The organism is Mycobacterium sp. (assembly GCF_046330795.1).
Taxonomy (GTDB): domain Bacteria; phylum Actinomycetota; class Actinomycetes; order Mycobacteriales; family Mycobacteriaceae; genus Mycobacterium.
Map to the genome: position 1 here is coordinate 452,075 of NZ_JAXLSA010000003.1, position 206,346 is coordinate 658,420.

Consider the following 206,346-nt stretch of genomic DNA (forward strand, 5'->3'; position numbering starts at 1 on the left):
GATCGCGTCGGCGCGCGAAATTGGTTGATCGGCAAGGGAACCGCGCAGGCCGGCGAACCGTCTAAACAGGTAACCGAATACGTGGGAGGAAAACCATGGACACTGGACAAGGCCGGCTGACAACCGATTTCGCGCTCATGCGCGACGTCGCAGCGGCAACCGACAGCCGCTCCGCGGAGATCCGCGCGATGCTGGGCGCCTTCATCGCCCGGGTCGGTGCGGTTCCGGCGACGGTGTGGAGCGGTCCGGCGGCGGCGCGGTTCCGCGACGTCGTCGACCGGTGGAACGCGGAATCCGCGCGGCTGTGCCAGGCGCTCGACGACATCGCCGCCACGATCCGCACCAACGAGCGGCTGCTGCACGATGCCGCGCTGGCACACGAGGGCCGCATCGTGGCCGTCGGCGGCGACATCGCGGGGGTCTGAGCATGGACCCCGTCCTGTCCTACGATTTCGCCGAGATCGAATTCTCGGTGCGCCAGGAGATCCAGACCACCGCGGCCCGGCTCAACGGCGCGCTCGAGGACCTGCGGTCGCGGATCGCACCGCTGCAGCAGTTGTGGACCCGGGAATCCGCGGCCGCCTATCGGCTCGAACAGGACCGCTGGCACCAGTCCGCGGCCGCGCTCAACGACATCCTGGTGCGCCTCGGCAACGCCGTGCGCGACGGCGCCGGCGATGTCGCCGACACCGACCGGCGCGCCGCCAACGCCTGGCGGTAGCGCCGGAGAACTTGTGCGGTCCTGCGGGGGGAGAGGCCCCGCGGGACCGCACTGCGCGCCCGTCCGGGCGTATGGTGGCCATGCCGTCAGAAAGTGTGTGCGTCGTGACCGCAGATCCGCCCCACAACATCAGCGATGTCCATGACATCCATGGGCGGTTCGTGTCCGGCGAGGTCGATCCCGCCGCGCTGGACTCCAGTGCCGTGCGCCCCGTCGTCGCCCAGAGCTGGCGGCGGAGCCTGGCCACGGGGGTGGATCCCGATCTCGGCAGCGCCCGCCCCGCCGTGCAGGACGTCGCCGGGCTGCGGGACAGTCATCCGCTGGCACCCGCGCTGCCGATCATCCGCAGGCTCCTGGTGGACGACGCCGTGGAGTCCGGCGTGGTGGTGGCGGTGACGGCGGCCGACGGCACGCTGCTCTGGGTCGAGGGCGACCCGGTGGCCCGGGCGAAGGCCGAGAAGATGAACTTCGCCCCGGGAGCCGACTGGAGCGAGCGCGGCGCCGGGACCAACGCGCCCGGGACGGCGCTGGCGCTCGACCGAGAGATCCAGATCCGTGGCTCCGAGCATTTCTCCCGGATCGTGCAGCCGTGGAGTTGCACCGCGGCACCCGTTCACGACCCGTCCAGCGGCGCGCTGTTGGGCGCCATCGACCTGACCGGCGGGGCGCCGGTGGCCTCGGCGCAGACGCTGGCCCTGGTCCGCGCCACGGCCGTCGCCGTCGAGAACCATCTGGCGCTGCTGCGGCTGACGGGGTCGGTACCCGAGCCCGCGGCGCCGCGACCACATCTGGTGGTGCTGGGCGCCGGACGCCCGCGCTGGGTGACCACCGATGAGTACGGCCGCCTGCGGGCCGCGCAGCTGACCGGCCGGCACGCCGACATCCTGGTGCTGCTCAGCCGCCACCCCGAGGGACTGAGTGCGGACCACCTGGCGGTACTGCTGGACGACAAGGACCTCGACGTGGTGACGGTGCGGGCCGAGATGTCGCGGCTGCGCCGGGTGATCGGACCCGAACATCTTTCGTCCCGGCCCTACCGGCTGCTGGCGGCCATCACCACCGATGTCGGCGAGGTGTTCGACGCGCTGGACGCCGACGACATCGACACGGCGCTGAGCCGTTACCAGGGTGCGCTGCTCCCGCAGTCGGTGTCGCCGGCGATCGCCCGGTTGCGCACCCAGCTGTCGGCGACGTTGCGGGCGGCCGTCGTGGCCGGGTCCGCGCAGCGGCCCGCGCTGCTGCGCCGGTGGCTCGAACTACCGGAGGGTCGCGACGACAGGGACGGCTGGGAGGTGCTGCACCGGCGGGCCCCCGATTCGGCCGCGCGGGCCCGGGCCGACGGGCACCTGGCGGGACTGGATTTCGAACTGGGCTAGGTGCAACTGTGGTGCAACCCTCTCGTCCCTAGTGTGAGTGATGACCGACACACGAGAGGCATCACCCATGACTGTTTACACACGCCCGGGCAGCGCTGATGCCCTCATGACTTTCGAGTCCCGCTACGACAACTACATCGGCGGCGGCTGGGTCGCACCCGCGGCGGGCCGCTATTTCGAGAACAGGACGCCGATCACCGGCGAGGTGTTCTGCGAGGTGGCCCGTTCCGACGAGGCCGACATCGAGAAGGCCCTCGACGCCGCGCACGCCGCCGCGCCGGCCTGGGGCAGGACCACCGCGGCCGAACGCGCCGTCATCCTCAACAAGATCGCCGATCGCATCGAGCAGAACCTCGAGGCCATCGCGCTCGCCGAGTCGTGGGACAACGGCAAACCCATCCGCGAGACGCTGAACGCCGACATCCCGCTGGCCGTCGACCACTTCCGGTACTACGCGGGTGCCATTCGCGCCCAGGAGGGCTCGCTCAGCGAGATCGACGAGGAGACGGTCGCCTACCACTTCCACGAGCCACTCGGCGTCGTCGGGCAGATCATTCCGTGGAACTTCCCGATCCTGATGGCCGTCTGGAAGCTGGCTCCCGCGCTGGCCGCGGGCAACGCGATCGTCCTCAAGCCCGCCGAGCAGACCCCCGTCTCGGTGCTCTATCTGTTCTCGCTCATCGGGGACCTGTTGCCGCCGGGCGTGGTGAACATCGTCAACGGCTTCGGCGTGGAGGCGGGCAAGCCGCTGGCCTCGAGCAACCGGATCGCCAAGATCGCGTTCACCGGTGAGACCACCACCGGGCGGCTGATCATGCAGTACGCCAGCCAGAACCTGATTCCCGTCACCCTGGAACTCGGCGGCAAGAGCCCGAACATTTTCTTCTCCGACGTGATGGCCGCCAACGACGACTATCAGGACAAGGCACTCGAGGGCTTCACGATGTTCGCGCTGAACCAGGGCGAGGTGTGCACCTGCCCGTCGCGCAGCCTGATCCAGCAGGACATCTACGACGAGTTCCTGGCGATGGCCGCCATCCGCACCAAGGCCGTCCGGCAGGGCAACCCGTTGGACACCGAGACCATGATCGGCGCGCAGGCCTCCAACGACCAGCTCGAGAAGATCCTGTCCTACATCGAGATCGGCAAGAGCGAGGGCGCGCAGGTGGTGACCGGCGGCGAGCGGGCCGAGCTGGGCGGTGACCTCAACGGCGGCTACTACGTCGCACCCACCATCTTCACCGGCAACAACAAGATGCGGGTGTTCCAGGAGGAGATCTTCGGCCCGGTGGTGGCGGTGACGTCGTTCAAGGACTACGCCGAGGCCATCGACATCGCCAACGACACCCTCTACGGCCTGGGTGCCGGCGTCTGGAGCCGCGACGGCAACACTGCCTACCGGGCCGGTCGTGACATCAAGGCCGGCCGGGTCTGGACCAACTGCTATCACCAGTACCCCGCGCACGCGGCGTTCGGTGGCTACAAGCAGTCGGGCATCGGCCGGGAGAACCACCTGATGATGCTCGACCACTACCAGCAGACCAAGAACCTGTTGGTCAGCTACTCCAACAAGGCGCAGGGCTTCTTCTGATCGACCCGCGCTAGCACAGGAAAGTCCCGCACGGTACGGGCGTTGATGGCTGCTGCCCGGATCACCCAACTGAAAATTACTGTCAGCAAACAACATTCACGATTGGAAAGATCATGACCCAAACCCTGAACGCCCAATCCGGCACCGCGACCGAAGTGATGCGCGCCGCCGTCGTCGCCAAGTTCGGTGCGCCACTGGAGGTTTCCGATCTCGAGCTGCCCACGCCCGGACCCGGGGAGGCATTGGTCAAGTTGGAGACATCCGGCGTCTGTCACACCGACCTGCACGCCGCGCACGGCGACTGGCCGGTCAAGCCCAGCCCGCCGTTCATCCCCGGCCACGAGGGCTACGGCACCGTCGTCGCCCTGGGCCCGGGTGTGGATGACCTGGCGGTCGGCGACAAGGTCGGCAACGCGTGGCTGTGGTCGGCCTGCGGCAGCTGCGAATACTGCCGCACCGGCTGGGAGACGCTGTGCGAGAAGCAGCAGAACGGCGGCTACACCGTCAACGGCAGCTTCGGCAGCTACATGCTGGTCAACGCCGCCTACGCGGCCCGCATCCCGGACGGCTGCGATCCGGTCGAGGTGGCCCCGATCCTGTGCGCCGGGGTGACCGTATACAAGGGCCTGAAGGTCACCGACACCCGGCCCGGCCAGTGGGTGGCGATCTCCGGCGTCGGCGGCCTGGGCCACATCGCCGTGCAGTACGCCCGGGCCATGGGCCTGCGGGTGGTGGCCATCGACATCGACGACGCCAAGCTGGCGCTGGCCCAGCGGCTCGGTGCCGAGGTCACCGTGAACGGCAAGACCGCCGACGTCATCGCCGAGGTGCAGAAGGCCACCGGCGGGGTGCACGGCGTGCTGGTCACCGCGGTGCACCCGCAGGCGTTCGGCCAGGCCATCGGCCTGACCCGGCGCGGCGGCACCATCGTGTTCAACGGCCTGCCGCCCGGCGATTTCCCGGCGCCGATCTTCGACATCGTGCTCAAGGGTCTGACCATCCGCGGCTCGATCGTCGGCACCCGACAGGACATGGTCGAGGCGCTGGACTTCTACGCCCGCGGCCTGATCCACCCGACCGTCCAGACGGCGGCCCTGGACGACATCAACGCGGTGTTCGGCCGGATGGAGCGCGGTGAGATCGACGGCCGGGTGGTGATCGACTACCGCTGAGTGGTCGGGTCGCACCGCAACTGCCACCACATTGCCGATAGGTTCGTGACGAGCAGGGTCACCACCGGCGTTCGGGATGAGGAGCGATGCAATGACCGACTTCGTCGCGGCCATCGATCAGGGCACCACCAGCACCCGGGCGATGATCTTCGATCACTCGGGGCGGGAGGTGGGTCGCCACCAGCTCGAGCATGAGCAGATCCTGCCGGACGCCGGCTGGGTCGAGCACAACCCCGTCGAGATCTGGGAGCGCGTCGGTTCGGTGCTGCAGTCGGCGCTGAACAGCACGAACCTGACGGGCGGGGACATCGCGGCCCTCGGCATCACCAACCAGCGGGAGACCACGGTCGTCTGGGACCGGCGGACCGGCCGGCCGTTCTACAACGCCATCGTGTGGCAGGACACCCGGACCGACCGGATCGCCACCGCGCTGGACCGCGACGGCCGCGGGGACGTCATCCGGCACAAGGCCGGGCTTCCCCCGGCCACCTACTTCTCCGGCGGCAAGGTCCAGTGGATCCTGGACAACGTCGACGGGGTCCGCGAGGCCGCCGAGCGTGGCGACGCGCTGTTCGGTACCTGCGACACCTGGGTGGTGTGGAACCTGACCGGCGGGCCCCGCGGCGGCGTGCACGTCACCGACGTCACCAATGCCAGCCGCACCATGCTGATGAATCTGGAGACCCTGGACTGGGACGATGAACTGTTGTCCTTCTTCGGGATTCCGCGCCGGATGCTGCCGCGCATCGCCTCGTCGTCGTCGCCCGAGCCCTACGGGGTGACGCATGCGGCGGGGCCGCTGGAGGGGGAGGTCGCGGTCACCGGCATCCTCGGCGATCAGCAGGCCGCCATGGTGGGGCAGGTGTGTCTGTCCGCCGGCGAGGCCAAGAACACCTACGGCACCGGCAATTTCCTGCTGCTGAACACCGGAGAGACGATCGTCCGCTCCGAGAACGGACTGCTCACCACGGTCTGCTATCGGTTCGGGGACGCCAAGCCGGTGTACGCGCTCGAGGGGTCGATCGCCGTCACCGGATCGGCGGTGCAGTGGCTGCGTGATCAGCTGGGCATCATCAGCGGCGCCGCCCAGAGCGAGGCCCTCGCGCGCCAGGTAGAGGACAACGGCGGGGTGTACTTCGTCCCGGCGTTCTCCGGCCTGTTCGCGCCGTACTGGCGGTCGGATGCGCGCGGCGCGATCGTGGGCCTGTCCCGGTTCAACACCAACGCCCACCTGGCCCGCGCCACGCTCGAGGCGATCTGTTACCAGAGCCGCGACGTGATGGATGCGATGCGGGCCGACTCGGGTGTGCATCTGGAGGTGCTCAAGGTGGACGGCGGGATCACCGCCAACGATCTGTGCATGCAGATCCAGTCCGATGTCCTCGGCGTCGACGTCGTCCGCCCGGTCGTCGCCGAGACCACCGCGCTGGGTGCGGCCTACGCCGCCGGGCTGGCGGTCGGCTTCTGGGAGACCGAGGACGAACTGCGCGCCAACTGGCAGGAGGATCGGCGGTGGACGCCGCGGTGGACGGCCGAACAGCGTGAGGCCGGGTACGCGGGCTGGCGCAAGGCGGTCGAGCGCACCCTGGACTGGGTCGATGTGGGCTGAGGCGTGACCGTCGGTCTGATCTGCGCGATCCCGGAGGAACTGACCCACCTGCGCGCGAACCTGGACGGCGTCGCGACCGTGACCGTCGGGCACGCGGAGTTCGCGACGGGCACCCTGGACGGGCACGACGTGGTGCTGGTCGGGTCGGGCGTGGGCAAGGTGAATGCCGCGCTGGTCACCACGCTGCTGATCGACCGCTTCGGCTGCCGGTCGATCGCCTTCTCCGGGATCGCCGGCGGGCTGGATCCCGCGCTGTCGGTCGGCGACGTGGTGATCGCCGACCGGATCGTGCAGTGCGACGCGGGGATGATCCACGACGAACGGCTCGAGGTGTACCAGGCCGGCCATGTCCGGTTCTTCAACCCGACCGATCGACTCGGCCACCCCGTCGATGCTTCGCTGGCGGCCCGGGTGCGCGACCGCCTGGCGGACTTCGAACTGCCGGTCCTCGATCGGGCCGCTGGGGGCCAGGACCGGCCGCCGCACGTGGTGTACGGGACGATCCTGACCGGGGACCAGTACCTGCACTGCGAGCCGACGCGGACCAGGCTGCATGCCGAGTTCGCCGCCGCGGCCATCGAGATGGAGGGCGGCGCGGTCGCGCAGGTCTGCGAGAGCTTCGGGTTGCCCTGGTTGGTGATTCGCGCACTGTCGGACCTCGCCGGCCGCGACGCCCACCTCGACTTCGCGGCATTCGGCCACGGGGTGGCGGCGATCTCGGCCGCGCTCCTGCGTCGGGCGCTGCCCGTATTGTGATGTCGCACATGGGAATCGACCATCACTATCACGGCGACCAGGCGGCACTCCCCGGGATGCTCGACTTCGCCGTCAACGTGCGCGGTGATGCGCCACCGCAGTGGCTACGTGACGAATTGGCCACTGGCCTCACCGATCTCGGTCGATATCCCGGTGGCCTCGTCGAACGACGGGCGGTGGAGGCGGCAGCCGACCGTCACGGCCGGCCCGCCGACGAGGTACTGCTGTTGGCCGGTGGCGCAGAGGGTTTCGCGCTGCTGCCCAACCTGGCGCCGCGCCGTGTCGCGCTGATCGCACCGTCGTTCACCGAACCCGCCGCGGTGTTCGCGGCGTGGGGCATCGACTACCGGCACGTGGTCCTGCCGCCGCCGTTCCGGCTCGCCGACGGGCGGGTGCCCGACGACGCGGATCTGGTGGTCATCGGCAATCCCACCAATCCGACCTCGGTGCTGCACCGACGGGAGGAGATCCTCGCCCTGCGCCGCCCGGGCCGGATCCTGGTGGTGGACGAGGCCTTCACCGACGCGATTCCCGGCGAGCCGGAGTCACTGGCCGGCGAGCGGCTCGCCGATGTGGTGGTGCTGCGCAGCCTCACCAAGACCTGGGCGCTGGCCGGGCTCCGGGTCGGGTACGCCCTGGGCGCGCCGGAGGTGCTGGCCCGGTTGAGCGCGCGCCGTCCGCACTGGCCGGTGGGCACCTTGCCGATGATCGCCGTGGCCGCCTGCTGCTCCCCGGCCCGGGTTGCCGAGGCGCGGCGCGAGGCCGAGGACCTGGCCCGGTGCCGGGCACAGATGGTGGCGGCGATGCGGGGTGCAGGCCTGGCCGTCGTCGACGGTGTCGCGCCGTTCGTCCTGTTCGCCGTGGACGACGCCGACGGAACCCGCCGTCGGTTGGCGGAGCGCAATATCGCCATCCGGCGCTGCGACACGTTCACCGGGCTGGACGAGGGCTACCTGCGGGCGGCGGTGCGCACGGAGTGGCCGGTGCTCCTCGACGCACTCACCGCAGCGTTTTGACCTGCGCGGACGCCAGCCGGTAAGCTGCTCCGTTGGCGTGCGCGGTGCTTCCCACCCAGGTGGGTATTCCGCTCCATCCCGGGTCAACGTCGGTCGCCGGGAGCCAGCTCTGCTGGTGCGGGCACGCCGTTGACCGGCACTGATAACCCGAGAAGAGATTGAGGTAAGCGCTGTGCCTACGTACACGCCGAAGGCGGGTGACACCACGCGTGAGTGGTATGTCATCGACGCCCAGGACGTGGTGCTCGGCCGTCTTGCCGTCGCGGCAGCCAACCTGCTGCGCGGTAAGCACAAGCCGACGTTCACCCCCAACACCGACGGCGGTGACTTCGTCATCGTCATCAACGCCGAAAAGGTTGCCCTGTCCGGCAACAAGCTGACCAACAAGTTCGCCTACCGCCACTCGGGTTATCCGGGCGGCCTGCGCCGGCGCAGCGTTGGTGAGCTGCTGGAGAAGCACCCGACCCGCGTCGTCGAGAACGCGATCGTCGGCATGCTCCCGCACACCAAGCTGGGCCGTCAGATCCAGAAGAAGCTGAAGGTCTACGCCGGTCCGGAGCACCCGCACGGTGCCCAGCAGCCGCAGACCTACGAGATCAAGCAGGTGAGCCAGTGAGCGAGATCGAGACCACCGAAGAGCAGGCCCCCGAGGTCTTGGAGCAGGCGTCGGATGCCCCCGAGGCCGTCGAGGTCGTGGCGGAGAGCACCGAGGCCGTGGCCGAGCAGCCCGCTCCGCGTGAGCCCGTCTACATCGACCGCCCGATCCAGACCGTCGGCCGCCGCAAGGAAGCCGTCGTGCGCGTTCGCCTGGTGCCCGGCACCGGCAAGTTCGAGCTGGACGGCCGCACGCTGGAGAACTACTTCCCGAACAAGGTGCATCAGCAGCTGATCAAGGCCCCGCTGGTCACCGTCAACCGGGAGGGCAGCTTCGATATCTACGCCCATCTCGACGGTGGCGGCCCGTCCGGGCAGGCCGGCGCGCTGCGCCTGGCGATCGCCCGGGCGCTGATCCTGGTGTCGCCCGAGGATCGCCCGGCCCTGAAGAAGGCCGGCTTCCTGACCCGCGACCCGCGTGCCATCGAGCGCAAGAAGTACGGCCTCAAGAAGGCCCGCAAGGCGCCTCAGTACAGCAAGCGCTGATCGTTTCCGTCCGCTGGCGGGCGTGTCGCACTCTCGGACACGCCCGCCTTCGGCGTTCTATGGAGGTGTGCCTGTGGGTCGATTGTTCGGCACCGACGGAGTTCGCGGCGTCGCGAACCGCGACCTGACCGCGGAACTGGCCCTCGCTCTGGGCTCCGCCGCCGCGCGTCAGCTGGTCAACGGCGGCCCGGCGCCCCGAACCAGCAATCGCCGCGTCGCCGTCGTCGGCCGCGATCCCCGCGCCAGTGGTGAGATGTTGGAGGCCGCCGTCATCGCGGGCCTGACCAGCGAGGGTGTCGACGCCCTTCGGGTCGGGATCCTGCCAACCCCGGCGGTGGCGTACCTGACCAATGCGTACGACGCCGACTTCGGTGTGATGATCTCCGCGTCGCACAACCCGATGCCCGACAACGGCATCAAGATCTTCGGGGCCGGTGGCCACAAGCTCGACGATGCCACCGAGGACCGCATCGCCGAACTCGTCGCGGCCGGCCCGGGGGAGCGTCCGGTCGGCGCCGGGATCGGCCGGGTGCTCGACGCGCCCGATGCGATGGACCGGTATCTGCGCCACGCCGGCAAGGCGGCGACGACGACGCTCGACGGACTCAAGGTCGTCGTTGACTGCGCGCACGGGGCCGCTTGGGCCGCGGCGCCGCAGGCCTACCGGGGCGCCGGTGCCGAGGTGATCGCCATCAGCGCCGAACCCAACGGGCTGAACATCAACGACGGCTGCGGCTCGACCCATCTGGACGCGCTGTCCGCTGCCGTCATCGCCCACGGGGCGGATCTCGGGCTGGCCCATGACGGCGACGCCGATCGCTGCCTGGCAGTCGATGCGACGGGCAAGGTCGTCGACGGCGACGCGATCATGGTGGTCCTGGCCAAGGCGATGCAGGACTCCGGCGAGCTGGCGTCCAACACGCTGGTGGCCACCGTCATGAGCAATCTGGGTCTGCACCTGGCGATGCGCGACGCCGGCATCGACGTCCGTACCACGGCGGTGGGGGACCGCTACGTGCTCGAGGAGATGCGGGCCGGCGAGTACTCGCTGGGCGGCGAGCAGTCCGGTCACATCGTGCTGCCGGCGTTCGGCACCACCGGCGACGGCATCGTCACCGGCCTGCGGCTGATGTCCCGGATGGCCCAGACGGGTTCGCCGCTGGCCGACCTGGCGGCCGCCATGAACACGCTGCCGCAGGTGCTGATCAACGTGGAGGTGGCCGACAAGGCCACCGTCGCCGACGCGCCGTCGGTGCGCGCGGCGGTGCAGGCCGCCGAGGCCGCACTCGGGGACACCGGCCGAATCCTGTTGCGGCCCTCCGGAACCGAACAGCTGGTTCGCGTCATGGTCGAGGCCGCCGACGAGGACACGGCGCGCCGGCTGGCGCTCAGCGTCGCCGAGTCCGTGAGCGATCAGCGCTGAGCCGGAACCGAACCGGCACCCGGTACGTCTAACCGGGTATGCACATTGTCGATCTTGACGCCGTCGCGGTGCGCGCGGTGGCCGGCCAGTTCGATGCGGTCGCCCAATTGGTGGCGGTCGCGACACCGCTGACGTTCGGCGCGTCCACCGCCGGCCGCCGCTATCCGTCCGAGGGTGAGGCGGTGCGCCGGCTGTGCGCGCTGCGGGCCGACGAGTTGTCCGACTGGGCGCGCGCGGCACGCACAACTTCGATCGAATTGCGTTCTGCCACACAATATTATGCGGAGTCTGAACGCGTCGCCGCGGCCCGGATGGGATAGCGGTGGGTAACGATGTGGCAGCGCGGCTGCGCGACGGTTGGGCGGCGCTGGACAATCTGCAGAAGTGCGTCGACGCGTGCGGACTGGCCGGTTATCGGCTGATCGACGTCTACGGCAGCGAGCACGGACTCGACCTGATCGCACTCGACGCCGATGCGGGCGTGCTGCGCGCAGCCGCCGTCCGGGCCGACGAGGCGGCGGAACTGGTGCGGGCGCAGCCCGGCCGGCTCAGCGAGGCGTGGCGGGGCCCGGCCGGTGAGCAGGCCGCGGATCTGGTGGGTGGGCATGCCGCGGCTGCTGCTCGGCTGGCGTCGGCGGTGCGGCTGGCGGCGGAGGCCTGTGCGACGCTCGGCGCGGAGCTGTGGCGGATCGTCGGCGCCCGGGTGGCGCGAACGCAGACCGTCGCGACTGCGGTGCGACCCGAGTGGCTCACCGGCGAGGTCGCCGGGGAAGAACTGAAAGCCTTTGCGCACAACATCATCCTGGGCGAGTGGACGGCGGCCATGCGGCAGGCCGACGACGACGCGCGGGCCGTCTACCGGCGGGCGATCACCACGCTGGACGCGGTCGGGCCGATCGGTTTCGCGGTGCCGGGCCCGCTTGCCACCGGTGCGCCTCCCGCGTCGGCGCCCTCGCCCACCATGCCCGCGTCGGCGCCGCTGTCCACCATGCCCGCGTCGGCACCCTCGCCCGCCATGCCCGCGTCGGCACCCTCGCCCGCCATGCCCGCGTCGGTGTCATCGCCGGTGCCCGCACCGCAGGTTCCGGCCCCGCCACCAATTCCATTGGACACCTATAGCTCTGGACTCCTGCAGCCGCCGGTCGCACCCCCGTCAGCTCCCGCGTCCCTTCCGTCGATGCCCATGCCGGACCTGGGTGATGGCGCACCGACCATGCCGCAGTTCGCTCCCGATACGCCCGAGAATCCCGAGTCCGGATCCCACGAAGACAGCGAGAAACCCGAAGTCGAGCCCGAAGCGGAGGAGCCCGAGAAGCCCGAGCCCGAGAAGCCCGAGCCCGAGCCGGAACCGGAATCGGCTACCCCACAACCGGAACCGACTGCCCCACAACCGGAACCGACTGCCCCACAACCTGAACCGGCGGCGGAGCCACCGGCCACCCCGTGTGAGATCGCCGCCGACCAACTGCCGCAGGTCGGCAGCTGATCACCGGGTGATGGCCTGCAGCTCTTCGACGAAGGCCAGCGATTCCCGGTTGTCGGTGCCGAGCGGATGGACCAGGATGGTGGTCACCCCGGCCTCGGCGTAGGCGGCCAGCCGGTCCGCGACGAAGCCGCGGGGACCCACCAGCGATACATGCCGAACCAGGTCGTCCGGAACCGCTTCGACCGCTTCTTGTTTGCGGCCGGACAGATACAGATCCTGGATCCGGTCGGCGGCTTCGCCGAAGCCGTATCGGGTTGCCAGCGCATGGTAGAAGTTCTTACCCCGAGCACCCATTCCGCCCAGATAGAGGGCCAGTTGGGGTTTGGCCCATGCCAGCCGGTCATCCACGTTCTCGCCGATGGCCAGGCTGGCGGACACCATGACGTCCAGCGGGCCCAGCTGGGGATCACGCTTGGCCGCGCCGGCCCGCAGTGCATCGCCCCAGACCTCATGCGCCTTCTCGGGATAGAAGAACACAGGTTGCCAGCCCTCGGCGATTTCCGCGGTGAGTTCCACGTTCTGCGGACCAAGTGCGGCGATGGTGATCGGAATTCGTTCGCGCACAGGGTGATTGATGAGCCGAAGAGGCTTGCCCAACCCGGTCCCGCGGTCGGCGGGCAGTGGGATCTGGTAGTGCTTGCCGGAGTGCTGCACGCGCTCGCGCCGCCAGACCTGCCGGCAGATGTCGACCACCTCGCGGGTGCGTCCCATCGGTGCGTCGAACGGCACGCCGTGGAAGCCTTCCATGACCTGTGGCCCGGAGGTTCCGATGCCCAGCCGGAATCGGCCGTCGGAGACGTAATCCAGTCCGGCGGCGGTCATCGCCAGCAGTGTCGGCGTCCGCACGTAGATAGGGACGACGCCGGTGCCGAGCTCGATCGTGTCGGTCTTGGCGGCTAGGTAACCGAGCTGGCTGATGGCGTCATAGGAGTAGGCCTCGGCCACGAGGGCGATGTCGACGCCCACCTTCTCGAACTCGACGACCTGTTCGGCGGCGTCTTTGAACCCGCCCGCGTAACTGAGGAAGATGCCGGTGCGCATCCCAGAGTTATACCCCAACCGGTTGGTTGGTCGATAGGGGCTGCGGTTTGACCCACCCCGACGAGGCACGGTGCGCAATGATGTTTGGTGTGCCATCGATGGGCGGATTCCCCAGGCAGGGCCCCGGTCGGCCGGCCGGGGTGGACAGCCTCGACACCCGACAGCGGGTGATCGATGCCGCATGTCCGTGGCGGACAACGAGGCGATCATCGGCCTGTTCGAGTCCGAATTCCTGGCCCTACCGTCGCAGTAGCGCGACCAGCTTCTCCTCCGGTGGCACCGGCGCATGGTCCGGGTCCACCGCGTCGGTGTGGGGCAGCCGGACCTCGGGATCGGCGAACTGCCGGTACTCCTTGTCGCCGGTCAGCACGTAGAGCAGGAAGCCGGTCAGAAGCGGCCGCACGGCGCGCTGGGTCCCCCGGTCGGAACCGCCCAGGCCGGCGAACTTCGAGAAACGGCGATTCTCGGGCAACCCGGTGGCCTCGGACTTGCTGACGGTGCGCAGCACGGCGCCGGGCCAGGCGCGGGCCAGTTCCAGGGCGTTGAACCGGACGTTGGCGGCGTCATCGGGTGCGCCGATCACCAGGCCGGGCAGGTTCAGCGACGCTGCGGGCTCCTCCGCGGCCGGCCGGGTGGTGGCCGGGTAGAGGGCCGCCACCCCGCGCAGCCGGCTGCCGAGGCCCGCGGCGGTGAACACTGCGGCCGACGCCCCGAACCCGTGCCCGGCGACGGCCAGCTTGCCGGGGTGCACGCTGATCCGGCCCGGGCCCAGCCGCACCCCGGTGATGATGTCGAGCGTCGTGCCGAGGTCGAACGCCAGGTTCAGGACCGATGGGGCGATGCCCCGCTCGGTGTCCGGCGCCGCTGCCACGATGCCCCAGGACGCCAGGTGTTCCAGCGTTCCGGCGTAACCGGCCGCCGATGTGACCCAATCGTGGCCGAAGGCGATGCCGGGCAGTCCGAGGCCGTCCTCGGGGGTGTAGACGACGCCCGGTTGCCCGGCGAATGCCAGGTCACCGCGTAGGACGCGGTGCGGACCGGGCCTGGACAGGGCGTCGACGAGCTTCTTGATGGCGGCCACCGCACGACCGTAGCTCAGGGGCTGTCGGTCCGGAGCTGCACTAGGCTGGTTCACCATGTGCGGAATCGTCGGCTACGTGGGGCAGCGCAATGCCCGCGACGTTGTTGTCGACGCCCTGCGCCGGATGGAGTATCGCGGCTACGACTCGTCGGGCATGGCCGTCCTGGACGGCACGGGCGGGATGACGGTGCGGCGGCGGGCCGGCCGGCTGGCCAACCTCGAGGAGGCGCTGGCGCTCACCGACCCGCTGGACCTGCAGGGCGGTACCGGTATCGGGCACACCCGGTGGGCCACGCACGGTCGGCCCACCGATCGCAACGCCCACCCACACCGCGATGCGTCCGGGCGCTTCGCCGTCGTGCACAACGGCATCATCGAGAACTTCGCCGCCCTGCGGGCCGAGCTCGAGGCCGACGGGGTGGAGTTCGCCAGCGACACCGACAGCGAGGTCGCGGTGCATCTGGTGGCCCGCGCGTTCCGCGACGGTCCGACGGCCGGAGATTTCGTGGGTTCGGTGCTGGCGGTCCTGCGCCGGCTCGAGGGGCATTTCACCCTGGTGTTCGCGTTCGCCGACGAGCCCGGCACCGTCGTGGCGGCCCGCCGGTCGACCCCGCTGGTGGTCGGGATCGGCGAGGGCGAGATGTTCATCGGTTCGGACGTCGCGGCGTTCATCGAATACACCCGTGAGGCCGTCGAGCTCGGTCAGGATCAGGCCGTCGTCATCACCGCCGACGACTATCGGATCCTGGGCTTCGACGGCACCCCTGGCGACGCCGATGCCCGGGTCTTTCATATCGACTGGGATCTGTCGGCCGCGCAGAAGGGCGGCTACGACTTCTTCATGCTCAAGGAGATCGCCGAGCAGCCCGCGGCGGTCGCCGACACACTGCTCGGGCATTTCGTGGACGGGCGCATCGTCCTCGATGAGCAGCGCCTGTCCGACCAGGAACTCCGCGAGGTGGACAAGGTCTTCATCGTCGCGTGCGGGACGGCGTACCACTCCGGGATGCTGGCCAAGTACGCCATCGAGCACTGGACGCGGCTGCCCGTCGAGGTCGAGCTGGCCAGTGAGTTCCGTTACCGCGACCCCGTGCTGGATCGCAGCACGCTGGTGGTCGCCATCAGTCAGTCCGGCGAGACGGCCGACACCCTCGAGGCGGTCCGGCACGCCAAGGGCCAGAAGGCCAAGGTGCTGGCGATCTGCAATACCAACGGCAGTCAGATTCCGCGGGAGTGCGACGCGGTGCTCTACACGCGCGCCGGACCGGAGATCGGGGTGGCCGCCACCAAGACGTTCCTGGCGCAGATCGCCGCCAATTACGTCGTCGGCCTGGCGCTGGCGCAGGCCCGCGGTACGAAGTACCCCGACGAGGTGGCCCGCGAGTACCGGGAACTCGAGGCGATGCCGGATCTGGTGGCCGACGTCCTGACCCGGATGGCTCCCGTCGAGGCCCTGGCCGAGCGGTTCGCCCGGTCCGATGCCGTGCTCTTCCTGGGCCGCCACGTCGGCTATCCGGTGGCGCTCGAGGGTGCGCTCAAGCTCAAGGAACTCGCGTACATGCACGCCGAGGGGTTCGCCGCCGGTGAGCTCAAGCACGGCCCGATCGCGCTGATCGAGGAGGGCCTGCCGGTGTTCGTGGTGATGCCGTCACCGAAGGGTTCGGCGCTGCTGCACTCCAAGCTGCTGTCCAACATCCGCGAGATCCAGGCACGCGGTGCGGTGACCGTGGTGATCGCCGAGGAGGGCGATGACACTGTCCGGCCGTATGCCGATCACCTGATCGAAATACCTTCGGTGTCAACGCTTTTCCAGCCGTTGCTGTCCACCGTCCCGTTGCAGGTGTTCTCGGCGGCGGTCGCGCGGGCCCGCGGTTATGACGTGGACAAGCCGCGCAACCTGGCCAAGTCGGTCACCGTCGAGTAGCTCAGCCCCCGACGGCCTGCGTGTAGCCCCACAGCGCCAGTAGGCAGCTCACCGCACAGAGGCCCAGCGTGCCGACCGCGAACGGCCACGCTTGTTCGCGACGGACCAGTCGGGCGATCGTCAGTCCGCTGCCCACGACGGCGATCAGCGCCGCGACGCCCAAGCCGGTCATGATCGCCGTCACCCCGGCGTCGAGGTGGCACGTCTCGGGCGGGCAGTAGTCGGTGAAGGCCAACATCATCAGGCCCATGAAGCCCGCGCCGGCGGTGCCCACCACGGTCAGGATCATGGCGACGATGGAGATGGTCAGATCCGCCGCCGCGATCGGAGGCTTCGGCGGGGGCGCATGGCCCGGCGGCGGATAGCCGTAGTTCATGGTGCAGATCGTAGGTGCGCCGATCCCGCGCGGGAACCGCACGAACCGCCAGCGAACGTCCAACTTGGATTGCGGAAAAGAATAAATCCGCCACCTAGATTCATCCAGCTAACTAATGTCTGGGACAGCAACATAGGTCAACATAGGTCAATTTCCCCGTGTCAACTGTTGTGTTTATTTTACTCGTGAGTAAGATTGCACGCGTTCATGTAAATCTGGCAAGTTCGGTCGGGGAGATGATGGTTAGTGTTGCTCCGCAGGCAACCGCCGGGTGGCAACCATTGCACGTTGACGGTCGCCACATCCTTGGTGAGTCCCGCCTGAGCATCCGCGGGCTCGATTACCGGTTCGTCCGGGAGCGTGTCACCACACCGACGCGCTGGAGATTCAACGAACCGCACCACACGTTCGTCGTGCACCACGCCGGACGTCTGCGGACCATGCGCTTCGAGTACGAGGACGGCCCGCGTGGCACGCTCACGCTGCAGCCCGGTGACGTCTGGGTGATTCCCGCCGGTCACCGCTGCGGGGCGGTGCTGGTCGGCGATTCCATCGAGTACGTCCAACTCACCGTGTCCGAGCGGGTGCTCGGCCACGGTCAGCTGCGTCCCGGTCTCGGATTCAACGATCCGCTGGTGCACGAGTCGGTCAAACGGCTGAGCTCCCTGGTGGCGCGCGACGACGTCACGGGTCTGCTGATGCGGGAGAGCATCGGCGAGGCGGTCCGGCTGCATCTGCGCGATCAGTACACGCTGGATCGCCCGGAGGCCGCCGGCTCGCCGCGGCGGCTGACGGCCCGTAGCCGGCGACTCATCGCCGAACACCTGAAGGATGAACTCGCCTCCGACATCAGCCTGGAGCGCCTGGCCGAACTGGCCAAGATGCCGGTCAGCGCATTCGTCACCGCGTTCACGGCCACCTTCGGCGACACCCCCTACCAATATGTGCTCAACCGGCGGATCGACGAGGCGCAACGCCTGCTCGCGTCCACCGAGATGCCGATCCGTGCCGTGGGTGAGGGGGTCGGCTTCTCCACTCCGAGCCACTTCGCGTCGACGTTCCGCCACCGCGTCGGGGTCACGCCCAGCCAGTACCGGTCCAACGCCCGCAACTGATCTCTACGCTGGGTGCCGATGCGGCACTACTACTCCGGTCAGCAGATCCGTGATGCGGAAGCACCGCTGCTGGCCGCGCTACCCGACGGTGCGCTCATGCGGCGTGCCGCGTGGCCCCTGGGCGTCGCGATCGCCGAAGAGTTGCGCCGCCGGACCGGCGGGGTGGCGGGCCGACGGGTCTGTGCGGTGGTCGGATCGGGCGACAACGGCGGCGACGCACTGTGGGCGGCCACGTTCCTGCGCCGCCGCGGCGCTGCCGCCGACGCAGTGCTCCTGGACCCGGTCCGTGCCCATCCCGCCGCCCGAGCGGCGTTCCGCAGGGCCGGCGGGCGCGAGGTGCCCGGGGTGGCACCGGGCACCGCCCTCCTGATCGACGGCGTCGTCGGTATCTCGGGTAGTGGCCCGCTGCGCCTCGCCGCCGCCGCGGTGTTCGAAGCGGCCGACGCCGCCCACGTACCGACGGTCTCGGTCGACCTGCCCAGCGGGGTGGATGTGCTGACGGGCGCGATCACGGGTCCCGCGGTGCGTCCGGTGCTGACGGTCACCTTCGGTGGGCTCAAACCCGTGCACGCGCTGGCCGACTGCGGGCGCGTACACCTCGTCGACATCGGCCTGGAGCTACCGGCCACCGACGTGCTGGGATTCGAGACCACCGACGTCGCGGCGCGCTGGCCGCTGCCGGGGCGGCAGGACGACAAGTACAGCCAGGGTGTGACGGGCGTGCTGGCCGGTTCCGACGGTTATCCGGGGGCGGCGGTGCTGTGTACCGGGGCGGCCGTGGCCACCCATTCCGGAATGGTCCGGTACGTGGGAAGTGCGGCGGCCCAGGTTGTTTCGCACTGGCCCGAGGTGGTGGCGGCGCCCGGGCTGGATGCCGCCGGCCGCGTGCAGGCCTGGGTGATCGGACCCGGGTTCGGCACCGGACACGCCGAGTCGGCGACGCTGCGCGCGATACTGGCCACCGACCTGCCGGTGATCGTCGACGCCGACGCGCTGACCATCCTGTCCCGGCATCCCGAGCTGGTCCGCTCCCGCGCCGCGCCGACGGTACTCACCCCGCACGCCGGTGAGTTCGAGCGCCTGGCCGGCCATCCGCCCGGCGACGACCGGGTGGGCGCCACCCGCGCGCTGGCCGACGACCTCGGCGCCACCGTCCTGCTCAAGGGCAACGTCACCGTCATCGCCGATCCCGGCGGGCCGGTGTACCTCAACCCGGCGGGCTCGGCGTGGGCGGCCACCGCCGGATCCGGCGACGTGCTCTCCGGGATCATCGGCGCCTTGCTCTCGGCGGGACTGCCCCCGGCCGAGGCGGCCGCCGCGGCGGCGTTCGTCCACACCCGGGCCGCGGACATCGCCGCCCACGATCCCGGTCCCGCGGCGGCGCCGACGTCGGCGTCACGCATCCTGCACCATCTGCGCGCGGCGATCGCCGAGATTCTGTAGAAGGGTTGTCATGCCGAATGTTTCCCGCCACTCATCGATCACCCCTGCCTACACCGGACGCATGTCGACCACGCCCGTGCCCGCGCTCCGGCTGCCCGATGAATGCATGGAACCGGTGGCGGCCTACCGGTTCATCCACGACGAGCTGATGCTCGACGGCAGTTCACGGCTCAACCTGGCGACCTTCGTGACCACCTGGATGGATCCCGAGGCCCAGGAGCTGATGGCCGAGACGTTCGACAAGAACATGATCGACAAGGACGAATACCCGGTCACCGCGGCCATCGAGCAGCGCTGCGTGTCCATGGTGGCCGACCTGTTCCACGCCGAGAACCTGCGCGACGACGATCCGTCGGCGGCGGTCGGGGTGTCCACCGTCGGGTCCAGCGAGGCGGTGATGCTGGCCGGTCTGGCGATGAAGTGGCGCTGGCGCGCCCGGGTCGGGGACTGGCAGAAGCGCACACCCAATCTGGTGATGGGGTCCAACGTCCAGGTGGTGTGGGAGAAGTTCTGCCGGTACTTCGATGTCGAACCGCGCTATCTGCCGATGGCCGAGGGCCGCTACGTGATCACTCCGGAGCAGGTGGTCGACGCGGTCGACGAGGACACCATCGGTGTGGTGGCCATCGTCGGGACGACGTTCACCGGCGAGCTCGAGCCCGTCGCGGAAATCTGTGCGGCACTGGACAAGTTGGCCGGCAAGCAGGGTGCAGCCCCGAAGATAGATGTGCCGGTGCACGTGGATGCCGCCAGCGGCGGCTTCGTGGTGCCGTTCCTGCATCCGGATCTCCCGTGGGATTTCCGGCTGCCGCGTGTGGTGTCCATCAACGTCAGTGGGCACAAGTACGGGCTGACGTATCCGGGCATCGGGTTCGTGGTGTGGCGCAACGCCGAACAGCTGCCCGAGGAGCTGGTGTTCCGGGTCAACTACCTCGGCGGCGACATGCCGACCTTCACCTTGAACTTCTCCCGGCCGGGCAATCAGGTGGTCGGGCAGTACTACAACTTCCTGCGGCTGGGCCGGGAGGGCTTCACGTCGGTCATGCGGTGTCTGTCCGAGACGGCGCAGTGGCTGGCGCACCAGCTGGCCGAAATGCCGGTCTTCGAGGTCATCTCGGACGGTTCGGCGATCCCGGTGGTGTCCTTCCGGCTGACCGGCGATCCCGGGTACACGGTGTTCGACATCTCGGCGTTGCTGCGCGGCTACGGCTGGCAGGTGCCCGCGTACACCATGCCGGAGGGGGCCACCGACGTGGCCGTGCTGCGGGTCGTGGTGCGCGAGGGATTTTCGGCCAACCTGGCCCGCGCGCTGCGCGACGACCTGGTCGAAGTGCTGGGCAAGCTGGACAAACTGCCGGTCGGCGGGTTCGCCACGGAGGAGCATTTCGCCCACTGAGCCCCCACCTGGGACACTGGACGGCGGTGATGAGAACCGTGAATCAGCCCCTGACCGTGCCCACCGCGGAGGTCGACCTCGACGCGATCGGGCACAACGTGCGGATCCTGCGCGAACACGCCGGATCCGCACAGGTGATGGCCGTCGTCAAGGCCGACGGGTACGGCCACGGGGCCGTCGAGGCGGGCCGTGCCGCGCTCGGGGCCGGGGCCGCCGAACTCGGTGTGGCGACCGTCGGCGAGGCGCTGGAACTGCGTCGTGCCGGGATCACCGCGCCGGTCCTGGCGTGGCTGCATCCGCCGGGCACCGACTTCGCCGAGGCAGTGGCCGCCGACGTGCAGGTAGCGGTGTCCTCGGTGGGTCAGCTCGACGCGGTGCTCGCCGGGGCCCGTGAGACGGGCATACCGGCCACGGTGTCGGTCAAGATCGATACCGGCCTGAACCGCAACGGCGTCGCAGCGGGCGACTACTCCGATGTGATCGCCGCGTTGGGCCGTGCCGTCGCCGAGGGCGCCGTCCGGGCCCGCGGCCTGATGTCGCACCTGTCGCACGGTGACGAGCCCGAGCACCCGAGCAACGACCGGCAGGCGGGGCTGCTGCGCGAGGCGCTGGCCATGGCGCGCCGCGGCGGCGTTCGGTTCGAGATCGCCCACCTGGCCAACTCGCCGGCGACGCTGGGCCGGCCAGACCTGGCGTTCGACCTGGTGCGGCCCGGGGTGGCGGTGTACGGCCTCGACCCGCTCGCCGCACCCGGTGGGTTCGGCCTCATTCCCGCGATGACGCTGAAAGCGCCTGTGCTGTCGGTGAAGTCGGTGCGTGCGGGCGACGGGGTGTCCTACGGCCACGCGTGGAATGCGACCGCCGACGGCTCGGTGGCGCTGATCCCGCTGGGGTACGCCGACGGGGTCTTCCGCGGGCTGTCCGGCCGGATCGACGTGGCGATCAACGGGCGGCGCTACCGCAACGTCGGGCGAATCTGCATGGACCAGTTCGTCGTCGACCTGGGACCCGGTCGGGTCGACGTCAGCGCCGGCGACGCCGCGGTGCTGTTCGGACCCGGCACCGCCGGTGAACCGACCGCGCAGGATTGGGCGAACCTGCTGGGCACCATCCACTACGAAGTGGTGACCTCGCCGCGCTGCCGGGTGCTGCGCACATATCGGGGCGCCAATGCCTGACGGAGGACAGCGGCGCCGGCGCTGGCTGGCCGGGGCCGCCGGGCTGTCGACGGTCGGCGCGGTCGCCGGGTCCACCGCGGCCCGGACGATGACGCGGCGGGTCATGGTCGAAGATGCTTACGCCGGTGAGGATTTCGGGTTGATCGAGGGTGATCGAGGTTGTGTGATCACCACACCCGACGGCGTCGACCTGGTGGTCCGAGAGGTCGGGCCGGTCGACGCACCCGTCACCGTCGTGTTCGCCCACGGCTTCTGTATGAACATGGGCGCCTTCCATTTCCAGCGTCGCGAGCTGGCCCGGGTCTGGGGCGATCAGGTCCGGATGGTGTTCTACGACCAGCGCGGCCACGGCAGATCCAGTTCGGCGGCGCCGCGGACCTACACGGTGGCACAGCTGGGCTGCGACCTCGAGACCGTGCTCGCCGTCATGGCACCCCGGGGTTCGGTGATCCTGGTCGGGCATTCGATGGGCGGGATGACGGTGCTCTCGCACGCCCGGCAGTTCCCCCGCCGGTACGGCACCGGAATCGTCGGCGTCGCGCTCATTTCCTCTGCGGCCGAGGGTCTTTCGCGGTCGCCGCTGGGGGAGATCCTGCAGAACCCGGCGCTCGAGGCGGCCCGGTTCGCCACCCGCTACGCGCCGAATCTCCTGCAGCGCGGCCGCGGCGCCGTGCGCTCGGTGCTCTCACCGGTGCTACAGGCCGCGTCGTTCGGGGATGCCGCGGTCAGCCCGACCGTGGCGCGGTACTGCGAGCAGATGATCCACGACACCCCCATCACCACGATGGTCGGATTCCTGCACGCCCTCGGGGTGCACAACGAGACTGGCGGCCTGTCGGTGCTGGCGAAGGTGCCGACCTTGGTGGCGTGCGGTTCGGCGGACAACCTGACCACCCCCGAACATTCCGAGGAGATGGCTGCCGCGCTGCCCAGGGCCGAACTGGTGGTCGTCGGTGGTGCCGGGCACCTGGTGCAGCTCGAGCAGCCCGATCCCGTCAACGCGGCGCTGGTGCGGCTGGTCGAGCGGTCCACCCCCAACAAGCTGGTGGCCATGGCGCGGCGGTTGCGTGGTGGCTGAGAGCGGATCCGCGGTGCTCGTGACCGCCGAGGACACCATTGCGCTCGGCGAGAGCCTGGGCAGCGGGCTGCGCGCCGGTGACGTCGTCGTGCTCTCCGGGCCACTGGGGGCGGGAAAGACCATGCTGGCCAAGGGAATTGCCCGGGCCATGGATGTCGACGGGCCGGTGACCTCGCCGACCTACGTGCTGGCGCGGGTGCATCCGCCCCGGCAGGCGGGTGCACCGGCACTGGTGCACGTCGACGTCTACCGGCTGTTGGACCATGCCGCGGCCGATCTGCTCGCCGAGCTGGATTCGCTGGATCTGGACACCGATCTCGACGACGCCGTCGTGGTGGTGGAGTGGGGCGAGGGGCTGGCCGAGCGGTTGTCCGAGCGTCATCTCGACGTCCGGCTCGACCGGGCCGCCGATTCGGAGGTGCGGACCGCGACGTGGTGCTGGAGCAGAGGATGACCCTGGTGCTGGTGATCGACACCGCGACGCCCACGGTGACCGCGGCGGTGGTACGCGCCAATGGCGTGACCAGCGTGCTGGCCGAACGGCTCACCCGGGATCCCCGGGCCCATGCCGAGTCGTTGACCCCCAATGTTCTTGGCGCCATGTCGGATTCGAATGTGGCGATGTCCGATCTCGATGCGGTGGTGGTTGGTTGTGGTCCCGGTCCGTTCACCGGCCTGCGGGTCGGGATGGCGACCGCCGCAGCCTTCGGGCATGCGCTGGGTGTCCCGGTGTTCGGGGTGTGCAGTCTGGACGGCATCGGCGGAGGTACTACCGGCGAGGTACTGGTGGTGACCGACGCGCGCCGCCGCGAGTTGTACTGGGCGCGTTACCAGGACGGGGTGCGGGTGGGCGGTCCCGCGGTGGATGCGCCCGGCGATGTGCCGGTGCTCGACGTCGCCGCGGTGGCGGGCTCACCCGAGCACGCGGCTCTGCTGGGGCTGCCGGTGGTAGGCCCCGAATATCCGGATCCGGCGAATCTGGTTGCAGCGGTGGGTGATCTGAGTGCCGAGCCCGAACCGCTGGTGCCGCTGTATCTGCGCCGACCCGATGCGAAGACGCTCGCGGAGCGAGGGCTGGCCCGGTGAGCTCGATCGAGAACGCCGTGCTGACGGATCTGGTCCGGGGCGACGCCGCGCGCTGCGCGGAGCTCGAGGCGCAGCTGTTCGGCGGCGACGACCCATGGCCCGCACAGGCGTTCTGCCGCGAACTCGATGCCCCCCACAACAAGTACGTCGCTGCCCGGGTGGGCGATCGGCTGGTCGGTTACGCCGGCATCGCGCGACTGGGTCGGCGGCCACCGTTCGAGTACGAGATCCACACCATCGGTGTCGATCCGGCGTACCAGGGGCTCGGCATCGGCCGCCGGTTGCTGGAGAGCCTGCTGGACTTCGCCGGCGACGGCGTGGTGTACCTGGAGGTGCGGACCGACAACGCAGCGGCGATCGCCCTGTACGAGAGCGCCGGGTTCGAGACGATGGGAATCCGCAAGCGGTACTACCGGGTCAGCGGTGCGGATGCGTTCACGATGCGGAGGGAAGCCCGATGACCGTCATCCTGGCCATCGAAAGCTCTTGTGACGAAACGGGAGTCGGAATCGCCCGGTTGGAGGGCGGGACGGTGACGCTGTTGGCCGACGAGGTGGCCTCGAGTGTCGACGAGCATGCCCGGTTCGGCGGCGTGGTACCCGAGATCGCCTCGCGCGCTCACCTCGAGGCGCTCGGTCCGACGATGCGCCGCGCGCTGGCGGCCGCCGGGATCGAGCGTCCCGACGTCGTGGCCGCCACGATCGGCCCCGGTCTGGCCGGTGCGCTGCTGGTGGGCGTGGCGGCCGCCAAGGCGTACGCCGCGGCATGGGATGTCCCGTTCTATGCGGTCAACCACCTCGGCGGGCACCTTGCCGCCGACGTCTACGAGCATGGTCCGCTGCCCGAGAGTGTCGGACTGCTGGTGTCCGGGGGGCACACCCATCTGTTGCATGTGCGTTCGCTCGGCGAGCCGATCATCGAATTGGGCACCACCGTCGACGATGCCGCCGGCGAGGCCTACGACAAGGTGGCGCGGCTGCTCGGGCTGGGTTATCCGGGCGGTCGCGTGCTCGATGAGTTGGCCCGCACCGGCGATCCCGGCGCCATCGTGTTCCCGCGCGGGATGACCGGCCCGCGCGATGATCCCTATGCGTTCAGCTTCTCCGGGCTGAAGACCGCGGTGGCTCGCTACGTGGAGGCCAATCCCGATGCCCCGGTGGCCGACGTCGCGGCGGGCTTCCAGGAGGCCGTGGCCGATGTGCTCACCCGCAAGGCAGTGCGTGCCGCGACCGACCTCGGGGTGTCCACCCTGCTGATCGCCGGCGGCGTGGCGGCCAACTCCCGATTGCGTGAGCTGGCCGAAGAGCGTTGTGCCGCAGCAGGTCTGACGCTGCGGGTCCCGCGGCCACGGTTGTGCACCGACAACGGCGCGATGATCGCCTCGTTCGCGGCCCACCTCATGGCCGCCGGTGCCGCCCCGTCGCCGCTGGACGTGGCCAGCGATCCCGGTCTGCCGGTGATGCAGGGGCAGGTCGCCTGACGCCCCTCAATACGGGGCTTCGTCGCTGCTCTCGTTGCGGGCCCGTTCGGTCGCGATGTACCGCGCTCGGGCCTGTGTCCGGGTCTGCCTGCGCTTGGGCATCTTCAGTCCGCGCGCCGGCGTCGGCGGGGGTCCCGGCGGTGGCGCCGGCAGGGTGGCCGTGGTGGTGTTCCACTGCGGGAACAGCAGGGTGGCAGTCGGTGTGGAGTCGTAGGTCAGCGCGCTGGGCGTGGTGATGTGCAACCGGCCGTCCGGATCCTGCCGGTCCGACCAGCCGGGCCAGAATGTCTTGAGCAAGTGATGTTTTCGGCAATAGGCCTTGTTGTTCGACGGGTGGGTCGGCCCGGCGGGCCAGGGAATGGTGTGATCGATGTCCGAACGCACCGCCGGCTGATCGCAGCCGGGGAATCGACAGGTCAAGTCCCGCAGTCGAATCCAGCGGTCTAGCACCGCCGACGGTCGATAACCCGGTTCGGGTTCGTCACTCGGCGTGGTCACGGGCCGAACCCTTGCCCCGCGGGCGATCAGATCGGCGACCTGGCCTCCGTCGAGCAGGCCGGTGCCCGGCATGCCGGGGATGAGCCCGATGCCGCGCGGGCGGTGTGGCGCAGGCTCGGGTTCGGATTCTTCGGGTGTGCACTCCTCGGGGCCCGCGTCCTTGTCGGGTTCCTCGTCGTCGTCCTCGTTGTCCTCTTCGACGTCGTCTTCTGCGTCGTCTTCGCGGCCGCCATCCCAGTCCGGGTCCGAGGCAGTGTCGATGGTGTCGGCCTCGGCCAACAGGTGCACGACGAAACGGGCCGCGATCGGATCCGGTTCGCCGGCCACCGGGCAGGTGTCCTTCCCGCAGCGGCACGGCAGGCGGGTGGCGCGGACGGCCAACGCTCCCATGGAATCCGAGCGGCGCTGCGCCAGCGTGCGGGGGTCGTCGGGGCAGACCGAATTGATCAGCGCCGTGATCGCCTCGTCGAGCAGGGCAGCGTCCGCCTTCGAGATCCTGCCGTAGATGCTGGTCATACCGGTGATGTCGTCGGCGTCCCCGATGACGAAGTCGCGGTTCCGCAGGCCGGTGCGCACCCGGTGCACGGCCGCGGGGTCCCGTCGCGCCACGGCGGCGTCGACGGCCCGCTCCAGTTTCTGCTGGGACAACCGACCCCAGCGGGCCGCGGCGCCGGCGATGTCGGTGTCGATCGCATCGAGCGCACCGGCGTCGACCACCAGGTTGGTCCGCCAGGCGATGGTTCCCACGGTGCGCGCCGAGACCCGGCCGTCGAGGAAGAGCGCGGCGACCTTCGGGAGCCGGTCACGCAGGGTCACGGCGAGCGTCATCAACCCCGCCGCGCTCCGCGACGAGACCGTCAGGATGCAGGACAGCTCGGCCGCACAGGCGTCCCAGTCGTCGCAGGCCCAGTCGGGATGTTCGTCGACGCAGCGCCGCCGCACCAGTTCGGCGATGGCGGCGCTCTTGGCGGCCTCGGCCGCCGAGGTCAATCGGGCCCAGTCGGCGATCCCGGCCGCCAGGTCGGCGTCGGACAAATTCCGCAGGTCGGCGGGCCGAGGTGGCTGGCTATCGAACATGCATTCGAATCTAATCGGCCTCCAGGCCGTGTCACCAGGTCCGTAGCGTCGCGGCGGACTGATCTGTGGATGAAGCCGGGACTGTGGACAAACATGTTCGCTGGCAGCGAGTTCGCCAGATAGGCACCAACCCGTCCTTGAGTGCTAGCACTCTCGTGTATAGAGTGCTAGGCGGCAGGCGAAAGCCCTCGTGTCGGCACCCGCGACGACGGCGCGCAGGACATCCGCAGGCCGAACACCTGAAGTAGGGCCCGGGGACAAGCCCCGGCCCAACCACATATCAGTGAAGGGGCTCCATCGTGGCGAGCGTGAACATCAAGCCACTCGAGGACAAGATCCTCGTTCAGGCCAACGAGGCCGAGACCACCACCGCTTCCGGTCTGGTCATCCCCGACACCGCCAAGGAGAAGCCGCAGGAAGGCACCGTCGTCGCAGTTGGCCCCGGCCGCTGGGATGAGGATGGCGAGAAGCGGATTCCGCTGGACGTGTCGGAGGGCGACGTCGTCATCTACAGCAAGTACGGCGGTACCGAGATCAAGTACAACGGCGAGGAGTACCTGATCCTGTCGGCCCGCGACGTGCTGGCTGTCGTCGGTAAGTAAGCGAATCGTGTCGGCGCCCCGGACAACCTAGTGCTGTCCGGGGCGTTGCATGTCTTAGCGAAAGAAATTCATGAGCAAGCAGATTGAATTCAACGAGACCGCCCGCCGCGCCATGGAGGTCGGCGTCGACAAGCTCGCCGACGCGGTCAAGATCACCCTGGGTCCGCGTGGCCGCTACGTCGTGCTGGCCAAGTCGTGGGGCGGCCCGACCGTCACCAACGACGGTGTGACCATCGCCCGTGAGATCGACCTCGAGGATCCGTTCGAGAACCTCGGTGCTCAACTGGTCAAGTCGGTCGCGACCAAGACCAACGACGTCGCCGGCGACGGCACCACCACCGCCACCGTGCTGGCCCAGGCCATCATCAAGGCGGGTCTGCGCAACATCGCCGCCGGGGCGAACCCGATGGCACTCGGTCTGGGTATCGGCAAGGCGGCCGATGCGGTATCGGAGGCGCTGCTCGCCGCGGCCAAGCCGGTCGACGGCAAGACCGCCATCGCCCAGGTGGCCACGGTGTCCTCTCGCGACGAGGAGATCGGCGAAATGGTCGGCGAGGCCATGACCAAGGTCGGCACTGACGGCGTCGTCACCGTCGAGGAGTCCTCGACCCTGAACACCGAGCTGGAGATCACCGACGGTGTCGGCTTCGACAAGGGTTACCTGTCGGCCTACTTCGTCACCGATTTCGACCTGCAGGAGGCCGTCCTCGAGGACGCCTACATCCTGCTGCACCGCGACAAGATCAGCTCGCTGCCGGATCTGCTGCCGTTGCTGGAGAAGGTCGCCGAGTCGGGCAAGCCGCTGCTGATCGTCGCCGAGGATGTCGAGGGCGAGCCGCTGTCCACCCTGGTGGTGAACGCAATTCGCAAGACGCTCAAGGCTGTTGCGGTCAAGGCACCGTTCTTCGGCGACCGGCGCAAGGCGTTCCTGGAGGATCTCGCGGTTGTGACCGGCGCGCAGGTGGTCAACCCCGATGTCGGTCTGCTGTTGCGTGAGGCCGGCCTCGACGTGCTGGGCACCGCGCGGCGTGTGGTGGTCAGCAAGGACGACACCGTCATCGTCGACGGCGGCGGCACCACGGAGGCCGTTGCCGGTCGGGTCAAGCAGCTCAAGGCCGAGATCGAGTCCACCGACTCCGATTGGGACCGCGAGAAGCTCGAGGAGCGCCTCGCCAAACTGGCCGGCGGCGTCGCCGTCATCAAGGTCGGTGCGGCCACCGAGACCGCGCTCAAGAAGCGCAAGGAGAACGTCGAGGACGCCGTCCACGCCGCCAAGGCTGCGGTCGAGGAGGGCATTGTGTCCGGTGGCGGCACCGCGCTGGTGCAGGCCGCCAAGGTGCTCGACGACCTGAAAGCGTCGCTGTCCGGCGACGAGGCCACCGGTGTGGAGGTGTTCAAGAGCGCGGTGACTGCACCGCTGTTCTGGATCGCCACCAACGCCGGCCTCGACGGTGCCGTCGTGGTCAGCAAGGTCGGCGAACTGCCCGCGGGTCACGGTCTGAACGCCGCGACGCTGGAGTACGGCGACCTGGTGGCCCAGGGCGTCATCGATCCGGTCAAGGTGACCCGCTCCGCGGTGCTCAACGCCGCGTCGGTGGCCCGCATGGTGCTGACCACCGAGACGGCGGTCGTCGACAAGCCCGCCGAGGCCGACGAGCACGCCGGCCATGGGCATCACGGGCACGCGCACTAGGAAGTAGTTCAAAACACCCCCGGCCAGTGCGGCCGGGGGTGTTTTGTTCTCGGCATGGACCGTCTCTGGCAGAGGGCGTGGGATTCGTGTGGACCAAGGTATTCGTGGGCGATATGGGCAGTCACGTTGGCCTCGATGCTGTTGGTCTACATCCTGTGGTCGCAGCTTCTGGTCGCTTTCGAGAACTCGGATCGCTACCTCGCGGCGGTGGTGGTCACCGTAATCGCCGTCCTGGTGAATGCGTCGGTATCGATACTTCCCGCCAGCCGGATGTTTCGTCGGGCGCATCAGTGGGCCGCCGGCCGCGAGGTCGGGCGCATGGAAGCACTGGCCGACACGTACGCGTGGTCCCGAGCCGCGAGTGTCCGAGCGATCTGGTTCCTGCCTGTCTGGACCGCACTGTTCACGGCTTCCGTCGGCGCAGTGGCGGGAGCGACGGAATGGCGGCTGGTCCAGTACGGAATCCTGGGCGCCGCACTGGGTTTCGCGATGGCGCTGCTCGGTATGCACACGTCGGTGCAAGGAGCGATGCGTCCGGTTCGAGCCGCCCTCGCCGCCGATACCGTAATCGGTGACGATCTGCCCCGCTCACGGCCGACGTTCGGAGGGTGGCTCAACGCTGCAATGCTGGGCGCACTGTTCGGCTTCACCGTCATCGGCGCGATGCTGGGCATCGTGTGGGATCCCGCCGGCAAGTTCCCGGTACTGCTTGTCCTGATCGGTTGCGTGGCAATCGGTATCGCTTGGCCGATCACCGTCGGCGGCATCGTGTCACCGTCCTTGCGACCGATTCGCGATCTGGCCAGCGGCACCGAACGTGTCGCAGCTGGTGACTACACACTGCGATTGCCAGTGGTCCAGGACGATGACTTGGGAGCGCTTGCGGCGTCGTTCAACCGGATGCAGGCGGGTTTGGCCGAGCGGCAACGACTTCAGAGCGCCTTCGGCACCTATGTGGATCCCGCGCTCGCACAGCGGTTGTTGGAGCAGGGTGACGATGTGTTCAGCGGGGAGCGCCGCGAGGTCACGGTGATGTTCGTCGACATCCGGGACTTCACGCCGTTCGCCGAAGCGAACACCGCGGAGGATGCTGTCGCCCGACTCAATGCCCTCTTCGAGATCGTGGTCCCCGCCGTCGTGGATGCCGGTGGGCATGTGAACAAGTTCCTCGGCGACGGTGCATTGGCAGTGTTCGGCGCCCCGAACGACCTCGAGCATCATGCCGATGCGGCGGTGTCTTCCGCATTGCTGATAGCGCGTCGCGTCGCCGAACGCTTCGGTGCGGCATTGCGTATCGGTATCGGGATCAACACCGGCAAGGTCATCGCCGGGACCATCGGCGCGGCGGGCAAATTGGAGTTCACCTTGATCGGTGACACCGTCAACGTGGCGGCCCGGGTCGAGCAACTCACCAAGACCACCGGTGATGCGATCCTGCTGACCGACGCATGTGTGGACGCCCTCGCCGCGCGGCCGCCCGGCCTGATCGATCGGGGATCCCATGTGCTGAAGGGTAAGTCGGCGACGCTCCAGGTCTACGGGCTGGCTCGATAGCAGGACCGTTCGGCGTCCGGGAGGATTAGCCTCGCCGCATGGACCGATTCTTCCAATGGGTGTGGGATCGATGTGGGCGGGTATTTCCATGGGCGATCTTCGTGCTCGTCTACGTCTCGGGAATGACGGCGTACCTCGCGTTCTCGTTGATCATCGTGGCGTTCGAGGACTCCCACCGCTACGGGATGGCGGTACTGGTCACTGCGGTCGCGTTGCTCGTTCGGGCGTACATATTCGTGCTGCCCTTCTCACGGGAGATGCGACTGGTGCAGCGATGGGCCGCGGGCGACCGGACGGATCCGGTAGCCGTGCTGCGCGCTACGTTCACTTTCTCGCGCAAAGCAATTCTCCGTGTGGTCGTGACGGATGCGGTGTGGGCGACCCTGCTCGGCGTTTGGGTCGGGATGATCGCCGGGGCGGACGAATGGCGCCTGGTGCAGTACGGGATTGTCGGTGTGACGTACGGCGCGGCCATTTCCTTCCTCGGTGTGCACGCGTTCGTCGAGGGTGCCTGGCGTCCGGTGCGGGCGGCGGTTGCCGGTGGCACCGCAATCGGCGATGCCCTGCCGCGGTCCCGTCCGACGATTGCCGACTGGTCGAACGCTGCCGTCCTCGGAATCGGGTTCGGCTTTGCCATCGGCGGTGCGTTCACGGCGTCCGTTGTCGATCGGGTCCGCGAGGATCCCGTCGTCGCCGTCGTCATCGGGGGTGTGATCACCCTCATTTCCGGTCCGCTGACGATCATGACCATCTCACCTCTCCTGCGTCCGGTCCGCGACCTCGCCGAGGCGACCGAGCGCGTGGCCGCCGGCGATTACGGCCGGCGACTCCCCGTGGTCCAGGACGACGATCTGGGTGCGTTGGCGGCGTCGTTCAACCGGATGCAGGCGGGTTTGGCCGAGCGGCAACGACTTCAGAGCGCGTTCGGCACCTATGTGGACCCGGCACTGGCCCAGCGGCTGCTCGACCAAGCAGATGAAGTCTTCGCCGGTGAGCGCAGGGAGGTGACGGTGATGTTCGTCGATGTCCGGGATTTCACGCCGTTCGCCGAAGCGCACCCTGCCGAGGATGTGGTCGCCCGTCTCAACGGCCTGTTCGAGATCCTGGTGCCCGCCGTGGTCGGTGCCGGGGGGCATGTCAACAAGTTCCTGGGGGACGGTGCGATGACCGTCTTCGGCGCCCCGAACGACCTGCCCGATCATGCCGACGCCGCGGTCGGTGCCGCGGTGCGGATTCACCGGGCAGTCGCCGAGCGATTCGGTGGGACCCTCCGAATCGGCATCGGGATCAACACCGGCAAGGGCATCGCCGGCACCATCGGCGGCGGCGGCCATCTCGAGTTCGCGTTGATCGGAGACACCACCAATGTCGCTGCGCGGGTCGAGCAACTCACCAAGACCACCGGTGATGCGATTCTGCTGACCGAGGCCTGCGTGGACGCCCTGTCCGTTCGACCGCCCGGGCTCATCGATCGGGGATCCCACATGTTGAAGGGGAAGTCGGCGCCGATCCGGATCTTCGGTCTCGACTGGTCCTGATTGGGGCAGACGCCCCATGCGTGCACCGGTTCACGGCGGAATCCTGATGCCATGAACACGATCATCTCTCCCCGTACCGCAGCGACAGCCGTCGCGCACGACCCGCGCCTACCGGCGGGACCCGACGAGACCGTCACCGGGTTCGGTGTCATGGGGCTGCCGTTCGCCAGCGGTCACTATCTCTCGTTCCGCGACTTCCCGGCCGCGTCGTTCCTGCCGGGCGCGGCGGGCTACCGGTCGGTGTGGCACCGCGACCCCGGCGGCATGTGGACGTTCTACGCCACCAGTGCCCCGGAGCACAGCTGCGCGCGCTACTTCAGTTCGGCGACCCCCAACGTTGCCGTGGTGTGCCCGATCGAGGTGATCTGGACCGGCGAATTCACCCTGACCGTCGAGATTCCCGAGATCCTTACGTGGACAATCGAATTGCGTCACACGACGGCCACCAGGATGTTCACCCGGGTGGGCTCGAGGCTGCCGGAGTCGCTGTGGACCAGCCCCGGCGCGCTCGGTGTGCTGGGGTCGCTAGCCGGCCCGGTGCTGGGGGCGGGCAGGGTCCGGCTGGTCGGCACGATGCCGAACGGCCAGCGGTTCCGGATCGCCCCCAAGCAGCTGTGGGCGGTCGCGTCGGCGCATGCGACGCTGCAGGGCCATGACCTGGGCGAGCCGCAACCCCTGCCCGAGCAGGCACGGCTCGGCGGATTCTGGGCACCCCAGCGCGGTCTCGCGGTCGTGGGGCAGGGCCGATTCGAGGCCTTCGACCCCACGCGGCACCGGGGTGCGGCACAGTTGATCTGATGGACACCGGGACAGGTCCAACGCGCGCCGAACTGCTGGCGGCGCTGTCGGTGGCGGTGGACCTCGGCCTGGGCCAGCCCGCCGAGCACATGCTGCGGTCGGCGTTGATCGGGACCCGGATCGCGGACCGCCTGGGCCTGGATGCCGGTGAGCGCGGCTGCGTGTACTACACCTCACTGATCATGTGGATCGGTTGCCATGCCGATTCGCACGAGTACGCGCGCTGGTTCGGCGACGATATCGCCGTTCGGCACGACTCGTATCTGGTGGACTGGTCCGGGGTGCCGTATCTGAAATTCCTGCTGTCCAATGTCGCACGCGGAGAATCACTTTCGCGGCGTCTGGTGGTGATGGCTGCACTGTTCGTCAACGCCCGCGGTCAGTTGTCCCGGTTGATCCATTCGCATTGCACCTCGGCGTCCCTGCTCGCCGAACGGATGGGCCTGGGCGCCGACGTTCAGCACGCCCTCGGGTTCACCTTCGAACGGTACGACGGCGGCGGACTGCCCGCCGGCGCTGCGGGCGACGCCATTTCGGTCGCGGTCCGCATCGCCCAGCTGGCCGACATGGTCGAGGTGCATCACCGCGCGCTGGGGGTGCAGGGCGCGATCGCGATGGTGCGGTCGCGGCGCGGCGGACAGTTCGACCCGCGCATCGCGGATGCCTTCGTCGACGACGCCGAACGGATCCTGGCCGGACCCGGGGTGGGCGACATCTGGAACGTCGCGCTGCGGGAGGCGCCCGACCGCACCCAGGGTCTCGACGACGACGCGCTGGATGCGCTGCTGGAGGCGCTGGGCGACTTCGTCGATCTGAAATGCCCTTTCACACTGGGGCATTCGCGTGCGGTGGCCGAACTGGCGGCGGGCGCGGCAACGGTCGCCGGGCTGGACGCGCCGACGGTCAGGATGATCCGCCGTGCGGGCCATGTCCACGACCTGGGCCGGATCGGCGTCTCGAACCAGGTGTGGTCCAAGGCGTCGGCGCTGAGCGCCGGTGAGTTCGAACGTGTCCGCCTGCACCCGTACCTGACCGTCCGGATCCTCAGCCAGGTCAGCGGTCTGCAGGAGATCGCGGCGCTGGCCGGGAATCACCATGAGTGTGTCAACGGCACCGGTTACCCGCGCGGACTGACCGGGCCGACGCTCGGGCTGCCGGACCGTATCCTGGCCGCCGCCGTCGGGTACCAATCGGCGCGGGAGCCCCGGCCGTACCGCGCGCCGATGTCGGCCGGTGACGCCCAGCGTCGGCTCCGGGCCAGGGCCGACGCCGGCGAACTGGACGCGACCGCCGCCGAGGCGGTCCTGGTGGCCGCCGGCCATCGGGACGTCCGCCCGCACCCGCGGCCGGACCGGCTGACGCCGCGCGAGGTCGAGGTCCTGCGCCTGGTGGCCACCGGTGCGTCGAACAAGGAGATCGCCGCCGCCCTGGTGATCAGCGAGAAGACGGCCCGCAACCACGTCGAACGGACCTACGCCAAGATCGGTGTCTCCAACCGGATCGGCGCCAGCCTGTACGCGCTGCAGAACGGGCTGACCGCACGCTGATTGAGGCAGCCGCCCCATGTGCCGGCCCGGCTCTCCGCCGACCATTGGACACATGACAACGACAATTCGAACCGTCGCCATCACCCGTGGGATGGTGATCGCGTACGGCGCTCTGTGCTATCTGGCGTTCCTCGCCTCGTTCGGCTACGCCGTGCTGTTCGTGCTGGGGATCCTCGTCCCACGCACCGTCGACCGTGGCGTCGCCGGCCCACCGGTTTCGGCGATCGCGGTCAATCTCGCGCTGCTCGGGATCTTTGCCGCCCAGCACAGCATCATGGCCAGGCCGGCATTCAAACGATGGTGGACGGGGATCGTGCCGCAGGCCGTCGAACGCAGCACGTTCGTGCTCGCCGCCAGTGCGGCGCTGGGCCTGTTGTGCTGGCAGTGGCGCACGATCGACGGCACGGTCTGGGACATCGGACAACCGATCGCACGCACGGCGGTGTGGACGGTCGCGGCCGTCGGCTGGCTGACCGTGCTCGCCACCACCTTCATGATCAACCACTTCGAATTGTTCGGGCTGCAGCAGGTTTTCACGCACTGGCGGGGCCGGCGATTCGCCGGGACGGGATTCCGCACCCCGCTGCTGTACCGGCTGGTCCGGCATCCGATGATGCTGGGCTTCCTGCTCGCGTTCTGGGCCGCGCCGACGATGACCGCGGGTCACCTCCTGTTCGCCGCGGCGACGACCGGCTACATCCTGGCCGCGATCCGGATCGAGGAGCGCGATCTCTCCGAGTCGCTGGGTGATCCATACCGCCGGTACCGGCGTGAGGTGCCGATGGTCGTTCCGATGGGCCGATGCCCGCGGGACTGATACCGCACGGCGGTACCCTCAGCCATGGACCGTGTCTTGCAGTGGACATGGGATCGACATCTCACGGCTGACCGACCGAGGAATCCACGCTCTGAAAGGAAAGTCGGCAGAAGTGCAGGTCTACGGTCTCAACCGGATCGAGGGACTCGCGAGCCGCCAGCCGGTCCTCGGTCTGGCCAGACGCGCGTTCGAACGCCACCTCTGAATGCCAAGATGTTGGAATGGACGGGCGGGTGCGGTATGCGCGCAACGGGCAGACCCGGCTTGCGTACCGCGAGTTCGGCGAATCCGACACAAGCCTCGTCTGGATCCCTGGTTGGTTCAGCAACGTGGAGCAGTACGACGACCCCATGAGTCCGTTCACGGCAGTCGTGGAGCAGCTGACAACGGTGTGCAAGGTGGTGGTGTGGGACAAGCGCGGCACCGGGCTGTCGGACCCGGCCACCCAGGTTCCGTCGCTGGACGAGCGGATGGATGACCTCCATGCCGTGCTCGATGCTGCCGGGGTCGAACGGCCGACTCTGTTCGGCATGTCCGAGGGTGGCCCGATGAGTCTGCTGTTCGCGGCGACCTTCCCGGAACGAGTGCGGTCGCTGGTGATGTATGGCGTGGCCGCGCGGTTCTCGCAGGAGTTGCCCGATCATCCCTGGGGGTTCACCGCCGAGCAGAAGGCAGGCCATCTGGCGAATATCGAAAGCCATTGGGGCGAAGGCGCATTGGCTGAACTATTCTTCGGTGAGATCGCCGATGTTCCCGGGTTCCGCGATTTCTATGGTCGGTACCAAAGGACCAGCGCGAGTCCGACCATGGCGGCGTGGTTGTGGCAGGCGCTGCTGGAGATCGATGTCCGTGGAATCCTGACCTCGATCCACACTCCCGCTCTGGTTCTGGCACGCCCCGACGACCAGGTGGCTCCGTTCGAGGCCGCGGCGGCGTTGGCCGCCGCCATGCCTGCCGCTCGATTCGCGGCCTTGCCGGCGGGGCCGCATTCGCTGATCGACGACGTGCTGGGATCGGCGATCCGTGATTTTGTTGCCGAGACGCCCGGCATTCACGCCGTCGACGAGCGCGTGCTCGCGACCGTTCTGTTCACCGACATCGTCGGATCGACCGAACAATTGAGCTCGGTGGGTGATTCCACGTGGCGCCAGCAACTCGACACCCACGACAAGGTTGTCGACTGGCTGTTGGAGAAGTACGGCGGCCGGCGGGTGAAGCACACCGGCGACGGGATCTTCGCGCTGTTCGACGGGCCCACCAAGGCGGCTCGTTGTGCGCTGGACCTGATCCCTGCCCTCGGCGCACGTGGGCTGAGGATCCGGGCGGGCGTGCATATCGGCGAGTGTGAGCGACGTGGCGACGAATGGAGCGGCGTAGCGGTCCACATCGGAGCCCGCGTCGGTGCGCTGGCGGGTCCGGACGAGGTCCTGACCAGTCGTACGGTTCGTGATCTGTCGGCCGGTTCCGGTCTGCAGTTCGAGAGCCGGGGGGAGCGCAGTCTCAAGGGACTGCCCGAGGAGATGGAGATCTTCCGCGTTACCACCGGTCGCTGACGCGTTCTACGAACCGCCCACCTCGCGGTCGCCGCGCCACCGAAAACTGTTGACGTACTTGCCCATATCCCTGGCCAGTTCCAGATTGGCCGGCGACGGGTGGCCGGATCCGTAGTCAGGGGTGAACCGGCGGTACGGGCCGACCGCGGCCGCGATCAGGGCGTAATCGTGTTTGACGGCAACCAGCACCATGATCCGCAGCCGCGCGTACTTGCCGGTGGAGTTCTGCGGATACTCGTCGGCCGCCACGCCGTAGCCCGGCTGATAACCCACTGAGGCGTTCGGGATCTCATAGGCGACGGTGGCATTCGGGTACTTCTCCTCGATCAACGCCTGGGCGATGTCCTGTGGCGGCCGGTTCTGCGCCGGTTCGCCGAACAGCACGAGGGTTCCGGTGTCGCCGCCGACATACCGCAGCACGATCCCGTTGCCGTTGTACGTGGCCCGGTACGCGCTGCCCTCGCCGGGATGGTTGACCGAGAATGCACCGTCGTCGGCCGTGTAACGGGGATTCGTCTCGACCGGTTCGCCGATGGGCGGGCGCCCACATTCGGGCGGGCAGCGGTAGGGGGCCACGCCGGGCGTCATCGCCAGTGCGACAACGGTTGTCACGACGGCGGCGACGGCCACCCCGCCGACGGTGGTGGCCAGCACGCGGGTGTCGCGGACCGGGATCGATGGCGACGCCGGCCCGTACAGCAGGGCGGCCTGGATCGCGATCCGCAATCCGATCATCGCGAGCACGCTGATCACCAGGTAACCGGCCACGTACCAGGTATTGGAGAACGGCGAGACGTCCAACAGGCCGAATCCGGTGAACAGCACCAGGGCACACAGCACCACCGCCACCAACGCCCGGCCACCGGTGAACCAGAGCACGATGCCGAAGGCCCCGCCCACCGCCGCGCTGGCCAGCGGCATCGCCGCGCCCTGGATGCCTGCCTCGACGAGGATCCCGTCGAGGGAACGGCCGTCGGCCACCATCCCGGCGGACAGTTGCGGGAACAGGAAGATGACGGTGGCGGCCGCCGTGAATGCGGTGGCGCCGGCCGCCCCGACCGCATAGCCGTCCAGCGCGGCCAGGGGTGACCTGAATACCATCCGCACGATGGCCGCGGGCAGCAGCATCAGCACGACCTCGATAATCGAAATGGCAACTGCGCGAACCACATTCGGCCCTGCTGCCACCTCGAATCCCAGCGCGACGTCGTAGCCGTCGGCGAACACCGTGCCGGCGAGGTAGGCCCAGCCGGCGCCCAGCGCGGCACCGATCGCCGCGGCCAGGAACAGCATGCGCAGCGGGATGCGCTCACTCACACCGATCTCACGCAGGTAGGCGATGAACAACATCGGGAAGCCGAATGCCGCGATCGCGATCATCGGCGCCTGCCAGCGCAGCAGGGCGAAGGCGGCCACCAGCACCAGCAGCACGACCAGGCCGATGCGGAACGGGGTGCGCGATCGGCCCGGCAGTTGGGGGAACAGCGAACTGGCCAGCCACGGGCGTAGCACCCGTTCGCGTGGCTCCACCACGAACGGGTCGAGCCGCAGCCGAGAGGTCATGGGCGGGTGGAGTTCTGTGCGTCCAGCAACTCGCGTGCCAGGTTGGCGACGTTCGGGCTGCCGAGCCCGGTCAGCAGGTCATATCCCGCGGCGGCGACGTCGACGGCGTTGCTGCCGAGGTTGATCTCCCGGAACGCCGGCAGCTTCGAGCCCGCCGCAACCCGGTACAACAGGGGATTCAGATCGCCCAGCCGCTTGCCGCCGTGTGCGATGACGTACTGGTTCATCAAGACGGTCAGCGCGGCCCAGATCGGTGCGGCCTGGGACGTGCCGCCACCGAGCACCACCCGTCCGTCGTAGACCATCCGGACGCCAGTGAACGGGTCGGCCACCGCGGCCACATCGGGTACCAGCCGATGTGCGGTGTCCCGGGCCGTGGACACCGCCCGCTGGAACAGCGGGCGATCGAACAGCGTGGTGACGCCGCCACTGGTGCCCTGGGACATCGGGACGTCGGTCCAGGCGTGCTCGGCCAGCCACCGGCCCTGCGGATCCGTCGACAGCGTGGTACCGCCGACCGACGTCATCTCCGGCACCGATGCCACCGCGTCCACGCCGACGTCCTGCGCCCCGGGCGGTGACGAAAAGTCTTCGCCGCCTTTGCATTCCAGCCCAGCGGTATCGCCGCTGGCGTCGAAGGCCGAGGTACCGTTCCGGTGTGCCCGGCTCAGGGCGGAGCGGACCGGGGCGAGGTCGGTGGCGGTGACGATCTTCTCGCAGCCCCAGCCGATCGACAGGCTCCAGACCGCGCCGGGAAACTGCCGGTCCGCCTCGGTGAACAGCTGGCTCAGTTTCTCGAAGGTGCCGCCGCCCTCGACCGTCGGGCGGGCGTTGACCACCACGAGCCGCGCGTCGGGCGCGATGGCGTGCGCCACCTGGAGGTCCATCGCCGTCTCGCCGTGCACCTGGTCGGGCCGGCCGCCGACCACCACGGGGGTGAACCGCGGCAGCCCGGAGAGGTCGGCGAAGGCGTCGAGGTCGGCCTGGTCGTATCCGTCGAACGCGAAGAACACAATGGTCGCGCCCTGGCCGGTGTGCCCGGCTGCCGCCAGCGGTGCCGCGTTGTAGGTGGTGAGCAGGGCCTGCGGGGTCAGGCCGTGGGGCGGGACGTCGCGGGGCGCCGGCGGGCGCGCCATGCGATGCGGGGTGTAACTGAGGATCCGGCCGACCGCGGACACGTCGCCGGCGAGTGCGGCCGGGACGGCGGGTTGCCGCGCCGATGCGTAGAACACCTGATTGCGGCGACCGCGATAGTCGTGGATGGGCACGTCGAAGGCCCGTGCCAGGTCCCGGGCCGCGCCGTGCACGATCGCCCACTCGTCGCCGGGTTGCCACCGCACATCGAGACGGCGGCCCCGGGCCCAGCTGGACAGGGAATCGGTCCGGTCCGATCGCGTCAGCGACACGGTCAGCTGCGCATCGCCGGCCCCCGACGGGCCGAGATCACGCGAAGCGCTCAACAGGGACGCGAGGGGACCGGCGATCACGGGTGCGCGATACGCAGACGCTGGCTCCGGCAGTGCCGATGCCGCGAGCAGTACTGCGACTGCCACCGCAAGTACCCCGACCGGCCGACAACGAATCGTCATCGTCCGATCACGGTACCGGCGACGGATCAGGCGGTGCGGCGAATGCCCCGCTTGAGAAGGAGCTCGCGCTCGGACTCGGACAGGCCGCCCCAGATTCCGTACGGCTCGCCGACGGCCAGTGCGTGCGAACGGCATTCGGCGATCACCGGACAGCTCCGGCACATCTCCTTGGCGCGCATCTCACGCTGGGCGCGGGCCCGGCCGCGCTCTCCGTCGGGGTGGAAGAACATCGCGGAGTCGACCCCGCGGCACAGACCCTGCATCTGCCAATCCCAGATATCGGCGTTGGGTCCCGGGAGTTCCTGCGGCTGGGGCATTAGGACGTTCCTTCCTGGATTGCGCTCTGTGGCCACGCTTTTCGCGTACAGAGGCTGGAAACGGTCCGAGTGCTGTCGCCGGTGACTACTCGTGCCCTCAAGGTAGGTGCAGTTACGAAAGCCAGTCAATACCGGACATATGTGCCGAATGTCCTATCGGCAGCTCGAGAATTTACGTCACGTTCATCGTTTTCCGGGTTTCGTAACCGGGCCGGTGGTAATCGGGCAGCGGTGATCTTGAATCGGTCCTGTTCGGCCCGAAAAGTGTCCGACAGTGCATTTCTACTGCCAGGTGGGGAGTTGACATGGCCGTAACACCGTGACGACAAACTGTTAACCGTGCCCGACCTGACCGCCGCCGCGTTCGGCGCCGCACCGTCGCAGTGGCCGTTGCCCGCCGCCCGGACCGACGAGCAGCGGTGGCTGCGTGCCGTGGCCGCCGGCGGTCAGGGTCGCTACGCCACGGCCTTCGCCGAGCTGGCCGAGCTGCGCCGAACGGCCGGTGCGCCGCTGGTGTCCCTGTCGCACAGTACCCAGGCATCGCTGTTGCGGCAGCTCGGCTGGCACGACCGGGCGCGGGACTGGGACGGCCGCGCGCTCGCCCGTGCCGGCACCGACCCACAGGCCCGGGCCGACGCACTGGTCGGATTGGCCGCCGACGCGCTGGGGGTCGGCCGGCTGGCCACCTCGGCCGCCCTGCTGGCCGCCGCCGAGGGGGTGCCGGGTCCACCGCGCTCGGGCGTCCGGTTCGCGTGGGTCAGTGCCGAGCTGGCGATGGCGAGCGGCGACGGTGCGGCGGCCGTCATGCATGCGCGCCGCGGGGTCGAACTCGCCGAACCGCTGGCCTCGGTCCGGCACCGGACGAAGAGCAATGTGGTGCTGGCCGCGGCGCTGTGCTGCGCGGGCCGGCTCGATGACTCGCGGACGCTGGCCGACGGGTTGTTGGAACGGACCGCCGCGCACGGGCTGATCCCGCTGCGCTGGGCGGTGGCCAGCCTGCTGACGGGCATCGGCAGCACCGCTCACGACCGGCCGGATATAGAGGTGATCCGCGACGAGTCGGCGGCCCTCGTCGAACATCGGGGCGGACACTGGCAGCGCGGCTGACGGCTGGTCCGGCTCCGGGTCGTTATTGTCTAGCTGAGCCCCACCGCCGGGATGTGTCCGGTACGTAACGTTGGAGATATCGCCGTCGATGACAATTCCAGGAGAACGTCTCGACGTCGTCGTTGCTGAAGCGGTGGCCGGCGATCGTAACGCGCTCCGCGAAGTGTTGGAGACCATCCGTCCGATCGTGGTCCGGTACTGCCGGGCCCGCGTCGGAACCACGGAGCGAAGTGGTCTTTCAGCTGACGACGTGGCTCAGGAGGTTTGCTTGGCCGCCATGATGGCGCTGCCGCGGTATCGGGATCAGGGACGTCCGTTCCTTGCTTTCGTGTACGGCATTGCGGCGCACAAGGTTGCTGACGCGCACCGTGCCGCGGGCCGGAACCGGGCCGAGCCCACGGAGGTCGTGCCGGAGCGGCTCGACGTCGCGGCTGGTCCCGAACAGCTCGCCATCAACGCCGACTCCGCCGCCCGGATGGATGCGTTGCTCAACGTGCTCCCGGAGAAGCAGCGGGAGATCCTGGTCCTGCGCGTGGTCGTCGGACTGTCGGCCGAGGAGACGGCCGACGCCGTCGGCAGCACCCCGGGCGCCGTGCGCGTCGCCCAGCACCGTGCGCTGGCGCGGCTGAAAACCGAGATCTCGGCGACGGGATACGACCGTGGCTGATTTCGAGTCGCTGGAAGCGATCGCGCAGTCGGATGCGCTGCTGGACGCCATCGCCGGCGAGCGCCGGTTCACCCCCGGCGATCCCGATGAGCAGGCCCTGGTGGCGCTGCTCGAGGGGTGGCGGGACGGGGTTCGCCGGCCGCCGATCGACCACATCCTGTCCGAGGACGAGGCCGAGACCGCCCTGCAGCGCGGCCGCGTCCAGGGTCCGGAGACGTCCCGCCGGGGGGACAAGTCGGCCCGGCGGGGGCTGACCCTGGTCGCGTCGACCGCCGCTGCGGTGCTGGCGATCGGCGGGTTCGGCGCGGTGGTCGCGGGGTCGGGTCCGGGCGATTCGTTGTACGGGCTGAAGACCGCCCTGTTCGGCGAGAAGACGTCGGTCCGTGACGACAAGGTCGCGCTGGCCGCCCAGACGGAGATGGCTCAGGTCAAGCAGCTCATCGACAACGGCGACTGGGATCAGGCGCAGCAGAAGCTGGCAGCCGTCAGCACCCAGGTGCAGAGTGTCGACGACGTGGGCACCAAGACCGATCTCATCCAGCAATGGAACGAACTGAGCGTCAAGGTCGGCACGCGGGACGCGGCCGCGACCCTGCCATCGGTGGCTCCCGGTGAGCCGGCCGCGCCGCCGCCGCCCGGGGTGACGCTGATGGAGTTGCCGGCCGTCACGACGACGACCGAGGCCACCACGTCACCGGAGACCACGTCGGCGACGACGGACGGCACGTCTGCGACGTCCACTTCTCCGACGACCTCGGGGGAGCCGACCACGACGACCTCGGGGGAGCCGACCACGACGACCTCGGGGGAGCCGACCACGACGACCTCGGGGGAGTCGGCCACGACGACTCCGCCCGCGGCCACCAGCACCACGTCCGCCGCCCCGACGACGACCACTTCGGTGGCCCCGACGACAACCACCACTTCGGCGGCTCCGGCGGCCACCACCACTTCGGCGGCTCCGAGCACCACGGCCTCGACGACGGTGGAGACCACCGCGGCCACCACGTCGTCGCAACCCGCGGCCGCATCGGCCACCAGCACCATCACCACGACCGTGGCTCCGACCACGACGACCACCACGGTGGCTTCGACCACGACGACCACCACGACCACCACCACGGCCGCACCGATCACCACCACGATTCCGCCGACGACGGCCACCAAGCAGCAGAATGAGCCGGTGGTGACCACGACACTGGCCGAACCGGCCAACTGACTCGGATCGGATGCTGGCGCTGACGGCGGCGGCTGCCGATCGAGCCGCTGGACGGGGCGAACCTGGGCAAGTCCGGGGTCGTCGCGGCGGCCGGTGTGGTGGTGGGAGCGGTTCTTATCGCACTCGGGGTTGCCTGACCAGCACCCTCAGCGATATCCGTCGCTCTCCGAGGTGGCCTCATTGAGGGACGCGTCGGCGTAGCCGCGGCAGTAATCCCACGTCACGTAGGCGTCGGGCTCGGGATCGTAGGCCGGCTCATGGGGCCGCACCGTGCCGTCGACGAGCAGTTGCAACAGGTTGGCCCGCAGCATGTCCCAGTCGTGGTAGTGATCCTGCTGGCATTCGTCACAGCAGACCACCAGGCCGCGAATTCCCTTGTGCGCCAGCAAGGCCTCGTATACGGCCAGGTCAGCCAGATCGGCCTCGACGGCGGCGCGTTCCTGCGGGTCCAGCGGCTGCCCCGGCTCGATCGCGTCGAGAGCCGAGGTGGGGTCGCAGGGGTCGTCGGCGAATGGGTCTGGCGGCAAACCCGGCGGCAGGTGGTCGCGCACGGTTCCACACTACGCAGCGCGATTGCGTTAGCGCCAGCGGACGCACCCCGTCGCGGAGCCGATAGGATTAGCCATCCCTTATCGACGGAGGTCAACCATGGAGGCGCGAATGTCCGGCCTGCTCGACGACACCGTGCCGACGGGTGGGGACGATCCGCACAAGATCGCGATGCTCGGGCTGACGTTCGACGACGTCCTGCTGCTGCCGGCCGCCTCCGACATCATCCCGGCCACCGCCGACACCTCGAGCCAGTTGACCCGCCGGATCCGGCTCAAGGTGCCGTTGGTCAGTTCGGCGATGGACACCGTCACCGAGGCCCGGATGGCCATCGCGATGGCCCGCGCGGGCGGCATGGGCGTGCTGCACCGCAACCTGCCGGTCGCCGAACAGGCCGGCCAGGTCGAGACCGTCAAGCGGTCCGAGGCGGGCATGGTCACGGACCCGGTCACCTGCTCACCGGACAACACCCTGGCCGAGGTCGACGCGATGTGCGCCCGGTTCCGGATCTCCGGTCTGCCGGTAGTCGACCAGCTCGGCTCACTTGTTGGGATCATCACCAACCGCGACATGCGGTTCGAGGTCGACCAGAACAAGCCGGTGGCCGAGGTCATGACCAAGGCCCCGCTGATCACCGCGCGTGAGGGTGTCTCCGCCGACGCGGCCCTGGGACTGCTGCGTCGCCACAAGATCGAGAAGCTGCCGATCGTCGACGGCAACGGCAAGTTGACCGGGCTGATCACCGTCAAGGACTTCGTCAAGACCGAACAGCATCCCGACGCCACCAAGGACAGCGACGGCCGGCTGCTCGTCGGCGCGGCCGTCGGTGTCGGCGACGACTCGTGGGTACGGGCCATGGCACTCGTCGACGCCGGGGTGGACGTCCTGATCGTCGATACCGCGCACGCGCACAACCGGCGCGTCCTGGACATGGTCGGCAAACTCAAGGCCGAGGTCGGCGAGCGCGTCGATGTGGTCGGCGGCAACGTCGCCACCCGTGCCGCGGCGGCCGCCCTCGTCGATGCCGGCGCGGACGCGGTCAAGGTCGGCGTCGGCCCCGGCTCCATCTGCACCACCCGCGTCGTCGCGGGGGTCGGGGCTCCCCAGATCACCGCCATCCTCGAGGCCGTCGCGGCCTGTGCGCCCGCGGGCGTGCCGGTGATCGCCGACGGTGGCCTGCAGTACTCGGGCGACATCGCCAAGGCGCTGGCGGCCGGCGCGTCCACGGCCATGCTCGGCTCGCTGCTGGCCGGCACCGCCGAGGCGCCGGGGGATCTGATCTTCGTCAACGGCAAGCAGTTCAAGAGCTACCGCGGCATGGGGTCCCTGGGGGCCATGCAGGGACGCGGGGAAGGGAAGCCGCGCGGGTCCTACTCCAAGGACCGGTACTTCCAGGATGACGTGCTCTCCGAGGACAAGCTGGTGCCCGAGGGCATCGAGGGCCGGGTGCCATTCCGCGGTCCGCTGTCCACAGTGATCCATCAGCTCACCGGTGGGCTGCGGGCCGCGATGGGCTACACCGGCTCACCGAGCATCGAGCATCTCCAGCAGGCGCAGTTCGTCCGGATCACTGCCGCGGGGCTGAAGGAGAGTCACCCCCACGACATCACGATGACGGTGGAAGCACCGAACTACTACTCGCGCTAGGGGGAACGATTCATGCGCGACATGGTTGAGATCGGCATGGGCCGGACCGCCCGCCGTACCTACGAACTCGATGACATCGCGATCGTGCCGTCGCGGCGGACCCGGTCGAGCAAGGACGTGTCGACGGCCTGGCAGCTGGACGCCTACCGGTTCGACATCCCGGTGATCAGTCACCCCACCGATGCGGTGGTGTCGGTGGAGTCGGCCATCGAGCTCGGCCGCCTCGGAGGTCTCGGGGTGCTCAACGGCGAGGGTCTGATCGGCCGGCACGCCGACGTAGGGGCGAGGTTGGTCGAGATCGTCGAAACCGCCGCCAAGGAACCCGATCCGTCCGCGGCCATCCGGCTGTTGCAACAGCTGCACGCGGCGCCGCTGGATCTGGATCTGTTGGGCGCGGCGGTGTCCCGGATCCGCGAGGCCGGTGTCACCACGGCCGTGCGGGTCAGCCCGCAGAGCGTCCAGGCGCTGACGCCCACGCTCGTGGCCGCGGGCATCGACCTGTTGGTCATCCAGGGCACCATCATCTCCGCCGAACGGGTCGCCCAGGATGGCGAGCCTCTGAATCTCAAGACGTTCATCTCCGAGCTGGACGTCCCCGTGGTGGCCGGTGGCGTGCTGGATCACCGGACCGCGCTGCACCTGATGCGCACCGGGGCGGCCGGCGTCATCGTCGGCTACGGATCGACGGCCGGGGTGACCACCAGTGACGAGGTGCTGGGCATCAGCGTGCCGATGGCCACGGCCATCGCCGATGCGGCCGCGGCCCGTCGCGAGTACCTCGACGAGACCGGCGGTCGTTACGTCCACGTGCTGGCCGACGGCGATATCCACACCTCCGGTGATCTGGCGAAGGCCATCGCGTGCGGCGCCGACGCGGTCGTGTTGGGCCCGCCGCTGGCGGTGGCCGCCGAGGCGCCGGGGGAGGGCTGGTTCTGGCCGTCGGCGGCGGCACATCCGTCGTTGCCGCGTGGCGCGCTGCTGGACGTCGCGGCGGGCGAACGCCCATCGCTGGACCATGTCCTCAACGGCCCTTCCGACGACCCGTTCGGATCGCTGAATCTGGTGGGCGGGCTGCGCCGGTCGATGGCGAAGGCCGGTTATTGCGATCTGAAGGAATTCCAGAAGGTCGGTCTGTCCGTCGGGAGCTGACCGGCAACCTCTTCCGGGATGACGTCCCGGTGAGTGGGACTCGCGGTTGCTCACAGTTAACCGTTTGTTCACTGTGAGCTGTCCCACACCACGGAAGAGGAAGTATTTCGATGAGTTCAACCAGAGGCCGGGTGCTCCGCACCGTCGGCGTCGCGCTGACCGCGATAGCGCTCGCGATCGGTTTCGCCTTCCCCGCGGCGGCTGCCGAACTGATGCGGGTGACGTTCGTGCGGCACGCGCAGTCCGAGGGCAATGCCTCGGGATTGATCGATACCAGTACCCCCGGCCCCAACATCACCGCGCTGGGTCAGCAGCAGGCCCAGGCCGTGGTCGGCACGCTCGGCTACAACAACTACGACGCGATCTACGCCTCGCAGATGGTCCGCACCCAGCAGACCGCCGCGCCGCTGGCCGACTACCTGCGGCTGCCCGTGACGGTGCTGCCCGGCATCCAGGAGGTCGAGGCCGGCGTCTTCGAGGGCACGCCCGAATCCCAGGCCTCGGCCGGCTACGGCCGGATCCTGGTTGGCTGGGCGTTGGCGAACGCACTGGACGTCCGGATCCCCGGTTCGATCGACGGCCATGAGTTCGACGCGCGGATGGATCAGGCCCTGCAGACCATCTACGACAACGGCGACCGCAACGCGGTCGTCTTTTCGCACGGCGCCGCCATCATGTTCTGGACGATGATGAACGCGGTGAACCTGACCACGGCGCAGAAGCTCGCGCTACTGCAGGGCTCGCCGCTCGACAACACGAACTCCGTCATCGTCGAGGGCAATAACGAGGACGGCTGGACGCTGGTCAGCTGGAACGGCCAGCAGTTCAGTCCCGATCGCACCCTGGAGGCCGAGTTCGCGGTCCAGCTGCGAACGCTGACCCGTCAGTTGGCGGCGTCGGCCACCAAGGTCGTCCAGGCCATCGCGTCGTTCGACTTCCCGGCGATCGTCCAGGCAATCGGCGACGGCATTTCCGACAGCTTCTACTCGGTGGTGAAGTTCGGTCGCGCCATGGTGACCAAGGTCGTCAACGACTGGACCGTCAGCCAGACGCCGGCGACAACCACCACGGGCACCACTGCCGCGGTGGCCACCCTGGCGGCCGATGCGACGGCGAAGTCCGAGGCCGCCAGCGCCGACACGGACACCACGGCCGAGACCGCTCCGGCGGCCACGGGCGACGCCGCCAAGGCCGCGGCCAAGACCGAGGCGAAGGCCGAAGCGGTCGAGGTCAAGGATGAGACGGCCACCACGGTCGACACCGACACCACGACCGAGGCCACGGACGAAACCGTCGATGCCACGGAGGAAACCAAGGCCGACGCCAAGGATGACGTCAAGGACGAAACTGTCGATGCCACGGAGGAAACCAAGGCCGACGAGACCGACACCAAGGCCGAGGTCAAGGACGACACCACCGCCACGTCGGTGACGTCCGCCAGCACCGCCAGCACCTCGCCGAGCGACACGGGCAACGACAGCGCCGCGGAGCACCGCGACGCCGCGTGACGCGGTAGCCCGTCGGCACCAACCAACCGGCCCCTTCCTTCGGTGGAAGGGGCCGGTTGCGTTCTACAGTGGGACGGTGCAGGAGGCGCCGACGTCGATGGTGGCCCGCGTCGCGATGATCATGAATGTGTTCGACGTTCCGGGCCGGACGCAGCGTCTCGACCAGGTGGTCAGTAACACCGGATTGCCGCGATCCTCGGTGCACCGCATCCTCACCCAGCTGCACGAAGCCCAGCTGCTCGAGCGCGGGCCGGCCGGCTATTGCCTTGCCACATCGCCTCTTTCGGGCAACGGGGATCATTCGCTGTTGCGCAGCGCGGCTTCGCCGGTGCTCGAGCAACTCAATGTCGACACCTCGCTGGTGGTGCAACTCGGGGTGCTCAGCGGTGCCGAGGTCGTCCACCTGGACAAGGTTTCGGGCAGCAGCGGGGTGGTGGTGCCCACCCGGGTGGCCGGCCGCACCCCGGCGCACGCCAGCGCGCTCGGCAAGGCCATGTTGGCGACGCTGCCCGCCGAGGCGGTCGACGCGATGCTCCGGACCACCCTGCCGAAGAGCACCCCGGCCACCATCGCCGATCTGCCCACCCTGCACCAGGAGTTGGCGCGGATCAGGTCCCGGCACGGACTCGCCTACGACGACCAGGAGTTGGCCGTCGGACTGGCCAGCGTGGCGGCCCCGATCACGATGATCGCCGGCGATGTCGCCGGGCTGTCCCTCACCGGCGCCACGTCGGCGCAGCGGCTGACCCGGATGGCGCCGTTCCTCACCCGGGCGGCGCGCGGCATCAGCGAGCGGGTCGGCCGGGGCGGAGCGGCGATGGCCCGTGGCGCCACCGTCACCGACGACATGCTCTCCCGGGTCCTGCGGACGCTGTCGTCCGACGACTGGGTCTGAGTTACCAGATCAGGTGGTCGACGTCGAGGCCCAGCGCGAATCGTCCCGCCACGGCAAGAACCTGATCGACCTTGCTGGACACGTGCATCCGGCCGGTCTGAACGTCGCGCCAAACACGTTCCAGGAGAACCTCATCGGTGTCCACGCCGGGGTTGGCCACCACTGCGCCGACGGCCCGGGCGGCGCGTTCGGCCGCCATTACCTGGTCGCGGCGCGTGCGCAACATCAACGCCGCGTCCGGGTAGCCGCCGGCGGTCACGCACGTCACCAGATCGGCCATGTTGCGCCCGATCTGGCGGACCGACAATTCGATATCGCTGCGGCACAACGCGAATTCGTCGAGCGGGTCGATCGGCTGCGGTAGCCGGGCCGTCAGCACCCGCTCCGCGGCGCCCAGCAACGGAAGCGTTCCGGCCAGCGTGAACACCGCCGGCTGCGGTAGCCGATCCAGCGCGGGAACCCCGTCGAAACTCAGGTTCAACCAGCTGAACACCCGGTGGTCCGGAACGAAGGCGCCGGACACCACCGCATCATCGGCACCGATTCCCCTGAGCCCCAGGCCGTTCCACGTTCTCTTGATGGTGTAGTCGGATCGCGGCAACAGGACCGCCAGGAAATCCTGGGCCGCACCGTCGCGGTCGACGCGCAGCGCGGCGACACTCAACCACGATGCATGCGGGGCGCCGATGCACCGGCTCCAGCGGCCCGTCAGCCGGAATCCGCCCCGGACACGTTCGAGGCGTCCCGTCGGAGCGTACGACGCGCACAACAGGGCGTGCGGATCGGCTCCCCAGATGTCCTGGAGGACGCGTTCGTTGCGCACCGACAGGCCCCAGTTGTTGACCGCCAGCCAGCCCGCCAGCCACCCAGTGGACGTACACGCCGATGCCAACTCGCGGGTGGCGGTGAGGTAGCCGTCCGGATCGTCCAGCCCGCCGAACGCGGCGGGCTTCAACAGCGCGAAGTACCCCGCATTGCGCAGCTCGGCGATGATGCGTGGACTCACCGCGCCGGTGCGGTCGACGTCACCGGCGGATGCGGCGATGGCCGGCAACAGGGCGCGGACGGATTCGAGCACCGAGTGCCGGCCCGCGTGCGAACTGCCTCGTGCCACCATCAGTGCATACCATTTGACACGCGCCGGGGAGGTGGGTATGGCAGAGCCGAGAGCCGCGACGGACGTCGCGCAGGAATTGTTCAGGCTGTGCCGGACCGAATCGGTTGCGGCGCTGCGGAGTTGGGTGGAACCCGATTCCGGTGAGTTCACCGCGGTGATCTGTGAGCTGGCGGCGCTGGACGGCTCACTGGGTTGGCTGGCCGCGTTGTCCGGTGTGAGCGTCCGAGGCTCCGGGTCGGTGCGTGATGGCAGGTTGAGTGGCCAATGGGAATGGGTGGTGGGGGCTCGCAGCGCCGAACTGCTGCGGCTGTCCCTGCCCGACGGGGTCGAAGCAGTCGTGCCGGCCGCCGCGGCACGGATCGAACCCGCCGACGGCCTCGCTGCCCTCGACGGGGCGCGTGTGTGCGCAGTGACCGTCGACGATGTGCCCGTCGCCGATGTCCGTCCTGTCGATCCGCGAACCGTGGCCGGTGCGGCCGCGGCGGTGGTCGGATCCGCGGATGGCGTCTGGCGCAGCCACGTCGACCGGGTGCGCGCGCGGTTGACCGTCTCCCACGGCGGTGACGAGGTCACCGACGACGCCGCGGCGCAGGTGGCCCGGGCGGCCTCGGACATCGACGCGGCCAGACTCCAGGTCGTCACGGCGCTCGACGACGGACCCGGGATGCGTGCCCGGCGGTTCCGGCAGGCTGTGGCGCGGGCCCACGGCGCCGCCGATCGCTTGCTCGCCAACAGCCGGCACGCATTGGATGCCGCGGATCCGGTCAGCATGCGCTGGGGTGATGTGCAGGTCGGTCGTCGCCTCGCGGATGCTCTGTTGTTAGGGCGACCTTGCTAGAGGCTACCGACGAGTAGGTTCATACTGACCGAATGCAGCCGGATTATGACGTTCTGGTCATCGGGTCGGGTTTCGGAGGCAGCGTCACCGCGCTGCGACTCACGGAGAAGGGCTACCGGGTCGGTGTGCTGGAGGCCGGCCGCCGGTTCACCGACGCGGAGTTCGCCAACACCTCCTGGGATCTGCGCAAGTTCCTGTGGGCGCCGCAGCTCGGCTGTTACGGCATCCAGCGCATCCATCTGTTGCGCAACGCGATGATCCTGGCCGGCGCCGGCGTGGGCGGCGGGTCGCTGAACTACGCCAACACCCTGTACGTGCCGCCGGACCCGTTCTTCAACGACCGGCAGTGGGCGCACATCACCGACTGGCGCGCCGAGTTGATGCCGCACTACGAGCAGGCCAAGCGGATGCTCGGCGTTGTCATCAACCCGACGTTCACCGACGCCGATCGGATCATGAAGGAGGTCGCCGACGACATGGGCGTCGGGGACACCTTCGTGCCGACGCCGGTGGGGGTGTTCTTCGGGCCCGACGGCACCAAGATGCCCGGCCAGCGGGTGCCCGATCCGTACTTCGGTGGGGCCGGACCGGAACGCACCGGCTGTATCGAGTGCGGCGAGTGCATGACGGGCTGTCGGCACGGCGCCAAGAACACGTTGGTCAAGAACTATCTCGGTCTTGCGGAATCCGCTGGGGCCCGAGTACTTCCGATGACCACCGTGACCGGGTTCGCGCAACGCGCCGACGGGCTCTGGGAGGTGCGGACCGCACGTACCGGCCGCAAGCTGCGCCGTGGCCGCCGGACCTTCACCGCGACGCATCTGGTGCTGGCCGCCGGGACGTACAACACCCAGAAGCTGCTGTTCAAGATGCGCGACGGCGGACAGCTGCCGCGGCTGTCCGACAAACTGGGCGTGCTGACCCGCACCAACTCGGAATCGATCGTCGGCGCCGGCCGCCTCGAGGTCGGTTCGGATCTGGACCTCACGCACGGCGTGGCCATCACGTCGTCCATTCATCCGACGCCCGACACCCACGTCGAACCCGTCCGCTACGGCAAGGGTTCCAACGCGATGGGTCTGTTGCAGACGCTGATGACCGACGGCGACGGACCGCTGGGCACCGACAAGCCGCGCTGGCGTCAGCTGTTGGACGAGGCCGGTGCGGATCCGAAGAACATGCTGCGGATGCTCAACCCGAAGCAATGGAGCGAGCGCACCATGATCGCGCTGGTGATGCAGCACCTGGACAACTCGATCACCACGTACACCAAGAAGGACCGCTTCGGCGTGCGCCGCATGACCAGCAAGCAGGGCCATGGCGAGCCGAACCCGACGTGGATCCCGGCGGGCAACGAAGTCACCCGCCGCATCGCCGCGAAGATCGACGGCGTCGCCGGCGGCACCTGGGGCGAGTTGTTCAACATCCCGCTGACCGCGCACTTCCTCGGCGGCGCGGCGATCAGCGACAGCCCGGACAATGGCGTCATCGATCCGTACCAGCGGGTGTTCGACTACCCCACCCTGCACGTCATGGACGGGGCCGCGGTATCGGCGAATCTCGGTGTCAATCCGTCCCTTTCGATCACCGCTCAGGCCGAACGCGCGGCCTCGCTGTGGCCGAACAAGGACGAAGCCGATCCGCGGCCGGCTCAGGGCGAGCCATACCGGCGCCTGGATCCCGTCGCGCCGAACCGGCCCGTCGTTCCGGCCGCGGCGCCGGGGGCACTCCGGCGAATCCCCATCGAGCCGGTCAACACCGGGGGGAACTGAGTGCGATTGCGCCGCTGAGTGATTCGGCGGTCAGCGCACGATCCACGAGATCGCGAGCCGCGTTGACTGTCGGAAAACCTGAGTGTTCTGTGGACAGCGCTGCTCGATGGTGGTTAATCTCTGCCGATCCCCGGTCCGTGTTTTCGGACCCAGCCCGAAAGGTCGGTTCGATGACATACCCGCCACCGCCGTCCGGCCCCTACGAACCGCCGCCCATCGAGAACAGTCCGGAGGGCGCCGGTCAGCCCTACGGTCAGGGGCAGCCGTCCGGTTACCCGCCGCCACCGCCGGGCTACGGGGCTCCGGCCCCGGGTTACGGCGCCCCGGCGTACGGGCCGCCCGGGAGCCCGGCCCCGGACAACTACCTGGTGTGGTCGATCCTGTGCACCGTGCTGTGCTGCCTGCCGCTGGGAATCGTGGCAATCATCAACTCCAGCAAGGTCAATGGCCTGTGGGCGTCCGGCCAGTTCGCCGCGGCGCAGAAGGCGTCCGCGGATGCGAAGAAGTTCGCGATGTGGGGTGCGATCATCGGCGCAATCGTCGGGGTGATCTACCTGATCGTGTCGGTGGCCACCGGGATGTCGGCCTACAGCTGATCGTGCACCGGTTGGCGCAGCCGTTGGGCGTGGCCGCACTGGCAGCGGGCGCGTGCGGCGCGATCTGGCTGGCCGACCCGACAACGCCCGGCGGATGGCTGCCGGTGTGCCCCACCAAGGCGCTGTTCGGTATCGACTGTCCCGGTTGCGGCAGCCTGCGGATGCTGTACTCGCTGATGCACGGGGAGCTGGCGGCCGCGCTGCGGTACAACGCTCTCGGGGTCGTCGCGGTGGTGTTGCTCGTCATCGCGTTCTGCACCTGGACCTACGGCAGGGCCACGGGACGGACCATCCGGGGCTGGCAGCACTGGCGGTGGTCGCCGATGGTGGCACTGGCCGTCACCGTCGTCTGGTTCGTGGTGCGCAACTTGGACTTCGGGCCGTTTCCGGCGCTCTACGTCTGAGCGCCGGCGAGCTCGCTGATGGCGTCCGCCGCGACCTGCGCTCCGTCCCGTTCGCGGATCCGATCACCAAGACGACCGGCGGATTCGCGATATGCCGGGTCAGTCAGCACGGTATCGATGGCGGCCCGGATGCGTGCTGGACGACTGTGCTTGTGTAGTAGCAGGCCGGCGCCGTGCTGCTGGATGACCGCGCCCACGCGCTTCTGGTCGATCAACGCGTTGGCGGGCATGATCACCAGCGGTACCCCGAAGGACAACGCCCGCATGCTCGTTCCGTGTCCGCCGTGGCCGACGACCAGTGACGTGGTGGCCAGCACCTCGTCGTGATCGAGCCAGGCGTGGATCGACGTGTTGTCCGGGAGCCGCAGTCCCGTGGTGTCGATCCCCGGCCCAGCGGTCACGATCGCCTCGACGGCCAAGGGCGCCAACGCATCCACGATGTTCTGCAGCATTTGTCGTTGTCCGGCGAATGCGCACGTCGACAGGCTGACCAGGATGCGGGGCACCCGCTGCGGCGTCGAGGCCACCGGAGCGCCCTGCCAGACGACGCCGACGTGTCGGACGTCGGGTGCTCCGAGTATCGGGTCCAGATCGGCACGCGCAGAAACGATCTGGAGTGCGCCGCTGCGCTCGGCGGCAAGCGGATCGATACCCCGCACCCACAGCAGCCGGCCCATCGGACCCGCCGCGAGATCCTGGGCGGCGCGGTAGAAGCAGTGGACGAACACCACCGTCTGCCGATGCGCCGCCACCTCGGTGATGGCCGCGGGGAAGAGCATGTCGACGACGACGACGTCGGTCTGCAGGCGCTGCGCCGCGGCGACGACGTCCCGCCCGATCGCGCGATCCATCGCGGTCCGGGCGAAGTCGGCCGTCAGTGCCAGCAGCGGACGCTGGGTGGTGGCCTCCATCTGACGTCCGGTGCGGAAGGATTCGAAGGGGAAGCCGTCGGCCTCGACCTTCCGCCGGACCGCGGCGTGGCCGATGAACTCGACCTCCGCGCCGCGGGCCCGCAGCGCACGGGCCACGGCCAGCTGCGGCGGTATGTTCCCGCCCCCGTCGGCAACTGCGAACAGGACTCTCACGGTGGGCTCCCTTCGCGCAGAATGCCGTTGCACATCAACATCATCCGGTCCTGAACCTCGTCGACCGACAGTCCGTGGTCCCGCCGCAGCAGCTTCCAGCTGTACACGTCGGTGGCCACCACGAGCGTGTCCACCAGCCGCTGGCGCTGCCGGTGGCCGTTCGGAAGGGGTTCGGCGAAAACACTTTCCACCCAGGTGCGGTGCGTGGCTCGCCCGGATTCGCACACGTCGCGGGCGCGCGCTTCGACGTCCTCCTCGGCGAGCAGCCCGATCATCATGTCCCCACGCTGTTCGTAGTGCGCGATCAGGATCGTCAGGGCGGCCGGCAGATCGCCGGGTGTGGCGGCGCGTTCGGCGACGACCTCGTCGTGCACCTGTGCCCAGGCAGCGTCGATCATGGCGTCGCGGGTGCCGAAGTGCCGCAGCACCGTCTTGACCGTGACCCCGGCGCGCTCGGCGACTGCGGCCAGGGTGATGCCCAGCGAACGCTGCTCGGTCACGCATTCGATGACCGCCGAAACGATGGCGTCGCGGGTGAGCGAGGCCGCCTCGCCGCGGGCGGTCATGTCGTATGCGCGTGTTTTGGTGTCCATACTGATGGACATCAAAACACTATTTGATGTCCATCGCAATAGACATCAAATACGCGTTACAGGTGCATCCGCAGGTGGTCCAATGAGCTGCGCCGAAACTCCCGCATCGCAGGGGCTTTCATCGCGAGGCCGTCGGCGCCGTGGTACATCCCCGGTACGGTGACCAGTTCGCACGGCACCCCGGCGGCCTGCAGGCGTCGCGCGTAATCGATCGACTCGTCGTACAACAGGTCCAGGTCGCCCACCCCGACCCAGGCCGGGGCCAGGCCCGAGAGGTCCTCGCGGCGGGCGGGCGCGGCGTACTCGGGGGCGTCGGACTCCCGGGGTTCGCGGCCCAGGTAGCTCGCCCAGCCGAATCGGTTGGACCCCGGTGTCCACAAGAACCGGCCGCGGACGCCGTGGTCCCGCAACGCCGACCGGTCATCGAGCATCGGATACACCAGGACCTGCGCCCGCAGGGTGATGCCCTCGTCGTGCGCGCGCTGGGCCACCGCGGCCGTCAGGCCGCCCCCGGCGCTGGACCCGGTGACCGCGATGCGGTCCGGGTCGATGCCGAGTTCGCCGGCGGCGTCCCGCATCCAGTGCAGTGCGGCCATGCAATCGTCCAGGGCGGCCGGATACGGATGCTCAGGCGCCAGTCGGTAGTCGGGGGAGACGACCACGGCGTCCAGTTCCCGTGCCACCCGCGCACTACCCACGGCCTCGGTCTGCGGTGAGCCCATGATCATTCCGCCGCCGTGGATGTAGAGGACACCGGGACGCGGAGCCGTGCCGCCCTTGGGGGTGGTGACGGTAACGGGGACAGCGGTTGAGCCCACCCCCCGTTCGGTCACGATGACGCCGCGGCCTGACGGTGTTCGAATCCGCCCGTAGATGCGCCGGGCCCGGGGCAGGGACCGGGCCGTGGTGTCGGTGGCCAGGAATGGCAGCAGTGGGCTGCGAAGTTCCCGGGGCACCCGGGCCAGGTCATCTCGAACCGCCAGGTAACGGCGGCCGACCAACGCGGCGGCGCCCAGCGCGGCCACGGCGAGGACTCTTCTCATCGCGGCCCACGGTACCGTCGCCCGTAGACTCATCGCCGTGGAAAGCCAATCTCAGCGTCCGGTGCTCGTGATCGACTTCGGGGCGCAGTACGCGCAGCTCATCGCGCGTCGGGTGCGCGAGGCCCGGGTGTATTCCGAAGTCATTCCGCACACCGCCACGGTCGAGGAGATCAAGGCCCGCGATCCACAGGCGGTGGTCCTCTCCGGCGGCCCCGCCAGTGTCTACGCCGACGGTGCCCCCCAGCTGGACCCGGCGCTGTTCGACCTCGACATCCCGGTATTCGGCATCTGCTACGGCTTCCAGGCCATGGCCCAGGCGCTCGGTGGCACCGTCGCGCACACGGGCACCAGTGAATATGGCCGGACCGAGCTGAAAGTTGTTGGCGGTGAGCTTCATTCGGGGTTGCCGACCGCTCAGCCGGTGTGGATGAGCCATGGTGACGCCGTCACCGCGGCCCCCGCCGGGTTCGAGGTCGCCGGCACCAGTGCCGGTGCGCCCGTGGCCGCGTTCGAGGATCGGTCCCGCCGGCTGGCCGGTGTGCAGTACCACCCGGAGGTCATGCACTCACCGCACGGCCAGCAGGTGCTCAGCCGCTTCCTGCACGAGTTCGCCGGGATCGGCGCCACCTGGACACCGGCCAACATCGCCGACTCCCTGGTGGCCCGGGTGCGCGAGCAGATCGGCGACGGCCGCGCCATCTGCGGGCTGTCCGGCGGCGTGGATTCCGCGGTGGCGGCCGCACTGGTGCAGCGCGCCGTCGGGGAGAACCTGACCTGCGTGTTCGTGGACCACGGTCTGCTGCGTGCCGGGGAACGCGAGCAGGTGGAGCGCGACTTCGTGGCGGCCACCGGCGCCCGGCTGGTAACCGTCGATGTGTCCAAGCGGTTCCTGGAGGCGCTTGCCGGTGTCACCAATCCCGAGGGCAAGCGCAAGATCATCGGCCGGGAGTTCATCCGGGCCTTCGAGGGCGCGGTGCGCGACGCCCTCGGATCCAACGAGGCCGAGACCGAATTCCTGGTGCAGGGCACGCTGTATCCCGACGTGGTGGAGTCCGGTGGGGGAGCCGGTGCGGCGAACATCAAGAGCCACCACAACGTGGGCGGCCTGCCCGACGACCTGAGGTTCACCCTCGTCGAACCGCTACGACTGCTGTTCAAGGACGAGGTTCGTGCCGTCGGTCGCGAACTCGGCCTGCCGGAGGAAATCGTTGGGCGCCAACCGTTCCCGGGCCCCGGTCTGGGTATCCGGATCATCGGCGAGGTCACCGAGGACCGGCTGGACACCCTGCGCCGCGCCGACGCCATCGCGCGCGAGGAACTGACATCGGCAGGTCTGGATCAGCAGATCTGGCAGTGCCCGGTGGTGCTGCTCGCCGACGTCCGGTCGGTGGGCGTGCAGGGTGACGGCCGGACCTACGGTCACCCCATCGTACTGCGCCCGGTGTCCAGTGAGGACGCCATGACCGCCGACTGGACGCGCATTCCCTACGAAGTGCTGGAACGGATTTCCACCCGCATCACCAATGAGGTGCCGGAGGTCAACCGGGTGGTGCTCGACGTGACGAGCAAGCCGCCGGGCACCATCGAGTGGGAGTGAGGCCCGCGCCGCGGCACCTGCGCGTGCGGCTGATGGTGGCGCTGACGTTCGCCACCGGAATGCTCGACGCGGTCGGCTATCTGGGCCTGGACCGGGTCTTCACCGGGAACATGACCGGCAACGTGGTCATCCTCGGCATGGGCCTGGCCGCCGCCGGCGGCCTGCCGGTGGCCGGACCGCTGGCCGCCCTGGGCGGCTACGTGTGTGGAGCGGCCGTCGTGGGCCGTGTGCTGGCCGGCCGGCCGAGCACCTGGAACGCCGCCGTCACAGCGGTTTTCACGGTCAATGCCGGGGCGCTCGCGGCCGCCGGCATCGTGCTGTCCGTCGGCCATGTCACCGGTTCGTCGGTCCCGGGAGTGCTGATCGCCGCGGCACTGGCGATGCTGATGGGCGGGCAGGCGTCGGCGGCCCGCGCGCTGGCCGTGCCGGACATGACGACGGTGGTGGTGACCTCCACGTTGACGGCATATGCGGGTGAGACCCTGTTCGCACCGGGCTTCGGTTGGTTCCGGCACCGCCGATTCTGGGCCATCGCCGCGATCTTCGGCGGGGCGCTCTCGGGTGCGCTGATCCTCGAGCGCGTCCACATCGCGGGCCCGTTGTTCGTGGCGGCGGGGATCAGTGCGGTGGTGGCGGTCGCCGGGCATTTCGCCTGGGAGCGCGCCGAGTCGGCGTAGCCTGAAGGAATCCGACTCAGCGGCGAGGGGAGACGCCATGTTGACCCAGTGGATCGAGAATTGTTCTGTCCAGCGCATCGGACTGCGCGACGGCCTGGTCATCGACCTGGACGATTACAACGAAGTGGTGATCACCCGCCCGTTACGGCTCACCCTGCCCCCGACCGGGGCGTTTCCGGCCGAGGACGTCGTCATCGACCCGCTCCACGTGCCGGAGTACCAGCGTCCCCTGCTCGACTTCTCCGGTGCGCGATGCACCCACGCCGTCGTCGAGGACGACGGAACCCTGCAGCTGGATTTCGCCGGCGGCCATCACATCGAGGTCCGGCCCGACCAGCACCACGCCGCGTGGGAGCTCTTCGGCAAGCGGCACGGCTTCATGGCCTGCCTGCCCGGTGGCCGGGTCCGGGTGATCCGCCACGACATCGAGGTCGACGACGACGATCAGGATTCCGGGTCGATGTAGTCGGCCAGCATTCTGCTGACCAGGGATTCGATGGTCGACTCGATCGAGCCCGCCAGCGTCGCGGTCACGGCGGCCACCGCCTGGGTACGGAACCGGACCAGCATGGTGATCAGCTCGGCCACCTCGGTGTCATCCGGCAGCGATTCGCCGGGTTTGATGATCTCGCGGACCCGCGCCAGGCCGGCCTGCACCAGGATGTCGCTGATCGCGTCGACGTGGGGGACCACCGCGTTGTTGATGTCGACCAGGGTGTCGATGGACAGGCCGTAGCCGCGGATCTCGTTGAACGCCTCGATCAGCTTGGGGCGCAGGATGACCACGGTGTCGGGCTCTTCGCCGGGACGGATCAGCTCGGCCTGTTCGAGTCGCGCGAACCCGGTGTCGTCGCCGATCAGCTCGCGGGCCGCGGCGGTGGACAGGGTCATGGGCTTCTCCGCCGCCCAGGTTCCGATGATGGCCGATTCCAGGCCGAGCACGTCACCGAGATCCTTGCCCTGCTCCCACGCGCCGAGCATCTCCTGCACGTGTGCGATGTTGTACCCGCGGTTGAGCATCGAGGTGACCAGCCGCAGCCGGGTCAGATGGGTGTCGTTGTACAGCGCGATGCGGCCCACCCGCAGCGGCGGGTGCAGCAGCCCCCGATCGCGGTACACCCGGACATTGCGGGTGGTGGTGCCGGCCAGCCGGGCCAGATCGTCGATGCGGTACTCACCGGAGTCCTTCTCCGACCCCGGCCGCACGGCGGCGTCGAACAGCTGCGACACCGCGTTGTCGATGAAGCCCCGGGATTGCCGGCTCACCCTGGCGGGTGCCCGGCGCAGCCCGGCCAGGATCGCTCCCACCGCACCGTTCGGTGGTCGGGATTGGTTGCCGGGACTCACTTCTGGTCTCCTAGGCTCCTTGTGAGGCGGTGGCCAGCACCGGCTTTCGCTGGACCTGCCCGACCATCTCGTAGTCCGACCGCCGGAAGTCCCGCATCTGTCGAAGATACTGGGTCGCGAACCCGGGGTACATGGAGGCGTTGAAGCCGTCGGCGGTCAGGTACCAGCTCGAGCAGCCCGACATCCAGGTGGTCCTGCGCAGCCGCCGCTGCAGGTTGTCGTTGTAGCGGCGCTGCACGTCGGCCCGGACGTCGAGGGTGCGCAGGTTCTCGCGCAGGATCGTGGTGATGCCCGTGACCGCGTAGTCCAGCTGTCCCTCGACGTAGACGAGCAACGAGTTGTGCCCCGGTCCCGAATTCGGCCCGCTCATCAGGAACAGGTTGGGATAGCCGTGCACGCTGGCGCTCTTGTAGGCCTGCGCGTGGCCGGACCATTCGTCCTGCAGGGATCGCCCACCGATGCCGGTGATCGGGAACGGCGGCCCGGACAGGTGCACGTCGTAGCCGGTGGCGAAGACGATCGCGTCGAAGTGGTGCTCGACGCCGTCGCTGGTCCGGATGCCGGCCGGGCTCATCGTGGCGATCGGCCAGTCGATCAGCTTGCAGTTGTCCTGCTGCAGGGCCGGGTAGTAGTCGCTGGACACCAGCATGCGTTTGCAGCCGGGGGTGAAGTTCGGCGTCAGTTGGCGGCGCAGCCAGGGGTCGGCCACCTGCCGGCGCAGGTGTGCCTTTCCCAGCCGGGCGACCAGCGACGACAGCGGGGTGTTCCATACCAGCGCGGTGGCGCTGGCCTCATGGCCCCAGAACAAGGCTTGGCGCGCAACATCTTGGGCGGCGGGAACTTTCGCGAACAGGCCCTGCACGGCAGCGGGCATCTCGACATCCAGCCGCGGCAGCACCCAGCCCGGGGTGCGCTGGAACACTTTGACGAATGCGGCGGTCTTGACGAGTTCCGGCACGATCTGGACGGCGCTGGCGCCGGTGCCGATGACCCCGACGCGCTTGCCGGTGAAGTCGTAGTCGTGGTCCCATCCGGCGCTGTGGATCTTGTGGCCCTGGTAGCTCTCGATGCCGCGGATGTCGGGGAACTTGTGGTCCGCCAGCGGGCCGGCGGCCATCACCACGGTGCGGGCCTGGAATTTCTTGCGGCCCTTGATGTTCACCGTCCACACACCGGCGTCCTCGTCAAAGCTCAGCCCGGTGACCGTGGTGCGGAACCGGATTCGCGGACGCAGGCCGAAGGTGTCGACCATTTCCTCGATGTGGGTACAGATCTCGGCCCCGGATGGGTAGGCCCGCGACCAGGACGGGTTCTTGACGAACGAGTACGAGTACAGCAGCGACGGGATGTCGCAGGCCACGCCGGGATAGGTGTTGTCCCGCCAGGTGCCGCCGACCCGGTCGCTGCGCTCGAGGATGACGATGTCGTCGACGCCGGCCTCGGTGAGCTTGATGGCCGCGCCCAGTCCGGTGAACCCGGCGCCGATGATCAGGGTGTCGTGAACGGTCATGGGTCAGGCCGCCGGCTCGTGGGTGAGTTCCTTGAACCAGGACGGGATCGGCCGCAGGAGTGCCCTGGGGTAGCGGTCGGAGGCCCACACCATCGGATTGGCCAGCCAGTGGTAGGGATTGGCGGGGTTGATCACCATGCGCGCGTGCAGTTTCAGGACCTGGTAGGTGGGCACGCGCTTGCCCCGGCCACGGTCCCCGAGCGTCTTGTACCGCTTCATCGCGTTGTAGAGCTTCTCCGGCTGCAGGCCCATGTCGACGATGTTGTTGCGCATCCGGTTGAGCAGGGGGATGTACATGATGGCACCGATGATCACGCCCGGGGTGGCGACGTTGCCGACGAACTGGACGGCCAGCTTGCGGAGATCGGCATGGCCGATCATGTCCAGTACGGCGAAATCGACGGCGAGGTGCCGCGATTCGTCGTTGTTGATCTTCTCGAACACCTGATGGCACACCGGATCGTGGACCTCTTCGAGCAGGAACTTCAGCAGCGCGCCGTCGAGTGCGACCTCGAGCATCGGGATCACCGTGCCGAGGATCGACAGGGACATGTCGTCGGCGTAGGTGTCCAGCCAGTCGATGGCCAGCCGGATGTTGACGTTCGGTTCGGGCATCTCGCCGTCGTCGAGCATGCCCCACCGCTTCATCAGTGCCAGTTCGGCATTGGCGTGGCGCTGCTCCTCGGCGTGGAAGTACCGGTAGATCTCGGCGATGGTCGGCGTGGGTGCCTTCTTGGCCATGGCCGCGAATCCGCGCGCGCCGACGTTCTCGATCCAGCACAGGTCGGCCATGAAGGCCTTCAGCTTGGGCCGCATCTCGTCGGTGATGGTCTCGGCACCGGGTGCGTCCCAGTCGATGTCGGCCAGCGCCCACTGCCGGTCCTTGATCTTGGCCAGCATGTTGTCCATGTCGATCTGTGCAGCCATGGCTATCTCCTCACTGGTTGACGACACTGCCGAGCCGCGACACCAGGCCGATGCTGCGGGTGAAGGTCTGTGGTGCGAATCGTTTGATGCCCCAACCGATCCGGGCTTCGATCTGCGGCATGCAGTACAGCCCGCCGCGATCGAGGGTGTCCAGGCATGTCCGGGCCACCCGGTCGGCGGAGATGCCGGTCCAGCGCATCAGCTGGTCGGCCAGCGCGGTGGATTCGTCGGTGATGCGGCCGCCCTCGACGATGTTGGTCTTGACGAACGTCGGGCACAGGGCGGTGACGTGGATCGGGGTCCCGGACAGTTCGGCGGTCAGTGTTTCGGTCAGGGACAAGGTGGCCGCCTTGCTGACGTTGTAGGCGGCCATCGTCGGCGCCGCCCCGAAGGAGGCGGCCGAGGCCACGTTGATGATGCCGGCCGGTGCGCCCGCCTCGCGCAGGATGGGGGTGAAGACATGGCAGCCGTGGATGGGTCCCCACAGGTTGACGCCCAGGGTCCACCGCCAGTCGTCGAGCGGGATCTCACCGATGAGCTGCCCCCCGGCGCCGACGCCGGCATTGTTGATCACCAGGGTGGGTGCCCCGCCGAACCACGACTGTGATTGTGCGGCAAGACTTTCCATATCATCGATCAGGGAGACGTCGCAGTGCACTGCAGTGGCGGTGCCACCCGCATCGGTGATCTCGGTGGCGACGCGCTTGGCGGCCACGGAATCGATGTCGCTGCACACCACCCGGCTGCCGCGCTTGCTCAGTTCCTTGGCGAATGCGGCACCGATCCCACTGCCCGCGCCGGTGACGACGGCGTCGGCGTGGTGGCTGCGTCTGGGTCCGTTCAGCGGCCACATGTTGCACGCTTCGTGGTGCCGGTCGGCAGTGCCGCGCAGAGGAATTGGGCTGCGGCCCGGATGGCCGGGGTGGCCTCGGGCGACAGTTTCGGCAGCGCCTGGAACACATGTACCTGATCGGGCCAGATCTGCAGTTCGCAGTGCGCGCCGGAGGCGCGGATCCGGTCGGCGAGCAGCTCGGCATCCGCGGCCAGCATCTCGGCGCCGCCGGCCTGGATCAGGGTGGGCGGGAAGGTCCGGCCCGCGGCGATATCGTGCGTCAGCCTTGGGTGGCTGGGATCGATGTCGCTGCAGTACAACTGGACCAGCCGGGCGGCGTGGGCGGCGCGGATGGCGGGGTCCGCCCGGTGTTTCTCTCGGCCGCGGGCGGCCTGCAGGGTCATGTCCACCAGCGGGGAGAACAGGCACAGCGCCGCCGGGTGGGGCTGATTCCCGTGCACCAGCAGGTCGGCCGCCAGGTGCCCGCCCGCGGAATCGGCCGCGATGGCCATTCGATCCGGCCGGAAACCCTGCTGCTGCAACCATTCCCAGCCGGCGTGGGCGTCGTCGGCGGCGGTGGGGAAGCGGTGCCGCGGGGCCAGTCGGTAGTCCAGGCAGAACACCGGCAGGGCGGTGTGCGCGGACAGCCAGGCGGTGAGGCGGCGATGGGTGCGTGGGGAACACATCGCATATCCGCTGCCGTGCAGGAAATAGATTGCGGCGTCGGCGTTGTGGGGTTCCGGAGCATGGGGCGCGCGGACCCACTCGCCGACGATCCGGCGGCCGTCGGGCAGTCGCTCGTCGACGTGCTGGACGGGGATGCTCGGCAATGGGGGGCCGAAGGTGTCCATGATCGTGCTGACGATCCGCCGTGAGGTCCACAGGCCCCAGGCCTGCTCGGGTGGCAGCACCGCGGAGATCTGCCGCAGGGTCAGGTGGCTGATGGCGGCTGCGGTGCGGGATCGGACCGAACCGCGCGATGTGACTGCGCTCACGCCGATCAGTACAACGCCGAATAGTGACATTTGTCAATGGCTGTATTGGGTCCGCTTGAAATTGTCGGGGGCCGGGTGTTTACTGCCGATATCGAACAAAGTTTCGAACAATGATCCGGCCGGGAGGTGGGCGATGGCAACTATGGCTACGGCGACGGCGCGTGCAGGGCTTCGGGAAAGTCGCTCTGAACAGCTGGAACAGCTTCGCCGGCAGATCGCCGCCGTCCCATCCCGGGTGGGTGTCTCCCGACGGTCGCCGATTGCCGAGAGCGCGCCGATTCCCTGCTCGGAAAGTTTGCTGCTCACGCCGGATTCGCTGGGTGGTCTGCTGCCCGCGGGGTTGCCGAAGGGTGCCGTTGGGGTGCTGACCGGCGCCCGGTCGCTGGCGTTGAGCATCGCCGCGGCCGTCACCTCGGCCGGGGGATACGTCGCGATCGTGGGTCAGCCGGGCCTCGGACTCCTGGCGGCCACGGAGATGGGAGCCGACCTGGATCGCGTGGCGGTGGTCCCCGATCCGGGGGCCGATCCGGTGGAGGTGGCGGCCGTGCTGACCGACGGGATGGACCTGGTGGTGCTGGGACTGCGGGGGCGCGCGGTGCCGCCCAGTCGGGCCCGGGCGGTGACGGCCCGTGCCCGGCAGCGGGGATGCACCCTGCTCGTCGCCGATGGGGCCTGGCCCGGCGCGGCCATCCGGCTGGACGCCCGGGTGTGCGGATATGAGGTGTCGGGTGCGCCGGGTTTCGGGCGGATCAGCCGGGTGCGGTTGTCGACGCGGGCCCGGGGCCGGGCCGAGGTGGGCTGATGTCCGGACGGGTGCTGGCGCTGTGGTGCATGGACTGGCCGGCGGTGGCCGCGGCGGCCGCGACGGGGTTGCCGGCCACGGCGCCGGTGGCCGTCACGGTGGCCAACCGGGTGATTGCCTGCTCGGCCGGAGCGCGCGCGGACGGTGTCAGGCGCGGCCTGCGGCGTCGGGAGTCCCAGGCCCGCTCCCCACGGTTGCACGTCGTGCCCGCCGATCCGGGTCGGGATGCCCGGTATTTCGAGGGAGTGGTGGCCGCCGTCGACGATCTGGTCCCGCGCGCCGAGGTCCTGCGCCCCGGGCTGCTGGTGCTCTCGGTGTCGGGTGCGGCCCGCTACTTCGGGTCCGAACATGCGGTGGCCGAGCGGCTGATCGATGCGGTGGCCGCCGCCGGCGCCGAATGTCAGATCGGTATCGCCGAACAGCTGTCCACCGCTGTCCTGGCGTCCCGGGCCGGGCGCATCGTCGATACCGCGGACGCGGAATTCCTGGCGCCGTTGTCCATCCGGGAGCTCTCGGCCGAGCCCAGTCTGTCGGCATCGGGCCGCGACGAGCTGGTCGATCTGTTGTGGCGGTTGGGGATTCGTACCATCGGCGCGTTCGCGGCGTTGTCCCGCGCCGATGTCACCTCCCGGTTCGGCCCCGATGCGATGCTGGCCCACCGGATCGCCCGTGCCGAGTCGATGCGCGGGCCGTCGGGTCGGGAGCTGCCTCCGGAGCTGGGTGTGTTGATGCAGTGCGACCCGCCGGTCGATCGGATCGACGCGGCGGCGTTCGCCGGTCGTTCGATGGCCGCCGAACTGCACCGCAACCTGGAGTCGGCCGCCGCCGGTTGCACCCGGCTGGCCATTCACGCCGTCACCGTCGAGGGTTCCGAACTGGTCCGGGTCTGGCGCTGCGCCGAGCCACTGACCGAGGACGCCACCGCCGACCGGATCCGGTGGCAGCTGGACGGCTGGCTGAACCGGCGCCACTCCGGCGACCGTCCCACCGGACCCATCGCGACCTTGCGGCTGGAACCCGTCGAGGTGATTTCCGCCGAGGCGCTGCAGCTCCCGTTGTGGGGCGCGGGTGATGAGGCGCGGGTGCGGGCCCGCCGGGCCCTGGTCCGGGTGCAGGGGCTACTCGGGCCGGAGGCGGTCCAGGTGCCGGTGCTCAGCGGCGGGCGCAGCCCGGCCGAGCGGGTCACCTTCGCCGCGCTCGGTGACGAACCGGTGCCGCGGGCCGACCCCGGTGGTCCGTGGCCGGGCCGGCTGCCCGAACCCGCGCCGGCGGTGCTCGCCGACGACCCGGTGGAACTGCTCGACGCCACCGGCGATCCGGTGCGGGTCACCGGGCGTGGCCTGTTCTCCGCCGAGCCTGCCCAGTTGACCGGGCGCTACCACGGGGAGCTGCGCTGGTGGGCCGGGCCGTGGCCGGTCGACGAATGGTGGTGGGATCACCGGCGCGAGGGCGCCGGGCGGGCGGCTCGTGCCCAGGTACTCATCGAGAACCGCACTGCGGCAAATGATTCCAGGCTCGGACTGCTGCTGTGCTATCGGCAGCGGCAATGGCACGTGGAGGGGGTCTATGAGTAGGCGTTGTTGTATCCATACCTGTCCCTGAATGACCAGGATGACGAATCGGCATTCGCCCGCGGGGTCGCAGCGGCCAGAACTGCCGTACATGCAGCAGGTGGGCCGCCCCGGGCTGGGAGACGATCACCCTGAAGCCGACACAGGGCGATCTCGCTCAGAATCTTCGCGCGTAGCGGCCGACCCGGTCGATGAACCGGTCGAAGAACACCGTGGGGTCGGTCTCGGTGCCGATCAGCGCATTGGGCCGGCGGCCCCAGTGACCCGACCAGTCGGCCACGGTCATGCCGCGGGTCAGCGCGCCGACGAGTTCGACGTCCACCGTGGTTGCCCGGGTCCGGACCAGGCCGGGGTCCAGAGCGGCGGCGGCGGCCAGCGGATCGTGCAGATGGGCGAGATAGCCCTCGCCCTGGTCGTGATGGAACTCGAAGTAGAACCGCATCGCGTCCTCGAGGGTGCCGATCAGCGGGTTGGTCGCCGGTGACCGGGTGCCGCGGGTGTCGGTCACGCTCATCTCGGGCGTGCGCGCGCCGGCCGCCGCCGCCAGCCGGGCCAGGATGGCCGGGGTCATGGCGATGTGCTCGGTCAGGTTGAGCCCCAACACGATCGGCAGATGGTCGGGGTCCTGCTCACCCCAGGCCGCGCCCCATGCGGCGAACACCTCGGCCGCGGACTCGGGGTCCACGCTGATGTTCCACTCGGCCACCGGCGTGGTGTTGCCGCGGTAGTCGAACGCGCCACCCATGATGACCAGGCGGCGCAACAGCCGGGGCAGCGCGGGTTCGGCACGCAACGCCAGCGCCAGGTTGGTCAGCGGGCCGGTCGCCAGACCGATCAGCGCGCCGGGGTGGTCGTGGGCGGCCCGGATCCAGGCCTGCGCGGCGTCGTACTCGGTGAGCCGGCGATCCGACGGCGGCAGTTCGGCGTAGCCCAGGCCGGCCGGGCCGTGGGTGTCCTCGGCGGTGCGCATCGGACAGGCCAGCGGTTCGGCGGCACCCCGTGACACCGGGATGTCCGGTGCGCCGCACAGCCGGAGCAGACCCAGGTTGTTGACACACACCTGGTCCACCGCGACGTTGCCTCCGGTCGAGGCGATCCCGACCAGATCGGCCTCGGGACTGGCCAGCAGGTACACCAGCGCCATCGCATCGTCGACACCGGTGTCCACGTCGGCGAACACCGGCAGTGCCGTCCGGGCCGGATCCGAACCGGTTGCCGCAGAGGTCATTCGGCAGACCCTACCCGCCCGGTCTGGTCGAGCTTGGTGATGCCGACCCAGGCCGAACTCAATACCGAGGTCTGCGACAAGGGGTCGACCTCGGCGCCGACCAGCAGATTGCGGTTGACCCCGTAGGACTGTGGCAGGCCGCCGCCGCGCGGATCGAACACCCGCGATCCCCACCCGTGGTCGATGATGAGCAGACCGGGGCGCGGCCGGTCACTGATAACCGCATCCAATTCGACGGCCCCGACGGTGGAGAACACCCGGACCCGATCCCCATCGGCGATGCCCGTCGTCGCCGCATCCGTCGGATGGATGAGCACCTCGGTGGACCGGCCCTTCGGGTGCAGGCCGGGCAGTTCGTTGAGCCAGGAGTTCATGGAATGCCGGCGTCGCCGGTTGCCGAGGTGGAACGGCTGTCCCGGCGGCGGGACGGGCGGCGGATCGGCCAGCAGCTCGCGGGCCCGGGCAACGAACTCGGCCGGGGCCGCGTGCACAGTGCCGTCGTCGGTCCGCAGGGCCGCGCGCAGGTGCCCGTACTCCCGGGGACCCAGCACCAGCCCGTGCGGATTGTCCCGCAGATCGCGCCATTTCACCCTGCGCCCGTTGACCTTCCGGGATGTCACCAAGAGCAGCCGGTCCAGCCAGCGCGGGGTGAACTCGATCTGTGTTCGACCGGTCAGCCTTGCCAGTCGCCGGGTCACTCCGATGAATCCGTTCACCCCGCGCACACCGAACAATGGGCGGCGCATGGCGATCGCCAGGTCGGTGAAGATCCGCCATTCCTCGCGTACTCCCGACGGGGGCTCTACCGCCCGCGCACCGTACTGGATGAACGGCTCGTCGTGCATGCCGCTGGTGAAAGCCAGCAGATCGTCGCGCTCGAGCCAGTGCGCGGCTGGGAGCAGCCAGTGCGCATGCCGGTGACTCTCGCGCTGCACGAAATCGATGGCGACCAGGAGGTCGAGTTGGGCAAGTGCCGCATCGAGTTTCGCGCCGTCCGGGCCGGAGATCACCGGGTTGCCGGAGTTGATCATCAGGGCGCGAATCTGACCACGGCCGGGTGTGGTGATCTCGTCGGGCAACTCCGCCAGCGCGTGCGCGCCGGCCACAGCCGGCCGGCCGGCCAGCCGGCTGGTGTGTTCCTCGGTAGCGGCCAGATCGGCGAGTCGCAGCGTGTCGACGTACCCGGGCTCGAACCGGCGACCGCCGGGCGCGTCCATCCGGCCGGTGATCAGGTTGAGTACCTGACCGAGCCACTCGGCGACGGTGCCGCCCGCATGCAGCGACACGCCCGTTCGCGTGATCGCCATCGCCGTTCTGGCCGACGCGAAATCCCTTGCCACTTCTTCGATCTGCGTTCTGGTAAGGTCGCAGCGAGCGCTGAGGTCATTCAGATCCGCGGTGGCCACCAGCTGGCGCAGCGAATCGACGCCGGTGGCCAGATCGGCGCAGGCGCCGGCGCACTCGAGGCCCTCATCGAGAATGACCTTCACCAGACCCAGCAGCAGGGCCCAGTCCTGGCCGGGGCGCACCGACAGGTGCACGTCGGCCTTGTCGGCGGATTCGGTGCGGACCGGGTCGACCACCACGATCCGGGCGCCCTGCTGCTGGCGGGCCAGTGCCCGGCGCCAGCCGCCCGGTGCGGTCTCGAGCCAATTCCACGCGCTCACCGCCGGATTGGCCCCGACGATCAGGAAATAGTCGCAACGATCGATGTCGGACACCAGCATCAGGAGCGGGGAGCCGAACATTGCCTCGGCCACCACATGCACGGCGTTCTGGTCCACCGAACCGACGGCGTAGCGGTTGTGTGTGCCGACGGCGTCCAGCCACGCGTTGAAGAAGACCAGGTTCGACGACGAGTACCCGGCCGGATTTCCGTAGTAGGCGCCGACGGCATCTGGTCCACCGGCGTCGATGACCGCGTTGCAGCGCGCCGCGATGTCGGCGAGGGCGTCGTCCCAGCTCGCCTCGACGTAGCGGAAACCCGTTTCGTCGTCGACCCGGTGCATGGGCGCCAGGATGCGTCGCGGATGGTCGACCACCTCACCGGCGGTGCGTCCCTTGGCGCAGAAGTCGTGCCAGCCGTGCGGATTCTGCTTGTCCGGCGAGATCCGGACCACCCGGTTGTCCTGCACGGTGACCTCGAGGCCGCACGAGGCCAGGCAATATCTGCAGAAGGTGTAGACGGGGTCATCGGCGAGCGAACCCATGGAAAAGGTCTACCAGTCCCCGCCGGAACAGCGCGAATGTGCACCCATATGCAAATCCAGGCACAACATTTGCATATGGCTGCACGCTCGCGAAGGAGGGCAGCAGGAAGCTACCAGTGCACCCCGGGGACGGCGCGGATCGCGCGCTTGACCGGGCGCGGTATCCGGGGCACCCGTAGCGCCCGGGCGGCCCGCACCGGCGGCCGGGGCCGGCGCGGTGAATGTGCCTGTTCCCCTTCGGTTTCCGGTTGATCCTCGCCGCGCGCCGCGGCCGAATCCGGATAACCCAGGTACAGCTGGTGCAGTACGCGCCGCGACAACCGCGGAGTGAAGTAGTTCCCGATGTCGGCCAGGGTGCCCAGCGGGGTGTCGATGCGCACGGGCTTATCGACGAGTCCGCGTACCACCATGGCCGCGGCGTGCTCGGGGCTGATCGCGGGCACCGGGTTGAGCCGGTGCGACGGCGTGATCATCGGGGTGGACACCAGCGGCATGTGGATGTTGGTGAACGTCACGTGATCGGACAGCGTTTCGGAGCCGACAACCTCGGCGAAGGCATCCAGGGCGGCCTTGGTCGGCACGTAGGCCGAATAGCGCGGTGAACTGGCCTGCACGCCGGCACTGGACACATTCACCACGTGCCCGAACCGGCGTTCGCGCCAGTGCGGCAACAGGGCCAGCACCATGCGCACCGAGCCGAAGTAGTTGACCGCCATCACGCGCTCGTAGTCGTGCAGCCGGTCGGTGGATGCCCCGACCGACCGCCGGATCGACCGCCCGGCGTTGTTGACCAGGTAGTCGACGTGACCGAACCGGCCGAGGATGTCCTTGACGCAGGCGTCCACCGAGTCCGAGTCGGTCACATCGCAGGTGAATGCGTGCGCCTGGCCGCCGTCGGCGCGGATCTCGGCCACCAGGTCGTCGAGCGCGGCGCCGTTGCGGGCCAGGGCGAACACCGTCGCCCCACGGGCGGCCACCGCAATGGCCGCGGCCCGGCCGATGCCACTGGAGGCGCCCGTGATGATGACGTGCCGGCCGGCCAGCGGATGCGCCGCGCCGCGGCGCGCGCGGTCGGGATCCAGGTGCTCGGCCCAGTACCGCCACACGACGGACGCGTACGACGCGAACTCCGGAACGCTGATTCCGGTGCCGCGCAAGGCTTCGTCGGTGTTCTCGGCGGTGAAGTCCGGTGCCAGATCGACGACGTCGAGGATCTGCGGCGGGATACCCAGCTGGGTCACCGCCATGTTGCGCCAGACCTTGGCGCGGCCCTGCAGGCCCAGGAACGGTGTCGCGACCGCGCGTGGCAGTCCGGCGCGCACCGGCGGGAGTCCGGCAGCCGGGGCGACCGCGCGGTAGATGCCCCGCATGCCGATCTTGCGTGGCGCGGTCAGGTGGAAGGTCTGCCCGTCGCGATCGGGGACGTGGATGAGCGCCACGACGGCATTGACCACATAGTCGACCGGCACGATGTTGGTGCGGCCGACGTCCGGCAGCGCGATGGGGGTCAGGCGGGGCAACCGGGCCAGCGCCGCCAGGGGGCCGAAGAAGTAGTACGGGCCGTCGATCTTGTCCATCTCGCCGGTGCGCGAATCGCCGACCACCACGGCCGGCCGATAGATGCGGTGGCGCAGGCCCGCGGCATCGCGGACCAGTTGCTCGGCCTCGAACTTGGTCTGGTGGTACGGCGTGGGAAGTTCCTGGGAGACATCGAAGTCGGCTTCGGTGTAGGTGCCGGGGAAGGTGCCCGCCACCGCGATCGAGGAGATGTGGTGCAGGGTGGCGTCCAGCTTCTTGGCCAGGTCGATCACGGCGCGGGTGCCCTCGACGTTGGTAGCGCGCTGTTCGGCCTCGCCGGCCGTCAGGTCGTAGATCGCGGCCGCGTGCACGACGTGATCCACTCCGGCGAGTTCGGTGAACTGTTCGTCGCCGAGGCCGAGTTGTGGCGCGGTCAGGTCACCGACCAGGGGCAGGGCCCGCTCACCCCATTCGGCGGCCAGTCGTTCGAAACGTCCGGCCGAACCGCGTCGCACCAGCACCCACACGGTGGCGTTCGGGTCGCGTTGCAGCAGTGCGGTGACGAGTCGCCGTCCGATGAACCCGGTACCGCCGGTAACGAGATAGCTCATGGCGCCATCGTGGACCTCGCCGCCAGAGTTGTCAATAAAACTTGACACTCATGATGTGCGCGGACCGAGGAAACCCTCCTGGGTCACCGTGGCGAGCAGGGTGCCGTCGCGCTGGTAGATGGCCCCGATGCCCAGCCCGACCCCGCCGGACACACTGGGCGACCGCTGGTCGTAGCGCAGCCAGTCGGAGAAGTCGACCGGCCGGTGGAACCAGATGGCGTGATCCAGCGACGCCATGGTGGCCATCTCCTGCCAGGTCTTGCCGACGGCCACCTGAACGGGATCAAGAACGGTCCAGTCGCTGATGTAGGCCAGCATGCACGCCGCGGTCACGGGATCGTCGAGCAATTGCTGCGGCAGCTCGCCGGTCAGACGGATCCACAAGCGGCACAACGCATCCGGTGCGTCGGCGGGCCGCGGAGTGTCGATGGCGATGCGTGGCGGGGGATCGACGTAGCGCAGCTCGACGATGCCGAGCCGTACCGGGCCCAGGTAGTCGAGGATGCCGCGACCCAGATGGGCGCGCAGCTGATCGGGCAGCGACGTCAGCTCCTCCGGTTCCGGTGCCGGCGACATCACCTGCTGGTAGTCGTCAGCGCCGGGGCCGTCGATCATCTCCATGAACGACACCAGCGCTTCCATGATGGGCCGGCCGTGCTGGCTCACCGTCACGCGCCGCGTCGAGAAGGTCCGGCCCTCGCGCAGCGTCGCGACCGAATAGTGCAGCGGGGCCATCGGGTCGCCCGGCCGCAGGAACGCCACGTGCAGGCTGTGCAGCCGGCGGGCGGTCACCGTGCGCGCCGCCGCGGCGATCGCCTGCGCGGCCACCTGTCCGCCGTACACCCGCATCAGGCCGGGGTGATCGGGTTGCGGCCCGAGGAACCCGCCGTCGCCGGCGTCCTGCAGATCGAAGAGACTCAGAATCTCGGAAAGATCGCGCTGCACAGTTCTATACATTGACACCATGCCGATCGACCCGAGCGCCGTGGGCGCCACCACCGCCGCCCAGCCGTTCGAATGGACCGACCGCGACACCCTGCTCTACGCCCTCGGCGTGGGCTGCGGCACCGGGGATCTGGCGTTCACCACGGAGAACAGCCACGACATCCCGCAGCAGGTGCTGCCCACCTATGCGGTCATCGCCTGCCCGGCGTGGGGTGCGGCGGCCAAGGTCGGCTCGTTCAACTGGGCCAAACTGCTGCACGGCAGCCAGCAGATCCGGCTGCACGCGCCGCTGCCGGCGGCCGGCCGGCTCGACGTCAGCTCCGAGGTGCTCGACATCCAGGACAAGGGCGAGGGCAAGAACGCGATCCTGGTGCTCAAGGGCACCGCCGTCGACCCCGACACCGGCAACCTCGTCGCCGAAACCGTCTCCACCGCCGTCATCCGCGGCGAAGGCGGATTCGGTGGCCAGCCGGGTGAGCGTCCCGTCGCGCCCGCGGTGCCCGACCGCGAGCCGGACGCCGTCGTCGCGCTGCCCACCACCGAGGACCTGCCCCTGATCTACCGACTCTCCGGTGACCGCAATCCCCTGCACAGCGATCCGTGGTTCGCCACCACGCTGGCCGGTTTCCCGCGGCCGATCCTGCACGGGTTGTGCACGTACGGGGTGGCCGGACGGGTCCTGGTCGGCGAGCTCGGCGAGGGGGACGCGAGCCGGATCACCGCGATCGGCGCGCGGTTCACCTCGCCGGTGTTCCCGGGCGAGACGCTGACGACGTCGGTGTGGCGGACCGAGCCGGGGCATGCGGTGTTCCGGACCGAGGCTACGGGGGCCTCCGGCCCCGATGACACGGACGCGCGCGTGGTGCTCGAGGACGGCACCGCCGAATACACCCCCTAGAAACACGCCGAAACGTACGTCTCGGCGGCGACACGCCGTGTTTTCGCGCCGAGACGTACGTTTCGGCGTGGGAGATCGTGGGAGATTCAGCCGCAGATCAGCGGTGCGATCAGCAGGAACGGCCACAGCCCGGCCGTCAGGCCGAACGCGATCAGATCGGCGCCCGCCGGCACCAGCGGTTCGAGCTGGATCTGGTAGTGCTGCACCTGGCTGGGATGCAGGAACGCCCAGATCACCCCGATGGTGATGTGGGGGATCGCCAGCCACAGCGCCACTTCGATCAGCGCCTCGACGCTGATGTGGTACCCGAGAGCCCTGCGCAGCACGCTCAATTCATAGCGCACCGATGACGATCACCGCAGGATGTCGGCGATGTCGCGGCGCGGGGTCATCGGCGGGTCCTCCTCCAGTTCGGGGGTGCGGCCCACCCGGATCAGCGCCTGCGGCACCCCGGGGCGGGGCAGCATCGAGGCGACGACGCCCCGCGCCGACGGGATCTCGGTGATGTGGGTGACCGGGCACGTCGCCAGCCCCGCAGCGGTGCATTCCAGCAGCACTCGCGACAGCGCCTCGCCACATTCCAGCGCGTCGCGGTAGGTGTCCTCCGGCGTCGACAACACCAGTACGACGGCCCGGTCGTCGCCGATGTGGGGCCGGCGCCGGCGGTTGCCCTCGGCGGGGAAGTTGCGGTTCACCGTCACCCGTCCGCTCTCCTGCACCGACGTCAGCGAACTCCGGGGAATCCCTTCGACATACTCGAAAGGCGCTGTCCACCAATCCAACTCGGCCTGATAACCGGTGTTGAAACGCTGCGCGGACTCGGTGAGCGCCGCGGTCTCGGCGAGCTCGGCGCGCAGCTCGTCGGCCAGGACGTCCAGCACGGTCGGGCCCGGACCGATCGCGGCCCGCAGCGCTGTCTCGAGCGCTCGCGGGTCCGTGGGTGCCAGGAACGGCAACCGGTCGGTGCGCCGGCGCAGGATGGCGTCGGCCCGGCGGCGCTGGGCGGCGGTGACCTCTGCGGTCGGGGTGAAGGCGACGGCGGCCAGGTGCGCGCCGTCGTCGGGGTCGGGAAACCGGTCGACCGCCGCGGACCAGTTGGCGACGGCCATCGCGGTCACCAGATGATCCAGCATCGCCCCGCACGCGATGACGGCCTCACGCCCGCCGGTGTCGGTGTTGCGCACGATCCGGCTGCGGTCCAGATGGAGGTGCAGCGCGTCGTCGTGGGCGACCCACAGCCATGGCTGGGTGTTGTGCAGCGACGGTGCACGTGACGCCAGTGTCACGGCGGCCCTGATCAGTTCGGTGTCGGCGGTGCCTGCCCGCATCCTTCGATCATGGCCCGGCCGGGTCCGCGGCGGCAGGGTAATTGGTCCCGCTCGTGCGGGTCCAACGACTGCTGCGGACCCGGCGCCCGGCGCAGATCATCGTCAGTGTGACCGCCACCGACCGCCCCGAGGTGCGCGAGACCCACAGTGGCCTCGTGGTGCTGGTCGGTGATCGGGCCTACAAGACCAAGCGCCCGGTGCGCACCGAGTTCCTGGATTTTTCCACCCCTGCGTTGCGGGAGCGGGCATGCCGTCGGGAGGTCGAGCTCAACAGTCGGCTGGCTCCCGCCGCCTATCTGGGTATCGCGCACCTGACCGGTCCCGGTCCCGGTGAGCGCGAACCGGTGGTGGTGATGCGTCGCTACCCGGACGCCGCGCGACTGTCCAACCGGCTCGACGGATCGGCGATCGACGACGAATTGCGTTCCGTGGCCGGCGTTCTGGCGAGATTCCATGCGGCGGCCCGGCGGGGCCCGGAGATCGACACGGCGGCCGGGGCCACCGCGCTGGCGGGGCTCTGGCGCGAGAGCATCGACGACATGCGCCGGTTCGTCGACTGGGTGCTGCCCGACGCCGACCTGGACCTGGTGGCCGCGCTCAGCGGGCGATACCTCGCCGGATGCGCCGGACTGTTCGCCGCCCGCGTTGCCGACCGGCGCATCGTCGACGGCCACGGCGACCTGCTCGCCGACGACATCTTCTGGTCCGGCGACGGCCCGATGTTGTTGGACTGCTTGGACTTCGACGACCGGCTGCGCTACCTCGACGGTATCGACGACGCCGCGTTCCTGGCGATGGACCTCGAATTCCACGGCCGGCCGGACCTGGCGCAGCAGTTCCTGGCCGACTACCGGGCCGCCGCCGGCGACCCGGCACCCGCGTCGCTGGCCGACTTCTACATCGGCTATCGGGCGCTGGTGCGCGCCAAGGTGGACTGCATCCGGGTCGAGCAGGGGCATCCCGCGGCGGCCGCGGACGCGCAACGTCACCTGCGCATCGCCGGTGCCCATCTGTGCGCGGCGGTCCCGCGGCTGGTTCTCGTCGGCGGCGGACCCGGAACGGGCAAGTCGACCCTGTCCCGCGCGCTGGCCGAACATGTTGGTGCCATGGTGATTTCGACCGACGACGTGCGCCGTGAGCTGGTGGCCGCCGGCGCGCTGGACGGTGCGCCCGGCGCCGTGGGCGCCGGGCTCTACGCGCCGGAGAAGGTCGCCGCGGTCTACCGGGAGGTGCTGCGGCGGGCCGGGGCGGCGCTCTCGGGCGGCCTGTCGGTGATCCTCGACGGCACGTGGCGCGATGCTGCGCAGCGAGCCGCGGCGGGTGAGCTGGCGCAGGGCCACGGTGCGGCCCTGCTGGACCTCGTGTGCGAGATCCCGCTCGCGGCGGCCCAGCAGCGCATCACCGGTCGGGTCGGTGGCACGTCGGATGCCACCGTCGAGGTGGCGGAGGCTCTGGCGGCCGGTGCCGTCGGCCGCGAACGGCCCGGCGCGCTCCGCGTCGACACCGGCCGTCCGATCGGTGAGCTGGTCCACGAGATCGGCCGGCGCTACCGCGGGTGCGTGGCCGGTGACTCTGGTGAGCCGGATTGGGGACCTCATGCCCCTACCGGGGACGGCCCGGCCGCAATACGGTGACGTGATACGCCCTGGAAGGAGTTCGCAGATGTCCATTCTCGTCGCCGTTGACGGCTCTGCGTGCGCCAAGGTCGCGGTCGACTGGGCAGCCCGGTCGGCGGCCCAGCGCAACGTCCCACTGCGATTGGTGCATGTCGTGACACCCGGCATGCTGATGTGGCCCGAATTGGGGATACCGCCGGGCTACGCGCAGTGGGAAGAGGAGCGGGGCAACGAAATCCTCGAGGATGCGGCCCGCGTCGCGGGCGACGCCGCGCCGACCGTGCAGGTACGGACCGAGAAGATCGACGGGCCGTCGGTCAGCACGCTGGTCGACCTGAGCAAGGACGCGTCGATGGTGGTCGTCGGCTCGCACGGGCGCGGGGGACTGGCTCGTGCCATCCTCGGTTCGGTCAGCTCGGGTCTCGTGCGCCACGCGCACTGCCCCGTCGCGGTCATCCGCGACGAGGACCTGATGGCCCCGGCGCCGGCCCGCGCGCCGGTGGTCGTCGGCATCGACGGATCACCCGCGTCGGAGCGGGCCACCGCCATCGCGTTCGACGAAGCCTCCTGGCGCAACGTTGATCTCGTGGCCGTTCACTCGGTCAGCGACAGCGATCTGGTGGACGTGCCGCGCGCGGAGTGGGATCACCTCGAGCAGCGCGGCAGCGAGGTGCTCGCCGAGCGGCTGGCCGGCTGGCAGGAACGTTATCCGGACGTCACCGTGCACCGGGTCGTGGAATGGTCGCGGCCGGCGAACGCCATCGTGAAGGCGGCCGAGCAGGCGCAGCTGGTTGTTGTGGGAAGCCACGGTCGGGGTGGCTTCGCCGGCATGCTGCTCGGCTCGGTCGCCTCCTCGGTGGTCCAGGCCACCAAGGTGCCCGTCATCGTCGCGCGGACGGGTTAGAGCCCGCTCGGATACGTTTCGGGCGTCTGGCCCTCGATCCAGATGCTCGTCGGGTCCAGCGGCTGCAGCGCGCGGGTCCGCTCGAGGTGGATCATCGCGTCGTACTGATCCGCCGGCCGCACGTGGTAGTAGTGGCTCTGGCGTTCGGTCTCGGGTAGGTAGATCACCCCGATCGCCCGCGCGAGCCGGACGACCTCGAGGGCCTGCGCGGCGGGCCCACCGTCGTGCATCGCCACGAGGAACGCAGCCCGGCCGGTTTCGTGGAAGAGTTCCTCGACACTGCCCGGCAGGGCGGGACGCACGGTCTTGATGAAGGCGTTGCCGCCCCATTCGGTGGCCGCGGTGACGGTCCCGTGGTAGGTCGAGAACCCGATCAACCGGCAGTCCGCCCCGTGCTCCTCGCGGACCAGCTGTCCGAGTGTGAGCTGACCGTCCCCGCCGACCTCCGTGGCCCGGGCATCCCCGACGTGAGAGTTGTGTGCCCACACCACGATTCGGGCGGGTTGCGCAGCGCTGTCCAGGTGGGCCAGGAGGGCGTCGAGGGTCTGTGCCATGTGCGTGTCGCGCAGATTCCAGGACGTGACCCGGCCACCGAACATCCGGCGGTAGTATTCCTCGGCGTTGCGGACCGTCTGGGCATTCTGCTGGGCGCAGAACAACTCGTCCTCGGCCACCACGCCGTCCAGGCTCAGATACTGGATCGCGTTGCGGTGCATGTCCACCAGTTGTGCCACGGCTTCCTGTTCACAGGACGGGCCGGCGCCGAACGCGGCCGCGTATCCGTAGGCCTGGCCGTCGTCCGCCGAGGCGTGGTCGAAGCACGCGTAGCGCGAGCGCGCGCGAGTGGCCGCCGGGGGGTCGACGCGATCCAGGTAGTCGATGACATCCGCCATCGACCGGTGCAGGCTGTACAGATCGAGGCCGTAGAACCCCACCTTCCGGGCGTGGTTGCCGGCCCGGTCCTGGTTGTGCCGGTGCAGCCAGGCGACGAAGTCGCGCACCACGTCGTTGCGCCACATCCACGCCGGAAAGCGCTGGAATCCCGACAGCGCCTGGTCCGCCGACGCGTCGCCGGGCAGGCCCTGCACGAACCGATTCACCCGGTAGGCGTCGGGCCAGTCGGCCTCGGCGGCCACGGCGGTGAAACCCTTGTGCTGGATCAGCCACTTGGTGATCTCCGCGCGGGCCTCGTAGAACTCGTGGGTGCCGTGCGAACTCTCGCCGATCAGCACGATCCGGGCGTCGCCGATGAGGTCGTCGAGAACGTCGGCGGGCGGGACACCGCCGGGCGCGTCGACGGCGGCGGCGCTGACGGCCAGTGCCGGTGACTCGGCCAACGGCCGGACGATTCCGGTGGTCGGCGTCGCCAGCAAGGTGCGCACCTCTTCGTCGCTGGTCTGGCTGAAGTCCCAGAACGATTCGCCGACCGCCAGGAACGGGGTGGGCATCGACGCGCAGACCACGTCGTCGACCAGCGCCGCGAGCTCCCGACAGGTCGATTCCGGCGCCGCCGGGACGGCCACGACGATCTGCGCGGGGTTGGCGTCGCGCAACGCGGCGACCGCGGCCAGCATGCTGGCGCCGGTGGCCAGGCCGTCATCGACCAGGATGACGGTCTTGCCGGTGACGTCGAGCGGGGGCCGGCCGGCGCGGTAGACGGCTTCGCGGCGCTCCAGTTCACGGCCTTCCCGCTCGGCGGTCTCGCGCAGCTGGGCCGGGGTCACCCGGAGGCCGCGCACGACGTCGTCGTTGAGCACGATGCGCCCGCCGCTGGCCAGGGCGCCGACCGCGAATTCCTCATGCCCCGGCGCCCCGAGTTTGCGCACGATGTACGCATCCAGCGGTGCGCGCAGCGCGGTGGCCACCTCGAACGCCACCGGGACCCCGCCGCGCGCCAGTCCGAGCACTACGACATCGGGGTTGTCCCGGTAGGCGCCGAGGAGTTCGGCCACGACGCGACCCGCTTCCCGGCGGTCCCGGAACAGCCGGCGGGGAGTCCCGTCTCTGGTGGCTGTTGCCATGTCTCCCAGCCGATCACCGTCCGGGTGTTGTGGCAAGAGGGCAGAAGTAATTCTCGGATGGGAACTTGGTCGTCATCCCGGTACCGGAATCCGGCTGTGCGGGCGGGGCGCCGGGCGGAATCATGAGGCCATGAGCACTCCGGCCCGAGTCGCCGCGTTCGCCGAACTGAGCCTTGCCGACTCCGAGGAGGCCGGCGGCAAGGGCGCCAACCTCGGCGAGATGGTGTCGGCGCGGCTGCCGGTGCCACCGGGCTTCGTGCTGCTTCGTGACGGCTACCGCGACTCGATGCGGGCCGCCGGCGTCGACGCGCAACTGGCGGCTCTGCACCGCGACGCGCTGGCGGCGGCATCCGAACCGGACCGCCTCGACGACCTGTCCCGGCGACTGCAGGACATCGTCTCCGGAGCCGGGGTCGCCGACGACGTGCGTGCCGAAATCCTCACCGCCTACCACCGGTTGGGGGCCGCAGAAGTGGTGGCGGTGCGGTCCTCGGCCACCGGCGAGGACGGCCGGGATGCCTCGTTCGCCGGGATGAACCGCACCCTGACCAATGTTCGCGGCGACGACGAACTGATCCAGGCGGTGCTCGAATGCTGGATGTCGCTGTTCGGCTCGCGGGTGATCGCCTACCGCGCCAGCCGGGGCTTCACCGCCGACCCCGCGATGGCCGTGGTGGTGCAGCGGATGGTCGCCTCGGAGCGCTCGGGGGTCGGGTTCACCGCCGACCCCAGCACCGGCGCACGTGACCGCGTGGTGATCGAGGCCGCGCTCGGGCTCGGCGAGGTGGTGGTGTCGGGGCTCGTCACGCCGGACACCTATGTGGTGGACAAGGAATCGCTGCGCGTCCTCGACGTCCGCATCGGCCACCAGGACTTCCGGATCATCCAGGGCCCCGACGGGCGCGACCGGCAGGAGGACCTGGAGCCCGAACTCGCCGACGCCCGCGTGCTCGACGACGACACCCTGCGCCGCGTCGCCGAACTCGCCCGCGACGTCGAGCGGCACTACGGCTGCCCGCAGGACCTGGAATGGGCGGTGGCCGGCGACGCGATCTGGCTGGTTCAGGCCCGACCGGTGACCACCCTCGGGGCGGCGGCGCCGTCGGCGGGATCGATTCTGGCGCGCGGACTCTCGGCCGCTCCGGGCGTCGCCAGCGGTGCTGTCCGCATCCTGCGCAACCCCGAGGACGGCCACGACCTCGTCGACGGCGAGGTGCTCGTCGCGCCGATGACGAACCCGGATTGGCTGCCCACACTGCGCCGCGCCGCAGCGATCGTCACCGACAACGGCGGCATGACCTGCCATGCCGCGATCGTCGCGCGGGAACTCGGCGTGCCCTGCGTCGTCGGGGCGCGCACCGCGACCACCGACCTCGTCGCCGGGGCGTCCGTCGTCGTGGACGGGACGCACGGGCAGGTCCGCGCCGGATCCTTGGCTCCGACGGCCAGCGTGACCGAACCTGCCGCACCCGTCGTGCTGCGCTCGGAGGTGACCGCCACCAAGATCTATGTGAACCTGGCCATGCCCGACAGCGCGGAAAAGGTTGCCGCACAAGACGTGGACGGTGTGGGCCTGCTGCGGGCCGAGTTCATCCTGACCGAGGCGCTGGGCGGTCGGCACCCGCACGACCTGATCGCCCACGGCGAGGGTGAGGCGCTGGTCGAGGCGCTGGTGTCGTCGGTCGGGCGGATCGCCACGGCTTTCGCACCGCGCCCGGTCATCTACCGTGCCACCGACTTTCGCAGCAACGAGTTCCGCACCCTGACCGGGGGTGAGGCCTACGAGCCCGTCGAGCACAACCCGATGATCGGCTACCGCGGGTGCTTCCGGTACGTCAAGGAACCCGAACTGTTCGCACTGGAATTGCGTGCGCTGGCCCGGATTCGGGAAGCCAGCCCGAACCTCGGCCTGATGATCCCCTTCGTGCGGACGCGCTGGGAACTCGAGGAGTGTCTGTCGCTGGTGGATGCGAGCCCCCTGGGTGGTCAACGCGGACTGCACCGGTGGGTGATGGCCGAGGTGCCCTCGGTGGTGCACTGGCTCCCGGAGTACATCGGGATGGGTATCGACGGCGTGTCGATCGGCAGCAACGACCTGACCCAACTGATGCTCGGGGTCGACCGTGACTCGGAGATCTGCGCCGAGGTGTTCGATGAAGCCGATGCGGCCGTCCTGGATGCGATCGGCCGGATCGTGTCGACCGCGCGCAGCCACGGCATCACATCGTCGCTGTGCGGGCAGCGCCCGTCGACCGATCCGGCGTTCGCCGAACGGCTCGTTGAGCTGGGGATCACGTCGATCTCGGTGAACCCCGACGCCGCCGAGTCCACCCGGCGGGTGGTCGCTACGGCCGAGCGGCGACTGCTCGTCGAGGCCGCCCGGCAAGCTCGGTGAGGCGCTTGATCGCCTGCTCGATCCCGTCGGTCAGCACATCGATGTCAGGGGCACTGTCGTAGTCGGCGACGATTCCGAACGTGAATTCGTCTCCGTAGCTGAGCATTCCGATTCCGATACGCAGCTGCAGCGCGATCGGCGGGATCGGGTACATCTGGATCACCTTGTGGCCCAGCATCTTCAGCTGCTCGCGCGGTCCCGGAACATTGGTGGCCAACGTGACCACACCGCGCTGCGGCATCCGGGTCAGGGTCCGCACCGTCCAGGCCGTCAGCGGGAACGGGATGACGCCCGCCGCGCCGAGCGCCGAACTGCCGGCCTGCTTCTGGCCGCTGGACTTGGCCCGGGTCATCCGCTGGTGCACGATGCGCAACTGGTCCAGCGGGTTGGCCCGGTCCACCGGCAGCAGCGGCAACATGAGCGACACCTGGTTGTCCGGTCGCTGCGCGCTATCGGGGTCGGCCCTGGTGCGCATCGATACCGGGACCAGGGTGCGCAGCGATTCGCGACCGGGCTTCTCGCCGCGGCCGAGCAGCACCGCGCGGAACCCCGCGGTGATGGCGGCCAGTGCCACGTCGTTGAGGGTGACGTCGAACGCCTCGCAGATGTCGTGGATGTCGGTCAGTGACGCGCGCGCCGCGTGGTAGCGCCGCATGGTGCTCACCGGGCCGAGCAGCGAGGTTTGCCTGGCCGGGGACAGCATGCCGGACAGCACCTCCGTGGCCCCCCTGGCGGCCTGCGCACCCGCGCCGACCGCAGCGGCGGACAGGTTCCAGGCCGTGCGGACCCAGGCCAGCGGGTTGAGCGTGATCTTTGGTACCGGGGGATCCCGGTGCTGTTCATGGGTGGAGCCGATCTCGAATGTCGTTGCCCCCGAACCATTGTCGCTCATGGCGGTGAACATCCGGGCGGTGGAGACGCCATCGGCCAGGCAGTGGTGGACCTTCATCAGCAGCGCCCAGCGTTCGTCGCGCAGCCCCTCGATGACCCAGCACTCCCAGAGCGGGTGGCGGCGGTCGAGCCGGCGCTCGACGATCGAGGCGGCCAGCCGGAACAGATCGGCGTCGTCGCCCGGGGCGGGCACCGCCGCATGTTTGATCTGGGGTCTCAGGTCGAGTCCGGAGCGCTCCTCGAAGACCGGCGGCCCCATGTCGAGCCGGTGGGTGTGCAGCACCCGGCGCAGCCGCGGGACCTGTCTCAGACGTTCGGTCAGTGTCTCCACCAGCTCGTCGAAATCCGGCGGTGGTCCCTCGAGGACGGTGATGCCGCCGATGGCCAGGCTGATGTTCGGATCGGAATCCTCGGCGTGCAGGAATCCCGCGTCCAGAACGGTGAGGTGGTCCATCTCCTCACGGTGGTCCGCCGGCAGCGGTCCCGATAGGGACCTCCGACCCCGATGCTCAGCCGGCGGTCACCGCCCGTAGGCGCGGGCGATGTCATCGGATCCCGGCCACCTGGAGTATGTCGGCGACTGCGGCCAGCCGTCCGGGGAATCCTGCCATTCCTCCTGACGGCCGTAGGGCAGGACGTCGATGAGGCCGAAGGTATGGCCGAGCTGTTCGGTGCCGCGGCCGTTGGTGTGCCAGGTGCGGTAGACGGTGTCGGTGCCGGGATCGCGCAGGAACACGTTGATCGCGAAGCCGTCGCCCGGCGCAGCACCCATGTCGGGGCCGAAGCTGTTGTCCGCCGAGGAGTACCAGTCCATTGTGTTGCCGACCTTGGCGCGGTAGGCCAGTGCCTCGTCGATGGGACCGTTGGTCACGACCACGAAGCGGGCGTCGTAGCTGTCCAGGAATTCCAGCCGGGTGAACTGCGCGGTGTAACCGGTACAGCCCGGGCACTGCCACTCCGCGCCGTCGGTCCACATGTGGTGATACGTGATCAGCTGGCTCTTGCCGTCGAACACGTCGGCCAGCCGGGCGGGTCCCGCCGCGCCGATGAGGGTGTAGTCGGGTAGTGCCACCATCGGCAGGCGGCGCCGCTGCGCGGCGATCGCGTCGAGCTCGCGGGTGGCGGCCTTCTCGCGGAGGCGCAGGACGTCGAGTTCGGCGCGCCAGGTCGGTTCGTCGACGACGGTGGGTAGGGCGGTCATGTCAGTGTTGACTTCGCCGGCGCCCATTACTCATCGCTGGCGTACGCCGAAACGCACCTTTCGGCGAATTTGTGCGAGACGGCCCCGCCATTTTGTCGATCTCGGGCCCGCTCAGGTGCAGCAGTTGGGGTCGAGCGCGGCGCACAGAGCTTGGAGAGCGTCGGGGCGCACCCGGTGGTAGACGTTCATTCCGCGCCGCTCGGAGGTGACCAGCCCCGCCCTGCGCAGTTGGGTGAGGTGATGGCTGGCGGTGGATTCGCTCAGGCCGAGGACGGCGGCCAGGTTCCCGGAGATCTCCTCGCCCGAGTCCGAGCTGAACAGGTGGGAGACGATCTTGACGCGGGCTGGGTCCGCTAATGCCTTGAGCCGCAACGCGATCTGCAGGGCATCGTGGTCGCTCATCGGTCCCGCTGCCACCGGTGCGCAACATACCGGCGCGGTGGTGTCGATGACGGGCAGCGCTTTGGGCATGGGCCCATCATGCCATAGATATCTTGACTTATATCGAAAAGGTGGCATGCTGGCCTACGGCACTACTTCGACATATGTCGCAGACTCCTGGGGAGGTCGGTTCTCATGTCCCGTGTTCAACTCGCGCTCAACGTCGACGACCTCGCGTCGGCAATCACGTTCTACTCCAAGCTCTTCAGCACGCAGCCGGCCAAGGTCAAGCCGGGCTACGCGAATTTCGCGATCGCGGATCCGCCGCTGAAACTCGTGTTGCTGGAGAACCCGGGGCAGGGCGGCTCCATCAACCACCTCGGCGTGGAGGTGCCGTCGAGCGCCATGGTTCATGCCGAGATCGCCCGGTTGGCCGAAGCGGGTTTGTTCACTGCCGCGGAGATCGGTACGACGTGCTGCTTCGCCACCCAGGACAAGGTGTGGGTGACGGGCCCGGATCGGGAACGCTGGGAGGTCTATACCAAGCTGGCCGACACCGAGGAGTTCGGATCGGGTCCGAAAAGTGCTGCTGAACAGAATGATTCGACGGTGTGCTGCGGTGGTTCCGAAGCACAACCGTGCTGCTGATGACATCCGTGCGACTGTCCGCTCTGGACCGGCTGCTGCCGTTGTGGATCGGGTTGGCGATGGTGGCGGGCCTGGCCATGGGCCGACTGATCCCTGGCCTGGGCGGTGCGCTCGGCGCGGTCCAGATCGACGGCGTCTCGCTGCCGATCGCCCTGGGGCTGTTGGTGATGATGTACCCGGTGCTGGCAAAGGTCCGATACGACCGACTGGGCGACGTCACCGCGGATCGCCGGCTGATGGTGGTCTCCCTGGTGCTCAACTGGGTGATCGGCCCCGCGGTGATGTTCGCCCTCGCGTGGCTGTTGCTGCCCGATCTGCCCGAGTACCGCACCGGATTGATCGTCGTCGGGCTGGCCCGGTGCATCGCGATGGTGATCATCTGGAATGACCTGGCATGCGGGGACCGGGAAGCCGCCGCGGTCCTGGTTGCCCTGAATTCGCTGTTCCAGGTCGCCATGTTCGCGGCACTGGGCTGGTTCTACCTCACGGTGCTGCCGGGATGGCTCGGCCTGCCGAGTACCGACATCACCGCCTCGCCGCTGCGGATCGCGGAATCCGTCCTCATCTTCCTGGGAATTCCACTGGCCGCGGGTTACCTGTCACGCCGGTTGGGTGAACGTGCCCGGGGCCGGGGCTGGTATGAAACCCGATTCCTACCCCGGGTCTCGCCCTGGGCCCTCTACGGGTTGCTGTTCACCATCGTGATCCTCTTCGCCCTGCAGGGCGATCAGATCATCGACAAGCCGTTCGACGTCGTTCGCATCGCGCTGCCTCTGCTCGTCTACTTCGCGCTCATGTGGGGTGGTGGAATGGTGTTGGGCGCGTCCCTGGGACTGGGCTATGCCCGCACCACCACGTTGGCGTTCACCGCGGCGGGCAACAACTTCGAACTGGCCATCGCCGTGGCAATCGCCACCTGGGGCGCCGCCAGCGGGCAGGCACTGGCCGGAGTCGTCGGACCGCTCATCGAGGTTCCCGTCCTGGTGGGGTTGGTGTACGCATCGTTGGCGCTGCGGCCCCGATTCGGCATGGCCACGGAGAGCGCATGACACATTCCGATGTACCCACGGTGTTGTTCGTCTGTGTCAGCAACGCCGGGAAATCCGTTATGGCACAGGCGCTCATGAACAAGCTCGCCGGGCCGCGCATCCGGGCGCTGTCGGCCGGTACGCACGCCAAGGGCGCTGTCAACGCGCTCTCGGCGCAATCACTGGCGGAACTGGGAATCGATGTCAGCGATCATCGACCGACCCAGCTGGACGACGCCTTGATTGCTGCCGTCGATCTGATTGTCATCGTGGGTACCGCAGCCCAGCCCGATCTTCCCGAACACGGCCCGCCGGTGGAGATCTGGGATACCGACGAACCATCGCTGCGCGGTATCGAGGGCCTGGAACGCATGCGCCTCATCCGCGACGATATCGCCGGCCGTGTCGAGGAGTTGGTCCAGCGCCTGGCACGGTGATCAGGACGGGTGGGTGTCGAGCACCCGCAGGGTTTCCCGCAGCGAATCGGAGGTCGTCGCAATCTCCCCGGTGTATGGGTGCGCCAGTTCCATGATCAGGAACAGGTTCGCTGCGACGACGAGTCCGACGACGGCCACCATCGGAAGATGCAGGTGGGGCTTCTCGACGCCGTAGCTGATCGCCGTGCCCAGGACCAGCGCGCTGGTCAGGAAGATGACCGTCCACAACGGCCAGGGTGGCCCCTGGTCCTGCTGGTCGGTCAGCAGCCGCACGGTGCGCGCCTGGCCGAGCTTGTCCAGGTTCGCGTATGCGGAAGCCACCAGGCTCTTCTGCCGGTCGGTCACTGCTTCGACCTGGTCGTAGGTCGCGTACAGCTGAGCGAGCGCGGCGTCGGTGGTGGGTGAGCGACGGTTGCCCTCCTGGTCCCACTCGGCGATTGCGGCGTTGGTGTACCTGACCAGATCGTGTCGGATCCGGTCGGCGTCGGCCTGGTCGAATCCGCTTGTGTCGGTGGCCAACTGGACTGCGGTGGCGCCCTCCGTCCGCGCGTTCGCGTCGGCGGTGTTGATCTGACCCCACATCGAGGACACCACGAAACCGATGAAGAAGGCGTAGACGAATCCGATGAACCCGTAGGTGAACTTGAGGACGTCGTTGTGTTCGTCGCCGGTCAGTGCCGCGAAGCGACGGCGGACGAACATCGACACCAGCACCGCGCCGCCGGCGATGATCGCCATCAGGCACACCAGGATCAGTCCCGAGGGGACGTGGGTGACGATCCAACGGCTCATCATCGGACTGTAGGAGATGGGCCTGGTTGGCGGTGTGCATCGGCCTGTCCTACTATCTGCGTATGAACGCAACTAGTGGTTCTCCGCTGCCGCTGGCCGACGATCAGGTGGGTCTGGTGGTCGAGGTGTTCCGAATGCTGGCCGATCACACCCGGATCCAGGTGCTGTGGGCGCTCACCGAGACGGAGCTGTCGGTCAACGAACTGGCCGAGCGGGTCGGTAAGCCCGCGCCGTCGGTGTCCCAGCATCTGGCCAAGCTGCGGATGGCCCGGCTGGTGCGTACCCGGCGGGCCGGGACCACCATCTTCTACAGCCTGGAGAACGAGCACGTGCGCCAACTCGTGGTGGATGCGGTGTTCAACGCCGAACACGCCGGCCCGGGAGTTCCGTCGCACCATCGCGACGATCCGGCCGTTGCCGCATTTCCTGCCAAGCCGCGCCAGCGAAAGGCCGACGGACGATGAGTCATTTGCTGCATTCCCACGACCATGCACACGGCCTCGACGACGAGGTGCGGGCCAGTGCCGCGGGCATTCGGGCGGTCAAGGTCAGCCTGGTGGTGCTGGGCATCACGGCGCTCGCACAGGTGGTCGTCGTGCTGCTGTCCGGATCGATCGCGCTGGCCGCCGACACGATTCACAACTTCTCCGACGCGCTGAGCGCGATCCCGCTGTGGATCGCGTTCGCGCTGGGCACCAGGTCTGCCACCCGCCGCTACACCTACGGTTTCGGCCGGGTCGAGGACCTGGCCGGGCTGTTCGTCGTCGCGATGATCGCCCTCTCGGCGATCGTCGCCGGTTACGAGGCCATCCAGCGTCTCGTCCACCCGCGCCCCGTCGAACACCTCGGCTGGGTCGCCCTGGCGGGCCTGCTGGGCTTCATCGGCAACGAATGGGTCGCCCTGTACCGCATTCGCATCGGGCGACGGATCGGCTCGGCCGCCCTGGTCGCCGACGGCCTGCATGCCCGCACCGACGGCTTCACCTCGCTGGCCGTCCTCCTCGGCGCCGGCGGTGTTGCGCTGGGCTTCCCGCTTGCCGACCCCGTTGTCGGCCTGGTCATCACCGTCGCCATTCTGGCCGTGCTGTGCACTGCCGGCCGAGATGTGTTCCGCCGCTTGATGGATGGCGTGGATCCGGGGCTGGTCGAGACCGCCCAAGCCACGCTGGCGGCGCGCCCCGGAGTGCGGTCGGTGCGCAGCGTGCGGATGCGCTGGATCGGTCACCGCCTGCACGCCGACGCCGAACTGGACATCGACCCCGACCTCACTCTGGTCCAGGCCCACCGGATCGCCCATGGCGCCGAACACGACCTGATCCACGCGGTGCCCAAACTCGCGACCGCGGTGATCCACGCGTATCCCGCCGACTGACAGTCGAACAAATGTTCGATATCATTCGGCCATGGGTTGGCACAACGGGCCGCCGAGCTGGGCCGAGATGCAGCGCGTGCTGGAGGGCAGGCCGCCGGTGGGCGACGGCGGGGACAGTCCGGGCTGGTCCCGCAAACGTGCCGCCTATCGGCCCCCTGCCGCCGAGCGTCGACGGTCGCAGGTTCCGTATGCCGAGTTGCACGCCCACTCGGCCTACAGCTTCCTCGACGGTGCGAGCACCCCGGAGGAGCTCGTCGAGGAGGCGGCCCGGCTGGACCTGACGGCCATCGCCCTCACCGACCATGACGGCCTCTACGGCGTCGTCCGGTTCGCCGAGGCCGCCCGTGAACTCGACATGGCGACGGTGTTCGGCGCCGAGCTGTCGTTGAGCGGCGTCGCGCGCACCGAGGAGGCCGACCCACCCGGCCCGCATCTGCTGGTGCTGGCCCGCGGCCCCGAGGGGTACCGGCGGCTGTCGCGCCAGCTGGCCGCCGCGCATCTGGCCGGCGGCCAGAAGGGGGTGCTCCGGTACGACTACGACGCGCTCACCGACGCTGCCGGCGGGCACTGGCACATCCTGACCGGGTGCCGTAAAGGCCATGTCCGCCAAGCTCTTTCCGCCGGTGGTCCGGAGGCGGCCAGCGCTGCGCTGGCCGATCTGGTGGACCGGTTCGGCGCCGACCGGGTCAGTGTCGAGCTCACCGGTCACGGTCATCCGCTCGACGACGAACGCAACACCGTGCTGGCCGGGTTGGCCCCGCGGTTCGGCGTCGGCGTCGTGGCCACCACCGCCGCGCACTTCGCGGCCCCGTCGCGGGGCCGGCTGGCCATGGCGATGAGCGCCATCCGGGCCCGGCAGTCGCTCGACGAGGCGGCCGGCCGGCTGGCTCCGCTGGGTGGTGCGCACCTGCGCTCGGGGGAGGAGATGGCCCGGATCTTCGCCAACCGTCCCGAAGCCGTCACCGCGGCAGCCGAATTGGCGCAGCAGTGCGCGTTCGGCCTGCGGCTGATCGCCCCGCAGCTGCCGCCGTATGACGTGCCGGCCGGGCACACCGAGGACAGCTGGCTGCGGGAGCTGGTGATGATCGGCGCGGCCGACCGCTACGGCCCGCGCGACACCGCCCCCACCGCCTACGCCCAGATCGAACGGGAACTCGACATCATCGCCGGCCTGAAGTTCCCGGGCTATTTCCTGGTGGTGCACGACATCACCCGGTTCTGCCGGGACAGCGACATCCTGTGCCAGGGCCGGGGTTCGGCCGCCAACTCGGCGGTCTGCTACGCGCTGGGGGTCACCGCGGTCGACCCGATCGCCAACGAATTGCTGTTCGAACGCTTCCTGTCCCCGGCCCGGGACGGGCCGCCGGACATCGACATCGACATCGAATCGGATCTGCGCGAGAACGTCATCCAGTACGTCTACGAACGCTACGGCCGCGACTACGCAGCCCAGGTGGCCAACGTCATCACCTACCGGGGGCGAAGTTCGGTGCGGGACATGGCTCGTGCGCTCGGCTACTCACAGGGCCAGCAGGACGCCTGGAGCAAGCAGATCAGCCGGTGGAACGGCCGGGCCGATTCCCCGGACGTGGAGGACATTCCCGGGTCGGTGGTCGAGCTGGCCGGCGAGATCGCCGATCTGCCCCGGCACATGGGCATCCACTCCGGCGGCATGGTGATCTGCGACCGCCCGATCGCCGACGTGTGCCCGGTGGAGTGGGCCCGCATGGCGAACCGCAGCGTGCTGCAGTGGGACAAGGACGACTGTGCGGCAATAGGTCTGGTGAAATTCGATCTGCTCGGACTGGGCATGCTCTCGGCCCTGCACTATGCGGTGGACCTGCTCGCCGAGCACAAGGGGCTGCACGTCGACTTCGCGAAGCTGGATCTCTCGGAGCCGGCCGTCTACGAGATGCTGCAGCGCGCCGACTCGGTCGGGGTGTTCCAGGTCGAGTCGCGCGCGCAGATGGCCACCCTGCCCCGGCTGAAACCTCGGGTGTTCTACGACCTGGTGGTCGAGGTGGCCCTGATCCGTCCCGGCCCCATCCAGGGCGGGTCCGTGCATCCCTACATCCGCCGCCGCAACAAGCTGGATCCGGTGGTCTACGACCATCCCTCGATGAAGCCGGCGCTGCGAAAGACGTTGGGGGTTCCGCTGTTCCAGGAACAGCTGATGCAGTTGGCGGTCGACTGCGCCGGGTTCAGCCCGGCCGAGGCCGATCAGCTGCGCCGGGCGATGGGATCCAAACGGTCGACGGAGAAGATGCGCCGGTTGCGCGGCCGGTTCTACGACGGGCTGCGCGAACTGCACGGCATCGAGGGTGCGCTGGCCGACCGGATCTACGAGAAGCTGGAGGCCTTCGCCAATTTCGGCTTCCCCGAGAGCCATGCGCTCAGTTTCGCCTCACTGGTGTTCTACTCGTCGTGGCTCAAGCTGCACCACCCCGCCGCGTTCTGCGCCGCGCTGCTGCGGGCACAGCCGATGGGCTTCTATTCGCCGCAGTCGCTGGTGGCCGATGCCCGCCGGCATGGTGTGGTGGTGCACGGCCCGTGCGTGAACGCCAGTCTGGCGCACGCCACACTGGAGAACGCCGGCCTCGAGGTCCGGCTCGGGCTGGGCGCGGTCCGTCACGTCGGCGACGAGCTGGCGCAGCGGCTGGTCGAGGAGCGAAAGGCCAACGGCCCGTTCGCATCTCTGCTCGATCTGACCGGTCGCCTGCAATTGAGCGTGCCGCAGACCGAGGCGCTGGCCACGGCGGGGGCGCTCGGCTGCTTCGGCGTCGACCGGCGTGAGGCGCTGTGGGCGGCGGGCGCGGCCGCCGGCGAGCGGGCCGACCGGCTGCCCGGTGTCGGGACGACATCGCACACCCCGGCGCTGCCCGGGATGAGCGCGCTGGAACTGGCGGCCGCCGATGTGTGGGCCACCGGTGTGTCACCGGACAGCTATCCCACCCAGTTCCTGCGGGCCGACCTGAACGCCCTCGGCGTGGTGCCCGCCGGCGAGCTGCTCGGTGTGTGCGACGGCACCCGGGTGCTGGTGGCCGGGGCGGTCACGCATCGCCAGCGTCCGGCGACCGCGCAGGGTGTGACGTTCATGAACCTCGAGGACGAGACCGGTATGGTCAATGTGCTCTGTTCGCAAGGGATTTGGGCACGCAACCGCCGGCTGGCGCAGACGGCGCCGGCGCTGGTGGTGCGGGGGATCGTGCAGAACGCCAGCGGCGCGGTCACGGTCGTCGCCGATGGGATGCGCCCGCTCGACCTGCGGGTGGGCTCCCGATCCCGCGACTTCCGCTAGCCGCTACTCGGCGAGTGTGCGTGTCGGTCCGCCGACACGCCGTCGCCGCCGTACTTCTGTGCACGCTCGCGGAGTCAGCCCTGCGGTGTGCCCCAAACCTTTTCGATGTCGATACGGATCCGGGTGCTGTATTGCTCCATTGCCTCGGTCATCCCGAACTGCTCGGCGGCGGCGCTGTACTTGGCCCAGTACGGCCGATCGCTGCGGGCGTCGACTCCCTCGGCGTCCACCCGCGCGGTGCCGGCCACCACCACGATCCCGCCGCCGTTGCCGTCGGAATCGAGGTTCAGACTCACCTGCGGGTGGCGACGGATGTGCGCGACCTTCGCCGCGCCGGGCATCGTGTAGAGGTAGATCGCCGATCCGTCGAAGTGGAACCAGATCAGCCGCGGCACCGGCAACCCGGACTTCGCGATGGTGGTGAGCCAGCCGTATTGGTCGGCGACAAGTCTGTTGGACATCTCATCGGTCAGGTCAATGGCCATGTCCTCGAATGTAACCTGGCGGGATGCCCCTCAACCTGTCCAATGATGAACTGTTGACCACCACCCGGTCGGTGCGCAAGCGGCTGGACTTCGACAAACCGGTGCCGCGCGAGGTGCTGATGGAATGTCTGGAGTTGGCGTTGCAGGCGCCCACGGGCTCCAATGCGCAGGGCTGGCAATGGGTGTTCGTCGACGACCGGGCGAAGAAGAAGGCCCTGGCCGACATCTACCGGGCCAACGCCACGCCCTACCTGGATGCCGAGAAGCCGGAGTACGGCGACGTCCGCGATCAGCAGATCGGGGCCGTGATGAATTCGGCGAAGTATCTCAACGAGCACTTCGAGGAGGCGCCGGTGCTCATGATCCCGTGCCTCGAGGGCCGCCCCGACGGCGCGCCGGCCGGGATCAGCGCGTCGTACTGGGGATCACTGTTGCCGGCGGTGTGGAGCTTCATGCTCGCGCTGCGCTCGCGCGGGCTCGGCTCGGCGTGGACCACCCTGCACCTGATCGGCGACGGCGAGAAGCAGGCCGCCGACGTCCTCGGCATTCCGTTCGACACGCACGCCCAGGGTGGTTTGTTCCCGATCGCCTACACCAAGGGCACCGATTTCAAGCTGGCCAACCGGCTGCCGGCCGAGCAGCTGACCCATTGGAACACCTGGTAGTCGCGCCTACCGGTGCGCGGACAGCAGCCAGGCCGGTAGGGACTTGCGGCCGTTCGGCTCGTCGCGGATGTCGGCCCCGCCGAACGGCCCCAACGCCTCGCCGACGTTCGGCGGCATGTGGCCGTGGATGCGGGCCGGCCGGATCTCGTCGATGGTCCAGTACGGGCTGACCGCGGCACGCAGTTCGGCCTCGTCGACGGCGTTGACCGGGCTGTCACCGGGCATGCCCGTCTTGTCGAAGACCAGGACGAAGTACGACGCGCCGGGCGCGGCGGCTCGCACGATCGAACGCTGGTAGCCGTCGCGCAGCTCGACCGGCATCGAGTGGAACAGGGTCGAATCGATGATGGTGCCGAACCGGCCGTCATAGCCGCCGAAGTCGCTGATGTCGGCGACCTCGAAGGCGGCGTTGGTCAGGCCGCGTCGGGCGGCCTCGGCGCGGGCCAGTTCGATCGCCGTCGGCGCCTGGTCCAGGCCGACGACGGTGAAGCCGCGCTCGGCGAGGTCCATCGCGGTGGCCGCCTCGCCGCAACCGGCGTCGAGCACGTCGCCGTGCACGAGGCCGGCCGCGATCAGCGCGGCGATCTCGGGCTGCGGTTCACCGATGCTCCACGGCGGACGGGCGCCCATCTCGGGTGCCTCGCCCCGGTAGGCCTGTTCGAACATCGCGTCGCTCGGTTGCTCGGTCATGTTCTCCGGTCTACCGACGATCCGTAGATGTGTCAAGTAAACTGACATCCATGGCTGCCAACCCGCCGCTGGGCTATGTGATGCACCGTCTGCACATGGCGTTGCGCGGCGAGGTCACGGAGGCCGTCCTCGAACCGCTCGGCCTGACCTTTCCCGAGTACATCTGCCTGCGGATGCTCTCGCATTCGCCCGGCGCGTCGAACGCCGAGCTGGCGCGCAACATCAGCGTGTCCCGGCAGGCCATGAACCTGGTTCTGCGCGGGCTGCAGGACCGGGGTCTGGTTCGGCGTCCGCCGACGGCCGAGAAGGGCCGTGCGCGTCCCGCCGAGCTGACGGCGGCGGGCTCGAAGTTGTTGGGGCGCACGGACTCCGGTGTCCGGGCTGCCGAGGAGCGGATCCTGGCCACGTTGAGCGGGGCCGACCGCGCCCAGTTCCGCAGGATCCTGGCGGCCCTGATCTAGACGGCTCCGGTGAACCCCTGCTGACGCCAGGCTTCGTACACCGCGACGGCGGCCGCATTCGACAGGTTCAGCGATCGGCGGCCGGCCAGCATCGGGATGCGCACCCGCGCGGTGACGTGCGGATCGGCCAGCGTCCGTGCATCCAGCCCGGTGGGTTCCGGGCCGAACAACAGGACATCGCCGGGGCGATAGGCGATCTCGGCGAACGAGGTATCCGAATGTGCGGTGAACGCGAACACGCGCGCCGGTGTCACGGCCGCCCACGCGTCGTCGAGCGATGCGTGCACCGTCACCGACGCCAGGTCGTGGTAGTCCAGCCCGGCGCGGCGCAGCTTCGGCTCGGACAGGTCGAACCCCAACGGCTCGACCAGATGCAGCTCGGCGCCCGTGGCCGCCACCATCCGGATCGCGTTGCCGGTGTTCGGCGCGATCCGGGGGGAGTAGAACATCAGCTTGAACACTCCACGATGATGGCAGCATGCTCTGGACCGACCGCGAGTTCACCGACCATGACTTCCGTGACGAGGATCTGGGCGGACTGCAGACCGAGCGGGTGGTGTTCGACGGGTGCCACTTCGGCGGGGTCAACCTCAGCGAATCCGAGCATCGCGGCAGCGCCTTCCGCAACTGCCGGTTCGACCGCACCACGTTGTGGCACAGCACCTTTCGGGCGTGCAGTCTGATGGGTTCGGTATTCACCAACTGCCGGTTGCGACCGGTGCTGCTCGACGAGGTCGACCTCACCCTGGCCGTGCTCGGCGGGGCCGACCTGCGCGGCGTCGACCTGTCCGGCTGCCGGCTGCGCGAGGCATCGCTGGTGGAGGCCGACCTGCGCAGGGCGGTGCTGCGCGACGCGGACCTCACCGGAGCCCGCACGGTGGGCGCCCGGTTCGAGGACGCCGACCTGCGCGGCGCGCGCGTGGACCCGACCTTCTGGACGACGGCCCGGACACGCGGCGCCAAGGTGGATCTGGGTCAGGCGGTGGCGCTCGCCGCCGCCCACGGTCTGGTCATCGAATAGCGCCGAGCGTCCGCCTTTGTACGGTCGCCCGCGGCGTGTCGTGTACAGACACGGCCGCTCGCGGTGGCGGGTCGGCGAGCGGCTAGCTGGCTTTGAGCCGGAGCTTCCAGCGCACGAAGCCGGTGTAGGCAATGCAGATCGCGGCCAGCATCGCCATGTCGAAGAGCCAGGCCGCCGGCGTGTGCTTCCAGTGACTGTCATCGGGCATCAGCGGCGCCGGCACCAGCCGGGTCAGGTCGATCGTCGACGCCGATGTGGCGAACCCCCAGCGGGCCGGCGTCACCCAGGACAATTGGTCGAGCACCACCCGATCCGTCACCGGGATCAATCCGCCGGAGAACACCAGCTGGCTCATCACCGCGACCACCAGCAGCGGCATGATCTGTTCGGCCGAGCGGGCCAGCGCCGACAGCGCCAGCCCCGTCATGGCCGCGGCCACACACGTCGCGGCAATGTCCACGAAGAGCTCGAGGGTGCGCCCGCTCAGGAAGGCGCCGGAGTCGACGGAACCCTCGCCCCAGCCCTTGCCCAGGACCGTGATGGTCACCACGATCACCGACTGGATGATCGCGAACACGGTGAAGACCGCGATCTTGGCCAGCAGATAGGCGGTGGTCGACAGGCCGACGGCCTGTTCGCGGCGGAAGATGGCCCGCTCGCCGATCAGTGCCCGCACCGTCAGCGCGGTGCCCATGAAGATGGCGCCCACGTTGAGCATCACCAGGATCTGACCCGGCTCGTTCGGTGAGGCACCGCCCTGGATCGCGGGGATCGGCAGGCCGAAGCCCACGCTGGCACCGTCGGGTCCGCCGCCCGGCACGGACAGCGACAGCACACCCATGATGAACGGCAGGAACAGTAGGAACGCCGAGTAGGCCCGGTCGGACACCACCAACCTGACCTGCCGGCGGGCGATGGTGAACAGCTGCCGCTTGAGGCTGGTTTTCGCTGGCTTGCCCAGATCGCTGGGGGCGGCGGCCTCCGGGGTGGGCGGCGGCGGGCCGCTGCGGTCGACGAACCGCCGGTGGGCTTCGTTCGCATCGCCGGCCACCGAACTGAAGATGTCGGCCCAGTTGGTGGTACCCATCGCCGCGCCGATGTCGCTGGGGGGTCCGCAGAACGCGGTCAGCCCGCCGGGCGCCAGCAGCAGCACCTGGTCGCAGACATCGAGGTAGGTCAGCGAGTGGGTCACCACCAGCACCACGCGGCCCGCGTCGGCCAGCTGCCGCAGCATCGTCATGACCGCGCGGTCCAGGGCGGGATCCAGGCCCGAGGTCGGCTCGTCGAGGATCAGCAGCGACGGCCCGGTCAGCAGCTCCATGGCCACCGAGGCCCGTTTGCGCTGGCCGCCCGACAGTTTCTCCACCCGGGTGCCGGCGTGCTGGGTCATCTCCAGCTCTTCGAGCACCTGCGCGACGACCTGCTCGCGGTCCTCCTTGGTGGTGTCGGGCGGCAGCCGTAGTTCGGCGGCGTACATCAGTGCCTGGTGCACGGTCAGCTGCCCGTGCACGACGTCGTCCTGCGGCACCATGCCGATCCGGGAACGCAGCGAGGCGTACTCGGCGTGGATGTCGTGGCCCTCGAAGGTGACGGTGCCGCTGGTCGGATGCGTCAGGCCGGCGACCTGGCGGGCGAAGGTCGACTTGCCGGCGCCGGATGGGCCGATCACCGCGGTCAGGGTGCCGGGCCGGGCGTCGATCGAGATGTTGTCGAGCAGCGTCTTGTTGCCCTCGATGGTCCAGGTCAGTCCCCGCACCTCGAGTCCACCGGTGCGGGTGGCCGCCTCGGTCTCCGAGCGCCGGACCAGTGTGCCGCCGGCGAAGACCAGGTCGACGTTGCCGATGGTGACCACGTCGCCGTCGCGCAGCGTGGCCGCGTCGACGCGCTGGCCGTTGACGAACGTGCCGTTGATACTGCGGTTGTCTGTGATTTCTGCGGTCCCCGCGGGCCCTGGAATCAGGGTGGCGTGGTGGCGCGAGGCCAGCACGTCGGCAACGACGATGTCGTTGTCGGTGGCGCGACCGATCTTGATGGCGCCCTCCGGCACATCCTGCGACCGGCCCGGCCGCAGGATCTTGAGCATGCTGGTGGCCAGGTTGGTGTTGTCACCGGTGGGCAGCGCGGTGGGGCCCATCTGGGTCGGCAGGTTGCCCGGTGCCGTGGGCGCCGGCGTGGGGGCGGACATCGGCGGCGGGGTCGGGATCGGGGCCGACGGGGGTCGCACGGGCGGCGGCGGGTACGACGGCTGCGGAGCGCTCGGGTATGCCGGCGGCGGCGGGATCACGGTGGTGGCCGGGATCGCGGTGGTCTGCGGGGGCCGGCCGACCATGCCGGTGGCCTGGCCGACGTCGAAACGCAGCAGCGGGCCGTCGGGGTTGCCGATGTTGACCGCCGTGCCATCGGCGATGTCGACGGCGGGAACGCGGCGGCCGTTGACGAACAGTCCGTTGAGCGAGCCGTTGTCGATGGCGACCCAGCGGTTGTGGTCGAACCGCAGCAGCAGGTGTGCCCGCGAGATCAGCGGGTGGGCGATACGGACATCGGCGCGCAGGTCGCGGCCCACCACCACGTCATGGCCGGGAGCGAAAGTGCGCTGCGCTCCGTCGTATCGAACGGTCAATGCGGGAGCGACTGGTCGACTCATCGTCCCCAACTGTATCGGCTGGCGGGCCCGAGTCCGGACGGCCCGCACCACCGCATCTGTTCAGCCGTCAGTGCGAGACCTACTCGCAACCTGGCGCAGCCGGCGCTGAGCAGATGCGGGGGTTCAGCGGTCCGGCGCCCCCGTCACCACGCAGTGCGTGTGGCTGTAGATGGTCGGCATGCACAGGTTGCAGTGATCGCAGATGGACTGCACCCCGGAGTCCGCCTGGATGCGGTTGAGCAGGTCGGGTTCGGCCAGCAGCGCGCGGCCCATCGCCACGAAGTCGAACCCGGCGGCCATCGCCTTGTCCATGGTTTCGCGGTTGGTGATGCCGCCCAGCAGGATGATCGGCAGTTTCAATTCGGCGCGGAACTTCTCCGCGTCGCGCATCAGATACGCCTCGCGGTAGGGGTATTCGCGGAAGAACTTGTTGCCCGACATCCGCACGCCCCAGCTGATCGGGGGCTTGAAGTTGGCGGCGAACTCCTTGACCGGTGCACCGCCGCGGAACAGGTACATCGGATTCACCAGCGAGGACCCCGCGGTCAGTTCCAGGGCGTCCAGGCCGCCGTCGTCCTCGAGCCACTTCGCGGTCTGCAGCGACTCCTCGATCGGGATGCCGGCGCGCACCCCGTCGGACATGTTCAGCTTGGCCGTCACCGCGATCCGGTCGCCGACCTCGGCGCGCACCGCGCGAACCACCCCGCGGGCCACTTTCGCCCGGTTCTCCAGCGAGCCGCCGAACTCGTCGTCGCGGCGGTTGAGCAACGGCGACAGGAACGAACTGGCCAGATAGTTGTGCCCGAGGTGGATCTCGACGGCGTCGAAGCCGGCCTCGATGGCCAGCCGGGCGGCGTTGGCGTGGGCGTCGGTGACCTCGCGGATGTCGTCGCGGGTGGCCTTGCGCGCGAACCGCATCGACAGCGGGTTGAAGAACCGCACCGGTGCCAGAGCGGGCGCCTTGTTGGTGCGCGAATTGGCGACCGGCCCGGCGTGCCCGATCTGCGCGCTGATCGCCGCGCCCTCGGCGTGCACGGCGTCGGTCAGCCGGCGCAGACCGGGGACGGCCTCGGGTCGCATCCAGATCTGCCAGCCGTCGGTCCGGCCGCCCGGCGACACCGCGCAGTAGGCGACGGTGGTCATGCCGACACCGCCCGCGGCGGGGCGCCGGTGGTAGTTGATCAGGTCGTCGGTGACCAGGGCGTCCGGGGACGCCGCCTCGAACGTCGCGGCCTTGATGATGCGGTTGCGCAGCGTCAGCGGGCCGAGCTTGGCCGGACTGAACACATCGGGCTGGGTGTTCACCGTTGTGACTCTGCCAGAATGTCCACCGTGGGAGCGACAGTGCTGGACGGTAAGGCCACCCGGGACGAAATCTTCGTCGACCTGACGGAGCGGGTGGCGGCGTTGACCGCGGCGGGCCGCACGCCCGGGCTGGGCACCATCCTGGTCGGCGACGACCCGGGCTCGCAGGCCTATGTGCGCGGCAAGCACGCCGACTGCGCCAAGGTCGGCATCAACTCGATCCGCCGTGATCTGCCTGCCGACATCAGCCAGGCGGAGCTGGACGCCACCATCGACGAACTCAACGCCAACCCGGACTGCACCGGGTACATCGTTCAGCTGCCGCTGCCACGGGGTCGATTGGACGAGAACGCCGCCCTCGAGCGCATCGACCCGGACAAGGACGCCGACGGGCTGCATCCGACCAACCTCGGTCGGTTGGTATTGGGTGAGGAAGCGCCCCTGCCGTGCACCCCGCGCGGCATCGTGCATCTGCTGCGCCGGTACGACGTGCCGATCGCCGGCGCACACGTGGTGGTGATCGGCCGCGGCGTGACGGTCGGCCGCCCCCTGGGCCTGCTCCTGACCCGGCGCAGCGAGAACGCCACGGTGACGTTGTGCCACACCGGAACTCGCGATCTGCCGGCATTGACCCGGCAGGCCGACATCATCGTCGCCGCCGTGGGTGTGCCGCACATGGTGACCGCGGACATGGTGAAACCCGGTGCGGCCGTTGTCGACGTCGGGGTCAGCCGGGTCGACGGAAAGCTCACCGGCGACGTGCATCCCGGCGTGTGGGACGTCGCCGGGCACGTGTCACCCAACCCCGGCGGAGTGGGGCCGTTGACGCGGGCCTTCCTGCTGACCAACGTCGTCGAGTCGGTCGAAGCGGGATGAGCTTTCGGACCGCCGTGCGCGCGCAGTGGCCGATCGTGGCGGTCGGCGTCATCTTCCTGACGGCGTTCGTCCTGGTGGCGGCGGGCTTCTGGCGCCGCGGCTCGCTACTGATCGGCATCGGCGTGGGGGTGGCAGCCGGTCTGCGGCTGGCGCTGTCCGACGATCGGGCGGGACTGTTGGCGGTGCGGTCCAAGGGGCTCGACGTCGCAATGACGGCATCGGTGGCGGCGTCGGTGATCTTCACGGCGTTCACGATCGATCCGCTGGGAACCAGCTAGCAGAAGTCACAGTCGATTCCCAGCTCGCCGGGTTAGCCTGCGCCGATGACGGGGGATCGCAAACTGCCGCTCGCGTTGACGTTGTGGTGGGCGCTGGCCATCCTGCCCGGGATGCTGGTGGTCGCGTTCGGTGGACTCGACCTGATGGGCAACATCACCGGGTCGATCATGATCGTCTGGATCGTCGGCTACCTGGCGCAGTTGGCCGCGTTCATGTGGGCCAGCAGACTCACCGGCCGCGACAACATGATCGGCTGGTTCATCGCCTCGCTCGCGCCGTGGGCGGTCGACTGGTCGGCCCCGTTCTCGCTTCTCTATCCGCTGCTGGTGGCGGTGCTGGTCGGCGGCCAGGCCTGGTGGATGTACCGGTCGTCGGTCGCGCAGAAAGATCTCGAGCAGCATGGCGTCCCGGCCGTCGGCGTGGTGCTCAGCGTCAAACAGCCGATCATGAACATGGTGATCAACAACGCCTACATCCGGCGCACGATGCAGCTGCGGATCGAACGGTCCGACGGCGTGGCGCCGTACGAGGCCAAGTACTCGGGGACGTTCATGTTCGGCAACATTCCCGATCCCGGTGACCGGTTCAACCTGCGGGTGGACCCGATGAACCCGAACCGGTTCGAGGTCGTCGACGGGGAAGCCGGGCCGGCCGCAGAGTCGACGTTCACGACGCAGGACTGGGGCAATTTCACTGCGCCGGTGGATGATTCGGTGGCAACGGGGCTGCAGAAGCTGGCCGATCTGCACGCCAGCGGTCAGCTCAGCGACGCCGAATTCACGGCCGCGAAGGCGCGGCTGCTCAATGGCTAGCCCAGCGTCGACCGGATGCACACCGTGATGTAGGGCAGCGCCACACCCGTGGCCTGCGCCAGGGCGGGATGCGTGGCGAGCAGTTCGCGTACCTCGTCGAGCACCCGGGTGCGCACGTCGGTCGGGGAGGTGATGCAGTAGCTGCGCGACGCCACCAGATCGACAACCGCTTGCGGCGTCAGGTAATTCGTCCACTCGACGTGCAGCCGTTCGGGTTCGGTGAACGGCGCGGGCAACGACAGCTTGTGGCTGAACGGGTCGTCCTCGGGCCCGATGATCCGGCCCAGATCCTTCACCCAGCCGAGCCGTTCGTCGCGCGTGTTCCACACCAGACCGAGGCGGCCGCCGGGCCGCAGCACCCGGGCGACCTCGGGGATTGCGCGTTCGGGATCGACCCAGTGCCACGCCTGTGCCACCAGTACCGCGTCGACACTGTTGTCGGGCAACGGGATTTCCTCCGCGGTGCCCAGCAGTGCCGGCGTCTGCGGCAGAGCATGGCTGAGGACCTCGAGCATCTCGGCGATCGGGTCGACGGCCACGACGTTCAGGCCGCGTTCCACCAGCCGGGTGGTGAGCTTGCCGGTCCCGGCGCCCAGGTCCAGCACGTCGCGCGCGCCGGCGGGCAGCAGCCAGTCGATGGCCTCCGGCGGGTACGACGGACGGCCCCGTTCGTAGGCGGCGGCCTGCGCGCCGAAGGACAGGGAGCGATCGCTCACCGGTCGGCCAGCTCGAGGGTGCGGCGAACCAGCTCGCCCACGGCATCAGTCTCGATCAGGAAACCGTCATGGCCGCAGTCGGATTCGATCACGTCGAGCCGGTCGCAGCCGGGCAGCAGCTCGGCCAGCTCGCGCTGCAGACGCAGCGGATAGAGCCGATCGGAGGTGATGCCGCCGACCACCACCGGCACCGGGCACGCGCGCAGCGCGGCCGCCACGCCGCCGCGTCCTCGGCCCACGTCGTGGCTGGACAGCGAATCCGACAGCGCCACATAGCTTCCCGCGTCGAAGCGGGTCAGTAGCTTGTCGCCCTGGTGCTGCAGGTAGCTCTGCACGGCGTAGCGCCCACCGTCGAGCGGGTTCTCGTCGCCCTGGGCGTCGTTGGTGAACCGCTCGTCGAGGTCGAGTTCACCGCGGTAGGTCAGGTGCGCGAACTGGCGGGCGATCTTCAGGCCCGCGTCCGGCGTGCTGCCGGTGTCGTAGTAGTCGCCGCCCTGCCAGTTCGGGTCGGCCTTGATGGCCGCGATCTGGGTGCACTGGGTGCCGATCTGGTCGGCGGTGGCACGGGCGCCGACGGCGAGCACGAGGGCCGCGCGGACCGAATCGGGATGTCCGACTGCCCATTCCAGCGCGCGGGCACCGCCCATGGAGCCACCGATCACTGCGGCCACCTGGTCGATGCCCAGTGCGGCCAGGGCGGCCACGTCGGCGGCAACCTGGTCGCGGATCGTCACGGCGGGAAATCGGGAACCCCACGGCTTGCCGTCGCGCGCAAGGGAACTGGGCCCCGTCGAGCCGCGGCAGCCGCCCAGGACATTGGTGGCGATGGCGCACCACTTGGTGGTGTCGATCGGAGCGCCGGGGCCGGCGATGCCGTCCCACCAGCCCTCGGTCGGGTGGCCGGGACCGGCCGGGCCGACGACGTGCGAGTCGCCGGTCAATGCGTGCAGCACGATGACGACGTTGTCGCGCGTGGGGGACAGCTCGCCCCAGCGTTGGACGGCGATGCTGACGTCGTCGAGGACCGCACCGCTCTCGAGTGTCAGCGGGCCGATGTCGATGATCCCGGTTTCGCCCTCGGCGGGGAGCGCCACGGTGGTGGCGCGATCTTGCGAGATGGTCATGTCAGGCTCGCTCAACTGGCCGTCACTGCCTGGGGGGCAACGGCTCTGGCGGCCGCCAGGCCGCACGACAGGTCGGCCAGGATGTCGTCGATTCCCTCGATGCCGACGGCCAGCCGGACCAGGCCGGGGGTGACGCCGCTGGCCAGCTGCTCCTCGGCGGCGAGCTGCTGATGCGTGGTGGACGCCGGGTGGATGACCAGCGAGCGCACGTCGCCGATGTTGGCGACATGGCTGTGCAGTGTCAGCGCGTCGACGAACGCCTTGCCCGCCGACACTCCGCCGGCCAGCTCGAAGGACAGCACGCCACCGACGCCCTTGGGCGCCAGTTCTTTTGCCCGCTGGTGCCACGGCGACGACGGCAGTCCGGCGTAGTTGACGCTCAGCACACCGTCAGCGGCTTCGAGGAACTCGGCGACCCGCTGGGCGTTGGCGACATGGCGTTCGATACGCAGGCTCAGCGTCTCGAGCCCCTGCGCGATGAGGAAGGCGTTGAAAGGTGAAGCGGCCGAACCGAGGTCGCGCAGCAGCTGCACCCGGGCCTTCAGCGCGTAGGCGGGCGCCCCGAGGTCGGCGAACACCACGCCGTGGTAGCTGGGGTCCGGTTCGGTGAATCCGGGGAACCGGCCGCTGGCCGTCCAGTCGAAGTTTCCGCCGTCGACGATCACCCCGGCGATGGCCGAACCGTGGCCACCCAGGTACTTGGTCGCCGAGTGGACCACGATGTCGGCGCCGTGGGCGATGGGCTGGATCAGGTAGGGCGTGGCGATGGTGTTGTCGACGATCAGCGGCACCCCGTTGTCGTGGGCGACGCCGGCGACCCCGGGGATGTCGAGGATGTCGATCTGGGGGTTCGAGATGGTCTCGGCGAAGAACGCCTTGGTGTTCGGCCGCACGGCGGCGCGCCACGAGTCGACGTCGTCCGGGTTGTCGACGAAGGTGGTCTCGATGCCGAGCTTCGGCAGCGTGTAGTGCAGCAGGTTGTAGGTGCCGCCGTACAACCGGGGTGAGGACACGACGTGATCTCCGGCGCCCGCGATATTGAGGATTGCGAACGTCTCGGCGGCCTGCCCGGAGGACAGGAACAGCGCGGCGACGCCGCCCTCGAGCGCCGCGATGCGTTGCTCGACGACGTCGGTGGTCGGATTCATCAGGCGGGTGTAGATGTTGCCCGGTTCGGCCAGGCTGAACAGCGCCGCGGCGTGGTCGGTGTTGTTGAAGGTGTACGACGTGGTCTGGTAGATCGGCAGCGCCCGCGCATTGGTCGCGGAGTCCGGGGACTGTCCGGCGTGGATCTGCTTGGTCTCGAACGACCAGTCGATGGTTGGGTTGTCAGCACTCATGAGGCCCTCCAGGTCAGGGGCCCGTCCATCGGACCCGCGCTTGCCGTGCAGCAGTGAAGCTGCTCAACCTGGTCATCACCCGGGGCACCCCACCGCGGTTGGAGGGTTGCCGGCCAGCGAGCCGGGGCTTGACGCTGGCGCTCATGACCGGCACCCAGGGTATCGCACCCCGGCGGTGCACTGCCAACGAGTTGTCGGAACGCAGCTCAGGCGTGCCGCTCCTGCGGATGCGGAGTGCTGTGCGCGTCGAGGAATTCGGTGATCAGCCCGGCGATCAGATCGGGCGCCTCGAGCATCGGGATGTGCCCGACGCCGTCGAGGTGGGTGATCTTCTCCACGGCGGGCAGATGCTCGTGGAAGTGCCGGCTGAACCGCGGATGCGGCAGTACCCGGTCGTATTCGCAGGTGACGAAGTGCACGGGCGCCTTGGACTGGGCGAGTTCTTTGAGCCCCGGCGCGAGCAGCGACTTGATCAGCAGCTGGACGTAGGCCGGGCAGTGGGTGGCGTCCTCGATGGTCATCAGCAGTTCGTCCTCGGGCGGGCCGTCGGCCGGACCGCTGATCGGCCAGGTCGCCACGCGCCGGGCGTAGGGCAGGCGCAGGATCAACGGGCCCAGCCAGCGGGCGGCCAGCAGGACGGGTCCACCGAGCAGGAACTTGGTGACGATCTCGAACTTGACCGGTGACAGGTCGCTCCAGCCGCCGGCCGGGGCGATCGCGGTCAGCGTGCGGGCCCGGCCGCGGCGCTCGAGTTCGAAGGACACCCAGCCGCCCAGGGAATTGCCGACGATGTGGGCGGTTTCCCAGCCCAGCGCGTCGAGCTGGCGTTCGATGTCGTCGGCGAAGACATGGGTGTCCAGCAGGAACGTGCCGGCTCGCGGACCGCCGTGGTGGCCGACCATGGTCGGTGCGTGGACCTCGTAGCGGCCGGTGCCGGCGATCTTCGGGGCCACGTTGGTCCACACCTGCTGGGAGCACAGGAACGGGTGCAGCAGAAGGACGGGTTCGCCGGAGCCCAGGTGAATGGGGTCGCGCAGAATCGCCATGCGACCGACTGTACCGGTTATCCAGTACCGGCGGTACTGGATGATCGCCCGGCCAATCCCGCGAGGGTGCGCAAAGGTCCGTGTCGCGACGGCGTGTCGCGGACCGACGCGCACGCTGGGCGGCAGATGCGTCGGACCCTCTGGATAGGGTCGGTCCGTGATCGTCACCACCATCAACGTCAACGGCATCCGCGCGGCGGTCAAGGAGCGCTCCACGGACAACCTCGGTCTGTTGGCGTGGCTGAAGACCACCCGGGCCGATGTGGTGTGTCTGCAGGAGACTCGCGCCGACGACGCGCAGATCGCCGAGGCGCTGGCGCCCGCGCTGGCCGACGGGTGGCACCTCGAGTCGGCGGTCCCGCACGTCAAGGGGCGCAACGGCGTGGCGGTGCTGTCGCGGACACCGTTCGACGGTGTGCGGATCGGTTGTGGTGCGGCTGAATTCGAAGCACATGGCCGCTACCTCGAGGTGGAAACCGCGGGGGTGACGATCGCCAGTGTGTACTTCCCGACCGGCGAGGCCGAGACCGACCGGCAGCTCGAGAAGGAACGGTTCATGGCCGCCGTGGCCGCGCGGATGGAGCAGCTGCTGGCCGCCGGCACCGAGGCCGTCCTGTGCGGTGACTGGAACATCGCGCACACCGAGGCCGACATCAAGAACTGGAAGGGCAACGTCAAGAAGGCCGGGTTCCTGCCACAGGAGCGTCAGTGGCTCAGCGACGTGCTGGCCACCGGCTGGGTGGATGTGGTGCGGCAGATGCATCCCGGCGTGGCCGGACCGTATGCCTGGTGGTCGTGGCGGGGTCAGGCCTTCGACAACGACGCCGGCTGGCGCATCGACTACCACCTGGTGACGCCGGGCCTGGCCGCGCGCGTCGTCGCCGCCGAGACAGAACGTCCCGCCGCGTACGCGTTGCGGTGGTCCGACCACGCACCGGTGACGGTGCAGTTCGGCTAGCAATCGCCGGCCCACCCATCTGTTCAGGGTGGCTGCGAGGTCCACCCGGGATTCGGGTCGGGGAGTGCTGAGCAGATGCGGGGTGGCTCGGTCGCACATGAAAAGATGGGCCGATCATGAGCAAACAGGTCGTCTTCTCCGGCGCGCAACCCACCTCCGACTCGCTGCACCTGGGCAATGCGCTGGGTGCGGTCAACCAGTGGGTGGCGATGCAGGACGAGTACGACGCCTACTTCTGCGTGGTCGACCTGCACGCCATCACCGTCGCGCAGGATCCGGCGGTGCTCCGCAACCGCACGCTGGTGACCGCCGCGCAGTACCTGGCCCTGGGGATCGACCCGGCCAGGGCGACCGTGTTCGTCCAGAGCCACGTGCCCGCGCACGCCGAATTGGCTTGGGCGCTGGGCTGTTTCACCGGATTCGGGCAGGCATCGCGGATGACGCAGTTCAAGGACAAGGCCGCCAAACAGGGGGCCGACGCCACCACCGTGGGGCTGTTCACCTATCCGGTCCTGATGGCTGCCGACATCCTGCTCTACGACGCCGAGCTGGTCCCGGTGGGGGAGGATCAGCGCCAGCACCTCGAGCTGACCCGCGACGTCGCCCAGCGTTTCAACGCGCGCTTCGGTGACACCCTGATCGTGCCCGAGGCCATGATTCCCAAGGCCACCGCCAAGATCTTCGACCTGCAGGACCCGACGGCCAAGATGAGCAAATCGGCGGCCACCGAGGCCGGGCTGATCAGCCTGCTCGACGATCCGGCCCGCACGGCCAAGAAGATCCGGTCGGCGGTCACCGACAGCGATCGCGACATCCGGTTCGATCCCGATACCAAGCCGGGTGTCTCCAATCTGCTGACCATCCAGTCGGCGGTCACCGGGACCGGCATCGACGAATTGGTCACCGGCTACCAGGGCCGCGGCTACGGCGACCTGAAGAAGGACACCGCCGAAGCGGTCGTCGAGTTCGTCACGCCGATCAAGGCCCGGGTCGACGAGTTGGTCGGTGACCCGGCCGAGCTCGAGGCGGTGCTGGCGGCCGGCGCGCAGCGCGCCCGGGAGGTGTCTGCAAAGACGCTGAACCGGGTATATGAGCGGATAGGGTTCCTACCGCAACTGTCCTGACGCGATTCGTGGAGACTGGATGACCGACCCGGCCAAGCCCGGCTTCCTCGACCGGGTGCGGGCGCGAATGCCGTGGTTCGACCACGTCCTGCGGGCCCAGCAGCGCTACAACGACAGCAAGGGCGACTTCTACGCCGCCGGCATCACGTACTTCACCATCTTCGCGATGTTCCCGATCCTGATGGTCGGCTTCGCCGCCGGTGGTTTCGTCCTGGCCGGGCGGCCCGAGTTGCTCGAGCGGATCGAGAACCGGATCAAGGCGGTGATCAACGGGGACCTGGGACAGCAGATCGTGCAGTTGATGGATTCGGCGATCGCCTCCCGCACCTCCGTCGGCATCATCGGCCTGGCCACCGCGCTCTGGGCCGGGCTGGGCTGGATGAACAACCTGCGCGAGGCCCTGAGCCAGATGTGGGGCACCTACCGCGGCGAGTCGCCGGGATTCGTGCGGGCCAAACTCGCCGACGCGATGATGTTGGTGTCGACGTTCGTCGCGATCCTGCTGACCTTGGTGCTCACGGCGCTGGGCAACATGTCACTGATGGAAAAGGTGTTGGGCTGGATCGGGATTCACGACACGTCGGCGTTGTCGACGCTCTTGACGATCGTCTCGCAGGTGATGTCGCTGGCTGTGTCGTGGCTGCTGTTCACCTGGATCATCGCGCGGCTGCCCCGCGAGAGGGTGACGTGGCGCAGCAGTGCCCGGGCCGGGCTGATCGCGGCGGTCGGCTTCGAGATCTTCAAACAGGTCGGTTCGATCTACCTGCGTTCGGTGGTCACCGGCCCGGCAGGTGCGACGTTCGGGCCGGTGCTGGGCCTGATGGTGTTCGCCTACATCACCGCGCGCCTGGTGTTGTTCTCCACCGCCTGGGCCGCGACGGCCAGTGACACGCCGCGGGCTGCCGAGGCCGAGCGGCCGCCGCCGCCACCACCGGCCGTCATCCACAACCGGGTTGCCCCGGGACTCGGTCCGCTGCAGGTGGCCGGCGCGGTGCTGGCGGGAGCCGTTGGCGTGCTGGGTCTTTCGCGACTCCGGCGGGGCCGGTGAGCATTTCCACGCCGTGGTCCCGGCAGCTGGGTCTGCGGGTGCCGATCGTCAACGCGCCGATGGGCGGCGCCGCCGGTGGCCGGCTGGCCGCCGCGGTGTCGGGGGCCGGCGGCCTGGGGCTGGTCGGGATGGGCAGTGCCGCAACGGTTTCAAGTCTGCGCGCCGAGCTGGATCAGCTGGGCGACACCGGGCCGTTCGGCGTCGGGTTGGTGCACTGGGTGATGGCCGACCGGCCGGATCTGTTCGAGACGGCGCTGGCGGCGCGGCCGACCCTGCTCAGCGTCAGCTTCGGCGACGACTACTCCTGGGTGTCCCGGGTGCACGACGCCGGCAGCGCCGCGGCGATCCAGGTGGCGGACCTGGATGCGGCCCGGCGAGCCGCCGATGCGGGCGTCGACGTCATCGTGGCGCGCGGCCTCGAGGGCGGCGGACACGGGGCGCCACTGATCGGCACCCTGCCGCTGCTGGCCGAGGTGCTCGACGCGGTCGAGGTGCCGGTACTGGCGGCCGGCGGCATCGCGTCGCCGCGCGCCCTGGCCGCCGTGCTGGCCGCCGGTGCGTCGGGCGCCTGGATCGGCACCGCCTTTGCGGCCTGCGCCGAATCGCTGACCCCCGAGCCCGCCCGCCGGCAATTGCTGGGTGCGCGTTCGGTTGACACAATGACCACGCGTCAGTTCGACCTGGCCGCGCAATACCGTTGGCCTGCAACACTTCCCGAGCGGGTACTGATCGACAGCGTGGGACGCCCGACGCCGGTGAACGCGGGGCAGGGCGTTGGCTCGGCCACCACGTCCGAGCCGGCTGCGGCGGTGCTCGACAAGCTGGCCCGCGGAGCGGAGGACCTGCTCAGGCGGTCCCGCGGTTACGTCGATTGACCTGGCGGGCGCCCAGCATCAGGAAGAACACGATGACGCCGCCCACCACCGCGACGCCGACGCGCACCGGGGTGGCATCGATGGCGGGCAGCAGTGGGGCCGCGTGCGCGGAAGCGGCCGCGGGGTCGTCCTTCTTGGGCAGCAGCGACGGATCGGGGTCGATCAGCGTGCCGACCCGGGTTCCGGGCGGGGTGGCGAAGCCGTAGTCCAGCAGGTGTGCGGCCTGCTCCCAGGGCGCGATCGGTTCGCGGGTGCCGTGCAGCAGCACCGCCACCAGTCGGCGGCCGTCGCGCTCGGCGGCGCCGACGAACGTCTGGCCGGCGTCGTCGGTGTAGCCGGTCTTGCCGCCGAGGGCGCCGGGGTAGTTGTAGAGCAGCTTGTTGTCGTTCTCGAGCTGGTAGCCGGGGTGGTCGCCGTCCTCACCGGCGTGACCGGGGAAGTCGAACGTCTTGGTGGCGACGATGTCGGCGAACGTCGGGTTCATCCACGCGTACCGGTAGAACAGGCCGATGTCGTAGGCCGAGGTGCTCATGCCGGGGCCGTCCAGGCCGGAGGGCGTGGCCACCCGGGTGTCGCGGCCGCCGAGCTTGCTGGCCAGCGTGTTGATCTTGCCCAGCGCGACGTCCATGCCGCCGAGTTGCGCGGCCAGCGCGTGGGCGGCGTCGTTGCCGGAGTGCATCAGCAGGCCGTGCAGCAGCTGGTTGACGGTGTAGTTGCCACCCACGTCGACGCCGACCCGGGTGCCCTCGGCGTTGGCGTCGTCCTGGGTGCCGGGCACCATCTTGTTCAGGTTGAGTTCGTTGATCGCCTGCATGGCGACGAGCACCTTGATGATGCTGGCGGGCCGGTGCCGCGCATGAGGGTCCTTGGCGGCGATCACCTCGCCGGTGTCCAGGTCGGCCACCACCCAGGACTCCGCCGAGACGTCGCCGGGGACCGGCGGGGTATTTGGTGCCGCGATGATGCCGCAGTCGCCCAGGGCATCCCCGCCGACCGGCTTCAGCGGCACCGCCAGCGGATCGGGGGTGGGGTCACCGGGCTTGGGAACCTCGGACGCGTCGACGGCCTTGGGTGTGCTGACCTTGTAGGGGCACGGGTCGATCGGCGCCGCGGGGGCGGGGTCGGCGCTGGCCAGCGCGGGGCTGGCCAGCAGGAACAGGGCCGCGCTCAGGCCCACCGCACGTTCGGTCACCCGTCTGAAGCTCGTCATCGTGAGTGCAGATTAGGGCCGCCGACGCCCCAAATCCGGGAGCCACGCTGTGACTGATGTGACTAATGTTGCAAATGTGGCTCGACCATTGTCCGCGAGTGTGCAGCCATGTGTATCTGGAGGGCACCGATCTACATATGGCTGCACACTCGCGAGGAAAGAGCTACAGCAGCCGGCTGGCTTCGCCGAGCACCCGGTGCAGGATGCCGTAGATCTCGTCGAACTCCTTCTGCCCGCTGATCAGCGGGGGAGCCAGCTGCACCACTGGGTCGCCACGGTCGTCGGCGCGGCAGTACAGTCCGGCCTCCCACAGTGCGGTGGTCAGGAATCCGCGCAGCAGCCGTTCGGACTCGTGGTCGTTGAACGTCTCCTTGGTGGCGCGGTCCTTGACCAGTTCGATGCCGTAGAAGAAGCCCTCGCCGCGGATGTCGCCGACGATCGGCAGCTCGTAGAGCTGCTCGAGGGTGGTCCGGAACGCCGGGGCCATCTGCTTGACGTGGTCGTTGAGGCCCTCGCGTTCGAAGATGTCGAGGTTGGCCAGCGCGACGGCCGCCGACACCGGGTGCCCGCCGAAGGTGTAGCCGTGCCCGAAGACCGTCTTCCCGTCGTTGAACGGTTCGAACAGCCGGTCGCTGGCGATCATCGCGCCCAGCGGCGAATAGCCCGACGTCAACCCCTTGGCGCTGGTGATGATGTCGGGGATGTAATCGAACTCGTTGCAGGCGAACATCGAACCGATCCGGCCGTAGGCGCAGATCACCTCGTCGGACACCAGCAGCACGTCGTACTCGTCGCAGATCTCGCGGACCCGCTGGAAGTATCCCGGCGGCGGCGGGAAGCAGCCACCGGCGTTCTGCACGGGTTCGAGGAAGACGGCGGCGACGGTGTCGGGGCCCTCGAATTCGATGGCCTCGGCGATGCGGTCGGCGCAGTAGTCGCCGAACGCCTTGATGTCGGTGTCGTAGGGCGCGGGTGCGCGGTAGAAGTTCGTATTCGGCACGCGGAAACCGCCGGGGGTCGGCGGGTCGAACGGTGCCTTGAACGCCGGGATCCCGGTGATCGCCAGGGCGCCCTGTGGCGTGCCGTGGTAGGCGATCGACCGTGACAACACCTTGTACTTGCCCGGTTTGCCGGTGATCTTGAAGTACTGCTTGGCCAGCTTCCACGCGCTCTCGACGGCCTCGCCGCCACCGGTGGTGAAGAACACCCGGTTCAGGTCGCCCGGCGTGTAGGTCGAAAGTCGTTCGGCCAGTTCGATTGCCGACGGTGTGGCGTAGCTCCACAGCGGGAAGAAGGCCAGCGTCTCGGCCTGCTTGGCGGCGGCTTCGGCGAGTTCGGCGCGGCCGTGTCCGGCCTGCACGACGAACAGGCCCGACAGCGCGTCGAAGTACTTGCGGCCGGTGTCGTCGTAGATGTACGTGCCTTCGCCGCGGGTGATGATCGGCGGTGTGATCCCGTGCCCGTGGCGGGAGAAGTGGCCCCACAGGTGGCGGTCGGCCTTGGCGGACAGACTGTCCGAAAGTTGTTGGCGTGATTCAGTAGTGGTCATCGCGTGCCCCAATTGTATTGCTGTTTGACGAGTTTCAGGTAGACCAGTGTTTCGGTTGATATCACCCCGGGGACTGCGCGAATCTTGGTGTTGAGGAGAGCGAGCAGGTCGTCGTCGTCCTCGCAGACGACCTCGACGATGGCGTCGTAGGAACCGGCGGTCAGAACGACGTAGTCGACGGACGGGATGGCGGCCAGTTTGTCGGCGACCTGCAGGGTGTCGCCCGTGCAGCGGATGCCGATCATGGCCTGCCGGGCGAACCCCAGCTGCATCGGGTCGGTGACGGCCACGATCTGCATGACGCCCGAGTCGATCAGCCGCTGGACCCGCTGGCGGACGGCGGCCTCGGACAGGCCGACGGCCTTGCCGATGCCGGCGTACGAGCGCCTGCCGTCCTGTTGCAGGTTCTCGATGATCGCCTTCGACAGCTCGTCGAGCTGCATCGCGGGGGGATTCGACCCATTGGCGGCCGGCTGTGGCATCAGTCGATTGTGCACGGAATCCGTTGTTCGAAGCAACCTAAACAATCAATATGAGCGGTAATCCAGGCTCTGATCGCAGGAATGCGTAGCTGGTACAGACGTGGTGGGCTAGCGTTGGCCCATGACCGCAACGGTACGGGACAAATCGCTGGCCGGCAGCTGGATCGATGGGGTCGCCGTGCAGACCGGTGGTCCCGCGCACCGGGTGATCAACCCGGCGGACGGCTCCGTCGTCGCCGAACTGGCGCTGGCCACCCCCGGTGACGTCGACCGCGCGGTGTCCTCGGCGCGGGCCGCGTTCGCCGAGTGGTCGCGGGCCACCCCGGCGGACCGGTCCGCGGTGCTGGGGAAGCTGGCCGAGCTGATGGACGCCAACGCGGCGACGTTCATCGCCGAGGAGGTGGCCCAGTGCGGTAAGCCGGTGCGCCTGGCCACGGAGTTCGACGTCCCGGGCAGTGTCGACAACATCGCGTTCTTCGCCGGTGCGGCACGGCATTTGGAGGGCAAGGCCACCGCGGAGTATTCCGGCGACCACACCTCGTCGATCCGGCGGGAGGCGGTCGGGGTGGTCGCCACCATCACGCCGTGGAACTACCCGCTGCAGATGGCGGTGTGGAAGGTGATCCCGGCGCTGGCCGCCGGGTGTGCGGTGGTGATCAAGCCGGCCGAGATCACGCCTTTGACGACGCTGACGTTGGCCCGCATCGCCAAGGAGGCGGGCCTGCCCGACGGCGTACTGAATGTGATCACCGGCGCCGGAGCCGATGTGGGAACGGCGCTGGCCGGACAGCCGGACGTCGACGTGGTGACGTTCACGGGGTCGACGGCGGTGGGCCGCAGGGTGATGGCCGCCGCCGCGGTGCACGGGCACCGCACGCAGCTCGAGCTCGGCGGCAAGGCGCCGTTCGTGGTGTTCGACGACGCCGACCTGGACGCCGCCATCCAGGGGGCCGTCGCCGGAGCGCTGATCAACACCGGGCAGGACTGCACGGCAGCCACCCGCGCGATCGTCTCTGCTGAGGTGTACGACGACTTCGTGGCAGGCGTGGGTGACGTGATGTCCCGGGTCGTCGTCGGTGATCCGCACGATCCCGACACCGACATCGGGCCGTTGATCTCACTGGCGCACCGGGACAAGGTGGCGGGGATGGTGGCGCGGGCGCCGTCGCAGGGTGGGCGCATCGTGTGCGGCGGTTCGGCGCCGGATCTTCCGGGGGCGTTCTACCGGCCGACGCTGATCGCCGACGTGGCCGAGACCTCGGAGATCTACCGCGACGAGATCTTCGGCCCGGTGCTGACGGTGCGGCCGTTCACCGACGACGACGACGCTCTTCGGCAGGCGAATGACACGGTTTACGGGTTGGCGGCCTCGGCCTGGACGCGCGATGTCTACCGGGCGGGGCGGGCGTCACGGGAGATCAACGCCGGCTGCGTGTGGATCAACGACCACATCCCGATCATCTCCGAGATGCCGCACGGTGGCGTCGGCGCCTCCGGGTTCGGCAAGGACATGAGTCAGTACTCCTTCGAGGAGTACCTGACCATCAAGCACGTTATGAGCGACATCACGGGTTCGGCAGAAAAGGGTTGGCACCGGACAATTTTCGCCAAGCGGTAGACGCTCGTACCGCGGCCACCGTCGTCGCCGGAGCCTAGGTTGCCGTGGCCTTGGACGTGATCACGATGGTGCTGTAATACCCCGCGATGACTGCCGAATAGGAGACGCCGTCGGGCAGTGCGGGAATGTCGGTCTGGCCCTCGTAGTTGCGTCCGACGGCGACTATCGCGCCGTCGGAGCGGCGAAGGACGTCGTGGTAGTAGCCGGTGTCGACGGCGGTGTAGGTCAGACCGCTGGCCAGGGGCGGAATGTCGACCTGGCCGAAGTCATCGTTACCGATGGCGACGGCCGTGCCGTCGGAGCGCAACAGCAAGGTGTGGTAGGCCCCAGTGGCGATGCGGGTGTATATCAGGTCCGCAGGCAGGGCGGGGATGTCTGTCTGGCCCTCTTGAAATAGGCCGCTGCCGACGGCGATCGCGGCGCCGTCCGACCGCAGCAGGACTGCGAAGAAGTGTCCGGCGTCGACAGCAGTGTAGGTCAGGCCGTCGGGTAAGGCGGGCACCGCAGAGAGGACGCCGATCGCCACTGCTTGGCCGTCGGAGCGCAGCAAGACCGTCAGTTCCTGGCTTGCGGATGCGGCGACGTAGGTGACCCCATCAGGTAGGGGAGGGATTACGGTCTCGCCGTCGTAGTCAGTGCCGAAGGCGACGGCCTGACCGTCCGACCGGATCAGTACGGTGTGGAAGCCTCCGGCTGCTGCCGCAACGTAGGTGACTCCGTCGGGCAGGCCAGGGGCGTCGGGCGGTCCGCCGAAGTCGTTGCCGAGTACAACGGCTTGGCCGTCGGAGCGCAGCAGCACGCTGTGCGAATAGCCGGCGCTGCCGCCTATGTAGGAGACGCCCGCGGGCAACGCGGGCACGTTCACGATGTCGAAGGTGCCCAGGACCGCCGCATTGTTGACCGTGCCGACGGCCACCGTCTTCGTGGTCGTCGTTCGTCCGTCGTCGGCGGTGACCGTCACGTACACCTGTGCACCCGGATTGGCTGCGGCCCAAGCGGTGTCGGTGACGGTGACCGTGTAGGTGCCGCCGGAGCCGCTGACAACGACGTGGTCGGTGTCAGCCGTGGCCGCGCCGATCGTCACGGTGTCGTTGTCGGGATCACTCACCACCACCGTGACCGCCCAGCTGTTACCGATGCCCGGAGTTGACGTCACGGATTCGATGACCGGCGCGTCGTTGATTGGGTTGACGGTGACGGTGACGGTTCCCAGGGCGTCGAGGGTGCCGTCGGTGACGGTGTAGGTGAAGCTGTCCTCGCCGTGATAGCCGGCAGTCGGGGTGTACGTGATGACACCCGCGCTGACCGAGGTGGTGCCGTGCAGTCCCTGCGATACCCCGATAACGGTCAGCGGATCATTCTGTGGGTCGGTGTCATTGGCCAGCAGCTGCGCTTCGGTGATGGTCACCGACCCGTTCTCGTCGGTCGCGGCGGTATCCGCGAGGGCGTGCGGTCCGTTTCCGACCGCGGTGAGTAGCACCATGTGCCAACGGCCGACCGCCTGGGTGTACACCACACCATCGGGTGGCGCGGGAAGCTCGTTGTGGCCGTAGTCGTTGAAGTCGACCGTGATGGCCTGCCCGTCGGAGCGGATCAGCACCGCGTACCACTCGCCGGCCGTCACCCGGGTGTAGACCATTCCCGCGGGCGTTGGCGCGATCACGCTGTGCCCATCGAATCCAAAGCCGACCGCGACGGCTTGGCCATCGGAGCGCAGCAGCACGGTCTGGTTGTTACCGGCGGAGACCTGGGTAAACGTCAGCCCAGCGGGCGGCGACGGCATATCCGCCTGACCGTAGAACCCATATCCGATTCCAACGGCCACACCGTCGGAACGCAGCAGTGTTGTATACGATTCGCCAGCGGCTACCTGAATGTAGGTGAGCCCGGCGGGCAGTTCGGGGATGTCGGTCTGCCCATGAGTGTTGTTGCCAAGGGCAATTGCTGTGCCGTCGGAACGCAGCAACACCGTGAAGCCACCTCCACCGTCAGCCTGGGTGTAGGAGAGCCCGGCGGGCAGTTCGGGGATGTCGTTCTGCCCGTAGGTGTTGTCGCCGACAGAGACGGCCGTCCCGTCGGAGCGCACAAGGATGGTGTTGTAGTCACCGGCGGCGATGCTGGTGTTGGTGAGTGTGGGCGGAAGTGCCGGGATGTCGGTCTGCCCGTAGGTGTTGTCGCCGATCGCGACGACGGTGCCATCGGAGCGCAGCAACACGGTGTGCTCCAAGCCGGTTGCCGCTTGGGTGTAGAGGAGACCGGCCGGCAGGGCCGGGATCTCGGTCTGCCCGTAATTGCCCAGGACGGCGTACGCGTTGTTGACGGTCCCGATCACGGACGTGGTCTCGACACTGTTGTCGCCGTCTGTCGTAGTGACGATGATGCTGATCTGGAGTCCGGGATGTGCTGTGGCCCAGGCAGTGTCGATGACGGTGACAACGTAGGACTCACCGGAGCCGGTCACGTCGACGTGTTCGGGGTCGTTAGCCGTGACGGTGGTCGTCAGGGGATCGCCGTCCGGGTCATCGGCGATGACGGTGATGGACCACGTGTTGCCGGTCTCCGGATTGGACACCACCCCGCTGATCGCGGGGGCGTCGTTGACCGGGTTGATGGTGATGTGGACGGTTGCCTCGGCGTCGAGGGCGCCGTCGGCGGTAGTATAGCTGAATTCGTCTGTGCCGCTGTAATTTTCATCGGGACTATAGGTCAGGGTACCGTCGGCATTGCGGGTGACGGTGCCGTGGGCGCCGTGGCTGAACCATCCGACCGACAAGGTGTTGTTCTCGGGGTCGGTGTCGTTGGCCAGGACGTCGATGACGACGGGAGTGTCTTCGTCGGTGGTGGCGGTGTCGTCGGTGGCGGTGGGTGCGTCGTTGGTGTTGACGAATTCGATGGTGACGGTGGCGGTGTTGCTGTAGTCGGTGCCGTCGAAGGCGCGGTAGGTGAAGGTGGTGGTGGTGGCGGTGCCGACTTCGGGTGGGGCGTAGTAGAAGAAGCCGGTGTTGGTGACGAAGGTGACGGAGCCGAGTTCGGGTTGGTCGACGACTTCGAGGGTCAGGGTGTCGCCGTCGGCGTCGCTGACGAGGTTGGCCAGGGTGGCGCTGACGGTGCTGTTCTCCGAGACGTTGTGCACGGTGCCGTCGTGGACGACGGGGGCGTCGTTGATGGGGTTGATGGTGAGGTGGACGGTGCCCTGTGAGGTGAGGGTGCCGTCGCTGACCGTGTAGGTGAAGGAGTCGTCGCCGTTGTAGTTGGTGGTGGGGGTGTAGGTGTAGGTGCCGTCGGTGTTGGTGGTCAGGGTGCCGTGGCCGGGGTTGCTGACGGTGGTGATGGTCAGGGGGTCGTTCTCGGGGTCGGTGTCGTTGGCCAGCAGGGTGTTTGGGGTGATGAGTAGGGGGGTGTCTTCGTCGGTGTTGAGGTCGTCGTCGGTGGTGGTGGGGGCGTCGTTGGTGTTGACGAATTCGATGGTGACGGTGGCGGTGTTGCTGTAGTCGGTGCCGTCGAAGGCGCGGTAGGTGAAGGTGGTGGTGGTGGCGGTGCCGACTTCGGGTGGGGCGTAGTAGAAGAAGCCGGTGTTGGTGACGAAGGTGACGGAGCCGAGTTCGGGTTGGTCGACGACTTCGAGGGTCAGGGTGTCGCCGTCGGCGTCGCTGACGAGGTTGGCCAGGGTGGCGCTGACGGTGCTGTTCTCCGAGACGTTGTGCACGGTGCCGTCGTGGACGACGGGGGCGTCGTTGATGGGGTTGATGGTGAGGTGGACGGTGCCCTGTGAGGTGAGGGTGCCGTCGCTGACCGTGTAGGTGAAGGAGTCGTCGCCGTTGTAGTTGGTGGTGGGGGTGTAGGTGTAGGTGCCGTCGGTGTTGGTGGTCAGGGTGCCGTGGCCGGGGTTGCTGACGGTGGTGATGGTCAGGGGGTCGTTCTCGGGGTCGGTGTCGTTGGCCAGCAGGGTGTTTGGGGTGATGAGTAGGGGGGTGTCTTCGTCGGTGTTGAGGTCGTCGTCGGTGGTGGTGGGGGCGTCGTTGGTGTTGACGAATTCGATGGTGACGGTGGCGGTGTTGCTGTAGTCGGTGCCGTCGAAGGCGCGGTAGGTGAAGGTGGTGGTGGTGGCGGTGCCGACTTCGGGTGGGGCGTAGTAGAAGAAGCCGGTGTTGGTGACGAAGGTGACGGAGCCGAGTTCGGGTTGGTCGACGACTTCGAGGGTCAGGGTGTCGCCGTCGGCGTCGCTGACGAGGTTGGCCAGGGTGGCGCTGACGGTGCTGTTCTCCGAGACGTTGTGCACGGTGCCGTCGTGGACGACGGGGGCGTCGTTGATGGGGTTGATGGTGAGGTGGACGGTGCCCTGTGAGGTGAGGGTGCCGTCGCTGACCGTGTAGGTGAAGGAGTCGTCGCCGTTGTAGTTGGTGGTGGGGGTGTAGGTGTAGGTGCCGTCGGTGTTGGTGGTCAGGGTGCCGTGGCCGGGGTTGCTGACGGTGGTGATGGTCAGGGGGTCGTTCTCGGGGTCGGTGTCGTTGGCCAGCAGGGTGTTTGGGGTGATGAGTAGGGGGGTGTCTTCGTCGGTGTTGAGGTCGTCGTCGGTGGTGGTGGGGGCGTCGTTGGTGTTGACGAATTCGATGGTGACGGTGGCGGTGTTGCTGTAGTCGGTGCCGTCGAAGGCGCGGTAGGTGAAGGTGGTGGTGGTGGCGGTGCCGACTTCGGGTGGGGCGTAGTAGAAGAAGCCGGTGTTGGTGACGAAGGTGACGGAGCCGAGTTCGGGTTGGTCGACGACTTCGAGGGTCAGGGTGTCGCCGTCGGCGTCGCTGACGAGGTTGGCCAGGGTGGCGCTGACGGTGCTGTTCTCCGAGACGTTGTGCACGGTGCCGTCGTGGACGACGGGGGCGTCGTTGATGGGGTTGATGGTGAGGTGGACGGTGCCCTGTGAGGTGAGGGTGCCGTCGCTGACCGTGTAGGTGAAGGAGTCGTCGCCGTTGTAGTTGGTGGTGGGGGTGTAGGTGTAGGTGCCGTCGGTGTTGGTGGTCAGGGTGCCGTGGCCGGGGTTGCTGACGGTGGTGATGGTCAGGGGGTCGTTCTCGGGGTCGGTGTCGTTGGCCAGCAGGGTGTTTGGGGTGATGAGTAGGGGGGTGTCTTCGTCGGTGTTGAGGTCGTCGTCGGTGGTGGTGGGGGCGTCGTTGGTGTTGACGAATTCGATGGTGACGGTGGCGGTGTTGCTGTAGTCGGTGCCGTCGAAGGCGCGGTAGGTGAAGGTGGTGGTGGTGGCGGTGCCGACTTCGGGTGGGGCGTAGTAGAAGAAGCCGGTGTTGGTGACGAAGGTGACGGAGCCGAGTTCGGGTTGGTCGACGACTTCGAGGGTCAGGGTGTCGCCGTCGGCGTCGCTGACGAGGTTGGCCAGGGTGGCGCTGACGGTGCTGTTCTCCGAGACGTTGTGCACGGTGCCGTCGTGGGCGACGGGGGCGTCGTTGACCGGGTCGATGGTGATGTGCACGGTGGCGGTGTTGCTCGGGGCGGTGCCGTCAGTGACGGTGTAGCTGAATTCGTCTGCGCCGTTGCAGTTCTCGTCGGGAACGTAGGTGAAGGTGCCGTCGGCGTTCAGGACCACGGTGCCGTGGGAGGCGGTGCCGTAGGACCCGATCGACAGCGGGTCGCCGTCGGCGTCGGTGTCATTGGTCAGGACATCGATGACGACGGGGGTGTCTTCATCGGTGGGGACTGCGTCGTCGACGGCGACGGGTGCGTGGTTGACCGGTGGTGCGGTGACATCGATGGTCAGGGTCACGGTGCGGGTGTGCCCGGCGTCCGGCTTGAACAGCCAGCCGAGCAGGCCGTGGATGTGGGTGCCGTCGTCGTCGTCGGCGGTGATGGTGACCGAGTCCACGCCTGGGGTCAGGGTTTTGTAGGTGTAGGTGCCGTCGCCGTTGTCGGTCAGGGTGCCGGCGTGGCCGTCGGTGGTGGTGAAGTGCAGGGCGTCGCCGTCGGGATCGGTGAAGCCGACGGAGAACCGCACGGAGGTGTAGCCGTCCTCGCCCTGGCTGGTGTCGATCACGGTGGCGGTGCCGACGGTGGGCGATTCGTTCTCGAAGCGGCGCTCGTAGCCGCGGTAGGCGGCCCACAGGGAGGCCAGCAGGGCGTCGTTGGTGGCGGCGTTGGGGTCGAATCCGAACAGGCCGAGGACGCCCAGGACCAGGGAACGGAACGGGTGATCCTCGGTCACCGAGGTGGGGCTGACCGAGGTGATGGTGACCGCGGAGGTCGGGGAGGCGCTTGCCGGGGGGCTCACCATGTCGGTGGCCACGAGGCCGGCCACCGACATCCTCATCTGGGTGTCGAGGGATTCCTCGTCGAGGCCGGAGACGGTCAGGGCGTGGACGACGAACTGGCTCTGATCATCGGTGGTGTCGGGGTCGTCGTTGGCGCCGTCGTCGGTGCCGGCCGGGTCGGCGGGTGGCGCTTGGTCGGTCTCGCCGGGGTGCGTGTCGGTGGTGTCGGCCACCTCGACGGTGCTGGGCTCTGGATCCTTGTCCTCCTCGGTCTCGGGCGCGGGAGCCGTTGTCGGGTCGGCGGTTTGGACGTCGGTCTCGTCGACGTCGGTGTCCTCGGGTGCCTCGGTGTCGGGGTCCTGGGTGTCTTGAGGGTCGCCTTGGGGGTCATCCTCGTCGGTGTCGGCCGGCTCGTGGCTGGGCGCGGTCGTGGGGTCCGCGGACTGGGTCTGGGTGGGCTTGTCGGGTTCGGTGCTCGGCTTGTCCGGTGAGCCCGTGGACGGGGCCGATTCAGTGCCGGTATTCGATGAGGGCTCGTCGGCCCAGGCGATGGATGGATGACCGACCACATTGGTCACGCCCAGCGCCACCGCCAGCGCACCGACCCGGCCCACGAACTGTGCATACCCCACAAGAACCCCCTTTGTTCCTACTGTTCCTCGGTGTTAGACGAAGTGGATTGTCACCGTCGCGACGTTGCCGTGTAACAGCCCGTCGTTGCCGTAATAGGTGAAGGTCGTGGAGGTGGCGCCGTCCAGATCCGCCGGGGCGATGTAGGTCAGATACGTCAGCTGCGAGAAGCTGGCCGAACCCAGGCCCGGCTGGCTGGCGATCTCCAACTGGACCAGGCCGTTGAACGGGAAGACCAGCGGGTCCGGCGGGTCGTAGACCTTGTCGGCCATGTTGATGTAGAGGACCGACCCCGCCGCGACGCCGTAGTAGTCGGCGTCCTGGGCTCGGGGCGGATCGTTGACCGCGGTGAGCTTGACGATGACGCCGGCAACCGTGGACGTGACACCGTTGGACAAGGTGTAGGCGAAGCTGTCTGCCCCGTAGTAGTCGGCGTCCGGGGTGTAGGTGATGGTGCCGTCGGCGTTCACCACGGTGGTGCCATGGGCGCCCGGAGTCGCACCGCTGACGGTGAGCGGGTTGCCGTCGGGATCCGTGTCGTTGGCGAGCACGGCCACGGTCACCTCGGTGTCTTCGTTGCCGGTCGCTTGATCCGGTACCGCCGATAATCCAGTGGTGTGCGCGGTGGCGGCCACACCGGTGCCGTCCAGCCCCGCATAGATCTGGGTGTAGATGGTTTCGGCGGGAAGGTCAGGAATGGCGATGTGCGCAATGCCATTCCCGAAATTGACCACCGCCCCGTCCGAGCGCAGTGCGAGAGCCGAGGAGTTGCCGACGGCGATCGCGGTATAGGTCATTCCAGGTGGTAGCGGAGGCAGGTCGACGTAGTCGGTGTCCTTCTTGCCGAAGGCCAACACCTCGCCGTCGGAACGCAACAGCACGGTGAAACCGTCGCCGGCCCCGACCTGGGTATAGGTCATTCCGCTCGTAAGGGCCGGGACATCGAGTTGCCCAAAGGAATTCGGGGTTCCGGAGGCACCGGGGATCGTAAGGGCCACTGCCGTGCCGTCGGACCGGAGCAGTACGACGTGATCGTCGGCGATGGCCGCCTGGGTGTAGGAGAGACCGCCGCCCGCGGTGAGAACTTGGGCTCCGGAGGAATCTGCGTCGTTGAGGTTGGCCACGGTGACGGCTCCGTCGGAGCGCAGCAGCGCCGTGTGCCCGACGGTACTCACGATGCCGGTGTAGGTGAGTCCGTCGGGTGCAGCGGGGATCCTGGACAAGGGATCCGCGATACCTGCGGTGACGAGTGAGCCGTCGGATCGCAGCAGGAACAGGGTGAAGTCAGAGTAGGCGGCGTCCGTATAGGTGACGTTCGCGGGCAGGTCGGGAATCTGGAAGAATCCGCCGCCGGTCTCGCCGTAGAGGGTCGCTGTGCCGTCGGAGAGTAATGCCACCGAGTTAACCAGTCCTACAATGACTTTCGTGTAGCTCAGACCGGCCGGAGCAGCAGGGAGATCGACGAGCCCGAACCCGTTGGAGTCACCGAACCCGATCATATTGGTGATCGTGGCGACCTGCTGTTGTTGGGTCACTTCTGGACTGTTCCCATCGGTGACGCCGACAGTGGCGCCGACAGGCTGGCCGGGATGGGCCGCCGCATAGTCGGGGTCGACCTCGGCCACGTAGTTGACGGTGGTGGGTTCCGGGCCGGCGTCGAGGGTGGCGACGCTGAACATCCTGGCGCTCAACAGATTCACCTCGGGTGTAATGGTGACGTGCACGGGATCTGTTGGCGTGAGCGTGATATCGATAGGATCGCCGTCGGGGTCGTACGCGGTGACGGTGATCCGCCAGCTCGTGGCCGAGAGTGCTGTGGTGACGACGGATTGGATCACCGGGGCGTCGTCGACGGGGTTGACGGTCACGGACACGGTGCCCACGCTCGAGGCAGTGCCGGCGCTGAGGGTGTACACGAACGAGTCGTCGCCGTTGTAGTCGGCGTCCGGGGTGTAGGTAATAGTGCCGTTCGCATTGATCGCCGCGCTGCCATGGCCGGGCTGCGATACGGTGGTGACGTTCAGTGCGCCGCTGCCGGTGTCGTTGGCCAACACGGCAATGGTCACCGGGGTGTCCTCATCGGTGACCGCCGTATCTGCACCGGCCTGCGGGGAGACAGCCTCGGGGGCCACGGTGACGGTCACCGACGTCGAGGCCGAGCCACCGTGTCCGTCGACGACGGTGACGGTGAAGCTGTCGGTGGTGGCGCCGCCCGTTGCGGCGTTGTGCCGGGCTTCCGGGGTGGGCACGTAGGTGAAGGTCCCGTCGGGGTGGACCGTCGCGGTGCCGTGGGACGCGCCGTCGCCCAGGGCGTAGGTCAGTGGATCCCCTTCGGGGTCAGTGGCTTTCACCGTTCCCGTCACCACGCCACTGGCCTGGTCCGGTTCATCGACTGTGGTCCCGACTCCAAGCAGAACCCTGATCAGCGAATAGTTCCCGTCCTCATCACCCGTCCACGCGTACACCTGGAGTCCGTCCGGGCTCACCGCGTAGCGCGCGGCGGTCGCCGGCAACGGGATGGCGGCAGCCGTCTTGGCGGCGGTGTCGACCGCGACGATCGTCGACACCGAGTCGATGGTGCGGATCTCGACCAGGCGCCCGCTGTTGGCACTGATGGTGAGCCACGACCCCGGGCTGTCAGTGGGGATTCGGGTCACGATATTGGTGGCGGTATCGATCAACACCACTGCGCTGTGGCCCGTGTCCGGGTCGTTGTCGTTGAAGTAGACGAACGTGCCATCGGGGCTGAGCGCCAATTGATTTGGATTGCCGTCCAACGGGATTGCCGTGACGGCGTGGTTTGTGAGGTCGACGATCTCCAGTGAATGGTCTTGCCACTGGTAATTGCTGAACTCACCGGATCCTGTGACGGCGTAGGCAGTCTTGCCGTCCGGGGCCACCGCCAGCAGGTATTCCATGGACGCACTGCCGGTCAGTGGAATACTGGTGACGGAGGCTGTTGCGGTGTCGACGACCATCAGCGTGTTGTCGGAGGCAGTGGCGTACACGTACCTGTTGTCGGCGCTGATCACCATGGTCCTGGAGATGGCGGGGACGGTGATCCAGGTGGTTGTCATCGCTGCGGTGTCGATCACGGCCAGGCAGTTGCCCTCGGTACAGGTGGCGTTCGCGGCGAAGGTTGCGTACGCGCGGGTTCCGTCGGAACTGAAGGTCAAGGTTTGCGGATAGCCGGGCATCGTGATGGTGTTGACCGCACCAGTACTGCTGTCGATCTGCGACAGCGTTTGTTGGTAGCCGGTCAGGTAGTCCCCGCCGGCCGGTAGGTACAACTTGCTGCCATCGCTGTTGAAACTGGGCTGATACGGATAGAAGCGCGCGGGCAGCGTGACGCTGATGACGCTATTTGCCGTCAGGTCAAAGACATTGGACACGTAGCGGTAGGTGGCGCTGTCCTGGGAGCTGATATAGGCGTGGCTGCTGTCCAGGCTGACGATGATGTCGAGTAGCGGGTTGTAGACATAACCGGGGAACGGGATGGTGCTGACGGTGTTGCTCGCGGTGTCGAGAACCGTCAGGGAGTAGGTAGATGGTTCGTCGTACGACGCTCCATAGGCGAGTACTCGGGTGCCGTTCGGGGTGACGGTGAGACTGTTCGCGTCGATGTAACCGGACAGCGGAATCGCGGTGACGGCGTTGGTGGTGGCATCGATGACGGCCAGTGCGAACGCGTCGTTGCCGGTTGCCTCGTCGTGTGCGGTGAGGACTGTGTAGGCGTGGCTGCCGTCCGGGCTGAAGACGATCTTGCTACCCCAGTCGGTACTGAGATCGAGCGCCGTGATCGCCGACGCCGGATCGAACGTCGGTGGGTCGTTAATGGGCTGAATGGTGATGTGGACGGTGGCGGTGTTGCTGGGGCCAGTGCCGTCCGTGACGCTGTACGTGAATTCGTCTGTGCCGTAGTAGTTCTCATTGGGTGTGTAGGTGAAGGTGCCGTCGGCGTTCAGGGTGAGGCTTCCGTGGGCGGTCAACGTGTGATCGGCGATCGACAAGGGGTCGTTGTCGGCGTCGGTGTCGTTGGCCAGGACGTGGATGACTACCGGGGTGTCTTCGTTGGTGGACGCGGTGTCGTCGGTGGCCGACGGGGCGTGGTTGACCGATCCGGTGACGTTCACGCTCAGGGTGACGGTGAGCTCGTGTCCGGCGTGGGGTTTGAACAGCCAGCCGAGCAGACCGTGCAGGTGGCCGGTGCCGTCATCGTCGTCGGCGGTGATGGTGACGGTGTCGGTACCGATGCTGTTGGTCAGGTAGGTGTAGGTGCCGTCGGTGTTGGCGGTCAGGGTGCCGTGGGCACCGTTGCTGGTGGTGAAGTGCAGCGTGTCGCCGTCGGGGTCGGTGAATCCGACGGAGATCTTGACCGCGGTGTAGCCGTCCTCGGTCTGGCTGGTGCTGACGATGGTGGCACCGCTGACGGTCGGCGTCTCGTTCTCGAAGCGGCGCTCGTAGCCGCGGTAGGCGGCCCACAGCGCGGTCAGCAGGGCGTCGTTGGTGGCGCCGGGGGTGGGGTCGAATCCGAAGATGCCGAGGAATCCGAGGACCAGCGAGCGGAACGGGTGAGTTTCTTCGACGGTCGCCGGATCGACCTTGGTGATGGTGACCGCCGCTGTGGGTGTGGAGCTGGAGGTGACCAGGTCGGCCGACACCGGGATGGCCAGCGACATCGGCAGGGCGGCGTCCAGGGATTCCTCGTCCACTCCGGACACGGTCAGGGCGCGAGCCACGAAGCGGTTCTGATCGCTGGTGTCGGGGTCGTCGGCGGCGCCCTCGTCGACAGGAGGCGGGTCGGCGGATGGCGCCAGATCGACCTCGCTGGGGCGTGCGTCGGTGGTATCGGGCACCTCGACGGCGCTGGGCTCCTGCGCCTTCTCCTCGGCCTCGGGCGCGGGAGTCATTGTCGGGTCGGGGGTTTCGACGTCGGTCTCGTCGACGTCGGTGTCCTCGGGCGCCTCGGTATCAGGTGCCTCGGTATCGGGTGCCTCGGTATCGGGCGCCTCGGTATCGGGCGCCTCGGTATCCGCGGGTTCCTCGTCGGCGTCGGTTGGTTCGTGGGTGGGTGCGGTCGTGGGATCCGCGGCCTGCGATTCGGCGGGCTTGTCAGGGGTAGCGGTGGACGGGGTCGAATCGCCACCGTCGGTGCTCGATGAGGGCTCCTCGGCCCAGGCGAGCACCGGTTGGCCGACCACATTGGTCACGCCCAGCGCCACCGCCAGCGCACCGACCCGGCCCACGAACTGCGCATACCCCACAAGAACCCCCCGAGTTCCCCACCTGTCACCTACCAATGTGGTGGCAACAGCCTGTCGATTCGCTGACCATAGCCCGGCGCCCTGGGTCGTGCATCGGTATGCACCAAATGTGTTGCTCGGGCGGGGATGTCAACAGGACTGAACAGCGGGAACTCGGGTCTGCGACATAGCGGAGCTGGCATTCTGCAACGTCTGACAAACTGTGAAAGTGCTGTAGGTCAGCGCGGTGAAGTACGAGTAGACCTCGCAGACGCCGCAGCATCAGATCCCCGGTGGGGCTAGTTCTTGGTGAATTCCTCGCCGGTCTCCGGGTCGACCGCCGTCTCGCCGGGCGGCAGATTGGACAAGTCGGGAGCCACCACCGTCGGCATGTTGCCCGAGTCGGGCAGGCCGAAGTGCGCCACCGCGGCGGCCTCGTCCACGGCCGTCTCCAGGATCAGGTCGTGGCGTCGCTCCAGCGTCGCCCCCTGGAAGAACGGCGGTGCCATGAAGCGCCAGATGACCATGAGAACAAGACCGAGTACCAGCGCGCCGATACCGACCACGGCGACGGCGCCGACGCCGAAGATCGTCACGTTGTTGTCGTCGCTGTCGGTGAGCCAATCCGGAGCGGCGTACTGCTTCAAGCCATAGCCAAAGATGACCAACAGCATGACGCCGCCCAGCAGTGGCACCAGCCCCCGCATGACGAAGTCACGGGTGTTGCGGGTCAACGTCTTTCGGTAGTACCAAACGCACGCGAAGCCGGTCAGCCCGTAATAGAAGGCGATCATGAGGCCGACCGAACCGATCAGCGCGGACAGCAGATTGGGGCTGATGACGGTGAACACGACGTAGAACACTGCCGACACCACACCCATTGCGATCGTTGACACCGTTGGGGTCAGATAGGTCCGGTGGATCTTGGCGAACGACTCCGGCAGGGCCTTGTAGACGCCCATCGACAGCGTGGTGCGGGCAGTCGGCAGGATCGTGGTCTGGGTGGACGCCGATGCCGAGGTCAGGATGGACGCCGACAGCAGGAGCAGCCCGACGTGCCCGAGGAAGCTGTCGCCGAACAGATCTGGCCCGATCGCCGCGAACACGTCCTCGGCGTTCTCCGGGTTGCCCAGGCCGATGCCCTCGGTCCCGACGCCTGCGAACGCCACGGCCGCCACACTGACCAGGGCATAGGTGGCCAACAGCAGGAAGGTCGAGATCACCGCGGCCCGACCCGGGGTGCGGCCGGGATCGTCGGACTCTTCATTGCAGGCCACGGCGGTGTCCCAGCCCCAGTAGATGAAGATCGTGATCAGGACTGCGGGGGCGATCACCGTGCCGAAGTCCATACCGCCCGGCCAGAACCAGGACAGTGACGGGGTCAGCGAGTAGGACTCGGCGTTGTGGGTGTACACCTTCACCAGCGCGACTATCGACAGCACGATCAGCACCACCACCTCGATACCGAGCAGGCCGTACTGCAGCCGGGCCGAGACCTCGATGCCGCGGTAACAGATGTAGGTCATCACGGCGATCCAGATGATTCCGGCCACCGTGGACCAGAACGTACTGCTCGCCAGCTCGGCCGCGGAGTGCCAGCCCAGGTCACCGACGAAGGTGAATGAGTAGGCACCCGCGATCTGGGCCAGATTCGCCATCACGATGACGTCGGCGGCGATGATGCCCCAGCCGCCCAGCCAACCCACGACGGGCCCGAAGGCTCGGGACGCCCAGGTGAAGGTGGTGCCGCAGTCGGGCTCCGCCTTGTTGAGCTCCTGGTAGGCGACCGCGATCAAGTACATGGGGATGAAGGAGATCAGCACGATGGCGGGCGCTTTGACGCCGGCCAGCAGTGCGCCGCCGCTAGCGACGATGAAGCCCAGGGTGGCGGCCAGGCTGTAGGCCGGCGCCGTCGACGCCATCCCGACCACGATGCTCGACAGCAGGCCCAGGGCGCCGCCCTTGAGGCCCTTGCTCTCGACGCTGTTCCCCTCGGGAACCATGGTGACTTCGCCCTTGCTCATGCGTGCTCCTCGGGACCGGCTTGCTTCAGCGGAACGCAGAAAATGCAGAATACGGTTTCATTGGCTGTCGTGCTCACTAACAACGGAATTCGATAACCCAAGGGCTAAAAACCATGGATTCCGCATTTCGAGGGCCTTGTAGGCTGACTTCGATGGCATCAAATGGCGGCGCGACGGCGGTTTCCGAATTCGAGGCGCTGCGGCCGCACCTGTTGGCCGTGGCGTATCGGCTGACCGGCAGTTTCGCCGACGCCGAGGATGCGGTGCAGGACAGCTGGTTGCGGTGGAACGGATTGGCGCCCGCCGAGCGTGCCGGCATCGCCGAGCTGCGGGCCTGGCTGACCACAGTGGTGAGCCGGCTATGCCTGGACCGGTTGCGCTCCGCGGCGCGCCGCCGCGAGACCTACGTGGGGCAGTGGCTGCCGGAACCGGTGGTGACCCGATTCGGTGCCGCCGACCCGCTGGCCGACGTGGTCGCGAACGAGGACGCCCGGTTCGCGGCCATGGTCGTGCTCGACCGTTTGGTGCCCGATCAGCGGGTTGCGTTCGTCCTGCACGACGGGTTCGGCGTGCCGTTCGCGGAGATCGCCGGGGTGCTCGGGACGACGGATGCCGCGGCTCGTCAGCTGGGTTCGCGCGCTCGGCGCGCCGTGAACGCCGCTCCCGCACCGGATCCCGATCCTCAGCACGATGAGATCGTCGGCCGGCTAATGGCCGCGATGGCCTCCGGCGACCTTTCCGCCGTCGTTGCACTGCTGCATCCGGACGTCACGTTCGTCGGCGATTCGAACCGCCGCGCGCCCACCGCGGCACAGGTGATCCACGGCCCGGATCGGGTGGCCCGGTTCGTTCTGGGGCTGGCCAAGCGCTACGGCCCGCGGTTCTTCGAGGTCGGCGAGCCCGCGCTGGTCAACGGCGAACTCGGGCTCGTCTCGGCGGGCGCGCCTGCGCTGGACGATTGGCCCCAGTTGCACCCACGGGTGACGGCGCTGACGGTCCGCGACGGCAAGGTGTGTGCGCTGTGGGACGTCGCGAACCCGGACAAGTTCACGGCGTCGCCGCTTCGCCCTGCTGAGGGCCGGCCTGGGCCCACGGAATCCGACATTCCGTCCCAGAATTGAACCCTTGTTCGGCGATGCCCAGCGCCGAATTCACCCGGGCGCGCATGTTCTCGACCCCGATCTGATAGGTCAGTTCGATCACCCCGGCGTCGCCGAACCGGCGCCGAAGATCGGCCACCTGCTCGTCGGTGACGGTGTGTGGGTCGACGGTCATGGCGTCGGCGTAGGCGATGGCCGCCCGCTCGTCGTCGGTGAACAACGGGGATATCGCGTAGTCGTCGATGTGGGTCAGCCGGTCCATGTCCAGGCCATCCAGACGCATCAGCATCGAACCGAAATCCACGCACCACGCGCAGCCGATGGTGCGTGCCGTCCAATAGACGGCCAGCTCACGGACCGCGGCTGGAAGCACCTTCGAGTTGCGTTCGAGCAGGGCTTCATGGATCGCGCCGGTCAGCAGCAGGCCGCGGTGGTTCGCCGATGCGGTGAAGGGTTCGGGCACCTCGCCGAACCGCCGCTTGGCGTAGCAGTACATCAGCCGGGTCAGCAGGGGAGCGCGCTCGGGGGTCAATGGGGGAATGCGGGAAGTGGTCATATCCCTTGGACGACGTACCCCGCGTGGATGTGACACCACTCCGGTGCCATCGAGTCAGCGTCCACCGCGAGCCCTACTCGAACAACGTCGCAGAGAGCGCTGACTGGATCAGAGGGGGAAGGTGTCGCGGCGCCAGGCCGCCCCGATGAGGGTGACGGCGAACAACGCCGCCGAGGTCACGATGACCGCAGCCAGGCCGAGGTGGCCGTAGACCAGCCCGCCGTTGACCGACCCCAGCAGGATGCCGATCTGGAATGCCGTCACATACAGCGCCGACGCCCGCTCGGGCTGCTCCGCGCAGGTTCGAATGGCGGCCGACTGCAGCATCGGCGGCAGTGCGGCAGCCGAGGCGCCCCAGGCGACGACGGCGAGTGCGCCGACCGCGACCGACATGCCGGTGGCCGGCGAGCTCAGCACCCAGAACGCCAGGCACAGCGCGCTGAGGCTACCGATGACGGTGGTGAACAGCCGCCGGTCGACCGCGCGGGCCAACACCACCATGGTCACCAGGCCGGCGATGCCGTAGGCGCCCAGTAGCCAATTCTCGTCGTGCCCGCCGACGCCGACGACGTCGCGCACGATCGGGACGATGAACGTGTACGACGCGAAGTGCGCGCTGACCCCGATCGTGGTCAGGACGCACAGCGTGATCAGCCGGGGGTTGAGATACGGCCCGCGCGCCGCATTCGGTGCCGCAACGGTGGTGGCGTCGGCCATGCGCGGCAGCGCCAGCCGGGCCAGCACCGCCACGACGGCAGCGGCAACCGCCACGGCACCCACCGTCGGGCGCCATCCCCAGGCCTGGCTGAGCCACGTGGTCATCGGATTGCCGACGACCAGTGCGGCCGATGTTCCGACATAGACCGCGGTGGCGGCCCGGCCGGTGTGGTTGGGCGGCAGGAGTCGTGCGCCTATCGGGACGACGATCGACCACATCAGGCCGTGCGTGGCCGCGCACAGCACGCGGCTGGCCCCCAACAGCAGCAGGCCGGGGGACAGTGCTGAAAGTGCTTGTGAGACAGCAAGACATACGAGCGTGAGCAGGAAGACGCGTCGGCGCGGCCAGTGAGCGGTGGCGCGCACCAACGGTACCGTTGCGATCACACTGACGAAAGCGTATGCCGCGGTGAGCATTCCGACGTGCGCTTCGGCGACGTGCAGGTCGGCGGCAATTGCCGGCATCGCACCGATCGGTGCCATCTCGGCCACGGCGTAGACGTACGCGGCGGCGGCCAGCACCGTCAGCTGCACTGCGGCCCCGCGGCGGTGCTCCACCGGGGCGGGTGCGACCAGGGTCAGGTGCATACGGGCACGCCGAGCGCCGCGTAGATCTCATTGGAGAGGGCCACCGTGCGCGGGTCGGCGTTGCACTTCGTCGCGTCGAAGTAGTTCATCACGTAGGAGTAGCCGATGCGGTGCTCGAGATCGACGAACGCATAGGATCCGCCGGACCCACCGTGACCGAATATCCGCGGATTGGGGCCCGCGACACTGCACTGGTTGAGCATGTAGCCCAGCCCCCAACCGTGATCGGCGACCCGCGGGCCCAGTACGACGTCGGGGTCGAAGCCCCCCTGCGACGTCCGGCACAGGTCCATCAATTCGCGGCTGAGTAGCTTCTCCTGCGCCATCGCGTTGTAGAAGGTCGCCATGCCCAGCGCGGACACGTGAGCATTGGTACCCGGGAATTCGGCTGCGCGCCAACGTCGGATGTCCGCCGATCCGACTTCGTCGTCGGGAATGAAGCCCATGGTGACGGCCAGGCCCGCCATCGGATGCTCGGCCAGGGAGGTGGGGTGTTCGGGCGCACCGCCGTCCGCCAACACGTCCCGGATGTGCGGCTTGTTGATCATCTCTGCGCACCGGTCCTGGTCGGCGTCGGCCAGACCGATGTGCACGTCGGCCCACAGGGGGTCGGCAATCTCGGCGCGCAGGAACTCACCGACCGTCAGTCCCGTCACCCGTTCGATCACCGCGCTGACGATGAAGCCGAACGTCACCATGTGGTACCCCTGCGCGGTACCCGGTTCCCACCAGGGTTCGGCGGCGGCCAGGCGGTCGCAGACCAGGGTGCGGTCGAGTACCTCGTCGGGAGTCATCCGCCGCCGGGGGCCGATCACTCCGGACCGGTGGGCCAGCACGCTCGCCAGGGTGATGTCGGCCTTGCCGGCCTGGCCGAACTCGGGCCAATACGTCGCGACCGGTTTGTTCAGGTCGACGACGCCACGTTCGGCCAACAGATGCAGGCAGGTGCTGGTCAATCCCTTGGATCCGGAGAACACGCTGGCCAAGGTGTCCTCGTACCAACGCTTCTGGCGTGCGGCGTCGCGCCATCCACCCCACAGGTTGACCACCAGCTGGCCATCGACCCACGCGGCGACGGCTGCGCCGACCTCACCGCGGTCGGTGAAGTTGCGTTCGAACTCCCTACGGACGGCTGCGAATTCGGGCGCGCAGTATCCGCCGATGGGGGTGGTCGATGGGGACACCCGCACCATTCCACCCGGTATTCGCAGGAAAAAGGGCGTCGAGACCACACTGATTCACGGGTGGAACCCGACCGTGACCGTGTCGAGACCCCCACTTTCCCCGCGAGCGGGCACCCAGATGTATTTCGAGGGCCGGCAAACACATATGGGTGCACGTTCGCGGGTCAGGCGGCGGCGCGTGAGTCTAGCCAGGCGTTGATTCTTCGCACCAGCTCCGCCGCCCGCCCGCGCACGTCGTCGCCCACGATCGAGATGATGACCCAGCCGAGTTCTTCGAGCGCGGACCGTTTCTGTCGGTCTCTGCGAAGGTGTTCCGGCGAGCTGTGGTAATCGAATCCGTCGTACTCGACCGCCAGGCGTTGATCCGGCCACGCGAAGTCGAGTCGCCACAGCCGACCGTCGCGGTCGACCACTTCGTACTGCAAGACTGGCTCCTGCACGCCGCCGTCGAGCATCACGAGGCGGGCTTCGCTCTCCATCGCCGACTCGGCCTGCGGGCGGGCGAGCGGGATGAGCTCGCGGACCGCGACGATGCCGCGTCGGCCAGTCTGCTGCCCCGCGGCTGCCATGAGGTCCGTGGTGCTGCAGGTACCACTGCGCAGGGCGGCGTCCAGGGTGGCCAATGCGCGCGGCCGGTCCAATGAGCGCGCCACCTCGACGGCCGTCCAGGCTGGTGCGGTGACGAGTTGGCCCTGGTATACGGTCAGCGGCGCACCCTCCCGGCGATGCACGAGCAGCCCCAGGCGGTTACGCAGTTGCTGGCCAACGGGATTCAGTACGTGTAGGGCGCTGACGCCTTGGGTATCGAATCCGTACAGTGCCGCCGCGGTCCCCAGGCACACGGCGACAGGTTCGCCGCACCGTAGGTCCAGGCCGCGCAATCGCGTGAGCCGATCGACGGCGCCCTGGCTGTAAACATTGGGCCAGAGCTTGACGAGTTGGCCATGGCGTAGGTAGCGCTGCATTGTTCCCACGTCGATCACCTGCAGGATCTGGGGAGACGACGCCACGCCGCCCTGCCGGGCAAAGACCGCATCGAGTTCGAGTGTCACGCCGGCAGCATGCGGGTAATGCCGGACGTGTGGTATTCGGTCGCGGGCTAACTGTGTACGAGGCCCGAAGTGTGGACACCGCAGCCTCTGCCCGAGCGTGCACGCTTATGCAATTCGGCACCGCGCAACTACATATGGCAGCACGCTCGCGCCAAGAAATCTAGCGCGCGAACATCAGGGCGCGCTTGACCTCCTGGATCGCCTTGGTGACCTCGATGCCACGCGGGCAGGCCTCGGTGCAGTTGAAGGTGGTGCGGCAGCGCCACACGCCGTCGACCTCGTTGAGGATGTCGAGCCGCTCGGCGGCAGCCTCGTCGCGGGAGTCGAAGATGAACCGGTGCGCGTTGACGATCGCGGCCGGGCCGAAGTAGGACCCCTCACTCCAGTAGACCGGGCACGACGTGGTGCAGCACGCGCACAGGATGCACTTGGTGGTGTCGTCGTAGCGGGCCCGGTCGGTCTGGCTCTGAATACGTTCGCGCGTAGGCGGATTGCCGGAGGTGATGAGGAATGGCTTGACCGCACGGTACGCGTCGAAGAACGGCTCCATGTCGACCACGAGGTCCTTCTCCACGGGCAACCCGCGGATCGGCTCGATGGTGATGGTGAGGGGTTTCCCGTTCTTGGGCAACAGGTCTCGCATCAGCACCTTGCACGCCAGCCGGTTGACACCGTTGATCCGCATGGCATCCGACCCGCACACGCCGTGCGCGCACGACCGCCGGAAGGTCAGCGTGCCGTCGAGGTAGCCCTTGACGTAGAGCAGCAGGTTCAGCAGCCGGTCCGACGGCAGGCACGGCACCCGGAAGCTCTGCCAGCCGGCGGCATCGGGGTTCTCCGGGTTGAAGCGCGCGATCTTCAAAGTCACCATCACGGCGCCGTCGGGAACGGGCGGCAGGGGCGGATCGCCGACTTCGGGTTCAGCAATAGCGGTCATGGCTAGTACTTCCGTTCCATCGGCTCGTACCGGGTCTGGACGACGGGCTTGTAGTCCAGCCGGATGTCGGAGATCAGCTCAGAGCCTTCCTTGTAGGCCATGGTGTGGCGCATGTAGTTGGTGTCGTCCCGGTTGGGGTAGTCCTCGCGGGCGTGCCCGCCGCGGGATTCCTTGCGGTTGAGCGCACCCACTACGGTGACCTCGGCCAGCTCCAGCAGGAAGCCCAGCTCGATGGCCTCCAGCAGATCACTGTTGTAGCGGGTTCCCTTGTCGTGCACCGTGATCCGTGCATAACGCTCCTTGAGCGCGTGAATGTCGGTGAGGGCCTGCTTGAGGGTGTCCTCGGTGCGGAACACCGCGGCGTTGTTGTCCATCGACTGCTGCAGGGCGCTGCGGATATCGGCGACACGCTCGTCGCCGTGCTCGGAGAGGATGTCCCCGACCCAGGTAACCACCATCTCGGCGGGCTCCGAAGGCAGGTCGACGAAGTCGTGCGTGGCTGCGTACTGCGCGGCGGCGATGCCGGCGCGACGTCCGAAGACGTTGATGTCCAACAGCGAATTGGTCCCGAGCCGGTTGGCGCCGTGCACCGAGACGCAGGCGCACTCACCGGCGGCGTACAGGCCGGGCACGATGTTGTTGTTGTCGCGCAGCACCTGTCCCTCGACGGTGGTCGGGATGCCACCCATGACGTAGTGACAGGTCGGATACACCGGCACCAGTTCGGTCACCGGATCGACGCCGAGGTAGGTCCGGGCGAATTCGGTGATGTCGGGCAGCTTGGCCTCGAGCACGTCCTCGCCGAGGTGGCGGACGTCGATGTAGACGTAGTCCTTGTTCGGTCCGGCTCCGCGGCCCTCGAGAACCTCCAGAACCATTGAGCGGGCGACGATGTCGCGCGGCGCCAGGTCGACGATCGTCGGCGCGTAGCGCTCCATGAACCGCTCGCCCTCGCCGTTGAGCAACCGGCCTCCCTCGCCGCGCACGGCCTCGGAGATCAGGATCCCCAGACCGGCCAGACCCGTCGGGTGGAACTGGTGGAACTCCATGTCCTCCAACGGAAGTCCCTTGCGGAACACGATGCCCAGGCCGTCGCCGGTCAGGGTGTGCGCGTTGGAGGTGGTCTTGTACATCCGGCCCGACCCGCCCGTGGCGAACACGATGGCCTTGGCGTGGAAGATATGAATATCGCCGGTCGCCAGTTCGTAGGCGATGACGCCGGTGGCCACGGGACCCGAAGGGGTCTGGGTCAGCGAGATGTCCAGCGCGTAGAACTCGTTGAAGAACTCCACGTCGTGCTTGACGCAGTTCTGGTACAGCGTCTGCAGGATCATGTGGCCGGTGCGGTCGGCGGCATAACAGGCACGGCGCACCGGGGCCTTGCCGTGGTCGCGGGTGTGCCCGCCGAATCGGCGCTGGTCGATGCGGCCCTCGGGCGTCCGGTTGAACGGCATGCCCATCTTCTCGAGGTCGAGCACCGCGTCGATGGCCTCCTTGGCCATGATCTCGACGGCGTCCTGATCGGCCAGGTAGTCACCGCCCTTGACGGTGTCGAAGGTGTGCCACTCCCAGTTGTCGTCCTCGACGTTGGCCAGTGCGGCGCACATGCCGCCCTGCGCCGCCCCGGTGTGCGACCGGGTCGGATACAGCTTGGTCAGCACGGCGGTGCGCACCCGCGGCCCGGCCTCGACGGCCGCGCGCATCCCTGCGCCGCCCGCGCCGACGATGACGACGTCATAGCGATGCTCTTGGATCATGGCTTCCTCACGAGATGTTCGCGTCGAACGTCACCAGTACGTAGCTGCCGAGAACCAGGGTGAAGCCGGTGGCCAGCAGCAGCACGGAGTTCAGCCAGAACTTGGTGACGTTCTTGCGGGCGTAGTCGCCGATGATGGTGCGCATGCCGTTGGCGCCGTGGATCATGGCCAGCCACAGCAGTGCCATGTCCCAGATCTGCCAGAACGGCGAGGCCCACCGCTGCGCGACGTAGTTGAAGTCGATGCGGTACACCCCGTCCTGCCACATCAGCATGATGAAGAGGTGACCCAGGACGAGAAAGACCAGGGCGACGCCGGAGAATCGCATGAACAGCCAGGCGTACTTCTCGAAGTACGGGATGCCGCGGGGTTTGCGTGGTGCGCGCGGGTGGTCCAGCGCGGCGGGGCGGTCGTGCTCCTTCTCCATCACCGGCGCGACGCGGCCGTCGCGGTGATGCGGGGTCCAGGAGCCGGGGGCCGTCACAGGAATCGCTCCGACATGTGGATGCCGATGACGACCAACGCCGGCACCATTACCAGCAGCCAGATCACGCCGATGCCGACGAGCATCGTGCGCTGATGGCGGGGGCCTTCCGACCAGAAGTCGACCAGGATGACGCGGATCCCGTTGAGGGCGTGGAACAACACGGCGGCCACCAGTCCGACCTCCATGAGCCCGACGATCGGGGTCTTGTAGGTCTCGATGACCTCGTTGTAGGCCTGCGGGCTGACCCGCACGAGGGCGGTGTCGAGCACGTGCACGAAGAGGAAGAAGAAGATGGTCGCGCCGGTGATGCGGTGCAACACCCACGACCACATCCCGGGATCACCCTTGTAGAGGGTGCGTCGGCGCGGTCTGCTCCGCTTGGCCGGCTCTGCCGGTGCCGCCGTTGTCATCAGCGCCTCCAACGCCATCGGTGCACGCCGGGGGATGGTTCAGGGCTGCCGGCGTGGCGGTGAATGACTATCGGGTGGACTCTAAACCCATTTGCAGACCACAACGAACCTCCGTGGGGCGGGCATTAGGCTGGCTACGTTCCCGCCCGGTAGCCGGACAGGTGGTTTGTGAATGCATTCAGTGACAGCGCGGGGACGTTGACATGACCGCGCAGATTGACTGGAAACTGTTGCGGGACAAGGCCTTAGAGGTCAGCTCGCACGCCTATGCCCCCTATTCGGGCTTCCCGGTGGGCGCGGCGGCGCTGACCGCCGAGGGTGCCGTCGTAGTGGGCTGCAATGTGGAGAATGTCTCATATGGCCTAGGTCTCTGTGCCGAGTGTGCTGTGACCTGCGCCCTAGTTTCCGGTGGTGGTGGGCGCCTGATCGCGATCGCGGTGGTGGATCGCCTGGGTGCGGCGCTGATGCCGTGCGGCCGGTGCCGGCAGGTGTTGCTCGAGCACGGCGGGCCCGGTCTGCTGGTCGACCATCCCGGCGGACCGAAGCCGCTGGGCGAGTTGCTGCCCGACGCGTTCGGTCCCGACGACCTGGACCGGGCGACCCGGTGACGGGACCCGACGCCCCGGCCCCATTCGATATGCCGACGGTCATCAGGACCAAACGCGACGGGCACCGCCTGACGGACGTGCAGATCGACTGGGTGATCGACGCGTACACCCGCGGCGACGTCGGCGACGAACAGATGGCCGCGCTGCTGATGGCGATCTTCCTGCGCGGGATGGACGGCGCCGAGATCACCCGCTGGACCGCGGCCATGGTCGATTCGGGCCGCCGGTTCGACTTCACCGACCTCGGTCTGCCGCTGGTGGACAAGCATTCCACCGGCGGGGTGGGCGACAAGATCACGATTCCGCTGGTTCCGGTGGTGCTGGCGTGCGGCGCCGCGGTGCCGCAGGCCGCCGGCCGCGGGTTGGGGCACACCGGCGGAACGCTCGACAAGCTGGAGTCCATCGCCGGATTCACTCCGGAGCTCTCCGAATCCCGGATCCGCGAACAGCTCCGCGAGGTGGGCGCGGCCATTTTCGCCGCGGGCGACCTGGCTCCGGCCGATCGCAAGATCTACGCGCTGCGCGACGTCACCGGAACCACCGAGTCGCTGCCGCTGATCGCCAGTTCGGTGATGAGCAAGAAGCTGGCCGAGGGGGCCGGTGCGCTGGTGCTCGACGTGAAAGCCGGCCGCGGTGCGTTCCTGGCGACGGAGGCCGAATCCCGTGAGTTGGCCGCGGTGATGGTGGCCCTGGGCAACGCCTACGGGGTGCCGACCCGGGCGCTGCTCACCGACATGAACCGTCCGCTGGGGTGCACGGTCGGCAATTCCGTCGAGGTCGCGGAGTCGCTGGACGTGCTGGCCGGCGGCGGGCCGGCCGACGTCGTGGAGCTGACGCTGGCGCTGGCCGCCGAGATGCTCGACGCCGCGGGCCTCGACGCGGTCGATCCGGCTTGCACGCTGCGCGACGGGACCGCGATGGACCGGTTCCGTCGGCTGATCGCGGCCCAGGGCGGCGACCTGACCCGGCCGCTGCCGATCGGCGCGTGCACCGAGACGGTCGCCGCGTCGACCGCCGGCGTGATGGGCGACATCGACGCGATGGCGGTGGCGATGGCGGCGTGGCGCCTCGGCGCGGGCCGGGCGGCGCCCGGTCATCCGGTCCAGTTCGGTGCCGGGGTCCGCATCCACCGTCGGCCCGGTGAGCCGGTGGTCGCGGGGGACACGGTGTTCACGCTCTACACCGACACCGCCGAGCGCCTGCCCGGCGCACTGGCCGAACTCGACGGCGCCTGGGCGGTGGGGCCTGCCGCCCCCGAGCTGGGGCCGCTGGTCATCGACCGGATCGGCTGACGTCCCCATCCCCATCTGTTCAGCGGTGGTTGCGACGTTGTTCGAGTGGATGTCGCAGGGACTGCTGAACAGACCGGCGATGCCGCGAGCAAGATGGATGGATGACCACGCCGTTGAGTCCCGCTCTGATCAAGCAGGCGCCCAAGGCCCTCCTGCACGACCACCTCGACGGCGGGCTACGTCCGGCCACCGTCCTGGACATCGCCGGCCAGATCGGTTACAACGACCTGCCCGTCCACGACGTCGACGGCCTGGCGCGCTTCTTCCGGACCGCTGCGCACAGCGGGTCGCTGGTGCGCTACCTCGAGCCGTTCGCGCACACGGTGGCGGTCATGCAGACCCCGGAGTCGCTGCACCGGGTGGCGTTCGAATGCGTCGAGGATCTGGCGGCCGACAACGTGGTGTACGCCGAGGTCCGGTTCGCGCCCGAGTTGCACATCGCCGGCGGCCTGTCGCTGGACGCCGTCGTCGACGCCGTGCTGGCCGGTTTCGCCGACGGGGAGAAGGCCGCCGCGGCCGAGGGCCGGCCGATCGTGGTGCGCACCCTGGTGACCGCGATGCGCCACGCCGCGCGGTCCCGCGAGATCGCCGAGCTGGCGATCCGGTTCCGGGACAAGGGTGTGGTCGGATTCGACATCGCCGGCGCCGAGGCCGGGCACCCGCCCACCCGTCATCTCGATGCGTTCGAGTACATGCGGAACAACAACGCACGCTTCACGATTCACGCCGGCGAGGCATTCGGCCTGCCGTCCATCCATGAGGCGCTGGCGTTCTGCGGGGCCGACCGGCTGGGGCACGGGGTCCGCATCGTCGACGACATCACCGAGAACCCGGACGGCACATACACTTTGGGCCGGGTCGCGAACATCGTGCGGGACAAGCGAATTCCGCTGGAGATGTGCCCGAGTTCCAACGTGCAGACCGGCGCGGCGAAGTCGATCGCCGAGCATCCGTTCGATCTGCTGGCGCGGCTGCGGTTCCGGGTGACGGTCAACACCGACAACCGGTTGATGAGCGATACCACCATGACCGACGAGATGGCCCGGCTGGTCGAGGCGTTCGGTTACGGCTGGAGCGATCTGGAGCGGTTCACCATCAACGCGATGAAGTCGGCGTTCATCCACTTCGACGAACGGCTGGCGATCATCGACGAGGTGATCAAACCGCGCTATGCGGTGCTGATCGGCTGATATCCCCGATCTGTTCAGCGGCCTCTGCGAGATCCACTCGCACAATGTCGCAGCCAGCGCTGAATAGATCCGGAAAGAAACTACGTCTCGCGGCGCAGTCGGGATTCCAGGAACCGCTCCAGCTTGTCGAAGTCGCTGACGGCCGCGGCCCACGGCCCGGCCGGACGCGTGCCCGCGCCGTCGAGCACGTAGCCGACGAAGGCGCCCAGCGGCCGGTCGGCGGCCAGGACCCGGTCGACGGTGTCGTCCTCGGCGTAGTCGGCGGCGTCGCGCAGCAATTCCACGGCCAGGTCCAGCTGATCGCGGTCGACGGCGTCGGGCCCGTCGGCGATGTCGTCGACCAGCCCGGTCAGCACGTACACGTTCTCCTCGCTGACCCGCACGTTCAGCGACCCGTCGGTGGCGGCCGTCCGGATGTCCTCGTAGGTGCTCAGATCGGCCAGGTCGTGGTCGTGCTCGTCGGCCAGGTAGCGCGCCAGCGCCCGCTCGGACGGGAACACGCTGATGCGCCCGTTGCGGCCCAGGAAGATCGGTCGCTCGCCGAAGTAGCAGCGCAGGGTGAAGAAGCCGCCGGAGTCGGTCATCATGCGGATCGGGTCGATGCCGACCTTCTCCCAGAAGTCGACGTCGCCGCCGAGCGCGCCGGTGCCGGCAGAGACCGTCACGCCGGGCAGGCCGTCGTGGTCGTAGTCCAGTGACGCGTCGTTCACGCTGACATCGGGATCTTCCTCGGCCAGTGCGGCAGCCAACTCCTCGGGCTCCTCCGGAGCCGGCTCCTCGAGCTCGGTCGCGGCCCGGGCCGACAGCGCGGCGTCGACGTCGGGGGTCACCAGGACCTCCTCGACCGCGGCCAGTACGCCGTCCCAGCTGCGCCCGACGATCGCGGCGATGGCGCTCCACCGCTTGGCGCCGGACTTACCGCTGAACTCGGCCGCCCCGCTGTTGACCGACGACAGCGTCGGGTTGCCGTTGAAGAACTTGGTGATCGTCGGCAGCTCGCACACGGTGCCGATCGACGACACGATCGCCAGCGTGTTGGCGACCTTCTGAACGGTTTCGGCTTCGGGCTTGCCGGCCAGCAGTTCCTCGACGCTCACCAGGTCGAAGCGGTGATCGTCGTCGGGATCGAGCCGGTGTGCGTTGGCCTCCGTGAGCTGCGCCCAGGCCGGGTGGTCCGACAGGTCGTTGGCCGCGCCGCCGCGGACGAAAGCGGTCAGGTCGGCGGCGCCGGCAAAGCCGTAGAGGTCGTCGCCGGCACCCAGGAACGCCTCCCATTCGTCGCCGCCTTCGCGCCACCGCGGGGCCCACAGGGTGTACAGATCCCCCTCGGTCACGGACAGGCAGATCGGAACCAGGTCAGAAGCCATGCGGCACAGGATAGTCAGCCCCTGCCGGAGCCACGCCAAGCGCCCTCAGGACCGCGGCGGCCGAACCCGCCCAGGTGTACCGGCGGGAGTTCTCGGCGCCCCAAGCCCGCAACCGCGCCGCCAGCGCGGGATTGCCCTCCAGTTCGCCGAGGCGGTCCAGCAGGGCGGTGGTGTCGTCGGGGTCGAAGAACAGTGCGGTGTCGGCCAGCACCTCCGGCAGTGCGGCGGCCGTCGACGCGACCACCGGGCAGCCCAGGGCCTGGGCCTCCAGCGGCGGCATGCCGAACCCCTCGTACTTGGAGGGGAACACCAGCGCCTCGGCGTTGCGGTACAGCCAGGCCAGCTCGGCGTCGCTGAGATGCCCGGCGACGACGGCGCCCTGTGCGAGCGCGGAGGGCCCGCTGAACACCTGCTGGTTGCCGGCGGCGCCGACGACGACCACCGTGCGGCCGGAGTCGACGATCGCCTGCACGGGCGCGGGCAGGTTCTTGTGGGTGGCCAGGGTCCCCACCACCAGATAGAACCGGCCGTCGATCCCGGGGACGTCGGGTCGCGCGGGAGCAACCTGTGTGAGCCGGTCGGCCGCGCACCCGGCGACGGTGAAGCGCGCGTCGGGGATGCGCAGGACGCCGCCGAGCTCGCCGGCGCTGAAGTGCGAGACGGTGACCAGATGCCGGGCGTAGCGGCCGAGCGCGCCGTACATCACGGCGTAGAACCCGACGAAGGTCTTGCGGAAGGTCTGCGGGAACCGGAACGGGGTGGCGTCGTGCATGGTCACCAGCTGGCGCCGTTTGAGCAGTGGCGCTGGTCCGGCGAAGTTCAGCAGCAGCTGTCCGGCGGTGGCCACCGGCAGGTAGATCTGTTCGAACACAACGGCTTTCGCGGGCCCGCGGCGGATCTCGGCCCGCTCGGACAGCCAACCCGGGACGTCGGCGCCGGCGGGCACATGCGCGACGAGCGGGACATCGGAGGTCTCGCCGATGGCGCGGACGATCTCGGCGGCGTAGCGCTGCGTGCCGGTCTGGCGCTGCACCAGCCACTTGCCGTTGACGTGGATCGGGCGCCGGGCCAGGGGGCCGTACAGGCTGCGCAGCGCATTCTGCTGCGCGTGGTCGGTGTTACCCGCCAGCGCGGCCGCGGTGTCGCGACGCAGGGCGTCGAGCGCTGCCGGCCGCCGCAGTCCCGCGACGACCGATGCCAGTTCGGCCGGCTCGTCGATGACCTCCGGCAGCGCCACGCCCGACAGGTACGGCCGGTTGCGGGCGACCACGGGCAGGCCGAGGCCGGCGGCCTCGAGGATGGCGATCGGGAAGCCCTCCCACATCGCCGAGTGGAGGTACAGGTCGCCGCTGGCCATCACCTCGAGGGCCTTCTGCCGGGACAGCCAGCCGGTGACGGTGATGGCCTGGCCGCGCAGCGCGTCGGCGATTGCCGGGTCGCCGTCGCCGATCCAGGTCGCCTCGATGTCGGGGAATTCCGCACGCGCTGCAGCGACTGCCGCCGCGAAGAACTCCGGGTCCTTTTGCGGGCCCAGGCGCCCGTTGCCGACGATGTGCAGGCCGTGCTCGATCCGGGGTTCGTACGAGCCGGGCGGGACGGGCTGCACGTTGGGTATCGCGACCACACCCGGTCGGCGCAGCGGCCACCGGGACAGTTCGGCCTCCCGGGGCGAGCAGCCGCCATAGGCCGTCGTGTTGAACGACAGCAGCCATTCCGCCGTCCGGAACGCGCCGCGCAGGACCCGGCCGGTGTCGCGACGCTCGAACGCATAGCAGTGCGGTGTGTAGACGATCGGCCGGCGGCGGGTGCGCCGGACCGCGGCCCGGACGTAGGCGCCGGCCTTGCTCGAGTGCGCGTGAATGACCGCGTCCTCGCCGGACCGCAGATGCCGGCGCAGGAACCGGATGCGCGCCCACGTTCCGGCGGGCATCTCGACGGCGGAGGCGAAGCAATCCATCTCCCGCGGGTCGACCAGCGCCTCCGGCCGCAGCGAATACACGAGGTGATGGGTGACATCGGGGGAGTTGCGGACGAAGTCCGTGATGGCCGAGGCCGTACCGCTCGCGAAGGACTCCGTCACGTGGATGACGGTCGGTTTCCTGATCTTGGACATCACACCTCGGTTCGGTTGTAGCGAACTTTAAGGTGAGTCGGATCTGATCTCAAGTCGAACGGTTGCCTTGTGTGGAAATGTTCACTGGATGCCCGTTGGAGCGGAGCTGGATTAACTTGCGATCGGGTCAATTAGCTGTGTATTCGCAGCCCGGTAACAACATTCCGGTACCCAGCGATATGTTGCTGGCCACAGGTGTGACGTACTCCTCGGGATCAAATCTCCTCCCAAAGATGCAAAGATAGCGAACTACAGATAGCGTATCTCCGGATATGCCCACGACCCTGGATTGGTAGCGGCACATGGACGACGCCAGCGGCGACACCGCTCGGCCGACATGGTTCGGCTCGGACGCCTCGCCCATGTTCGGCGTGCTGCACACGCCCGCCGGCGGTGCCGCACGCGCCGGGATCGTCATCTGCCCGCCCATCGGCAAGGAACACGTCGACTCCTACCGCGGTCTCAAACTGCTCGCCGAAGCCCTGTGCGCGCGTGGCTTCGCGGTGCTGCGGTTCGACTATCCGGGTACCGGCGACTCGGCCGGGGAGCAGCGCAGCGACACCGCCGTCGCGCAGTTCCAGGCCGGGGTCCGCGCGGCGGTCGACTATCTGCGCGCCGCCGGCGTGCAGCGCGTCGGGGTGGTCGGGCTGCGCTTCGGCGCACTGCTGGCCGCGAGCCTGGCTGACCGACTCGGTGAGGTCACGGCGATGGCGCTGTGGGACCCGGTCACCGACGGGCGCCGCTATCTGCGCGAGGGCCGCGCCCTGTATCGGATGACGGTCGGCCAGCACGCCGAAGTCGCAGACGCGGGCGGCGCTGAGAACTACGAGCATTTTCTCGGCATCACCCTGTCGTCGGCGGCGGTCGACGACCTGCGCGCGCTGCGGCTGCCGGCCGACATCGGTTCGGTGCCGCACGTCCTGATCGGTGCCCGTCCGGAGAACCTGGGCGACCCGTGCCTGACGGCGCTGGGCGAGCGGGCCAACTGCACCGTCGCCGAGGTGGCCGGCCAGCCGGAGTTCGTGGCGCCGCCCAGCTTCGTGGTGGTCATCCCGGCGCCGGCGATCGCGATGATCGCCGACTGGTTCGACCGGGCCATCGCATCCGACCGGGTGCCGGTGACGCCCCTGATCGTCACGGACGCCGTCGTCGCCACGTCCCCGACGGGTGAGCAGGTCCGCGAATCGCTCGAATACATCGGTCCGGCAAGGCTTTTCACCATCCGGACCACCATGGGCCAACCGGGTGCCGACGCGCCGACGATGCTGTTCCACAGCACGGCCTGCGAACACCGGATCGGGTCGGGCCGAGTCTGGGTGGACTCAGCGCGCGAGCTCGCCGGCACCGGCGTGGTCGCGGTGCGCTACGACCGCCGCGGCACGGGTGACACCGGTGTTGCCACAACGGAATTCGCACGCATCTACTCACCCGAGTCCGGGGACGACGTGCTGGCCGCCATGCGTGGCACTGGCGCGCAGCCGCAGCGGCTGATGATGACCGGCGTCTGCTCGGGGGGATCGAACTCCGCGTTCGGTGCGCTCGCGGGCGGCGGCAGCAGGGCCATCGTGCTGGTGAACGTCATCCTGTACTCGCTGCGGCGCGTCGAGGTGGGGCCCGAGAAGCTGGTGCGGATGTCACCGCCGTCGCCCGGCGAGGAGCCCGCCCCGCAGCCGTGGCTCGAGCGGACCGTCAAGAAGCTGGCCCGCCGGTGGATCCCGTACCCGGTGTGGCTGCTGCTCGGGCGGCTCGGGCTGATCCAGGTGCCCGAGGTGCTGCTGAGCGGGCTGAGCCGGATCCCGGGCATGTCGGTCGACATGGTGCTCTCGCCGTCGGACGCCGAGTGGTTCGCCAAGCAGCGCGGCGCCCGGGGTCTGCAGCGGCTGGCCGCCAAGGGCTGGGCGCCGACGGTGGTCGCGGCGCCGACCGGTGACCATCCGCTGCTGCAGCGTGACATCCAGGACCTGGTCCGCGGTCACCTGATGACCGTGGCGATGCGCGAATTCCCCGACGCACTGCGCATTCCCGTGCAACCGCCGACCGAGGACGAGCCGTCCCGGGTGCCGACATGATCCGGCTGAGCCTGCTGGCGGCGCTGGCCGTCGTCGCGGTGGTCGTGGTGGGCGTGGCCGGCCGGGCGCTCTACGAACGTCCCCAGCGTGGCCTGCTGCTGGTTGCCGCGCTCACCCCGTTCCACGGGCTGCTGTTGATCGTGCCGAACGGCGCCTCGCTCGCCGGGTGGAAGGAGGGCGTGCTCGTCCTGACCCTGCTGGCCACCTTCGTCACCCCGAATCGTCCACCGCGGCCGCGTCTTTCGCTGCCGTGGCTGCCGGCCGCCGCGGCCTTCGTCGTGATCGGGTGCATCTCGGCGGTGATCGCCCTGCGCGGCAACGCCATGGTGCCGATCAAGATCACGTTCTTCTATCTGATCGTGGTCACCCTCATCGTGTGGCGTACCCCGTTGACCGCCCGGGACCGCGACCACCTGGTGACCATCATCATGGTGGCCGCCACGGTCACCGCCGCGTGGGGCATCGCCCAGCAGTTCCTGGGCGCACCGTTCCTGGTGGGCCTGGGCTACGAATACAACACGGCCGTGCGGACGGCCGGCCCGCTGCTGCGCAGTTTCAGCACGTTCATCCAGCCCTTCCCGTTCGGCCTGTACATCCTGATGGCCGTCCTCGTCGGCGGCGCCGTCGCCCTGCAGGACACCTCCCGGCTCCGCAACAAACTGTTCCTGGCCGCCATGCCCGTGCTGATCGTCGGGATGGGCGTCTCGATCGTGCGGGCGGCCTACCTGGGGCTGATCGTCGGCCTGGTCTGGCTGGCGATCCACCGCTACCGCTACCTGTTCGGTGTGCTGGCGGCGGGGGCACTGGTCGGCGGGCTGGGCATGCTGGTCATCCCGCGCCGGATCACCGACAGCATGTTCTCGTCCTCCAGCCTTGGCCAGCGCACCGACGGGTGGTCCAAGATCGGCGTGGACATCGCCACCAACCCGTTCGGTCAGGGGCTGGGTTCCACCGGGTCGGCGGCCGAGAAGCTGGCCACCGCCAGCGGTATCAACGAGAAGTACCTGATGGTGCTGCAGAAGCTGAATCCGGCGCTGGGATACCAGCCGGACAACTACTACGTGAAGATCCTGCTCGAGGTCGGCCCGGTCGGTCTGTGGCTGCTGGTGTTGCTGCTCGTCTCGGTGGCGGTGTCGACGCTGCGGGCCTCACGCCTGACGACCGGCGCCGACGCGGCCTTCTGCCTGGGCGTCAGTGCCTCTGTCGTGTCGGCCTGCGTGGCCGCCTTCGTCAGCACCTATTTCGAGATCTTCCCGCTGGACTACTACTTCTGGCTGCTGGCCGCCGCGGTGGGATGCGCGGTGGTGCAGGGCCAGACCGAATCCGTCCCGGAGTCTCCGGAGCCGGCCACCGCACGGGGGCAGTGGAAGACAAGTGCATATGCGTAGGGACGACGTTCAGAGTGCGGTCGACGCCGAGGTTGCCCGGGACCACGGGGAACAGCGGAACATGGCCAGCCGCAACACCGTTGCGCTGCTGGCCAGCCGGATGGTGGTCGCGGTGCTGGGCTGGTCAGGCACCGTCCTGATCGCCCGGCACCTCTCGCCGGACGACTGGGGTGTCTTCTCGTTCGTCTTCGGTCTGCTCGGGATGATGTCGATCGTCACCGACCTGGGTGTGGGCCGCGTCGTCCTGGCGCGTCTGCTCGACGCCGACCCCGAGGAGGCGGAGAAGGTCGCCAGCTCATTCGTCAGCCTGCGGGCCGTGCTCGGGCTGATCGGCTATGTGCTGGCCGTCGGATACGTTGTGGCCCTGGGCTATCCGGCCCAGGTGGTGGGCGCCACCGCGCTGGCCGGCCTGGTGGTCGTCATCGCGACCCCCAGCCATGCGCTGTCGGTGCTGTACCAGAGCCGGCTGAAGCTGGTGATCGTCGCCACCGCCGAGGCGCTGGCGCAGCTGGTCCAATTGCTGCTGACCATCGCGATCGCGATCACCAACCCCACGCTGTTGGCGTTCATCCTGCCCGCGATCGCCAACGAATTGTTCTCCGGGACATGGAAGTTCATCGGTGTGCAACGCGGCTGGCTGGGCCCGCGGATCACCGCCCGGCCCAGCTGGGCGCTGTGGCGGGAGATGCTCGTCGAGGCGGTCCCGTTGAGCATCGGGCTGGCGATGGTCACGCTGCTGTCCAAGATCGACGTCCTGATGATCGCCCACCTGGACAACTTCAACGCCGTCGGGCTGTACAGCGTCGCCTACAAGTTCGCGGATCTGGTGTCCTACGCGGTGCTGGCGGTGCTGGCGCCCGTCGCCACGCTGCTGGTCGCCGCGTGGCCGATGTTCCACGACGAGTTCCGCCGCCGCGCCCGCTCGGCCGCGATGACGGTCGGGCTGTTGTCCTGCGTGGCGGTGTGCGGCATGTGGGCCTCGGCCGACCGGATCGTCGCGCTGCTGTATGGCGAGCGGTTCGCCGAGAGTGCCGCTGCCACCCGGATGCTGCTGGTCGGCGCGGTGTTCGCGGCACTGTCCCAGTTCCTCCTGGTCACCCTGGTGTCGGCCGGCCGGCAGCGCTCGTATCCGTGGGTCGCCATCGGCGCGCTGGGCCTGAACGTGGTCCTCAATTTCGTGCTGATTCCGCGGTATTCGTTCACCGGCTCCGCCTTCGCGACGGTGGTCACGGAGTTCTGCATGTTCGTCGCCATGTGGATCCTGCTGGCCCGCACCGTCGAGATCCGACGGCTGCTGCCGGCCGGCCGGCTCGCCATCATGGCCGGCCTGACCACCGCAGTGTGCGCGGCGACGGGGCTGCTGCACGCCGTCGCGCCGTGGCCGGTGGCCACCGCGGCCGCCGTGGTGCTGTTCGTCGGCGGGGCCTTCGCGCTGCGACTGGTGGACCCGCGGACACTGGTCGCCAAGGCGTCGCGGCGGGAGGGGACCCCATGACATCCCTGGTGTTCGTCAACCGGGCCGGCCGGATCTCCGGCGCCGAGGTCGTCCTGCTGCGGCTGGTGGATGTGGCTGTGCGCCAGGGGCATCGGGTGCGGGTGGTCAGCCCGCGCGGCCCGCTGGCCGACCGGCTGCCGGCGGGCGTGGAACACTTGCCCATCGAGGAGCTGGACCTCGGCGGCAGCGCCGGGTTGCGCCGAATCGTCGCGTACGGCTCGCTGGCCCGACGTTCCCTGCGCGCGGCCTCCGTCATCCGCCGGGCCGCGGCCGGGGACACCGTCGTGATCGTCAATGCCTTGATGGCGCTGCCGGCGGCGCGCCTGGCCCGCATCCGCGGCGGCGTGTCGTGGTTGATCCACGACACCGTGTCGGATGCCAAGCAGCGCTTGGTCGTCCGGGTCGGCCGTGGTGCGGTGCGGCGCGCGGTCGCGGTGTCTCCGCCGACCGCCGAAGCGGTACGTCCGCTCGGTGTGCACGCGCTGGTGGCGCCGCTGGGCATCGATGTGCCGGAAGCCCCGCAGCCGCATGTGCGGTCCGGTGGCGCCCCGGTGGTCGGCATCATGGGCGTCCTCACGCCGTGGAAGGGCCACCGAATTCTGCTGCAGGCGTTGGCGAAACTGCCGGATGTGCGGTGCGAGATCGCGGGCAGCGCCTTCCATGGCGACGAAGACCACGCCGAGCAGTTGCGGCAACTGGCGGCGGGTCCCGACCTCGCCGGCCGGGTCGCCTTCCTCGGTCACGTCGAACCGCTGTCGGCCATCCGGCGGTGGGACATCCTGGTCAGCGCCAGCACCTCGCCGGAGGCCGGTCCCATCGTCGCCCTCGAGGCGATGAGCCTGGGAGTCCCGGTGATCGGGACCGACCACGGTGGCTGCGCATGGCTGCTGCGCGACGGTGCCGGCGTGCTGGTGCCGCCGGGCGATCCGGATGCGCTTGCCGCAGCGATCGATTCGGTGCTGCGACGACCGCACGAACTTGCCGCAATGACGCGGCTGGGCAGGGAGAGGGTGGTGGCCGATCATGATGCGGTCACCGCCTTTCCCGCGATGCTCGACGCGTTGTTGACTGCCACAGAAGGAGTGCAGGATCGTGACGTCCTCGCCGCACCGAGCCGTTGACCGTCGCCGGCCTCCCCGGCCCCTTCGGCTGCAAGGGGCCGTCCTGAGCGCCGCGCTCATCCTGACGGCCGGGGTGGTGCTGCCCAAGGCCTCCGATGCCGCTGTCGGCCCCGCCATCCCGCAGGCCCCGGCACCCGCCTGCATTCCCGCCATCGGCATCGCGCCCTCGTACGTGCTCGGGGAGTCGGCCGCTGATCTGGACCGTGATCTTGCCGCGGCCCGCGAATTGGGCTCCAGCCGTTACCGATTCGATGTCGACTGGTCGGTGGTCGAACGCAGCAGGGGCAGCTACGACTGGGCTCCGGTGGATCGGGTGGTGAATGCGGTCCTGGCCGCCGGGCTCACCCCACTGGGGGTTCTGGCGTACGCGCCCGACTGGGCCGAGACGGCGGGCACCGGTTCCTTCCACGGCGCCCCGGTCGACATCGCCGCCTTCGCCGCATTCGCCGGGGCCGCCGCCGAGCGCTACAACGGCCGGATCACGGACTGGGAGATCTGGAACGAGCCCAACAATGACGCATTCTGGGCCCCGCGCGCCGACCCGGCGACCTACACCGCTCTGCTGCAGCAGAGCTACCGGACGATCAAGGCCGTCCAGCCGGGCTCCACGGTGCTCGCCGGGGCGCTGTCGCCGGCCGAGAACGGCTCCGGCGGGGACATGGAACCCCTGACCTTCCTGGCGCGGATGTACGACGCGGGAGCCGGCGGCAGCTTCGACGCGGTCTCCGTCCACCCGTACTCCTTCCCGGCGATGCCCACCGACCCAGCGACCGCCGGCTGGAACACCTTCCAGAAGATGCCCGGGTTGCACGATCTGATGGCCGCGCACGGTGACGGGGGAAAACCGTTGTGGATCACCGAGTTCGGTGCGCCGACGGGCTCCTCGCGGGTCGCGGTGTCACCGGAGGTCCAGGCGGCCTACCTGACCGACGGGCTGTCGGCGGTGGCCGGCCTGGGTTATGTCCATACAGTGCTGATCTATTCGATCCGGGACTCCGGCACCAATGCGGCCGACCCGGAGCAGAATTTCGGGCTGCTGGATGTCAATTTCACACCCAAGCCCGCCTTCGGCGCGGTGCAACAACTGGTGGCGGCATCGAAATGCTGATCACGTCGATGTGTCCATTGAAACCGGGACGGAGCAGGTAACCGTGAAGAACGACCCCCTCACCGAACGCGATCTGCGTACGCGGCTGAACGTGCCGCCGACCTTCGACGTCGGCCATCATCTCCGCGAACTCGCCCGGGTGGTGCTGCCGGCACTGCTGGGCGCGCTCGTCGTCGCCGGCGTGGCGTACGAGGCGGTGTCCGCGCAGCCGCCCCAGTACCAGAACAGCGTGACCGCCAAGATCGACTCCGGGGCGCTGGCGGGCATGACCGACGTCACGGTGAACACGCTGGCGCCGCCGTTCGTCGCGCTCAGCAAGTCGCAGGCGGTGCTCGAGGATGCGGCCAGGCGCGCCGACATCGACACCTCGCCGGCGGAACTGGCCAGGGACGTGGACGTCTCGGTGCAGGTGTCGCCCAGCCTGGTTCAGGTCACCTCGCGGGCGCCGACGGCCGACGGTGCCATCCAGCTGTCCAACGCGATGGTCAGCGCGCTGGACGAGGCGATCGTCAACGTGTGGATCGACCGGGTCACCAAGGACGCGCAGGATCTGCAGAATTCGGCCGCCGACTCGGCGACGAAGATGGTTGGCCTGGACCCGGATTCGCCGCGTTACCTGGTTCTGCACGCCGACTTCGAATCGCAGTTGGCCCGCGCGCAGCAGCTGCGGGCCGCCCCGCCCACCCGCATCGTCCTGCTCTCCCAGCCGGGTGTGGCGGACAAGGTGGCACCGCTGCCGCTGCGTCAGACCGGGGTGGTCTTCCTCGCCAGCCTGTTGATCCTGGGAGAGCTGTTCGCATTCCTCAACGGCCGGATCGGGCGGCGCACCAACGCGGCCTGGGTGCGCCGGCGCGCGCACCGGCATGGTTATTCGGTCGTCTCGGCCGACCGCGGTGCATCGGACTGGCCGCTGGACACGCAGGTGCTGCTGAACACCGTCGGAGGGCACGGCCCGGGTGTGCTGCTGTTGCGCTCGGCGTCCTCGACGGCCCAGGTGTATGTGGGCGAGGCCGTGTCACGCGACCGCTCGGGCGGCGGGGTCGAGGTGCGCTCCGTCGGCTCCGACTGGTGGCGCGATCCGGAGGCCGGCAAGCACCCGCTGGCCATCGCGGTGATCGACGCCCGCGGACGCGATCGCAGCGCCTGGACGGAAGCCTTTGCCGCACTGGATCGTTACGGTATCCCGGTACAGCTGGTGGTGCTCGGTGAGCGCCACTGGTGGCCGCGGCGCGCAGGGCGTCCGGCGCCCGCCGAGGTCGAGGTCCCGGCCTCGGAAGCAGTAGAAGAGTCGGTCGACGAGGCGAGTCCGGCTCGGGCGTATCCGGAGTACGCGATGGTCATCGGAGCCGGCCCGGGGACGGCGGCCGAAGAGAAGGGTGACAGCGTGGGGGCGAGGAACAATGGCCACGAGTCCACTTGATCGCATCTGGCGGGACCACTGGGGTGTCCACGCGCTGACGCCGGTCGTCACCGCCGATGTCGGCGTTTTGCGGTCCAGGTTGCTCGACCTCATCACCGCCAACCCGTCGGATCCGTTGGCCTGCAACCTTTCCGACGATGCGGGCCGGTGGATACCGGTCGCCGAGGAGTTCCGCGCTGCACATGTGAACAGCGTCATCGTGGCAAGCACCGATCTGGATGACGCCGCGGATCCGTATGCGGTGATGCCGGTCAACCGGCCGCCGGATGACTACCGGGCACCCTTCCGGATGGTCGTCGGCCGCCGTTCCGTGCTGCTCTACGTCAACCACGTCGTCGGCGATGCGTCGTTGATGACGTTGCTCGGTTCCCGACTGGTGCGGGGGCAGATGGTCAGCCTGTCCGACGTCGGGCGCCGGGTCGGTGTGCGTCACCTGCTCCGGATGGCGGCGCGGCAGTCCGGCCGGCACTGGCGTGAGTGGATCGGCCGCCGCCGGGCCGTGCGTGCGCTGTGGGCCGCCGAGCGCGCGTACGCCGAAAGCCGGGAGTTGGAAACGGAATCCGCCGCCTCCACCGTCTCGGTCGGCGTCGTGCTCGACGCGGATCGCTACCGGGAGTTCAAGGTGTGGCGCGCGGCCAACGGAGCCGGCGTCTCGATCACCGCGCTGATGGCCGCGGCGGCGTTTCGGGCCTTCCGCAGCGAGGGCGTCGCCGTCGCCGACGACGGCCTCTACGTCCTGGTGGACCTGCGCCGCTATCTGTCGCCCGAGAATTCCTGCCTGACGGGCAATCTGGCGGTCAGCGTGATGCTGCCCACCGATCTGACCGATGCCGACACGATCAGCCGCGACCTGCGGGCATTGTTGAATTCCGCGCAGGCCGTGCCGACCGTTCTGAAAGCAATTGGCATACAATGCATTTCGGTGTTCAAGCGGACGGCCGCGAAGGGGCCGGAGGTTCGGCCGGGACGAGTGCGGATGACGTTCAACTCGATGCTCGGCAACCCCGGCACCGACGACATCCCGTGGCGCGACCGCTCGCAGGCCCGCTATCTGGGGATGTCGTATCCGATCGCCGCCGGGGGACTCAGTGTTTTCGCGTGCGTCGTGGACGACCGGATGGAATTCTCGGCGTCCTTCCGCTCCGACCTGATCGATCGGGAGACCGCGCAGCGCGCGCTGAACCGGTTGATGGACATGCCTGCGCTGCTGTCCGCCACCGTCTGAGCATCTGTTCAGTACTGGCGGCGAACTCCACTCGGCCGACGTGTCGGTGAGCGCTGAACAGATCCGGGGAGTCGGTTACGCCGTCATCGCGGCGCGCACCGATATCGGCCAGGTCGCCGGATCGAGCCCGTGGGTGCGGAACAGCGCCAGCGCGATGCGCTCCATCCCGAATCCCACGCAGGCGCTGTGCGCCACCTCGCCGTCGGCGGTGCGCAACGCGAACGTCGTGCCGAAGTGGTCCTGATGGCAGTTCGACGACACCACGGCGGTGCCGTCGGTCAGATCGCCGTAGAGCCGGATCACCAGTTCGGTCTTGAGGTTCTCGGCGTGCTGATTGGCCGCCAGCATCCGCCCGGCGCGGCCGAAGAACGGGTCGTTGGCAGCGACGGGCGCCGCATCCAGGCCCAGCTCGGCGAGCATCGCCAGGCCGTGGCCGATCCACGTCTCGCGGTGCTCGACGGCCTGCTCGGGCGTACCGACGCGGACGTACTCATGCATGCGGAAGGCCTGCATCCGGGCGGGGTCGATGGCCGGCTCGTGCCGGAAGCAGTAGCCGTACACGTCCAGCAACCGGCCGTCGGGCGGCAGCTGCGGGTCCAGGGTGCTGTAGCTGGGGTGGCAGGCCGCCGAGACCAGCATGGTGCCGGCCGGGTGCAGGTGGTGATCCCAGCCGTTGCCCGAAGCGCGGTCCTCGAGCAGGTCGCGGTGTTCGCGGTCGCCGCCGGTGAACGTCGAGACGGATCCGGTCAGATTGGGGAAGGAGGCGATGTAGTCGGTGCCCTCGAACGCCGCGCGCGAGAACAGCGGCGGGAACCGCAGCACGGTCGCCGAATCACCATGTACCGCTTGACCTTTGCGGCGGACGGCGACGTCGATACCGTCGATCACGTTCTCGAACACCGCGCCGCGGCCGAACAGTCCGTCGATCCCCATCGGGATCAGCAGACCCGCCTCGATCAGTTGGTCGCGGAATTCCCGGCGGGCCGTTTCGATGTCGATCTCGACCGTGGTCATCGGTGTCTGCTCCTAGTTGTCGGGTGGTCAGTCGCCCCGCTGGGCGAGCACCAGGTGGGCGTTGTTGGCCTTGATGCGGTCGTTGGACACCATCAGCTGGGGTCCCAGCGCGTCGCGGACCAGCCGGCCCATGGACGCCGGATGGTCTTCGCGATAGCCGTTGATGCCGATGAGTTCCAGCGCGCCGAGCACCACCTCGATGACGGCCGTCGACGCCGTCAGCTTGAGGTTGTTCATGGTGATGGTGAACGACACCGTCGGTTCGCGGTCGGGGGTGCGCAGGAAGTCTTCGTAGCGCTGCAGTGCGCGAACCACCGAGGCCTCGAACCGCTGGTGCACGACGGTCAGTTCGGCGAGCTTGGCGGCCTGCGGCACGGTGGTCCCGGGTTTGTTGCGGACGGCGGAGCGGGTGGCGTCGCGCGCCTTGGACAGCGCGGCGTCGGCGATGCCCAGCCACACCGAGGCCCACAGGGTGTGCGAACCGGGCAGCATCGTGGACGCGGAGATGGTCGAGTAGTCGACGGGCAGCACATGGGCCGCCGACGTCCGGGTCTTCAGCAGGAAGCCGGGGCTGCAGGTGCCGCGGAAGCCCAGCACGTCCCAGGTGCTGATCTGCTCGAGCGTGGTGTCGGCGGCGGGGCAGACGACGAGCACCTGATCGCTGGGTTCGGCGTCGGGGCCGCGGCGGGCGGTGGTGCAGATGTAATCGGCGACCGCGCCGTAGGAGATCACCGGGGCCGTCTTCTCCAGGGTCACGGTGTCGCCGTCGCGTTCGACCGCGCAGGTCGAGCGGCCCACGTCCCCGCCGGTGGAGATCTCGGTGGTGGCCGACGCCAGCAGCGACTCGTCCCGCGCGATGGCGGCGGTCAGCTCGGCGATCGGGCCCGCGGTGCCGTGGTGGGCCAGCGTGAGGGCCTGGGTGTGGTGCATCGCGAACACCATGGCCGCCGAGCTGCACGCCGCGCCCATGGTGCGGGCCACGGCCGCGAGTTCGGTGACGGTGGTGGCGCGGCCGCCGAGTTCCTCGGGCAGGCAGCAGGACAACAGCTGCGCCTCCCTGAGGGCGTCGACCGCCTCCACGGGGAAGCGGGCGGATCGGTCGACGTCGCCGGCGGCGGTGGCCGCGGCCTTCGCCACGTCCCTCGCCAGATCGTTGATCGCGGGTTTGGTCATTTGTCGTGTGCCCGGTCTGTCAGCCGCGGTGCAGATAGCGGCGCGGTGTTTGCTGCAGTACAGTAACACCCGTTCGACGAAAACGTTGCTGTAAGTGCCGTAGCTAATTATCAATTGGCCAGGCCGAACCGAGGGAGCGGTAGATCGATGGAGCAGACCCAGGAGCGGATCCGCGAGGTGCTGGCCCAGCACGGACGCATGAGCGCGGACGTTTCGGCGTTGTCGCCCGGTGCCGATCTGTACCAGCACGGACTCACGTCGCACGCTACCGTGAATGTCATGCTGGCCTTGGAAGATGAGTTCGACGTGGAGTTCCCCGACGAGGCCCTGCGCAAGTCGACATTCGCGTCCATCGACGCGATCCAGCAGCTGATCGGGTCGCTCGTCGCGGCCTCGGTCTGACGTCGCCCGTCATGGTGGCCGTCGGTTCGGCGCAGCTGTCGGACAGAGCCGATCCAACGAACTCAGAGATATTTGCTAATTGCGCAAATTATCGTCCGAGTTCGGTGCACGATGTGTCGCGGATCTGGCTCGAGACCAACTGCTACATGGATCTGTGGGCCGAATTGCTGCACGCATTGCAGCTCGATCCGGTGCCGGCGTTCGCCTGTGCGCTCTCGGCCGACCACGACGGTGTGCAGTGGACATTCCTCAAGCCGGCGCCGGAGGATCTGCGCCGGCTCTACGGCCTGGAGGTGGCCGAGGAGAACGTGTGGCGCCCGGTGCTCGACACCGTCGAGTCCGGCCCGGCGCGGGGCCTGCTCTTCACCGTCGAGGTGGACAGCTGGTGGCTGCCCGACACGGCCGGCACCGCCTACCGGACCGAGCACGTCAAGACCACCATCGTGCCCACCCGGGTGGACCGGACGCGCCGGGTGATGGAGTACCTGCACAACGCGGGCATGTACGAGCTGCACGGCGAGGATTTCGACGGAGTGTTCGGTCTGACGGGCGCCGAGCAGCTGCCGCCGTACATCGAAGCGATCCGGCGCTACCCCGACCGGATCGAGCCCGGCGCCCTGGCCGCCGTCACCCGTGAGCACCTGCGCCGGCGGGCGCCGGGTAACCCGGTCGAGCGGCTGGCGGTGTCGGTCCGCGAGGCCGTCGAGTGGCTGCCGAACACCGACATGACGGTGTTCCACCAGTGGTCCTTCGCCACCCTGCGCCAGTGCGGCGCGACGGCCGAACTGGCGGCCGATTTCGCCCGGCATCTCGACGGCACGTTCCCCGGCGCGGCCCGTGCGGGCGAGCCGCTGACGGCGGTCGCCGAGGGCGCCAAGGCGGTCCAGTTCAAGATGGCGCGGGCCGCCCGGGGCCGCGCGGTCGACGTCGACGATGCGCTGGCCGACATGGCCGACGCGTGGCAGCGCGGTCTGGACCTGATCGAGACGGCCGTCGGTTGAGCGGCTTTCCGGCCTGGCAGGCGGTGCGCACGTCGCCGGGCGAGCAGGCCCGCTGGAACGAGGCCCGCACCCTGGCGCCGGGCGAACTGCCGTCGGCGCTGGACGCCGCCGACGGCGACTGGTGGCTGCGCACCCACCTCGAGGTTGACGCACCGGCGTGGCTGGAGTTCGCCGGATTGACCTTTCCCGCTGAGGTTTTCGTCGACGGGGCCGCCGTCGCCGAGTGCGAGTCGATGTTCCTGCCGGTGCGTATGCGGGTCGACCCGGGTCGGCATGAGGTGGTGGTGCGGTTCGGTTCGTTGTCGCGGTGGCTGGCCGACCGGCGCCCGCGCGGGCGCTGGCGTTCGAGCCTGACTGCCGCCCAGGGTCTGCGCTGGGCGCGCACCACGCTGCTCGGCCACGCCCCCGTCTACGGCGACGTGCCCATCCCGGTGGGCTGCTGGCGGCCGGTCCGGCTGGTCCCGGCCGGTGAGCTGGTCGACATCACCATCACCGCCGATCCCGGTACGGGCACGGTGCGCGTGGACGGCTCGGCGGACGGGCCCGTTCGGGTCACCGTCCTCGGGCCCGACGGGTCCGAGATCTCCTCGGCCGCAGGAACTCTGGGCCTATCGGTCGTCGTCCCGGATCCACAACTCTGGTGGCCGCGCGGGTACGGCGGTCAGCCGCTGTACCGGGCCGTGGTTACCGTGGGCGACACCGTGCTCGCCGACCGCACGTTCGGCTTCCGGACGGTGAGCGTCGACCAATCCGGTGGGGCATGGCAGCTGGCGGTCAACGATGTGCCGGTGTTCTGCCGCGGTGCGGCCTGGACCCCGCCCGATCCGGTCCGCCTCACCGTCCCCGACGATGTTGTGCGGCAGCATCTTTCACAGCTCGCCCAGCGCGGTGCCAACATGGTCCGGGTGGTCGGCGGCATGGTGTACGAGCAGCCCGCGTTCTACGACTGCTGCGCCGAACTGGGCCTGCTGGTCTGGCAGGATGCCATGCTCGCGACGTTCGACCCGCCGCGTGAGCTGGACGACGTCATCGCCCGTGAGGTCACCACCCTGCTGGCCGCGCACTCGGGGAACCCCGCACTGGCGGTGCTCAGCGGTGGCAGCGAGACGCTGCAGCGTCCCGAGATGCTCGGCGTCCGGGCCGAGGACCGCGCTGTCCCGGTGATCGATCAGGTCCTGCGGGACGTCGTCGCTCCGCGTGGCGATGTCGTCTACGTCCGGTCCAGCCCCGCGCCGCCGGACGGCAGCGACCATCTGGCGATCCGGCCGGATTCCGGTGTGGCGCACTGGTTCGGTGTCGGCGGCTATCTGCGTCCGGTCGCCGATGTGCGATCGGCCGGGGTCCGCTTCGCCGCCGAGTGCCTGGCGTTCGCCAACCCGCCGTCGCCCGCCGCGGTCGAGCGGCACTTCGGCTCGGCGGCGGGGGCCGGACACCATCCGGACTGGAAGGCCGGCGTGCCGAGGGATCGTGGCGCGTCCTGGGATTTCGAGGACGTCCGCGACTTCTACGTGCGCGAGGTGTTCGGCGTCGACCCGCTGGCGGTGCGCCGCGCCGACCCCGAGCGTTATCTGCAGTTGGGCCGGATGGCCGTCGCCGAGGCCATGGGCCGGTGTTTCTCGTTCTGGCGGCAGCCGGGTTCCGGCTGCGCCGGCGCCCTGGTGCTGTCGTCCAAGGACCTGATGCCCGGGGCGGGCTGGGGTCTGCTCGACGTCGACGGTGCGGCCAAGGCCGCCCTCGACGTGCTGGCGCGGGTGTGGGAACCGGTCGGCGTCACCGTCTGCGATGCCGGGCAGAGCGGTGTCCGCATCGGCCTGCACAACGACTCCGGTACCGACATCGGCGGTGAATTACGGCTACAGGCAACGGATGTGCGCGGCTCGGTGGTCGTCGACGCGAAGTGTGACGTGCTGGTGCCGGCGCACTCGGCACGGACGTGGTTCGACCACGAGATCACCGGCGAGTTCCGGGATCTCTCGGGCGCGTTCGGATTCGGCGCCCCGGTGGTCGACGGCATCGACGTCCGTTGGTGGCTCCCGCACGCCGGCCGGTCGGCGCGGGAGTGTCTGGTGACCCAGCCGCGGCCGGGGCAGTCTCCCTCGGTGCTGCGCGCCACGGCGTTGCGATCCGGCCCGGATCGGTTCGAGATCGAGGTCAGCGCCGACATCGCGCTGCGTTACGTCACGGTGGACCTGCCGGGATGGACCTTGTCGGACAACGCGTTCCATCTGCTGGCCGGAGTGCCGTACACGGTGAGTGCGCGGGGTTCGGGTGCGGCGCCGGTGGGCTGGGTCTCTTCGGTGGACACGCTGGCACCCGTGTCGGTGACGGTGCCGCAATGACGCTGCAGATCCCGCCCGGCTTCCGGATCAGGGTCGGCTGCGACGTCACACCGGTCGGCGACATCGCCAATTCGGTCGAGCGGTTCGGCGACCGGTATCTGACCCGGGTCTTCGGTGCGGGCGAGCTTGCCGACTGCGCGGGCGTGGACCGCGTGCAGGGGCTGGCGGCCCGGTTCGCCGCCAAGGAGGCGGTGTTCAAGGCGTTCGCGGTCGCGGATCTGGCGGTGGCGCCCACCGAGATCGAGGTGGTGCGCGTCGCCGGACTGCCCGAACTGCGGCTGTTCGGGGCGGCGGCCGAGCTGGCCGGGAGGCAGGGCTGGCAGCAGAGCGAGGTGACGCTGTCGCACACCGACTGCCACGCCATGGCCGTCGTGATGGTGCTGGCGTCGGCCCACGCATGATCTGTTCTGCAACCTCGGTGTGGTCCACTCGCACTTTCTCGCAGCCAACGCAGAACAGATGGAGGTGGGGCGGGTCGTGCCGGCGCTCGATAGTCTGACCGCCATGGATGTCCGCGTCGTCGATCACCCGCTGGCCGCTGCGCGGCTGACCACCATGCGCGATGAGCGCACCGACAACGCGGCATTCCGCGCAGCGCTGCGCGACCTGACGCTGATGCTGGTCTACGAGGCCACCCGCGACGCCGAGCGGGCCCACACCACCATCCGCACCCCGCTGGCCGAAACCACGGGCACAAAGCTGGCCAACCCGCCGCTGCTGGTGCCGGTGCTACGGGCCGGGCTGGGCATGGTCGACCAGGCGCACACCCTGATCCCGGAGGCCAGGGTGGGCTTCGTCGGCGTGGCCCGTGACGAAGAGTCGCATGAGCCCACGCCGTACCTCGAATCGTTGCCCGCCGACCTGTCCAGCACGCCCGTGCTGGTCCTCGACCCGATGCTGGCCACCGGTGGATCGATGGTGTACACGCTGGGGGTGCTGGCCTCCCGCGGTGCCGTCGACATCACCGTGGTCTGCGTGGTGGCCGCACCGGAAGGCATTGCGGCACTGGAGGAGTGCATGCCCAGCGTGCGGCTGTTCACCGCGGCCATCGACGACGGCCTCAACGACATCGCTTACATCGTGCCGGGGCTCGGCGACGCCGGGGACCGTCAGTTCGGTCCGCGCTGAGCGTGCGAGGAATCCGCCGGACCTTGGCCGGCGCCGCGACGGTGATCGTGGTGGTGATCGCCGGGCTGGCCGTCGCCGGCTACTTCTTGTTCACCCGTCCGCACGGCGACCCGCTGACCCCGGCCGACGCCATCGTCGTGCTCGGCGGCGAGGACGACGGGCGGGTGCAGTACGGGATGGAACTCGCCCGGCAGGGCTACGCCCACACCGTCGTCATCTCCAGCGGCTTCCTGGAGAGATCGCCGGCGTTCCATCGGGCCTGCGCGTCGAGCGGCCCGGCCGTCAGAGTCATCTGTTTTCGGCCCGACCCGTTCACCACGCAGGGCGAGGCGAAATTCGTGCAGCAGAAGGCCACCGAATTCGGTTGGCATCATGTGATTCTCGTCTCCTGGAACTTCCACATGATCCGGGCCCGCTATATCTTCGGCCAGTGCTTCGACGGCACCGTCACCATGCGCCCGGTGCAGACCTACTACAACTACAGCCTCGGCTGGTGGACCTGGATCTACGCCTACCAGTACGGCGCGCTGGTCAAGGCCGCGGTGCTGGGCTGCTGAGCAGTGCGGACATCTCGGCTTCGACGGACCGCTGCAACGCCACGGCCGCGGCCCGGGCGCCGGACTCATCCCGGGGGCGCCGGATCTCGATGTAGCACTTGATCTTCGGCTCGGTGCCGGACGGCCGGACCGCGACGCGCAGCCCGGACCCGCGGAAGATCAGCGCATCGGTGCGGGCGGCCAGATCCTCGACGTCCACGGTGATACCGGCGATCTGTCGGGGCGGCGTGGTGCGCAGTCGCGTCATCACTGCACCGGCATCGTCGACGCGGGCGCTGACCGCCGACGTGACGTGCACGCCGTACCGGTGGGCCAGCCCGTCGAGCGCCTCGGGCACCGAGGATCCCCGGCGGGCAAGTGCCGCAACCAGATCACAGAACACGACGGCCGCGCTGATGCCATCCTTGTCGCGCACGGCAGCGGGGTCGACGCAGTGTCCGATGGCCTCCTCGTAGGCGTACACCAACGTCGAACCGGCCACCCCGTCGTCGGCACGCGCCAGCCATTTGAACCCGGTGAGCGTCTCGACGTGCCGAGCGCCGTGATCGGCGGCGATGTCGCCCAGCAGCTGCGACGACACGATCGACGAGGCCACCAGGGGTTCGGGGGCCCCGCGCGCCTCCTCGGCACTCAGCCGCGCAAGCAGGAAATCGCCCAGCAGCCAACCGGTTTCGTTGCCGGACAGCATCCGCCAGCCGCCCGAGTCGGGAATCCCGACGGCGCACCGGTCGGCATCGGGATCCAGCGCTATCGCGACGTCCGCACCGACATCGGCCGCCAGGTTCAACAGCGCGTCGGTAGCGCCCGGTTCTTCCGGATTCGGGAAGTCGACGGTCGGGAAGTCGGGGTCGGGGTCGAATTGCGTTGTCACGGTGTGCAGATCGGTGAAGCCGGCCCGCCGCAACACCGTCGTCGCGAGTTCGCCGCCGACGCCGTGCAGCGGCGTCAGGGCGATCCGCAACCTCCCCGGTTCCCTGCGCAGGCCGGCGGCCCGGGTGACGTACTCGTCGACCAGGTGCTCGCCGCTGGGCGCGACGGCCAGCCGGGCGATCCGGTCGGTGGGCGGCGCGGCCACCATGGCAGCCTCGATCTCGCGGTCGGTGGGGGCGATGATCTGGATCCCGCCGTCGAAGTAGAGCTTGTAGCCGTTGTCGGTGGCCGGGTTGTGCGACGCGGTGATCTGCACACCGGCCGCGGCACCCAGGTGGCGCACCGCGAAAGCCAGCACCGGGGTGGGCAGCGGTCGCGGCAACATGATGACCGGGAAGCCTTGGGCGTTGAACACTTCGGCGGTTGCCCGGGCGAACTCGTCGGAGTGGTGCCGGGCGTCGCGCCCCACCACCACGGTGGCGCCGGCGCGACCCCGATCGGTGAGCACGCGGGCCACCGCCCAGGTGGCGCGCAGCACGTTGGGCACGTTCATGCCGTCGGGGCCGTCGCGCATGGGTGCGCGCAGTCCGGCGGTCCCGAACGTCAGCGGGGGCAGGTCGGTCACAGCCGGGCGATCACCGCGGCCAGCAGTGCGCCCATCGCCGTCGCGGAAGTGCGGCCGGCGGCCAGCACCTCGTCGTGCGACAACGGTTCCCCGGTCATGCCGGCGGCCAGGTTCGTCACCAGCGACAGCCCCAGCACGGCGGCGCCCGCGGCCCGGGCGGCGATGGTCTCGTGCACGGTCGACATGCCGACCAGGTCGGCGCCCAGCGTGCGCAGCATCCGGATCTCGGCGGGCGTCTCGTAGTGCGGGCCGGGCAGGCCGGCGTAGACGCCCTCGGCCAGCGTCGGGTCCACCTCGCGGGCCAGGGCCCGCAGCGCGGGGGAGTAGGCGTCCACCAGATCGACGAACTGCGCCCCGACCAACGGGGACCGCGCGGTCAGGTTCAGGTGGTCGCTGATGAGTACCGGCTGGCCCACCCGGTACTCGGGCCGTAGGCCACCGGCCGCGTTGGTCAGCACCACGGTCCGAACCCCGGCCGCGCACGCCGTGCGAACCGGGTGCACCACGGCGGACAGCTCATGGCCCTCGTAGGCGTGGATGCGGCCCAGCAGCACCAGCACACGGCGCTCGCCGACCGGGATCGACAGGATCCGGCCGCCGTGCCCGGCCGCGGTGGGCGCGGAGAAGCCGGGTAGCTCGGCCATCGGGACCGTGGCCGTCGGCGCGCCCAGGGCGTCGACGGCCGGTGCCCAGCCCGAACCCAGCACCACCGCGATGTCGTGGGCGGGCACGCCGGTGCGCTCGGCGATGACGGCCGCGGCCCGGGAGGCATCGGCGGGGGCATCGATCACCAGGGCAGCCTAGTGGCGTTCGATCGCTCATTCGAGTTGCGCCGAGTTCTGCAGATTGGTCGTGATCTGGCGGTCTGAACAACCCGTGTGCAGAAGTCGCGGGGCCATCCACAGGCGATCGATCTTGTGACGGCGCAGCGACCGCGTTGTCGGCAACCCTGTCGTGATGGTCGAACCCTTCCTGGGCGCAGAGGCGATTCGTGCCGGTCGACTGACTCGCGGTCAATTGCGGTCGCGGTTCCGCGCCGTACATCCGGGTGTCTACGTGCCACGAGACGCTGCCGGCACACTGCTGTCGAACACCGTTGCTGCGTGGCTCTGGACCAGTCGGCGGGGAGTAATTGCCGGTCGCGCTGCCGCCGCGCTGCATGGAGCCCGCTGGATCGACGACTCCACACCGATCGAATTGATCGTTCCGCACACCCGGAAACGGCCGGGAGTGATCGTGCACGAGGAGCAGATCAAGTCCGACGAGGTGTGCGTCATTGGCGGCCTGCCGGTGTCGACGCCCGAGCGGACCGCGTTGAACCTCGCCCGCTGGCTGCCCAGGGACTCGGCGGTTCGACACCTGGATTCGCTGGCACGCGCGACCGCGATCTCGAAGGAGGCGGTCCTGGGCCTCGCGGCGCGCTATCCCGTTGCGCGTCACGCCCGGCGCGCCCGGGCGGCGCTGGATCTGATGGATGCCGGTTCCCAGTCGCCTCGCGAGACGTGGCTGCGGCTGCTCGTCATCGATGCGGGCTACGAACGGCCGCAGACGCAGGTCCGAGTCACCGATGGTGTCAACGTCGCGTTCATCGACCTGGGTTGGGAAGAGCACCGGATCGGGCTGGACTACGACGGCGATCACCACCGCAGCGAGCGTCGAACATACGTCAACGACATTGGCCGTTACTCGATGATCGATGACCTCGGCTGGATCGATCTGCGCGTGGTCGCGGAGCACAGCAGGGCGTTCATCCTCCACCGACTGCGGGAGGCATTCAGGCAGCGTGGATTGACGCCTCCGCCGACTTCTGCAAACAGGTCGTGACCCGGCGTCCCGAACAACCCTGGTGCGGAAGTCGCGGTGTCCGCAACGGTGCGATACTGCTGGGATGCCTACGGTCACCGCCCCCGACAGCGTCCGCGACGCTGTGCTGGCCCGGCGCGGTGACCTGCTCGAACTCTCACACTCGATCCACGCCGAACCGGAGCTGGCGTTCCAGGAGTTCCGCAGCGCGGCCAAGACCCGCGCACTGGTGGCCGAGCGGGGTTTCGAGATCGCCGACGCGCCGGGCGGGCTGGCGACGGCGTTCCGGGCGTCGTACGGCAGCGGGCCGCTGAAGATCGGGGTGTGCGCCGAGTACGACGCGCTACCCGAGATCGGTCACGCCTGCGGGCACAACATCATCGCCGCCGCGGCGGTGGGTGCGGCGCTGGCGCTGGCCGAGGTGGCCGACGAACTCGGGCTGACGGTGGTGCTGCTGGGCACCCCGGCCGAGGAGGCCGGCGGCGGAAAAGTGTTGCTGCTGCGGGCCGGAACCTTCGACGACCTGGCGGCCACCGTGATGATCCATCCCGGCGCCATCGACATCGCCGCGGCCCGCTCGCTGGCCCTCTCGGAGGTCGCGGTGCGCTATCACGGCCGGGAGGCGCACGCCGCCGTCGCGCCGTACCTGGGGGTCAACGCCGGTGATGCGGTCACCGTGGCGCAGGTCGCGCTGGGATTGCTGCGCCAGCAGCTGGCGCCCGGGCAGATGCTGCACGGGATCGTGACCGACGGTGGCGCCGCGCCGAACGTCATCCCCGCCCGGGCCGGGATGCGCTACACCATGCGGGCTGCCGAGACGGCGTCGCTGCGCGAGCTCGAGGGCCGCGTCGGCGACTGCTTCCTGGCCGGGGCGCTGGCCACCGGTTGTGACTACGAGGTCAGCGAGACCGAGCCGACGTACGAGGCCCTGGCGCCGGACCCGTGGCTGGCCGATGTGTGCCGGGCCGAGATGGAGGCCTTGGGCCGCACCCCGCTGCCGCCCGAGGTCGAGGTCACGCTGCCGCTGGGCAGCACCGACATGGGCAACGTCACGCAGATCATGCCCGGCATCCACCCGGTGGTGGGGGTGGGCGCCGAGGTCGGGGTGTCGGTGCATCAGCCGGAGTTCGCGGCCGCCGCGGCGGGCCCCGGCGGTGACGCCGCGGTGATCGACGGCGCGGTGCTGCTGGCCCGCACGGTGGTGACGCTCGCGCAGACGCCGTCGGAGCGGGCCCGCGTCCTCGACCGGCTGGAGCGGAGGACCGCGTCGTGAGTGCACCGTTCGGCGAGCCCGACATCTCCGACACCGTCGAGTCCTGGCTGGCCTCCAACTACGACGAGCTGGTGGGCTGGCGCCGGCACATTCACCGTCATCCGGAGCTGGGCCGGCAGGAGTATGCGACCACGACGTTCGTCGCCGAGAAGCTGACCGATGCCGGGCTGAAGCCCGAAATCATGCCCGGCGGAACGGGTTTGGTGTGCGATATGGGTCCCGAGCACCGGCCCCGGATCGCGCTGCGTGCCGATATGGACGCGTTACCGATGACCGAACGCACCGGCGCCCCGTACAGTTCGACGGTCCCCGGTGTGGCGCACGCCTGCGGGCACGATGCGCACACCGCGATCCTGCTGGGCACCGCGCTGGCGCTGACGGCGCTGCCGGAACTGCCGGTGGCGGTCCGGCTGATCTTCCAGCCCGCCGAGGAGTTGATGCCCGGCGGTGCGATCGACGCGATCGCGGCCGGGGCGCTGACCGGGGTGTCGCGGATCTTCGCGATGCACTGCGATCCGCGTTTGGACGTCGGACGGGTAGCGATCACGCCCGGGCCCATCACGTCGGCCGCGGACTGGGTGGAGATCACCCTGCATTCGCCGGGTGGGCACACGTCGCGTCCGCATCTGACGACCGATCTGGTGTACGGGCTGGGCGCGCTGATCACCGGACTGCCCGGGGTGCTGTCCCGGCGCGTGGACCCGCGGACGTCGACGGTGATGGTGTGGGGCGCGGTGAACGCCGGGCAGGCCGCCAACGCGATCCCGCAGAGCGGCACGTTGTCGGGAACCATCCGGACCGCCGACCGGGAAACCTGGTTGAGTCTGGAATCCATTGTGCGCGAGACGGTTTCGGGGCTGTTGTCGCCGCTGGGCATCGAGCATTCGCTGCAGTACCGGCGCGGGGTGCCGCCGGTGGTCAACGAGGAGATCTCGACCCGCATCTTCACCCACGCCATCGAGGCGGTCAGCCCCGATGCGCTGGCCGAGACCCGGCAGTCCGGCGGCGGCGAGGACTTCTCCTGGTACCTCGAGGAGGTGCCCGGCGCGATGGCCCGGCTGGGGGTGTGGGGCGGGCGTGGCCCGCAGCTGGATCTGCATCAGCCGAACTTCGACCTGGACGAGCGGTCGCTGGGCGTCGGTGTGCGGGTGCTGGCCAATATCGTCGAGCAGTCGGCGGGGTTCTGAGCATCCACTCAGCGTGGACTGCGAAGTTGTGCGAGTAGCCCTCGCACGGGACGCTGAGTCGGTGGGCGAAGAGCTACGTGCCGGGGCCGATGTTGCGCGCCGGCCGGGTCTGCAGATCGCGGATGTATTCCGCGGGCGCACCGGCGATCTCGGCCGCGTCGGCCATCACCCCGAGATAGCGCGCCGACGGCAGTCCGCCCTCCCAGGCATCGACGACGTACAGCCACGCCAGCACGGGATCGGTTGTGGTGTCCGAGGATTCACGGACGATGCGCACCTTGATCTTCTTGTGCACTCCGAAGTCGGAGCCCTCCCAGCGGTCCAGGGCCTTCTCGTCCTCGACCGTCATGTCGTAGAGCACGACGAACACGCGTGCGTCGGGGTCGTCGGGATCCTCCACTACGGTGGCCAGCGCGCCCTCCCAGCCGATGTCCTCGCCGCCGAAGGTCAGCCGCCAGCCGGGCAGCCAGCCGGTCCCGGCCATCGGCGAGTGCGGGGCGCGCAGCTGCATCTGCTCGGGATGCATGTTGGAGCCGTAGGCGGCATAGAGCGGCACGCCGATGAGCTTAAACGTAGGAGTTCGCCCCAGCGCGAGAGTGCAGCCATATGTAATTGGCGGTCCGAGATTTGCTTAGGGCTGCACGTTCGCCGGAAGGGACTAGGTTCTTAGCCGTGGCAACGCGCATCGTGATCATCGGGGGTGGTCCGGCGGGATACGAGGCGGCGCTGGTGGCCGCCGGCTACGACCGGGCGAACACCCAGGTCACCGTCGTCGACAGCGACGGCATCGGCGGTGCATGCGTGCTGTTTGACTGCGTGCCGTCCAAGGCGTTCATCGCCTCCACCGGGGTGCGCACCGAGCTGCGACGGGCCGAGGGCCTGGGGTTCGACATCGGCGTCGACGCGGCAAAGATCAGCCTGTCCCAGATCAACAACCGGGCCAAGACACTGGCGGCCTCGCAGTCGGCCGATATCGGCACTCAGCTGCTCAACAACGGGATCACCGTCATCAGGGGCCGCGGCGCACTGGTCGACGACGTCGCCGGCATGGCGCACCACCGGGTCAAGGTCACCACGCCCGACGGCCGGGTGGGCGGGGTGCTGAAGGCCGACGTGGTGCTGATCGCGACGGGCGCGAGCCCGCGGGTGCTGCCCAACGCGGTGCCCGACGGGCAGCGGATCCTGACCTGGCGCCAGCTCTACGACCTGCCCGACCTGCCGAAGCACCTGGTGATCGTCGGCTCCGGGGTCACCGGCGCCGAGTTCTGCAACGCCTACACCGAGCTCGGCGTCACGTGCACCGTGGTCGCCAGCCGCGACCAGATCCTGCCGCACGAGGACAGCGACGCCGCCGCGGTGCTCGAGGAGGTGTTCGCCGAGCGCGGCGTCACCGTCGTCAAGAACGCCCGGGCCGATTCGGTGGTCCGCCACGACGACGGGGTGCGGGTGAACCTGACCGACGGCCGGACCGTCGAGGGCAGTCACGCGCTGATGTGCATCGGCTCGACGCCCAACACCGAAGGTCTCGGCCTCGAGCGGGTCGGCGTCGAATTGGGCCGGGGCGGCTACATCCCGGTCGACCGGGTGTCACGCACACCGGCATCGGGGATCTACGCCGCCGGCGACTGCACCGGACTGTTCCCCCTGGCGTCGGTGGCCGCCATGCAGGGCCGCATCGCGATGTATCACGCTCTGGGCGAAGGGGTTTCGCCGATCCGGTTGCGGACGGTGGCGTCGGCGACGTTCACCCGGCCGGAGATCGGCGCGGTGGGCATCCCGCAGAGCGCGATCGACGACGGCAGTGTGGCCGCCCGCACGCTGATGCTGCCGCTGAGCACCAACGCGCGGGCCAAGATGTCGTTGCTGCGGCACGGGTTCGTGAAGATCTTCTGCCGCCCGGCCACCGGCGTGGTGATCGGCGGGGTGGTGGTGGCGCCGATCGCCTCCGAGCTGATCCTGCCGATCGCGCTGGCGGTGCAGAACCGGATCTCGGTGACGGATCTGGCGCAGACGCTGTCGGTGTATCCGTCGTTGTCCGGGTCGATCGTGGAGGCCGCGCGCCGGTTGATGGCGCACGACGACCTGGACTGACTCGATCTACTCAGCGGTGGCTGCGAGATCTACTCGCACGTTGTCGCAGGGATTGCTGAGCAGATTGTTGGAGGTGCCCGCACCACGTAACCTGGGACGCGGTACTGACGGGTAACAAGGAGGCTTTGTGACCGGAGACCCGGTGCTGGGTGCGGATCCTGGTTCAGCCATGAATCCCGCCCAGCGGGCGGTCGCGTGGGACCGCCTCGGCTCGGAGCAGTTCGACGTCGTCGTCATCGGCGGTGGCGTCGTCGGGGCCGGCAGTGCCCTGGACGCGGCCACGCGCGGGCTCAAGGTTGCGCTGGTCGAGGCCCGCGATTTCGCGTCGGGCACCTCGAGTCGGTCGTCGAAGATGTTCCACGGCGGGCTGCGCTACCTCGAGCAACTCGAATTCGGTCTGGTGCGCGAGGCGCTGCACGAGCGCGAACTGTCGCTCACGACGTTGGCGCCGCATCTGGTCAAGCCGCTGCCGTTCCTGTTCCCACTCACCAAGCGGGGCTGGGAGCGGCCGTATGTGGCCGCGGGCATCTTCCTCTACGACCAACTCGGTGGCGCGAAATCCGTTCCGGCACAAAAGCATCTGACCCGTTCCGGCGCGTTGCGGCTGAGTCCTGGGTTGAAGCGGACGTCCTTGATCGGCGGTATCCGCTACTACGACACCGTCGTCGACGACGCCCGGCACACCATGACCGTCGCCCGCACCGCCGCCCACTACGGCGCCGTGGTGCGCACCTCCACGCAGGTGGTGTCGCTGCTGCGCGAGGGTGACCGCGTCGTCGGGGTGCGGGTCCGCGACTCCGAGGACGGCTCGGTGACGGAGGTTCGCGCGCATGTGGTGATCAACGCGACGGGGGTGTGGACCGACGAGATCCAGGCGCTGTCCAAGCAGCGCGGCCGGTTCCGGGTGCGGGCCTCCAAGGGTGTGCACGTGGTGGTTCCGCGCGACCGCATCGTCAGCGAGGTCGCGATCATCCTGCGCACCGAGAAGTCGGTGCTGTTCGTCATCCCGTGGGGCACGCACTGGATCATCGGCACCACCGACACCGACTGGAACCTCGACCTGGCTCACCCGGCGGCCACCAAGGCCGATATCGACTACATCCTCGATCACGTCAACACGGTGCTGGTCACCCAGCTGACCCACGAGGACATCGACGGCGTGTATGCCGGCCTGCGGCCGCTGTTGGCGGGCGAGAGCGAGGAGACGTCCAAGCTGTCGCGTGAACACGCGGTGGCCACGCCGTCGCCCGGCCTGGTCGCCATCGCCGGCGGCAAGTACACCACCTACCGGGTGATGGCCGCCGACGCCGTGGATGCGGCCGCGGAGTTCGTCCCGACCCGGGTGGCGCCGTCGATCACCGAGAAGGTGCCGCTGGTGGGTGCCGACGGCTATTTCGCGCTGATCAACCAGACCGAGCACGTCGGTGTCCGATACGGTCTGCATCCCTACCGGGTGCGGCATCTGCTCGACCGGTACGGCTCGATGATCGACGAGGTGCTGCAACTGGCGTCGTCGGATCCGTCACTGCTGGAACCGATCACCGATGCGCCGGTGTACTTGAAGGTGGAGGCGGCCTACGCCGCGGCCGCCGAGGGCGCCCTGCATCTCGAGGACATCCTGGCGCGCCGGATGCGGATCTCCATCGAGTACCCGCACCGCGGGGTGGACTGTGCCCGCGAGGTGGCCGAGGTGGTGGCGCCGATCCTGGGCTGGAGTTCCGCGGACGTCGACCGCGAGGTGGCGACCTATGTGGCCCGGGTGGAGGCCGAGGTGCTCTCGCAGACGCAGCCCGACGACGAGTCCGCCGATGCACTCCGGGCGGCGGCACCCGAGGCGCGCGGCGAGATCCTGGAACCGGTCCCGCTGAATTGACGACGTTGCCGAGAGTTGTGTTGTTCGCGGGTCCACTCGTGAAATGTGTACAACAAGTCGACTCTCGGCGCGGGCGGTGATCCGGCCGCCGCTACCGCCCAGGGACGGCCTCGGGCCGGCGCGGTTGCGGTTGCAGGGCGGCAACGTCTTCGACGAGTTCGAGCGACGCTTCGGGTCCGGTGCGAAAGTTGTTGCTGGAGAAGTGGTTACCACCTCCGGCGACGTGGTTTCGCTGGACACCGATCTGCCCGCGGGTTCCTTCGTGTTCTTCTACCGGGATCTGCCCGACGAGGTCCCAGTACCCTTTGATATCCCGGTGCTGCACCGCGACGACGACATCGTGGTGGTGGACAAGCCGCACTTCCTGGCCACCATGCCACGGGGGTCACACGTCGTGCAGACGGCGGTGGTGCAGTTGCGGCGCGCACTGGAGCTACCCGAGCTCTCCCCGGCGCACCGGCTGGACCGGTTGACGGCCGGGGTGCTGCTGTTCACCGTCCGCCGCGAGGTGCGCGGGGCGTATCAGACGCTGTTCGCCTCCGGTGCGGTGTCGAAGACGTATCACGCTGTGGCCGTAGGTGATCCGGTTGTCTCGCTGCCTGTTGTCGTGCGGAATCGGATCGTCAAGCGGCGCGGGGTGTTCCAGGCGTCCGTCGAGCCGGGGGAGCCGAACGCGGAGACGCTCGTCGAATCGCTGGGCGGGGACCGGTACCGTCTGACGCCGCGGACCGGCCGGACCCATCAGCTGCGGGTGCACATGGCGGGGCTGGGGGTACCGATTGTTGGCGATCCCTTGTATCCGGTGATCAAAGAGGTTGCCGCCGATGACTTTTCGAATCCGTTGCAGCTGCTGGCGCACACGCTGTCGTTCGTCGATCCGTTGACCGGCCAGCCGCGGCGGTTCGTCAGTGAGCGCTCGCTGTAACACCTCAGTCGTGTGACCGCCAGTTCGCCACCCCGACGATGATCATCTTGAGCTGCTTGACCGCCGTGGCCCGGATCTCTTCGAGCGCGACGGGGTCGTCGGTGTCGTCGAGGGCTTCGGCGATCGAGATCATGGCGTTGACGATCAGCACCGCGAGGGTGTTCAGGTCTTCGCCGCTCCAGGATCGCAGGCCGGGGAAGCGGGCCAGGTCGATCGCCAGTTCCGAGGTGATCAGCCGGATCTCGGTCCGGATCGCGTAGCGCAGGACGGTCACGCCGCTGTTGCGCTCGCGGGCGATGAACCGCCAGTACTCCCGGCGCGCGTTCACGCTGTCGAACAGGATCTCCACCGACGAGTCGATCACCCGGGTGGGGTCGAGCTGCCCGGCGCGCGCGCCGCGCAGCATGTCGCGCAGGGTGCGGAACGACTCGTCGATCAGGACCAGGCCCAGGGCTTCCATCGATTCGAAGTGCCGGTAGAAGGCGGTGGGGGAGATGCCGGCCTCGCGGGTGACCTCGCGCAGGCTCAGCGCGGCGAAGCTGTCCTTTTCCAACAGGTTCAGCGCGGCGCCGAGGATCGCGCGCCGCGTGGCTTCCTTGCGTTCGACCCGCGACAGGCTCTCGGCGTCCCGATGCGAATCGCGCGAACGGGACCGGCCCGAGCGGTGTGGCCTCGAACTTGGTGTACGACTGTTCACTGAATGTGAAACGTACCACATCTGGTTGCGAATCCGTTGACGGCGGGCGGCCACGGGGTAATGGTGTACACATGTTCACTCAAACATCGCCTCGCGGCTTCGCCCGACGCGTCCTGCGGTCGCCGCTGGTGAGCGTGCTGACCGGACCCCACGGCGTCGACGCCTATACCGAGCTCGTGGACCGTGCCTGGACCGATCGGGAGGCTCGCGCCACCATCGTCACGGCCCGTCGCACCACCCCCCGCAGCGTCACGCTGACCCTCCGTCCGAACGCCCCCTGTGCACGCGTGTGCTCCGAATTCCGGGCCGGCGGGCACGTGAGCGTCAGCGTCGAGATCGACGGCCGCCGGCACACCCGGACGTATTCGCCGGCCAATGCCGAGGGCTCCGACCTGATCGAGCTGACCGTCGGCCGCCACGACGGCGGACGGGTCTCGACCTTCCTCAACGACTTCGCCCATCCCGGCATGGTGGTCGGCATCGGCACCCCGGGTGCCACCTTCGAGCTGGACCGGACGGCCCAGCGGATGCTGTTCGTCAGCGGCGGCAGCGGCATCACCCCGGTGATGTCGATGGTCCGCACCCTGCGCGCCGAGGGCAGCACCGCCGACATCTCGTTCGTGCACTACGCGCGCACGCCCGAGGATGCGGTCTATGCCCGCGAGCTCGCCGCGATGCCCGGCGTGCGGGTGCTGCACGGCTACACCCGCTCGGGTTCCGGCGGTGACCTCGACGGCCACGTCAGCGCCGAGCACCTGCGCCTGGCCCAGCCCGACCCCGACGCCGTCTATGTGTGCGGTCCGCCGCAGCTGGCCGACGCGGTGCTGGCCCAGCACCCCGGCGCGCAGACCGAGAGCTTTGTCCCACCGTCCTTCGACACCGCCGAATCCTCCGGTGGCCGTGTGCGTTTCGCTGATTCCGGCGTCGACGTCGAGGACGACGGCCGCCCGCTGCTCGAGCAGGCCGAGGCCGCCGGGCTGAACCCCGAGAGTGGCTGCCGAATGGGCATCTGCCACAGCTGCACCCGTCGCAAGACGACCGGTGCGGTCAAGAACCTGATCTCCGGCGTGGTTTCGACCGCCGCCGGCGAAGACATCCAGATCTGCGTGACGGCGCCAGTCGGCGGCGTCGAACTGGCTCTCTAGATTACGAAAGGACCTGTCCCATGACTGTTCTGGAACACGACTTCACCGAAACCACCGAGCGCCCGGCCGTCGAGAAGAAGGTCGGCGACCGCACCGTGCGGATGACCGCCGATCAGCTCGAGGCATTCGGCGCCGAACTGGACGCCATCCGCGACCGGGTGATCGCCGATCTGGGCGAGCGCGACGCCGACTACATCCGCGGCATGGTCAAGGCCCAACGCGGGCTCGAGATCAGCGGGCGGGCAATGCTTTTCCTGCCCCCGCTGTGGCCCGTCGGCACCGTGCTGCTGGGGTTGAGCAAGATCATCGACAACATGGAGATCGGGCACAACGTCATGCACGGCCAGTACGACTGGATGGGTGACCCGAACCTCAAGGGTCAGGTGTTCGAATGGGACACCGCCTGCCCGGCCGACCAGTGGCGGCACTCGCACAACTACATGCACCACACCTACACCAACATCGTCGACATGGACCGCGACATCGGTTACGGCATCCTGCGGATGAGCAAGGACCAGAAGTGGAGCCCGTACTTCCTGGGCAACCCGGTCTACGCGTTCCTGCTGATGGTGCTGTTCCAGTACGGCGTCGCGCTGCATGAACTCGAGACCGAGAAGATCCGGGCCGGCGACATCAGTGTGCGCGACAAGAAGGACGTGCTGCGCGAGATCTGGGCCAAGACCAAGAAGCAGACCCTGAAGGACTACGTGGCCTTCCCGCTGCTGGCCGGCCCGTTCGCGCCGTTCGTGTTCGCCGGCAACATGACCGCCAACCTGATGCGCAACGTCTGGGCGTTCATGATCATCTTCTGCGGCCACTTCCCCGAGGGGACACAGGAATTCACCGTCGAGGAGACCAAGGCCGAGACCCGCGGGCAGTGGTACTTCCGGCAGATCCTCGGATCGGCGAACCTGTCCGGCGGCAAGTGGTTCCACATCATGTCCGGCAACCTGAGCTTCCAGATCGAGCATCACCTGTTCCCGGATCTACCGGCGCATCGCTACGCCGAGCTCTCCACGGAGGTCAAGGAGATCTGCGAGCGCTACGGAATCCCGTACAACACCGGGCCGCTGCACAAGCAGTTCGCCAGCGTGGTGCGCAAGATCTGCCGCTTGGCCCTGCCCTGAGATACGCCCAAACGTACGTCTCGGCGCCAGAACACGGCGTGTCGGCGCCGAGACGTACGTTTGGGCGAGTTGGGGTTTGTCAAAAATGACAAAACATGCCGCGGGTGAGGCAATACTGACGGGCATGGTCTCGTTGGGCATTCACCTCATCCTCGGCGCAGCCGTCATCGCCTGGCTCATCCGGTCAAACCCGCAGATTTTCTCGCGGGTGCCGGGTGGGCCGGCGTTCTCGACGCTGGAGGTCGTCTACTACGTGCTCGGCATCGCGTCGATCGCGTTGGGCTACTACTTCAACCACCAGTTCGTCGCGCAGTACGCGGTGCCCACCGGCAACATGTTCTGGGGCCCCGGCAGCTGGCAGGAATTCATCAAGCTGGGTTACGCCAACCCGGCCGCCGCGTCGGCCAGCCAGGACTACACGATCATCAACGTGCTCCTGCTGCCGTTGTTCACCATTGCCGACGGCATGCGGCGCGGCATTCGCCGGCCGTGGCTGTACTTCGTCGCCAGTCTGTTCACCAGCTGTGCGTTCGCCTATGCCTTCTATTTCGCGACGATCGAGCGCCAGCACCGCCACGAGAAGGCTTCGGTTGCCGGTGATCTGACTCGCGCCTGAGCGACACACCGGATTCTGTCCGGCATTGTCAAGAGTTTCCGGTCGGGAACGGGCATCATGATGCGGCGGGCGAAGATCGGAGGAAGTAGATGTCCAGAACGACGGGGCGTGCCGCCCTGTGTGTCGCCGCACTGCTGCTGGGTAGTGGGGCTGCCGTGATCAGCGCACCGGTCAGCGGCGCGGTGTGCGGTTCGATCGGCGGCCCGCGTATCGATGTCAGCGGATGCGCCGATCCGCTCTATGAGATGAACTACCTGCCGCCCCCTCCGCCACCCCCGCCGGCGTATCTGCCGCCTCCGCCGCCGCCTCCGGTGTACGCGCCGCCGCCCCCGGTGTTGCCGAACGTCAACGTGTGCGCGAACGTCGGCCGCCGGATCAGCGTGAGCGGCTGCATCTAGGACGATCCATTCAGCGTCCTCTGCGGCGGCTACTCGCACAACGCCGCACGGAGCGCTGAGTCAGCGCAGCAGGGAAGGTCTTGACGACCCCTTGCTCAAGTGATTTGGTGAGCCTCACCTAACAAGTGGAGGCTCTTCATGCGTGCGGTTCTGGCGGCGACGGCGTCGATTCTGGCGATGGGCGGAGGCATCGGTACGGGCATCGCGGCGGCGGCGCCGCCGGTGCCCAGCGCCGATCAGTTGACCGCACAGTTGCGGCAGGTGCTCAGCACCGGCACCCCCGACGATCAGCGGGCGGCCGCACTGCAGGGCGGGCAGGCCGCGGTGCCCACTGCCAACAACATCGCGAATGCGCTCAATCGCTACGGGGGCATGGTGAATTGGTCGGTGCAGAACCCGGCGCTGAACGGCAATCAGCTGGATGCGCAGCTGGCGGTGACGATCCCGGTTTTCGGCACCAAGACCCACGACATCAACTGGGTGGACGACGGCGGCACCTGGAAGTTGAGCAACGCCTCGGCGTGTGTGATCGCCACCCAGGTCGCCGGGACCGACTGCACCGTCTGACGGAGAATCGCCGAGTTCTGCGTGAGGGTTGTTCATCTGGCTCGAGAGCGACCCTGGTGCAGAAGTCGGCGAGATGAGGTCGCTCAGCGCTGGCAGGACGGGCACCAATAGGTGACCCGCGATCCGCTGGTGTCCGTCCTGATCGGCGTGCCGCACCGACGGCACGGCAGGCCGGCCCGACCGTAGACCCAGAGCTCGCGGCCACGCCGGGTGTCGCCGGTGGTGGTCCGATGCACGCGTAATCTATTGGCCCACAACATCTGTTGGGCCCGGTTCACCACACGCAGCGGATCGGCCACCGAGCTCACGGGGGCCACCGGCAGCCGACCGAACACGAAACACAACTCGTTGGCGTAGACATTCCCGACGCCGGCCATCACCCGTTGGTCCAGCAGCGCCTCGGCCAGCGGCCGGCCCGGGTCGGCGCTCAACGCCGCGGCGGCGGCCGGCGCCGACCAGTCCGGGCCGAGCAGGTCGGGCCCCAGGTGCGCGACGACATCGAGATCGTTTGCCCGAGGAAGGATTTCGAGAACCCCGAGATCGACGCCGCTGGCGGTGACGGCACCGGCGGCCAGAACGATGCGGACCTTGTGGCCGGCGCCTCGCACCCGGCCGATCTGCCAGCTACCGTCCATCTTCAGATGTGAGTGGATACTGGCCGCCCCCACCCGGATGAACAGGTGCTTGCCCCGGCTGAGAACCTCGTCGACGGCGTGGCCGGTCAGATCCACGGTGGCGAACTGCGGCACCCGGATGTCGCAGCGGGTCAGCACCCTGCCCTCCAGGGCTTCCCGCAATGCTGCGGCCGTGCGAAAGACGGTGTCGCCCTCGGGCATCAGCGCAACCGCAGCCCGCGGGGCGTCTTGGTGAACCCCGCCGACATCAGCGCGTCGGCCGCCGCAGACGCCCCACCCAGCACCGGCGTCCCGTCGATCCGCTCGACCAGCAGCCCGTCGACCCGACGCGCGCTGACCAGATCCGCCAAGGCGGCCGCGGCCGCATGGTGCACACCGGGATCGGTGGTGAACGTCAGCACCGAGCGGCCCCCGCGCTCGACGAACCACGCCAGCTCGCCGCCGACGAGGGCCACCAGGGCGCCGGCCTTGCGGCCCGGTCGGTGCGCGGCATCCCCGGCCGGCCACGGCAGGGCCGCCCCGTACGGGTTGGCCGGATCGCAGGCGGCCACGACGACGCCGGGTGCGTCCGGCGCAGCGCTGCCGTCGATGCCGGTGGCGAAGCCGCGCAGGGTGTCGACGGTGCCGGCCATCGAGAACTGTGCTCCGCCGAGGGATTCCACGAAGTAGCCGCGTTGGCAGCGGCCGGCTTCCTCGAGGGCGGTCAGCACCTTGTAGAGCATCGCGAATCCGCCGGGCACTTCCTCGGCGGCCACCGAGCCCCGGGTCAGCACGCCGTAGCGGGCCAGCAGTTGGTCGGCCTGGAAGTGGGCACGCAGCGTCGAATCGGGTTCGGCCACAGGCAGGGCCGACCACCGGCCCGCGACCGTCGCATCCGCGCTGCGCGCCTGCGGGCGGGCCACGCTGTAGCGGCTCAGCCGGGGTGCGCGCCGTTGCCGGTGCGCCGGGGTGCCCGACCGTCGCGGTCCGGTCAGCAGCGCGCGCACCGGGGCGAAGGTGTCACCGGTCGCATGGCCCGACCAGATCAGTTGCCACAGCGCCTCTTTCAGCGCCGCTTCGGTGACCCCGGGGACCTGGAGCTGGCGGAAGAAGTATGCGCCACCGTTGCCGAGGGCCGCCAGGATTTCCCGGTGGACGTCGGTCAGGTCGAGATCCAGCGGCGCGCCGAGCGTCAGCGGAGCCGTGTCGGCGGGATGGAACGCCACCCAGCCGTCGGTGGTGCCCGACGCGCCGACGGAGATCGACCCGCGCCCCGACCAGATGACCTCGCCGGAGGCCAGCAGTTCGTCGAGCATCGCCGGGGTGTAGTCGGCCACCCGCTGGCCGAACACCAGGGGTTCGACCGCGCTGGCCGGCAGCGGCACGCCGGCGAGTTGTTCGATGACAGCGGCCAGTCCGTCGACGCCGGTGGTGGACGCGGTGCCGACCTGCTGCCAGGCCGGCAGGAACCGGCCGTAGGCCGCGGTGTCGACGGGTTCGACCTGTGCGCGCAGCGCGGCCAGCGAACGACGCCGCAGGATGCGCAGCACCTCGCTGTCGCACCACTGTTCGGATCCGGGCGAATCGACTGCCGCGTCGACGAATTCTCCGGGGGTCAGTTTCCGGTCGGCGGCCAGCCGGCCCAGGACGTCGGCGGCCACCCGCAGGCCCAGCCCGAACCGGGTGGCCACCGCGGCGGTGGTGAACGGCCCGTGGGTGCGGGCGTAGCGGCCCACCAACTCGCCGAGCGGGTCGGCGACGGCCTCGGTGAACGCCGCCGGTACGCCGACAGGGACCGCGACGCCCACCCCGTCGCGCAACCGGCCGACGTCCTCGACGGCCACCCACCACGGCCGGCCCGCGAACGACACCGTCAGCACCCGGCGTGCGGCGCGCAGACCTTCGAGCCAGGCGCCCACATCGGCGGCGGTGCTGCGGGCGGCGATCTCCTCCTCGGTGAGCGGACCCAGCAGCCGCAGCAGGTCGGCGACGGCCTCGGCGTCACGGGCGGCCCGCTCCGGGGTCAGGTGTTGCAGCTGCCGTTCCGTGCTCGACACCACATCAGCGTCGAGCAGTTCGCGCAATTCGACGCGGCCCATCAGCTCGGCGAGCAGTGCGGTGTCCAGGGACAGTGCGGCGGCGCGTCTTTCGGCCAGCGGGCTGTCGCCCTCGTACATGAACGCGCCGACGTAACCGAACAGCAGTGACGCCGCGAACGGCGACGGCATCTCGGTCTGGACCTCCTGCACCCGGACCCGGCGGGCGGCGATCCGGGTCATCAGGTCGGTCAGCGCCGGGACGTCGTACACGTCCTGCAGGCACTCGCGGACCGCCTCGAGCACGATCGGGAAGTCGGGGTGGCGCCGGGCCACGTCGAGCAACTGGGCGGCCCGCTGACGCTGATGCCACAGCGGTGAACGCTTGCCGGGATGCCGGCGTGGCAGCAGCAGCGCACGGGCCGCGCATTCGCGGAACCGGGACGCGAACAAGGCCGACCCGCCGACCTCGGCGGTCACCAACGCGGACACCTCGTCCGCGTCGAACACGAAAAGGTCTGCACCGGGCGCGGTTTCGTCGGTGTCGGGCAGTCGCACGATGATGCCGTCGTCGGACGCGGTCGGCTTCTCGTCGATGCCGTACCGGTCGAACAACCGCCTGCCGACCATCAGCGCCAGGGCGCCGTGCACCCGCAGCCCGTAGGGGGAGTGCAGGATGACCCGCCAGTCACCGAGTTCGTCGCGGAATCGTTCGACCAGCAGTGTGGTGTCCGAGGGCACGGTTCCGGTGGCGGTGCGCTGGTCGTCGAGCAGTCGCCACAGATTCTCGGTGGCGAAATCGTCGAATCCGATTGCACGGCAACGCTCGTCGAAGGCGTCGCGGTCCAGTCGGGCCACTGCGCCGGTGAACGCGCCGACGGCCGCGCCCAGCTCGGCGGGACGTCCCACGCCGTCGCCGCGCCAGAACGGCAGCCGCGCGGGCTCGCCGGGCGCCGGGATCACCAGCACGCGGTCGTGCGTGATCTCGGTGATCCGCCAGCTGGTGGCACCCAGTGAGATGACATCACCGGGCCGGGACTCGTAGACCATCTCCTCGTCGAGTTCGCCCACCCGCGAGGTCTTTCCGTCGCCGGCGGCCAGGTAGACGGTGAACAGGCCGCGGTCGGGGATGGCGCCGCCGGAGGTGACCGCCAGCCGCTGCGCGCCGGGCCGGGCCGTGAGCGTGCCGGTGTCGCGGTCGTAAACCAGCCGCGGCCGCAGCTCGGCGAAGTCGGTGGACGGGTACTTGCCGGACAGCAGGTCCAGGGTGGCCTCGAATGCGCTGCGGGGCAGCGTGGCGAACGGTGCGGCCCGGCGCACGGTGTCGAACCATTCGTCGGCGCTGATCGGTTCCAGCGCGCACGCCGCCACCGTGTGCTGCGCGAGGACGTCGAGCGGGTTGGCCGGCACCTTCATCGTCTCGATCTGCCCGTCGAGCATGCGTTGCACGCTGACCGCACAGCTGATCAGGTCGGTGCGGTGCTTGGGGAACAGCACGCCGCGGGAGATCTCGCCGACCTGGTGCCCGGCGCGGCCGATGCGCTGCAGCCCGCTGGCCACCGACGGCGGCGCCTCGACCTGGATCACCAGGTCGACCGAACCCATGTCGATGCCCAGCTCCAGGCTGGAGGTGGCCACGACCGCCCTGAGCTTGCCCGACTTCAGCTCTTCCTCGACGTCGGCGCGGGTCTCCTTGGACACCGAGCCGTGGTGCGCGCGGGCCAGTTCGGTTGTCGCGCCGTAGGTCTGGCCGCTGGCCATGACGTGGGCCGGGGCGCCACCCGCCACGCCGGGGTTCTTGCCGCCCAATTCGACGCCGCTGCGTTCGGCGTGAATCTCGTTGAGCCGGGCCGTGAGTCGCTCGGCCAGCCGGCGACTGTTGGCGAACACGATGGAGCTGCGGTGGTTCTCGATCAGGTCGACGATGCGCTGCTCGACGTCGGGCCAGATCGAGTTGTTCTCGAGGTTGGCCATGTCGGGCACGGGAACCTGCACGGCCAGGTCGAACGTCTTGGCGGCCGGCGGAGCGACGATGGTGGCGGGAGCCCCGCCGGACAGGAACCGCGCGACCTCCTCGGGCGGACGCACGGTGGCCGACAGTCCGATGCGCTGGGCCGGGCTGCTCAGCAGGGCATCCAGGCGTTCCAGCGAGAGCGCCAGGTGCGCCCCGCGTTTGGTGCCGGCCACGGCGTGCACCTCGTCGATGATGACCGTCTGCACCGAGGCCAGCGTCTCGCGGGCGGCCGAGGTCAGCATCAGGAACAGCGACTCCGGGGTGGTGATGAGGATGTCGGGGGGTTTGGTGATGAGCTCGCGACGGCGGTTGGGCGGGGTGTCGCCCGAGCGCACGCCGACGCTGATGTCGGGGACCGGCGCGCCGGTGCGCTCGGCGATGCGGGTGATGCCCGTCAGCGGTGTCCGCAGGTTGCGTTCGACGTCGACGGCCAGCGCCTTGAGCGGCGAGACGTAGAGCACGCGGGTGCCCTTCTCGGCCGGCGGCGCCTGGGACAGTTGGTCGATGGCCCACAGGAAGGCGGCCAGCGTCTTGCCGGAACCGGTCGGGGCGATGACGAGGGTGTGCCTCCCGTCGGCGATGGCCTGCCAGGCCTGCGCCTGGGCCGCGGTGGGTTCGACGAACGTGCCCGCGAACCACTCCCGCGTCAACGCACTGAAGCGGGCCAGGGGATCGGTCGGGGCGGGCATCTCCCCATCGTGCCAACACCCTCCGACAAACAGTGAGACGATGGGAACATCCGAGATAGGAGGTGTATGGCTCATGCGCAGGCAACTTCTGTCGATACCGGTTCTGGGCGCGGGGCTCGTGCTCGGGGGGTTGGCACTGTCGGCACCGGCCGCCGCGGACTGCATCAGTTCGGCGGGCACGACGCTGTGTGGACAGGGCTCCGCCCGGGGTGGGAATACCGGCGAGGGTCCCGGCACGATGTCGGGCCCGATGGTGCCCTACCCGTGCAGCTATGACTGGTATTGCGACGACGACGGTTTCGGTATCACGTTCGGCGGTTGGTGAATGGAGTGAGAATGTCGGTTCTTTTTCGTGGGCTGGGCACGGTTGCGGTCATTGGTGGCGTCCTTTTGGGTCCGACGGTGACGGCTGCCGCGGATCCGCCGCCGAACTGTACGTCGGCCGATCTGGCGGGCGTCATGTCCGGGGTGTCGGCGGCGATGTCGGGATATCTGTTCACCCACCCGGACGTCAACGCATTCCTCACCGGGTTGAAGGGCATGCCCAAAGAGCAACGGCGCGAACAGCTTCGGGCGTACGGCGACGCACACCCGGATCAGCGGGCCGAGGTCCAGGCCATTCGCCAGCCGTTGACGGACTTCCACGCCCGGTGCGGCGGCGGTCCGGAGATGACGCCGTAACAGCGGTTTTCCGAACGGTTTCCCCCGTTGTGGGGGATGCCGAATGCGCGTGTGCGCTCCTACGATTCGTGCTATTCGTTGCGCCACCGTGGCAACGTGCATAGTATTCCTGTCACCACATCGAGATAAGGATGTTCGGAGCCTTTGGATTTGGCCCCGCGTCGAGGTGTGTCACGAGACGGGGTAGTGCATATTTCGGGCAGGAGATGACCTATGCGGTTGGCCGGACTCCTCATGGTGCCGATGGCGTCGGTAGCGATCTCGGTGGTCGGCGTTTATGTCGCCGCCCCGGCGGGTGCCGATTGCGAGGCGCGGAACGGGACCATGTTGTGCACCGACGCGCCGGCGCCCGGTCAGTCCGGGCCCCCGACCACGACGTCGTATCCGTGTATCGTCGGCCTGACGTGCCAGGGCACATTCGAATCCGATCTGGTCACCGGCAACGGTCCGGACAACGTCCCGAGCCCGCCGCGTCCGCGGCCGCCGCGCCCGACGCCCAACAACTGATACCCGTTTTGTCCGAGTCACTGGAGGAGTTAGGTATGTCGCGAATCATCCGAGCGGCGTGTGTCGCCGTTGCCGCCGGTGCCGTCATGTTGGGAAGTGCCGCTTCCGCGATGGCCGATGAGCCCAACTGCACGGCTGCCGATCTGGCCGGCATCACGGGCGGGGTGTCGACGGCCACGTCGGCGTACCTGTTCACTCATCCGGTCGTGAACGACTTCTTGACCAGCCTCAAGGCGCTGCCGAAGTCGGATCGCCAGCAGAAGATCCGTGAATACATGGACGCCAACCAGCAGGTGAAGGACGAACTCGCCGCCATCCGGCAGCCGGTCATCGACTTCAACAACCGCTGCGGCGTCGCCGACTAGCGGTTCTCGACGGCGACGGCACTCGCCAGCGGATCCGGGATGCCGGACACCCGGCCGAGTGCGTCCAGCAGGGCGTGCGCGCAGGCGTCCGCCAGGTTCCCGGCGTCCAGTGACGGGTCGATGATCCGTTGCCGGCACAGTTCCAGGGTGAACGCCAGCCAGCCGTAGATCACCGTCTTCAGATCACGCTCCACCAGTCCCGGCAGGGCGGGAACGACGTCGTGGATCACGTCGAGAATCCGCTGCATCTGGCGGGCGTTGTCGGCCTCGTCGGCCCAGCGCAGCATCGGGTCCGAGCGGCCCAGGCCGACGTGCGCGGCCAGTGACTCGTGCGGGTGCTGTTCGTGGTACTGCAGGTAGGCCAGCACGCCGACGCGCACCCGGTCGAAGAACGTCTGCCCGGGCTGCGTCGGGGTGTCGGTGGCCTCGAACAGCTGCGCGGCCCCGGTGCGGACCACCTCGGTGAAGAATGCCCGCTTGTCGGGGAAGTAGTGGTACATCAAAGCCCTTGACACACCGGCACGTTCGGCGACTTCCTCGATGCGGACCTCGTCATAGGGGCGCCGGCCGAAGATCTCCGAGCCGAGCTTGAGCAGCTCGTCCCGGCGATCGCCGGGGGCGAGCCGGCGGCGGGGTCGCTTCTTTTCCGGCATGCCACATCTTCGCAGAGTCCCCAACGGGATCTGTTCTGCGGTGGCTGCGGCGTTGTGCGAGTGAAGTACGCAGTGAGTGCAGAACAGATCCGGGGTCAGCCGAACTGGACGCCCTGCGCCAACGGCAATTCCGACGAATAGTTGACCGTGTTGGTGGCCCGGCGCATGTAGGCCCGCCAGGAATCCGAACCGGATTCGCGGCCGCCGCCGGTCTCCTTCTCGCCGCCGAACGCCCCGCCGATCTCCGCGCCCGAGGTGCCGATGTTGACGTTGGCGATGCCGCAGTCCGAGCCGGCCAGGAAGCTTTCCGCCTCGCGGATGTCGGTGGTGAAGATGGCCGACGAAAGTCCTTGTGGGACCGCATTGTTCAGTTCGATCGCCTCGTCGATGGTGTCGTAGGTCAACACGTAGAGGATCGGCGCGAAGGTCTCGGTGTGCACGATGGGTGTCTGCGACGGCATCCGCACGACGGCCGGTTCGACGTAGTAGGAACCCTCGCCCAGGTCATGGCGCTCGCCGCCGAACACCTCGCCGCCGTCGGCGCGGGCCTGCTCGAGGGCGCCCACCATGTCGCGGTAGCCGCGCTCGTGGATCAGGGGACCCACCAGCGTCCCGTCGGCCATCGGGCTGCCGATCGGCAGGCTCCGGTAGGCCGTCACGATGCGTTCGACCAGGGCGTCGGCCACACTGCGGTGCACGATCAGCCGGCGCAGCGTCGTGCAGCGCTGACCGGCGGTGCCCGCTGCGGAGAACACGATGCCGCGGACCGCGAGGTCCAGGTCGGCCGACGGGGTGACGACGGCGGCGTTGTTGCCGCCCAGTTCCAGCAGCACCCGGCCGAACCGCTGTGCGACGCGCGGGCCGACCTCCCGGCCCATCCGGACCGACCCGGTGGCCGAGAGCAGCGCCACCCGCGGGTCGTCGACGAGGGCCTCGCCGACCGGGCGTCCGCCCAGGATCAGCCGGCCGACGGCCGGGGGTGCGCCGACGTCGGCGGCGGCCCGTTCGAGCAGGGCCTGGCAGGCGACGGCGGTCAGCGGGGTCAGGTCCGAGGGCTTCCAGACCACGGTGTCGCCGCAGACCAGGGCGATGGCGGTGTTCCACGCCCACACCGCGACGGGGAAGTTGAACGCGGTGATGACGCCGACGACGCCGAGCGGGTGCCAGGTCTCCATCAGGCGATGGCCCGGACGCTCGGAGGCGATGGTCTTGCCGTAGAGCTGGCGCGAGAGCCCGACGGCGAAGTCGCAGATGTCGATCATCTCCTGCACCTCGCCGAGGGCCTCGGAGGTGATCTTGCCGGCCTCGATGGTGACCAGCGTTCCCAGCGCCTCCTTGTGCTCGGTCAGCAGCTGGCCGAGCCGGGCGACCAGGGCGCCGCGCACCGGTGCGGGAGTGGTGCGCCAGGCCGTAAAGGCTTGGGCCGCTTCGGAAATAGCGGCTCCGGGATCGGTGCACTCGGGCAGGCTGAACAGCACGTCGCCGGTGATGGGTGTGCTGGCCTGCAGGCCGTGCTCACCGGGCGCGCCCAGGTCCACCGTCGCGCCGAGCGTCGACAGCGCGGTGGTGACGGCGTCGCGCAACTGGGTCTCGGTGGGCAGGGTCTGTTCCATCGTTGTCATGATGCCGCCTTTTCGTAGAGTGCGTAAGGGTCGAAGAGTTCCACGCCGTTGGCGTGCAAAAGGGAAGCCATCCACTGCCAGGAGTAGTCACCGGCGTCACCGTCGGCCTTGCGGGCCTCGGAGTCCAGGTTGGAGCGGAAGATCCCGGCCGCCGAAGCGGGCAGGAAGTCTTCGTACACAACGGGTTTGGCTGGGTCGCCGTGGCGGTAGTAGGCCAATCCCTGACGGGCCATCTCGGCGTCGGTGTCGGGGAAATGGTCCCCCCACGTCGCGTCCCGATCGGGCTGGGCCATAGCGGCGTCGTAGCGTTCGCGGCCCTTGTGGGTCAGCGCGACGCCGCGGGCCTCGACTTCCCCGAACCGGACGCGCAGGGTGCCGTCGTGCACGCTGCCGTCGGGTTCGGCGAACCGTCGCGGCTCGGCCAGGGCGCGAAATGACGTCTGGCGCAACAGGACCGCGGGTGTGCGACGGGGTGGACCCTGGATGGCGTCGATCATCGCGATGCCGCGTGCGCTCATCCGGGCATACAGGTCGTCGATGTCCAGGACGCGCGGGGTCAGATGGTTGATGTGGGTGCGGTCCACCCCGGCGATGTCGGCGGCCACGGCGGACACGGCCGACAGTTCGTCGTACCAGGCGCGGTCGATCGGGGTGCGGGACAGGCTGAACGCCTCGACCGCCCGCTGCACGAAGTCGTCGGCGTCCGAAGCTGGGCATTCGCCGTCGGTGGCCACGCGCCGGGCAATGTCGATCAGCGCCGGGTCGAACAATTGTCGTTGTGCCACAAAGGCTTCCACGCGGTCGCGAAGATCGGGGTGGAAGAACCGGCGGTCCCGGGTGGCCAGCATCGAGGTGAAGACGCGGAACGGGTTGCGGGCCAGTTCGTCGTCGTCGACCGGACGGAACGCCGTCGACACCACCGGAACCGGGGAAGCCGCGTCGCGCAGGTCGTAGAAACCCACCGGGTACATGCCGAACGCGGCGAAAAGTGTGGCGACGTCGGCCAGTTCGGCCGGGTTGGCGACCCGGATCGCGCCGTGGCGTTCGGCGGTCACGCGGTCCAGCGAGCCCAGGCGTTCGGCATCGGGGTGGGCCGCGACGTAGTCGGCGTTCACCTGTGCGCTGACGTCGACCAGCGTGGTGTAGGCGGGTACCTCGGCGCCGTACATGGCGGATAGCCCCGCAGCGAAGCTCGCCCGCAACTTCCACTGCGGTGTGGCGCTCACCGGTACTCTCCGGGGATGGCCGCCGTGGAACTCGACGACATCGACCGCACTCTGCTGCGCGAACTGGTTGCCGACGGACGTGCCACGCTGGCGCATCTGGCGTCGACCGCCGGGTTGTCGGTGTCGGCGGTGCAGTCGCGGGTGCGGCGCCTCGAGGCGCGTGGGGTGATCTCGGGGTACGCGGCGCGGGTCGCGCCGGACACGCTGGGCCAGCAGCTCTCGGCGTTCGTCGCCATCACCCCTCTCGATCCGTCCGAACCTGACGATGTCCCCGCGCGGCTGGAGCACATCCCGGAGATCGAGTCGTGCAATTCGGTGGCCGGCGAGGACAGTTACGTGCTGCAGGTCCATGTGCCGTCGGCGCGGGCGCTGGAAGGACTTCTCCAGCAGATCCGCTCCGCCGCCAACGTCAAGACGCGCAGCACGATCATCTTACAGACTTTCTACACCGATCGGCGATACATACCGTAATTTTTCCGGCATACGCGGCGGCACCATCGGATCTGTTCTGCGGTGAGTGCGACGTTGTGCGAGTAGGGACCGCACGGAGCGCAGAACAGATCCGGGGTGTGGATGACTGCACACACAAATCGTTGCCGATGGGCACTGTCTGGCCCATGATCATTCTCGGCGCCGAGGCATTGGCATCCGGTCTCGTGACAACCCATGAGTTGCGGCGGCACTACCGGCGCGTGTTCCCCGGAGTCCACGCACCCAAGGGCGTTCAACTGTCGCTGTGGGACCGCTGCTTTGCGGCATTTCTGTGGTCCGGACGCCGCGGAGTGATCAGCGGCGCTGCCGCCGCGGCATTGCACGGCGCTCGATGGGTCGACGCGGACGCCGTCATCGACCTCAACCACGCGAATATCCGCGCTCCGGTCGGCATCATGAGTCGTCAGGAGACGCTGCATGACAACGAGGTTGTGGACGTCAACGGCGTGCTGGTGACCTCCGTTGAACGCACTGTGTTCGACCTCGCGCGATTCGGCTCGGTCGCCGATGCCGTCGGTCGGCTGGACGCACTCGCCCGCGCCGTCGAATTCAAGGCCGACGACGTAATCGAATTGTCGGCGTGTCATCCAGGTGCACCCGGGCGATTGTGGGTGCCTGAAATTCTGGATCTGATGGATGCTGGAGCGCAGTCGATGCAGGAATCCTATTGGCGGATGCGGATTCTGGCCGGCGGATACGCGCGGCCGGAGACCCAACTGCCGGTGCTTCGAGCGGACGGCTATTCGTATTACTACCTCGATATGGGGTGGCGGGATCAGGCGGTCGCTGCCGAGTACGACGGCGAGCAGCACCGTACTGACGACCAGCAGTACGCCAGCGACATCTTGCGCTCGGAATTCATTGCACAGCAGTACCAACGGGTGAGGATCGTGAAGGGTGATCACCCTCAGGCGGTGTATCGCCGATTGGAGGCCGCTGGGCTGCGGCCCACCTGCGAGCCGCCGGCGATCCTGTTGCGGCAATCAGGCGTATGGGCGCCCAGAGGTAAAAAGTGCGTCACCAGGCGTATTCGAAAGGAAAATATACGGTACAGTGCCCGTTATGACGGAGATCCTGAAGACTGACACGCACTCGTTCATGTCCGAGGTGACACCGGAATCCGTCCATGAGGTGCTCGGCCGCAGCATCCTGGCCGATGGCATGGACCTGGTGCTCGATCTCGAACGCTCCCGCGGTTCGTACCTGGTGGACGCCCGCACCGGTCGGCGATACCTGGACATGTTCACGTTCTTCGCATCCTCGGCCCTGGGTATGAACCATCCCGCCCTGGCCGACGACCTGGCGTTCCGCGCTGAATTGGCTCGCGCGGCGATCAACAAGCCGAGCAACTCCGACATCTACACCGTCGAGATGGCCCGCTTCGTCGACACATTCGCCCGCGTGCTCGGCGATCCTGCGCTGCCGCATCTGTTCTTCATCGACGGCGGGGCGCTGGCCGTCGAGAACGCACTGAAAGTGGCCTTCGACTGGAAGAGCCGGTTCAACGAGGCCCATGGCATCGCGGCATCCGGCAGCAAGGTGCTGCATCTCGAGGGCGCCTTCCACGGTCGCAGCGGCTACACGCTGTCTCTGACCAACACCGATCCGAACAAGGTGGCCCGGTTCCCGAAGTTCGACTGGCCGCGCATTGACGCCCCTTATCTGGGGCCGGATCTCGTTGAGCGGGAAGCGGATTCGCTGCGTCAGGCGCGCGCAGCGTTCGAGGCGCACCCGCACGACATCGCCTGCTTCATCGCCGAGCCCATTCAGGGGGAGGGCGGCGATCGGCATTTCCGCCCGGAGTTCTTCGCCAAGGTGCGCGCCCTGTGCGACGAGTTCGACGCGCTGCTGATCTTCGACGAGGTGCAGACCGGTTGCGGAATCACCGGCACGCCGTGGGCTTATCAGCAGCTGGGCGTGCAGCCCGACATCGTGGCGTTCGGCAAGAAGACCCAGGTGTGCGGGGTGATGGCGGGCCGACGGGTCGACGAGGTTCCCGACAATGTGTTCGCGGTGAGCTCGCGCATCAACTCCACCTGGGGCGGCAACCTGGTGGACATGGTGCGGTCCCGGAGAATTCTGGAAACCATTGCTGCAGAAAATCTTTTCGAGAATGCGGCGGTGCAGGGCCGGTATCTGCGGGATCTGTTGCAGGGGTTGGCGGGCGAGTTCCCGGACATGGTGCGCGACGTCCGTGGCCGCGGACTGATGTGCGCGTTCACACTGCCGTCGGCGGCGGCCCGGGATCAGCTGGTCGATCGACTGTGGAAGCGCGGGGTAATCGTGCTGGCGAGTGGCGACGCCAGTGTGCGCTTCCGGCCCGCGCTGACGGTCGGCCGTGCCGAGCTCGACATCGCCGTGGCCGCAGTGCGTGACGCTCTGACCTGATCCTCGCGATCTGTTCTGCGGTGGCTGCGGGGTCTACTCGCACTTTGTCGCACAGGACGCAGAACAGATCCACGAGACTGTCGGGGGACACCCCTAACATCAGTCCCGTGAGACGGGCATACCTGGTCGCGGGTCTTGTTGCCGCCGTGGCGGTATGCGCGACGGGTGCCGGCTGGCCCTGGGCGTTGGCGGCATTCGTGCTGACACCGATGCTGCCGATGTTCGTCAAGGGCGCCTGGACGGGTGTGCGGACGCCGTCGCGTCGCGAGGACGCCGCCGGCCGCGCCGAGGTGATGTCGGGCACGCAGTTCGAGGACTACGTCGCCAACGTCGCCCGCGGCTGCGGCCTGCCGGTGATCATGACGCCGCTCTCGGGTGATTGGGGGGTCGACCTCATTGTCGGGTCGCGGCCGAATCGCCTTGCTGTGCAATGTAAACGGTCGGCCCGGCCGGTCGGGCCGGCGGCCGTGCAGGAGGTGGTCGCCGGCGCGCCGATGCAGGACTGCGCGCAGACCATGGTCGTCACCAACAACGAGTTCACGCCGGCGGCTCGTGCTCTGGCCGATCTGCACGGCTGTCATCTGGTCACCGGTGGGCAGCTGCCGCAGTTGCGTGCCCTACTGCGCGGTGTCGTCCCGCGATCTGTTCCGCGTCCTGTGCGACAAAGTGCGAGTAGACCGCGCACTGAGCGCAGAACAGATCGGAGATGAGGGAACCCCAGGCCCACGTATCGTGGGGGCTATGTCCGCAGCCCGACACGAACGCGCCGCGTTGATCGCCACCCTGCGCGACGCCGGCCCCGACGCCCCGACCCTCTGCGAGGGCTGGACCACGAAGGACCTCGTCGCGCACATGGTGGTCCGCGAACACCGCCTCGACGCCGCCCCCGGCATCCTGGTCCCGGCGCTGGCCGACTACACGGCCAAGGTGCAGAACCGGGTGGCCGCCGAGACCGACTGGGACGAGCTGCTGGCCAAGCTGGCCGCCGGCCCGCCGCTGTATTCACCGCTGAAGCTGCTCGACCCGGTGGCCAACATGCACGAGATGTTCGTCCACCACGAGGACGTCCGCCGCGCCGTGCCGGGCTGGCAGCCGAGAGCACTCGACCCCGCCACCGTCGCCGCGTTGCGCCGGCCGCTGCCGGTGTTCGTCCGGTTGGGGATGGCCAAGATGCCCGGCCGGGTGTCGCTGCGCACCCCGGACGGCAAGACGCTGGCCACCGCGGGGCGCGGCCCGGCGGTGACCATCACCGGCGACGTGCCCGAGCTGCTGATGTTCGCCTTCGGTCGCAACGAGGTCCACGCCGACTTCGCGGGTGACCCGGACACCGTCGCCGCGGTCAAGGGTGCCCCGCGCGGCGTTTGATTTACCCCGCGACGGGGGACAATGACGGAATGAGTCGGTACTCCACGCCGACGCGCGGCAACCCCTTCGATCGCGCGCAGGGCCGGTCCGCCACCAAGTGGGCGGCGTGGTTCGCCGTGATCGGCACGGCGCTCCTGATCGTGGCGGCACTGTCGGTTCATAGCTGTGGTGTCGAAATCGACGCGGACACGGCGGCGTGCGGCCGGGTGGAGCGAACATTGCTGGGCCTGGCCGCCCCGATCACCCTCGGCATCGGCACGATCGGTGCGTTCATCCGGACCTATCGGATCTGGCGCGCGGACGGCGTGTGGTGGGCGTGGCAGGGCGCCGGCTGGTTCCTGCTGACGCTGACGCTGTTCACCCTGACGATGGGTTTTCCGCCGATTGCCGGTCTGGGCAGCGGATAGCCCTGGGCTGCAGCAGGGTTCAGCGTCGCTCGTCCAGATCGCCGGGGACGTCCTGCTGCTGCTCCTGCCAGTCGGCGGAGTCGCTCTCCAATGGCGGATCCTCGTCGTCGGAAGCGCTGTCCAAGGGTTCGGTCATGGCCCGAAGATACCTTGGTCCCGTTGACGTTTGGCGCCCGCCCAAACGTGGGTATTAGGGCGCACACAATGAATTCAATGCGCACACCTGAACCCCCGATTCGCTGGGGTACCCTCGGGTCGATATCGCCGAGAGGGCAGTACATGTCGAACGCCATGAGTGCGCGCAGTCCGAGGTCCGTCGAGGTTCGGGTCGCGGCCCAGCTGGAGAACCTCGCCGTGGTCCGTACCGTCATCGGTGCCCTGGCCACCTTCGAGGATCTCGACCTGGACGCGGTGGCCGACCTGCGGCTGGCCGTCGACGAGGCGTGTACCCGGGTGATGAAGGCCACCACCCCGGACAGTGTGCTCGTCGTGGTGGTCGACCCGCGGCCCGGCGAGCTGGTGGTCGACGTATGCGCAGCTTCGGAGCTGGATGTCGAGGAGGTGCTGGCGCACGGCAGCTTCAGCTGGCATGTCCTGACATCGCTGACCGACGACGTCCAGGTGTTCAACGACGGCATCGAACTCGGCGGGGCAGGGCCCGTGGTGGGTATCTCCTTGACGAGCAGGCGAGCGAGCTCCGCGCGGTGAGCGTTCCCGCGTCGCGCGGACGGTCCGGCAGATCGACCTCCGAGTACGCCGATGTCCCGGCCATGTTCCGGGAATTGGCGGAGCTGACGGAGGACACCGCGCCGTTCCAGCGTCAGCGCGACAGGATCGTCGAACGCTGCCTGCCGCTGGCCGATCACATCGCCCGCCGGTTCGACGGCCGCGGCGAGCCCCGCGACGACCTGGTTCAGGTGGCCCGCGTCGGGCTGGTCAATGCTGTGATCCGGTTCGACGTCAATGCCGGTTCGGATTTCGTGTCATTCGCGGTGCCCACCATCATGGGCGAGGTCCGTCGGCATTTCCGGGACAACAGCTGGTCGGTGAAGGTGCCTCGGCGGCTCAAGGAGCTGCATCTGCGGCTGGGCACGGCCACCGCGGAGCTCTCGCAGCGGCTGGGCCGCGCGCCGACGGCCACCGAGCTGGCCCTGGAACTCGAGATGGATCGCGACGAGGTGGTCGAGGGTCTGGTGGCCGGCAGCTCGTACAACACGTTGTCGATCGACAGCGGTGGTGGTGGCGACGACGACTCGCCCGCGATTGCCGACACATTGGGCGACGTGGATCTGGCGCTGGATCAGATCGAGAACCGGGAGTCGCTGCGGCCGCTGCTCGAGTCGCTCTCGGAGCGTGAGCGCACGGTGCTGGTGCTGCGGTTCTTCGAGAACATGACGCAGACGCAGATCGCCGAACGCGTCGGGGTGTCACAGATGCATGTGTCGCGGCTACTGGCGCGTGCGCTCGGCCGGCTGCGGGACCAGCTGGAGTGATCTGACGGCCAGCGGCCGGCGGTTGGGATCGCAGATGTTGAGGACGCGATGCACGGCCGGGCCGGCCACCAGCATCCACGTGGTTCCCGTGCGATTGCAATGCGAGCGCAGGTCCTGGATCGCCGAATAGCCTTCGACGGCAAGGAATTTCAGCTTCGACAGGTCGACCGTCAACCGATTTCCTGCGCTGGCATGCTCTTTGGCGTAGGTGATGAAGTCGGGGATGCCCGCCGCGTCGAGTTCGCCGTTGACGACGACGATGGTGCCGCCGGCGTCATGGAGCGCGGACAGGAAGATGCCGTGGCGCTGCGTCACGCGCGGCGCCGGCAGGGTTGCGGACATGGGTGGACTCCGTCTGTCGAAGCTGGGTTCGTACGTTCGGGTCCGTCAGGGTGCTCGGGTGTTGAAGACCGTAACGGCATCCGGGGCTGTGAGCTCAACCGTGATATCGACCATACGCTCCGTGTCGAACAAATGCACCAATCTGGTCCCTCGCGTGCCCTGGCCGATATGATCGCGTCCTGATGACTCGGATGACGGGGCCGGTGGGCATCGTGTTGGCGGCGGGCTCTGGAACCCGGTTCGGCATGCCCAAAGTTCTTGCTGCTGACTGGCTTTCGCGGGCCGTCGACGCCCTGAGTGTCGGCGGCTGCGCGGAAGTGGTCGTGGTTCTGGGCGCCGCTGTGGTGGACGTTCCGGCGCGCGCTCGCGCTGTGATCGCCGCGGACTGGGCCGACGGGATGGCGGCGTCACTGCGGGCCGGCCTGCGGGAAATCGCCGGTGGCGGTGGCGATCCGGCCGTGGTGCACGTCGTCGACACCCCCGACGTGACGGGCGACGTGGTGGCTCGGGTGCTGGCCGCGGTCGGTGAATCGGGTCTGGCGCGGGCGGTCTTCGACGGCCGGCCGGGCCATCCGGTGGTGATCGCGCGCCGGCACTGGCCCGAGCTGATCGAGACCCTGCACGGCGATCAGGGCGCGCGCGGCTTCCTCGCCGGTCGCGACGACGTCGTGGCGGTCGAATGTCAAGATCTGGCGTCCGGTATCGATATCGATACCGCGCCGCCGTCAGTCTGACGAGGAGTCGGACGCGGTGGATGCCGTGACGTGCTGGGCGCTCGGGTCGCCGGCCGACGCGTTGTCGGTGGATGCCTTGTCGGTCGACGCGTTGTCGGTCGACGCCGTCGGGGTGGCATCGGCGTCGTCGTCCGAGGTGGTCTGGGCGGCGCGGTGGCGACCCACGTATCCGTCGTCGTCCTGATCGGATGCCTCGGTCGTGGAAGCCTGCTCGGGCTCCGCGTCGGCCTCGGATTCGGAGTCGAAGTCGGAGGCCTTGGGGGCCTCGGTCGAGGGGTTGGTCGTCTGCGCGGTGCCGACCGAGGCGTCTGAGGTGACCTTTTCGACGGCAAGGGCTTTGGCCGCCTGAACGGGCTGTTCGACGGTCTCCGTAGGGGCTTGGTCCTTGGTGTCGTCGGGCTGGGCCTTCTGGTCGGAGACCAGGGCGGCTGCCGTCACCGACGCGGCCGCGGCCAGGTCCGCCGCGGGCTTGGCATCGAGCGCTGTCGCCGCGGAGACACCGTGCAGTGCGTCGTCAACGGCCTTCTGTGCCTTGACCGGATCGGTGATGATGTTCGGGTAGTCGCGGTCGTAGGCCGAGTCGATGATCTCTTTGAGCGGCGCGTTGAAGAAGTCGGCGATGAAGCCCAGGCCCACCCAGCGCAGCGGCTCCAGCAGCGGCACATTCGGCGTGCGGACCAGCACGTAGGTGGTGTTGCCTTCCTGCCACACCAGCTTTTCGTCGTTCACCAGATCGACGGAGCCGTAGTTGGTGTGGATGAACCAGAAGCCCGCTATCTGATTCGCCCAGGCGACGATGTTCCCCATGTCGCTGGGGGTGTCGGCCGCGCCGTCATATTCGCGGGCGATGTCCAGCACGGTGTACTGGCTGCCCGGGGTTGTCGTGGTGCTGGGGTAGAGCCACCACGACCCGCCGTATTTGCGCTTCGCATTTCCGGTCAGGATGAAGTTCAGGTCGCTGGCTGATGGGGCATCGGCGTCGTGGGCATGCGCGGTCAGCCACCGCGTGGCCACGGCCGCGCCCAGGGAATACCCCCAGACGGTGGTCGGTGTGGTGACGTCGTTCAGTGTGTCCGTGAGCGACTGTGCGCCCCAGTCGACGCTCATGTCGCCCCAGAGGTAGGGGTACGTCAGGTCGCTACAGGTGTTGCCGCTGGCCTGGTCGCAGATCGCGCCGTCCAGCGTCGTGTCGATGGGCCATGGGATGCCGCCCCGGAGCGTGTAAACCTTGCTGGCCAGGGACACGGGCGCATCGTGGACGGGGGCCGGGGCCGGGACTGTGGCCTGCACGCCAGCAAAGGTCGAGCTGACGACCATGGTTCCGGCCGCGAGGACTTTGCCTAGCTGGAGGGGGTTGCTTCGCTCGGTGAGCGAACTCCGCGGAACATCCACCTCAATGGCGTGACGCATTTGACCCCCCTTGTTGACCCGGCCGGGATGACGATAGCAAATAGTTGCTGAGATTCAATCACCAAGTGGCCAGCAAAGGGTCGTTTTGTTGCCCAGCGATGGCTGACGTACGGTTTCGGGGTCTCCGGACGTACGTTGCTGAGCGGTCGCGCTACAAGAGGCCCAGGGCCGCGACGGCGTCACGCTCGGAACGCAATTCGGCCACGGAGGCCTCGATGCGGGTGCGCGAGAACTCGTTGACGTCCAGACCCTCGATGATTTCCCAGCGGCCGTCCACCGATCGGCACGGGAACGAGCACACCAGGCCCTCGTCGACGCCGTAGACGCCGGGAGAGGGCAGCGCGACGGATGTCCACGACGTGCCGTGCACCCAGTCGTCGATGTGGTCGATGGCCCCGTTGGCCGCCGACGCCGCCGACGACGTCCCGCGGGCCTCGATGATCGCGGTGCCGCGTCGGGCCACCGTCGGGATGAAATCGTCTGTGAGCCAATGGGTGTCGGCGGCATAGTCGGCCCCGGAGCGGCCCGCCACGACGGCGTGGAAGATGTCGGGGTACTGGGTGGGGGAGTGATTGCCCCAGATGGTCATCCGCGAGATCTCGGTGACGGGCACCCGCGCATGACGGGCCAGGGCGGCGACGGCCCGGTTGTGATCCAGCCGCGTCAGCGCGGTGAACCGGTCGGCGGGGATGTCGGGGGCGTGCGCGGAGGCCACCAGGGCGTTGGTGTTCGCGGGGTTGCCCACCACCAGAACCCGAATGTCTTCCGCGGCACCGGCATTCAGTGCCTGCCCGGACACCGAGAAGATTTCGGCGTTGGCGGACAACAGATCTGCGCGTTCCATGCCCTTGCTGCGCGGCCGCGCACCGATCAGCAGCGCGACGTTCACCCCGTCGAAGGCCTTCACCGGGTCGTCGTGGATCTCGGTGGACGCCAGCAGCGGGAAGGCGCCGTCGTCGAGTTCCATCACCACGCCTTCGGCCGCGCGCACCGCCGAGGGCAGTTCGAGCAGTCGCAGCGCCACCGGGGTGTCGTGGCCGAGCATGGCTCCGGCGGCGATGCGGAACAGTGCGGCGTAACCGATCTGGCCGGCGGCGCCGGTGACGGTGACGGTGACGGGCGTCGGCATGGCGCTCCTAGCTCCTATAGCGAGTCGGCGAACCTGCGAACGGCGCCGGCGGCGGTCTGCACGGCGTCGTCGTGGCCCTGGCGGGCCTGCGATTCGATCATTCCGGTCGACGGCGCCAGAGTCACCACTCCGAGCAGTTCTCCCGTTGTGGGTTCGCACACAGCCCACGTGTAGAGCGCGTCGCGCGTCCAGCCCTCGAGTGCGCTCGGGACGTAGCCGGCCGCGGTGATGCCGAGGTCGGCCAGCGCGGGCCGGTCGTCGATGCGTTCGTCGGCGCGCAGCGCGCGCAGATACCAGGATCCGGCGTTGATCTCGATGGGTTCCACCGCGACAGCGTGCCATGCTCGATGCATGAAGGTTGTGGTGTTCGGAGCCGGTGGATTCATTGGGACCAAGGTCGTCGACATGCTGACGCGCGAGGGCGAGCAGGTGGTGGCGGCGTCGCGGCGCTCGGGCGTCGACGTGCTCACCGGAGCCGGTCTGGCGAAGGCGCTGGCGGGTGCCGACGCCGTCGTCGATGCGACCAACGCGCCGTCCTTCGATCCCGACGAGTTGCGGGAGTTCTTCAACAAAGGCACCACCAACATGGTGACCGCCGCGAAGCATGCCGGGGTGAAGCATTTCGTCGAGCTGTCGATCGTGGGCACCGACGGGCTGCCGGACAGTCCGTATCTGAGTGCCAAGGCCGCCCAGGAGAGGGTGATCACCAGATCGGTGCTGCCGTACACGATCGTGCGCGCCACGCAGTTCCATGAATTCGCCGGCACGATCGTGGATTCGCTGACCGACGGGGACGACGTCCGGGTGCCCGACGCCCTGATCCAGCCGATCGCCGGCGATGAGGTGGCGGCGTTCCTGGCGGAGGTCGCGGTGGAGGCACCCCGTAATCACGTCGTGAACATCGGCGGTCCGGAGAAGTTGTCGTTCGCCGATCTGGCGCGCGCGGTGGTGGCACGTCGGCACGGCGAACAGTCGGTGGCGGTCGACGCGAACGCGCGTTATTTCGGCGCGCGACTTCGACAGGACAGTCTGGTCACCGAACCCGGGGCGATGCTGGGCAGCATCGAGTTCTGACGGCGCCCCCACCGGATCTGTTCTGCAGTCTCTGCGACGTCTACTCGCACAACGTCGCAGCTGTTGCAGAACAGATCCGAAAAGGGGGGAGTTAGTCCTTCAGCTCCGCGATGACGGTGCCCTGGGTGATGGCGGCGCCCGGCTCGACGGCCAGGCCCGTGACGGTGCCGTCCTTGTGGGCGGTCACCGGGTTCTCCATCTTCATGGCCTCCAGCACGACGATGAGGTCGCCGGCCGAAACCTGTTGTCCCTCTTCGACGGCCACCTTGACGACAGTGCCCTGCATGGGCGCGGTGACGGAGTCACCGGAGGCCGCCGCGCCGCCGCCGCGAGCCCGCTTGCGGGCCTTGGGCTTCTTGCGGATGGCCCCGTGCTCGGGTCCGGCGCCGCCGCCGATGGCCATGTCGCCGGGCAGCGAGACCTCGAGGCGACGGCCGCCCACCTCGACGACGACGGTCTGCCGCGGGGTGGCCTCTTCCTCGTCGACGGCTCCGCCGCCGGTGAAGGGCTCGACGGTGTTGTCCCACTCGGTCTCGATCCAGCGGGTGTGGACCGAGAAGCCGTCCGCGTTGCCGATGAAGGCCGGGTCGCTGACGACCGCACGGTGGAACGGGATGACGGTGGCGAGGCCCTCGACATTGAATTCCGCGAGAGCCCGGCGTGAGCGGTCGAGGGCCTCGTCGCGGGTGGCGCCGGTGACGATCAGCTTGGCCAGCATCGAGTCGAACTGGCCGCCGATGACCGAGCCGGTCTCGACGCCGGAGTCCAGGCGCACGCCGGCGCCGGTCGGCGGCTCGAACTTGGTGACGGGGCCGGGGGCGGGCAGGAAGCCGCGGCCGGCGTCCTCGCCGTTGATCCGGAATTCGATGCTGTGGCCGCGGGGCTCGGGATCCTCGGTGATGTCGAGCTTCTCGCCCTCGGCGATGCGGAACTGCTGGCGCACCAGGTCCAGGCCGGAGGTCTCTTCGGTGACGGGGTGTTCCACCTGCAGGCGGGTGTTGACCTCGAGGAAGCTGATCAGGCCGTCCTGGCCGACCAGGTATTCCACGGTGCCGGCGCCGTAGTAGCCGGCTTCCTTGCAGATGCGCTTGGCGGACTCGTGGATCTCCTTGCGCTGCGCGTCGCTCAGGAACGGCGCGGGCGCTTCCTCGACGAGCTTCTGGAACCGGCGCTGCAGGGAGCAGTCGCGGGTGCCGGCGACGACGACGTTGCCGTGCTTGTCGGCGATCACCTGGGCCTCGACGTGGCGCGGCTTGTCCAGGTAGCGCTCGACGAAGCACTCGCCGCGACCGAAGGCGGCGACGGCCTCGCGGGTGGCCGACTCGAACAGTTCGGGGATCTCTTCGATGGTGCGGGCGACCTTCATGCCGCGTCCGCCGCCGCCGAACGCGGCCTTGATGGCCACGGGGACGCCGTACTGCTGGGCGAACGCGACGACCTCGTCGGCGTCCTTGACCGGGTCGGGGGTGCCGGGCACCAGGGGGGCCTCGGCGCGGGCGGCGATGTGGCGGGCGGTGACCTTGTCGCCGAGGTCGCGGATGGACTGCGGGGACGGCCCGATCCAGATCAGTCCGGCGTCGAGGACGGCCTGGGCGAAGTCGGCATTCTCCGAGAGGAAGCCGTAGCCGGGGTGCACGGCGTTGGCGCCGGACTTGTCGGCGGCGTCGAGCAGCTTGGCGAAGTCGAGGTAGGACTCGGCGGAGGTCTGGCCGCCCAGCGCGAAGGCCTCGTCGGCGAGCCGCACGTGGGGCGCGTCGGCGTCGGGCTCGGCGTAGACGGCCACGCTCTCGAGGCCGGCATCCTTGGCCGCACGGATCACTCGAACCGCGATCTCACCGCGGTTGGCGACGAGCACCTTCGAGATCTTCTCGTTGGCGTGACTGGCCACTGCGCCTCCTGAGGCTGGGTCTCTAAGAATCGGTCTTAAACAAACTATCCCGGGCAGTTTATGTGGCGCGAATCGGCACGCTGTGGCGGGTATCCCTTACTCGCCGGTAACCCGCGCCGGGGCGCGCTCTGGCGCTCGCCGATGGTCACGGCCGTCGCTCCGGTACCTCGGTGGGAGCGGGTTCGACGTTACTAATTCCGATCTGTTCAGCGGCCAGTGCGGGATCCACTCGACGTTTCTCGCAGCCCGCGCTGAACAGATGCGGGAATCAGCTCTCGCGCAGGCGGCGCTTGATCCGCGTGAGCATGGCCGACATGCCGCGCAGCCGCAGGGGGCTGATCAGCTTGGCCAGACCCAGCTCGGCGTAGAAGTCGTCGGGCACGGCCAGGATGTCGGCGCGGGACTGGCCGTCGAGCCCGGTCGCGAGGATGGACGCGAAGCCGCGGGTGGTGGGCGCCTCGGGCGGCGCGCTGAAATACAGCCGGACATGGTCGGGGTCGTCGGCGTCGACGTGGAGGAACAGCGGCGACTGGCATTCGGGCACCGGTTCCATGGCGGCTTCCTCGAGCCACGACGGCAGGTCGGGCAGGTCCTGGGAGAACTCCAGCAGCAGCGCCAGCTTGTCCTGACCGTCGACGTCAGCGAAGTCGGCGACCACCTCGGCCAACGGAGCGGGGACGCTCACCGACCCGCTCCCCGATCTGTTCTGCGGCCTGTGCGAGATTCACTCGAACTTTCTCGCAGCCACCGCTGAACAGATGGAAGGGGTTTCATACAGAGCCCGGTTCTTCACCCGCCACGATGGGCACCCGCACGGTGTTGCCCCATTCGGTCCACGAACCGTCGTAGTTGCGCACGCCGGGCACGCCGAGCAGATGGGTCAGGACGAACCAGGTGTGGCTGGACCGCTCGCCGATGCGGCAGTAGGCGATGACGGGGGTGCCGTCGGTGGCGAAGGCGTAGATCTCGTCGAGTTCCTTGCGGCTGCGGAATCGGCCGCTGTCGTCGGCGGCGCGGGCCCACGGCACCGAGACGGCGGTGGGGATGTGCCCACCGCGCAGTGCGCCCTCTTCGGGATAGTCCGGCATGTGGGTGCGTTCGCCGGTGTACTCCTGCGGCGAGCGGACGTCGATCAGCGTGTTGGTGCCCAGGGTGCTCAGGACGTCCTCGCGGTAGGCGCGGATGGGGGCGTCATTGCGTTCGACGACGGGGTAGCCCGATGTGGGTTTCGACGGCACGTCCAGGGTGGTGTCGCGGTGATCGGAGATCCACAGATCGCGACCGCCGTTGAGCAGCCGGACGTCCTCGTGGCCGAACAGGGTGAACACCCACAGGGCGTAGGCGGCCCACCAGTTGCTCTTGTCGCCGTAGATCACGACGGTGTCGTCGCGGCGAATTCCCTTGCGGTTCATCAGTTCTGCGAACTGTTCGCCGGTGATGTAGTCGCGCACGTTCGGGTCGTTGAGGTCGGTGTGCCAGTCGATCTTGACGGCACCGGGAATGTGCCCGATGTCGTAGAGCAGGACGTCCTCGTCGGACTCGACGATGGCCAGGCCGGGGGTGCCCAGATGCGCCGACAGCCAGTCGGCGGTGACGAGGCGCTCGGGGTGGGCGTAGTCCTTCAGGACGGGGCTGGGGTCTGCGGGAAGCGGCACCCGGCCAGCCTACCGGGGACGACGGGAGCGGCGGTGGCCGAACGTGGTGGGGGCCGACGCCGCCCCGGCGTGGTCTCGGAGCGGCGTCGGTGATTCCAGCTCTGGGGGTCAGTGCGGCAGGAACCAGCAGATCGGGTGGATCAGGTCGCGGATCTGGCCGCCGCACCAGCCCGCGCCCGCGGGCGGTTGCCAGCCGGTCGGGTTGGTCCAGCCCGGTGGGGGTTCCCAGCCCTGCGGCGGTTGCCAACCCTGCTGCGGGTAACCGTCGTTCCAGCCGGCCCCCCACTCGGGGTGGTGCCACTCGGCCGGGGCGCCCGGCGGCCTACCGGGGCCGGGCTCACCGGGATGGCCGGGTTGGCCCCATTGCGGGCCCCACTGGCTGATGCCGGTGCCACCGCCCAGCGGTTCGGCCGACGCGGCGGCGGGCAGTGCCAGCGTGCCCACCATCGCGGCGCTGGCCGCGGCGAGGGTGAATACGCCTGTTGATCGAATGTGCTTCATGAGCCCTGTCCTTCCTGGCAATTCGAGCTCGGTACTGACACTTCGGACGTTAGGGAGACAAGCTATGGCCGGGTGGGGTGCGGGCTTTGTCCCCGTTAGGGATCAGGTGTGGATCTGCTGGACGGGGAACTTCCTGTAATCGATTGCCGCTCAGACACGTTCGTGAATTTCTGCCGGTAACTGGCGTGGTCGGCGGCGCTGCTGGTACACATGTTCGAGCAGCTGGTGGCGTGCGGGAGGAGGGCTTGACCGGTCGTGACACTGACGGTCGCCGATATCGAACGCTGGGACGCGGGTTCGGTCCGCGAGGTTTTCCATGCGGCGACCAGCCGTGCCCAAGCGGCCGCCGATGCCGCCAACGGGTTGGCCACCCTGCCGGCCTTCGAGACGTGGGGCGGGGTGGCCGCCGAGGCGGCCAAGGAGGCGATCGGCAAGACGCGCCGTGATCTGGACGCCCATGGTCGTGAGGCGCAGGCGGTGGCCAACGCGGCCCGCAGTGCCGCTGATGAGATCGAGCAGATCAAGTCGGACCTGGCCTCGCTGAAGGCGGATGCGGAATCCCTTGGGATGGAGATCGATTCGGTGTCCGGGCGGGTGCTGCCCGGTCGGTCGGTCCGCAACCCGATGGAGGCGCTGCTCAAGGAGGAGCAGTTGCAGCCGCGGCTGGACAAGATCGTCGCGCACGCCAACGCGGTGGATGCGGCGCTGGCCAATGCGATTCGCATGGCCGACGGTTCGGTGCCGATTCCCGATGCGGGCTTGAACAAGCCGATGCTGGATCAGCCGCTGCCCGAAGATCCCAAGGAGTTCACGAAGTTCTGGAACAGCCTGTCCAGGGAGCAGAAGGACTACCTGTACAACAAGGATCACAACGTCGGCAATCATCCGGGAATGCCCGCCGGGGACGACGACCATCCCGGCGCGGACTTCTACAACCGGCTGAATCTGGCTGATCAGCTGCCCCGCGCACAGGCGGCGGCCGACCAGGCGGCCGCGCTGAGGGCCCAGCACCCCGATTGGGCCAACGGCCAGAACCTGCCGCGCAACGTCGCCGACGCCCAGGAGTACGCGGCGTGGCAGCGGCAGTACACCGCGGCGCTCAACGGCTCGAAGTACCTGGCCGATCTGCAGGCGGTCAACAAGGCGGTGGCCAACAACCCGGATCGCAAACTACTGCTGCTGGACACCCAGTCGGGCCGTCAGGCCCGCGCCGCGGTCGCCGTCGGCGATCCCGACAACGCCGACCATGTGTCGGTCACCGCGCCCGGGCTGAACACCACGGTGCACGGAGCGATCACGGGAATGGCCGACGAGGCCATGCACGCCCGGCAGGAGGCGCTGCGGCAGCTCGACGCCGCGGGGCGCGGCAACGAGACGGTGGCGTCCATCGCGTGGATCGGTTACGACCCGCCGCAGGTTCCCGGCACCGACGACATCGGCGGCTCGCTGGCGGGTGGCTGGGAAGTCAGCCACGACGACGTGGCCAAGGCCGGTGCCGTGGACCTCGCGCGGTTCTACGACGGCATCAACGCGGCCCATGGTTCTCGACCGCTGGATCTGACCGCGATCGGGCACTCGTACGGATCGCTCACCACCGGGCTGGCCCTGCAGGTGCCGGGGGATCATGGGGTGGACAACGCGCTGTTCTACGGCTCCCCGGGCATCGAGGCCCGCGTGCCGAGCGATCTTCATCTGCAGCCCGGCCATGTCTTCACCATGGAGACACCGGATGATCCGATTCAATGGGTCTATGACGGGCCGCCGATCGCAAAGGGGTTGGCGCCGTTGGTCCCGGGACTGGGCCCGTTGCTCACCGGTGGTCTGTTGGCCGGTGATCTCACCGGGGCCGGGGATTTCGGGCCGAACCCGGCCACCAACCCGAACTTCACGCACCTGGCGACCGGCACTGTCCCCGGGCCCGACGGGCACACCTGGTATGCGGCCAGTGGTCACAGTGACTACCCGCGCTGGGACAGTGCTCACAATCAGCTCTACACCACCGGATACAACATCGCCTCGGTCATCGCCGGCACGACGCCGATCCCGCAGAAATGAGTGAACCGCTATGACGCCGCACCGCCAACCGTCCAGACGTCGGCTTGTCGGCGTTCTTGGTTGCGCGGCAATCGTTTTAGCTACGACAGGATGTCACGTGACGAAAAATCCGTATCAGCCGACCGAACCGACCGACGCCACCAAGGCGGCGGAACAACTGAAATCGCTGCCGAGCCTGGAAGACACCCGGGCAAAGCTGGCGGCCACGATCGAGCAAGTGGGTCAACAGATTTCGGTGATCGCGGTGCAGGTGACGTGGTCGTGGCGGCGGGAGGACAGTCGCGGCGGCTGTGTGGCGCCGTTCGAGCAGTCGCAGGGGCAGGAGATCCTGCTCGCGAGTTACGTCTCCGATGTGCCGATCCCCGAACAACATTGGCAGCAGGCCCGCGATGCGGTGGCCCATGCCGCCGAGCAGCTCGGTCTGACCAGTGCCACGGTGTTCAAGGACGCACCGAACGATCATGACGTCCAGTACTCCAGCGACAGTGGAATGGTCCTACGGCTGGCATCGCAGAAGGCTGCGTTGTTGACCGGCAATACCGGGTGCCGGTTGCCGGCCAAGGAGCATTGATCGCGGCAGCCGCGACTATCGAGGTGCGGCGAGCAGCCGGCGGGTCACGGCTGCGGGTCCGGCGGCATCGGGATGCGGCCGTCGACCCAGAGTCCGTCGCCGGCGCGGCGGCATCCGATGTAGGCGGTGATCAGGCTGGCGTTGCGAGAACCGAACCGCAGTCGGCGGCCGTCCTCGCTGGTGAAGTCGACGTCGTAGTTGCCGGGTTTGTGCGCGGGGCCCTCCCGGTGCGGCCGTCGGGGTACTGCACGTCGCCCGGTCGGGGGTACTCCGAATGCCCCGATGGCGGCGGTTTCGTGCCCGACAGCGTTTGCGAGGCCCGACGGCAGATATGAAACCCCGCGTCGGTGCGTGGCGACGGGCCATGCCAGATCAGCCTGTCGTCGCCCAGATCTGCGAGACGTTGATGTCGAGAGTCGATAGCAGTTGCCGCAGTGTGGGCAGGCTCAGCCCGATGACGTTCGACGGGTTGCCTTCGATGGAGTCAACGAACCAACCGCCCAACCCGTCGAGGGTGAAGCCGCCGGCCACTGCCAACGGCTCACCGCTCGCGATGTAGGCGTCAAGGTCGACGTCGGACGGTGTGGCGAAATGGACTGTGGTGGAATCGGTTTCGGACACCACGCGAAGAGCAGCGTTGTCCGTCAGTCGAATGACGCAGTGCCCGGTCAGGAGCACGCCAGATCTTCCGGCCTGCGCTTGCCACTGTGCCCGCGCCGCCTCGGCGGTCCCGGGTTTGCCGCAGAGCTGACCGTCCAGCAGCAGCATCGAATCACAGCCGATGACAACGCAATCCACGGCCAGATCAGCCGGAACCTTGGATGCCACATCGTGTGCCTTGGCCTCGGCCAGCGCCAGCACCACCTCGGCCGGTGTACCGGGGTGCTCGGCGATGATGGCGTCTTCGTCGACACCCGACACGATCACGACGGGTTCGACACCGGCACTGCGCAGCACACCGAGGCGCCCGGTGGAAGCCGAGCCCAGGACCACCCGTGTCATGAAGTGGTCAACGCCGCAGGTGCGACCGCTCCAGCAACGTCACCCGCTGCCAGCTGGCGTAGGAGTACCGCAGCTTGTCGATGGGGTGCCCCCACATGTTGAGCTCCTGCGGGCCCGGGTGGTGTTGACCGCCGCCGGCCGCAGCGAGAACCGTTGCCA

Annotated in this window: 184 protein-coding genes, 2 pseudogenes and 1 riboswitch (1 of these 187 running past the window's edge); of the genes and pseudogenes, 112 read left to right on the forward strand and 74 right to left on the reverse strand. The window is 68.8% G+C overall.

Translation table 11 applies throughout. The features are described 5' to 3' along the window. The 14 genes from U0R18_RS13630 to U0R18_RS13695 all read left to right on the forward strand — a co-directional run. Positions 1 to 28, forward strand: the 3' portion of a protein-coding gene (locus tag U0R18_RS13630) for a type VII secretion-associated protein (protein WP_526369131.1). 1,046 nt of this gene lie to the left of the window's left edge; only the last 28 of its 1,074 coding nucleotides appear in the window; its start codon lies off the left edge, out of view; it ends in the stop codon at positions 26 to 28. Between the two features lie 67 nt (positions 29 to 95). Continuing rightward, positions 96 to 425, forward strand: a complete 330-nt coding sequence (locus U0R18_RS13635; protein WP_526369133.1) for a WXG100 family type VII secretion target — start codon at positions 96 to 98, stop codon at positions 423 to 425. Between the two features lie 2 nt (positions 426 to 427). Then, entirely contained in the window at positions 428 to 721 is a 294-nt protein-coding gene (locus U0R18_RS13640; protein ID WP_526369135.1) for a WXG100 family type VII secretion target, read from the forward strand. Between the two features lie 80 nt (positions 722 to 801). After that, positions 802 to 2,097: a GAF domain-containing protein gene (locus U0R18_RS13645; RefSeq protein WP_526369137.1), complete on the forward strand. Its 1,296-nt coding sequence runs from the start codon at positions 802 to 804 to the stop codon at positions 2,095 to 2,097. 67 nt (positions 2,098 to 2,164) lie between these two features. Next, complete coding sequence (exaC, locus tag U0R18_RS13650; RefSeq protein ID WP_526369139.1) at positions 2,165 to 3,688, forward strand: acetaldehyde dehydrogenase ExaC; 1,524 nt, start codon at positions 2,165 to 2,167, stop codon at positions 3,686 to 3,688. 113 nt (positions 3,689 to 3,801) lie between these two features. Next, on the forward strand, positions 3,802 to 4,860 hold the full coding sequence (gene adhP / locus U0R18_RS13655; RefSeq protein ID WP_526369141.1) for an alcohol dehydrogenase AdhP: 1,059 nt from the start codon (positions 3,802 to 3,804) through the stop codon (positions 4,858 to 4,860). Positions 4,861 to 4,951: 91 nt separating this feature from the next. After that, a complete protein-coding gene (gene glpK, locus U0R18_RS13660; RefSeq protein WP_526369143.1) occupies positions 4,952 to 6,469 on the forward strand; it encodes a glycerol kinase GlpK in 1,518 nt (505 codons plus the stop codon). A 3-nt stretch (positions 6,470 to 6,472) separates the two neighbouring features. Next, entirely contained in the window at positions 6,473 to 7,225 is a 753-nt protein-coding gene (locus tag U0R18_RS13665) for a 5'-methylthioadenosine/adenosylhomocysteine nucleosidase (RefSeq protein ID WP_526369145.1), read from the forward strand. 8 nt (positions 7,226 to 7,233) lie between these two features. Continuing rightward, positions 7,234 to 8,241 (forward strand): Rv2231c family histidinol phosphate aminotransferase CobC, encoded by a 1,008-nt coding sequence (gene cobC / locus U0R18_RS13670; protein WP_526369147.1) that lies wholly within the window; start codon positions 7,234 to 7,236, stop codon positions 8,239 to 8,241. A gap of 172 nt (positions 8,242 to 8,413) precedes the next feature. After that, a complete protein-coding gene (gene rplM, locus U0R18_RS13675) occupies positions 8,414 to 8,857 on the forward strand; it encodes a 50S ribosomal protein L13 (RefSeq protein ID WP_526369149.1) in 444 nt (147 codons plus the stop codon). Positions 8,858 to 8,934: 77 nt separating this feature from the next. Continuing rightward, positions 8,935 to 9,381, forward strand: a complete 447-nt coding sequence (gene rpsI / locus U0R18_RS13680; RefSeq protein ID WP_526369534.1) for a 30S ribosomal protein S9 — start codon at positions 8,935 to 8,937, stop codon at positions 9,379 to 9,381. A 73-nt stretch (positions 9,382 to 9,454) separates the two neighbouring features. Continuing rightward, positions 9,455 to 10,804 carry a phosphoglucosamine mutase gene (gene glmM / locus U0R18_RS13685; protein WP_526369151.1) on the forward strand — a complete coding sequence of 450 codons (1,350 nt, stop codon included), beginning with the start codon at positions 9,455 to 9,457 and terminating at the stop codon, positions 10,802 to 10,804. Positions 10,805 to 10,842: 38 nt separating this feature from the next. Next, complete coding sequence (locus U0R18_RS13690) at positions 10,843 to 11,124, forward strand: hypothetical protein (protein ID WP_526369153.1); 282 nt, start codon at positions 10,843 to 10,845, stop codon at positions 11,122 to 11,124. A gap of 2 nt (positions 11,125 to 11,126) precedes the next feature. Continuing rightward, the gene (locus U0R18_RS13695; RefSeq protein WP_526369155.1) at positions 11,127 to 12,290 is read left to right on the forward strand and encodes a hypothetical protein; all 1,164 of its coding nucleotides are present in this window, start codon (positions 11,127 to 11,129) and stop codon (positions 12,288 to 12,290) included. Here U0R18_RS13695 and U0R18_RS13700 read toward each other — a convergent pair whose 3' ends face one another. Beyond that, on the reverse strand, positions 12,291 to 13,331 hold the full coding sequence (locus tag U0R18_RS13700; RefSeq protein WP_526369157.1) for an LLM class F420-dependent oxidoreductase: 1,041 nt from the start codon (positions 13,329 to 13,331) through the stop codon (positions 12,291 to 12,293). It abuts the gene before it with no gap. A 238-nt stretch (positions 13,332 to 13,569) separates the two neighbouring features. Then, complete coding sequence (locus U0R18_RS13705; RefSeq protein ID WP_526369159.1) at positions 13,570 to 14,412, reverse strand: dienelactone hydrolase family protein; 843 nt, start codon at positions 14,410 to 14,412, stop codon at positions 13,570 to 13,572. 55 nt (positions 14,413 to 14,467) lie between these two features. On the opposite strand from U0R18_RS13705, the gene glmS reads away from it, so the two are divergent. Continuing rightward, the gene (gene glmS, locus U0R18_RS13710) at positions 14,468 to 16,336 is read left to right on the forward strand and encodes a glutamine--fructose-6-phosphate transaminase (isomerizing) (RefSeq protein ID WP_526369161.1); all 1,869 of its coding nucleotides are present in this window, start codon (positions 14,468 to 14,470) and stop codon (positions 16,334 to 16,336) included. A gap of 1 nt (position 16,337) precedes the next feature. On the opposite strand, the gene U0R18_RS13715 is transcribed toward glmS, so the two are convergent. Then, a complete protein-coding gene (locus tag U0R18_RS13715) occupies positions 16,338 to 16,712 on the reverse strand; it encodes a hypothetical protein (RefSeq protein ID WP_526369163.1) in 375 nt (124 codons plus the stop codon). A gap of 281 nt (positions 16,713 to 16,993) precedes the next feature. Here U0R18_RS13715 and U0R18_RS13720 point away from each other — a divergent pair, with 281 nt between their 5' ends. From U0R18_RS13720 to tsaD, 9 genes are read left to right on the forward strand one after another with little or no spacing between them, the layout of a single operon-like run. Next, positions 16,994 to 17,827 (forward strand): helix-turn-helix transcriptional regulator, encoded by an 834-nt coding sequence (locus U0R18_RS13720; RefSeq protein ID WP_526369165.1) that lies wholly within the window; start codon positions 16,994 to 16,996, stop codon positions 17,825 to 17,827. An 18-nt stretch (positions 17,828 to 17,845) separates the two neighbouring features. After that, positions 17,846 to 19,270 (forward strand): NAD(P)H-hydrate dehydratase, encoded by a 1,425-nt coding sequence (locus U0R18_RS13725; RefSeq protein WP_526369167.1) that lies wholly within the window; start codon positions 17,846 to 17,848, stop codon positions 19,268 to 19,270. A gap of 10 nt (positions 19,271 to 19,280) precedes the next feature. Beyond that, positions 19,281 to 20,666, forward strand: coding sequence for a glutamate decarboxylase (gene gad / locus U0R18_RS13730; protein WP_526369169.1), 1,386 nt, complete (start codon positions 19,281 to 19,283; stop codon positions 20,664 to 20,666). Between the two features lie 29 nt (positions 20,667 to 20,695). Next, a complete protein-coding gene (gene alr / locus U0R18_RS13735; protein WP_526369536.1) occupies positions 20,696 to 21,844 on the forward strand; it encodes an alanine racemase in 1,149 nt (382 codons plus the stop codon). Beyond that, a complete protein-coding gene (locus tag U0R18_RS13740; RefSeq protein WP_526369171.1) occupies positions 21,837 to 22,922 on the forward strand; it encodes an alpha/beta fold hydrolase in 1,086 nt (361 codons plus the stop codon). The genes alr and U0R18_RS13740 overlap by 8 nt, the downstream gene beginning before the upstream one ends. Further along, entirely contained in the window at positions 22,912 to 23,376 is a 465-nt protein-coding gene (gene tsaE, locus U0R18_RS13745; RefSeq protein ID WP_526369173.1) for a tRNA (adenosine(37)-N6)-threonylcarbamoyltransferase complex ATPase subunit type 1 TsaE, read from the forward strand. Before U0R18_RS13740 ends, tsaE begins: the two co-directional genes overlap by 11 nt. Next, a complete protein-coding gene (tsaB, locus tag U0R18_RS13750; RefSeq protein WP_526369175.1) occupies positions 23,373 to 24,008 on the forward strand; it encodes a tRNA (adenosine(37)-N6)-threonylcarbamoyltransferase complex dimerization subunit type 1 TsaB in 636 nt (211 codons plus the stop codon). The genes tsaE and tsaB overlap by 4 nt, the downstream gene beginning before the upstream one ends. Further along, on the forward strand, positions 24,005 to 24,469 hold the full coding sequence (rimI, locus tag U0R18_RS13755) for a ribosomal protein S18-alanine N-acetyltransferase (RefSeq protein ID WP_526369177.1): 465 nt from the start codon (positions 24,005 to 24,007) through the stop codon (positions 24,467 to 24,469). Before tsaB ends, rimI begins: the two co-directional genes overlap by 4 nt. Beyond that, positions 24,466 to 25,488, forward strand: coding sequence for a tRNA (adenosine(37)-N6)-threonylcarbamoyltransferase complex transferase subunit TsaD (tsaD, locus tag U0R18_RS13760; RefSeq protein ID WP_526369179.1), 1,023 nt, complete (start codon positions 24,466 to 24,468; stop codon positions 25,486 to 25,488). Before rimI ends, tsaD begins: the two co-directional genes overlap by 4 nt. A gap of 6 nt (positions 25,489 to 25,494) precedes the next feature. Here tsaD and U0R18_RS13765 read toward each other — a convergent pair whose 3' ends face one another. Next, positions 25,495 to 27,063 carry an HNH endonuclease signature motif containing protein gene (locus tag U0R18_RS13765; protein WP_526369181.1) on the reverse strand — a complete coding sequence of 523 codons (1,569 nt, stop codon included), beginning with the start codon at positions 27,061 to 27,063 and terminating at the stop codon, positions 25,495 to 25,497. 299 nt (positions 27,064 to 27,362) lie between these two features. Here U0R18_RS13765 and groES point away from each other — a divergent pair, with 299 nt between their 5' ends. From groES to U0R18_RS13805, 8 genes are all read left to right on the forward strand, one after another. Continuing rightward, positions 27,363 to 27,665: a co-chaperone GroES gene (gene groES / locus U0R18_RS13770; RefSeq protein WP_500045749.1), complete on the forward strand. Its 303-nt coding sequence runs from the start codon at positions 27,363 to 27,365 to the stop codon at positions 27,663 to 27,665. A 70-nt stretch (positions 27,666 to 27,735) separates the two neighbouring features. Further along, positions 27,736 to 29,358 (forward strand): chaperonin GroEL, encoded by a 1,623-nt coding sequence (groL, locus tag U0R18_RS13775; protein ID WP_526369184.1) that lies wholly within the window; start codon positions 27,736 to 27,738, stop codon positions 29,356 to 29,358. Between the two features lie 54 nt (positions 29,359 to 29,412). After that, positions 29,413 to 30,912, forward strand: a complete 1,500-nt coding sequence (locus U0R18_RS13780) for an adenylate/guanylate cyclase domain-containing protein (protein ID WP_526369186.1) — start codon at positions 29,413 to 29,415, stop codon at positions 30,910 to 30,912. A gap of 38 nt (positions 30,913 to 30,950) precedes the next feature. After that, the gene (locus tag U0R18_RS13785) at positions 30,951 to 32,450 is read left to right on the forward strand and encodes an adenylate/guanylate cyclase domain-containing protein (protein ID WP_526369188.1); all 1,500 of its coding nucleotides are present in this window, start codon (positions 30,951 to 30,953) and stop codon (positions 32,448 to 32,450) included. Between the two features lie 51 nt (positions 32,451 to 32,501). Continuing rightward, positions 32,502 to 33,248 carry a hypothetical protein gene (locus tag U0R18_RS13790; protein ID WP_526369190.1) on the forward strand — a complete coding sequence of 249 codons (747 nt, stop codon included), beginning with the start codon at positions 32,502 to 32,504 and terminating at the stop codon, positions 33,246 to 33,248. Then, entirely contained in the window at positions 33,248 to 34,795 is a 1,548-nt protein-coding gene (locus U0R18_RS13795; RefSeq protein ID WP_526369192.1) for an HD domain-containing phosphohydrolase, read from the forward strand. The genes U0R18_RS13790 and U0R18_RS13795 overlap by 1 nt, the downstream gene beginning before the upstream one ends. A gap of 79 nt (positions 34,796 to 34,874) precedes the next feature. Continuing rightward, positions 34,875 to 35,612, forward strand: a complete 738-nt coding sequence (mddA, locus tag U0R18_RS13800; RefSeq protein ID WP_526369539.1) for a methanethiol S-methyltransferase — start codon at positions 34,875 to 34,877, stop codon at positions 35,610 to 35,612. A 221-nt stretch (positions 35,613 to 35,833) separates the two neighbouring features. After that, positions 35,834 to 37,165, forward strand: coding sequence for an adenylate/guanylate cyclase domain-containing protein (locus U0R18_RS13805; protein WP_526369194.1), 1,332 nt, complete (start codon positions 35,834 to 35,836; stop codon positions 37,163 to 37,165). Positions 37,166 to 37,171: 6 nt separating this feature from the next. Here the strand turns inward: U0R18_RS13805 and U0R18_RS13810 are convergent, their stop codons facing one another. The 3 genes from U0R18_RS13810 to U0R18_RS13820 are packed head-to-tail and all read right to left on the reverse strand — an operon-like array spanning position 37,172 to position 40,634. Further along, positions 37,172 to 38,728 (reverse strand): zinc ribbon domain-containing protein, encoded by a 1,557-nt coding sequence (locus U0R18_RS13810; RefSeq protein ID WP_526369196.1) that lies wholly within the window; start codon positions 38,726 to 38,728, stop codon positions 37,172 to 37,174. Then, on the reverse strand, positions 38,725 to 40,317 hold the full coding sequence (locus U0R18_RS13815; RefSeq protein WP_526369198.1) for a S53 family peptidase: 1,593 nt from the start codon (positions 40,315 to 40,317) through the stop codon (positions 38,725 to 38,727). Before U0R18_RS13815 ends, U0R18_RS13810 begins: the two co-directional genes overlap by 4 nt. A 26-nt stretch (positions 40,318 to 40,343) precedes the next feature. Continuing rightward, positions 40,344 to 40,634, reverse strand: coding sequence for a WhiB family transcriptional regulator (locus U0R18_RS13820; protein ID WP_526369201.1), 291 nt, complete (start codon positions 40,632 to 40,634; stop codon positions 40,344 to 40,346). A gap of 330 nt (positions 40,635 to 40,964) precedes the next feature. On the opposite strand from U0R18_RS13820, the gene U0R18_RS13825 reads away from it, so the two are divergent. The 3 genes from U0R18_RS13825 (at position 40,965) to U0R18_RS13835 (ending at position 43,627) form a co-directional block, all read left to right on the forward strand. Then, entirely contained in the window at positions 40,965 to 41,741 is a 777-nt protein-coding gene (locus tag U0R18_RS13825; RefSeq protein ID WP_526369541.1) for a hypothetical protein, read from the forward strand. Between the two features lie 88 nt (positions 41,742 to 41,829). Next, positions 41,830 to 42,408 (forward strand): RNA polymerase sigma factor, encoded by a 579-nt coding sequence (locus tag U0R18_RS13830; protein WP_526369203.1) that lies wholly within the window; start codon positions 41,830 to 41,832, stop codon positions 42,406 to 42,408. Further along, the gene (locus tag U0R18_RS13835; RefSeq protein WP_526369205.1) at positions 42,401 to 43,627 is read left to right on the forward strand and encodes an anti-sigma-D factor RsdA; all 1,227 of its coding nucleotides are present in this window, start codon (positions 42,401 to 42,403) and stop codon (positions 43,625 to 43,627) included. Before U0R18_RS13830 ends, U0R18_RS13835 begins: the two co-directional genes overlap by 8 nt. 146 nt (positions 43,628 to 43,773) lie before the next feature. On the opposite strand, the gene U0R18_RS13840 is transcribed toward U0R18_RS13835, so the two are convergent. Then, on the reverse strand, positions 43,774 to 44,178 hold the full coding sequence (locus tag U0R18_RS13840; protein ID WP_526369207.1) for a DUF5319 family protein: 405 nt from the start codon (positions 44,176 to 44,178) through the stop codon (positions 43,774 to 43,776). A gap of 97 nt (positions 44,179 to 44,275) precedes the next feature. Between U0R18_RS13840 and guaB the strand changes: the two genes are divergently transcribed. The 4 genes from guaB (at position 44,276) to U0R18_RS13860 (ending at position 49,375) form a co-directional block, all read left to right on the forward strand. After that, positions 44,276 to 45,823: an IMP dehydrogenase gene (gene guaB / locus U0R18_RS13845; RefSeq protein ID WP_526369209.1), complete on the forward strand. Its 1,548-nt coding sequence runs from the start codon at positions 44,276 to 44,278 to the stop codon at positions 45,821 to 45,823. Positions 45,824 to 45,844: 21 nt separating this feature from the next. Beyond that, on the forward strand, positions 45,845 to 46,972 hold the full coding sequence (locus U0R18_RS13850; RefSeq protein ID WP_526369543.1) for a GuaB3 family IMP dehydrogenase-related protein: 1,128 nt from the start codon (positions 45,845 to 45,847) through the stop codon (positions 46,970 to 46,972). Positions 46,973 to 47,082: 110 nt separating this feature from the next. Next, positions 47,083 to 48,480, forward strand: coding sequence for a histidine phosphatase family protein (locus U0R18_RS13855; protein WP_526369211.1), 1,398 nt, complete (start codon positions 47,083 to 47,085; stop codon positions 48,478 to 48,480). A 76-nt stretch (positions 48,481 to 48,556) separates the two neighbouring features. Next, positions 48,557 to 49,375 (forward strand): IclR family transcriptional regulator, encoded by an 819-nt coding sequence (locus U0R18_RS13860; protein WP_526369213.1) that lies wholly within the window; start codon positions 48,557 to 48,559, stop codon positions 49,373 to 49,375. Between the two features lies 1 nt (position 49,376). Here U0R18_RS13860 and U0R18_RS13865 read toward each other — a convergent pair whose 3' ends face one another. Continuing rightward, on the reverse strand, positions 49,377 to 50,489 hold the full coding sequence (locus U0R18_RS13865; RefSeq protein WP_526369215.1) for an acyl-CoA dehydrogenase family protein: 1,113 nt from the start codon (positions 50,487 to 50,489) through the stop codon (positions 49,377 to 49,379). Positions 50,490 to 50,529: 40 nt separating this feature from the next. On the opposite strand from U0R18_RS13865, the gene U0R18_RS13870 reads away from it, so the two are divergent. The 4 genes from U0R18_RS13870 to U0R18_RS13885 all read left to right on the forward strand — a co-directional run bounded on the left by U0R18_RS13870 (position 50,530) and on the right by U0R18_RS13885 (position 54,102). Beyond that, the gene (locus U0R18_RS13870; RefSeq protein ID WP_526369217.1) at positions 50,530 to 51,330 is read left to right on the forward strand and encodes a hypothetical protein; all 801 of its coding nucleotides are present in this window, start codon (positions 50,530 to 50,532) and stop codon (positions 51,328 to 51,330) included. Positions 51,331 to 51,362: 32 nt separating this feature from the next. After that, on the forward strand, positions 51,363 to 53,102 hold the full coding sequence (locus tag U0R18_RS13875; RefSeq protein WP_526369219.1) for a GMC oxidoreductase: 1,740 nt from the start codon (positions 51,363 to 51,365) through the stop codon (positions 53,100 to 53,102). A gap of 170 nt (positions 53,103 to 53,272) precedes the next feature. Then, on the forward strand, positions 53,273 to 53,698 hold the full coding sequence (locus U0R18_RS13880; protein WP_526369221.1) for a CD225/dispanin family protein: 426 nt from the start codon (positions 53,273 to 53,275) through the stop codon (positions 53,696 to 53,698). After that, complete coding sequence (locus tag U0R18_RS13885; RefSeq protein ID WP_526369545.1) at positions 53,695 to 54,102, forward strand: DUF2752 domain-containing protein; 408 nt, start codon at positions 53,695 to 53,697, stop codon at positions 54,100 to 54,102. The genes U0R18_RS13880 and U0R18_RS13885 overlap by 4 nt, the downstream gene beginning before the upstream one ends. Here the strand turns inward: U0R18_RS13885 and U0R18_RS13890 are convergent. From U0R18_RS13890 to U0R18_RS13900, 3 genes are read right to left on the reverse strand one after another with little or no spacing between them, the layout of a single operon-like run. Further along, on the reverse strand, positions 54,093 to 55,187 hold the full coding sequence (locus tag U0R18_RS13890) for a glycosyltransferase (RefSeq protein WP_526369223.1): 1,095 nt from the start codon (positions 55,185 to 55,187) through the stop codon (positions 54,093 to 54,095). The genes U0R18_RS13885 and U0R18_RS13890 overlap by 10 nt on opposite strands. Beyond that, complete coding sequence (locus tag U0R18_RS13895; protein ID WP_526369225.1) at positions 55,184 to 55,792, reverse strand: TetR/AcrR family transcriptional regulator; 609 nt, start codon at positions 55,790 to 55,792, stop codon at positions 55,184 to 55,186. The genes U0R18_RS13890 and U0R18_RS13895 overlap by 4 nt, the downstream gene beginning before the upstream one ends. A gap of 44 nt (positions 55,793 to 55,836) precedes the next feature. Beyond that, positions 55,837 to 56,823 carry an alpha/beta hydrolase gene (locus U0R18_RS13900; RefSeq protein ID WP_526369227.1) on the reverse strand — a complete coding sequence of 329 codons (987 nt, stop codon included), beginning with the start codon at positions 56,821 to 56,823 and terminating at the stop codon, positions 55,837 to 55,839. A gap of 37 nt (positions 56,824 to 56,860) precedes the next feature. Between U0R18_RS13900 and guaA the strand changes: the two genes are divergently transcribed. Genes guaA through U0R18_RS13915 form a run of 3 tightly spaced genes read left to right on the forward strand, consistent with a single transcriptional unit; the run spans position 56,861 to position 59,563 of the window. Next, complete coding sequence (gene guaA, locus U0R18_RS13905) at positions 56,861 to 58,420, forward strand: glutamine-hydrolyzing GMP synthase (RefSeq protein WP_526369229.1); 1,560 nt, start codon at positions 56,861 to 56,863, stop codon at positions 58,418 to 58,420. Then, positions 58,417 to 59,097 carry a DUF1275 family protein gene (locus U0R18_RS13910; protein ID WP_526369231.1) on the forward strand — a complete coding sequence of 227 codons (681 nt, stop codon included), beginning with the start codon at positions 58,417 to 58,419 and terminating at the stop codon, positions 59,095 to 59,097. The genes guaA and U0R18_RS13910 overlap by 4 nt, the downstream gene beginning before the upstream one ends. A 37-nt stretch (positions 59,098 to 59,134) precedes the next feature. Beyond that, positions 59,135 to 59,563 carry a DUF6188 family protein gene (locus tag U0R18_RS13915; protein WP_526369233.1) on the forward strand — a complete coding sequence of 143 codons (429 nt, stop codon included), beginning with the start codon at positions 59,135 to 59,137 and terminating at the stop codon, positions 59,561 to 59,563. Here U0R18_RS13915 and U0R18_RS13920 read toward each other — a convergent pair. From U0R18_RS13920 to U0R18_RS13940, 5 genes are read right to left on the reverse strand one after another with little or no spacing between them, the layout of a single operon-like run. Then, complete coding sequence (locus U0R18_RS13920; RefSeq protein ID WP_526369235.1) at positions 59,542 to 60,444, reverse strand: MerR family transcriptional regulator; 903 nt, start codon at positions 60,442 to 60,444, stop codon at positions 59,542 to 59,544. The two genes, U0R18_RS13915 and U0R18_RS13920, sit on opposite strands and share 22 nt — an antisense overlap. Positions 60,445 to 60,454: 10 nt before the next feature. Further along, positions 60,455 to 61,954 carry a flavin-containing monooxygenase gene (locus U0R18_RS13925; protein WP_526369237.1) on the reverse strand — a complete coding sequence of 500 codons (1,500 nt, stop codon included), beginning with the start codon at positions 61,952 to 61,954 and terminating at the stop codon, positions 60,455 to 60,457. A 3-nt stretch (positions 61,955 to 61,957) separates the two neighbouring features. Then, a complete protein-coding gene (locus tag U0R18_RS13930; RefSeq protein ID WP_526369239.1) occupies positions 61,958 to 62,881 on the reverse strand; it encodes a ferritin-like domain-containing protein in 924 nt (307 codons plus the stop codon). A 10-nt stretch (positions 62,882 to 62,891) separates the two neighbouring features. Next, positions 62,892 to 63,734 carry an SDR family NAD(P)-dependent oxidoreductase gene (locus U0R18_RS13935; protein ID WP_526369241.1) on the reverse strand — a complete coding sequence of 281 codons (843 nt, stop codon included), beginning with the start codon at positions 63,732 to 63,734 and terminating at the stop codon, positions 62,892 to 62,894. Next, complete coding sequence (locus U0R18_RS13940) at positions 63,722 to 64,708, reverse strand: alpha/beta hydrolase (protein ID WP_526369243.1); 987 nt, start codon at positions 64,706 to 64,708, stop codon at positions 63,722 to 63,724. The genes U0R18_RS13935 and U0R18_RS13940 overlap by 13 nt, the downstream gene beginning before the upstream one ends. A 142-nt stretch (positions 64,709 to 64,850) precedes the next feature. Between U0R18_RS13940 and imuA' the strand changes: the two genes are divergently transcribed. Beyond that, on the forward strand, positions 64,851 to 65,510 hold the full coding sequence (gene imuA', locus U0R18_RS13945) for a DnaE2-dependent mutagenesis accessory factor ImuA' (protein WP_526369547.1): 660 nt from the start codon (positions 64,851 to 64,853) through the stop codon (positions 65,508 to 65,510). Further along, positions 65,510 to 67,084 (forward strand): DNA polymerase Y family protein, encoded by a 1,575-nt coding sequence (locus U0R18_RS13950; RefSeq protein ID WP_526369245.1) that lies wholly within the window; start codon positions 65,510 to 65,512, stop codon positions 67,082 to 67,084. The genes imuA' and U0R18_RS13950 overlap by 1 nt, the downstream gene beginning before the upstream one ends. A gap of 154 nt (positions 67,085 to 67,238) precedes the next feature. Here the strand turns inward: U0R18_RS13950 and U0R18_RS13955 are convergent, their stop codons facing one another. From U0R18_RS13955 to U0R18_RS13970, 4 genes are all read right to left on the reverse strand, one after another. After that, positions 67,239 to 68,309, reverse strand: coding sequence for a nucleoside hydrolase (locus U0R18_RS13955; protein WP_526369247.1), 1,071 nt, complete (start codon positions 68,307 to 68,309; stop codon positions 67,239 to 67,241). Beyond that, positions 68,306 to 70,519, reverse strand: a complete 2,214-nt coding sequence (locus U0R18_RS13960; protein ID WP_526369249.1) for a molybdopterin-containing oxidoreductase family protein — start codon at positions 70,517 to 70,519, stop codon at positions 68,306 to 68,308. The genes U0R18_RS13955 and U0R18_RS13960 overlap by 4 nt, the downstream gene beginning before the upstream one ends. Positions 70,520 to 70,629: 110 nt before the next feature. Continuing rightward, the gene (locus tag U0R18_RS13965; RefSeq protein ID WP_526369251.1) at positions 70,630 to 72,648 is read right to left on the reverse strand and encodes an SDR family oxidoreductase; all 2,019 of its coding nucleotides are present in this window, start codon (positions 72,646 to 72,648) and stop codon (positions 70,630 to 70,632) included. Positions 72,649 to 72,696: 48 nt separating this feature from the next. Continuing rightward, the gene (locus U0R18_RS13970) at positions 72,697 to 73,593 is read right to left on the reverse strand and encodes an acyl-CoA thioesterase (RefSeq protein ID WP_526369253.1); all 897 of its coding nucleotides are present in this window, start codon (positions 73,591 to 73,593) and stop codon (positions 72,697 to 72,699) included. A 19-nt stretch (positions 73,594 to 73,612) separates the two neighbouring features. On the opposite strand from U0R18_RS13970, the gene U0R18_RS13975 reads away from it, so the two are divergent. Further along, the gene (locus U0R18_RS13975; RefSeq protein WP_526369255.1) at positions 73,613 to 74,491 is read left to right on the forward strand and encodes a MaoC family dehydratase; all 879 of its coding nucleotides are present in this window, start codon (positions 73,613 to 73,615) and stop codon (positions 74,489 to 74,491) included. Positions 74,492 to 74,577: 86 nt separating this feature from the next. Here U0R18_RS13975 and U0R18_RS13980 read toward each other — a convergent pair whose 3' ends face one another. Both U0R18_RS13980 and U0R18_RS13985 read right to left on the reverse strand, forming a co-directional pair. Further along, positions 74,578 to 74,817 carry a hypothetical protein gene (locus U0R18_RS13980; RefSeq protein WP_526369257.1) on the reverse strand — a complete coding sequence of 80 codons (240 nt, stop codon included), beginning with the start codon at positions 74,815 to 74,817 and terminating at the stop codon, positions 74,578 to 74,580. Positions 74,818 to 74,844: 27 nt separating this feature from the next. After that, complete coding sequence (locus U0R18_RS13985) at positions 74,845 to 75,819, reverse strand: Acg family FMN-binding oxidoreductase (protein WP_526369259.1); 975 nt, start codon at positions 75,817 to 75,819, stop codon at positions 74,845 to 74,847. 53 nt (positions 75,820 to 75,872) lie between these two features. On the opposite strand from U0R18_RS13985, the gene U0R18_RS13990 reads away from it, so the two are divergent. Together U0R18_RS13990 and U0R18_RS13995 are read left to right on the forward strand one after the other, a co-directional pair. Further along, a complete protein-coding gene (locus U0R18_RS13990) occupies positions 75,873 to 77,453 on the forward strand; it encodes a bifunctional aminoglycoside phosphotransferase/ATP-binding protein (protein ID WP_526369261.1) in 1,581 nt (526 codons plus the stop codon). Between the two features lie 28 nt (positions 77,454 to 77,481). Continuing rightward, a complete protein-coding gene (locus tag U0R18_RS13995) occupies positions 77,482 to 78,339 on the forward strand; it encodes a universal stress protein (protein WP_526369263.1) in 858 nt (285 codons plus the stop codon). On the opposite strand, the gene U0R18_RS14000 is transcribed toward U0R18_RS13995, so the two are convergent. Beyond that, positions 78,336 to 80,360, reverse strand: a complete 2,025-nt coding sequence (locus tag U0R18_RS14000; RefSeq protein WP_526369265.1) for an erythromycin esterase family protein — start codon at positions 80,358 to 80,360, stop codon at positions 78,336 to 78,338. The two genes, U0R18_RS13995 and U0R18_RS14000, sit on opposite strands and share 4 nt — an antisense overlap. A 130-nt stretch (positions 80,361 to 80,490) precedes the next feature. On the opposite strand from U0R18_RS14000, the gene ppsA reads away from it, so the two are divergent. Next, the gene (gene ppsA / locus U0R18_RS14005) at positions 80,491 to 82,755 is read left to right on the forward strand and encodes a phosphoenolpyruvate synthase (protein WP_526369267.1); all 2,265 of its coding nucleotides are present in this window, start codon (positions 80,491 to 80,493) and stop codon (positions 82,753 to 82,755) included. Here the strand turns inward: ppsA and U0R18_RS14010 are convergent. From U0R18_RS14010 to U0R18_RS14020, 3 genes are all read right to left on the reverse strand, one after another. Beyond that, positions 82,706 to 84,100 (reverse strand): wax ester/triacylglycerol synthase family O-acyltransferase, encoded by a 1,395-nt coding sequence (locus U0R18_RS14010; protein ID WP_526369269.1) that lies wholly within the window; start codon positions 84,098 to 84,100, stop codon positions 82,706 to 82,708. The genes ppsA and U0R18_RS14010 overlap by 50 nt on opposite strands. Before the next feature lie 66 nt (positions 84,101 to 84,166). Beyond that, positions 84,167 to 84,847, reverse strand: coding sequence for a DUF899 domain-containing protein (locus U0R18_RS14015; protein WP_526369271.1), 681 nt, complete (start codon positions 84,845 to 84,847; stop codon positions 84,167 to 84,169). 111 nt (positions 84,848 to 84,958) lie between these two features. Next, positions 84,959 to 85,318 (reverse strand): Rv2640c family ArsR-like transcriptional regulator, encoded by a 360-nt coding sequence (locus tag U0R18_RS14020; protein ID WP_526369273.1) that lies wholly within the window; start codon positions 85,316 to 85,318, stop codon positions 84,959 to 84,961. 105 nt (positions 85,319 to 85,423) lie between these two features. On the opposite strand from U0R18_RS14020, the gene U0R18_RS14025 reads away from it, so the two are divergent. After that, the gene (locus tag U0R18_RS14025) at positions 85,424 to 85,876 is read left to right on the forward strand and encodes an ArsI/CadI family heavy metal resistance metalloenzyme (protein ID WP_526369275.1); all 453 of its coding nucleotides are present in this window, start codon (positions 85,424 to 85,426) and stop codon (positions 85,874 to 85,876) included. Continuing rightward, positions 85,876 to 87,341: pseudogene (arsB, locus tag U0R18_RS14030) on the forward strand (ACR3 family arsenite efflux transporter). Before U0R18_RS14025 ends, arsB begins: the two are co-directional and overlap by 1 nt. Here the strand turns inward: arsB and U0R18_RS14035 are convergent. Further along, on the reverse strand, positions 87,342 to 88,133 hold the full coding sequence (locus U0R18_RS14035; RefSeq protein ID WP_526369277.1) for a bestrophin-like domain: 792 nt from the start codon (positions 88,131 to 88,133) through the stop codon (positions 87,342 to 87,344). Between the two features lie 62 nt (positions 88,134 to 88,195). On the opposite strand from U0R18_RS14035, the gene U0R18_RS14040 reads away from it, so the two are divergent. Genes U0R18_RS14040 through U0R18_RS14050 form a run of 3 tightly spaced genes read left to right on the forward strand, consistent with a single transcriptional unit; the run spans position 88,196 to position 92,803 of the window. Then, positions 88,196 to 88,597 (forward strand): ArsR/SmtB family transcription factor, encoded by a 402-nt coding sequence (locus U0R18_RS14040; protein WP_526369279.1) that lies wholly within the window; start codon positions 88,196 to 88,198, stop codon positions 88,595 to 88,597. Then, complete coding sequence (locus tag U0R18_RS14045; RefSeq protein WP_526369281.1) at positions 88,594 to 89,505, forward strand: cation diffusion facilitator family transporter; 912 nt, start codon at positions 88,594 to 88,596, stop codon at positions 89,503 to 89,505. Before U0R18_RS14040 ends, U0R18_RS14045 begins: the two co-directional genes overlap by 4 nt. 31 nt (positions 89,506 to 89,536) lie before the next feature. Continuing rightward, the gene (locus U0R18_RS14050; RefSeq protein ID WP_526369283.1) at positions 89,537 to 92,803 is read left to right on the forward strand and encodes a DNA polymerase III subunit alpha; all 3,267 of its coding nucleotides are present in this window, start codon (positions 89,537 to 89,539) and stop codon (positions 92,801 to 92,803) included. A 74-nt stretch (positions 92,804 to 92,877) separates the two neighbouring features. Here the strand turns inward: U0R18_RS14050 and U0R18_RS14055 are convergent, their stop codons facing one another. Next, positions 92,878 to 93,288 (reverse strand): TIGR03667 family PPOX class F420-dependent oxidoreductase, encoded by a 411-nt coding sequence (locus U0R18_RS14055; protein WP_526369285.1) that lies wholly within the window; start codon positions 93,286 to 93,288, stop codon positions 92,878 to 92,880. 23 nt (positions 93,289 to 93,311) lie between these two features. Between U0R18_RS14055 and U0R18_RS14060 the strand changes: the two genes are divergently transcribed. Beyond that, a complete protein-coding gene (locus U0R18_RS14060; protein ID WP_526369287.1) occupies positions 93,312 to 93,953 on the forward strand; it encodes a nitroreductase family protein in 642 nt (213 codons plus the stop codon). A gap of 6 nt (positions 93,954 to 93,959) precedes the next feature. Here the strand turns inward: U0R18_RS14060 and U0R18_RS14065 are convergent, their stop codons facing one another. After that, entirely contained in the window at positions 93,960 to 94,643 is a 684-nt protein-coding gene (locus U0R18_RS14065; protein WP_526369289.1) for a class I SAM-dependent methyltransferase, read from the reverse strand. Between the two features lie 50 nt (positions 94,644 to 94,693). Here U0R18_RS14065 and U0R18_RS14070 point away from each other — a divergent pair, with 50 nt between their 5' ends. Next, positions 94,694 to 95,104 (forward strand): MarR family winged helix-turn-helix transcriptional regulator, encoded by a 411-nt coding sequence (locus tag U0R18_RS14070; protein WP_526369291.1) that lies wholly within the window; start codon positions 94,694 to 94,696, stop codon positions 95,102 to 95,104. Here U0R18_RS14070 and U0R18_RS14075 read toward each other — a convergent pair. Then, the gene (locus U0R18_RS14075) at positions 95,101 to 95,565 is read right to left on the reverse strand and encodes a tRNA (cytidine(34)-2'-O)-methyltransferase (protein ID WP_526369293.1); all 465 of its coding nucleotides are present in this window, start codon (positions 95,563 to 95,565) and stop codon (positions 95,101 to 95,103) included. The two genes, U0R18_RS14070 and U0R18_RS14075, sit on opposite strands and share 4 nt — an antisense overlap. A gap of 17 nt (positions 95,566 to 95,582) precedes the next feature. On the opposite strand from U0R18_RS14075, the gene U0R18_RS14080 reads away from it, so the two are divergent. Continuing rightward, complete coding sequence (locus tag U0R18_RS14080; RefSeq protein WP_526369295.1) at positions 95,583 to 96,125, forward strand: pentapeptide repeat-containing protein; 543 nt, start codon at positions 95,583 to 95,585, stop codon at positions 96,123 to 96,125. 82 nt (positions 96,126 to 96,207) lie between these two features. Here U0R18_RS14080 and U0R18_RS14085 read toward each other — a convergent pair whose 3' ends face one another. Further along, complete coding sequence (locus tag U0R18_RS14085) at positions 96,208 to 98,769, reverse strand: FHA domain-containing protein (RefSeq protein WP_526369297.1); 2,562 nt, start codon at positions 98,767 to 98,769, stop codon at positions 96,208 to 96,210. Positions 98,770 to 98,892: 123 nt separating this feature from the next. After that, on the reverse strand, positions 98,893 to 100,074 hold the full coding sequence (locus U0R18_RS14090) for an NADH:flavin oxidoreductase (protein WP_526369299.1): 1,182 nt from the start codon (positions 100,072 to 100,074) through the stop codon (positions 98,893 to 98,895). A gap of 27 nt (positions 100,075 to 100,101) precedes the next feature. On the opposite strand from U0R18_RS14090, the gene U0R18_RS14095 reads away from it, so the two are divergent. Genes U0R18_RS14095 through U0R18_RS14105 form a run of 3 tightly spaced genes read left to right on the forward strand, consistent with a single transcriptional unit; the run spans position 100,102 to position 102,041 of the window. After that, complete coding sequence (locus tag U0R18_RS14095) at positions 100,102 to 100,950, forward strand: bifunctional methylenetetrahydrofolate dehydrogenase/methenyltetrahydrofolate cyclohydrolase (RefSeq protein ID WP_526369301.1); 849 nt, start codon at positions 100,102 to 100,104, stop codon at positions 100,948 to 100,950. Beyond that, positions 100,947 to 101,228 carry a DUF3017 domain-containing protein gene (locus U0R18_RS14100; protein ID WP_526369303.1) on the forward strand — a complete coding sequence of 94 codons (282 nt, stop codon included), beginning with the start codon at positions 100,947 to 100,949 and terminating at the stop codon, positions 101,226 to 101,228. Before U0R18_RS14095 ends, U0R18_RS14100 begins: the two co-directional genes overlap by 4 nt. 45 nt (positions 101,229 to 101,273) lie before the next feature. Then, positions 101,274 to 102,041, forward strand: coding sequence for an SHOCT domain-containing protein (locus U0R18_RS14105; RefSeq protein WP_526369305.1), 768 nt, complete (start codon positions 101,274 to 101,276; stop codon positions 102,039 to 102,041). On the opposite strand, the gene U0R18_RS14110 is transcribed toward U0R18_RS14105, so the two are convergent. From U0R18_RS14110 to ephH, 4 genes are all read right to left on the reverse strand, one after another. Next, positions 102,038 to 102,757 carry a class I SAM-dependent methyltransferase gene (locus U0R18_RS14110; RefSeq protein ID WP_526369307.1) on the reverse strand — a complete coding sequence of 240 codons (720 nt, stop codon included), beginning with the start codon at positions 102,755 to 102,757 and terminating at the stop codon, positions 102,038 to 102,040. The genes U0R18_RS14105 and U0R18_RS14110 overlap by 4 nt on opposite strands. Beyond that, the gene (gene metX, locus U0R18_RS14115) at positions 102,754 to 103,881 is read right to left on the reverse strand and encodes a homoserine O-acetyltransferase MetX (protein WP_526369309.1); all 1,128 of its coding nucleotides are present in this window, start codon (positions 103,879 to 103,881) and stop codon (positions 102,754 to 102,756) included. The genes U0R18_RS14110 and metX overlap by 4 nt, the downstream gene beginning before the upstream one ends. Before the next feature lie 11 nt (positions 103,882 to 103,892). Then, positions 103,893 to 105,221 (reverse strand): bifunctional o-acetylhomoserine/o-acetylserine sulfhydrylase, encoded by a 1,329-nt coding sequence (locus U0R18_RS14120; RefSeq protein ID WP_526369311.1) that lies wholly within the window; start codon positions 105,219 to 105,221, stop codon positions 103,893 to 103,895. A 31-nt stretch (positions 105,222 to 105,252) separates the two neighbouring features. After that, a riboswitch (SAM riboswitch) is annotated at positions 105,253 to 105,370 on the reverse strand. 57 nt (positions 105,371 to 105,427) lie between these two features. Continuing rightward, the gene (gene ephH / locus U0R18_RS14125; protein ID WP_526369313.1) at positions 105,428 to 106,267 is read right to left on the reverse strand and encodes an epoxide hydrolase EphH; all 840 of its coding nucleotides are present in this window, start codon (positions 106,265 to 106,267) and stop codon (positions 105,428 to 105,430) included. Positions 106,268 to 106,424: 157 nt separating this feature from the next. On the opposite strand from ephH, the gene U0R18_RS14130 reads away from it, so the two are divergent. The 4 genes from U0R18_RS14130 to U0R18_RS14145 all read left to right on the forward strand — a co-directional run bounded on the left by U0R18_RS14130 (position 106,425) and on the right by U0R18_RS14145 (position 110,272). After that, a complete protein-coding gene (locus tag U0R18_RS14130; RefSeq protein ID WP_526369315.1) occupies positions 106,425 to 107,225 on the forward strand; it encodes an exodeoxyribonuclease III in 801 nt (266 codons plus the stop codon). 116 nt (positions 107,226 to 107,341) lie between these two features. After that, entirely contained in the window at positions 107,342 to 108,349 is a 1,008-nt protein-coding gene (gene trpS, locus U0R18_RS14135; RefSeq protein WP_526369317.1) for a tryptophan--tRNA ligase, read from the forward strand. 19 nt (positions 108,350 to 108,368) lie between these two features. Beyond that, positions 108,369 to 109,397, forward strand: a complete 1,029-nt coding sequence (gene yhjD, locus U0R18_RS14140; protein ID WP_526369319.1) for an inner membrane protein YhjD — start codon at positions 108,369 to 108,371, stop codon at positions 109,395 to 109,397. Further along, positions 109,394 to 110,272 (forward strand): nitronate monooxygenase, encoded by an 879-nt coding sequence (locus tag U0R18_RS14145; protein WP_526369321.1) that lies wholly within the window; start codon positions 109,394 to 109,396, stop codon positions 110,270 to 110,272. The genes yhjD and U0R18_RS14145 overlap by 4 nt, the downstream gene beginning before the upstream one ends. Here the strand turns inward: U0R18_RS14145 and U0R18_RS14150 are convergent. The 3 genes from U0R18_RS14150 to U0R18_RS14160 form a co-directional block, all read right to left on the reverse strand. After that, entirely contained in the window at positions 110,244 to 111,482 is a 1,239-nt protein-coding gene (locus U0R18_RS14150) for a D-alanyl-D-alanine carboxypeptidase family protein (protein WP_526369323.1), read from the reverse strand. The genes U0R18_RS14145 and U0R18_RS14150 overlap by 29 nt on opposite strands. 163 nt (positions 111,483 to 111,645) lie before the next feature. Beyond that, entirely contained in the window at positions 111,646 to 113,031 is a 1,386-nt protein-coding gene (locus U0R18_RS14155; protein WP_526369325.1) for an aspartate aminotransferase family protein, read from the reverse strand. Next, a complete protein-coding gene (locus U0R18_RS14160) occupies positions 113,028 to 113,513 on the reverse strand; it encodes an Lrp/AsnC family transcriptional regulator (protein ID WP_526369327.1) in 486 nt (161 codons plus the stop codon). The genes U0R18_RS14155 and U0R18_RS14160 overlap by 4 nt, the downstream gene beginning before the upstream one ends. A 121-nt stretch (positions 113,514 to 113,634) precedes the next feature. Here U0R18_RS14160 and U0R18_RS14165 point away from each other — a divergent pair, with 121 nt between their 5' ends. Continuing rightward, positions 113,635 to 115,131, forward strand: coding sequence for an aminobutyraldehyde dehydrogenase (locus U0R18_RS14165; protein WP_526369329.1), 1,497 nt, complete (start codon positions 113,635 to 113,637; stop codon positions 115,129 to 115,131). 34 nt (positions 115,132 to 115,165) lie between these two features. On the opposite strand, the gene U0R18_RS14170 is transcribed toward U0R18_RS14165, so the two are convergent. The 3 genes from U0R18_RS14170 to U0R18_RS14180 form a co-directional block, all read right to left on the reverse strand. After that, entirely contained in the window at positions 115,166 to 122,014 is a 6,849-nt protein-coding gene (locus tag U0R18_RS14170; RefSeq protein WP_526369331.1) for an Ig-like domain-containing protein, read from the reverse strand. A gap of 33 nt (positions 122,015 to 122,047) precedes the next feature. Next, complete coding sequence (locus U0R18_RS14175) at positions 122,048 to 127,258, reverse strand: Ig-like domain-containing protein (protein WP_526369333.1); 5,211 nt, start codon at positions 127,256 to 127,258, stop codon at positions 122,048 to 122,050. A 296-nt stretch (positions 127,259 to 127,554) separates the two neighbouring features. Beyond that, entirely contained in the window at positions 127,555 to 129,279 is a 1,725-nt protein-coding gene (locus U0R18_RS14180; RefSeq protein ID WP_526369335.1) for an amino acid permease, read from the reverse strand. Between the two features lie 152 nt (positions 129,280 to 129,431). Here U0R18_RS14180 and sigJ point away from each other — a divergent pair, with 152 nt between their 5' ends. Next, positions 129,432 to 130,400 (forward strand): RNA polymerase sigma factor SigJ, encoded by a 969-nt coding sequence (sigJ, locus tag U0R18_RS14185; protein WP_526369337.1) that lies wholly within the window; start codon positions 129,432 to 129,434, stop codon positions 130,398 to 130,400. Here the strand turns inward: sigJ and U0R18_RS14190 are convergent. The 8 genes from U0R18_RS14190 to sdhC all read right to left on the reverse strand — a co-directional run bounded on the left by U0R18_RS14190 (position 130,327) and on the right by sdhC (position 137,989). Continuing rightward, on the reverse strand, positions 130,327 to 130,935 hold the full coding sequence (locus U0R18_RS14190) for a carboxymuconolactone decarboxylase family protein (protein ID WP_526369339.1): 609 nt from the start codon (positions 130,933 to 130,935) through the stop codon (positions 130,327 to 130,329). The genes sigJ and U0R18_RS14190 overlap by 74 nt on opposite strands. Positions 130,936 to 131,043: 108 nt before the next feature. Beyond that, a complete protein-coding gene (locus tag U0R18_RS14195; RefSeq protein ID WP_526369341.1) occupies positions 131,044 to 132,240 on the reverse strand; it encodes an MFS transporter in 1,197 nt (398 codons plus the stop codon). Beyond that, positions 132,231 to 133,433, reverse strand: coding sequence for a serine hydrolase domain-containing protein (locus tag U0R18_RS14200; RefSeq protein WP_526369343.1), 1,203 nt, complete (start codon positions 133,431 to 133,433; stop codon positions 132,231 to 132,233). Before U0R18_RS14200 ends, U0R18_RS14195 begins: the two co-directional genes overlap by 10 nt. Before the next feature lie 155 nt (positions 133,434 to 133,588). After that, a complete protein-coding gene (locus tag U0R18_RS14205; RefSeq protein WP_526369345.1) occupies positions 133,589 to 134,476 on the reverse strand; it encodes an endonuclease domain-containing protein in 888 nt (295 codons plus the stop codon). A gap of 160 nt (positions 134,477 to 134,636) precedes the next feature. Then, positions 134,637 to 135,413 (reverse strand): succinate dehydrogenase/fumarate reductase iron-sulfur subunit, encoded by a 777-nt coding sequence (locus tag U0R18_RS14210; protein ID WP_526369346.1) that lies wholly within the window; start codon positions 135,411 to 135,413, stop codon positions 134,637 to 134,639. 2 nt (positions 135,414 to 135,415) lie between these two features. Then, entirely contained in the window at positions 135,416 to 137,170 is a 1,755-nt protein-coding gene (sdhA, locus tag U0R18_RS14215) for a succinate dehydrogenase flavoprotein subunit (protein ID WP_526369348.1), read from the reverse strand. A gap of 7 nt (positions 137,171 to 137,177) precedes the next feature. Continuing rightward, a complete protein-coding gene (locus U0R18_RS14220; RefSeq protein WP_526369549.1) occupies positions 137,178 to 137,597 on the reverse strand; it encodes a succinate dehydrogenase hydrophobic membrane anchor subunit in 420 nt (139 codons plus the stop codon). 53 nt (positions 137,598 to 137,650) lie between these two features. Then, entirely contained in the window at positions 137,651 to 137,989 is a 339-nt protein-coding gene (gene sdhC, locus U0R18_RS14225; protein WP_526369551.1) for a succinate dehydrogenase, cytochrome b556 subunit, read from the reverse strand. 281 nt (positions 137,990 to 138,270) lie between these two features. On the opposite strand from sdhC, the gene U0R18_RS14230 reads away from it, so the two are divergent. The 3 genes from U0R18_RS14230 to U0R18_RS14240 all read left to right on the forward strand — a co-directional run bounded on the left by U0R18_RS14230 (position 138,271) and on the right by U0R18_RS14240 (position 141,157). Then, the gene (locus U0R18_RS14230; protein ID WP_526369350.1) at positions 138,271 to 138,675 is read left to right on the forward strand and encodes a cytidine deaminase; all 405 of its coding nucleotides are present in this window, start codon (positions 138,271 to 138,273) and stop codon (positions 138,673 to 138,675) included. A 29-nt stretch (positions 138,676 to 138,704) separates the two neighbouring features. Continuing rightward, positions 138,705 to 139,967 carry a thymidine phosphorylase gene (locus tag U0R18_RS14235; RefSeq protein ID WP_526369553.1) on the forward strand — a complete coding sequence of 421 codons (1,263 nt, stop codon included), beginning with the start codon at positions 138,705 to 138,707 and terminating at the stop codon, positions 139,965 to 139,967. 101 nt (positions 139,968 to 140,068) lie between these two features. Further along, the gene (locus U0R18_RS14240) at positions 140,069 to 141,157 is read left to right on the forward strand and encodes an adenosine deaminase (RefSeq protein ID WP_526369352.1); all 1,089 of its coding nucleotides are present in this window, start codon (positions 140,069 to 140,071) and stop codon (positions 141,155 to 141,157) included. A gap of 80 nt (positions 141,158 to 141,237) precedes the next feature. On the opposite strand, the gene U0R18_RS14245 is transcribed toward U0R18_RS14240, so the two are convergent. Further along, positions 141,238 to 142,524, reverse strand: a complete 1,287-nt coding sequence (locus tag U0R18_RS14245; RefSeq protein WP_526369354.1) for a SatS C-terminal domain-containing protein — start codon at positions 142,522 to 142,524, stop codon at positions 141,238 to 141,240. Next, complete coding sequence (locus U0R18_RS14250) at positions 142,514 to 144,637, reverse strand: glycosyltransferase (protein WP_526369356.1); 2,124 nt, start codon at positions 144,635 to 144,637, stop codon at positions 142,514 to 142,516. The genes U0R18_RS14245 and U0R18_RS14250 overlap by 11 nt, the downstream gene beginning before the upstream one ends. 302 nt (positions 144,638 to 144,939) lie before the next feature. Here U0R18_RS14250 and U0R18_RS14255 point away from each other — a divergent pair, with 302 nt between their 5' ends. From U0R18_RS14255 to U0R18_RS14285, 7 genes are read left to right on the forward strand one after another with little or no spacing between them, the layout of a single operon-like run. After that, a complete protein-coding gene (locus tag U0R18_RS14255; protein ID WP_526369358.1) occupies positions 144,940 to 146,706 on the forward strand; it encodes a serine aminopeptidase domain-containing protein in 1,767 nt (588 codons plus the stop codon). Further along, positions 146,703 to 148,094 carry an O-antigen ligase family protein gene (locus U0R18_RS14260; protein WP_526369360.1) on the forward strand — a complete coding sequence of 464 codons (1,392 nt, stop codon included), beginning with the start codon at positions 146,703 to 146,705 and terminating at the stop codon, positions 148,092 to 148,094. The genes U0R18_RS14255 and U0R18_RS14260 overlap by 4 nt, the downstream gene beginning before the upstream one ends. Continuing rightward, positions 148,087 to 149,589, forward strand: coding sequence for a flippase (locus tag U0R18_RS14265; protein ID WP_526369362.1), 1,503 nt, complete (start codon positions 148,087 to 148,089; stop codon positions 149,587 to 149,589). Before U0R18_RS14260 ends, U0R18_RS14265 begins: the two co-directional genes overlap by 8 nt. Then, the gene (locus tag U0R18_RS14270) at positions 149,586 to 150,710 is read left to right on the forward strand and encodes a glycosyltransferase family 4 protein (protein ID WP_526369364.1); all 1,125 of its coding nucleotides are present in this window, start codon (positions 149,586 to 149,588) and stop codon (positions 150,708 to 150,710) included. The genes U0R18_RS14265 and U0R18_RS14270 overlap by 4 nt, the downstream gene beginning before the upstream one ends. Beyond that, entirely contained in the window at positions 150,682 to 151,818 is a 1,137-nt protein-coding gene (locus U0R18_RS14275) for a glycoside hydrolase 5 family protein (protein ID WP_526369366.1), read from the forward strand. Before U0R18_RS14270 ends, U0R18_RS14275 begins: the two co-directional genes overlap by 29 nt. A gap of 43 nt (positions 151,819 to 151,861) precedes the next feature. After that, positions 151,862 to 153,238, forward strand: coding sequence for a YveK family protein (locus U0R18_RS14280; protein ID WP_526369368.1), 1,377 nt, complete (start codon positions 151,862 to 151,864; stop codon positions 153,236 to 153,238). Then, the gene (locus tag U0R18_RS14285; RefSeq protein ID WP_526369370.1) at positions 153,219 to 154,463 is read left to right on the forward strand and encodes a hypothetical protein; all 1,245 of its coding nucleotides are present in this window, start codon (positions 153,219 to 153,221) and stop codon (positions 154,461 to 154,463) included. Before U0R18_RS14280 ends, U0R18_RS14285 begins: the two co-directional genes overlap by 20 nt. Before the next feature lie 75 nt (positions 154,464 to 154,538). On the opposite strand, the gene U0R18_RS14290 is transcribed toward U0R18_RS14285, so the two are convergent. Further along, positions 154,539 to 155,477 carry an amino acid--[acyl-carrier-protein] ligase gene (locus tag U0R18_RS14290; RefSeq protein WP_526369372.1) on the reverse strand — a complete coding sequence of 313 codons (939 nt, stop codon included), beginning with the start codon at positions 155,475 to 155,477 and terminating at the stop codon, positions 154,539 to 154,541. 27 nt (positions 155,478 to 155,504) lie between these two features. Beyond that, the gene (locus tag U0R18_RS14295) at positions 155,505 to 156,650 is read right to left on the reverse strand and encodes an acyl-CoA dehydrogenase family protein (RefSeq protein ID WP_526369374.1); all 1,146 of its coding nucleotides are present in this window, start codon (positions 156,648 to 156,650) and stop codon (positions 155,505 to 155,507) included. Between the two features lie 147 nt (positions 156,651 to 156,797). On the opposite strand from U0R18_RS14295, the gene U0R18_RS14300 reads away from it, so the two are divergent. The 6 genes from U0R18_RS14300 (at position 156,798) to U0R18_RS14325 (ending at position 162,077) form a co-directional block, all read left to right on the forward strand. After that, complete coding sequence (locus U0R18_RS14300; protein ID WP_526369376.1) at positions 156,798 to 157,052, forward strand: acyl carrier protein; 255 nt, start codon at positions 156,798 to 156,800, stop codon at positions 157,050 to 157,052. 104 nt (positions 157,053 to 157,156) lie between these two features. Continuing rightward, positions 157,157 to 158,053 (forward strand): DUF1839 family protein, encoded by an 897-nt coding sequence (locus U0R18_RS14305; protein ID WP_526369378.1) that lies wholly within the window; start codon positions 157,157 to 157,159, stop codon positions 158,051 to 158,053. After that, positions 158,050 to 160,392, forward strand: a complete 2,343-nt coding sequence (locus U0R18_RS14310; RefSeq protein WP_526369380.1) for a glycoside hydrolase family 2 protein — start codon at positions 158,050 to 158,052, stop codon at positions 160,390 to 160,392. The genes U0R18_RS14305 and U0R18_RS14310 overlap by 4 nt, the downstream gene beginning before the upstream one ends. After that, complete coding sequence (locus tag U0R18_RS14315) at positions 160,389 to 160,793, forward strand: holo-ACP synthase (RefSeq protein WP_526369382.1); 405 nt, start codon at positions 160,389 to 160,391, stop codon at positions 160,791 to 160,793. Before U0R18_RS14310 ends, U0R18_RS14315 begins: the two co-directional genes overlap by 4 nt. A gap of 103 nt (positions 160,794 to 160,896) precedes the next feature. After that, positions 160,897 to 161,520: a uracil phosphoribosyltransferase gene (gene upp / locus U0R18_RS14320; RefSeq protein WP_526369384.1), complete on the forward strand. Its 624-nt coding sequence runs from the start codon at positions 160,897 to 160,899 to the stop codon at positions 161,518 to 161,520. A gap of 2 nt (positions 161,521 to 161,522) precedes the next feature. Next, positions 161,523 to 162,077 carry a YdcF family protein gene (locus tag U0R18_RS14325; protein WP_526369386.1) on the forward strand — a complete coding sequence of 185 codons (555 nt, stop codon included), beginning with the start codon at positions 161,523 to 161,525 and terminating at the stop codon, positions 162,075 to 162,077. On the opposite strand, the gene U0R18_RS14330 is transcribed toward U0R18_RS14325, so the two are convergent. Beyond that, entirely contained in the window at positions 162,052 to 163,572 is a 1,521-nt protein-coding gene (locus U0R18_RS14330; RefSeq protein WP_526369388.1) for a phospho-sugar mutase, read from the reverse strand. The two genes, U0R18_RS14325 and U0R18_RS14330, sit on opposite strands and share 26 nt — an antisense overlap. Continuing rightward, a complete protein-coding gene (locus tag U0R18_RS14335) occupies positions 163,569 to 164,360 on the reverse strand; it encodes a purine-nucleoside phosphorylase (protein WP_526369555.1) in 792 nt (263 codons plus the stop codon). The genes U0R18_RS14330 and U0R18_RS14335 overlap by 4 nt, the downstream gene beginning before the upstream one ends. Before the next feature lie 169 nt (positions 164,361 to 164,529). On the opposite strand from U0R18_RS14335, the gene U0R18_RS14340 reads away from it, so the two are divergent. The 3 genes from U0R18_RS14340 (at position 164,530) to U0R18_RS14350 (ending at position 167,835) form a co-directional block, all read left to right on the forward strand. Beyond that, positions 164,530 to 165,396 carry a type IV toxin-antitoxin system AbiEi family antitoxin gene (locus U0R18_RS14340; RefSeq protein ID WP_526369390.1) on the forward strand — a complete coding sequence of 289 codons (867 nt, stop codon included), beginning with the start codon at positions 164,530 to 164,532 and terminating at the stop codon, positions 165,394 to 165,396. Between the two features lie 64 nt (positions 165,397 to 165,460). Continuing rightward, positions 165,461 to 166,648, forward strand: coding sequence for an amidohydrolase (locus U0R18_RS14345; RefSeq protein ID WP_526369392.1), 1,188 nt, complete (start codon positions 165,461 to 165,463; stop codon positions 166,646 to 166,648). 23 nt (positions 166,649 to 166,671) lie between these two features. Next, positions 166,672 to 167,835 carry a M20 family metallopeptidase gene (locus tag U0R18_RS14350; protein ID WP_526369557.1) on the forward strand — a complete coding sequence of 388 codons (1,164 nt, stop codon included), beginning with the start codon at positions 166,672 to 166,674 and terminating at the stop codon, positions 167,833 to 167,835. Positions 167,836 to 167,908: 73 nt separating this feature from the next. On the opposite strand, the gene U0R18_RS14355 is transcribed toward U0R18_RS14350, so the two are convergent. Then, a complete protein-coding gene (locus tag U0R18_RS14355; protein WP_526369394.1) occupies positions 167,909 to 168,391 on the reverse strand; it encodes a gamma-glutamylcyclotransferase family protein in 483 nt (160 codons plus the stop codon). Positions 168,392 to 168,507: 116 nt separating this feature from the next. Between U0R18_RS14355 and U0R18_RS14360 the strand changes: the two genes are divergently transcribed. From U0R18_RS14360 to U0R18_RS14370, 3 genes are all read left to right on the forward strand, one after another. Then, positions 168,508 to 169,926 carry an NAD(P)H-quinone dehydrogenase gene (locus tag U0R18_RS14360; protein WP_526369396.1) on the forward strand — a complete coding sequence of 473 codons (1,419 nt, stop codon included), beginning with the start codon at positions 168,508 to 168,510 and terminating at the stop codon, positions 169,924 to 169,926. Between the two features lie 169 nt (positions 169,927 to 170,095). Then, positions 170,096 to 171,799 (forward strand): glycerol-3-phosphate dehydrogenase/oxidase, encoded by a 1,704-nt coding sequence (locus U0R18_RS14365; RefSeq protein WP_526369559.1) that lies wholly within the window; start codon positions 170,096 to 170,098, stop codon positions 171,797 to 171,799. Between the two features lie 43 nt (positions 171,800 to 171,842). Then, the gene (locus tag U0R18_RS14370) at positions 171,843 to 172,724 is read left to right on the forward strand and encodes a pseudouridine synthase (protein ID WP_526369398.1); all 882 of its coding nucleotides are present in this window, start codon (positions 171,843 to 171,845) and stop codon (positions 172,722 to 172,724) included. Between the two features lie 4 nt (positions 172,725 to 172,728). On the opposite strand, the gene U0R18_RS14375 is transcribed toward U0R18_RS14370, so the two are convergent. Continuing rightward, positions 172,729 to 173,421, reverse strand: a complete 693-nt coding sequence (locus U0R18_RS14375; RefSeq protein ID WP_526369400.1) for a TetR/AcrR family transcriptional regulator — start codon at positions 173,419 to 173,421, stop codon at positions 172,729 to 172,731. A 71-nt stretch (positions 173,422 to 173,492) separates the two neighbouring features. Between U0R18_RS14375 and U0R18_RS14380 the strand changes: the two genes are divergently transcribed. The 5 genes from U0R18_RS14380 to U0R18_RS14400 all read left to right on the forward strand — a co-directional run bounded on the left by U0R18_RS14380 (position 173,493) and on the right by U0R18_RS14400 (position 177,274). After that, entirely contained in the window at positions 173,493 to 174,566 is a 1,074-nt protein-coding gene (locus U0R18_RS14380) for a flavin reductase family protein (RefSeq protein WP_526369402.1), read from the forward strand. A gap of 101 nt (positions 174,567 to 174,667) precedes the next feature. Beyond that, positions 174,668 to 175,693, forward strand: coding sequence for a fatty acid desaturase family protein (locus tag U0R18_RS14385; protein WP_526369561.1), 1,026 nt, complete (start codon positions 174,668 to 174,670; stop codon positions 175,691 to 175,693). A 124-nt stretch (positions 175,694 to 175,817) separates the two neighbouring features. Beyond that, entirely contained in the window at positions 175,818 to 176,309 is a 492-nt protein-coding gene (locus tag U0R18_RS14390) for a DUF2834 domain-containing protein (protein ID WP_526369404.1), read from the forward strand. A gap of 89 nt (positions 176,310 to 176,398) precedes the next feature. Continuing rightward, entirely contained in the window at positions 176,399 to 176,707 is a 309-nt protein-coding gene (locus U0R18_RS14395) for an RNA-binding protein (RefSeq protein ID WP_526369406.1), read from the forward strand. 138 nt (positions 176,708 to 176,845) lie between these two features. Next, entirely contained in the window at positions 176,846 to 177,274 is a 429-nt protein-coding gene (locus U0R18_RS14400; RefSeq protein ID WP_526369408.1) for an MTB12 C-terminal domain-containing protein, read from the forward strand. Between the two features lie 83 nt (positions 177,275 to 177,357). Here U0R18_RS14400 and nei2 read toward each other — a convergent pair whose 3' ends face one another. Further along, entirely contained in the window at positions 177,358 to 178,110 is a 753-nt protein-coding gene (gene nei2, locus U0R18_RS14405) for an endonuclease VIII Nei2 (protein WP_526369410.1), read from the reverse strand. Then, the gene (locus tag U0R18_RS14410; protein ID WP_526369412.1) at positions 178,110 to 182,627 is read right to left on the reverse strand and encodes an ATP-dependent helicase; all 4,518 of its coding nucleotides are present in this window, start codon (positions 182,625 to 182,627) and stop codon (positions 178,110 to 178,112) included. Before U0R18_RS14410 ends, nei2 begins: the two co-directional genes overlap by 1 nt. Before the next feature lie 73 nt (positions 182,628 to 182,700). Here U0R18_RS14410 and U0R18_RS14415 point away from each other — a divergent pair, with 73 nt between their 5' ends. The 4 genes from U0R18_RS14415 to U0R18_RS14430 all read left to right on the forward strand — a co-directional run bounded on the left by U0R18_RS14415 (position 182,701) and on the right by U0R18_RS14430 (position 184,180). Beyond that, complete coding sequence (locus U0R18_RS14415; protein ID WP_526369414.1) at positions 182,701 to 182,952, forward strand: hypothetical protein; 252 nt, start codon at positions 182,701 to 182,703, stop codon at positions 182,950 to 182,952. Between the two features lie 11 nt (positions 182,953 to 182,963). After that, positions 182,964 to 183,308 carry a hemophore-related protein gene (locus U0R18_RS14420; protein ID WP_526369416.1) on the forward strand — a complete coding sequence of 115 codons (345 nt, stop codon included), beginning with the start codon at positions 182,964 to 182,966 and terminating at the stop codon, positions 183,306 to 183,308. Positions 183,309 to 183,521: 213 nt separating this feature from the next. Beyond that, entirely contained in the window at positions 183,522 to 183,815 is a 294-nt protein-coding gene (locus U0R18_RS14425) for a hypothetical protein (protein ID WP_526369418.1), read from the forward strand. Between the two features lie 35 nt (positions 183,816 to 183,850). Beyond that, positions 183,851 to 184,180: a hemophore-related protein gene (locus U0R18_RS14430; protein WP_526369420.1), complete on the forward strand. Its 330-nt coding sequence runs from the start codon at positions 183,851 to 183,853 to the stop codon at positions 184,178 to 184,180. Here the strand turns inward: U0R18_RS14430 and U0R18_RS14435 are convergent. From U0R18_RS14435 to hglS, 3 genes are all read right to left on the reverse strand, one after another. After that, a complete protein-coding gene (locus U0R18_RS14435; protein WP_526369422.1) occupies positions 184,177 to 184,833 on the reverse strand; it encodes a TetR/AcrR family transcriptional regulator in 657 nt (218 codons plus the stop codon). The two genes, U0R18_RS14430 and U0R18_RS14435, sit on opposite strands and share 4 nt — an antisense overlap. A 95-nt stretch (positions 184,834 to 184,928) precedes the next feature. Then, on the reverse strand, positions 184,929 to 186,455 hold the full coding sequence (gene amaB, locus U0R18_RS14440) for an L-piperidine-6-carboxylate dehydrogenase (RefSeq protein WP_526369424.1): 1,527 nt from the start codon (positions 186,453 to 186,455) through the stop codon (positions 184,929 to 184,931). Then, entirely contained in the window at positions 186,452 to 187,681 is a 1,230-nt protein-coding gene (gene hglS, locus U0R18_RS14445; protein WP_526369426.1) for a 2-oxoadipate dioxygenase/decarboxylase, read from the reverse strand. Before hglS ends, amaB begins: the two co-directional genes overlap by 4 nt. A 15-nt stretch (positions 187,682 to 187,696) precedes the next feature. On the opposite strand from hglS, the gene U0R18_RS14450 reads away from it, so the two are divergent. From U0R18_RS14450 to U0R18_RS14485, 8 genes are all read left to right on the forward strand, one after another. Next, positions 187,697 to 188,152 (forward strand): Lrp/AsnC family transcriptional regulator, encoded by a 456-nt coding sequence (locus U0R18_RS14450; RefSeq protein WP_526369428.1) that lies wholly within the window; start codon positions 187,697 to 187,699, stop codon positions 188,150 to 188,152. A 146-nt stretch (positions 188,153 to 188,298) separates the two neighbouring features. Then, positions 188,299 to 189,258 carry a putative endonuclease domain-containing protein gene (locus U0R18_RS14455; RefSeq protein ID WP_526369430.1) on the forward strand — a complete coding sequence of 320 codons (960 nt, stop codon included), beginning with the start codon at positions 188,299 to 188,301 and terminating at the stop codon, positions 189,256 to 189,258. 13 nt (positions 189,259 to 189,271) lie between these two features. Continuing rightward, positions 189,272 to 190,561, forward strand: coding sequence for an L-lysine 6-transaminase (lat, locus tag U0R18_RS14460; RefSeq protein ID WP_526369563.1), 1,290 nt, complete (start codon positions 189,272 to 189,274; stop codon positions 190,559 to 190,561). A 107-nt stretch (positions 190,562 to 190,668) separates the two neighbouring features. After that, positions 190,669 to 191,271, forward strand: coding sequence for a restriction endonuclease (locus U0R18_RS14465; protein ID WP_526369431.1), 603 nt, complete (start codon positions 190,669 to 190,671; stop codon positions 191,269 to 191,271). Between the two features lie 31 nt (positions 191,272 to 191,302). Then, positions 191,303 to 191,926, forward strand: a complete 624-nt coding sequence (locus U0R18_RS14470; protein ID WP_526369433.1) for a TIGR03085 family metal-binding protein — start codon at positions 191,303 to 191,305, stop codon at positions 191,924 to 191,926. A 29-nt stretch (positions 191,927 to 191,955) separates the two neighbouring features. Further along, positions 191,956 to 192,333: a hypothetical protein gene (locus U0R18_RS14475; protein WP_526369435.1), complete on the forward strand. Its 378-nt coding sequence runs from the start codon at positions 191,956 to 191,958 to the stop codon at positions 192,331 to 192,333. Between the two features lie 279 nt (positions 192,334 to 192,612). Then, on the forward strand, positions 192,613 to 193,041 hold the full coding sequence (locus tag U0R18_RS14480; protein WP_526369437.1) for an ATP-binding protein: 429 nt from the start codon (positions 192,613 to 192,615) through the stop codon (positions 193,039 to 193,041). 62 nt (positions 193,042 to 193,103) lie between these two features. After that, on the forward strand, positions 193,104 to 193,826 hold the full coding sequence (locus tag U0R18_RS14485; RefSeq protein ID WP_526369566.1) for an RNA polymerase sigma factor SigF: 723 nt from the start codon (positions 193,104 to 193,106) through the stop codon (positions 193,824 to 193,826). Here the strand turns inward: U0R18_RS14485 and U0R18_RS14490 are convergent. Next, the gene (locus U0R18_RS14490) at positions 193,782 to 194,168 is read right to left on the reverse strand and encodes an STAS domain-containing protein (RefSeq protein WP_526369439.1); all 387 of its coding nucleotides are present in this window, start codon (positions 194,166 to 194,168) and stop codon (positions 193,782 to 193,784) included. The two genes, U0R18_RS14485 and U0R18_RS14490, sit on opposite strands and share 45 nt — an antisense overlap. 182 nt (positions 194,169 to 194,350) lie before the next feature. On the opposite strand from U0R18_RS14490, the gene U0R18_RS14495 reads away from it, so the two are divergent. Further along, entirely contained in the window at positions 194,351 to 194,902 is a 552-nt protein-coding gene (locus U0R18_RS14495; RefSeq protein ID WP_526369441.1) for a nucleotidyltransferase family protein, read from the forward strand. On the opposite strand, the gene U0R18_RS14500 is transcribed toward U0R18_RS14495, so the two are convergent. From U0R18_RS14500 to U0R18_RS14510, 3 genes are all read right to left on the reverse strand, one after another. Next, complete coding sequence (locus U0R18_RS14500) at positions 194,894 to 196,147, reverse strand: PE-PPE domain-containing protein (RefSeq protein WP_526369443.1); 1,254 nt, start codon at positions 196,145 to 196,147, stop codon at positions 194,894 to 194,896. The genes U0R18_RS14495 and U0R18_RS14500 overlap by 9 nt on opposite strands. Before the next feature lie 316 nt (positions 196,148 to 196,463). Beyond that, positions 196,464 to 197,441, reverse strand: a complete 978-nt coding sequence (locus tag U0R18_RS14505; protein ID WP_526369445.1) for a malate dehydrogenase — start codon at positions 197,439 to 197,441, stop codon at positions 196,464 to 196,466. Positions 197,442 to 197,455: 14 nt separating this feature from the next. Beyond that, a complete protein-coding gene (locus U0R18_RS14510; protein WP_526369447.1) occupies positions 197,456 to 197,767 on the reverse strand; it encodes a hypothetical protein in 312 nt (103 codons plus the stop codon). A gap of 25 nt (positions 197,768 to 197,792) precedes the next feature. Here U0R18_RS14510 and U0R18_RS14515 point away from each other — a divergent pair, with 25 nt between their 5' ends. Further along, complete coding sequence (locus U0R18_RS14515; RefSeq protein ID WP_526369449.1) at positions 197,793 to 198,515, forward strand: SDR family oxidoreductase; 723 nt, start codon at positions 197,793 to 197,795, stop codon at positions 198,513 to 198,515. Between the two features lie 91 nt (positions 198,516 to 198,606). Here U0R18_RS14515 and U0R18_RS14520 read toward each other — a convergent pair whose 3' ends face one another. From U0R18_RS14520 to U0R18_RS14535, 4 genes are all read right to left on the reverse strand, one after another. Continuing rightward, positions 198,607 to 200,403, reverse strand: a complete 1,797-nt coding sequence (locus U0R18_RS14520) for an acetyl/propionyl/methylcrotonyl-CoA carboxylase subunit alpha (RefSeq protein ID WP_526369451.1) — start codon at positions 200,401 to 200,403, stop codon at positions 198,607 to 198,609. 268 nt (positions 200,404 to 200,671) lie between these two features. Beyond that, on the reverse strand, positions 200,672 to 201,088 hold the full coding sequence (locus U0R18_RS14525) for a SufE family protein (RefSeq protein ID WP_526369453.1): 417 nt from the start codon (positions 201,086 to 201,088) through the stop codon (positions 200,672 to 200,674). An 85-nt stretch (positions 201,089 to 201,173) separates the two neighbouring features. Beyond that, positions 201,174 to 202,058 (reverse strand): sulfurtransferase, encoded by an 885-nt coding sequence (locus tag U0R18_RS14530; RefSeq protein ID WP_526369455.1) that lies wholly within the window; start codon positions 202,056 to 202,058, stop codon positions 201,174 to 201,176. A gap of 108 nt (positions 202,059 to 202,166) precedes the next feature. Next, positions 202,167 to 202,559, reverse strand: a complete 393-nt coding sequence (locus U0R18_RS14535) for a hypothetical protein (protein ID WP_526369457.1) — start codon at positions 202,557 to 202,559, stop codon at positions 202,167 to 202,169. A gap of 255 nt (positions 202,560 to 202,814) precedes the next feature. Here U0R18_RS14535 and U0R18_RS14540 point away from each other — a divergent pair, with 255 nt between their 5' ends. Next, on the forward strand, positions 202,815 to 204,614 hold the full coding sequence (locus tag U0R18_RS14540; protein WP_526369459.1) for an alpha/beta hydrolase: 1,800 nt from the start codon (positions 202,815 to 202,817) through the stop codon (positions 204,612 to 204,614). Positions 204,615 to 204,711: 97 nt separating this feature from the next. Further along, positions 204,712 to 205,185: an LppA family lipoprotein gene (locus U0R18_RS14545; protein ID WP_526369461.1), complete on the forward strand. Its 474-nt coding sequence runs from the start codon at positions 204,712 to 204,714 to the stop codon at positions 205,183 to 205,185. 372 nt (positions 205,186 to 205,557) lie between these two features. Here the strand turns inward: U0R18_RS14545 and U0R18_RS14550 are convergent, their stop codons facing one another. Continuing rightward, the gene (locus U0R18_RS14550) at positions 205,558 to 206,187 is read right to left on the reverse strand and encodes a Maf family protein (RefSeq protein ID WP_526369463.1); all 630 of its coding nucleotides are present in this window, start codon (positions 206,185 to 206,187) and stop codon (positions 205,558 to 205,560) included. A 7-nt stretch (positions 206,188 to 206,194) separates the two neighbouring features. After that, positions 206,195 to 206,346: pseudogene (locus tag U0R18_RS14555) on the reverse strand (acyl-CoA carboxylase subunit epsilon); the annotation flags it as partial.

What these genes read in the sequence shown, in the direction of transcription:
- U0R18_RS14235 (WP_526369553.1), top strand. Translation starts at nt 138,705, where the DNA reads ATGCCGACGGTCATCAGGACCAAACGCGACGGGCACCGCCTGACGGAC.
- U0R18_RS14120 (WP_526369311.1), bottom strand. Translation starts at nt 105,221, where the DNA reads ATGAGTGCTGACAACCCAACCATCGACTGGTCGTTCGAGACCAAGCAG.
- U0R18_RS14290 (WP_526369372.1), bottom strand. Translation starts at nt 155,477, where the DNA reads ATGACCACGGTCGAGATCGACATCGAAACGGCCCGCCGGGAATTCCGC.
- U0R18_RS13875 (WP_526369219.1), top strand. Translation starts at nt 51,363, where the DNA reads ATGCAGCCGGATTATGACGTTCTGGTCATCGGGTCGGGTTTCGGAGGC.
- U0R18_RS13870 (WP_526369217.1), top strand. Translation starts at nt 50,530, where the DNA reads ATGGCAGAGCCGAGAGCCGCGACGGACGTCGCGCAGGAATTGTTCAGG.
- groL (WP_526369184.1), top strand. Translation starts at nt 27,736, where the DNA reads ATGAGCAAGCAGATTGAATTCAACGAGACCGCCCGCCGCGCCATGGAG.
- U0R18_RS14285 (WP_526369370.1), top strand. Translation starts at nt 153,219, where the DNA reads ATGGCCACGAGTCCACTTGATCGCATCTGGCGGGACCACTGGGGTGTC.
- U0R18_RS13900 (WP_526369227.1), bottom strand. Translation starts at nt 56,823, where the DNA reads ATGAGAAGAGTCCTCGCCGTGGCCGCGCTGGGCGCCGCCGCGTTGGTC.
- U0R18_RS14035 (WP_526369277.1), bottom strand. Translation starts at nt 88,133, where the DNA reads ATGAGCCGTTGGATCGTCACCCACGTCCCCTCGGGACTGATCCTGGTG.
- U0R18_RS14345 (WP_526369392.1), top strand. Translation starts at nt 165,461, where the DNA reads ATGCCTACGGTCACCGCCCCCGACAGCGTCCGCGACGCTGTGCTGGCC.
- tsaB (WP_526369175.1), top strand. Translation starts at nt 23,373, where the DNA reads ATGACCCTGGTGCTGGTGATCGACACCGCGACGCCCACGGTGACCGCG.
- U0R18_RS13810 (WP_526369196.1), bottom strand. Translation starts at nt 38,728, where the DNA reads ATGACCTCTCGGCTGCGGCTCGACCCGTTCGTGGTGGAGCCACGCGAA.
- U0R18_RS13995 (WP_526369263.1), top strand. Translation starts at nt 77,482, where the DNA reads ATGTCCATTCTCGTCGCCGTTGACGGCTCTGCGTGCGCCAAGGTCGCG.
- U0R18_RS14295 (WP_526369374.1), bottom strand. Translation starts at nt 156,650, where the DNA reads ATGACCAAACCCGCGATCAACGATCTGGCGAGGGACGTGGCGAAGGCC.
- metX (WP_526369309.1), bottom strand. Translation starts at nt 103,881, where the DNA reads ATGACCATCTCGCAAGATCGCGCCACCACCGTGGCGCTCCCCGCCGAG.
- glpK (WP_526369143.1), top strand. Translation starts at nt 4,952, where the DNA reads ATGACCGACTTCGTCGCGGCCATCGATCAGGGCACCACCAGCACCCGG.
- U0R18_RS14180 (WP_526369335.1), bottom strand. Translation starts at nt 129,279, where the DNA reads ATGAGCAAGGGCGAAGTCACCATGGTTCCCGAGGGGAACAGCGTCGAG.
- U0R18_RS14455 (WP_526369430.1), top strand. Translation starts at nt 188,299, where the DNA reads ATGATCATTCTCGGCGCCGAGGCATTGGCATCCGGTCTCGTGACAACC.
- ephH (WP_526369313.1), bottom strand. Translation starts at nt 106,267, where the DNA reads ATGGCGATTCTGCGCGACCCCATTCACCTGGGCTCCGGCGAACCCGTC.
- amaB (WP_526369424.1), bottom strand. Translation starts at nt 186,455, where the DNA reads ATGACAACGATGGAACAGACCCTGCCCACCGAGACCCAGTTGCGCGAC.
- U0R18_RS14055 (WP_526369285.1), bottom strand. Translation starts at nt 93,288, where the DNA reads ATGGCCATTGACCTGACCGATGAGATGTCCAACAGACTTGTCGCCGAC.
- gad (WP_526369169.1), top strand. Translation starts at nt 19,281, where the DNA reads ATGCCGAATGTTTCCCGCCACTCATCGATCACCCCTGCCTACACCGGA.
- U0R18_RS14000 (WP_526369265.1), bottom strand. Translation starts at nt 80,360, where the DNA reads ATGGCAACAGCCACCAGAGACGGGACTCCCCGCCGGCTGTTCCGGGAC.
- U0R18_RS14050 (WP_526369283.1), top strand. Translation starts at nt 89,537, where the DNA reads ATGGGTTGGCACAACGGGCCGCCGAGCTGGGCCGAGATGCAGCGCGTG.
- U0R18_RS14300 (WP_526369376.1), top strand. Translation starts at nt 156,798, where the DNA reads ATGGAGCAGACCCAGGAGCGGATCCGCGAGGTGCTGGCCCAGCACGGA.
- U0R18_RS13975 (WP_526369255.1), top strand. Translation starts at nt 73,613, where the DNA reads ATGCCGATCGACCCGAGCGCCGTGGGCGCCACCACCGCCGCCCAGCCG.
- U0R18_RS14370 (WP_526369398.1), top strand. Translation starts at nt 171,843, where the DNA reads ATGTGTACAACAAGTCGACTCTCGGCGCGGGCGGTGATCCGGCCGCCG.
- U0R18_RS14435 (WP_526369422.1), bottom strand. Translation starts at nt 184,833, where the DNA reads ATGCCGGAAAAGAAGCGACCCCGCCGCCGGCTCGCCCCCGGCGATCGC.
- U0R18_RS14380 (WP_526369402.1), top strand. Translation starts at nt 173,493, where the DNA reads ATGTTCACTCAAACATCGCCTCGCGGCTTCGCCCGACGCGTCCTGCGG.
- lat (WP_526369563.1), top strand. Translation starts at nt 189,272, where the DNA reads ATGTCCGAGGTGACACCGGAATCCGTCCATGAGGTGCTCGGCCGCAGC.
- U0R18_RS14390 (WP_526369404.1), top strand. Translation starts at nt 175,818, where the DNA reads ATGGTCTCGTTGGGCATTCACCTCATCCTCGGCGCAGCCGTCATCGCC.
- U0R18_RS14250 (WP_526369356.1), bottom strand. Translation starts at nt 144,637, where the DNA reads ATGTCCAAGATCAGGAAACCGACCGTCATCCACGTGACGGAGTCCTTC.
- U0R18_RS13820 (WP_526369201.1), bottom strand. Translation starts at nt 40,634, where the DNA reads ATGCCCCAGCCGCAGGAACTCCCGGGACCCAACGCCGATATCTGGGAT.
- exaC (WP_526369139.1), top strand. Translation starts at nt 2,165, where the DNA reads ATGACTGTTTACACACGCCCGGGCAGCGCTGATGCCCTCATGACTTTC.
- U0R18_RS14230 (WP_526369350.1), top strand. Translation starts at nt 138,271, where the DNA reads ATGACCGCGCAGATTGACTGGAAACTGTTGCGGGACAAGGCCTTAGAG.
- U0R18_RS14020 (WP_526369273.1), bottom strand. Translation starts at nt 85,318, where the DNA reads ATGCCCAAAGCGCTGCCCGTCATCGACACCACCGCGCCGGTATGTTGC.
- U0R18_RS13830 (WP_526369203.1), top strand. Translation starts at nt 41,830, where the DNA reads ATGACAATTCCAGGAGAACGTCTCGACGTCGTCGTTGCTGAAGCGGTG.
- U0R18_RS14395 (WP_526369406.1), top strand. Translation starts at nt 176,399, where the DNA reads ATGTCCAGAACGACGGGGCGTGCCGCCCTGTGTGTCGCCGCACTGCTG.
- U0R18_RS14420 (WP_526369416.1), top strand. Translation starts at nt 182,964, where the DNA reads ATGTCGGTTCTTTTTCGTGGGCTGGGCACGGTTGCGGTCATTGGTGGC.
- U0R18_RS14515 (WP_526369449.1), top strand. Translation starts at nt 197,793, where the DNA reads ATGAAGGTTGTGGTGTTCGGAGCCGGTGGATTCATTGGGACCAAGGTC.
- U0R18_RS14220 (WP_526369549.1), bottom strand. Translation starts at nt 137,597, where the DNA reads ATGGAGAAGGAGCACGACCGCCCCGCCGCGCTGGACCACCCGCGCGCA.
- adhP (WP_526369141.1), top strand. Translation starts at nt 3,802, where the DNA reads ATGACCCAAACCCTGAACGCCCAATCCGGCACCGCGACCGAAGTGATG.
- trpS (WP_526369317.1), top strand. Translation starts at nt 107,342, where the DNA reads ATGAGCAAACAGGTCGTCTTCTCCGGCGCGCAACCCACCTCCGACTCG.
- U0R18_RS13950 (WP_526369245.1), top strand. Translation starts at nt 65,510, where the DNA reads ATGTCCGGACGGGTGCTGGCGCTGTGGTGCATGGACTGGCCGGCGGTG.
- U0R18_RS14010 (WP_526369269.1), bottom strand. Translation starts at nt 84,100, where the DNA reads ATGGACCACCTCACCGTTCTGGACGCGGGATTCCTGCACGCCGAGGAT.
- U0R18_RS13640 (WP_526369135.1), top strand. Translation starts at nt 428, where the DNA reads ATGGACCCCGTCCTGTCCTACGATTTCGCCGAGATCGAATTCTCGGTG.
- U0R18_RS14415 (WP_526369414.1), top strand. Translation starts at nt 182,701, where the DNA reads ATGCGCAGGCAACTTCTGTCGATACCGGTTCTGGGCGCGGGGCTCGTG.
- U0R18_RS14495 (WP_526369441.1), top strand. Translation starts at nt 194,351, where the DNA reads ATGACTCGGATGACGGGGCCGGTGGGCATCGTGTTGGCGGCGGGCTCT.
- U0R18_RS13925 (WP_526369237.1), bottom strand. Translation starts at nt 61,954, where the DNA reads ATGACCGTTCACGACACCCTGATCATCGGCGCCGGGTTCACCGGACTG.
- U0R18_RS14490 (WP_526369439.1), bottom strand. Translation starts at nt 194,168, where the DNA reads ATGTCCGCAACCCTGCCGGCGCCGCGCGTGACGCAGCGCCACGGCATC.
- U0R18_RS14475 (WP_526369435.1), top strand. Translation starts at nt 191,956, where the DNA reads ATGAGTCGGTACTCCACGCCGACGCGCGGCAACCCCTTCGATCGCGCG.
- U0R18_RS14340 (WP_526369390.1), top strand. Translation starts at nt 164,530, where the DNA reads ATGGTCGAACCCTTCCTGGGCGCAGAGGCGATTCGTGCCGGTCGACTG.
- upp (WP_526369384.1), top strand. Translation starts at nt 160,897, where the DNA reads ATGGATGTCCGCGTCGTCGATCACCCGCTGGCCGCTGCGCGGCTGACC.
- U0R18_RS14255 (WP_526369358.1), top strand. Translation starts at nt 144,940, where the DNA reads ATGGACGACGCCAGCGGCGACACCGCTCGGCCGACATGGTTCGGCTCG.
- U0R18_RS14410 (WP_526369412.1), bottom strand. Translation starts at nt 182,627, where the DNA reads ATGCCCGCCCCGACCGATCCCCTGGCCCGCTTCAGTGCGTTGACGCGG.
- U0R18_RS14240 (WP_526369352.1), top strand. Translation starts at nt 140,069, where the DNA reads ATGACCACGCCGTTGAGTCCCGCTCTGATCAAGCAGGCGCCCAAGGCC.
- sigJ (WP_526369337.1), top strand. Translation starts at nt 129,432, where the DNA reads ATGGCATCAAATGGCGGCGCGACGGCGGTTTCCGAATTCGAGGCGCTG.
- U0R18_RS14535 (WP_526369457.1), bottom strand. Translation starts at nt 202,559, where the DNA reads ATGAAGCACATTCGATCAACAGGCGTATTCACCCTCGCCGCGGCCAGC.
- U0R18_RS14025 (WP_526369275.1), top strand. Translation starts at nt 85,424, where the DNA reads ATGTCCCGTGTTCAACTCGCGCTCAACGTCGACGACCTCGCGTCGGCA.
- U0R18_RS14085 (WP_526369297.1), bottom strand. Translation starts at nt 98,769, where the DNA reads ATGAGTCGACCAGTCGCTCCCGCATTGACCGTTCGATACGACGGAGCG.
- cobC (WP_526369147.1), top strand. Translation starts at nt 7,234, where the DNA reads ATGGGAATCGACCATCACTATCACGGCGACCAGGCGGCACTCCCCGGG.
- U0R18_RS13740 (WP_526369171.1), top strand. Translation starts at nt 21,837, where the DNA reads ATGCCTGACGGAGGACAGCGGCGCCGGCGCTGGCTGGCCGGGGCCGCC.
- U0R18_RS14485 (WP_526369566.1), top strand. Translation starts at nt 193,104, where the DNA reads ATGTTCCGGGAATTGGCGGAGCTGACGGAGGACACCGCGCCGTTCCAG.
- U0R18_RS14080 (WP_526369295.1), top strand. Translation starts at nt 95,583, where the DNA reads ATGCTCTGGACCGACCGCGAGTTCACCGACCATGACTTCCGTGACGAG.
- U0R18_RS14550 (WP_526369463.1), bottom strand. Translation starts at nt 206,187, where the DNA reads ATGACACGGGTGGTCCTGGGCTCGGCTTCCACCGGGCGCCTCGGTGTG.
- nei2 (WP_526369410.1), bottom strand. Translation starts at nt 178,110, where the DNA reads ATGCCCGAGGGCGACACCGTCTTTCGCACGGCCGCAGCATTGCGGGAA.
- U0R18_RS13785 (WP_526369188.1), top strand. Translation starts at nt 30,951, where the DNA reads ATGGACCGATTCTTCCAATGGGTGTGGGATCGATGTGGGCGGGTATTT.
- U0R18_RS14200 (WP_526369343.1), bottom strand. Translation starts at nt 133,433, where the DNA reads ATGGTGCGGGTGTCCCCATCGACCACCCCCATCGGCGGATACTGCGCG.
- U0R18_RS14210 (WP_526369346.1), bottom strand. Translation starts at nt 135,413, where the DNA reads ATGACCGCTATTGCTGAACCCGAAGTCGGCGATCCGCCCCTGCCGCCC.
- sdhC (WP_526369551.1), bottom strand. Translation starts at nt 137,989, where the DNA reads ATGTGGTCGTGGGTGTTGCACCGCATCACCGGCGCGACCATCTTCTTC.
- U0R18_RS14160 (WP_526369327.1), bottom strand. Translation starts at nt 113,513, where the DNA reads ATGCCACAGCCGGCCGCCAATGGGTCGAATCCCCCCGCGATGCAGCTC.
- U0R18_RS13880 (WP_526369221.1), top strand. Translation starts at nt 53,273, where the DNA reads ATGACATACCCGCCACCGCCGTCCGGCCCCTACGAACCGCCGCCCATC.
- U0R18_RS14270 (WP_526369364.1), top strand. Translation starts at nt 149,586, where the DNA reads ATGACATCCCTGGTGTTCGTCAACCGGGCCGGCCGGATCTCCGGCGCC.
- U0R18_RS13790 (WP_526369190.1), top strand. Translation starts at nt 32,502, where the DNA reads ATGAACACGATCATCTCTCCCCGTACCGCAGCGACAGCCGTCGCGCAC.
- guaB (WP_526369209.1), top strand. Translation starts at nt 44,276, where the DNA reads ATGGAGGCGCGAATGTCCGGCCTGCTCGACGACACCGTGCCGACGGGT.
- U0R18_RS13895 (WP_526369225.1), bottom strand. Translation starts at nt 55,792, where the DNA reads ATGTCCATCAGTATGGACACCAAAACACGCGCATACGACATGACCGCC.
- U0R18_RS14245 (WP_526369354.1), bottom strand. Translation starts at nt 142,524, where the DNA reads ATGGCTTCTGACCTGGTTCCGATCTGCCTGTCCGTGACCGAGGGGGAT.
- U0R18_RS13855 (WP_526369211.1), top strand. Translation starts at nt 47,083, where the DNA reads ATGAGTTCAACCAGAGGCCGGGTGCTCCGCACCGTCGGCGTCGCGCTG.
- U0R18_RS14045 (WP_526369281.1), top strand. Translation starts at nt 88,594, where the DNA reads ATGAGTCATTTGCTGCATTCCCACGACCATGCACACGGCCTCGACGAC.
- U0R18_RS13645 (WP_526369137.1), top strand. Translation starts at nt 802, where the DNA reads ATGCCGTCAGAAAGTGTGTGCGTCGTGACCGCAGATCCGCCCCACAAC.
- U0R18_RS13930 (WP_526369239.1), bottom strand. Translation starts at nt 62,881, where the DNA reads ATGGCTGCACAGATCGACATGGACAACATGCTGGCCAAGATCAAGGAC.
- U0R18_RS14040 (WP_526369279.1), top strand. Translation starts at nt 88,196, where the DNA reads ATGAACGCAACTAGTGGTTCTCCGCTGCCGCTGGCCGACGATCAGGTG.
- U0R18_RS14150 (WP_526369323.1), bottom strand. Translation starts at nt 111,482, where the DNA reads ATGACGAGCTTCAGACGGGTGACCGAACGTGCGGTGGGCCTGAGCGCG.
- U0R18_RS14015 (WP_526369271.1), bottom strand. Translation starts at nt 84,847, where the DNA reads ATGACCGCCCTACCCACCGTCGTCGACGAACCGACCTGGCGCGCCGAA.
- U0R18_RS14505 (WP_526369445.1), bottom strand. Translation starts at nt 197,441, where the DNA reads ATGCCGACGCCCGTCACCGTCACCGTCACCGGCGCCGCCGGCCAGATC.
- U0R18_RS13815 (WP_526369198.1), bottom strand. Translation starts at nt 40,317, where the DNA reads ATGACGATTCGTTGTCGGCCGGTCGGGGTACTTGCGGTGGCAGTCGCA.
- U0R18_RS14065 (WP_526369289.1), bottom strand. Translation starts at nt 94,643, where the DNA reads ATGACCGAGCAACCGAGCGACGCGATGTTCGAACAGGCCTACCGGGGC.
- U0R18_RS13690 (WP_526369153.1), top strand. Translation starts at nt 10,843, where the DNA reads ATGCACATTGTCGATCTTGACGCCGTCGCGGTGCGCGCGGTGGCCGGC.
- imuA' (WP_526369547.1), top strand. Translation starts at nt 64,851, where the DNA reads ATGGCTACGGCGACGGCGCGTGCAGGGCTTCGGGAAAGTCGCTCTGAA.
- U0R18_RS14190 (WP_526369339.1), bottom strand. Translation starts at nt 130,935, where the DNA reads ATGACCACTTCCCGCATTCCCCCATTGACCCCCGAGCGCGCTCCCCTG.
- U0R18_RS13850 (WP_526369543.1), top strand. Translation starts at nt 45,845, where the DNA reads ATGGTTGAGATCGGCATGGGCCGGACCGCCCGCCGTACCTACGAACTC.
- U0R18_RS13965 (WP_526369251.1), bottom strand. Translation starts at nt 72,648, where the DNA reads ATGAGCTATCTCGTTACCGGCGGTACCGGGTTCATCGGACGGCGACTC.
- U0R18_RS13635 (WP_526369133.1), top strand. Translation starts at nt 96, where the DNA reads ATGGACACTGGACAAGGCCGGCTGACAACCGATTTCGCGCTCATGCGC.
- U0R18_RS13780 (WP_526369186.1), top strand. Translation starts at nt 29,413, where the DNA reads ATGGACCGTCTCTGGCAGAGGGCGTGGGATTCGTGTGGACCAAGGTAT.
- glmS (WP_526369161.1), top strand. Translation starts at nt 14,468, where the DNA reads ATGTGCGGAATCGTCGGCTACGTGGGGCAGCGCAATGCCCGCGACGTT.
- U0R18_RS14265 (WP_526369362.1), top strand. Translation starts at nt 148,087, where the DNA reads ATGCGTAGGGACGACGTTCAGAGTGCGGTCGACGCCGAGGTTGCCCGG.
- U0R18_RS13935 (WP_526369241.1), bottom strand. Translation starts at nt 63,734, where the DNA reads ATGTGGCCGCTGAACGGACCCAGACGCAGCCACCACGCCGACGCCGTC.
- yhjD (WP_526369319.1), top strand. Translation starts at nt 108,369, where the DNA reads ATGACCGACCCGGCCAAGCCCGGCTTCCTCGACCGGGTGCGGGCGCGA.
- U0R18_RS14480 (WP_526369437.1), top strand. Translation starts at nt 192,613, where the DNA reads ATGTCGAACGCCATGAGTGCGCGCAGTCCGAGGTCCGTCGAGGTTCGG.
- U0R18_RS13960 (WP_526369249.1), bottom strand. Translation starts at nt 70,519, where the DNA reads ATGGGTTCGCTCGCCGATGACCCCGTCTACACCTTCTGCAGATATTGC.
- U0R18_RS14430 (WP_526369420.1), top strand. Translation starts at nt 183,851, where the DNA reads ATGTCGCGAATCATCCGAGCGGCGTGTGTCGCCGTTGCCGCCGGTGCC.
- U0R18_RS14425 (WP_526369418.1), top strand. Translation starts at nt 183,522, where the DNA reads ATGCGGTTGGCCGGACTCCTCATGGTGCCGATGGCGTCGGTAGCGATC.
- U0R18_RS14400 (WP_526369408.1), top strand. Translation starts at nt 176,846, where the DNA reads ATGCGTGCGGTTCTGGCGGCGACGGCGTCGATTCTGGCGATGGGCGGA.
- U0R18_RS14315 (WP_526369382.1), top strand. Translation starts at nt 160,389, where the DNA reads ATGACGCTGCAGATCCCGCCCGGCTTCCGGATCAGGGTCGGCTGCGAC.
- U0R18_RS14100 (WP_526369303.1), top strand. Translation starts at nt 100,947, where the DNA reads ATGAGCTTTCGGACCGCCGTGCGCGCGCAGTGGCCGATCGTGGCGGTC.
- U0R18_RS14385 (WP_526369561.1), top strand. Translation starts at nt 174,668, where the DNA reads ATGACCGCCGATCAGCTCGAGGCATTCGGCGCCGAACTGGACGCCATC.
- U0R18_RS14365 (WP_526369559.1), top strand. Translation starts at nt 170,096, where the DNA reads ATGAATCCCGCCCAGCGGGCGGTCGCGTGGGACCGCCTCGGCTCGGAG.
- U0R18_RS14155 (WP_526369325.1), bottom strand. Translation starts at nt 113,031, where the DNA reads ATGACCACTACTGAATCACGCCAACAACTTTCGGACAGTCTGTCCGCC.
- U0R18_RS13805 (WP_526369194.1), top strand. Translation starts at nt 35,834, where the DNA reads ATGGACGGGCGGGTGCGGTATGCGCGCAACGGGCAGACCCGGCTTGCG.
- U0R18_RS14195 (WP_526369341.1), bottom strand. Translation starts at nt 132,240, where the DNA reads ATGCACCTGACCCTGGTCGCACCCGCCCCGGTGGAGCACCGCCGCGGG.
- U0R18_RS13725 (WP_526369167.1), top strand. Translation starts at nt 17,846, where the DNA reads ATGCGGCACTACTACTCCGGTCAGCAGATCCGTGATGCGGAAGCACCG.
- U0R18_RS14165 (WP_526369329.1), top strand. Translation starts at nt 113,635, where the DNA reads ATGACCGCAACGGTACGGGACAAATCGCTGGCCGGCAGCTGGATCGAT.
- alr (WP_526369536.1), top strand. Translation starts at nt 20,696, where the DNA reads ATGAGAACCGTGAATCAGCCCCTGACCGTGCCCACCGCGGAGGTCGAC.
- U0R18_RS13765 (WP_526369181.1), bottom strand. Translation starts at nt 27,063, where the DNA reads ATGTTCGATAGCCAGCCACCTCGGCCCGCCGACCTGCGGAATTTGTCC.
- sdhA (WP_526369348.1), bottom strand. Translation starts at nt 137,170, where the DNA reads ATGATCCAAGAGCATCGCTATGACGTCGTCATCGTCGGCGCGGGCGGC.
- U0R18_RS14260 (WP_526369360.1), top strand. Translation starts at nt 146,703, where the DNA reads ATGATCCGGCTGAGCCTGCTGGCGGCGCTGGCCGTCGTCGCGGTGGTC.
- U0R18_RS13795 (WP_526369192.1), top strand. Translation starts at nt 33,248, where the DNA reads ATGGACACCGGGACAGGTCCAACGCGCGCCGAACTGCTGGCGGCGCTG.
- U0R18_RS14060 (WP_526369287.1), top strand. Translation starts at nt 93,312, where the DNA reads ATGCCCCTCAACCTGTCCAATGATGAACTGTTGACCACCACCCGGTCG.
- U0R18_RS14105 (WP_526369305.1), top strand. Translation starts at nt 101,274, where the DNA reads ATGACGGGGGATCGCAAACTGCCGCTCGCGTTGACGTTGTGGTGGGCG.
- U0R18_RS14450 (WP_526369428.1), top strand. Translation starts at nt 187,697, where the DNA reads ATGGCCGCCGTGGAACTCGACGACATCGACCGCACTCTGCTGCGCGAA.
- tsaD (WP_526369179.1), top strand. Translation starts at nt 24,466, where the DNA reads ATGACCGTCATCCTGGCCATCGAAAGCTCTTGTGACGAAACGGGAGTC.
- U0R18_RS13985 (WP_526369259.1), bottom strand. Translation starts at nt 75,819, where the DNA reads ATGCGGGCAGGCACCGCCGACACCGAACTGATCAGGGCCGCCGTGACA.
- U0R18_RS13700 (WP_526369157.1), bottom strand. Translation starts at nt 13,331, where the DNA reads ATGCGCACCGGCATCTTCCTCAGTTACGCGGGCGGGTTCAAAGACGCC.
- U0R18_RS14470 (WP_526369433.1), top strand. Translation starts at nt 191,303, where the DNA reads ATGTCCGCAGCCCGACACGAACGCGCCGCGTTGATCGCCACCCTGCGC.
- U0R18_RS13715 (WP_526369163.1), bottom strand. Translation starts at nt 16,712, where the DNA reads ATGAACTACGGCTATCCGCCGCCGGGCCATGCGCCCCCGCCGAAGCCT.
- U0R18_RS14070 (WP_526369291.1), top strand. Translation starts at nt 94,694, where the DNA reads ATGGCTGCCAACCCGCCGCTGGGCTATGTGATGCACCGTCTGCACATG.
- U0R18_RS13955 (WP_526369247.1), bottom strand. Translation starts at nt 68,309, where the DNA reads ATGACCTCTGCGGCAACCGGTTCGGATCCGGCCCGGACGGCACTGCCG.
- ppsA (WP_526369267.1), top strand. Translation starts at nt 80,491, where the DNA reads ATGAGCACTCCGGCCCGAGTCGCCGCGTTCGCCGAACTGAGCCTTGCC.
- U0R18_RS13915 (WP_526369233.1), top strand. Translation starts at nt 59,135, where the DNA reads ATGTTGACCCAGTGGATCGAGAATTGTTCTGTCCAGCGCATCGGACTG.